A 228,271-nucleotide genomic window follows, 5' to 3' on the forward strand; every position below is an offset into this window, starting at 1 on the left:
GCTTCATTATTCTGCTGGGCTACGAATGGTCTGCCAGTCGTTATGCCGGGGTGACAATACCTCCGCGTACGCTGGCTCTCGGCGGCTTCACCGCGTTCGCGATTGGCAATGCCATTGGCCTGTCGCTGCTGTCCGGCGGTTCGGTACGCTACCGTTTATATGCACGACTGGGTCTGGGGGCGTCGGAAGTCGCGCACATGACCCTGTTTGCCAGCCTGTCGCTCGGTTGCGCCCTGCCGCCGCTGGCAGCACTCGCGACGCTGAGCGACCTGCCTGCCGCCTCTCAGGCGCTGGGACTGTCCGAAGCCCTGCTTGGCAGCGTTGCCGGGATCGTATTGGCGCTCGGCGCAGTTCTGGCCATCGGCATCTATCGCCGTCGCCTGCCTGAGCAACCGTACCGTGACAACCTGCTGGTCCGGGTCGGGCGCCGCACCCTGCGCCTGCCGGGCCGCCGCCTGACCTTTCTGCAACTGATCATCACCGCGCTCGATGTAGCTGCTGCTGCAACCGTGCTCTACCTGTTGCTGCCGGAAGCTCCGCCGTTTGGCGCGTTCCTGCTGGTGTATCTGTTGGCACTGGCCGCCGGGGTTCTCAGCCATGTGCCGGGCGGTATTGGGGTCTTCGAAGCCATTCTGCTCGCCGCTTTCGCCGACAAACTCGGCGCCGCACCACTGGCCGCCGCGCTGCTGTTGTATCGCATGATCTATGTGGTGCTGCCGTTGCTGGTGGCCTGCATCCTGCTGCTGATCAACGAAGGCCAGCGTCTGTTTCAAACCCAGACCATGCGCGCCGCGTCCGGTCTGGCCGCACCGATTCTGGCGGTTTTGGTGTTCCTGTCGGGTGTGGTGCTGCTGTTTTCCGGCGCGACTCCGGAAATCGACACTCGCCTTGAACACATCGGCTTTCTGATCCCGCATCGCCTGGTCGACGCCTCGCACTTTGGCGCCAGCCTGATCGGCGTACTTTGCCTGATGCTTGCCCAAGGCCTGCGCCGTCGCCTGTCGGCGGCTTGGATGCTGACCACCATTCTGTTGCTGGTGGGCGCCCTGCTCTCGCTGCTCAAGGGCTTCGACTGGGAAGAAGCCACGTTGATGATCCTCACCGCCAGCCTGCTGGGGGTGTTCCGCCGCTCGTTCTATCGTCCGAGCCGTCTGACCGAACTGCCGTTCTCGCCGCTGTATCTGGTGGCCAGCCTCTGTGTGTTGGGCGCTTCGACCTGGCTGCTGCTGTTCGCCTATCAGGACGTCCCTTACAGCCATCAACTGTGGTGGCAATTCACCCTCGATGCTGATGCCCCGCGCGGCTTGCGTTCACTGCTTGGCGCTGCGGTGCTGTTGCTGGTGATCGCCCTGACCTGGCTGTTGCGCACTGCCCGCCCGGTGATTCATCTGCCAACACCTGATGAACTGGAACGCGCTTCGAAAATCCTGATGGCCTCCTCGCAGCCCGATGGCGGCCTCGCCCTGACCGGTGACAAGGCGCTGCTGTTTCACCCCAACGACGAAGCGTTCCTGATGTACGCCCGCCGTGGCCGCAGTCTGGTGGCGCTTTACGACCCAATCGGTCCCGGCCAGCAACGTGCCGAAATGATTTGGCAGTTCCGCGACCTGTGCGACATCTATCATGCTCGTCCGGTGTTCTATCAGGTGCGTGCGGAAAACCTGCCGTACTACATGGACATCGGCCTGACCGCGATCAAGCTCGGCGAAGAAGCCCGGGTCGATCTGCATCGCTTTGACCTGGAAGCCAAGGGCAAAGAGATGAAGGACCTGCGTTACACCTGGAACCGTGGCACCCGCGACGGCCTGTCGCTGGAGATCCATGAGCCGGGTCTGGCGCCGATGGACGAGCTGAAGATGATTTCCGATGCCTGGCTGACCGGCAAGAACGTGCGCGAGAAAGGCTTCTCCCTCGGCCGTTTCAGCGACGAATACCTGAAGCATTTCCGCATTGCGGTGATTCGCTTCGAAGGCCGCCCGGTGGCGTTCGCCAACCTGCTCGAGACCTACGGCCATGACCTGGCCAGTCTCGACCTGATGCGCTCGCACCCGGACGCCCCCAAGCTGACCATGGAATACCTGATGGTCGGTCTGATTCAACATTATAAGAGTCACGGATACGCGCGTTTCAGCCTGGGCATGGTGCCGTTGTCGGGGTTGCAACCTCGACGTGGTGCACCGCTGACCCAGCGTCTGGGCTCGATGGTTTTCCGCCGTGGTGAGCAGTTGTACAACTTCCAAGGCTTGCGCCGCTTCAAAGACAAGTTCCAGCCTGACTGGGAACCCCGTTATATGGCCGTGCCCGCCGGACTCGATCCGTTGGTGGCGCTGGCCGATACTGCTGCCCTGATCGCGGGCGGCTTGACTGGATTGGTGAAACGCTGATGATTCAACGCTCCCTGAAGTACATCCTGGCCGCACTGATCGTGCTGGCCGTGATTGCCGGCGGCGGTTACTGGTACCTGAAACGCCCGGCACCGGAACCAACCCTCGAAAAGCTCACGCCGGCTGACGGCACCGCCATGACCCGGGTCATTCCCGGCACCAAGCCAAAGGCTCAGGTGCTGGTGGCGGTCAATGACGACCAAAAGCTCACTGACAATCAGCTGACGACCCTGAGCCGCACGGCTTCGGCGCAGATCGTTCAAGTGATTCTGCCCAAGGATTGCCTGCTGCAAAGCCGCGCCCTGCAAACCGGTCTGCGCGAACTGAATGGCCCGGCGACGCTGGTCAGCGGTATCGGCCCGGGCGCCGTGCTGGCATGGCGCTGGTTGGCTGAACAGAAAGACGACAAGGCCCAGGCGGTTTCCGTCGATCTGGCACTGGAGAAAGGTGGCTGCACGCACCTGCTGCCGAAATCCGCGGCTCACGGCCACTGGCTGGTGGCCTGGAACGACAACCCGGACGACGCCAGCGCAGGCTTCGTGCGCGATCAACCGAACGCCGAAACCAGCATCAGCGACTACGACATCAACCTGCCGCAAGTGCTGAACAACGAACTGCGCAAGATCCTCGTCGGCGGCGACAAGGCTAACGGCGGTCTGGCGATCCCGGTAGTTGAAGTGCCGGCCGGTCAAGCCAAGGACACCGTGACCCTGTTCCTCTCCGGTGACGGCGGCTGGCGTGACCTCGACCGCGACGTGGCGGGCGAAATGGCCAAGATCGGCTATCCGGTGGTCGGCATCGACACCCTGCGCTACTACTGGCAGCACAAGAGCCCGGAACAAAGCGCTCTGGACCTGACCGAACTGATGCAGCACTACCGCCAGAAATGGGGCACCAAGCGCTTCATCCTGACCGGTTACTCGTTCGGCGCCGACGTCCTGCCAGCGATCTACAACCGCCTGCCAGACACCGAACAGCAACGTATCGACGCAATCATCCTGCTGGCCTTCGCCCGCACCGGCAGCTTCGAAATCGAAGTCGAAGGCTGGCTCGGCAACGCCGGCAAAGAAGCCGCCACCGGCCCGGAAATGGCCAAGCTGCCAGCGGCCAAAGTGATCTGCATCTACGGCGCGGAAGAAGCCGACGAAAGCGGCTGCACCGACAAGACTGCAGTGGGCGAAGCGGTGAAACTGCCCGGCGGCCACCACTTCGACGAGAACTACCCGGCGCTGGCCAAGCGTCTGGTGGATTTGATCGAGAAACGTCAGTCCAAGGATGAGGCTACGGCGCAGGAGTGATCTGAGCTGAAGCACAAAAGCCCCCGCTATCTCACGGTAGCGGGGGCTTTTTACATTCCATCAGCCACCAAAATCCCCTGTGTGCGAGCCTGCTCGCGAAAGCGGCGGGTCAGTTAACAGATTCGTCGACTGACACTACGTCTTCGCGAGCAGGCTCGCTCCCACAAGGGAATGGCGCTGAATCCAGCCTGGTATCGGGTGCGTGAGCACTCGAAATCAAGGGAACTGACCTGTGGGAGCTAGCCTGCTAGCGATGACTGAGTGTCAGACAGCACATCTTCACCCGATCTATCGCCATCGCGAGCAGGCTCGATCCTACAAAGGGTTTGCGGTGGACTTGAGGTTTATGTGCAGACACAAAAAAGCCCCCGCCAGCCGCAAGGCTGACGGGGGCTTTTCAATTGCGGCGGGGCTTACATCTCGACCTGCGTCCCCAACTCAATCACCCGGTTCAGCGGCAGATTGAAGAAGCGCAGATTACCATTGGCATTCTTCAACATGAACGCAAACAGCGCTTCGCGCCAGCGCGCCATGCCTTCGAGTTTCGAGGCGATCACCGTTTCGCGGCTGAGGAAGTAGGTGGTACGCATCGGGCTGAAATCCAGGTCATCCAGATGGCACAGCTTCAGCGCCTGCGGCACGTCCGGTTCGTCGGTGAAGCCGAAGTGCAGGATCACCCGGAAGAAGCCGTCGCCGTAGGAGTCCACTTCGAAACGCCGAGACGGCGGCACACGCGGGATGTCTTCGTAGACCACGGTCAGCAGCACCACTTGCTCGTGCAATACCTGGTTATGCAGCAGATTGTGCAACAACGCGTGAGGCACGGCGTCGGAGCGCGCAGTGAGGAACACTGCGGTGCCCTGCACGCGGTGCGGCGGTTGTACACGGATGCTGCTGATGAAGATCGGCAGCGGTAGCGCGCCTTCATCCAGACGCTCGACCAGCAATTGCTTGCCGCGTTTCCAGGTGGTCATCAACACAAACAGCGCAATACCGGCGATCACCGGAAACGCACCGCCCTGAACGATTTTCGGCACGTTGGCGGCGAAGTACAGACCGTCCACCAGCAGGAAACCGATCAACACCGGCACCGCGAGGATTGGAGGCCATTTCCACAGCAGCAGCATCACTGCCGACACCAGAATGGTGGTCATCAGCATGGTGCCGGTCACGGCCACGCCGTAGGCCGAGGCCAGAGCGCCAGAGGATTCGAACCCGAGCACCAGCAAAACAACGCCGACCATCAGCGACCAGTTCACTGCGCCAATGTAGATCTGGCCCTGTTCGGCGCTGGAGGTGTGCTGGATGTACATACGCGGGATGTAACCGAGCTGAATCGCCTGACGGGTCAGGGAGAACGCGCCGGAAATCACCGCTTGCGAAGCGATCACCGTGGCCAGCGTCGAAAGGCCCACCAACGGAATCAATGCCCAGCTTGGCGCCAGCAGATAGAACGGGTTACGCGCCGCTTCCGGGTTTTCCAGCAGCAGAGCGCCCTGACCGAAGTAGTTGAGCACCAGCGCCGGCAGCACCAGAATGAACCACGCACGAGCAATCGGCTTGCGGCCGAAGTGACCCATGTCGGCATACAGCGCTTCGGCACCGGTCAGCGCCAGTACCACGGCACCGAGGATCGCCACACCCATGCCCGGGTGAACCACGAAGAAATTCACCGCCCACATCGGGTTCATCGCACGCAGTACTTCCGGCGCGTGGGTGATGCCGTACACGCCGAGCGCACCGAGCACCAGAAACCAGGTAACCATGATCGGCCCGAAGAGGATGCCGATGCGCGCGGTACCGTGTTTCTGGATCAGAAACAGCGCCACCAGCACCACCAGCGACAACGGCACCACCCAATGGTCGATGCCATCAAAGGCCAGGCCCAGGCCTTCAATGGCCGAGAGTACGGAAATCGCCGGGGTGATCATGCTGTCGCCATAAAACAGCGCCGCACCGATCAGCCCGCAGACCACCAGCAACGAGCGCAGCTTCTTGCGCTCGCCAGCCGCTCGCCGTGCCAGCGCCGTGAGTGCCATGATCCCGCCCTCGCCCTGGTTGTCGGCGCGCAGGACGAACATCATGTACTTGATCGAAACGACCCAGATCAGCGACCAGAAGATCAGCGACAGTATGCCCAGCACGCCATCGTGATTGACCGCCACGCCGTAGCCCCCGGAAAACACTTCTTTGAGGGTGTACAACGGGCTCGTGCCGATGTCGCCGTAAACCACCCCGACCGCAGCGACCAGCATGCCGATCGGCTTTGCCGTCGAATGCTCGGCACCCGCCGCCTGACTACTTGCCTGACCCATCCAACACTCCTGATTCCCAAACCGGCTTCTTCGAATGAAGCACTATGCTTTGTGGTGCAGCATGCGCTGTTTTACCTGTTGTTACAGACGTTTTGTTGACTGTAAAAATTCAGTAAAGCGCAAAGGCGCGAAGCATAGCGCAGCACTCGTCGTATTTCCCTGCATAAAGCTGGTCAACTGCGTGACTCACCGCTAGAATTGCGCACTTTTTGATCAGAGGCGCGCCCTAAGCGCCCGTCCGTCGGCTTCCGCACCAGGCAAGCGACGTCACAAAATACCGAGGTTAGACATGTCCACCACTCCTGCGCCGGCCAATCCAAAGGTTGGCTTCGTATCTCTGGGTTGCCCAAAAGCTTTGGTCGACTCCGAGCGCATCCTGACCCAGCTGCGCATGGAAGGCTATGACGTCGTGTCCACCTACCAGGACGCCGACGTTGTGGTGGTCAACACTTGCGGCTTCATCGACTCGGCCAAGGCAGAATCGCTGGAAGTGATTGGCGAAGCTATCAAGGAAAACGGAAAAGTCATCGTCACCGGCTGCATGGGCGTCGAAGAAGGCAACATCCGCAACGTGCACCCGAGCGTGCTGGCCGTGACCGGTCCGCAGCAGTACGAGCAAGTGGTCAACGCCGTTCACGACGTCGTGCCGCCGCGCAAAGATCACAACCCGCTGATCGATCTGGTGCCGCCGCAAGGCATCAAGCTGACTCCGCGTCACTACGCGTATCTGAAGATTTCCGAAGGCTGCAACCACAGCTGCAGCTTCTGCATCATCCCGTCGATGCGCGGCAAACTGGTCAGCCGTCCGGTCGGTGACGTACTCGACGAGGCGCAGCGCCTGGTCAAGTCCGGCGTCAAAGAGCTGTTGGTGATCTCGCAAGACACCAGCGCCTACGGCGTCGACGTCAAGTACCGCACCGGTTTCTGGAACGGCGCGCCGGTAAAAACCCGCATGACCGAACTCTGCGAAGCGCTGAGCACCCTCGGCGTCTGGGTCCGTCTGCACTACGTTTACCCGTACCCGCACGTTGACGAGCTGATCCCGCTGATGGCCGCCGGCAAGATCCTGCCGTACCTGGACATCCCGTTCCAGCACGCCAGCCCGAAAGTCCTCAAGTCGATGAAACGCCCTGCGTTCGAAGACAAGACCCTGGCGCGCATCAAGAACTGGCGCGAAATCTGCCCGGACCTGATCATCCGTTCGACCTTCATCGTCGGCTTCCCGGGCGAAACCGAAGAAGACTTCCAGTACCTGCTGAACTGGCTGACCGAAGCCCAGCTCGACCGCGTCGGCTGCTTCCAGTATTCGCCGGTTGAAGGCGCACCGGCCAATGATCTGGATCTGGACATCGTTCCGGACGACGTCAAGCAGGACCGTTGGGACCGCTTCATGGCGCACCAGCAGGAAATCAGCTCGGCCCGTCTGCAAATGCGCATCGGCCGTGAAATCGAAGTGCTGGTGGACGAAGTCGACGAGCAAGGCGCCGTTGGCCGCTGCTTCTTCGACGCCCCGGAAATCGACGGCAACGTATTCATCGACAACGGCAGCAACCTCAAGCCGGGCGACAAGGTCTGGTGCAAAGTGACCGACGCCGACGAATACGACCTGTGGGCTGAACAGATCTAAACGAAAAAAATATGAAAAGCCCCGCTCTCTTGACGAGATGCGGGGCTTTTTTACGTCTATCGTTTGCTTCTGCGCTTATTCATTTCCAAGAGGCCAACGGGCATGCGCCACCATTCGGTCATCCACACGCCGAAACTCAGTGACTACAAAGAACTGACCGAGGTCTGGGAGGCCTCTGTGCGCGCAACCCATGACTTTCTGCCGGACAGCTACATCGAGCTGCTGAAGGATCTGGTGCTGAAGCGCTACCTCGACGCGGTGATGCTGATTTGCACTAAAGACGCTAATCAGCGCATCACCGGCTTCGCGGGCGTGGCGGCAGGCAAGATCGAAATGCTCTTCATCGACCCGGATTATCGTGGCCAAGGCCTGGGCAAGAAGCTGTTGCGCTATGCCATGGAACATCTAAACGCCGATGAACTGGACGTCAATGAACAGAACCCTCAGGCACTGGGGTTTTACTTCAAGCAAGGTTTCGAGGTCGTCGGCCGCTCGGAAGTCGATGGCATGGGCCAGCCGTATCCGTTGCTGCACATGCGTTTGCGCCAGAATCAACAACGCTCCAACCATGGCTGACACAACATAGAACAACTGTGGGAGCTGGCCTGCCAGCGATGGCATCAGCTCGGTACATCAGAAAAGACCACGGTGCCTGCATCGCTGGCAGGCCAGCTCCCACAGGAAAACTGAACGCCCTGAAATGGAACCGGGCTTAACCGGCGCCAGGCAGGTACAATGCCCACCCCTTTTTTGTTACGGCCCTGTCATGACTGACCCGATTCGCCTCTCCAAACGCCTCATCGAACTGGTCGGTTGCTCCCGCCGGGAGGCCGAGCTGTTCATCGAGGGCGGCTGGGTCACCGTGGACGGCGAAGTCATCGACGAGCCGCAGTTCAAGGTCGGCGACCAGAAGGTCGAGCTGGACAAGGACGCCACGGCCAGCGCGCCGGAGCCGGTGACCATCCTGCTCAACGTGCCGGCCGGCATGAGCGCGGACAGCGCAATGGAAACGCTGAGCGCCGAAACCCTCAGCGAAGAACACCGCTTCAGCAAGCGTGCGCTGCGTGGCCACTTCCTGCGCCTGACCGCCAGCACCGACCTGCAACCCAAGGCCAGTGGCCTGCTGGTGTTCACCCAGGACTGGAAGATCCTGCGCAAGCTCACTGCCGATGCGGCCAAGATCGAGCAGGAATACATTGTCGAAGTCGAAGGTGACATGGTCGCCCACGGCCTCAACCGCCTGCAGCACGGCCTCAGCTACAAGGGCAAGGAGCTGCCGCCGGTCAAGGTCAGCTGGCAGAACGAAAACCGTCTGCGCTTCGCCATGAAAAACCCGCAGCCGGGGATCATCGCCCAGTTCTGCGAAGCCGTAGGTCTGAAGGTCGTCAGCATCCGTCGCATCCGCATCGGCGGCGTATCGATCGGCAAAGTGCCGCTGGGCCAATGGCGCTACCTGTCCGGCAAAGAGAAGTTCTAAGGCTTCTCACGCCGCCACACATTCCGGCGCCGCGCTTTTGCTGTGGCGCCCACAGCCGAATATCAGGATTGCACACATGATTCATAACGACGTACTGCGCAGCGTGCGCTACATGCTCGACATCAGCGACAAGAAAGTCATCGAGATCATCAAGCTCGGCGGCATGGACGTGACGCTGGCCGATCTGCTGACCTACCTCGACAAGAAAGAAGAGGACGAAGAAGGCTTCGTGCGCTGCCCGGACGAAGTCATGGCGCATTTCCTCGACGGTCTGGTGATCTTCAAGCGCGGCAAGGACGAAAGCCGTCCGCCACAGCCGATCGAACTGCCGGTGACCAACAACATCATTCTGAAGAAGCTGCGCGTGGCCTTCGAGCTGAAAGAAGACGACATGCACGCGATCCTCAAGGCTTCCGAGTTCCCGGTCTCCAAGCCTGAGCTGAGCGCACTGTTCCGCAAGGTCGGCCACAACAACTATCGCCCGTGCGGCGACCAGTTGCTGCGCAACTTCCTCAAGGGCCTGACCCTGCGCGTTCGTCCGCAATAACTGCGCCGCCGGGTTTGAGCGGCCGCGTGCAACTCAAACCCGTGTCGTATGTCGTTTCATTCCTCGCAAAAATAGTGGCTCCGCTTTTCGCGGCCGACGGCTAGGGTGTACTGAACCCCAGCTCTCAGGATTCGCCATGCACCCGTACTTTTCCCTGCAAGGCCGCACCGCTCTGGTGACCGGCGGCACCCGTGGTATCGGCAAAATGATCGCCAAAGCCTTCGTCGAGGCCGGCGCCAGCGTGTATGTGTGCTCACGAGATGCCGAGGCCTGTCATCAGACTGCTGAAGAACTCAGCGCCTTGGGCATCTGCCACGGTGTGGCGGCGAATCTGGCGACCGAGGAAGGCGTGCAGCAATTGGCTGCACGACTCGCTGAACAGATCACCCATCTGGACATTCTGGTGAACAACGCCGGCACCACTTGGGGTGCGCCACTGGAGAGTTATCCGGTGAAGGGTTGGGAAAAGGTCATGCAACTGAACGTGACGTCGGTGTTCAGTTGTATCCAGCAATTCCTGCCGCTGCTGCGCAAGGGTGGTTCGGCGGCGAATCCGGCGCGGATTATCAACATCGGTTCGGTAGCGGCCATCTCATCTTTCGGCGAACAGGCTTATGCCTATGGGCCGAGCAAAGCGGCGCTGCATCAGCTGTCGCGGATTCTGGCGCGGGAACTGGTGAGCCAACACATCAACGTCAATGTCATCGCGCCGGGGCGTTTTCCGAGCAAGATGACCCAGCATATCGGCAACGATGAGCAGGCGCTGGCCGAGGACACGGCGCTGATCCCGATGAAGCGCTGGGGGCGCGAGGAAGAAATGGCGGCGCTGGCGATCAGTCTGGCGAGTACGGCGGGGGCCTATATGACGGGAAATATCATTCCTCTCGATGGCGGGTTCAGTCTCTGAAATCGGCGGTGAGGCTATCGCTGGCAAGCCAGCTCCCACAGGGATTTTCAGTGAACTCAGGTTTGGCGCACGACACAAATCCTGTGGGAGCGTGGCTTGCCCGCGAAGGCGTCCACCCAGTCACCACCAGAGTCGAGGATGAACGGGTTATCATGCCAGCCCTGATTCCCGCCTCGACCCCAGACCATGACCTACAGCGTGTCCCCCATCGGCTTCGTCCGCTCCTGCTTCAAGGAGAAGTTCGCCATCCCCCGCCAGCCGCAACTGGCCCCGGCCGCCCGTGGCGTGCTGGAACTGGTGGCGCCGTTTGACCAGGGTGATGCCGTGCAAGGCCTCGAGCAGGTCAGCCACGTCTGGCTGCTGTTTCTGTTCCATCAGGCGCTGGAAGAAAAACCACGCCTAAAGGTGCGCCCTCCCCGACTCGGCGGTAACAAGTCCATGGGCGTCTTCGCCACCCGCGCCACCCATCGCCCGAATGGCATTGGCCAGTCAGTGGTGAAACTGGACAAGGCCGAGGCGGGTCGACTGTTCATTTCCGGGATCGACCTGTTGGACGGCACTCCGGTGCTCGACATCAAACCCTACGTGCCTTACGCCGACATCATCGGTAATGCCTCCAACACCATCGCCAGCGCCGCACCGCAGTTGATCGACGTGCAATGGACAGATAACGCGTTGCAACAGGCACACCTGCACGCCCAGCGACTCGATGAACCACTGGTGCAACTGATCGAGCAATGCCTGGCTCAAGACCCGCGCCCGGCGTATCAGACGCCAGCGCCCGAGCGCGAATACGGTGCGCAGTTCTGGGATCTGGACGTGCGCTGGCATTACCCGACGCCTGAGCAGATCCGCGTCCTCGAAGTGATCCCGGTCACGCCTTAACCGCCAGGCACAAAAAAGCCCGCGTTGCCTGTGAAGGCAACGCGGGCTTTTCAGTATTGCGGACGGCTTACTTCTCGACGAATGCTCGCTCGATCAGGTAATCGCCCGGCTCGCGCATACGCGGCGAAACTTTCAGGCCGAAGCTGTTCAGCACTTCGCTGGTCTCGTCGAGCATGCTCGGGCTGCCGCACAGCATGGCGCGGTCGTCTTCAGGATTGATCGGTGGCAGACCGATGTCGCTGAACAGCTTGCCGCTGCGCATCAGGTCGGTCAGGCGACCTTCGTTCTCGAACGGCTCACGGGTCACGGTCGGGTAGTAGATCAGCTTGTCACGCAGCGCTTCGCCGAAGAACTCGTTCTGCGGCAGGTGCTCGGTGATGAACTCGCGGTAAGCGACTTCATTGACGTAACGCACGCCGTGGCACAGGATCACTTTTTCGAAACGCTCGTAGGTTTCCGGGTCCTGGATGACGCTCATGAACGGCGCCAGGCCGGTACCGGTGCTGAGCAGGTAAAGATGTTTGCCAGGCTTCAAGTCGTCCAGCACCAACGTGCCGGTAGGCTTCTTGCTGATGATGATCTCGTCGCCTTCCTTCAGATGCTGCAACTGCGAAGTCAGCGGACCATCAGGCACTTTGATGCTGAAGAACTCGAGATGCTCTTCCCAGTTCGGGCTGGCAATCGAGTAAGCGCGCATAAGCGGGCGGCCGTTGGGCTGTTGCAGGCCGATCATCACGAACTGACCGTTCTCGAAGCGCAGGCCCGGATCGCGGGTGCACTTGAAGCTGAACAGAGTGTCGTTCCAGTGGTGAACACTGAGGACACGCTCGTGGTTCATGTTGCTCATGTACGTGGGACTCCTGGAAATTGTTTGCGCATGCTCTGCGCCAAGAGAGATGTGCGCAATTGCATCGCATTCTAATAGCAGTGACAATATCTGTTAACTGGATTATTAAGATAAGGGTTATCGGTTATATCGATATGCGATTTACTCTTCGACAACTGCAAGTCTTCGTCGCCGTCGCCCAGCAGGAAAGCGTGTCCCGTGCTGCGGGTCTGCTCAACCTCTCGCAGTCGGCGGCAAGCACCTCGATCACCGAACTGGAGCGCCAGTCCAGCTGCCAGCTGTTCGACCGCGCCGGTAAACGACTGAGCCTTAATGCGCTCGGCAAACAACTGTTGCCGCAAGCGGTAGCGCTACTCGATCAGTCCAAGGAAATCGAAGACCTGCTCAACGGCAAATCCGGTTTCGGCTCGCTGTCGGTGGGCGCGACCCTGACCATCGGCAACTATCTGGCGACCCTGCTGATCGGCAGCTTCATGCAGCGCCACCCGGAAAGTCAGGTAAAGCTGCACGTACAGAACACTGCCAATATCGTGCAACAAGTTGCCCACTACGAAATTGATCTGGGTCTAATCGAAGGCGATTGCAGCCACCCGGACATCGAAGTGCAGAGCTGGGTCGAAGATGAACTGGTGGTGTTTTGCGCGCCCCAGCATCCATTGGCCAAACGCGGCAGCGCGACCATGCAGGAACTGACTCATGAAGCATGGATTTTGCGCGAACAGGGCTCCGGCACGCGCCTGACTTTCGATCAGGCGATGCGTCACCATCGCAGTGCGCTGAACATTCGTCTGGAGCTGGAACACACCGAAGCGATTAAACGCGCAGTGGAATCGGGCCTGGGGATTGGCTGCATCTCGCGTCTGGCGCTGCGCGACGCCTTTCGGCGCGGCAGTCTGGTGCCGGTGGAGACGCCGGATCTGGACCTGGCGCGGCAGTTCTATTTCATCTGGCACAAGCAGAAGTACCAGACTTCAGCGATGCGCGAGTTTCTCGAACTGTGCCGCGCCTTCACCGCCGGGGTGCAGCGCAGCGACGAGATCGTCCTGCCAAGCATCGCTTAAAGCAGAATCACTGCCCACACCAGAGCGATCATGGTCAACGCCACGAACTGCGCGGCGCTGCCCATGTCCTTGGCATTCTTCGACAGCGGGTGCAGTTCCAGCGAAATACGGTCGATGGCCGCCTCGACTGCCGAGTTCAGCAGCTCGACGATCAATGCCAGCAGGCAAACGGCGATCAGCAACGCCTGCTCGACACGGCTGACATTCAGGAAGAACGTCAGCGGAATCAGCACCACGTTAAGCAGCACCAGTTGGCGGAATGCAGCTTCGCCAGTGAAGGCCGCGCGCAGACCATCCAGCGAGTAACCGGAGGCGTTGAGGATGCGTTTCAGACCGGTCTGGCCTTTGAAAGGTGACATAAATTAAGTAACCGACAAAAAAGAAGTGAGGAAGCTAGATCAACAAAAGTCAAAAAAGCGTGAATTTGCCAGCCCTTAATGGCTCGCAATTGACTCAAGTTGTTGCAGAAGCAATGCAGCCTGAGTCCGGGTGCGCACATTCAGCTTGCGGAATATCGCCGTGACATGGGCCTTGATGGTCGCTTCCGACACACTCAGCTCATAGGCGATCTGCTTGTTCAGCAGCCCTTCGCAGACCATGGTCAGCACGCGGAACTGCTGAGGTGTCAGGCTGGCGAGGCCTTCGCTGGCAGCCTTGGCCTCGTCGGAAACACTCACCGCTTCGAACGCCTGCGGCGGCCAGAACACATCGCCGTCGAGCACTGCACGAACCGCTTTCTGGATAACGCTCAGATCGCTGGACTTGGGAATGAATCCGCTGGCCCCGAACTCACGGGACTTGACCATGATCGCCGCTTCTTCCTGGGCCGAGACCATTACCACTGGAATCTGCGGGTATTGCCCGCGCAACAGCACCAGCCCGGAAAAACCGTAGGCTCCCGGCATGTTCAGGTCCAGCAGGACCAGATCCCAATCGGATTTTTCGGTCAGACGCGCTTCCAGTTCGGCGATGCTCGCCACTTCCACCAGCCGCACATCCGGGCCAAGGCCCAGCGTCACTGCTTGATGTAATGCACTACGAAACAGGGGGTGATCATCGGCAATCAGGATGTCGTATGTGGCCATTTTTCAAATGATCCTGTTTTTTGATGGCAGACCCGATGCATTCGGGGCTGACCAAAGCAACTCAAGATGCCGCTTTTAAAGCGGTATCCACAGGGGCACGTTCAACGCCAATCACTGAGCCAATCACCTCAATACAACGGCGTATCAAACCTTGGCCGTACCCAATCGGCGCCAAGCATGCCCAGCGAAGCCGGGGTGGTCAAGCAGCACGGCCGCTGCTGTATGCAGTATGGGCCACTATTGGGCCAAGACCGGCTGCGGCTTTCGTATAAAGGGTTGCAGCTCGGCATGGGCCGGCGTCGACTCATTCATGTCCAGCTGTTGTTTGGCCCCCAGATAATGCTGACTGAACACGTCGAAATAAGCGTCGAGTGCCGAGGCGGCATCGGTATCTCCCGCCAGTTCCAGGCACAGCGCCGCCACTTCGGCGGTGCACAGATGCTCGCTGCGGGTCGAGCGGCGCAAGCGATAGCGCGACAGTTTGTCGGGCAGCAGGCTGAGGATCGGCAAGCGGTCGAAGTACGGGCTCTTGCGGAAAATCTTGCGCGCCTCGGTCCAGGTCGCATCCAGCAGAATGAACAGCGGACGCTTGCTGCTATCGAGATCGACGCTGTTGGTCACCCGCGACGGTTCGACGTATTCACCGGGAAACACCAGATACGGCTGCCATTGCGGATCATTGAGCAGCGCCAGCATTTGCTCGTCAGGTTCTGTGCGCGACCAGATGAATGCGTGGTTATCACGCACCACATCGGCAATCAGCCAGCCGGTGTTGCTCGGCTTGAACACTTCCTTGCCGGTCATGATCAGGCACACCCCGGAGCGGGTCTCGACGGTCGGACGCCAGGCGCACAGGCAATGACTGATGATCACCCGACAATCGCGGCAGCGCTCGGAGCGAAAGCCTCGAGCCTGGATCGGCTTGATGCCTTCATCTTCACGCTGGTCGCGCAGACGGGCGACGGCGTTGGGGGCATGATTCAGCATGGGTAACGCCCAAAGACAGGAAAACTCGACACGAACAGCACTCGGCGCGGCAATAAAGGCCGGCAGTTTACCAGAGCAACCGGTACAAGCCTGTACCGGCCCGACCGGCTCCCCTATAATTCGCCGCCACTGAACGCACAGTCACGTGACTGGTCGAACCACCAGTCACTGAACCAGGAGAGTTTCATGCTGCGCCTTATCGTTCCCACCGCTGCCATTCTGCTGGCGTCGTCCTTCAGCGCTCAAGCGGCGTCCTTGAGTGAGCAGAATCTGAACCGAGAGCTGCGCAACGTCGCTGCACAAAGCAGTGCCGGCACGCCACGGGCGATCAGCGAAGACATTCTCGATCAGGGCTACACCGTCGAAGGCACCACGCTGATCAACCACTTGAGCGTGCAATCAAGCCATGCCGACAAGATGCGCGCCGATCCGAAAGCCGTGTACTTCCAGCTTGGCGCTTCGGTCTGCAACAACCCGTCCTACCGCAAGCTGATGGCCAAGGGCGCGATCATGCGTTACGACTTCAGCGAAGTGAAAACCAACAAAGCGATCGGTTCTGCCAGTTATCAGGAATCGGATTGCCCGAAAGCCGCCCCGGCGAAGAAGAAGTAATCATCTGGAATTGGCGCGCCGCTGTTCATCCTCGGCGCGCAGTTCGGCCAACAAGGCCTGCAGATAGTGCGAACGGCGCTCCCCGCCTGCCAGACGCCGGCAGCATTCCTCTTCGAGACTCACATGATTGGTCTCGGCAGCGGCTATCAACATCCGATACAGCTGCGTATCGATCTCCAGAACCACTTTGGCCATGTCCAGCGCCTCCTTGCTACCCGCAATTCCTTGAATAGCGTGCACCCTGCGTACGGTCATTGACGCAAAGTTGTCGTACGGTGCCTTTAAGTTAGTAAATCAGAGCGTTTGCGCGCCGCTGCACGTTCAGACGAGCGGTGAAAACACTTCGCAAAGATGCAATAAGCAGTTGCCAGCCAAGACATCGCGGCGCAATGTCTGAAGCAGTGCCAATCTTCGCAAGAGGCTCGATTCAAAGTATCCCCGTTGATTTTTTCACGGCAGAAAAGGAGCTGTCGGCAGCGCGTCTTTTGCAGTGCGAGATTTTCAGAAGGAGAAAGTTGAATGCCTTACCAACCGAATGACCTCCTCAGCCGTCATTTTCAGGAAAGCGGCCCCGACCTCATCAACAAGGTCGAAGAACAACTCAACCTGGTTTCACCCAACAGCCCGAACATCCCGATTTACCGCGACATGATCCTGACCGTGCTGCGCATGGCCCAGGAAGATCACAACCGCTGGAACGCCAAGATCACCCTGCAAGCCCTTAGAGAACTGGAGCAAGCCTTCCGCGTGCTTGAACAATTCCGGGGTCGGCGCAAGGTCACCGTATTCGGTTCGGCACGTACGCCGGTCGAACATCCGCTGTACGCCATGGCGCGAGAACTCGGCGCCGCACTCGCACGCTCGGAGATGATGGTCATCACCGGTGCCGGCGGCGGCATCATGGCGGCGGCTCACGAAGGTGCCGGACGCGATAACAGTCTCGGCTTCAACATCACCCTGCCCTTCGAACAGCATGCCAATCCGACCGTGGACGGCACCGCAAATCTGCTGCCATTCCACTTCTTCTTTACCCGCAAACTGTTTTTCGTCAAAGAAGCCGATGCCTTGGTGCTGTGCCCGGGCGGGTTCGGCACGCTGGACGAAGCGCTGGAAGTGCTGACGTTGATCCAGACCGGCAAAAGTCCGTTGGTACCCGTGGTTCTGCTGGATGCGCCGGGCGGTACGTTCTGGCAAGGCGCGATGGATTTCATCCGCCAACAACTGGCGGACAACCACTACATTCTGCCGACCGACATGCAACTGATGCGTCTGGTGTACAGCGTCGAAGAGGCGGTAGAGCAGATCAATCAGTTCTACAGCAACTTCCACTCCAGTCGCTGGCTCAAAAAACAGTTCGTCATTCGGATGAATCACAAGCTCAACGACCAGGCGCTTGAGCACATGCAGGAGGCCTTTGCCGACCTGTGCCTGAGCGATCAATTCCATCAACACGCCTACAGCGGCGAGGAACACGACGACGCACAGTTCAGTCATCTGGCGCGATTGGCCTTCGCATTCAACGCCCGCAATCACGGGCGCTTGCGCGAACTGGTGGATTACATAAACCTGCCGGAAAACTGGGTTGATGCCAAACCGCAAACCACGCTACGCAGCCGTGAACCGTCAAAGGTAATTTGAAGGCAAAAAAAACGGCCCACTACCGAAATAGTGGGCCGCTTTTTATTGAATCGACTTAGTCGTCCATCCCTCTGCCGCTGAACAAGCGGCTGATCATCTCCATCGAAAACCCCCGATAGGCCAGGAAGCGACCTTGTTTGGCTCGTTCCTTGGCATCGATGGGCAAGTGTCCGGAGAACTTGCGTCGCCAGGTATCTTCAAGCTGTGCCTGCCAACTGATACCGCTCTCGCGCAGGGCGAGTTCGATGTCAGGACGTTGCAAACCGCGCTGGCTCAGCTCTTCACGAATCCGCAAAGGGCCGTAGCCGGAACGGGCACGATAGGACACAAAGCTTTCAAGGTAACGGGCTTCGGAAAGCAGTCCCTCTTCCGTCAATCGGTCGAGGGCTGTTTCGATCATCTCTGCCTCGGCGCCGCGCTGACGCAGTTTGCGTGTCAGCTCGACTCGACCGTGCTCGCGTCGAGCGAGCAGGTCCATGGCAGTTCGTCGCACCGCGACGAGAGTATCGAGTACGACGGTTTTCATCGCTGCAATCAGATGTCAGCGTCGGCCAGGTCGTCGGCAGTCTCTTTGACCGGCGAAGCCTTGGTGTCAGCCGCTGGGGTCAGCAGCTTGTCACGCAGTTGCTTCTCGAGCTTGGCTGCGATTTCCGGGTTATCTGCCAGGAACTTGGCCGAGTTGGCCTTGCCCTGACCGATCTTGGTGCCTTCATAGGCATACCAGGCGCCGGACTTCTCGACGAAACCGTGCAGCACACCCAGGTCGATCATCTCGCCGTTGAGGTAGATGCCTTTGCCGTAAAGAATCTGGAACTCGGCCTGACGGAACGGCGAAGCCACCTTGTTCTTCACAACCTTGACGCGGGTTTCGCTGCCAACCACTTCGTCGCCTTCCTTCACCGCGCCGGTACGGCGGATGTCGAGACGGACCGAAGCGTAGAACTTCAGCGCGTTACCACCGGTGGTGGTTTCCGGGCTACCGAACATCACGCCGATCTTCATGCGGATCTGGTTGATGAAGATCACCAGGCAGTTGGCGTTTTTGATGTTACCGGTGATTTTACGCAGGGCCTGGGACATCAGACGGGCTTGCAGGCCCACGTGCATGTCGCCCATTTCGCCTTCGATTTCAGCCTTCGGAACCAGTGCAGCCACGGAGTCGACGATGATCACGTCTACTGCGTTGGAGCGCACCAGCATGTCGGTGATTTCCAGAGCCTGCTCGCCGGTGTCCGGCTGGGAAACCAGCAGGTCATCAACGTTTACGCCGAGCTTGCCGGCATATTCAGGGTCGAGGGCGTGTTCGGCATCGACGAATGCGCAGGTCGCGCCGGCTTTTTGAGCCTGGGCGATCACGGACAAGGTCAGTGTGGTTTTACCGGAAGATTCAGGACCGTAGATTTCAACGATACGACCTTTTGGCAGACCGCCGATGCCGAGTGCGATGTCCAGACCCAGAGAGCCGGTGGAGATAGCCGGGATCGCCTGACGGTCCTGATCGCCCATACGCATCACGGCACCCTTGCCGAATTGACGTTCGATCTGACCCAGGGCCGCAGCCAAGGCTTTCTTCTTGTTGTCGTCCATTAAAGTCCTCACGTAATCAATAAGGCCTGACGGCCAACACCTGTATAAGTAGCCAGTATTATTCCACAGCGTTCACGGATCGCCTACCCCTGATTTTCGATTTCTCGTGCCGCTAGTCGCAGGAGCCCCTCTAGCGCGGCCTTCACCGTTTGTCGGCGGACTTCATCACGGTTCCCGGCGAAATGCTGGACCTCGCTGGAAACCGCTTCATCCACACCCCATGCCAGCCAGACCGTGCCCACCGGTTTGTTCGGCGTACCACCGTCCGGCCCGGCCACACCGCTGACCGCCACGGCGAACCGCGCCAGGCTTTTTTCCTGAGCGCCGATCACCATGGCCTCGACGACCTCGCGGCTGACCGCGCCAACGGTTTCGAACAATGCTGGCGGCACACCGAGTTGCTGGGTTTTCTGGCGATTGGAATAAGTCACGTACCCGGCCTCGAACCATGCCGAACTTCCAGGAATGCGGGTGATGGCTTCGGCAATCCCTCCACCGGTACACGACTCGGCGGTGGTGACATGGGTATTGAGCACTTGCAGGCGTCGGCCAAGTTCGGCAGCCAGTTGGGTGATCTCTTTCACGGCGCGCTCCGGATCAGATGGAATGAGTCCCACCGTACACGAGCCGGTTGCGCTTTCAATACACAAGCTTATTCAAAATGTACCGGCGCGAGCGCTCTGATATAAGCCTGACACGCCTGCAAGGCGATCAATCCACGGTCACCGGTGTCGGTGATGGCGATAATTCGTTGAGCATGCGCTGGGTCAAGTCGGGCGCGTACGGCTGCATGATCCACGCCGCCGGGGCCGGCGGTGGCTGGCACCCCGACGCCTGCGGCAACGTCGCCGGCATCGAGGAGGACTGACAGGCGCAGATCAGCAGTGGCAAGGCGATCGCGCAGGCGATCCTGATCACGTTGGGCATCGTTCAACGCTCGATAATGGGTTTGTTCACTGGCTGAGAGACGTTGCTCAAGGGCCAGACGTTTATCCTGCTCGGCCTGTTGCGCGGTGGCGGCGGTCAGAGTCAGTTGATTCAGCGTTTCGGCGTTTAATCGAGCCTGTTCGGCCAATTGTTTACCGTAGCGCCAGTCCTGAAACTGCCAGGCCAGTGCCGCAGCACCGACAGCCAACAACACAACGCCGATTACTCGCCAGGGGATTGGCATAGCACCGCCCTCGCCCGCGCCCAGATTTCCAGACGATCCTGCAAGCCGTTCAACCCGCCGTTGATTCGGCGGGTGATGGTGTTGAACTGGTCACGGTCGGCCAGTTCGTTCAAGCCGTTCTGTTCCCAGAACCATGCTGCGGATTCGGCGGCCCATTGCGGCTGTTCCAACAGTTCGGGCAAGGACAACAGACGCTCATCGCCAAACAGCCCGAGGCTGCACTGGCGATAGTTGTTGCGGCCGGTGATCTGGATCAGGCCGCGTCCACGGTACTTTTGCCCATCGCCATCGGCTTCGGGCGTATTGCCCAGACGCAAGGCCAAGGTACCGGTGTCGTACTTGCTCAGGTATTGGTTGTTGCCCAGTTCGCGCACGTATCGCAGTTGCCCCGACTCATGACCGACCTGTGCGAGAAACGCGGCGATGCGTTTGGGCGTGTCGATGTGGCGGCGGGTCATGGCCGTGTTGAGTGAAGAAACAAAAACGCCCGCTTGGCTGCGGGCGTTGGGCATGATGTTTAAAAGGTTGTTTTCAGTTATTTGCATAATGCGTGATCCTCCCTGGATGCTCCGATTGAATCATGGCTGGCGGACAATGCCTGCCAGCCTTTTTTTGCCAGAGTTTTCAGGAGTGCTGTCCGGGGCTATTTGCCTGGGCCACCTATAGACCGCGGTATCGAGCCCTCAATACTTGATGACATACAGCAAGGCCGTGTTCATCGGTCGCGCTTCATTACCACCCGACGCGGCGATAGAGACGGTATGCGTGTGTTGACCCGCGGCATCCACTCCTACGTTGTGCGCATGGTTGCCATCCGCGACGATGCCGTGCGAGTGCGCCGGTGCGTTGGTAGTAAAGTTGCGGTTGTAGGCAGGGGCCGAACTGGACCCCATGATGGAACCCGCCGTATTACCACCGTTGATAACCCCCTGCCCCCCCATGACCACATCGATGTTGAACGCACCACCGCCAACAACAGCGCCACCGTGAGAGTGCAATCCGGCAGCATCTGTGCGTGCCGCATGGGCATGGTTGCCAGCAGCGGCCGCCGACACATCATGAGTGTGGGAAGCATTCTGCCCCGCCTGCTTGCTGCCGAGTACTCGACCTGGATCGACACCGCGACCATCGTCCAGACCGCGGACAAACTCGCCACGAAGTTCCGGTACGTTGAAGGTATTGACACCGTCACCAGCGCCAAACCGGGTCCCAATCGCGGCAAACAGATTGGCGTACTGAGTCCTCGACACAGGCTGCCCGCTGCACTTGAGCCAACCACTGGGGGCGTCTACGGTGGCAACGGCTTTCACATCACCGACATCAGCCCCCAGTTGCCTTGCAACGCCAGTACTGGCGATCAGAATCCAGGCACCGCTGCCCACAGAACTGTTCCACTGCACCCAGGCGTCTCCCGTCGCAACGATTTCACCGGAGCGAAGGGGGGTATGGTCGACGCCGACAATGGGTTTGGCAATCGAACCGGCCACGGAGAAGGTACTGGCTCCGGTATTGGTATTAAGTGCCTTGAACCGCAAAACCATCCCATCGACCAGCGTGGTCGGAATAGGTGAATAGGTTGCTGCGTAGGCATTCGCCGTACCGGTGTCCAGGGCAAAATCGATGAGACCAGCCTGATTGATCTTGCGTATCGCCACCAGCAACTGCCCGAGATTGGCCTCGTCGGGTGTCAGCGCACCGGCCTTGATTACACCCAGCAATTCCTCGGTAACAGAATTTCCCCATACAGCAGGGATCAGCGATCCAGGGGTTCCGGCTACCGGATTTTCATCGACAAACTTGCCATTGACCAGCCCAACGCTGGGCACACTTTTTGGATAATCCATTATTCAGTCCTTAATCGTAATTGATGTACACCTGGGTATGAGCCGGTGCACTGCGGTGAATGAGGCACTCCAGCGCCGAGCCTGGATTCATGCCGAAGCGTTCGCCCCAGTAACTGGCGCCAAAACGGCGCCCGCTCGACAGGCGCCCTCCGGTATTGAGGATCCACATGAACTGCGCCCGCCAAGTACCGAAGTGCGCCTGGCCGAAACGCGAACGCCCCATGCGCGGAACCCGTAGTTCGGAGACCGTGGCGTCTGGATATCCCTGGGTACGCGCAATTTCGACGAAATAGACCGCTGTCTGACCGCCTACCGCCAGCAACCGCCGGCGCACTGCAAGGCGTCGGTCGTCATAAAGTGGTGTGGCGCCCAGACAAGGGTCCGGCAAGTTCATTACTGCCTCCCAATCCGGCACCAATTCGCTGACGCCGGCCGGGTCCATCTCGTTGAGCAAATCAATTGCACGTCCATCAAGTCTTGCCAGTTCCTGCGCGATGCCCTCGAGCACCCGGTCCAGCTCCGGGACGCGCTCTGGCTCCCAGGCCGGGCCACTGGGCAACAGGCTTCTCAACTGGTTCTGGTACTGCGTGGCACTTCTCAAGACAGCCATTCGCACCCCCCGAAAGTCAGCAGTTGATTGCTGGCAGCCGTGACGTTTTCCGATGGCGAAACGAGCGAGTGATCTGTTTCACCCGTTGCACTGCTGATGGCCTCGTTGATATGACTCAGCAACAACGTCTCCCCCAGCCCCGCCTCTCGGTTGTGCAGATCACGCAACTGATTTTCGATTGCCGCACGGACAGCACTGGTATCCGGGGTGATACGCAGTTTGTAGTTCACCAGTACTTGCACTGGCGCCATGACATTGACATCGGCAGTCACCGGACGCAGCGGTTCGATGTGGGCCTGAACCTGCGCCAGTTGCTCTTCGTTTGGAATGGGCTGTACATCGTCGTCACGCATCACGAACACGCCGACAGTGCCCGGCCCAAGGAAATTGCCACGACACCAGGCGCGGGTAACACCCGGGCATTCCAGAGCCCACGTTTCGTAGTCTTGCGCTGAACCGCCATGAGGAATCAGACGGTAGGAGCGAATCACCCGGGCGCGCAGCGACTCGAGACTTTCCTCAGCCACCCCTCCCGTGAGCCCGGGTGGCAGGACTACGAAACTGTTGCCGACAATGCCGGCAATCGTTTGCACCAGGCTGAGCGTGAGTCCGGCCTCGGCATTGCCCACAGGACCGGCGTCGAGTGCAGCGATGCTGGTGTTGTTGATACCGTGGCGCAGGACACTCGAGGCCGTCACCTTGTAGGTACGCCCATCGCTCGCTTGCAACAGCGTATCGACATCCAGCACTGCACCAATCCTGGCATTGAATCTGACGGTACCGCTGGCAACTTGCGCGGGTTTGCGCGGCTGGTTCAAACGCAATGAAGCAATGCGTTCGAGAGTCGATTCATCCGCTGAGTCGGGCAGGATCTGCTCGGAAATCCAGTCGAGATAACCGTACAGACCATAAACAGCGCCGCCAAGCGTGCGGGCCAGTACTTGCGCATCGGACTGGCGCAGCGAATCGCTGGCCAGGTCGCTTTGGGCGCGTTTGATCAGCACCGGTAGCGAAGGGGTTTCAAACGGCATAGATCACCTGCCAACTGTTATCGGGGTTGATGTCCAGACGTTCGCCATCGGCCAGGGTCAAAACCGTGCGCAGGTTCAAGCGCTGGGCGTCGAGGCGTTCGCTGATGATGTCGATGGCGCTGCAATGGCCGTCGTCGATAAGCCATTGCAGGGCTTCGCGGGCATAGAACTCGGCGTCCATCTGGGTCTGTCGGGTCAGCTTGACCCGGCGCAGCAGCCACAGCCGCGAACCGATACGGTCATCGGCGACGGTGGGAAACGTGTCACCCCACCAGCCGAAACGTTCCTCGTGGTCGAGGGCGTCGTCATCGGCGGCTCGGCGCCAGGTGAACAGGCTGATGAGTACGGCGCGGGTCAGTGCGGCGTGCAGGTTTTGGCTGATAAACATCATTGACCTCCCGCTGGTGCGCCGCTCTGCCCGCTACCCGGTTGCACGCCAACATGCATATGGTTGGTCTGGCTGATGCCGCCAGCGATCTGATCGCCAGTGGAGACGATCTTGCCAGTCTGATTAATGACCGGCGTGTCGATGTTTACCGCGCTGCTGGCGCGAATGTTAAGGGTGGCGGTTTCGATGTCGATGACCCGGCCACGCTTGAAATGAATCTTGTCGCCTTCGTCGGTGTAGATCGCCACTTCGCCGGACTGCAGCGATTGCAGACGATAGCGGCGGTCGGCGACCACCAGCGCGATGGCGTGCGAACGGTCACCGCCGATAAACGTCACGACACCCTCGGCGCCGGCCAGCGGACTGCTGGTAAAACCGTAGGGTTCGAAGTGCTCCATGTCGTCATTCACTTCGCCGGCGGTGAGGCGCATTTGCAGCGATTGCAGCTTGGATGCCGAATTGGCGAGCACGACAGTGCCGCGCGCCAGGAGGCGTGTCAGTAGGCTCATGAGTTGTCCTCGGGATTCTGCCAGACACATGAAAACCCTGTGGGAGCGGGCTTGCCCGCGATGGCGGCGTGTCAGGCAAAGAAGTGTTGCAGCGACCACCGCTATCGCGGGCAAGCCCGCTCCCACAAGGTCCAATGGTGTCTGCGAAAAATCAGGCTGTGGTGTTTTTCGGGGGTGTCGGGTTAGCGTCGAAGGTGTGCGGTGGCGCGACATGCAGCGTGGTGATCGAGCCTTGTGCCGACAGTGAGTACGTGACTTTCGAGATCAGCATGTCGCCGTCGAACTGAAGTACTGAGTCTTTCACTCGCACCAGCGTGTTGTGTCGCCACAAATCACCGTTGGACTGGCGCCAGCCCTGCACCTGATAGGTGGTGCTCTGCGCCCGGCCCATACGGGTGGCGCTTTCCCACTGGGCGCGTTGCTGCGCCAGCTCCAAGGTCAGTTGCGTACCTTCGTTGATCACTGTGGTCCGTCGACGTTTGAACGACAGATCGGCAGCCGTCGATTCAACTTCGCTGACCGCCCTGCCGCTCTTGGTATCCGAACCTTTTTGCTGGCCGATCACCCGGTATTCGGAGAACACCTGGCTGTAATCCATCGGCGCATTCGCCGACAGGACATTTTTGCCCAACTCCAGTACATCGCTGGCCCGACCACCGCTGCCGGGTTTGGCCAGCACCAGCCGGCCTTGCTCGTCATCAGTGGAAAACACCCGCAACAGCGAGAGCAATCGGTCGATCGACTGAAACACCGTTTCACCCGGCACGATCGTATGTTTGGTCAATCGTGCGGTTTCGGGAATTTCGTTGACCACCGACTGCGAATACTCCATCGCCAGTGCCTGGACGATGGTCAACAACGGTTGTTCTTGCCATTGATTCGGCCGGTTGGTGGCCGCGCAGTCGACCAGATCCTGAGTCTTGGAGCTGCCTTCGATGCTCAGACTGATCTGGCGTCCGTCGTAGCTGATCGGTGCCTTGAACACGTAACCGGTGAGCACCAGATCCTTGCCGATCCGCACTTCACACGGGTCGCCGGGTTTGATCCGCTGATCCAGCGTCTGCCCCGGCCATTGCCAGGTAATGTCGAGTTTGAAAGTGCGGAACTGACGCTCCAGATCAGCCGTGATCTCCACGCTTTTCCAGCCGCCATACTCCATGTCACCGACGCTTAGCGTGACGCGGTTATCCATCTCGGTCATGACTCACTCCCTGGAGACTTTTACATCGTTGGGCGGGAGGTACAACGGGTGGGCAACCCCATTGCGTTGAGTCACTTCCGTCACTCGCGTGGCATCCGCGAATTGCTTATAAGCCACCACCAGAGCCGGCAGGCTTTCCTGAAAGGACTTGCTGACCAACCGCACCCCCGAAGAAGCCACCACTTTGAGGTGCGCATTCAAGGCATCCTTCACATCATTGATGACCTGAAAATGCGCAGGGCCGGCCTTGTCCAGCATCGGGTTGATTGCTGCTGCCACCGCGTCACGCAGTGCTTGCATATCATCAGTAACCGGCACTTCCTGACGAGTCACCGGTTGATGAGTCTGCTGATCCAGCGAAGGGGTGGTTTGCAGTTTGACCGGCGGCGTCGCCACCGGCATCGACGCTACCCACTGCGCCACTTTCACCAACACGGTGTCCTGCACCAGATCGGTCATGGCTTGCGCCGCCGCCGTAGTGTCCTTGCCGGTGGTGAGTTTGGGTGCGTCAGCCTTGCGGATCGCCTCGAGTTGTTGGGACACGTCGGCAATCACGCCACGGTAACCCTCCTTCGCAAACGACTTCAGCTCCTTGATATCGCCGAGCAGGCCCTTGAACTCCGCCGCCACTTCCTTGGGCAACTCCTTCACAGCTTTGACCAGCTCAGTGATTTCTTTGTACTGCTCAATCAATGGTTTGAGCTGCTCTTTGATTACCTCGTAAACCCCGGTCAGGCTGTTGCGCAGATTGGCAATGCCGATCCGCGCAGCCTTGATCAGGGTCATGGCCTGCTCGAAGCGCGCGACCGCCGAACCGAGCAGCGTGTCCGCTTTGGCTAGCAACACTTTCTGCGTACTGACTGTTGCGGTTGGAAACGGCAACGGTTGATCGGGATAGAACTTCAGCGCGAAGGTCACCAGCCCGCCGTCCTGGCGGGTGTGGGTCATATCGCACTCGCCGACCTTGACCTGTAGCCGTCCCAGCCACGGATGCACCAGTTCACCGCTGCCCTGCTCCAGCGCCTTGAGCAGCTTGTCGCGCTGTTCAAGGCAATCAGGGCCGATGATGAACGCCGTCAGATCATGGGTCTTGGCCTGCTGGCCGAGGTCCTCGAAAAACGGCAGGTCACGTTGCGGGTACTCATGCAACTGACCTTTACGACCGACAGGGGTTTTCGCCTGGTCGATCCAGAAACCGACACCCCGAAAGGATGCCGGCAACAAACGGTCACGCCAGTTCATTGGAACCTCCCATCGAAAGCGAGCGGTAGCCGATGCGCGAAGACAGCGCCAGCCCCGGTTGATTGGTTTGTGGTTGATCGGTACGCAGCCCGGCCGGCGCATTTTCGAAGCGTACGGTCAGGCCGCCTTCGAGTTGCGTGCGGTTGTTGGCGGCGCTTTGCTGGATCAGCGTGCTTGAGGATTGAGTCAACGAGCTGGAGTGTGTTGATTGCGCCAGCGGCAAGTTGAGTGCGACGCCGCCAGGCGTCGTCAGCGCACCTTGCGCAGGTTCATAGGTACCACCAAAGAACGGTGCAAATTCACCTTTGCCTTCAGCATTGGTTTTGTTTTGCTCCTCGGTGAAGCTCTCCACCTTGCCGGTGATTTTGCCAATGAAGCCACCGACGCTGCCGCCCAGAAACTCCTGAATCGGCGCCATGATTGCTCTGATTTCTTCCGCTTTCTTGCTAAAAAAACCGCTTACCGAATCCCAGGTTTCCTTCAAACTCTGCATCGGCGACCACGTGAATTTTTCACCGAGACTGATAAAGAAATCATCGACCCCCAGCTTGATGTCTTCCCACAAGTCCGAAAAAACTTCCGGTATCAGCGCCCAGCCCGCCGCAATGGCATCCATCGGCACCCAATCAAACATCTCTCGCAACACGGCTTTGACCGGTACGGTCAGTGCCACGAGCAGATCCCAGATCGCCGAAAACAAACCGGTGATCGCGCCCCAGTTGTTCAGGATCATTCCGTAAGGCGTCCAGGCAAACCACGCCTTGAGGAATTCGAATCCGGCACTGACGACCGCTTTGACCCGATCGAACATCGCCGAGAACACACCGCTGATGGGCGCCCAATACTCGACAATTTTTTGCCAGAGCCCAGCGAAAAAAGTCGAAATCGGCTTCCAGTTGGCAATGATCAACCCTGCCGCGACGGCAATGCCCATGGCAATCAGCATGATCGGATTGGTCTTGAGCACCATGCTCATGACATCGAGAACTTGCGTTGCTCCAGTCACGGCGGTTTGCATCGCCGAGAAGGCAATGGCGCCCGCCGCGAGTCCCTCCACCAGTTTCGGGTTGTCGTTTAGCAAACTGCCGAAACCAGTCAGCATCGGCTCAAGGCCGATCACCACCGCACCGACCGCCGGCACCAGTGCCGCATTCACTGCCGTCGAAACCTTCTCCATCGACGCACTGAACACATTCATGTTCTGCGCGGCAATCTTCGGTGCGGCAGGCAGATCAACGGTTTTCGCAGTCTCACTGACTTCCGCCAATTTGCCCTGAAAGGCGCCCGCCGATTTGATGCCGTCCACGAACGGCGTGATCACGCTGCCGCCCTTGAACAGACCGCTGATGTCCAGTTTGCCGAGGCCCGTCTGTTCGAGATTCTTTTTGAAGCTCTCGACCTTTGCCCGAAGGGCGCCAAGTTTGGGCGACAGTTCATCGATGCCCGTGATCAGCACCGGAGTTTTCACTTTCTTTTCTTCGTCTGCCATCACTGCACCTGCTGCATCGCATTGATCCGTTGCGCGTGCTCCAGCGATTCGCGGAGCACATCCAGTGGCCTGGCCATCATCTGTTCGGGGTCAACCTTCCAGAACCAGGCCAGGTCATAGGCGACTGCGATCAGGTCGGTGATGGCTCCGACGCCGCACTCATGAAAAAACTCGCAACCGCCCAGCTCAACGCGTTGAGGTCAGCCAGATCCAACTGGTTGACCGACGACGGCGGAATGCCGGCGCACACGGCGATGTATTTGGCGGCGACGTCCATGTCGAGGCTGACCTCTTCGCTCTTGTCGATCTTGTACGGCAGCGCCTTGATCGCTCGCACCTCCTGCACCGTCGGACGGCGCAGGACGAGTTCGGTCAGGGGCTCGCCGTGAGCTTCGATCGCAACTTGAAGCTTCACGGCGCCGCTCATTGCCAGGTCCCCTTGATGCCTTCGAATTTCAGTTCGATGGTGGCGTCATCGCCCTTGGAGACTGGCTCTTCGACCAGGTAAGCGCCGGCCAGCACGTAGACTTTGCCGTTGCTGAATTCGCAGGTGACGGTGATGTCGGTGCCGGCAATCAGTTGTTTCAGCGGGAAGTCGGCAGTGTGCAGCGCAGTCACTTTGAACGACGGCGCAATGTCGGTTTCCTTGTAGAAACCCGGCACGACGGTTTCGCGTTTTACCGCCATCAGCGGGGCTTCGCAGCCGCCATTGATAGTCAGTTGTGCGCCGTCGACTTTGACGTAGCAGGTGCCTGCAATCAGTTGACCCATGGTGTTACTCCCTTCAATAAAAAAGCCCACGCGAGGTGGGCTGAATGCTGGACATCAAACGCGCTTATCAAGCCGCGTCGTCGTACTGCAGACGGAATTGGTTGAGCAGTGCGAACACGCGCAGACCGTTGATGTAATCCGGCGGGAACAGCACGTTCACGCGGCTCGGGTCCTGCACGTCGCGTTCGACGATCAGGTGCTCGGCGAACAGTTCGGCGTTCTCGACGTGGCCTTCCAGTTCGAGCTTGGCGTACTGCGCGATCAACTCACCGCGAATGGTGCTCGGGGTGACGATCGGCTGACCGGCGCCGAAACGGGTACCGTTGGAGGCCAGTTTGTGCCGGCCGTACTTGCTGGTGATCACGCTTTGCAGACGACGCACGATGAACGCCGACTGGTGCATGGTTTCGCTGTCCAGGTACGAATTGTCGGCCTGACCGAACGCGTTTTTCTGGTAGGTGGTGATCGAACGCTGGATGCGCACGTAGCCGCCTTCGTAGTACGCGGTGGCAATGCCGTAGTTGAGCAGCGACTGACGCTCGGTCAGGGTGAAGCGCTCGCTGGCTGGCGCCGGATCAACACCCGGCAGGCTGCCGCTCTGGGTCGGACGGCTGGCGTCGGCGGAGATGAACACCGAGGTGCGTGCAGCCAGTGCGGCAGCTTGTACCCATACCGGTTGTGGAACACCCGGCTCCAGCGCCTGAATGGTCATGTGCTGGTCATTACGAGCCTGACCGGCTGCAACCAGAGTGCCGACAGTGCCGCGTTTGGCGCTGTAGACGTGACCGAACAACTGCTTGGCCCACGACCAGCGACCGGTGCTGTCATCCATCACCGCTTGCCAGGTATTGAGGGTCGCCAGATCCGACCATGGCAGGGTGATGAATTCGAACGGTTCATCACCAAGTGCCGCCACTGCTGCAACCTGATCCGGGACACCGACGCCACCGATCATCGCCGTGATCGCAGTAACCAGACCGGCCGGGGTTTCTTCGCCGTTGCTCTTGCCCAGGCGATTGAATTGCAGACTGATGTCATTACCGCTGTCGCCGGTCCATTTGGCGTTCACGGTGACTACCCCTTCGACAGCCGAAGCACTGACTGGCAGATCGGCGGAGGCATTGATTTTCTGCACCAGTGCGGTAGCCGCCTGAGTAGCGGTAGCACCATTGACTACGGTGGCTTGTACACGCACACCACCGATATACAGGTTGAGCACGCCTGCCTGGGTGGCGGTGCCGGTCAGGGTCAGCACGCCTTTGGCGATGGCGCCTTCAGCGTTGTGCAGCGGCAGGCACCAGATCTCGCCGATCGGGTCAGCCTTGCGGAAGGTTTCGTACATCGAGGCGAGCATCGAGCCTTGACCACCGATGCTTTTCGCCAGCGCAACGCTGGAGACCAGCACCAGTTTGCCGACTTCGCTCGGGGCGATATTGTCGTTGACCTGAGCGACGATCAAACGGCGCATGGCCGAGGTCGCGCTATTGGCGGCCGAGTTGTCCATCTCTGCATAGAACAGCGGTACACGAATGTCCGCGGGGATGTTGCTGAATCCGATCGCCATTATTTGGCTCCCTGTGCTTTAGCTTTTGCGGTTTTGAGGGTGATATCGCCGTCGGCCAGTCGTCGGCGCCACCAGGCGCTGTCCAGCACTTCACGGCCGTCGAGGGGCAACAGATCGCCCGCCTCCGGGTCAGGCACGGCACGGCCAGCGGCCGGCAGCACGGTGATGCGTTTGCTCATGGGGTTACGTCTCCAGAGAAAGTCAGTTCCACGCGCCCGTCAGGGCCCGGGTATTTCAGGTTGGGGTCGGCCGGGTCGATCGCATCGACCCGCACGGTGACCCCGGTAAAGGACGACAAACCGTCCAGTTCACGTTCGTGCCAGCTCTCCGCAGGCTGACTTGGCAGATTGCGGCCGAGCTGGAACTCGGCAAAAAAGCGCAACCGGTAAAACACTCGGCTGCTGTTGATCGACAGCAGTTCGCCGCCGTCATAAACGATGGCGCTGTAGTCGGGATCGGGTTTGAAACCCACCAGTGCGCGCCACAGTTCGGCGCGCAGCTCGTGCAACAGATCCAGCGCTTTTGTAGCGTCGGTGGCGTCAAGCACCAGAACGATTTCGAAACGATCGCGGATCGGTTGGGCGGTTACGTTTTGTGCGGTGCTGTTGCTGGCGAGATCCGCCAGCGGGGTAACGTGGGCCGAGGGTGTCGGCAGATCAGGATTGCCTTGCAGCAACGCCAGATCGACACCCACCGAAATGTGATTGGCAAGACCAGGGCATTGCGCACGCAACTGCGTGAGGATCGGGGTGATCTTCATGTTGGTGTTCCAGAGTTCAGAAGAACGGGATCTGCAAGAACACTGCAAAACCCTGTGGGAGCGGGCTTGCCCGCGATGGCGGTGTATCAGCCGACATCTCTGTCGAATGTGCTGGCCTCTTCGCGGGCAAGCCCGCTCCCACAGGGACCTATGTCGCTGTGGGGTAGAGGTGAATCAGTCTTTGGCTTCGGCCTTGGGGTCGAGGCAGGCGGCGTCAATCACGCAGCGATAGCTGTTTTCGCGGTTGCCGCTGGCGGTGACCTTTTCGATCGACCAGCGCCCGCGCATGAAGTCCGGCCACGTGTCATCGAGCAGCACCAGACCTTCAGCCGCCAACTGTGGATCGCCCGATCAGGATTGCCTTGCAGCAACGCCAGATCGACACCCACCGAAATGTGATTGGCAAGACCAGGGCATTGCGCACGCAACTGCGTGAGGATCGGGGTGATCTTCATGTTGGTGTTCCAGAGTTCAGAAGAACGGAATCTGCAAGAACACTGCAAAACCCTGTGGGAGCGGGCTTGCCCGCGATGGCGGTGTATCAGCCGACATCTCTGTCGAATGTGCTGGCCTCTTCGCGGGCAAGCCCGCTCCCACAGGGACCTATGTCGCTGTGGGGTAGAGGTGAATCAGTCTTTGGCTTCGGCCTTGGGGTCGAGGCAGGCGGCGTCAATCACGCAGCGATAGCTGTTTTCGCGGTTGCCGCTGGCGGTGACCTTTTCGATCGACCAGCGCCCGCGCATGAAGTCCGGCCACGTGTCATCGAGCAGCACCAGACCTTCAGCCGCCAACTGTGGATCGCCCGATCAGGATTGCCTTGCAGCAACGCCAGATCGACACCCACCGAAATGTGATTGGCAAGACCAGGGCATTGCGCACGCAACTGCGTGAGGATCGGGGTGATCTTCATGTTGGTGTTCCAGAGTTCAGAAGAACGGGATCTGCACGAACACTGCAAAACCCTGTGGGAGCGGGCTTGCCCGCGATGGCGGTGTATCAGCCGACATCTCTGTCGAATGTGCTGGCCTCTTCGCGGGCAAGCCCGCTCCCACAGGGACCTATGTCGCTGTGAGGTAGAGGTGAGTCAGTCTTTGGCTTCGGCTTTCGGATCGAGGCAGGCGGCGTCGATCACGCAGCGATAGCTGTTTTCCCGGTTGCCGCTGGCGGTGACCTTTTCGATCGACCAGCGCCCGCGCATGAAGTCCGGCCACGTGTCATCGAGCAGCACCAGACCTTCAGCCGCCAACTGTGGATCGCCCGGACAGGTGATTTTCACTTTGTATTTTTGCCGCAGCATCTTGCGCACTTCGCCTTCGCCCACAGCGATGGCATCCGCTTCGCTGGGCTGCGGCTGACGCACGGTCTTGAACGGCGCCATGCCGGTTTTGACTTCGCGTTGCACACAGGCCGCACCGTCCCAGTAACAGGTTGTGCATCCTTGAGTCTGCGCACGCGCGGACTCCTCCAGCGTGGCGCTGACAAAGGCGTGATCACCGGGGCGATTGTTGCTGGTTACCGACAGGATCACGTTCGCCAGCACTTTGCCCGACAACGATTTGGTCTGACCGGGCCGCGCCAGCACGTACACGTCGTCGTAAGGCTTGGCGACGACGTTGTACTTCTTCGCCAGGCGACTCACGAAGCCCATGTCGGTTTCGTTGGACTGATCGATGTGTTCGATCCTGATCAACGACACGTCGGGAGCGACTCGTGGTGAAAAACCGTGCCGCGACACCAGCTCACGAAACAGCGCCCCCAGTGTGGTCGGGCCATGACTGGCGGTGCGGCGCTGCTTGAAGCCGGTCTCATCATCCTTGCTGAACGGCGCCGACGTGGCCACCAGGGTCAGGCGAAATGGAAACAGCGACGGCGTCAGGCGAGTCACTTTGAATTGGCCCTTGTCGACCAGGCCCGTCTCCCGATAACCGACCTTCAGGCCGATTTTGCCACCCAGGCTCGGTAGTCCATCGAGGCCTTCAAGGTCTACCGTCAGGGTCAACTGGTCGGACTCGATACCGGCGGCATCGATGTGTTCCCAGCTGATCAGGCGTTGGTTGAGCAGATCCTTGTTTGCGCCATAAATCTCTACGACCGGCGTGAATCCCAGTGCCATGCAACCTCCTTAATCCCAGGCCGTGACCGGTTTGATCGCGGCGGGTTTCGAGTCGAGTTCGGGCAATGTCACCCAGACGCCTGCGGGCAGGATCGCGCCGTGTTCGGCCAACGTCGGATTGAGTTTCCACAGTGCTTCTTCGGCGGCGTCATCGCTGCGACCGGTTTCGCGGTAGAGCAGCAGATTCACCGAGTCACCGGCCACGCTTCGAACCTTACGCATTGTTGAACTCCGCTAATTCGATGACCCAATCCACCACCATCGCCGTACCGTCATCGATGATCTGGGTCTGGGTTTCGGAGACGCTGTTGATCCGCCACAAACCCCAGTTGCGACCGATGCCATCGATCAACGGCAGCGGTATGCGCAAGGCCTGCAAGGCTCGCAGTTCGTCGAGCCGATCCATGGCGACGGCGTACATCGACTTGCCGGTGATGGTCAGCGTCTCCGGTTTCTGTCCGGTCTGGCTGGATTTGGGTTTGCTGGTGAGGATCTGTATTTCGCTCCAGCCACCGTCGGACTTTCGCGCCAACGTGCTATAGGCGAAATTGCGCGAAAGACCAAAGATGAAACTGCCCAGTGCCATTTGTTGTTTCATTGAGCGGCTCCATCAGTCAGGGCTGCGTCGCGGCGAGTGGCGAGGCCGTTAGTGCTTATCAGCGGAACGAATTGAGAAGTGAAATGCGCTTCCATGGCCTGCGCGACCATGGCGGTGACTTTTTCAGCGCTGGTCAGATCACCGCCGTTGAAGTTCAAAATGGGGGCGTAGGTGATCGGTGGGCTTGGCGTCTGAGCGCTGCTCAGGTCTTTGGCCACTTGGGCCGGAGGGGCCAGTTTGTCCTCTGGAGGGGTCGCCAGTTGCTCTCCCAGATAAGAACCGAGCATTCCACCCAAGGTCCCGCCAATGAACGTTCCGATGCCGGGAGCAATAAACGTTCCGATTGTGGCGCCAATAGCGGTACCGGCCAGTTCACCGGCGGCACCCTTGACAGCTTTGTCATCGCCCTCGCGCCAGCCTTTCAATCCTGTATAGGCGGCGTGGGCAAGGGCCAGTGGCGCACCGATCTTGATGGCGGGCAACGCCTTGGCAACTGTAGGCATGAGTTTGGCGCTGGCACTTTCAACCAATGGCATGACTTTCGCTGTAGCACCTTTGAGCCACTCCGGCCGGAGGTTTTTGGCAGCATCGCCAACCATCTTCAATCGTGTTATCGCATCGTCAAACATCGGTGCGATCCTGGCCGTCACGCCGCTCAAACGGCTGCTCCTGCCAGGAACTGAAACCGAGGCACGTGACCGTGTGCTGGAAGGTGCGCGTCGACCGGACCCGCGACCTGGTCGTTTACGTTTCCGACCACCACTACTGTCGTCATCGCCGGTTATGAGATCGGCAATGTCCGGCGGCATTCGAGTAGTCGCCAGACGCAGCAGCTTTGTGGCAACCACGTCGAGCACCGAGGCCACACCAGACTTCAATACACCGCCCACAAATGGAAGAGCAGCAGCCCCGAGCAGAACAAGTCCGGCAGTCACAGCGGGAAATGCTTCGGCTGCTGTGCTCAAGCCATTGACCAGTGCAGTGAGTGTCACGGCGGCACCATCGGCCAAAGGAGACAATGCAGTGCCAAACGCTGTGGACAATCGGTTCAGACTCGCATCAAGCGCATTCCATCGCCCCTGCGAAGTATTGCCGTATGCCTCGGCGGATTTCGCCGCTGCACCGCCATCTGCGCCAAGTTCCGATGTGGCGTAGTTGCGTTTGTCGGCGACCTGCGAGAACGCGTTTTTTACATCCTCCGGTTTTTTCAGCAGCTCAAGAACTCTTGCGTCGTTTTCGCCAAAGAGTGTCTTCGTCAGTGCTGACCGTTCCTGCACTGGTCGCTTATTGAGCGCCGCAAGAACCGAGTTGATGGCAGCAGGAGCATCCTTGCGCATCTCGCCAGCCAACGATTCTGGATCAATCCCCAGTTGGGCCAAGGCTGTACGTTGCTCGGTCGAAGCCGAACCGCCCTTGGCCAGCACCGAGGTAATTCCCTTCAGCGCGGCGCCGGCACCCTCCTTGTCTGCGCCGCTGCTTAACAGCGCCGCCGCGAACGCAGCCACTTGCTCCGGAGTCAGCCCCGCTGCGATGGCACTCTCGCCAGAGCGTTGTACTACCGAACCGATATCGGCAGCCTTGGCGTCCAGACCACTGTTGCCAAGATAGCTCGTTGCATCGGCCAGATCCTGGCTTTGATATTGATCCAGCTTCAGCGACGAACGCCAGGCTGCCAACATCTCGCCAGCCGACTTGACGTCCATTCTGAAGGCCGACGCATTGATCGCGGCATCACGGGAGAACCAATTTAGTTCGTTCGCCCTCTGGTCTCCTTTGGCACCCTCGGCAATGCCGGACCGGGCGCCGACGATTTGCACCTGGATCAAGTCCGCGTTGGTCGCACCGCTGCCCGCCACCAGCTTCTCGCTGGCGAGTTCCGATGTGTTCTGCGAATGTGTTTGAAGTTGATCATTGCTCAGCTTGAGCAACTGATTGAGTTCGACCAACGCTGTCTCGTTAGCCATGCCCGACTGCATGATTTTCGGTGGCGGACGCTGCTCGATTTCAGCCTTGAGCTTTGACTTCGGCTCGCTCGCGGCAGGTGCTGCGGCACTGGATTTGAACAGCGACTGCTGGGTGACCAGCAGCTCTCGAAGCTTGATCTGTTCCTGTGTCAGCAGGCGAATATCCGAACTTGCCAATGCCAGTGTCAGGTTCAAATCCTGCAGTGGTTTGCCGAGGTCTTCCGGTACCGCCAAACCGCCTGCTGTGTTGCTGCTCTCACCGGCGTAAGTGAGCGCATATTTGTTCTCTGCCATGCCGCTCTACTCCTGTTTCACGCCAAGGCGAGTGATCGCTATGTCGTAGCGGCGCAACGCCTTTTCGGCGTCCCACTCCAGAATTTCCGCCTCACTTACCGGGTAAATGAGCGGCACGATATCGAGGATTACTTCGATGTCGCGCTCTGAAAGAAGGCCGCCGGCTGGTTTAAAAAATCGTCTATGCGCACCTGTAGCTGAGTCCAGTCCGGGACGCTCAACAGGGCCAGATCGGGGATCATCAGGCCGGCGCAATGTGCGGTGATGAACTCGGCACGTTCCTTGGCCGTTTTCAGTTTCTTCATCACTTTGGTGGCGCGCAGCACCGGCATTTCCAGGCTCAGCGAGGTCACGGTGCGGCCGGTGACGGCGAGCGGGTGCAGCAGTTGCACTTGATCGGGATCGGCGGATTTTTCCGCGTCTTCGACCTGGTCGAGAAAGTACGACGCCGGACGGGTCGACATTTCGTGCACGTACTGGGCGATGGTCACGTAGTCCGGGCGTTTGAGCTGATCGAGTTCCTTGACCGAGAGCCCGGTGGCCAGCAGCGCGAGTTCGAAGAACTGATCGTCTTCGTCATCGCCGGCAAGTTCCAGTGCTTCTTTTTGTGCGGCGTAGAACAGTGGCTTGAGCTGGATCGATTCGATCTGCGAGCCGTCGTCACCGGTGATCGGCGACAACAAGTCATGCTTTGGAGGCATCCACGACATGAAGGGAATTCCTTGGTGATTCTTGAGGGGTGTTGCACAAAAGCGACCAGACAGCCCACTGTGGGAGCTAGCCTGCTAGCGATAGCGTCAGGCCAGTCAACATGGATGTTGAAGGTGATAGCCTCATCGCCAGCAGGCTGGCTCCCACACGGGCGGGGGTCTGGCAGGTATCGGGTTACGGCATCAGCACCGCACGACGCGCATCACCGAGGATGTCGACGCCGTTGAGCACAAACTTCTGGGTGCGCACGTCGATGTCGATCACCGGCACGCCGTTTTCCAGGCGGTTGTAGGTGCGGCAGGACAGCTCCAGATTGGTCTTGGGTTTTTCGCCCATCTTCACCGCAGTTTCTTCAAGAGATTTCAGCTTGCCGCCGACGGTGTGGTAGGTGAACCAGGTATTGCCATCCTGATCCTGACCGGCTTCACGCACGTTCAGCAGGATGTCGTCGCCCAGCTTCACGCCCAGCGCGAGCATGACTTCTGTACCCATGCCTTGCAGGGTCAACTTGGCGTTGAGCGCTTTGCCGCCCTTGACCATTTCTTCAACAATGAAGCGGCCGCCGCGCATCTCTTCCACGTCGAATTCAATCTTCGGCGGAGTAAATTCTTCAACGGTCGCCGACAACGGCAGGCCTTGCAGGGTGGCCGCGATGGCCTGGCGATTACGGTTGGTAAACATTAGAGAACGTCCTCCAGGAACTGCTCGATGATTTCATCGCGGGCGTTGAGTTGATAAATCATGTGTTCGTTCGGCGCGTAGCGGCCGTAGTCGATGACCACGTACCAGGTGCCGTTCTTGTACTTCTCGACACTGTTCAGTTCCGGGTGCAGGTACACGCTGCCGCCAGGAATGGTTTCGTCGGCGACCAGGGTTTGCAGCCAGTCGTTGATGCGCTTGACCTCTTGGTCCATGAAGGACTTGGTGAGGTTTTTCGCCATGGCTTTCTGGCCGGCCTTGACCAGCTTGCGGCTGATCGCATCTTCGAGGCCGACGTAGCTGATGAACTTGCCGGTGATCGAGCGGTTACCCAGCAGCGAGAAGCCGCCGAGCACGGTGCGAGCGTAGTAGCTGACGCCGTAGCGGTTGAGCAGATCGCCTTCGGTGGAGGTGTCGAGAATGTTGTATTCGACCACTCGCGACACGTCTTCGGCGTAGGTCACCTGGTTGCCCGGGCTCTCCCACTGTTTGACCTTGGCCAGCGCGGCAATCGCCAGGCTGGATGGCGACAGGAAGACGTTTTTCTTCGCGGCTTTCGAGTACACGGCAGGCATGTTGTGCACCACCAGGCAACGGTCGAAACCGAGGTCGGCGCCGCCCAGTTCCTGGCTGTACAACACTTGATCGGCAACCGAAGCGTCCTTGCCGTCCAGCACCACACGGGCCTTGATGCGCTTGCCGAACGAGGCGAACTCGCTGGCCACCGCTTTGGTGCCGGTGAAGCCCGGCGCACCGATGATGGTCAGGTCTTCCGGGACACTGCCCAGCGCGGCCAGACCGAGCTTGCGGCCGGTCAGCGGATCAACGCCGCCGATCACCGCGTTAACCGTGTCGGCCGGGGTTGTGCCCGCTTCAACGATCACCACATACACCGGCACCTTGACCACTTTGAGGATCTGGTAAACGGCGTGATACAGCGTACCTTCCTCGGCGCCGGTCGGATCGAGCAGCGCGTGAGTGGTGAAGCTGTTGATGCGGAACGGTGCGTTACGCGGAATCAGCGGATCAGCCTTCGGCGCGGTGCCGACCAGACCGATGACGTTGTCACCCAGGCCACCCATGGCCTCGGGGGATTCAGTGGCATTGACGGTAATGCCGTTGTGCTCGAAGTTCAGAACCTCAGCCATGTTTAGTCAGCCTTCTTGGCAGCGGCCTTTTTGGCCTGAGTGGTAGGTGTTTTCAGCTCAAGTCGACCGGCACCGTGCAGAGCACTGGCCTCGACATCGAGCAGGTCAAGGTCTTGACCGATGCTCGACCAGTGCCCACCGCCGGTGGGGAATGGGACGAGCACGGTGTAGGTTTGGCGAGTTGCCATTTTTCGTTTCTCCATAAACGGGAAAGCCCCTCGTGGGGAGGGGCTTGGCGGGTGTTGAGTTTTTCAGGTGGGCAAGAAAACGCCCCGGGGTGCGGGGCGGTTATTGAGGTGCCGGAAGTGGTGTGGCTGGAGGGGAATCCGGCCAGCCTTCGGTCAGCATTTCATCAGTGTAGGTACCGGCCTCGATTGCTTGAAGAAGGGCCAGTTCACGGTCGTAGCAGGCCTGAACGTGAGCGCGGACAGCCTTGGAAATTGCAATTATCTGCGGCGATCCAATTTCGAAAAAGCCCGTGACCATCTTGTAGTTGCAGCGGTATGCAGAATCGAGGACGGCCGACAGTCCAATACTGGTGATCAGCGCCTGACTCTCGCGGCTCGTCTCGATTTGCAGGCCGTCGACAAAGACGCCAATCGCTTCCCGCTTGTAGCGTTCAGCGGCCACCAACTGCGCATAATCCGGCATCACTTCGGCAAACGGCTCCTTGACCACATCGCCATCGACCAGCCGCCACACACCGTCAGATTCTATAACCGTGCGCCGAAATAACTCTGCAGTTATCGCGATGGCCCCATCCGGAATATCAGCATGAAGAGTCGAGTCATAGCGTCCTGCCAAAATGCCAGAGCCGTCAAAAATCGCATATTTAGTCATAACCACTACCATCCCAAACCAATGACCGTTGTAGGGGCAACCGCACCAAGCGCCCCTGAAATACCTAGGTTTTGAAGTGTCGCCCCCCTAATATCACGAGCCACCACCGAAAGACCGACGTAACCCGGCGAGCTATTCATACAGTTAGATGCAATAGCACACGCGGCGAAGGCGGTTGGAAAAGTCAGCGGCCAAGAAAATGATGTTGTTCCGAGCTGTGCTGTTGGCATGACAACGTTGACCCATTGGATAACGAAGCCACCTAGCCACGACGGAAACACGATATAGCCGTTTGCTGCTTTGAGGATCTGAAACCCCCAACGCATTTTCTTCGGAGTCACGATCGTAGTGTCATCCGCGCCGCCATCTGTCATAGCCTGTGTAGCGATCTTGGCAGTTCCGAGGCTGATTTCGCTAGCCTGCGTCGCCAAAGTTGCGAGTGCCGTGATGTCTATGCCTCCCTGATTGACCGGAGCGCTCCAGGCTTTGATGCACCACATGACTGCAAGGTTGCGGGGGCGAGTGCCGACCAGTGTTCCCCGAGTGTACTGGGCCTCATCTGCCTGAAAGAGTGCGGAAGGGGGAACTCCGGTCGATATGCCTGCGCCGACGTACGCTGCCGAACCAACAACATCTCCACCGACAAACGCATGACTGTTTCCCGAGCCGTCTGCATTAACCTTCCACGCGGCACCTACGGATTGAACGCCAAGCCCGTCCTGTCCAACGGCGTCGACTGCCATGAGCGTGGCCTTCTGCCAACTTCCTGGAGAGCGACCCGCATCCACGCCTCGACCATGATCCCAACCGCGTAAAAACTCACCACGCGACTCCGGCAACCGGAAGTTTCCTGCGCCCTCATCGCCCTTGTTGTACGTCGTGCCGAGAAAAGCGGCCAGATCCGGATACGTCGCAATGCTCTGCACACTACCATCCAACTCCAGATAGCCGGGAGCAACGATCCCTGTTGGGAACGCGAGGACAGCGCCAACCGGAACAGCAGATTTTAGCCGTTCAACTTCCTTGGCCAATGCAGCTACGTCGATGTTTCCCTGATTGACCGGCGCGTTCCAGGCTTTGATGCACCACATGACGGAGAGGTTGCGCGGTCGGGTTTCGGTCGAGGTTCTCGCGACCCTGCCGGCATCGAACGTCAATAGACTCGTGGTGCTCGCAATCGTGGAGGTAGCAACCTGCGGGGCGCCGGGTTGAGATCCAAACACCCCGTTTGGGCCAGCATTCACACCATCGGTCGAGACCGTGCCAGTGATGTTTTGAAAAGCATCAAGTTGGTAACTTCCTGCGGCCCGGCCAACATCCACTCCACGCCCATGATCCCAACCACGCAAGAACTCCCCACGCGCCTCAGGCAAGCGGAAGTTCCCAGTACCCTCATCGCCCTTGTTGAACTTGCCGCCCAGATAAGCGCTCAAGTCAGGGTAAGTCGCACTGCTCTTGACGCTGTTATCCAGCTCAAGAAAGCCCGGCGGCGGTGCATCAACCGGAAACGCGACAATCGAGCCCACCGGCAATGCCGACGCCTTGGCGATCAGCGCTTCAACTTCAGCCTTGGTGTACGAATCCTTGATGCCGAACCCGGCCAGCGTCTCGGGATTTGCACCCGCAGTCGCCCGGCCATATTCGTCAACGCTCAAACTCTTGTAAGTACCGGCAGCAATCCCTGTGCGCCCAGCCAACATCTTGAACGTCAGCGCTGTAGTGCCGAGTGCGATCGGCGCGTTGGTGGTCAGATGCCACAGCGAATCGCCGTTGGCCGTGCCCTCTTCCACCATGACCGTCAGGCCTGGGGTTACCTTGGCGCTGCTGTTGGCATCGGTCGCCCGTGCCCAGTCACCGTTGGCGACAATCCACAGGCCGTTGTCCTTGGCCAGGGTCTGGTTCACCAGCAGCACTCGGTCACCAGCGATCACCGCAACGCCGTCGATTTGCTGCGCGCCGTTCAGCACCAGATTGGTGGATGCAGCGACCCGCACTGATTGTTTGCCATCCAGCTTGCCGAGTTCTTCGGCCAGATAACTCATGACCCACGCACGAGTCGCCTTGACCACCGTGTCATCAATCAACAACGTCACCAAGGACGCATTGCTGGTCTCGAAAATCGAGCGAATGTAGAACTCTTTGCCCGAGCCCGAAGTGGCCAAAACCGGCTTGAAGGACTCCGGGTATTTGACGATGGCGTAGAGAATGCCGGTGTCAGTCCACAGCCCCGCTTCACGCACATACCAACCGCCAACATCCGGCGGAATGGTCACTTCGGCGAGCAGCCAGCTCGGATTCTTCTCGTCCTGGAACAGCGCATTGAGCGGCCCGCGCCAGACTTCGCGTTTCAGTGCGGTAGCCGTCGCGGCCGGGTTGTAGACGGAGCCGCCACCATCGCCGACCGAAATCTGCGTCAGTTTGATCGGTACGCCCGCTGCCTTGCAGGCAGTTTCGTAGGCAATCCCTGCGTTGGTGAGCAGGGTGTAATAGTCAGCCATTCAGGCCCCCTGAGGATAAATAGTGGATGTTTCGACGGTGTACAAAGCAGCGGCCATGAACGCCTCGCCTGAGGTTTCGAGCCCTTCGATGAACACCGGATAAACCGTGGTCAGTTCGCCGCAGAAGGTCGCGGCGCCGATGACGTGATTGCCGAAGGCGCTCAAGCCGACCGACACCGAGAGAATGTCCCGCTCGCTTTTGGCATCCGCCAGGCGGCGGTCGAGACGGGCGTCGATTTCTTCGCTGTAGGGTTGTTCGCTGAAGGCCCGCACGGAAAAGCTGTAGGGCACGCCGTGTGGCGTTTGTTCGTACCAGGCGCGAATTTCCGGGCGCAGTTGCAAACCCTTGGCGGCGTTTTCCAGCGCTTTGCGGGTGCCGGCCTGGCGCGCAGTGGGCCAGGCGAGTTCGACGGTGAGACGCTTTTCAGCTTCCGGCGCGGCGGTGCTCCATTCGGCGACACCACGATCCGCCGCGAGATATGGCAGAAACGCGACTGGCGTTTCGCTCGGGTTCATCAGCTCGGGAAACGGTGGCGTGATGCGATCCAGCAGTTTGCCGAAGCCAAGATCCAGCGCCCGTTCAAGCGCCGAGCTGTTGGCCGGTAGCAGTGTCGGGCGTTGCGTTTGCTCACTCATATCGTCAGCACCTCGACTTCGACCGCTGTGCAGTACGGCGCTTGAAATGCGCTGGTGATGATCGGTGCCGTTGGCTCCAGAATCTGCAATTGCACTGCGCCGGCGCTGTGCAGCGTGTAGTCGATCCAGCTCGGATCAACCCGCCCTTCGAGGCGATGGCAACTGTCGGCGTAGGCCTGCAATTGTTGCTGTGCGGCGACTTTGGTCAGGCCCGAATCGGGGCCGGAATTGATCTTCGCCACGACACGGATTTTGTAGCGCTGAACGTCGGCAGCCTTGACGGTGACGAGGTCGGTTTCCGGGCGCACATCCGGACGGGCAAAGTGTTGGCGAACGCCGTCGAGCAATGCTGCGGACGGTATGCCATCGCCCTCTCGCGAAAGCACGGTGACCTGGACTTCGCCCGGCGCGGTGCGGCGACCGTTGCCGTCCTTGACCTGTGCGGCGAGGCCGTCCGGGTCGAAGGTGTAAGTGACGGTCACCACATTGCTGTCAGTGGATTCGACCTTTACCGTGGGCCGTTCGCCAAGGGTGAATACCTCGCGGCGATACTGCATCCGCGAGCCGGCAGCCGGGGCGTGTGGTGCGAGGTAATAACGCAGTCGGGCGTCGTCGTCGCTTTCATAAATCGCTGGCACTGGCGGGAATGCTGCCGGGTCACCCGGATCGAGTATCTGCCGCTCCAGCCCCATGTCTGCCAAACGCGCATCGAGGTTACTGCCGGTCGCCCACCACGCCAGCATCTGCTTGATCCGGGCGTTGTATTTACGTTCGTGGGTTTGCAGCCGCACACAGAACGCTTCGAGCGCGAGGGTCAGCAGTTCGCTTTCGTTTTCCAGGCTGGTCTTGAGTTTCGCCGCACTGTCCGGAGACCGGGCGCCGACGTATTCGACAACGAACGTCTTGAACTCGGCGAGCAGGTCCTCGAAGTCCTCGACGGTGATCAGCGACGGTTCAGCCAGTTGATTCTGGCCGGGGATCAACATGCTCATGTCACTACCTCGAAAGTCTGTTGGCGGTTTTTCCAGGTGCCGGCGAAACGCAGGAGCATTCCGGCGCCCTGACGAGTCGCGACGATCACGTTTGGCTGAAAATCGCCGATGCCGTTTTGTGCGTTGTAGAACGCTTGTGCCGCGTGGCTCTGCGCCAGAAGCAGGACGTCATCGCCGAGGTTCTGGCCGAGCAACGTGGGAATCAGCGAGCCATACAAGGGCCGTTTTTGCCGGCTGCCCAGCGGCGTGGTCAGGGCCCGGGTCGCGCGCTGCACAAACTGCAGCCAATCGTCGACCGTGGCCCCGCTGTCTCTATCGATTCCGATCATGGGAGGCTCTTGAATCAGGGGCTGATGACGCGGCCCTGGTGGTCTACCAACGGGCCGCTGAAATGCACGCCCGAGGCGTCGATGGTCAGGCCGGTGGCGCCCAGTTGCAGATTGATCGCCTGCGCGGTCATCACCAGTTGCGCCGGGCCGATGCTCAGTTGCAGCGATTCGCGAGAGCCGCTGAAGGCTGCCGGAGCGTTTTGCCAATGCAGGGTGTGCGTGGCGTCGTCGTAGCCGCTTTCGCTGCCGTCGACATGCACGCGTCGAGTCAGCGTCGGCACCGTGGCAGTCGGTGGAAAGCGGTCGCTGTTCAGGCCGAATAGCGCCACGCTTTGCGCGCCACTTTCACCGCTGCCGTAGTTGAACAACAGGCACTGCTCACCCACCGAAGGGATGCGAGATTCACTCTGTGCACCAGCGCTCGGGTTGAAGAATTTGATCGCCGGCGTGAGCAAGCCACCGTGGCTGACATTGCAAGTGTTGCTTGCGGCATCAACGGCCTGACAGATACCGATACGACAGAAACTCTCGGCGCGCCGGTTCAGGTCTTCGATTTCCGCTTCCATCTCGGCCAGACGTTCGATGATCGGGCCCAGTTGCATGCGCAATAACGCGTCGAACATCGGTCAGGCCTCCAGCGCGGTGTATTGGTCCGGGTCGTCGATGTTGCTGACTTCCCAGGTACGGGCGAATTTCGGCGTGCCAAATGGGTCATCGAGCAAGGTCGGGCCGAGGTAAAGCGTCTGGTTGAACGTCAAAGTCCAGGCCTTGCTGGGTTGATCGGCGCGAACAAGCAATGACGGCAAACCATCAATGTTCATCGGTGCATCGCATTGATCGCCGGGCAAGCCCCAGTGGTTGTCGGTGATCAGATTCTTCAGCGCAGCGATCAGATCGCACGCAGCAAATGCGCTGGCAGAAACGGCGGGAATGACCTGCAGTGACAACGTCAGCACATGGGCGATACGGCCATTGGCGGCGCGCTGTCCCGATGCATTGCGTTCGATGTCGATTAATACCCAGGCCTGTTCGCCGGGTGCGGTGAAATCTTCGTGATGGCCGACCTGCACATTGAGGTCAGCGGTATTTCGCAAGGTTGTCGCCATCGCCGTGAACAGCTGCGAAGGCTGCTGGATCGGTGCGGGCATGCGTGACCTCCTTTTCAAATGTCCACGCGAAGCCCCGCCGCAGGGTGTGCAGCGAGACTGGAACGGAAAGGGTCAATGATGATCAGGTGATGACCAGTATCAATAGATATAGACAACTGCCAGGTGAACAAAAAAGATCGAACACCCGAAACATCTTTGTGAAAAATAAGCCCCACGATAATGTGGGGCTTACATCAGCAACGATTAATTGAACGACCAGAAGGTATAGCTGAAAATCGGGCTCATTGGACCGCCGTCATAGTTGAATACGCGCTTAGGCAAAATCGTCGGAGTGAAACCAAATCGAGCCCACACCGGCTTTTCACTGACAATGGAGAAACTGCCGTTTGCCTGAATTTTTGCAATGGCTCCTGGTTGACCGGCAGTACCGGTAAACCAAAGCGGGGTGTTGTTTGGCCCGTAAATCACAAAGTTGCCATCGGATTGCATAACGGCCCGGGTAGCCCCCTTGTTTTGAGTCCAACTGGCCCATAGAACACCTAGCGGGCCATTTGAAACCACCAAGTTTCCGTCAGATTGAAAGATTAACGTTGTTCCACCCGACACATAACGACGATCAACCTCCAATGTAGTTCCTGACGGAATGTAAATTGCGTCAAGAGAGGGACTGATCGGAATAGCAGAGTTGCTCGACCATACCGGAATCGAATCAATCACAACCAGGTTTCCGTCATTTTGCAGCGACAGATAACACCTATTATAAGCCGCCCAGATATCACTATTCAGCGGTGTACTGTTAGCCGTACCCCACATCCGACCGCGCGACGGGTCATTGAGAAATGCGTAATACATGAGATAAAAATAAATCTTGGAGTTATCTATCTGTTTCCCGGAACTGGTATAGGGCTGACCGGCAATGGCGACCCATACCGTATTTGCCCCTTCATATATAGCAAGATTGCCATCAGGCTGGAGAATCAATTTAAAGCGTTTATCCGGCGACTGGAGATACTGCCCTGCGGACATTTCATGCAGCGGTGGCAAAATGGAACTGCCGTTAGTAGTAAACGGGTAACGGGGTAACGTAGCCATATTATTTTCCTATGAGTCTATTAGTTATTATTTGCAGTCACTGCTGCTTAAGTTCGCTCACAGGCGAGTTACAGCCCCCCAGCCTTCACATGATTCAATGTTTTGCATCGGGGACATTTTATTTGCATTTGAACAAGTACATTTATTCTGGCAAGCAAACGATTGCATTTTCCGCAACGAAAATCGCTCAACATTGATTGACCTCCCTTTCAAAAATTTAGCTTGTTCTCCATTATTCTTTGTTTGTATTACTTGGTGGTACTTCGCAAACGCCAATACGCTTGGCGGCCCAGCGCTCATACAGACCGATGGCCACATCGGCGCCGGCCATTGCGGTCAGGCAGCCAATGGCGCAAGCGGCCCATATCGACATGCCGGCGGCGTACAGCAGCATGATCGCGGATACCCCGCAGATGACGCAGGCCCCGGAACGTAATGCCAGTCGCCGGATCAGCGCCCATCCACGGGCGCCCTCTTTGTCGGCGCGCCACATTTCGCCGGACACCCCGCCCACCAGGGCGAGGAGGATGACCAGCCAGATCGGCATGTCCGCCAACGCTTGTTGCTCGTTTGTCATGTCACGCCTCCGTGGGTGATTGATGAGTGGTGTGTGTTGGGTTCAAACGTTTTCTCTTGAAGTAGGCATTCCAAAAAGCCCCGCGCAGGGGCTTTTCAGTAATGCACTCTCGTGTCTTGAACTAGAAGGGAGCGATAGGCCAGTTGATCGCGGACGGATAACCGGGTTGATTTTTTACTTCGCTGACAGCGATGCAATACCGTTTGTAATCAATCAGCGCCGTTACCTCTACTGGGGTTGCGATGCCAAGATCCGCCTTGTATTGCGACGGGTTGAACATCAACCAGCGAAAGGCTACGTCAAACCGTTCCTGCATTCGTGCAGTGGTTATCTTGAGATAGTCGTCATTAGTCGGTTCGACGAAAAGCAAACCTTCCTCATCCAGTTGAAAGACCTTCCATCCCAGGTGATCAGTTGTATATCCAGTGATGTCATACCACCATGCATCCGATACCCCTTCCGGGAGGGTGGTGGGCATGGACTCCTCGGTTTCCAGAATTTGCAGGGCTACTTGATATCCCGTTTTATAAACAGTCCCTACCAAAACGTAACGGTTCATCATCCTTCCCTCTGATTATTTCCAGTACACGACTGCACGTCGCTCTGCTCTCTCCGTGAACATCAGGCAGGCATTCCAAAAAGCCCGGCGCCAATGCACCGGGCTTTTCAGTAATGCGCTCCTTCGCCTTCCTTGAATCCTGTCTCAACAAGGAAGCTGACTTTTCGGCGCTACTGGCGCGGTACGAGTCCATTCGAATTGTTTTTCCGACCGCGGTCCCTGCCCGCCGGATAACTGCTTCTGGTGCTTTACGCTGCACACCCGGGTCAGTTGCCAACCCTCTGAACCGTTGAGGCCGGTTCATCGCTGCCTGTTCTTGTGGAACTAAAGAGCTTTCGTTTCCAGCCGCTTTGTCGAGCGGCTTGGTTGCAAGAATATGCATGGATGCATATACAGTCAATGCATAAATGCATTTATTTATGCACGGAAAATGCACGAGCGCATGAAAGCCCCGCCATTCAAGGTTCTGGTGGTTTTCAGCAGGCGAAAAAAAACCCGCCGGTGGGCGGGTTTTATCTGAAAGGAATGACTTTATCGGGCGTACATGCCCCACCAGAAGACGTGACCAAGGATGACAATTTGCTCTTCCTGCATTTCCTGGAAGGTGTAGTCCTCATCCGGGTGTTCATCGCGGTTGAAGCTGCGCAGACGAATGCCGGTAGGCAGGCGATAAAGCTGTTTGACCCGCAGTTGGCCATTGTGGTTGATCGCATAAAGGTCGCCGTCGATGATGTCACCGATGCCGCACTTGCCCGCATTCACACCAACGGTGGCGCCGTCACGCAGCACCGGCGTCATGCTGTTGCCGCGCACCGTCACGCATTTGGCCTGGTCGAACTGCACACCGTTATGGCGCAGGCTGCGCTTTCCAAAGCGCAGGCTAGAGCGTTCGCTCTCTTCGATGACGAATCTTCCTGATCCAGCAGCCAATTCAACCTCACGCAGAAAGGGCACCGACACCTCGTCATCATCGACGGGGGTGTCATCGTCCCACAGGCTTATGTCCTTGAGTTCCGCATGCACATCATCACGCGCAGCCGCGGCCGCAGGCGCGACATCCGCGCGCCCACGCAACAGATCGGTGCTCACGGAGAAGTACTCGGCAATCTTCGAGATGTGTTTATCCGAAGGATCGACGATCTTCCCGCTGAGAATCCGCGAGAGAGTGGATTGAGGCACGCCGGTACGACGGTGAAGCTCCGTAGGGGAGATCCCGTGCTGATCGAGCAATGCTCTTAATACGGTAGATACGTTGCGTTTTTGCATAAGGCGCATAGTGCTTGAAGTTTTTTATTAAGACAAATGCTGATTTGCATATTTCGTGCATAAACACCGCTTTTTGATGGAGAAAGCTGTCACCCAGCCCTCGCACCTGCGTCCTGTGGACTGCCCATGGTAATCTTGCGCCCATCGCGGAAAAGCCCGGCCGACGCCACGCTTTTGCCCCACACATTTCAACGAGTTTCCTGACAATCCGATGAATAAAGCCGTCTCCGACCTGTCCTCCCACACTCCGATGATGCAGCAGTACTGGCGCCTGAAGAACCAGCACCCGGATCAGCTGATGTTCTATCGCATGGGCGACTTCTACGAAATCTTCTATGAAGACGCGAAGAAGGCAGCCAAGTTGCTCGACATCACCCTGACGGCCCGTGGGCAATCGGCGGGGCAGGCGATTCCGATGTGCGGAATTCCTTACCACGCGGCGGAAGGTTATCTGGCGAAGCTGGTCAAGCTCGGCGAGTCGGTAGTGATCTGCGAACAGGTTGGCGACCCTGCTACCAGCAAGGGCCCGGTTGATCGTCAGGTGGTGCGGATCATCACGCCGGGGACGGTGAGTGATGAGGCGCTGCTGGATGAGCGCCGCGATAACCTGATTGCGGCGGTGCTGGGCGATGAGCGTTTGTTTGGCCTGGCGGTGCTCGACATCACCAGCGGCAACTTCACCGTGCTGGAAATCAAAGGCTGGGAAAACCTGCTGGCGGAGCTGGAGCGGGTCAATCCGGTTGAGCTGATGATCCCGGATGACTGGCCAAGAGATCTGCCGGCGGAGAAACGCCGTGGGGTTCGTCGCCGCGCGCCATGGGATTTCGAGCGTGACTCGGCGCTGAAAAGCCTCTGCCAACAGTTTTCCACTCAGGATTTGAAAGGCTTTGGCTGCGAGAACCTGACCCTGGCCATCGGCGCTGCCGGTTGCCTGCTGGCCTACGCCAAGGAAACCCAGCGCACCGCCCTGCCCCATTTGCGCAGCCTGCGTCATGAACGTCTGGACGACACCGTGGTGCTCGACGGTGCAAGCCGTCGCAACCTGGAACTGGACACCAACCTGTCGGGTGGCCGCGACAACACTTTGCAATCGGTCGTTGACCGCTGCCAGACCGCGATGGGCAGCCGCTTGCTGACTCGCTGGCTGAATCGCCCGCTGCGCGATCTGCCCGTGCTGTTGGCGCGCCAGACCTCGATCACTTGCCTGCTCGATGGCTACCGTTTCGAAAAGCTGCAACCGCAGCTCAAGGAAATCGGCGACATCGAACGGATTCTGGCACGGATCGGCTTGCGCAATGCGCGTCCTCGCGACCTCGCACGTCTGCGTGACGCTCTCGGTGCCCTGCCTGAACTGCAAGTGGCAATGACCGACCTCGAAGCGCCACACCTGCAAGGTCTGGCGACCATCACCAGCACCTACCCGGAACTCGCGGCGCTGCTGGAAAAAGCCATTATCGACAACCCGCCAGCGGTGATCCGTGACGGCGGCGTGCTGAAAACCGGTTACGACAGCGAGCTTGATGAACTGCAATCGCTGAGCGAGAACGCCGGCCAGTTCCTCATCGATCTGGAAGCCCGCGAAAAGGCCCGTACCGGACTGTCGCACTTGAAAGTCGGCTACAACCGCATTCATGGCTACTTTATCGAACTGCCGAGCAAGCAGGCCGAATCGGCTCCGGCTGACTATATCCGCCGGCAGACGCTCAAGGGCGCCGAGCGCTTCATCACGCCAGAGCTGAAAGAGTTCGAAGACAAGGCTCTGTCGGCCAAGAGCCGCGCTCTCGCCCGCGAGAAGATGCTCTACGAAGCGTTGCTGGAAGATTTGATCAGCCAGTTGCCGCCGCTGCAGGACACCGCTGCCGCGCTGGCCGAACTGGACGTGCTGAGCAACCTCGCCGAGCGCGCGCTGAATCTCGACCTGAACTGCCCACGCTTCGTCAGCGAACCTTGCATGCGCATCACCCAGGGTCGTCACCCGGTGGTCGAGCAAGTATTGACCACGCCGTTCGTGGCCAACGACCTCAGCCTCGATGACAACACACGGATGCTGGTGATCACCGGCCCGAACATGGGCGGTAAATCCACCTACATGCGCCAAACTGCATTGATCGTATTGCTGGCGCATATCGGTAGCTTCGTGCCGGCAGCCAGCTGCGAATTGTCCCTGGTCGACCGGATCTTCACCCGAATCGGCTCCAGCGATGACCTCGCTGGCGGGCGTTCGACCTTTATGGTCGAAATGAGCGAAACCGCGAACATTCTGCACAACGCCACCGAGCGCAGCCTGGTGTTGATGGACGAAGTCGGGCGCGGCACCAGCACCTTTGACGGTTTGTCGCTGGCCTGGGCAGCAGCCGAGCGTCTGGCGCATCTGCGCGCTTACACATTGTTCGCCACTCACTACTTCGAACTGACAGTGTTGCCAGAGGCCGAACCGCTGGTGGCCAACGTGCACCTTAACGCCACCGAGCACAACGAACGCATCGTGTTCCTGCACCACGTATTGCCAGGGCCGGCGAGCCAGAGTTACGGCCTGGCCGTGGCGCAACTGGCGGGCGTGCCGAGCGAAGTGATTGTGCGGGCCCGTGAGCACCTGAGCCGACTGGAAGAAACCGCCCTGCCACACGAGGCGCCGAAGCCAGTCGCCAAGGGCAAACCGGCGACACCGCAGCAAAGCGACATGTTTGCCAGTCTGCCGCACCCGGTTCTGGATGAGTTGGCTAAACTGGATATCGACGACCTGACGCCACGCCGTGCTCTCGAAATGCTCTATGCACTTAAGAACCGGATATAAGCACTAAAGAAGCGGATATAACGCAAACGGCTTCAAGCTGTTAGAATCTCGCGCGGTTTGGGATGCTGCTGGCTAATAGCCTGGCTGGCAGACATCGCTCCCGAACCTGGCGACCCCAACCGTGAAGGGGCAACGCTGCCGCCGCCTGAGGAGAGAATTAGAAATGACCTTCGTCGTCACCGACAACTGCATCAAGTGCAAGTACACCGACTGCGTAGAAGTCTGTCCGGTGGACTGCTTTTACGAAGGCCCGAACTTCCTGGTGATTCACCCGGATGAGTGCATCGACTGCGCTCTGTGTGAGCCAGAATGCCCTGCCATAGCCATTTTCTCCGAAGATGAAGTGCCGGCCGGCATGGAAAACTTCATCCAGCTGAACCAGGAGCTGGCTGATATCTGGCCGAACATCACCGAGAAGAAAGAATCGATGCCCGATGCCGAAAAGTGGGATCGTGAAATCAATAAGTCTGTCGGCAGCAAGCTTGAAGAACTCGAACGCTGATCTGTCACGCGCTCGATAAAAAGGCCCTTACGGGCCTTTTTGCTTTTCGGGTTTTACTTTTCTGCGGGCAAAAAAAGGGGCGGTTTGACCCGCCCACATTTTTCCCTATTCCCTGTATTCCTTTTCATCGTCCTGATGAATCGCTTCCTGCGATGTCCATTCCCCTCATCCTTGAAGGGCGTGTCTGTCCGTCGACACAACCTGAATACTAAAGAGTTCCCTGCCGGGAGCAACTCGTCTCTGGCGCTGGAAAGCGCTGAAACAGGTGCGTCATATTCAAAAATATCTATATAAATCAATAAATTGAAATCAATCACCAAGCTGAATGGATGTCTGCCGTAGTGTAAAAATAACGAACACCTACGGAAGAGTAATCCAAGGCTTACACCGCGAGACTACAAACACGAGGCATTCGCCGCCTGGAATTATCCGTGGCGAGGGAGCTTGCTCCCGCCGGGTTGCGCAGCAGCCCCAAAACGTCTGTGAGCGCTACGCACTCAAGCGGGAGCAAGCTCCCTCGCCAGAGGGGTTGCCTGCGTAATCCCGAGCAACAAAAAGCCCCGAACCAGTCGGGGCCTTTGTGGACGATCGTTGAAAGCGCTTACTGGAACAGCGACTCGCTCGACAGGCCATTCTTCTCGAGAATCTCACGAAGGCGCTTGAGACCTTCTACCTGGATCTGTCTCACCCGCTCCCGGGTCAGGCCGATTTCCAGGCCTACATCTTCCAGCGTGCTGCTCTCGTGCCCGCGCAGGCCGAAGCGGCGTATGACCACCTCGCGTTGCTTGTCGGTCAATTCCGAGAGCCATTGATCGATGCTCTGCGACAGGTCGTCATCCTGCAGCAGTTCGCATGGATCGGTAGGACGGTCATCGGTAAGGGTGTCCAGCAGGGTTTTATCCGAATCCGGACCCAGCGAGACGTCGACCGAAGAAACCCGCTCGTTCAGGCCGAGCATGCGCTTGACCTCGCCCACCGGTTTTTCCAGCAGGTTGGCGATTTCTTCGGGTGAAGGTTCGTGATCGAGCTTTTGCGTCAGCTCCCGTGCAGCCCGCAGGTACACGTTGAGTTCCTTGACCACATGAATCGGCAGCCGGATGGTCCGGGTCTGATTCATGATCGCGCGCTCGATGGTCTGACGAATCCACCAGGTCGCGTAGGTCGAGAAGCGGAAGCCGCGTTCAGGGTCGAACTTTTCTACCGCGCGGATCAGCCCAAGGTTGCCCTCTTCGATCAGATCCAGCAGCGACAGCCCCCGATTGACGTAACGCCGGGCGATTTTGACCACCAGCCGCAGGTTACTTTCAATCATGCGCTTGCGCCCGGCAGGATCGCCACTTTGCGACAGACGCGCAAAATGAACTTCTTCCTCAGGGGAGAGCAACGGGGAAAAGCCGATTTCGTTGAGATACAACTGCGTGGCATCAAGTGCCCGCGTGTAATCGATGTACTTGTGTTGTTTCAGTGAAGCGGAGTTTTTGGATTTGGAACGAACGGAAGGTGGAGCAGCCCCTTCATCATTCAACATCGAATCCGAATCGATGCCGGCCTCCATAAGGAGAACCTCATCGTCGATGTCAAACTCCGGCACTTCTTTACTGAGAGCCATTGTTATAGTCCTTTGGTGAGTTCGACCCCAAGCTCAAGCGACGCCTTTATCCTTGGCAACGCTGGAGCCTGTCCCCTCTACGCGACGGAACAGGCTGGCTTACAAATCAACGTCTTGGCAGGAACTGCAGCGGATCTACTGGCTTACCTTGTCGGCGAATCTCAAAATGCAGTTTCACCCGGTCTGTACCCGTTGACCCCATTTCGGCAATTGTCTGTCCGACCTTGACCTGCTGCCCCTCCCGAACCAACAGCCTGCGGTTATGTCCGTAGGCACTGACGTAGGTTTCGCTGTGTTTGATGATGACTAATTCGCCGTAGCCCCTTAAGCCACTCCCGGCGTAAACCACCGTCCCATCAGACGCAGCTAAAACAGGCTGTCCCAAATCCCCGGCGATATCAATTCCTTTATTCAAACTACCGTTTGAAGAGAATTTTCCAATAAGAATGCCATTAGATGGCCATCCCCAGCCGGTCGGGGCCGGGCCTGCCGGGGGCAATGGAGGCGGTGTCGACTTGCTGGCGACGGACGGTACAACAGTTGTCGCAGCGGCCCCGGAACCGGTGGTTGTGGTGGTCGTCGTGCCATTCGCCTGACGCCGGATTACCGTAGTTTTGCTTGAGGAAGACGGCGAAGAACTGCTGCTGCTCACCACTGCCGTCGACGTTGAACCGGTACGGCCGTCGAAGCGAATTGTCTGACCCGGATGTATCGTATACGGCGTAGGAATGTTGTTCCTGGCGGCGAGGGCTTTGTAGTCCCAGCCGTAGCGAAAAGCGATGGAAAACATCGTATCGCCCGGACGGACTACATACTGCCCGGTCGTTACCGCAGGACGCTGGGCCGCCGCATTACGATCAACCACGCGCACGTTGCTCGATTTTGTGCTGGAGCAACCGACCAGCAAGGTGCTCAAGACAAGGCCAGTCACCAGGCGCTGAAAGCTCGTGTTACCCATACGCTGCGCAATGACTGTGAGACTCACCCGCCGCTCCCTTTGTGGTGGCTGAAAAATTTGGAATGCCGTATTCCGGCATGAGGTGTCGCAAGTATAACTGGCCGATGCGGCTTTACCTTTAATGAAGCGAAATCGCTTCGCGCACACGTTTGCCAATCGACAATTCGCTGCGTTTAAACCATTGCTGCCGCTGTAAGACCGACACCAGCGAAAGGAATTCAGCGCCTTTAAACAAATGCTCAGGCGAGTGGCCCGTTGAGCAAAGGCACGAATCGAACGGCTCCCAAAACACGACGGGAAAAACCGTTTTCTTCGCGCACGATCAGCAACAATTGCTGTACTTCACCCGAGCCGACCGGAATCACCAGACGTCCGCCCGGTGCCAGTTGATCAAGCAATGCCTGCGGTACATCGGTGGCCACCGCCGTGACAATGATGCCGTTGTACGGTGCCAGCGCCGGCCAGCCTTCCCAGCCATCGCCCCAACGGAACACCACGTTACGCAGGTTCAGCTCGACCAGACGCTCCTTGGCCCGATCCTGCAGAACCTTGATGCGCTCAACCGAAAACACCCGCTCCACCAGCTGCGACAATACGGCAGTCTGATAACCGGAACCGGTGCCGATCTCCAGCACTTTGTCCAGCGGCCCCGCTTCCAGCAGCAGCTCGCTCATGCGCGCCACCATATAAGGCTGAGAGATGGTCTGGTTGTGGCCAATCGGCAGTGCGGTGTCTTCATAGGCGCGGTGCGCCAGCGCTTCATCGACAAACAGATGACGCGGCGTACGCCGGATGACTTCCAGCACCTTGGCGTTGGACAGACCTTCTTCATACAGACGCTGGATCAGGCGTTCGCGGGTACGCTGCGAGGTCATCCCGATGCCGCGACGCAACATATCGTCTTGTTCACGAGACATCAGCGCAATCCCTCCAGCCAGCCGTCGAGGCTTCGGAAGGCATCGTTGAAGGTGCGATCAAGCTGCAACGGGGTGATGGATACATAGCCCTGCATCACTGCATGGAAATCGGTGCCCGGGCCGCCATCTTCGGCGTCGCCCGCGGCGGCGATCCAGTAACCGGCCTTGCCACGCGGATCGACCACTTTCATCGGCGCTGCCGCACGGGCGCGATGGCCGAGACGGGTCAGTTGAATGCCACGAATATGATCAATCGGCAGATTCGGAATGTTCACGTTCAGCACCGTGCGCGGCGGCAGATCGAGCCCGGCGTGGGCCTCGACCAGTTTGCGCGCAAAGTGAGCCGCCGTAGGAAGATTGTCCACCTGACGTGAGACCAGCGAGAAGGCAAACGAAGGATGTTCGAGGAAGCGCCCTTCAAGGGCTGCCGCCACGGTCCCGGAATACAACACGTCATCGCCAAGGTTGGCGCCGAGGTTGATCCCTGAAACCACCATGTCCGGCTGGCGCTCCAGCAGGCCGTTGAGGCCCAGGTGCACGCAGTCGGTCGGTGTGCCATTGAGGCTGATAAAGCCGTTGGCCAGATATTGCGGGTGCAGCGGACGGTCCAGCGTCAGCGAACTGCTGGCGCCGCTCTTGTCCTGCTCCGGGGCGATAACCACGCATTCGGTGTAATCCGCCAGCGCAGCATAAAGCGCGGCAAGACCGGGTGCGGTTACCCCATCGTCGTTTGAAATCAGAATACGCATGGGCTGTCCGTCTGCCCCACCGGCACCAGATCAACGAGCTCGCGCACCAATACGGTGGCAAAGCATCCGGCCGGGAGGACGAATTCCAGTTGCAGAATGTCAGGCTCGGGATAATGCCACGACAACCCGCCAATGGGCAGTCGCAGGATGCGACGTTCGTGGCTCATACCGGCATTAATCAACCAATCGCGCAGATCCGCTTCACGGGCGGCAATTTCCTGCTCCAGATCATGGACAGCGCCGGTCGCCGGCGAGTCACCTTCGCCCCACTGCGGGCCGGTCGGATGCAGATCGAGAATCGCCAGGCGTGGATCGCTGCACTCGGCCTCACCGGCCGGGAAAAAGCTGCGGCTGTCAGTGAACGCCAGCAGATCGCCGACCAGCGCACGTTGCCAGGTGCCATCGGCAACCCGCGCCGCCAGTACCTGATTGAACAAAAAGCTGCGCGCCGTCGACAACAGTCGCGAACGCACATTGCGTTGCTCCGGCAGAGCCTTGCGCGCCGCCCAGGAACGGGCATCGACCACGTTGCCGCCGTCAAAGCCAAAACGCTGGGTACCGAAATAATTCGGAATACCTTGTTTAACGATCTGTTGCAGACGCTGTTCGATTGCCGCCTTGTCGCCAGCGAACTGCGTCAGACGCAAGGTGAAACCATTCGCCGAATGCGCGCCGCGTTGCAGCTTGCGTTTGTGGCGGGTGGTCTTGAGGATCTTCAGCGTGTCGTTTTCCGCTGCCGACAGATCCGGGTCAGCCTTGCCCGGCAGTTGTACGCTGAACCACTGACGGGTCAGCGCCTGACGATCCTTGAGCCCGGCGTAACTGACGGTGCGCAATGGCACGCCGGCAGCTTTGGCAATCCGCCGTGCTGCTTCTTCGGTGTTCAGACCGCGTTTTTCCACCCAGATCCACAGGTGCTCGCCATCGCCGCTGAACGGGATGTCGAGGACTTCATCGACCTGAAAATCTTCAGCGATGGCTTTCAGTACCGCGGTGCCGAGGGCGTCGCCATAGGCACGCGGGCCGAGCAATTGCAGTTCGTTCATGCGCGCAGCAACAAGGCAACGGAGTGCACGGCGATGCCTTCTTCGCGACCGACAAAGCCAAGCTTTTCGGTGGTGGTAGCTTTCACGTTCACTTGATCCAACTCAACTTGAAGATCGGCGGCAATCAGTGCGCGCATCGATTCGATATGCGGGGCCATTTTCGGCGCCTGGGCGACGATGGTGTTGTCGACGTTGCCGACCTTCCAGCCCTTGGCGTGGATCAGCCCGACCACATGACGCAACAGCGCACGGCTGTCGGCACCCTTGAATTGTGGATCAGTGTCCGGAAAATGCTTGCCGATATCACCCAGCGCCGCAGCGCCGAGCAAGGCATCGCTCAAGGCGTGCAGCAGGACGTCACCGTCGGAATGAGCGAGCAGCCCGAAGCTGTGTGCGATACGCACGCCGCCCAGAGTAATGAAATCGCCTTCAGCGAAACGGTGCACATCATAGCCGTGGCCAATACGCATAAAAAAAACGCCCCGATTTTTGTCAGGGCGTGATTCTACCTGCATTAGCCACGCAGAGCGCGTGCGTGATGCTGCAAGTGGTCGTCTATGAAGCTCGATATGAAGAAATAGCTGTGGTCGTAGCCCGGTTGCAGGCGCAGCGTCAGCGGATGTCCCGCTTGTTTTGCCGCTTGTTGCAGCGCTTCGGGTTTGAGCTGGGTGGCGAGGAAATCGTCACGATCACCCTGGTCGACCAGCAACGGCAGTTTTTCACTGGCTTCAGCGATCAGCGCGCAGGCATCCCACTCACGCCACTTCGAACGGTCTTCACCCAGATAACGGGAAAAAGCCTTTTGCCCCCACGGGCAATCCATCGGGTTGTTGATTGGCGAAAACGCCGACACCGATTGATAACGTCCCGGATTGCGCAAGGCACAGACCAGCGCGCCGTGGCCGCCCATCGAATGACCGCTGATGCTGCGTTTATCCGACGCCGGGAAATGCGCTTCAACCAGTGAAGGCAATTCCTGCACGACATAGTCATGCATCCGATAGTGCCGCGACCAGGGTTCCTGCGTGGCATTCAGATAGAACCCGGCACCGAGGCCGAAATCCCACGCGCCATCCGGATCGCCCGGGACATCAGGGCCACGCGGGCTGGTGTCCGGTGCAACGATGATCAGCCCCAATTCCGCCGCCATGCGCAATGCGCCGGCCTTGTGCATGAAGTTCTCGTCGGTGCAGGTCAGCCCCGACAGCCAATACAGCACCGGCAGCTTGCCGCCCTGCTCCGCTTGCGGCGGCAGGTACACGGCAAACACCATGTCACAGCCGAGCACATCGGAACGGTGACGGTAGCGCTTGTGCCAGCCGCCGAAACTTTTCTGACAGGAGATGTTTTCCAGACTCATGTAAAGACTCCTACGCGCTCACGGCAACAAGCCTTCAAGACCTGCTGCCATGTCGTCACGATTGATCAGAAATGAATGACGGTACGAATGCTCTTGCCTTCGTGCATCAGGTCGAAAGCCTTGTTGATGTCTTCCAGACCCATGGTGTGGGTGATGAAGGTATCCAGCGGGATTTCACCGTTTTGCGCCATCTCGACGTAGCTAGGCAACTCGGTACGGCCACGTACGCCGCCGAACGCCGAACCGCGCCAGACGCGACCGGTGACCAACTGGAATGGACGGGTGGAGATTTCCTGACCGGCACCGGCCACGCCGATGATGACCGACTCGCCCCAACCCTTGTGGCAGCATTCCAGCGCAGCGCGCATCAGTTGCACGTTGCCGATGCACTCGAAGGAGAAGTCGACGCCGCCATCCGTCATGTCGACGATTACTTCCTGGATCGGGCGATCGAAGTCTTTCGGATTGACGCAATCGGTAGCGCCCAACTGCTTGGCGATCTCGAATTTGGCCGGATTGATGTCGATCGCAATAATCCGCGCAGCCTTGGCTTTCACTGCGCCGATCACTGCCGACAGACCAATGCCGCCGAGGCCGAAAATGGCCACGGTGTCGCCCGGCTTGACCTTGGCGGTGTTGAGCACCGCGCCAATGCCGGTGGTGACGCCGCAACCGAGCAGGCAGACCTTTTCCAGCGGCGCATCCTTGGAGATTTTCGCGACGGAGATTTCCGGCAGCACGGTGTATTCCGAGAACGTCGAAGTACCCATGTAGTGGAAAATCGTTTCGCCCTTGTAGGAAAAGCGCGAAGTGCCGTCCGGCATCAAGCCTTTGCCCTGAGTGGCGCGAATCGCCTGACACAGGTTGGTCTTGCCCGACTTGCAGAATTTGCACTGGCCGCATTCCGGGGTGTATAGCGGAATCACGTGATCGCCGACAGCAACCGAAGTGACGCCCTCGCCGATGGCTTCAACGATTGCGCCACCTTCGTGGCCGAGGATCGACGGGAAGATGCCTTCCGGGTCAGCGCCGGACAAGGTGTAGGCGTCGGTGTGGCAAACCCCGGAAGCCACTACGCGCAGCAACACTTCACCGGCCTTGGGCATGGCGACATCGACTTCAACGATTTCCAGCGGCTTCTTGGCCTCGAAGGCTACGGCGGCGCGCGACTTGATCATGCTGACTCTCCAGTGAATCCATTGAATAAAAAACCAGACAAGGAGTGTAATACATCGACTTACGGTGAATAATCCGACCAAAAGCAAAACATTATTGCCATACAGGGATAATCGCCGATGTCCGAGAACCGCTGGGAAGGCATCGACGAATTTGTCGCTGTCGCCGAATGCAGCCAATTCACTGCCGCCGCCGAACGCTTAGGAGTTTCTTCCTCGCACATCAGTCGACAAATCGTACGGCTGGAGGAGCGTTTGCAGACACGCCTGCTCTATCGCAGTACCCGGCGAGTGACCCTGACCGAGGCAGGTCAGACGTTTTTGCAACACTGCCAACGTTTGCAGGACGGTCGTGAAGAGGCCCTGCGGGCGGTTGGCGACCTGACCAGCGAACCGAAAGGCATGTTGCGCATGACTTGCGCCGTGGCTTACGGCGAGCGTTTTATCGTGCCGTTGGTGACGCGGTTCATGGGGCTGTATCCGCAGTTGCGCATCGATATTGAATTGAGCAACCGCCAACTCGACCTGGTGCATGAAGGGCTGGATCTGGCGATCCGTTTGGGTCGATTGCAGGATTCACGACTGGTTGCCACGCGGCTGGCGCCACGGCGCATGTATCTCTGCGCGTCACCGTCCTACCTTGAACGGTATGGTCGCCCGCACAGCCTGTCGGAACTGTCCCGCCATAATTGCCTGATCGGCAGTTCGGACATCTGGCAGCTTGAGCAGAATGGCCGGGAGTTTTCCCAGCGAGTGCAGGGCAACTGGCGCTGCAACAGCGGGCAAGCGGTGTTGGACGCGGCGTTGCAAGGGGTCGGGTTGTGTCAGTTGCCGGACTATTACGTGCTGGAGCATTTGCACAGTGGCGCGCTGGTTTCGCTGCTGGAAACGCATCAACCACCGAATACGGCGGTGTGGGCGCTGTATCCGCAGCAACGGCATTTATCGCCGAAAGTGCGCAAACTGGTGGATTTTCTCAAGGAAGGATTGGCCGAGCGGCCGGAGTATCGGATTTGAGTTTGCGTCGACTGCGAATCTACCATCGCCAGCAGGCTGGCTCCCACAGAGGATCTTTAGTGGATACAGATTTTGATTCAATGCAGATCATGGGTGGGAGCCAGCCTGCTGGCGATAGCGATGCGGCAGCCACCAAAACACTCAGCGGCGGTTAGACCAACGCTGACGCAGCCATTCCAGATCTTCTGGCCGAGTGACTTTGAGGTTATCCGCACGACCTTCGATCAAGCGCGGTGCCAGACCCGCCCACTCCATCGCCGAGGCTTCATCAGTAATCACAGCATCCGCCACCAGGCTATCCGCCAGCGCCCGATGCAACGCACCGAGGCGGAACATCTGCGGTGTATACGCCTGCCAGATCACGCTGCGATCAACGGTCTCAACGACCCGACCGTGTTTGTCGACGCGCTTGAGCGTGTCCCGCGCCGGCACTGCCAGCAGACCGCCCACTGGATCATCCGCCAGCTCGCTGAGCAACTTGTCGAGATCATCGCGGCTCAGATTAGGCCGTGCGGCATCGTGCACCAGCACCCAATCCTCATCGTCTGCACCTTGCGCGTGCAGATGCAGCAAGGCATTGAGCACCGAGCCAGAACGTTCGGAGCCACCCTCGACCCGTTGAATCCGCGAGTCGCCAGCGCAGGCCAGGTTCGGCCAATAAGGATCATCAACAGCAAGACTGACCAACAGCCCCTTGAGGCTCGGGTGATCAAGGAAACAGCCGAGGCTGTGTTCGAGAATTGTGCGCCCGCCCAGTTGCAAGTATTGCTTGGGACGGTCCGCGGCCATACGGGCACCGACGCCCGCGGCAGGAATCACGGCCCAGAAGGCCGGTAGAGAATGGATCATTGAGCCAACTGGTAAAGGGTTTCACCGTCCTTGACCATGCCCAGCTCATGGCGAGCCCGTTCTTCAACGGTCTCCATGCCTTTCTTCAGCTCGCTGACTTCAGCGTCCATCACCCGATTGCGCTCCAGCAGGCCTTCGTTCTCGGCATGTTGATCAGCAATCTGCTGATTCAGCTCGGCAACTTGCGCCAGACTGCCATTGCCCACCCACAGGCGGTACTGCAGACCGGCCAGCAGCAAGAGCAAAACGAGAAACAACCAGTAAGGACTGCGCATCGAATATCAGGTATCCAGTGAAAAAAGACAGCCACACAAAAACTTTGAAACGTCTGATAGCACGAAGCCTGGAAGATCCAGGCTTGTGCATATAAGGCATCAGATTAGTGGCAAATCCATCGCTGTCACGACTTTTCCGACACAATCCGGTGTCTTTTTTACCATGTACTTATCAGCCGCGGAACTCGGAGCGACCGTTGTACTTGGCTTTGCCATTCAACTGCTCTTCGATACGCAGCAGTTGGTTGTACTTGGAAACACGATCGGAACGGCACAGAGACCCGGTCTTGATCTGGCCAGCCGCAGTGCCCACAGCCAGATCGGCAATGGTCGAATCTTCGGTTTCGCCGGAGCGATGCGAGATTACGGCGGTGTAACCAGCGGCCTTGGCCATCTGGATGGCTTCCAGGGTTTCGGTCAGGGTGCCGATCTGGTTGAACTTGATCAGGATCGAGTTGGCGATCTTTTTATCGATGCCTTCTTTCAGGATCTTGGTGTTGGTTACGAACAGGTCGTCGCCTACCAGTTGGGTCTTCTCGCCGATCTTGTCGGTGAGGATCTTCCAGCCAGCCCAGTCGGACTCGTCCAGACCGTCTTCGATGGAGATGATCGGGTAACGCTCGGTCAGACCTTTCAGGTAATCAGCGAAACCTTCAGCGGTGAACACCTGACCTTCGCCGGACAGGTTGTATTTGCCGTCTTCGTAGAATTCGCTGGCCGCGCAGTCCAGAGCCAGGGTCACGTCGGTGCCCAGCTTGTAACCGGCGTTGGCCACAGCTTCCGAGATCACTTTCAAAGCGTCTTCGTTGGAAGCCAGGTTCGGCGCGAAACCACCTTCGTCACCGACTGCGGTGCTCAGGCCACGGGCCTTCAGCACAGCTTTGAGGTGATGGAAAATCTCGGTGCCCATGCGCAGACCTTCCGAGAAAGACTTGGCGCCAACTGGCTGAACCATGAATTCCTGGATGTCGACGTTGTTATCGGCGTGCTCGCCACCGTTGATGATGTTCATCATCGGAACCGGCATCGAGTACACACCCGGGGTGCCGTTCAGGTTGGCAATGTGTGCGTACAGCGGCAGGTCCTGGTCCTGTGCAGCAGCCTTGGCCGCAGCCAGGGATACGGCGAGGATCGCGTTGGCGCCCAGGGTGCCTTTGTTTTCGGTGCCGTCCAGCTTGATCATCGCGTGATCGAGAGCTTTCTGGTCGCTTGGGTCTTTACCCAACAGCAGGTCACGGATCGGACCGTTGATGTTGGCTACGGCCTTGAGCACGCCCTTGCCCAGGTAACGGCTCTTGTCGCCATCACGCAGCTCGAGCGCTTCACGCGAGCCAGTGGATGCACCGGACGGCGCGCAAGCGCTGCCGATGATGCCGTTGTCGAGAAGCACGTCCGCTTCCACGGTGGGATTGCCACGGGAGTCGAGAACTTCACGACCTTTGATGTCGACGATTTTTGCCATTGTTGTAAACACTCCAAAGTTGACGAAAACGACGCAGCTAGAGGAAATCTTCAATCGTCGGCAAGCGAAGTACAGCGGGCAGACTTGCAGACGACAAGGCTCAGGCCCGAGGGCCTGAGCATTAAATCGTGCGGTACTTTACCGGAGAATTGAGGTTTACGCGGTTTCTACCGTCGGAAAACTCTTCACCAGTTCGTCCAAAGCTTTGAGCTGGGCCAGAAATGGCTCCAGTTTGTCCAGACGCAAGGCGCAAGGGCCGTCGCATTTGGCGTTGTCCGGGTCCGGATGCGCTTCGAGGAACAGACCGGCCAGGCCCTGGCTCATGCCAGCCTTGGCCAGATCGAGAACCTGTGCACGGCGACCGCCGGCGGAGTCGGAACGACCGCCAGGCATTTGCAGCGCGTGGGTCACGTCGAAGAATACCGGGTACTCGAACTGCTTCATGATGCCGAAGCCGAGCATGTCGACCACGAGGTTGTTGTAGCCGAAGCTCGAACCACGCTCGCAGAGGATCAATTGATCGTTACCCGCTTCCACGCACTTGTTAAGGATGTGTTTCATTTCCTGAGGCGCAAGGAACTGGGCTTTCTTGATGTTGATCACTGCATTGGTCTTGGCCATCGCGACGACCAGATCGGTCTGGCGCGACAGAAAGGCCGGCAGTTGAATGATGTCGCAGATTTCAGCGACGACCGCGGCCTGTTCAGGCTCGTGGACGTCGGTGATGATCGGCACGCCGAAGGCTTGTTTGATGTCCTGGAAGATGCGCATGCCCTCTTCCAGGCCAGGACCACGATAACTGGCCACAGAAGACCGGTTGGCCTTGTCGAAACTGGCCTTGAACACGTAAGGGATACCGAGTTTCTCGGTGACCTTCACGTACTCTTCGCAAACCTGCATGGCCATGTCGCGGCTTTCCAGCACGTTCATGCCGCCGAACAGCACCATGGGTTTGTCGTTGGCAATCTCGATGTCGCCGACGCGGATGATCTTCTGTGCCATCGGGGTTACGCCTTCTTCTGGTGTTGAGCCAAAGCTGCCTTGACGAAGCCGCTGAACAGCGGATGACCGTCACGTGGAGTCGAGGTGAACTCAGGGTGGAACTGGCAAGCGACGAACCATGGGTGATCCGCAGCTTCTACCACTTCAACCAGTGCAGCATCTGCCGAACGACCGGAAATTTTCAGGCCGGCTTCGATCAGTTGTGGCAGCAGGTTGTTGTTCACTTCGTAGCGGTGACGGTGACGCTCGACAATCACATCCTTGGCGTAGCAATCGTGCACCTTGGAGCCGGCTTCAAGCAGGCATTCCTGAGCGCCGAGACGCATGGTGCCGCCCAGATCGGACGCTTCGGTACGGGTTTCTACAGCACCGGTAGCATCTTCCCACTCGGTGATCAGACCCACGACCGGGTGGCCGCTGGTGCGGTCGAACTCGGTGGAGTTGGCGTCTTTCCAGCCCATCACGTTACGAGCGAACTCGATGACCGCCACTTGCATGCCCAGGCAGATACCCAGGTACGGAATCTTGTTCTCGCGAGCGAATTGAACGGCAGTGATCTTGCCTTCGACGCCACGCAGACCGAAGCCGCCCGGTACCAGAATCGCGTCAACACCTTCCAGCAGCGCAGTGCCCTGGTTTTCGATGTCTTCGGAATCGATGTAGCGCAGGTTGACCTTGGTGCGGTTGCTGATGCCGGCATGGCTCATCGCTTCGATCAGCGACTTGTAGGCATCCAGCAGTTCCATGTACTTGCCGACCATGGCGATGGTGACTTCGTGTTCCGGGTTCAGCTTGGCGTCAACCACGGCTTCCCACTCGGACAGATCGGCACCGCCGCACTGCAGACCGAAACGCTCTACAACGAAATCGTCCAGACCCTGCGAGTGCAGGATGCCCGGGATCTTGTAGATGGTATCGGCGTCTTCCAGCGCGATAACCGCACGCTCTTCAACGTTGGTGAACTGCGCGATCTTGCGACGCGACGAGATGTCGATCGGGTGATCGGAGCGGCATACCAGCACGTCAGGCTGCAGGCCGATGGAACGCAGTTCCTTGACCGAGTGCTGGGTTGGCTTGGTTTTGGTTTCGCCGGCGGTGGCGATGTACGGCACCAGCGTCAGGTGCATCAGCATCGCGCGCTTGGCGCCGACTTCGAAACGCAACTGACGGATGGCTTCGAGGAACGGTTGCGACTCGATGTCACCCACGGTGCCACCGATCTCGACCATTGCCACGTCGGCATCGCCAGCACCCTTGATGATGCGGCGCTTGATTTCGTCGGTGATGTGCGGAATCACCTGGATGGTTGCACCCAGGTAGTCACCACGGCGCTCTTTGCGCAGCACGTGCTCGTAGACACGGCCAGTGGTGAAGTTGTTGTTCTGGGTCATGGTCGTGCGGATGAACCGCTCGTAGTGGCCCAGGTCCAGGTCGGTCTCGGCGCCGTCATGGGTGACGAACACTTCGCCGTGCTGGAACGGGCTCATGGTGCCCGGGTCGACGTTGATGTACGGGTCCAGCTTCAGCATGGTGACCTTAAGTCCCCGCGCCTCCAGGATGGCCGCCAATGATGCCGATGCAATGCCTTTCCCCAATGAAGAAACAACACCGCCCGTGACGAATATGTAGCGCGTCATGAAAAACCCTAGAAGTCTGCGTTAAAGCGGTCAGTGCCGCCGGGGAAAGCGAAGGAAGGCCGAAGCCCCCGATCACCTGCATTAATCACAGTGCATCTTTCAAAAAAACCGCCGCGTTGGGACAGACCGGCAGGTGAAACACCGGTACGTTGCTCGCTACACATTTTTTGGAATCGCCCAGCAAAGACTGCTTGGTAATCGGCAACTCCTGCAATTCAGGCGAATCCACAGAAGTTGTATCAAGAAGGGAGCGTAGTCTACCGGAATGCCCCCTTCATCTCAAACCTTGATCTTCGTGCAAAGGGTCCCAATGCAAACGCCAGCCTTCCTGCGGGTTGCCGTCGAGTCCCGACAGGTTCGCCACCGCGAGCAATTCTTCGCCGCGAAACAGCAGCGGCAATCTGCCACGGACGAAGGCCGGCACCGCGCGCTCATTGAGCAGTCGCTTGAGATCACGATGGCCGCGATCCGCCAGACGCATCACCTCGCCCCCCTGCCGATAGCGAATCTGCAATGGCCCGGCAGGCGCCTCCCCGATCAACATGACGCGACCGTTATCCGCCAAGCGTAGCGCTCGCGACGGCTCCTGCCATGGGCTGTCGATCAACGGAGTGCGCAGCCAATTGCCGCTGAGCCACCACAAACGTCCGCCACTGCGATGCAATTCGCCATCGGCCAGACGCCAGACTGGCGATGCATCCTGAGTCGCATTGATGAGATCCGTGCAACCCGACCAATGGTCGGTGTCGGGCAGCCGAGTCAGGGGGGCGAGCCAGTGGCTGAGCAGGTTGCGCTGACGGGCGACGGACAACTTCATCAGCGGCGCCAGTTCCAGCGAGGGCAGTCCCAGCCATTCGAATTCGCTCGGCGTGGCGGCTTGAGTGAGATCGATCTGCGCTAACTCATCGAGCAGGCCTTGCGCTTCACGCAAATGCGCAGCGCTGCGGGCCATGCTCGCCTGAGCCTGCGGCCAGCGATCTGTCAGCACCGGCATGACCTGATGGCGCAGATAGTTGCGAGAGAATTGTCGATCCTGATTCGACGGGTCTTCGATCCAGCGCAGTTGATGTGCCTGTGCGTAGGCTTCCAACTCCGCTCGGGTGACATCGAGCAACGGCCGTACCAGCCTGCCCTGCCCCAGCGGACGCTGAGTCGGCATGCCCGAAAGCCCGCGCACACCAGCGCCACGCAGCAGACGAAACAGCAGGGTTTCCGCCTGATCGTCACGGTGCTGCCCGGTCAGCAGCAAGTCATCGGCAAGAGTCACGTCGCTGAACGCTGCATAGCGCGCCTCCCGCGCCGCTTGCTCCAGACTTGCCCCCGCTTTTACCTTCACTCGTACGATCTGCAGCGGAACACCCAACGCATCACAGACCGACTGACAATGCAGCGGCCACGCATCAGCCGCGGCCTGAAGGCCATGGTGGACATGGATGGAACTCAGTGCCGGCAGGGATTGGGTTTTAGCCAGATGGACAAGCAGATGCAGAAGTACGGTGGAATCGAGGCCACCGGAGAAAGCGATGCGCCACGTCCTGGCATTGCGCCAAGGCTCGAGATTCAGCAGAAGCCGGGAAAGCAGATCACTGGATGGCTGACCCATTTTTATACCTTTACGCAAATCAAATGTGGGAGTGAGCCTGCTCGCGATTGCGGTGTAACAGCCAACTGATTTGTTGAATGTTATCCCTCATCGCGAGCAGGCTCGCTCCCACATGGGTATTGCGCGATCGTTTTAGAGACCGTAGCTCATCAGTCGATCATAACGGCGCTTGAGCAGCGCTTCGTTATCGAACTTCTTCAGCATCGCCAGTTGCGAGGTCAGCTCTGCGCGGATCGAAGCAGCAGCAGTAGCCGGATCGCGGTGAGCGCCGCCCAAAGGCTCGCCGATCACTTTGTCGACGATGCCCAGACCTTTCAGACGCTCGGCAGTGATGCCCATCGCTTCAGCAGCATCCGGCGCTTTTTCTGCGGTTTTCCACAGAATCGAAGCGCAGCCTTCCGGCGAGATCACCGCGTAAGTCGAATATTGCAGCATGTTCAACTGATCGCAGACGCCAATCGCCAAAGCACCGCCGGAACCACCTTCACCGATTACGGTGGCGATGATCGGGGTTTTCAGACGCGACATCACACGCAGGTTCCAGGCGATAGCTTCGCTCTGGTTGCGCTCTTCGGCGTCGATACCCGGGTAGGCACCCGGGGTGTCGATGAAGGTCAGGATCGGCATTTTGAAACGCTCGGCCATCTCCATCAGACGGCAAGCCTTGCGGTAGCCTTCCGGACGCGGCATGCCGAAGTTGCGGCGAACCTTCTCGCGCACTTCACGGCCCTTCTGGTGGCCGATGATCATCACCGGCTGATCGTCCAGACGGGCGATACCACCAACGATGGCGGCGTCGTCGGAGAAGTGACGATCACCGTGCAGTTCGTCGAACTCGGTGAAGATGTGCTGGATGTAATCCAGGGTGTAAGGGCGTTTCGGGTGACGCGCCAGACGCGCGATCTGCCAGCTGGTCAGCTTGCCGAAGATGTCTTCGGTCAGCGTCTTGCTCTTGTCTTGCAGTCGGGAGATCTCATCGCCGATATTCAGCGAATTGTCATTACCGACCAAGCGCAACTCTTCGATCTTGGCTTGCAGGTCGGCGATCGGCTGTTCGAAATCTAGAAAATTCGGGTTCATAGGCGTCCGTCTTGGGTCGAGTCCCAAGTGAGCTTGGGCCGGCCGGTTGTCTATTCGCGCCCTACCTTAAGGGAGAGGCGCGCTAAGGTCGAGATTAAAAATTCAGGTTGCGGGCGGGCAATTCGAGATTGCCTGCCGGTCAACGGTATTGGAGGAAGACGTTGTCTCGCCCGAACTGGTCACGCAAGGCTTGAATCAAGGCATCCGCCGGGTCGATTCGCCAGGTCTCGCCGAACTGCAGCAAGGTCTTGGCGTCAGGACTGGTGTACTCCATGGTGACCGGGCAGGCGCCGCGATGACGCTTGAGCAAATCGCCCAGCCAGCGTAGCTGATCGCCCTTCAGATCCTGGGTCTGCAACTTCAGGCGCAGGCTCTCGGCCAGATTGGTTCGCGCATCTTCCATGCTCATCACACGCTTGACCCGCAGGCGCAGGCCGCCGGAGAAGTCATCGTTGCTGACCTCGCCTTCGACCACCACCATCGCGTCGGTCTGCAACAGCGACTGCGCGGAATGGAACGCATCGGCGAACAGCGACGCCTCGATCCGTCCGGAGCGGTCGTCGAGGGTGATGAAGCCCATCTTGTCGCCCTTTTTGTTCTTCATCACCCGCAGCGCGATGATCATCCCTGCCACGGTCTGGGTATCCCGGGCCGGTTTCAGGTCGATGATGCGCTGACGGGCGAAACGGCGAATCTCGCCTTCGTATTCGTCAATCGGGTGACCGGTCAGGTACAGGCCCAAGGTGTCTTTCTCACCTTTGAGACGTTCCTTGAGGGTCAGCTCCTTGGCCTTGCGGTGATTGACGTAGACATCAGCATCTTCTTCGACGAACAGACCGCCAAACAGGTCGACATGACCGCTGTCGTGGGTACGTGCGGTTTGTTCGGCGGCCTTGATCGCCCCTTCCATGGCATTCAGCAAGACCGCTCGATTGCGGTCGATATTGGCCTGATAGGCTTTCTGCTCGTCATGGAAGTAAGGTCCGAGACGATCCAGCGCACCGCTGCGGATCAAACCGTCCAGGGTGCGCTTGTTGATACGTTTGAGATCGACACGGGCGCAGAAATCGAACAGATCCTTGAATGGACCGCCCTGACGCGCCTCGGTGATGGCTTCCACCGGCCCCTCGCCCACACCTTTGATCGCGCCGAGGCCGTAGATAATCCGGCCTTCGTCATTCACCGTGAACTTGAACTCCGAAGTATTCACATCCGGCGCGTCGAGACGCAGCTTCATGGTGCGAATTTCTTCGATCAAGGTCACGACCTTGTCGGTGTTGTGCATATCCGCCGACAGTACCGCGGCCATGAATGGCGCCGGGTAGTGGGTTTTCAGCCAAGCGGTCTGGTATGACACCAGACCATAAGCGGCGGAGTGGGATTTGTTGAAGCCGTAACCGGCGAATTTTTCCACCAGGTCGAAAATGTTGCCGGACAGGTCCGGATCGATGTTGTTAGCAGTGCAGCCTTCAATGAAACCGCCGCGCTGCTTGGCCATTTCTTCGGGTTTTTTCTTACCCATGGCTCGACGCAGCATGTCCGCACCGCCAAGGGTGTAACCGGCCATGACCTGGGCAATCTGCATCACCTGTTCCTGGTACAGGATGATGCCGTAAGTCGGCGCCAATACCGGCTTGAGGCCTTCGTACTGGTAGTCCGAGTGCGGATACGCCAGTTCGGCGCGACCGTGCTTACGGTTGATAAAGTCGTCAACCATGCCCGATTGCAGCGGGCCCGGACGGAACAACGCCACCAGTGCGATCAAGTCTTCCAGGCAGTCGGGCTTGAGCTTTTTGATCAGCTCTTTCATGCCTCGGGATTCAAGCTGGAACACCGCAGTGGTTTCAGCTTTTTGCAGCAACTGGTAAGTCGGCTTGTCATCCAGCGGGATGAACGCGATATCCAGCGGCGGCTCATCAACCTTGGCGCGATCACGGTTGATGGTTTTCAGCGCCCAGTCGATGACCGTCAGGGTCCGCAGACCGAGGAAGTCGAACTTCACCAGACCGGCGGCCTCGACGTCGTCCTTGTCGAACTGGGTTACCAGACCGTCACCGGCCTCGTCGCAATAGATCGGCGAGAAGTCGGTCAGCTTGGTCGGCGCGATAACCACACCACCGGCGTGTTTACCGACGTTACGCACCACGCCTTCGAGCTTGCGCGCCATCTCCCAGATTTCTGCGGCCTCTTCATCGACCTTGATGAAGTCACGGAGGATTTCTTCCTGCTCGTAGGCTTTTTCCAGGGTCATGCCGACTTCGAACGGAATCATCTTCGACAGACGATCCGCCAGACCGTAGGACTTGCCCTGTACCCGCGCCACGTCGCGCACCACAGCCTTGGCGGCCATGGAACCGAAGGTGATGATCTGGCTCACCGCGTTACGGCCGTATTTCTCGGCCACGTAGTCGATTACCCGGTCACGACCGTCCATGCAGAAGTCGACGTCGAAGTCGGGCATGGATACCCGTTCCGGGTTAAGGAAACGTTCGAACAGCAGGTCGTATTCCAGCGGATCGAGGTCAGTGATCTTCTGCACATAGGCCACCAGCGACCCGGCACCCGATCCACGACCCGGGCCCACTGGCACGCCGTTGCTCTTGGCCCACTGGATAAAGTCCATAACGATCAGGAAGTAACCGGGGAACCCCATCTGGATGATGATATCCAGCTCGAAATTCAACCGGTCGACATACACCTGGCGCTTGGCTTCGTAGTCTTCGGTGGTGTCCCTGGGCAGCAGAACACTAAGGCGCTCTTCCAGACCGTCGAACGACACTTTGCGGAAATATTCGTCGATGGTCATACCATCGGGAATCGGGAAGTTGGGCAAAAAGTGCGTGCCCAGCTTCACTTCGATGTTGCAGCGCTTGGCGATCTCGACAGTGTTTTCCAGCGCATCCGGAATATCACTGAACAGCTCGGCCATTTCCTCGGCGCTTTTCAGGTACTGCTGATCGCTGTAATTCTTCGAGCGCCGCGGATCGTCGAGGGCACGGCCCTCACCGATGCAAACGCGGGTTTCGTGAGCGGCGAAGTCTTCCTGCTTGATGAAGCGCACATCATTGGTCGCAACCAGCGGCGCGCCGATCTTGTCGGCCAGGGCCACGGCACCGTGCAGTTGCTCCTCATCGTTGGGACGGCTGGTGCGCTGGATTTCCAGGTAAAAACGATCACCGAAAACCGCCATCCATTCGCGGGCGAGGTTTTCTGCTTCTTGCGGGTTACCGCTGAGCATCGCCTGTCCGATCTCGCCCTCTTTCGCCGCCGAGAGCATGATCAGGCCTTCATTGGCCTCCGCTACCCACTCGCGCTCGATGATGATCGAGCCATTGCGCTGGCCGTCGATAAAACCGCGAGAGATCAACTCGGTGAGGTTGCGATAGCCCTTGGCGTTCATCGACAACAGGCTGATCCGGCTCAGCGGCGCGTCCGGGTCTTTGTTCGACAGCCACAGGTCGGCGCCGCAGATCGGCTTGATCCCGGCACCCATGGCGTTTTTATAGAATTTGACCAGCGAACACATGTTGTTCTGGTCGGTGACCGCCACGGCGGGCATGTTCATGCCGTTCAGGGCCTTGACCAGCGGCTTGATTCGCACCAGCCCGTCGACCAGGGAGTATTCAGTGTGCAGGCGTAGATGAACGAATGAAGCCGGCATAGTGATCCTGTCCAGAAACGTGAAGACAACAAGGCCCGGATTGTACCGGGCCTCGAACAAAACATCAGCCTTGTGACTAAACCTGCGCCAGACCTTCCAGCGCTTCGTAAGCCTGTCGAACCGGGGCGAACGAGCGGCGGTGAATCGGCGTCGGCCCGAGACGCACCAACGCTTCCAGATGAACGGGCGTCGGATAGCCTTTATGGCCGCCGATGCCGTAACCCGGGTAGATCAATTCGAATGCAGCCATCTCGCGGTCGCGGCTGACCTTGGCCAGAATCGACGCTGCAGCAATCGCTGGAACCTTGCTATCGCCCTTGACCACGGCCTCGGAACGCATCGGCAGTTTCGGGCAACGGTTGCCATCGATCATCGCGAGTTTCGGCTGGATGTGCAGCCCGGCAATCGCACGCTGCATGGCCAGCATGGTCGCGTGCAAAATGTTCAGTTCGTCGATTTCTTCGACTTCGGCGCGGGCAATGCACCAGCTCAGGGATTTTTCGATGATCTCGTCGTAGAGCTTTTCGCGTCGGGCTTCGGTGAGTTTCTTCGAGTCGTTGAGGCCGAGAATCGGCCGATTCGGATCGAGGATCACTGCTGCCGTCACCACTGCACCGCACAACGGGCCGCGACCGACTTCATCGACACCGGCAACCAGTTCTTCGACTTCGGCGACCAGCGTGAAATCCAGGCCCATCTGCATCGTCTTGCTCATCGTGTCTGACCGATCAGGTTGAGGACGGCATCCGCCGCCTGATTGGAAGCATCCAGCCGCAGCGTGCGGTGAATCTCGTCGAAACCGCGAGTCTGCTCTTCGCCACCCTCGATCAATGGCGACAGGGTCTGCGCCAGCGCCTCGACCGTTGCGTCATCCTGCAGCAACTCCGGGACCAGCAAACGCTGGGCCAGCAGGTTTGGCAGCGACACATACGGGCTCTTGACCATGCGCTTGAGAATCCAGAACGTCAGCGGCGCCAGACGGTAGGCCACCACCATCGGCCGCTTGTACAGCAGCGCTTCAAGGGTCGCGGTACCGGAAGCAATCAGTACAGCGTTGCAGGCTGCCAGCGCCAGATGTGACTTGCCGTCGAGCAAGGTCACCGGCAGATCACGGCCCGCGAGCAACTCTTCAAGCTGAACGCGTCGCTCGGGGCTGGCGCACGGCATGACGAAACGCACACCGGGGCGCATCGCGCGCAGACGCTGCGCCGTATCGAGGAACAAGGCACCGAGACGGCCAACCTCACCGCCACGACTGCCTGGCATCAGCGCGACCAACGGGCCATCGGGCAAGCCCAGTTCAGCACGCGCAGCTTCACGATCAGCCTCGAGCGGAATCGCGTCGGCCAGCGAGTGACCGACGAACCGCACCGGCACGCCTTTCTCTTCGTAGAATTTCGCTTCGAACGGGAACAGCGTGAGCATCAGGTCGCAGCCTTCGCGAATCTTCAGCACGCGCTTCTGCCGCCACGCCCATACCGAAGGGCTGACGTAGTGCACGGTTTTGATCCCGGCCTGACGCAGTTTCAATTCGATATTGAGGTTGAAGTCCGGCGCATCGATACCGATGAACACATCCGGCTTCTCGGCGATCAGCGTGGCGATCAGATGCTTGCGGCGCTTGAGCAACTCGCGCAGCCGACCGAGGACTTCCACCAGCCCCATGACCGACAAGCGCTCCATGGGAAAGTAGGAAGTCAGACCTTCGCCCTGCATCAGAGGACCACCGACGCCGATGAACTCGACGGCTGGATGCTGTGCCTTCAAGGCACGCATCAGACCGGCACCCAGGATGTCACCGGAAGCTTCGCCCGCTACCAGCGCAATTCGCAGATTGGCCATGATCAGCGAGTGATGCCGCGAGTCGACGACTGAATCGAGTCACGGAAAATCGCGACTTCCGGGAACAGCGCAGAAGGCTCTACCAGCTCAGCCAACGCCTGCTCGACAGTCAGCCCTTGGCGGTACACGGTTTTGTAGGCGCGGCGCAGAGCGTGGATCGCATCTTCGCTGAAACCACGACGACGCATGCCTTCGAAGTTCATGCTGCGTGCCTCGGCGGGGTTACCGAACACAGTGACGAACGCAGGAACGTCTTTGCCAATGGCGGTACCCATACCGGAAAAGCTGTGAGCGCCGATGTGGCAGTACTGGTGCACCAGAGTAAAACCGGAAAGGATCGCCCAGTCTTCAACGTGTACATGCCCGGCCAACGCAGTGTTGTTGACCAGAATGCAGTTGTTGCCGATGACGCTGTCGTGGCCGATATGGGCATACGCCATGATCAGGTTGTGATCGCCGAGGGTGGTTTCGGAGCGATCCTGAACAGTGCCACGGTGAATGGTCACGCCTTCGCGAATCACGTTGTGATCGCCAATCACCAGACGGGTTTCTTCACCTTTGTATTTCAGATCGGGCGTGTCTTCGCCTACCGATGAAAACTGGTAGATGCGATTGTGCTTGCCGATTCGGGTCGGGCCTTTGAGTACAACATGCGGCCCGATCACGCTCCCCTCGCCGATTTCCACACCTGCGCCGATGATCGACCACGGGCCGACCTCGACGCCATCAGCCAGAACGGCCGACGGATCGATGATTGCACGAGGGTCAATCAAACTCATAGTTTGCGTTCCGCGCAGATGATTTCAGCGGAGCAGACTGGCTTGCCGTCAACGGAAGCCTGGCATTCGAATTTCCAGATCTGGCGCTTGCAGCTGATGAAACGAGCTTCGAGGATCAACTGATCGCCCGGCAGAACAGGCTGGCGGAAGCGCAGCTTGTCGGAACCGACGAAGTAATACAGGGTGCCGTCGGCCGGCTTCACGTCGAGCATTTTGAAACCGAGGATCCCGGCAGCCTGAGCCATCGCTTCGATGATCAGCACGCCCGGCATGATCGGATGCGCAGGGAAGTGACCGTTGAAAAATGGTTCGTTGATGCTGACATTCTTGTAGGCGCGAATGCGCTTGCCTTCAGTGTCCAGTTCCACGACCCGGTCTACCAGCAGGAACGGGTAACGGTGAGGCAGGTATTCGCGAATCTCGTTGATGTCCATCATTTCGGGGGGAAGCCTATGTAAAGATTGGGAGCGCGACTGACGCGCACTCCTCTAGCAAATCAAGGAGGCAGTCTAGAGGCTGTGCACACTTGATATGGAAATGGTATCAGCCATCAGATGAAGCATTGCCGTCGGGGGTCACTTCCCCTACGCGCTTTTCCAGCTGTTTCAAACGTCGTGCAATGTCATCGAGCTGACGGATGCGTGCCGCGCTTTTGCGCCACTCAGCAGCCGGCTGCATCGCTGTACCGGAAGAATAGGCACCCGGTTCGGTAATCGAATGGGTGACCATGGTCATGCCGGTCAGGAAAACGTTGTCGCAAATATCGATATGCCCGACCAGACCAACACCACCAGCGAGCATGCAATGCTTGCCGATTTTGGTACTGCCGGAAATACCGACACACGCGGCCATGGCGGTGTGATCACCGACCTGGACGTTGTGTGCGATCTGAATCTGGTTGTCGAGCTTCACACCGTTGCCGATGACGGTATCGGCCAACGCACCGCGGTCGATGGCGGTGTTCACGCCGATCTCCACATCGTCGCCAATGGTCACGCCACCGATCTGGGCGATTTTCTGCCAGATGCCTTTCTCGTTGGCGAAGCCGAAGCCCTCACCGCCGAGCACCGCACCGGACTGAATAACCACTCGCTTACCGATGCGCACGTCGTGATACAGCGTTACACGCGGAGCGAGCCAGCCACCCTCGCCGATTTCGCTGCGGGCACCGATGAAGCAATGCGAGCCCAACGTGACTTGCGCGCCAATCTGCGCACCCGCTTCGATCACCACGAACGGGCCGACGCTGGCGGTTGGATCAACCACTGCATCTGCCGCAATCACCGCTGTCGGATGAATCCCGGCAGTGGATTTTGGCTTGGGATCGAACAGATGGGAGATACGCGCATAAGCCAGATAAGGGTCCGGTACTACCAGCGAGTTGCCGGCATAACCTTCGGCGTCCGCTTCTTTCAGCAATAGCGCAGCTGCCTGCGAGCCAGCCAGGTATTTGCGGTATTGAGGATTTGCCAGAAAGCTCAACTGAGCTGGGCCAGCCTCTTGCAAAGTGGCTAGCCCAGTAATTTGCTTCTCCGGGTCGCCACGCAGGGTGGCGCCGAGGAACTCGGCCAACTGGCCGAGCTTGATGGTCACGGTCATGGGTTACTTCAGCTGATTCATGCGCTCGATAACCTGGCGCGTGATGTCGTACTGAGGTTTGACATCAATCACTGCACCACGCTCGAACACCAGGTCAAAAGCACCTTTCTTGATGACTTCTTCCACTGCGCTATCCAGTTTCGGCTTCAGTTGCTTGAGCATTTCGCGATCAGCAACAGCTTTGGCTTCGTTCAGTTCCTTGGACTGGAACTGGAAGTCACGGGCCTTTTGCTTGAATTCCAGCTCCAGACGCTCGCGCTCACCCTGTTGCATCTTGTCGCCACCGGCCATCAGACGATCCTGAATACCCTTGGCGCTGCTTTCCAGAGTCTTGAGTTTGGTCAGCTGAGGACCGAATTTCTTCTCGGCATCCACGGCGTATTTCTTGGCCGCGTCGGACTCAAGCAGAGCCATCTGATAGTTCAGAACGGCGATTTTCATGTCGGCGAACGCCGGGCCTGCCACCAGTACGGAGGCCAGGAGAACCAATTGAGTCAACTTACGCACGATGCACTCCTACAAAATCCATTGTCGTTATCTTGGGTCAGACGCTTAGAACGTCTGGCCGAGGGAGAATTGGAACACTTGAGTCTCAGCGTTATCCGGTTTCTTGACCGGCATGGCCAGAGCAAAACTCAGAGGACCCAGTGCGGTGACCCAGGTCACGCCTACACCGACGGAACTGGCCATGTTGCTCAGGCTGATGTCGTTGCACTGAGTGTTGGCCTTCGTACCATCGGCATTGGTGGTCGATTTGCACGTCGAATCGAATACGTTACCGACGTCCCAGAATACCGAAGTACGCAGGGAGCGCTGATCTTTCACGAACGGCAGTGGGAACAGGACCTCAACACCACCCTGGATCAGCACGTTACCACCGAACGGAAGCGGATCCTGATCCGGGTCAGCGAGCGTGCCGGTGTTGCCAGTCTTATCGAAACCACGACTCGGCGTACTGCGCGGACCAAGAGTGCTGTCCTTGAAGCCACGAACCGAGTTGAAACCACCAGCATAGTAGTTTTCATAGAACGGCAAGCCATCGGTCGAACCGTAACCGTCGCCATAACCCAGCTCGGTGTGCAGACGCAGGGTGTAGTTCTCGGTGATCGGCTGGAACAGCTGACCGCGGTAATCAAGTTTGTAGAACGACAGGTCGCTGCCCGGAATGGTGGTTTCCAGGGTCAGGCTCTGCGAACGACCACGGGTCGGCAGTACGCCTTTGTTCAAGGTGGACTCGGACCAGCCGGCCGACGCCTTGAAGTTCAGGTACTGATCGCCTTCCTTGTTAACAAAGTCGAAAATCTCGTCAACGGTATAGGTACCGGTCTTGATCTTGTCTTGCTGCGCGGACAGACCGAAGGTCAGACGCGAAGTCTCGCTGATTGGATAGCCAACGTTGACGCCGGCACCCAGGCTGTCTACTGCGTAGCTTGCTACGTCGACGTCGAGGTCTTTGTAGTCAGTGGTGCGATAGAAAGCGTTGTAACCCAGGCTCACGCCATCGGCGGTCCAGTACGGGTCAACATAACCGAAGTTGTATCGGCTCTGGTATTCGCTTCGGGTCAGGCCAACGCTCACGCGGTTACCAGTACCGAGGAAGTTGTTCTGGGTGATCGAACCACCGAGGATCAGACCGGCGCTCTGTGCGAAACCGACGCTGGCGGTGATCGAACCGGATGCCTGTTCTTCAACGGCGTAGTTCACATCAACCTGGTCATCGACACCCGGTACAGCCGGCGTCTCGACGTTCACTTCCTTAAAGAAGCCCAGACGCTCAAGACGGGTCTTGGACTGATCGATCAGGTAGGTTGACGCCCAACCACCTTCCATCTGACGCATTTCACGACGCAGCACTTCGTCCTCAGACTTGGTGTTGCCACGGAAGTTGATGCGGTTGACGTAAGCACGCTTGCCCGGATCGACAGCGAACAGGATGTCCACGGTGTGGTCATCGTCATGCGGCTGAGGAATGCCGTTGACGTTGGCGAAGGTGTAACCCTCGTTACCCAGACGACGGGTAATCAGTTCGGACGTGGTGGTCATCAGCTTGCGCGAGAACACCTGGCCTTTCTGTACCAGCAGCAGGGACTTGACCTGGTCTTCAGGCACTTTCAGGTCACCGCTGAGTTTGACGTCACGAACGGTGTACTTCTCGCCTTCAGTGATGTTGACGGTGATGTAGACGTGCTTCTTGTCCGGGGTGATGGACACCTGGGTCGAAGCGATATCCATGTTGATATAGCCGCGGTCCAGATAGTAGGAACGCAGACGCTCAAGGTCACCAGAGAGTTTTTCACGGGCGTACTTGTCATCGTTCTTGAAGAACGACAGCCAGTTGGTGGTCTTCAGCTCGAACAGGTCGATCATGTCGTCATCAGGGAAGACAGTGTTGCCCACCACGTTGATGTGCTGAATGGCAGCAACGGTGCCTTCGTTGATCTTCACCTTCAGGCCGACACGGTTACGCGGCTGCGATACCACCTCGGTATCGACGGTAGCCGAGTAGCGACCCTGCGCGACGTACTGACGTTGCAGTTCGTTACGAACACCTTCAAGGGTCGCACGCTGGAAGATCTCGCCTTCGGCCAGACCGGACTGCTTGAGGCCTTTCATGAGGTCTTCGGTAGAGATCGCCTTGTTGCCCTCGATCTCGATACTGGCAACCGACGGACGTTCAACGACCGTGATTACCAGAACGTTGCCTTCGCGGCCCAGCTGGATATCTTGAAAGAAACCGGTTTTGAACAACGCACGAGTGGATTCCACCAGGCGACGATCATCCGCCTGCTCACCGACGTTCAACGGCAAGGCACCAAAGACGCTACCCGCGGAGACCCGCTGGAGGCCATTGACGCGAATATCAGAGATAGTGAAGGACTCGGCGTGAACTTCGGCGATCATCAATACGGTGAGAACCGCAGTTAGCAGCAGACGTTTCATGAAGTCCTTTCTTATTCCAACTGGCAATAAACAAACTGCCGCAAAATGCGGCAGATTCGCAATTCAGCGAAGCTTTACAGACGACCCAGATCGTTGACCAGAGCAAGCAACATCACTCCGACCACCAAACTGATACCGATCTGTACCCCCCAACCTTGCACCCGATCCGACAAGGGACGACCACGCGCCCACTCGATCAGATAAAACAACAAATGCCCCCCATCCAGTACAGGAATGGGCAGCAAATTCAGAACGCCCAGGCTAATACTCAGATAAGCAAGGAAATTCAGGAAATCAGCGACGCCCGACTGGGCAGAAGCGCCCGCCACTTTAGCAATGGTTATCGGTCCACTCAAGTTTTTTACCGAGAGCTCGCCGAACAGCATTTTCTTCAGTGAGTCCAGCGTCAGTACGCTCATGGTCCAGGTACGGTGAGCACCCTCGCCAATTGCCGCCAACGGACCATAACTGATCTCACGAATCATCTCCGGCGGCCAGTCCACAGCTTTCACCCCGGCCCCCAGATAACCGCTTGGCGCCTTGCTTTCGCCGCGAGCAGCCAGCGTCACAGGGACGTCGATTTGAGCACCGTCACGCTCGACGCGCAGCACAATTTTGGTATCAGGACGCGTACGAACGGTATCAACTACCTGCTGCCAGTCATCCAGGGCCTTGCCATCCAGAGACAGCAGGCGATCACCGGTTTTCAGACCAGCAGCCTGGGCCGGACCTTTCGAATCAAGTTCGGCAAGCACCGGCGGCAATGCCGGACGCCATGGACGGATGCCCAGCGAGCGGATCGGGTCCGGCTCGTCAGCACCTTTCAGCCACTTGTCCAACGTCAGCTCACGCGGCGAATCCGCCGTGGAACCTTGCTCGCGGACAAGAATTTGCAGGGAGCCGCTTTCACCCAGACGACGAACCAGTTGCAGGTTGACCGCCGCCCAGCCTGTGGTCGGCTCACCATCAACGGCGATGATTTCCTGCCCGGCACCCAAACCAGCCTTGGCCGCGATACTGCCGGACTCGACCGCACCAATCACCGGACGGATCTGCTGACTGCCAAGCATTGCCAACACCCAGAAGAACACCAGGGCCAGCAGAAAGTTGGCAATCGGGCCCGCGGCAACAATGGCGATACGCTGACGAACGGATTTGCGATTGAACGACTGATCAATCTGATCGACCGGGACTTCGCCTTCACGCTCATCGAGCATCTTGACGTAGCCGCCCAGCGGGATCGCCGCAATGACAAACTCCGTGCCCTTCTTGTCGTGCCAGCGCAGCAGCGGCATACCGAAGCCTACGGAGAAGCGCAGAACCTTGACCCCACAACGACGCGCGACCCAGAAATGGCCGAATTCGTGAAAGGTGACCAGAACACCCAAGGCAATCAGGGTGCCGGCAATCATATAGAGCGCGCTCATCTACTTTCTCCGCAATCCTGTTCAGTGCCGCGTGGAGCCAATATTACAAATTCTATCGACCGTGACGGCTCAGCCATTGCCCGGCCAGCGTTCGCGCCTTGGCATCCGCGGTGAATACCGCATCGAGATCATCCAGAGCGACTACAGGCTCCAGATTCAACACTTCCTCGATGATACTCGCGATTTCCGGGTAACGTACCCGCCCGTCGAGAAACGCCGCAACCGCCACTTCGTTGGCCGCATTGAGCATTGCCGGCGCACTGTTACCTGCCTCGGCAGCCTGGCGAGCCAGACGCAGACACGGGAAACGCCCTTCATCAGGGGCTTCGAAATCCAGTCGCGCAATCGCGAACAGATCCAGTGGCGCCACACCCGAGTCAATACGCTCAGGCCAGGCCAAGGCATTGGCAATCGGTGTGCGCATATCGGGATTGCCCAACTGGGCCAGCACCGAACCATCCACGTAATCGACCAGCGAGTGGATCACACTCTGCGGATGAATCACCACTTCGACCTGTGACGGCTTGGCATCGAACAACCAGCAAGCCTCGATCAACTCAAGGCCTTTGTTCATCATGCTGGCGGAGTCCACCGAGATCTTCCGGCCCATCGACCAGTTCGGGTGCGCACAGGCTTGATCAGGTGAAACATGCGCCAGCTCAGCCATTGGTGTCTGCCGGAACGGACCACCAGAAGCCGTAAGAAGAATCCGACGCACACCGACCGAACCCAACCCACGGGCAAAGTCGTGCGGCATGCACTGGAAGATCGCGTTGTGCTCGCTGTCGATCGGCAACAACACCGAACCGCTCTTGCGCACAGCCTGCATGAACAATGCACCGGACATCACCAGCGCTTCTTTATTCGCCAGGAGGATTTTCTTGCCCGCCTCGACCGCCGCGAGGGTCGGGCGCAAACCCGCCGCACCAACGATTGCAGCCATCACTGCGTCGACTTCAGGAGCAGCAGCGACCTGACACAGGCCCTCCTCCCCCACCAGCACGCGAGTGGACAAACCGGCAGCACGCAAATCGTCCTGCAGCTTTTGCGCGGCGCCGGCTTGCGGCACCACGGCAAACTGCGGCACATGGCGCAGGCATAGCGAGAACAGCTCACTCAAACGAGTGAAGCCGCTCAAGGCAAAAACCTGATAGCGCTCAGGATGACGAGCAATGACGTCGAGGGTACTGAGACCAATCGAGCCGGTCGCCCCGAGAACCGTAATCTGTTGTGCGCGGCTCACGGTGCAGCCATCCACAGCAACACCGCGAAGATCGGGATCGCCGCCGTCAGGCTGTCGATCCGATCCAGCACACCACCATGACCCGGCAACAGGTTACTGCTGTCCTTGATCCCGGATTGACGCTTGAACATGCTCTCGGTGAGATCACCCACCACCGAAATGAACACGATCAGCGCAGCGCCGATCAACGCCTTGAACAACTCGGCCACAGTCCAGTCGCGAACCAGGCCGACCACCGCAGTAATCACCAGGCTCAGAACCAGACCGCCATACACGCCTTCCCAGCTTTTGCCGGGACTGACTTGCGGTGCGAGCTTGCGCTTGCCGAAGGCACGACCGGAGAAGTAGGCGCCGATGTCAGCACCCCACACCAGCACCATCACAGCCATGATCAGCCAGTTACCCAACGGATACTGCTTGATCTGCACCAGCCCTTGCCAGGCAGGCAACAGAATCAGCAAACCGATGACCAGCTTGCTCGCAGCACTGGACCAGCGCTCGCTCGAAGCCGGGTAAGTCAGCACCAGATATGTCGCCACCGCCCACCACAACACCGAAGCACCCAGCACCCATGGCGCAAGGTCAGGCAGGATGTACATGAAGAACAGCAGCAATGCGACAACGGCGGCATAACCGACGCGGAACGACTGCGCAGTAAAACCGGCCAGGCGTGCCCATTCCCAGGCGCCCAGGCTTACGACCAGACCGATGAACAGTGCAAAACCGGAACCCTGCAGCAGGAAAAACCCGCACAGGGCGATCGGCAACAGGATCAGCGCAGTGATGATTCGTTGTTTAAGCATTAAACCCGGGCTCCAGCTTCGACCTGTTCGCTCGTTTTACCGAAACGACGCTGGCGCGAAGCGAAATCGGCCAGCGCAGTGCGCATGGCTTCGTGTTTGAAGTCCGGCCAGAACAGGTCGGAGAAGTACAACTCGGCGTAAGCCAGTTGCCACAGCAGGAAGTTGCTGATGCGGTGCTCGCCACCGGTGCGGATGCACAGATCCGGCAGCGGCAGATCGCCAGTTGCCAGACAGGTCTGCAGCAGCTCAGGGGTGATGTCTTCCGGACGCAGATGCCCGGCCTGAACCTCACGGGCCAGACGCTGCGCAGCCTGCGCAATGTCCCACTGACCGCCGTAATTGGCGGCAATCTGCAGGACAAAACGGTTGGCACCGGCAGTCATGGCCTCGGCTTCGCGCATCGCAGCCTGCAACTCAGGATGGAAGCGCGAGCGATCACCAATGATCCGCAAGCTGATGTTGTTGTCGTTGAGGCGCCTGGCCTCGCGACGCAGGGCCTTGAAGAACAGATCCATCAAGGCACTGACTTCATCGGCTGGACGCTGCCAGTTTTCACTGGAGAAGGCGAACAGGGTCAACACTTCGACCTTGGCCTCAGCGCAAACCTCGATCACCGCCCGTACAGCATCCACTCCCGCTTTATGCCCGGCGACACCCGGCATAAAGCGTTTTTTCGCCCAGCGATTGTTGCCATCCATGATGATCGCGACATGGCGCGGCACCGCGGACGGCGCAGTCTGCTTGGTCTTATCCATTGAAACGCGACCCTTATACGGCCATCAAGTCCGCTTCTTTTTGCTTGGTGGCCGCATCGATATCAGCCTCAGCCTTGTCGGTCAGCTTCTGGATGTCGGCAGCAGCACGACGCTCTTCGTCTTCGCTGATTTCTTTGTCCTTGACCAGCTTCTTCAGCTCGCCCAAGGCATCACGACGAATGTTGCGCACGGCAACACGAGCATCTTCCGCTGCGCTACGCGCCTGCTTGGTGAAGCCCTTGCGGGTTTCTTCAGTCAGGGCTGGCATCGAGATCAGCAGCAACTCACCCAGGTTGGTCGGGTTGAGGTTCAGACCAGCGCTCTGGATTGCCTTGTCGACGGCCGCGAGCATGTTGCGCTCGAATGCCACGACTTGCAGAGTGCGCGAGTCTTTTACAGTGATGTTGGCCACTTGGGTGATGGAGGTGTCAGCACCGTAGTAAGGCACCATCACACTACCGAGGATGCTCGGGTGCGCCTTGCCGGTTCGGATCTGACCGAATGCATGGGACAGCGAGTCCAGGGATTTCTGCATGCGCTCTTGAGCGTCTTTCTTGATTTCGTTGATCATTGTTGACCTTCCTCGATCAGAGTCCCTTCAGCGCCGCCGTGAACGATGTTCAGCAGGGCACCGGGCTTGTTCATGTTGAATACGCGCAGCGGCATCTTGTGGTCGCGGCACAGGCAAATAGCTGTCAGGTCCATCACGCCCAGTTTGCGATCCAGTACTTCATCATAAGTCAGATGATCGAACTTCTCGGCATGCGGGTCTTTGAACGGGTCAGCAGTGTAGACGCCATCGACCTTGGTCGCTTTCAGCACAACGTCGGCATCGATTTCGATGGCACGCAGGCAGGCTGCCGAATCCGTGGTGAAGAACGGATTACCGGTACCGGCGGCGAAAATCACCACGTCTTTGGAGTTCAGGTGACGCATGGCTTTGCGACGATCGTAGTGATCGGTCACGCCAACCATGGAAATAGCCGACATGACGATTGCCGAGATATTGGCACGCTCCAGCGCATCACGCATGGCCAGGGCGTTCATCACAGTGGCCAGCATGCCCATGTGGTCGCCTGTAACCCGATCCATGCCGGCTTTGCTCAAGGCTTCGCCGCGGAACAGGTTGCCACCGCCGATCACCAGACCGACCTGAACACCGATGCCGACCAGTTGGCCGACTTCCAGCGCCATCCGATCCAGTACTTTTGGATCGATCCCGAACTCTTCCGAGCCCATCAGGGCCTCGCCGCTAAGCTTGAGTAGAATGCGTTTATAGCGAGCCTGATAACCACTGCCCTGCTGAGCCATTGCGAATCTCTCCTGCGGCGTATTTAAAAATTCTTTGCGAGCTGTTTACAGCTGGCGTTCACTCTAGCTTGGCGCTGCTTCAGCGCCATCGGAACCTGGCTTTGTAAGTCAGTTCCCAGCGGAAACCAATTAAAAATTGGTAACCCCATCTGAAAAGAGGCTGCGCGCGTAAGCGGGCAGCCTCTTTCGGGCGACAGTTGAAAACTGTCTTATTGCTTGGCGGCAGCCAGCTGGGCAGCAACTTCTTCAGCGAAGTTGTCGACCGGCTTCTCGATGCCTTCGCCTACTTTGAAGTAGGTGAAGGAAACGATTTCAGCGCCAGCTTTCTTGGCCAGCTCGCCAACCTTGATTTCAGGGTTCTTGACGAACGCCTGCTCAACCAGGCTTGCTTCTGCCAGGAACTTGCTGATACGGCCTTTGACCATATTTTCAACAATGTTTTCTGGCTTGCCTTTGATTTTTTCTTCGTTCAGCTGCAGGAACACAGCTTTTTCGCGCTCGATAGCTTCAGCCGAAACTTCCGATGGCAGCAGGAACTCAGGGTTGCTGGCCGCTACGTGCATAGCGATGTCTTTGGCCAGTTCAACGGTGCCGCCTTTCAGAACAACTGCAACACCGATCTTGTTGCCGTGCAGGTAGCCACCAACAACGTCGCCTTCTACGCGAACCAGACGACGGATGTTGACGTTTTCGCCAACCTTGCCAACCAGTACCAGACGAGCAGCTTCTTGAGCTTCGATCAGCGGAGCAACATCAGTCAGCTTGTCGGCGAACGCTTTTTCAACGCTTGCAGCAACAAATGCCTTGAAGTCGTCCTGCAGAGCCAGGAAGTCGGTCTGCGAGTTCACTTCCAGCAGAACAGCGGATTTGCCGTCTTCTTTCAGTGCGATCGCGCCTTCAGCAGCTACGTTACCTGCTTTCTTGGCAGCCTTGATTGCGCCCGAAGCACGCATGTCATCAATGGCTTTTTCGATGTCGCCGTCAGCCTTTTCCAGGGCTTTCTTGCAATCCATCATGCCTTCGCCGGTACGCTCGCGCAGTTCTTTAACCAACGCCGCAGTAATTGCTGCCATTTTCAAATTCCTCTTGGATAGGTTTTCAACCATTCCACCCGATCGAACGGGCGTTCAATTCTTCCCGAATCACCTTGTAGCCGCTGCACGTTACAGATGCTGTAGCTGCGCTGCCGACAAATGGTTTTCGAGGTGGCAAAAAGGGGGCCAAGCCCCCTTTTTGCTTACTGAGTCAACGCCAGGGCGTCAAATTACTCAGCTGCAGCCTGAGTTTCTTCAGCTGCGAACTCTACAGTACCGCCGGAAACATTGTTGCGACCACGGATAACAGCGTCAGCCATCGAACCCATGTACAGCTGGATAGCGCGGATTGCGTCATCGTTGCCTGGGATGATGTAGTCAACGCCTTCCGGGCTGCTGTTGGTATCGACTACGCCGATAACCGGGATGCCCAGCTTGTTGGCTTCGGTGATCGCGATGCGCTCGTGATCAACGTCGATTACGAACAGTGCGTCTGGCAGACCGCCCATGTCCTTGATACCACCCAACGAACGATCCAGCTTCTCAAGATCGCGAGTGCGCATCAGCGCTTCTTTCTTGGTCAGCTTGGCGAAAGTACCGTCTTCGGCTTGCACTTCAAGGTCACGCAGACGCTTGATGGAAGCACGGATGGTTTTGAAGTTGGTCAGCATGCCGCCCAACCAGCGGTGATCGACGTACGGCGAACCGCAACGTGCTGCTTCTTCAGCAACGATCTTGCCAGCGGAACGCTTGGTGCCGACGAACAGAATCTTGTTTTTGCCCTGGGCCAGACGCTCTACGAAAGTCAGAGCTTCGTTGAACATTGGCAGGGTTTTTTCAAGGTTGATGATGTGAATCTTGTTACGCGCGCCGAAAATGTATTTACCCATTTTCGGGTTCCAGTAACGGGTTTGGTGACCGAAGTGCACACCGGCCTTCAGCATATCGCGCATGTTGACTTGGGACATGATAGTTCCTTAATAAGTCGGGTTTGGCCTCCACGTACCCCAATGACCAACCAGTGGCATTAAGCCAAAAGCACCCAGGTCATCGTGTCGACACGTGTGTGGATTTAAGCCTTTCGGGGTATCCCCGGAAAGCGGCGCATTTTATATCACAGGGTGGGCGAAAACGGAACCCGGAATCTGCAATCGCTCCGCAGACGCAGGCGCCAGCCCCTTGGAATCGGTTCAGCAGGCACCATTCTATAGAGAGAAGCGATGCACGCAGGCGCGGATTTGCTCTGTGCGTCTGATAGAATCGCGTTTTATCAGGTCGCAAAATGAACACCGCGACCCTATTCGTATCAAGCAAGCGCAGTCGAGCGCAGAGAGAGCCTGTATGACCGTCAACCTCAAAACCCCCGAGGACATCGCTGGCATGCGTGTCGCCGGCAAACTGGCCGCCGATGTGCTGGAAATGATTGCCGAACATGTCAAGCCGGGCGTGACCACTGATCAGTTGAACCAGATCTGCCACGACTACATTGTCGATGTGCAGCAGGCCATCCCTGCTCCGCTGAACTACAAGGGCTACCCGAAGTCGATCTGCACCTCGATCAACCATGTGGTCTGCCACGGCATCCCGAATGACAAGCCGCTGAAAAACGGCGACACCCTGAACATCGACGTGACGGTAATCAAAGACGGCTACCACGGTGACACCAGCCGCATGTTCCACGTCGGCGAAGTGCCAGTCTGGGCCGAACGCCTGTCGCAGATCACCCAGGAATGCATGTACAAGGCGATCGAGATCGTCAAACCCGGCTGCCGCCTGGGCGACATCGGTGAAGTGATCCAGAAGCACGCTGAAAAGAACGGCTTCTCGGTGGTTCGCGAATTCTGCGGCCACGGCATTGGCAAGGTGTTCCACGAAGAACCACAGATCCTGCATTACGGTCGCGCAGGCACCGGCATGGAACTGAAGGCCGGCATGACTTTCACCATCGAACCAATGATCAACCAGGGCAAGGCCGACACCAAAGTATTGGGCGACGGCTGGACCGCGATCACCAAGGACCGCAAGCTCTCGGCACAGTGGGAACACACTCTGCTGGTGACTGATACTGGCTACGAGATCTTCACCCTGCGCGCCGACGACACCATCCCGCGCATCTCGGCCTGATCCACACAACGCTCCCAGCCTTTATAAAGGAAAGCCAATCGATGCCGCAGGTGGATCCCGAACTCTTCGACCGCGGCCAGTTCCAGGCAGAACTGGCCCTCAAAGCGAGTCCTATCGCGGCGTTCAAGAAGGCGATCCGCCAGGCCCGCGAAGTGCTCGACACGCGTTTTCGCCATGGTCGCGACATCCGCCGCCTGATCGAAGACCGTGCCTGGTTCGTCGATAACATCCTGCAAAAGGCCTGGGAGCAGTTTAACTGGAGCGAAGACGCCGACATCGCGCTGGTCGCGGTCGGCGGTTATGGCCGCGGTGAACTGCACCCTTATTCCGATATCGATTTGCTGATCCTGCTGGACAGCGCCGATCACGAAGTTTTCCGCGATTCCATCGAACGTTTTCTGACGCTGCTGTGGGACATCGGTCTCGAAGTCGGTCAGAGCGTTCGCTCGGTCGATGAATGTGCCGAAGAGGCGCGCGCCGACCTGACCGTCGTCACCAATCTGATGGAAAGCCGCACCATTTGCGGCCCCGAGCGCCTGCGCCAGCGCATGCTCGACGTCACCAGCACCGCGCATATGTGGCCGGCCAAAGAGTTCTTCCTGGCCAAACGTGCCGAGCAGAAAGCCCGCCACCACAAATACAACGACACCGAGTACAACCTGGAGCCGAACGTCAAAGGCTCGCCCGGTGGACTACGCGATATTCAGACGATTCTGTGGGTCGCACGCCGTCAGTACGGCACCCTGAACCTGCGCGCGCTCGCCGGCGAAGGCTTCCTCGTCGAAAGTGAAAACGCCCTGCTCGCCTCCTCCCAGGAATTCCTCTGGAAAGTGCGCTACGCCCTGCACATGCTGGCCGGCCGCTCTGAAGATCGCTTGCTGTTCGATCACCAACGCACGATTGCAACGCTGTTGGGTTTTGAAGGCGATGACGCCAAACAGGCCATCGAAAACTTCATGCAGCAGTATTACCGCACGGTCATGAGCATCGCCCAGCTCAGCGACCTGATCATCCAGCACTTCGAGGAAGTCATCCTCGCACCGGATGACGAAGCGCCGCCACAGCCGATCAACTCGCGATTCCAGTTGCACGACGGCTATATCGAAGCACGCAACGACAACGTGTTCCGCCGTACGCCGTTCGCCATGCTCGAGATCTTCGTGCTGATGGCGCAACAGCCGGAAATCAAAGGCGTGCGCGCCGATACCATCCGCCTGCTGCGCGAAAACCGTCATCTGATCGACGACGACTTCCGCAACGACATCCGCAATACCAGCCTGTTCATCGAGCTGTTCAAGTGCAAGATCGGCATCCATCGCAACCTGCGCCGAATGAACCGTTACGGCATTCTCGGCCGCTACCTGCCGGAGTTCGGTTTCATCGTCGGGCAGATGCAGCATGACCTGTTTCACATCTATACCGTCGATGCACACACGCTGAATCTGATCAAACACCTGCGCAAGTTGCAGTACACCCAGGTGTCGGAGAAATTTCCGCTGGCGGCCAAGCTCATGGCGAAACTGCCCAAGCCCGAACTCATTTACATGGCGGGTCTGTATCACGACATCGGCAAGGGTCGACATGGCGATCACTCGGAGATCGGCGCGGTCGACGCCGAAGCGTTCTGCCAACGCCATCAATTGCCGTTGTGGGACAGCCGCCTGATTGTCTGGCTGGTGCAAAACCATCTGGTGATGTCGACCACCGCCCAGCGCAAGGACTTGTCTGATCCGCAGGTGATCCACGATTTCGCTCAGGCGGTCGGCGACGAAATCCGTCTCGACTATCTGTACGTGCTGACCGTCGCCGACATCAACGCCACCAACCCTACGCTGTGGAATTCATGGCGTGCGAGCCTGTTGCGCCAGCTCTACACCGAGACCAAACGTGCCTTGCGCCGTGGCCTGGAAAACCCGGTGGATCGCGAAGAGCAGATCCGTCAGACGCAAAGTGCCGCGCTGGATATTCTGGTGCGCGGCGGTACCGATCCGGACGATGTCGAACAATTGTGGGCGCAACTGGGCGATGACTATTTCCTGCGGCACACCGCCGGCGATGTCGCCTGGCACAGTGACGCGATTCTCCAGCAGCCGGCCGATGGCGGGCCGCTGGTGCTGATCAAGGAAACCACCCAGCGCGAATTCGAGGGCGGCACGCAGATCTTCATTTATGCCCCGGATCAGCACGACTTCTTCGCCGTGACCGTGGCCGCGATGGATCAGCTCAACCTGAACATTCACGATGCACGGGTCATCACGTCCAGCAGCCAGTTCACCCTCGACACCTACATAGTGCTCGACAACGAAGGCGAATCCATCGGCGATAATCCGGCCCGGGTCAAACAGATCCGTGACGGCCTGACCGACGCCCTGCGTAATCCCGATGATTATCCGACGATCATTCAGCGGCGGGTTCCGCGTCAGCTCAAGCACTTTGCGTTCGCGCCGCAGGTGACGATCCACAACGATGCACAACGTCCGGTGACCGTACTGGAGCTGACAGCCCCAGACCGTCCGGGGTTGCTGGCGCGAATCGGCGGGATTTTCCTCGAGTTCGACCTGTCGCTGCAGAACGCCAAGATTGCCACGCTGGGCGAACGGGTGGAGGACGTGTTCTTCATCACCGACGCGCATAACCAGCCACTGTCCGACCCACTGCTGTGCAGCCGCTTGCAGGATGCGATCGTCGAACAGTTAAGCGTCAATCAGGAACCCGATATCAAACTTTCGCGCATCAGTATCTGATCCAACACATTTCCCCCTGTGGGGGCGAGCTTGCTCGCGAAAGCGCTTTCGCGAGCAAGCTCGCCCCCACATTGAACGAGGCCCGCATGAACAACGCTCTGAACCAGCTCCAGCCCTACCCGTTCGAAAAGCTCCGCGCCCTGCTCGGCACGGTCACGCCGAACCCGGACAAGCGCCCTATCGCGCTATCGATCGGCGAGCCGAAACATCGCTCGCCAAGCTTTGTCGCCGAAGCGCTGGCAAACAACCTGGATCAGATGGCGGTGTATCCGACCACCCTCGGCATTCCCGCGCTGCGCGAAGCGATTGCCAACTGGTGCGAGCGTCGTTTCAGCGTGCCAAGTGGCTGGCTCGACCCGGCGCGCAACGTGCTGCCGGTCAACGGCACCCGCGAAGCGCTGTTCGCCTTCACCCAGACCGTGGTCAACCGTGGCGACGACGCACTGGTGGTCAGCCCGAACCCGTTCTATCAGATCTATGAAGGCGCGGCGTTCCTTGCCGGCGCCAAGCCGCATTACCTGCCATGCCTCGACGAAAACGGCTTGAATCCGGACTTCGACGCCGTGACGCCGGACATCTGGAAGCGCTGCCAGATCCTGTTTCTGTGCTCGCCGGGCAACCCGACCGGCGCACTGATCCCGGTTGAAACCCTGAAGAAACTCATCGCGCTGGCCGACGAATACGACTTCGTGATTGCCGCCGACGAATGCTACAGCGAACTGTACTTCGACGAACAAACGCCACCGCCGGGCCTGCTCAGCGCCTGCGTCGAACTGGGCCGCAAGGACTTCAAACGTTGCGTGGTGTTCCACAGCCTGTCCAAGCGCTCCAACCTGCCGGGCCTGCGCTCGGGTTTTGTCGCCGGTGATGCCGACATCCTCAAGGGCTTCCTGCTGTATCGCACCTATCACGGTTGCGCGATGCCGGTACAAACCCAGTTGGCCAGCGTCGCCGCATGGAATGACGAAGTTCACGTACGCGCCAACCGGGCGCTGTACCGCGAGAAGTTCGATGCGGTTCTGGCAATCCTCAGCCCGGTGATGGACGTACAGCATCCAGACGGCAGCTTCTATCTGTGGCCGAATGTGCAAGGCGATGACGCAGCATTCTGCCGTGATCTGTTTGCTGAAGAGCATGTCACCGTGGTGCCGGGCTCTTATCTGTCCCGCGAAGTGGATGGCGTCAATCCAGGTACCGGTCGCGTACGCATGGCATTGGTTGCACCACTGGCTGAATGTGTAGAAGCCGCTGAACGCATTCGCGCCTTCGTAACTCGCCAACAGTAAACTTGAATCCGTGCCAGCTTCGGCTGGCACGGAATTTTGCATATCAAGTAACAGTTCAAGTACATCCATATATTAACTCTCCTTGAATTACGGTTTAGTCTTGGGCCGCGCACTTAATTGCGCTTTTTTTACCCCCTACTGCCTACTTCAAGGAAGAAGTCGAGATGAGTGATCTTTTTGATTGCATGTTGATTCAATGGCCAGACGAACAGTCAGCCTTTAATGCGGCCATCAACGAAAACCCGGCCAATGCCGGCCCCAGCCAAGGGGGACGACGCAAACGCTCACTGGTTAACTATTCAAAGCTGTGGGCTAACGGTCGAAGCTTGAAAATCGCTTTCATGGATACACCGCCCGCCGAACATAAACAGAAGATAATTGATGCCGCCTGCCGCTGGCTGCCTTATATCAACTTGAAGTTTGAGTTTGTCGATGGCATACAGGGTGATATTCGTATCTCCACGAACACCGGCGAAAACAGTTCGATGCTCGGCACCGACGCGCTACTCATTCACCCCGACTGGCCGACCATGAGTCTGGGCGTCAAGCCCGACCATGAAGATTTTGAGGTTATCGTGACTCATGAGTTTGGCCATGCCTTGGGCGCGATGCACGAACACCAGCATCCAAAGGCCAATATTCCCTGGGATAAACCCAAGGTGTACGAGTTCTATCGCAATCGCGAAATGAATCCGATCAACAGTGAGCAAGTTGACTGGAATCTGTTCACGCCTTTCGACACTCTGGAAGCGATCTACACCGACTACGACAGAAAGTCGATCATGCATCACCCTGTTTCAAACGATTTGACCTTAGGCAATTGGGAAAACAAGATCAATCGCGAAATAAGTAAAAAAGACAAGACCCTGATGCGCTTACTTTATCCAAAATAAGCACGGCTTTTTTCTGGCAACCGATTACCGCAACTCTTTCGAAACACGATAACCAGTTATATGGATAAGGTAAGCATGGCCAGTGCTTATTCTTTTCCAAAGACTCATGGTAATTAAGCCCACGGTCATTTGACCAGACCGAGATTAGCCTCGCTCAAGTCCAGTTCCCCCAGCACTTCGCGTAATACGTCATCACCAATCTGGTGATGACGGCTCAGGCTATACAGCTCCAGACGCTGCGCCCGCAGCGCTTTCAGACGCAAGCGCCGCTCTAGCAGATCCATCTGGAACGCCAGCGCCTGCGCCTCGGCCGAATCGTTGAACACCGCCAACTGATGCCGATACTCGGACATGATCCGGGCCTTGAGTTCAGCCGCCAATGCGGCCTGAGCGGCATCCTGTGGGCCGGTTTCCTCGGCTTCCAATGCATGAATCGCCGCTTCGGCAGTCTTGCGCCAAGCGTCGCGTACCTCTTGCCGGCGCTTGTCGTCCGGACTCTTTTCAATCCCGCGCAGCAACAACGGCAAGGCGATACAAGCCGAGATCAGCGACAGCAGAATCACCCCAGCAGCAATGAAGATCAGCAGATCACGTTCGGGAAACGCCTCGCTGCCCATCAACATTGGCACCGACATCACGCCCGCCAGCGTCACCGCACCGCGCACGCCGCCGACCGTCAACAGCCAGCAAGATCGCGCGGTGGGCACTTGGGTCAGCGCGCCTTTGCCGCGCCAGCGCCGCAACAGTACCGACAGGCGCCAGATGCTCTGTACCCAGATAAACCGCAACAGCACCAGTGCCAGAAATATCGCCACCACGTCGAGGCAGCGATACAACAAGGTCGGCCACAATGTCGGCTCGTGGCTGACCACGGCTTTGATAATGTCCGGCAGTTGCAGGCCGAGCAGCAGGAAGATCAGGCCATTGAAAGCAAATTCCAGTAGCGACCAGACGCTACGGTTAAGCAGCCGGGTGCTGGTCTGCCGTGGCAGCAGATCGAGCCAGCTCTGCATCATTCCCGCCGCGACCGCCGAGAGAATGCCCGAGACGCCAAGGCGTTCGGCTAGCACATAAGCGGCGAATGGCAGCAGCAACATGAACACCACGTGCGTGGCAGGATCGTCCCAGCCCCGGGCGATCATCCAGGCGCGCAATCGGCCAACCAGCCAGCTCAGCGCCACCCCGACTGCCAATCCCCCCACAGCCACCACGACAAAGGTCAGGCTGGCATTGGCCAGCGAGAACACGCCAGTCACCGCTGCGGCCAGAGCAAACTTGAACGTCACCAGACCCGACGCATCGTTCATCAGCGCCTCGCCTTGCAGCATGTGCATCAGCGGCGTCGGCAGGCGGTTCTGCGAGATTGCCGATACCGCCACGGCGTCGGTTGGCGACAACACCGCCGCAAGGGCAAAAGCCACCGGCAGTGGAATCGTCGGCAACAGCCAATGAATGAAGTAACCGGCACCGACTACGGTGAACAACACCAGCCCGACCGCGAGCGTCAGGATCGGGCCCCGCAAATGCCAGAGCTCGCGTTTGGGCATGCGCCAGCCATCGGAAAACAGCAGCGGCGGCAGGAACAGAAACAGAAACAGTTCCGGATCGAGGGCCACATGCAGACCCAGCGTAGGCCAGGCCAACAAGGCCCCGGCAGCGATTTGCACCAGAGGCAATGGCAGCGGGATAACCCGTCCGACCAGACGCGAGACGCTGACAAGCATCAGCAGGATCAGAACGGTATAAGCGGTTTGCATAAAGCGGAAATCTCAGACAATCGACAGCGTTGAACTGCCATATTAGCCGCTTAGGATGCGTCTGGCGTTTGCACCTATGTCGCACGCCCGCAACGCCATTCCAATGTGGGAGCGAGCTTGCTCGCGAATGCGGTGTGTCATTCAACAAAGATATTGACTGACACGGCCCCTTCGCGAGCAAGCTCGCTCCCACAGGGTTTTGCATTGCCAAATGAAGCCGGGCGCCCGAAACGCTGTGGTCATGGCATAATCCGACACCATTTTTCTCCAGCACCTGTAAAGGGGGCGATTCCTTGACCGTTTCAAGTAAAACGTTGCACCTTTTCGGCATCAAAGCCTGCGACACCATGAAGAAGGCGCGCACCTGGCTCGATGAACACGCTGTCAGCTACGACTTTCATGATTACAAAACCGCCGGTATCGACCGTGAACACCTGACCCAATGGTGTGACGAACACGGCTGGCAAACGGTGTTGAACCGTGCAGGCACGACCTTTCGCAAACTCGACGACGAACGCAAAGCCGATCTCGACCAATCGAAAGCCATCGAACTGATGCTCGCACAACCCTCGATGATCAAGCGCCCGGTGCTCGATCTCGGTGACCGAACCCTGATTGGCTTCAAGCCAGATATCTACGCGGCCGCTCTGAAGTAAGCAGCCCGTCACTTTTTGTAGAGGTATTCACATGTCCAATTCCCTGTTCAGCATTGCCTTTGGTGTCGGCACGCAAAACCGTCAAGGCGCGTGGCTGGAAGTGTTCTACGCACAGCCGCTGCTCAACCCTTCGGCCGAACTGGTCGCCGCTGTTGCTCCGATCCTCGGTTACACCGAAGGCAACCAGGCCATCACCTTCACTACCGCGCAGGCTGCGCAACTGGCTGAAGCGGTAAAAGGCATCGACGCCGTTCAAGGCAAGCTGCTGACCCGTCTGGCCGAGAGCCACAAGCCGCTGGTCGCCACACTGCTGGCCGAAGACGCACAGCTGACCTCGACGCCTGAGGCCTACCTCAAGCTGCATCTGCTGTCCCATCGTCTGGTCAAGCCGCACGGCGTGAGTCTGGCCGGGATCTTCCCGCTGCTGCCGAACGTTGCCTGGACCAGCCAGGGCGCCATCGACCTGAGCGAACTGGCTGAGTTGCAACTCGAAGCCCGCCTGCGCGGCGATCTGCTGGAAGTGTTCTCGGTGGACAAGTTCCCGAAAATGACCGACTACGTGGTTCCGGCCGGCGTGCGTATCGCTGACGCGGCGCGTCTGCGTCTGGGCGCCTATGTGGGCGAAGGCACCACCGTGATGCACGAAGGCTTCATCAACTTCAACGCCGGCACCGAAGGCCCGGGCATGATCGAAGGCCGCGTTTCCGCTGGTGTATTCGTCGGCAAGGGTTCGGACCTGGGCGGCGGTTGCTCGACCATGGGCACCCTGTCGGGCGGCGGCAACATCGTGATCAAGGTCGGCGAAGGCTGCCTGATCGGCGCCAACGCCGGTATCGGTATTCCGCTGGGCGACCGCAACACCGTCGAATCGGGCCTGTACGTGACTGCCGGCACTAAAGTCGCACTGCTGGACGAGAACAACAATCTGGTCAAAGTGGTCAAGGCGCGTGAACTGGCGGGCCAGACTGACCTGTTGTTCCGTCGCAATTCGGAAACCGGTGCCGTGGAATGCAAAACCCACAAATCGGCTATCGAACTGAACGAAGCGCTGCACGCTCACAACTAAGTGCCGCAATGACCTCCTGTGGGAGCGAGCTTGCTCGCGAAGCTTTTGATGTCCTCAAGAGCCCCTTCGCGAGCAAGCTCGCTCCCACAAGGTTTTGTGTACACCCGCCCATGTTCACAGGGCTGAACAGATGATAATTCCTTCTCCCTGGCGCGGCGATTTCCCGGCCATCGCCGCCCTGCAACGGCAAGACCAGACTTATCTGGACAACGCCGCCACCACGCAAAAACCCCAAGCCCTGCTCGACGCACTGACGCATTACTACGCCAACGGCGCAGCCAATGTGCATCGTGCGCAACACTTGCCCGGCGCTCATGCCACGCAGGCGTTCGAAGACAGTCGGCTCAAAGTTGCGCAATGGCTGAATGCCGGTGACAGCGGGCAAATCATCTTCACCCACGGCGCCACCAGCGCGCTGAACCTCCTGGCTTATGGCCTGGAACATCTTTTCCACCCGGGCGATGAAATTGTCATCAGTGCCCTGGAGCATCACGCCAACCTGCTGCCGTGGCAGCAACTGGCACACCGTCGCGACTTGAAACTGGTGATCCTGCCGCTGGATGCCGACGGCTTGATCGACCTGGGCGCCGCTGTGCGTTTGATCGGCCCGCGCACTCGCTTGCTGGCGGTCAGTCAGCTGTCCAACGTGCTCGGTGCGTGGCAACCGTTGCCGGCGCTGCTGGGCATGGCCAAGGCGCAGAACGCCTTGACCGTGGTCGATGGCGCGCAAGGCGTAGTCCACGGTCGGCATGACGTGCAGGCCCTCGGTTGCGACTTCTATGTATTTTCCAGCCATAAGTTGTACGGCCCGGATGGCGTCGGTGTGCTGTTCGGACGCAATCAGGCGCTGGAACAACTGCGCCCATGGCAGTTCGGCGGCGAGATGGTGCTGGAAGCCAATTATCACGACTCGCGCTTCCGTCCGGCGCCATTGGGTTTCGAGGCCGGGACGCCGCCAATCGCCAGCGTGATCGGCCTTGGTGCGACGCTGGATTATCTGGCGGGACTGGATCAGGACGAGGTGTCTGCCCATGAGGCGGCGCTGCACGACTATTTGCTATGCGGTCTCGCGGCTCGCAACGGCGTTCGTTTGCTGGGCAAGCCGCAATTGGCACTGGCCAGTTTCGTGGTCGAAGGCGTGCATAACGCCGATCTCGCGCACCTGCTCACCGAGCAAGGCATCGCCGTACGCGCCGGCCATCACTGTGCGATGCCGCTGCTGAAAAGCTTCGAACTGGCTGGAGCCATCCGCGTATCGCTGGCGCTGTACAACGACTCGGAGGATCTGGAACGGTTCTTTGAGGCGCTGGATCAGGCGCTGGAGTTGTTGCGATGAGTCTGCCGGTCGAGGCTGCGGCAGCGCTGCACACCTTCCAGGACGCTGCCGGCTGGGAACAGCGGGCGCGATTGTTGATGCAGTTTGGTGATCGTTTGCCGCCATTGAGTGACGCGGACAAGTGCGACGCCAATCGGGTACATGGCTGCGAAAGCCAGGTGTGGCTGGTTGGGGAGTTGCGCGACGGTCACTGGCAATTTGCAGCGAGCAGCGATGCACGGATGATTCGTGGGTTGGTCGCGTTGCTGCTGTTGCGGGTCAACGGGGTGTCTGCCGATGAGTTGCAGCTAGTGGATTTGCCGGATTGGTTCAGTCAGTTGGGGTTGTCGCGGCAGTTATCACCTTCGCGCAGTAATGGCCTGAATGCAGTGCTCAAACGGATGAATGAGTTAGCCGTTTAATCGCCATCGCGAGCAGGCTCACTCCTACAGGGGAATGCGTTCCAAATGTAGGAGTGAGCCTGCTCGCGATGAGGCCATCAGCATCGATACTTAAACCTCAGGCTTGATGCGATCCGCCGGGCGTCGAACCCCCGCCACGATCTTGTCCACAGCCTTGGTCGCCGCAACCATCCCGAAAGTCGCCGTCACCATCATCACCGCGCCAAACCCACCGGCGCAGTCAAGTTTCACCCCATCACCGACAAAACTCTTCTGCAAACAGATGCTGCCATCCGGCTTCGGATAACGCAGTTGCTCGGTGGAAAACACGCACGGCACGCTGTAGTGACGGGTCATGGTGCGGGAGAAACCGTAGTCGCGGCGCAAGGTCGAGCGCACTTTCGAGGCCAGCGGATCGTTGAACGTACGGTTGAGGTCACAGACCTGAATCAATGTCGGATCAATCTGCCCACCCGCGCCACCGGTGGTGATGATCTGGATCTTGCGGCGTTTGCACCATGCAATCAGCGCAGCCTTGGCGTTGACTGCGTCGATGCAGTCGATCACGCAATCGATGTTCGGCGTGATGTATTCGGCCATGGTGTCGCGAGTGACGAAGTCGGCCACCGCATGCACCGTGCAGTCCGGGTTGATCCCGCGCAGACGCTCGGCCATGACTTCGACCTTGGGTTTGCCGACGGTGCTGTCCAGCGCGTGCAACTGCCGGTTGGCGTTGCTGACGCAGACATCGTCGAGGTCGAACAGCGAAATCTCGCCGACACCACAACGGGCAATGGCTTCCGCCGCCCAGGAACCGACGCCGCCCACGCCGACGATCGCCACATGGGCCGCGCGCAAGCGGTCCAGGCCTTCAATGCCATACAAACGGGCGATGCCTGCAAACCGCGGATCTTCTGTACTCATGACCATTACCCCAAAAACCGGCGCGCATTATAGGGCCGTCGGCCGACAAGAGCATCTTTGCTGCTATGAACGGTGGGAGCACAGAGGAAATTGCTCAAAATAAAGGCCACACTGAACAAAGTTTTCTCTTACAAGCTGTTACTAAAGAACTTACATCGCACCGGATTGCCCAACGTCCGGCATTTCTCTGTCCGATGTACGACCAGTGAACTGCCGGTGTAGGATGCGCGCCCTTTGTATTTGTAACAGCCGTACGCCAACCGATCCTTCGTTCCACAGCCTTTGGAACCCGAAATAGCTATGTCATCGCGTAAATTTGGACTCAACCTGGTAGTGGTTCTCGCAATCGCCGCCCTGTTCACCGGCTTCTGGGCGCTGATCAACCGCCCGGTTTCCGCGCCCAACTGGCCGGAACAGATCTCCGGTTTCTCCTATTCGCCATTCCAGCAGGGACAATTCCCACAGAAGGATCAATATCCGACTGACGATGAAATGCGCCGTGACCTGGAGATCATGAGCAAGCTGACGGACAACATCCGCATCTACTCGGTCGATGGCTCGCTGCAGGACATTCCGAAACTGGCTGAAGAGTTCGGTCTGCGCGTGACCCTCGGGATCTGGATCAGTCCGGACCTGGAACGCAACGAGCGGGAAATCACCCGCGCCATCGAACTGGCCAACACTTCGCGCAGTGTCGTACGGGTTGTAGTCGGTAACGAAGCGTTGTTTCGCGAGGAAATCACGCCTGAGGCGCTGATCGTTTTGCTGGACCGTGTGCGTGCGGCCGTGAAAGTGCCTGTCACCACCTCCGAGCAATGGCACATCTGGGAGAAGTATCCGCAACTGGCCAAGCACGTCGACCTGATCGCCGCGCACGTTCTGCCGTACTGGGAGTTTATCCCTGTGGACAAGGCCGGCCAGTTCGTATTCGACCGCGCCCGCGATCTGAAAAAAATGTTCCCGAAAAAACCGCTGCTGCTGTCCGAAGTCGGCTGGCCGAGCAACGGCCGTATGCGCGGTGGCGCCGATGCGTCGCCGGCAGATCAGGCGATTTACCTGCGTAATCTGGTCAACAAGCTCAACCGCCAAGGCTTCAACTACTTCGTGATCGAAGCCTTTGACCAGCCGTGGAAAGCCAGCGATGAAGGCTCGGTGGGCGCGTACTGGGGCGTGTTCAATGCTGCGCGTCAGCAGAAATTCAACTTTGAAGGCCCGGTGGTCGCGATCCCGCAATGGCGGGTGCTGGCCATCGGCTCGGTCGTGCTGGCGCTGCTGTCGCTGACCTTGCTGATGATCGACGGCTCGGCGCTGCGTCAGCGTGGCCGTACTTTCCTGACCTTTACCGCGTTCCTTTGCGGTTCGGTGCTGGTGTGGATCGGTTACGACTACAGCCAGCAATACAGCACGTGGTTCAGCCTGACGGTGGGCTTCCTGCTGGCGCTCGGTGCGCTCGGGGTGTTCATCGTATTGCTGACCGAGGCCCATGAACTGGCCGAAGCGGTCTGGACCCACAAGCGTCGGCGTGAATTCCTGCCGGTGGTGGGCGATTCGGACTACAGACCGAAAGTCTCGATCCACGTACCTTGCTACAACGAGCCGCCGGAGATGGTCAAACAGACCCTCAACGCCTTGGCCAACCTCGACTATCCGGACTTCGAAGTCCTGATCATCGACAACAACACCAAGGACCCGGCGGTCTGGGAACCGGTTCGCGACTACTGCGAAACCCTCGGCCCGCGCTTCAAGTTCTTCCACGTCTCGCCCCTGGCTGGTTTCAAGGGTGGCGCGCTGAACTACCTGATCCCGCACACCGCCAAGGACGCCGAAGTGATCGCGGTCATCGACTCCGACTACTGCGTCCACCCGAACTGGCTGAAACACATGGTGCCGCACTTCGCCGATCCGAAAATCGCCGTGGTGCAGTCGCCGCAGGATTACCGCGACCAGAACGAAAGCACGTTCAAGAAGCTCTGCTACGCCGAATACAAAGGTTTCTTCCATATCGGCATGGTCACCCGTAACGATCGCGACGCGATCATTCAGCACGGCACCATGACCATGACCCGTCGTTCGGTGCTCGAAGAACTGGGCTGGGCTGACTGGTGCATCTGTGAAGACGCCGAACTCGGTCTGCGCGTATTCGAGAAAGGCCTGTCGGCGGCGTATTACCACGAAAGTTACGGCAAGGGCCTGATGCCGGATACCTTCATCGACTTCAAGAAACAGCGTTTCCGTTGGGCCTATGGCGCGATTCAGATTATCAAGCGCCACACCGGCAGCCTGCTGCGCGGCAAGGACACTGAACTGACTCGCGGTCAGCGTTACCACTTCCTCGCGGGCTGGTTGCCGTGGGTTGCGGACGGCATGAATATCTTCTTCACCGTCGGCGCACTGTTGTGGTCGGCGGCGATGATCATCGTGCCGCAACGGGTCGATCCGCCGCTGCTGATCTTCGCAATCCCGCCGTTGGCGCTGTTCGTGTTCAAGGTCGGCAAGATCATCTTCCTGTATCGCCGTGCAGTCGGCGTGAACCTGAAGGATGCATTCTGCGCGGCACTGGCCGGTCTGGCGTTGTCGCACACCATCGCCAAAGCGGTGCTGTACGGCTTCTTCACCAGCAGCATTCCGTTCTTCCGCACCCCGAAAAATGCTGATAACCACGGTTTCTGGGTGGCGATTTCCGAGGCGCGGGAAGAGCTGTTCATCATGCTGTTGTTGTGGGGCGCGGCGCTGGGGATCTTCCTGGTGCAGGGCTTGCCGAGCAACGACATGCGCTTCTGGGTGACCATGTTGCTGGTGCAGTCGCTGCCGTACCTGGCGGCGCTCATCATGGCGTTCCTGTCGTCGCTGCCAAAACCTGCGCCGACGCCGGAACCGGCACCGGCGGTCTAAATCCTCACCGATGCACTAAACGGCGGCCAATGGCCGCCGTTTTGCTTTAAGATAACCGCCATTTTGCAGGGCTTGGCATTAATGGCCTGACCCAATACCTGTGGGAGCGAGCCTGCTCGCGAAAAGTCCGTCACATTCAACCTCTATGGTGAAAGTCAGACCGATTTCGCGAGCAAGCTCGCTCCCACATTTACAGCTTTCGGAGTTCTCCATGACGGCCCACGCCGACCTTTCGCCGACCCTCCAACTCGCCATCGACCTGATCCGCCGTCCGTCCGTGACGCCGGTCGACGCCGATTGCCAGAAGCAGATGATGCAGCGCCTGGGCGATGCCGGTTTCACCCTGGAGCCAATGCGCATCGAAGATGTGGATAACTTCTGGGCCACTCACGGTGAACAGGACGGCCCGGTGCTGTGCTTCGCCGGTCACACCGATGTGGTGCCGACCGGTCCGGTCACCGCATGGCAGATCGACCCGTTCAACGCGATCATCGACGAACACGGCATGCTCTGCGGCCGTGGCGCAGCGGACATGAAAGGCAGCCTCGCAGCGATGACCGTGGCCGCCGAGCGCTTTGTCGCCGACTACCCGAATCACAAGGGCAAGGTCGCATTCCTGATCACCAGCGACGAAGAAGGCCCGGCGCACCACGGCACCAAAGCGGTGGTCGAGCGTCTTGCCGCGCGTAAAGAGCGTCTGGACTGGTGCATCGTCGGCGAACCGTCGAGCACCACGCTGGTGGGTGATGTGGTCAAGAATGGCCGTCGCGGCTCGCTCGGCGCCAAGCTCACCGTCAAAGGTATTCAGGGCCACGTTGCCTATCCGCATCTGGCGAAGAACCCGATCCACCTCGCTGCTGCGCCGCTGGCCGAACTGGCCGCCGAGCACTGGGATCACGGCAACGACTTCTTCCCGCCGACCAGTTTCCAGATTTCCAACGTCAACTCCGGCACCGGCGCGACCAACGTGATTCCGGGCGATCTGGTGGCGGTGTTCAACTTCCGTTTCTCCACCGAGTCCACCGTCGAAGGCCTACAAAAGCGTGTGGCTGACATCCTCGACAAGCACGATCTGGACTGGCACATCGACTGGGCGCTGTCCGGTCTGCCGTTCCTCACCGAGCCGGGCGCACTGCTCGACGCGGTGTCGGCGAGCATCAAGGACATCACCGGTCGCCAGACCAAAGCGTCGACCAGCGGCGGTACTTCCGATGGTCGCTTCATCGCGACCATGGGCACGCAAGTCGTCGAACTGGGCCCGGTCAACGCGACCATTCACCAGGTCAACGAGCGTGTACTGGCAGCCGATCTCGACGTGCTGACCGAGATTTACTACCAGACCCTGATCAAGTTGCTCGCCTGATGCTCGCTTGCCCAATCTGCAGTGAACCGCTGAGCGCGGTGGATAACGGCGTGGCCTGCCCTGCCGGCCACCGTTTCGACCGTGCGCGGCAGGGTTATCTGAACCTGCTGCCGGTGCAACACAAGAACAGCCGTGACCCTGGGGATAACCAGGCGATGGTCGAAGCACGCCGTGACTTTCTCAACGCCGGGCATTACGCCCCGGTGGCGAAACGTCTGGCCGAGCTGGCCGCCAGTTATGCACCGGCACGCTGGGTCGACATCGGTTGTGGCGAGGGTTACTACACCGCGCAAATCGCCGAGGCCTTGCCGGACGCCGATGGCTACGCGCTGGATATCTCCCGCGAGGCGGTCAAACGCGCCTGCAAACGCAATCCTGCACTGACGTGGTTGATCGCCAGCATGGCTCGTGTGCCGTTGGCGTCGGGTAGCTGCCAGTTTCTCGCCAGTGTTTTCAGTCCATTGGACTGGGAAGAAGCCAAGCGCTTGCTGAGTGTCGGCGGCGGTCTGATGAAAGTCGGCCCGACCAGCGGTCATCTGATGGAGCTGCGTGAAAGCCTGTACGACGAAGTGCGCGAGTACACCGACGACAAGCATCTGGCCCTCGTACCGCAAGGCATGGCGCTGGCGCACAGCGAAACCCTGGAGTTCAAGCTGACGCTGGACAAGCCCAAGGATCGCGCCAATCTGCTGGCGATGACGCCGCATGGCTGGCGTGCCAGCGCCGAACGTCGCGCGGCGGTGATCGAGCAGGCTGAGCCGTTCGTGACCACCGTGTCGATGCGCTACGATTATTTCGTTCTTCAATCTTAATTTTTGGTCTTGAGCAACGGCTTGAGACCGGCTAAATCCGCGAATGGATTTTTCAGACCCGCAGTGAGGACATCCATGCGCCAACCGGACATCGAGATTTACCTGAAAGACGCCGACGTCGACCACAAAGCCATTTCGGCATGGCTCGGCGCCGCGCTCGGCCCGTGCAGCGACTGGGTACAGAAAGGCCAGACTTACAAGTGCAAGGCCGGCAACGTGCCAGTGACCTGGCTGCCGAAAGCCGTGGGCAAATGGAACAGCCTGTACCTGGAAAGCGACCAGACCCCATGGGACGACGACATCGCCTGCGCCCGCGCAGCCTTTGCTGCGCTGAACGTTGAAGTACGTTGCGCACCGGGAACGTGGGTCGAGGAAGAAGGTGAAGAGACAGCGGATCGCTGGATGCGTATCAGCGAAGACGGTGAAGAAGAAATCACCTGGAAAACTGCGTAAAGCTATACAAAACCTGTGGGAGCGGGCTTGCCCGCGATGACGGCAGATCAGTCACATCGATGCTGGATGTGCCGCCGCCTTCGCGGGCAAGCCCGCTCCCACAGTGTTTATGTGTGATCCACAGGCCTGTGTTTACAGACCTACAACGTCTTCAGCCTGCAAACCCTTTTCGCCCGTCACCAACGCATACTCGACCTGCTGGCCTTCGTTCAGCGAACGATGGCCTTCACCGCGAATCGCACGGTAGTGCACGAACACATCCACCCCGTCGTCGCGCTGAATGAAGCCGTAGCCCTTGGCGTCGTTGAACCACTTCACATTGCCGGTTTCACGTGTTGCCATCTGTTCATACTCCCTTTTTATTATTGAACGGGCTTTTCGCAGGAAAGCCTCAGGAACGTCAGACTGCGCCCGACATCCATTAGAGGGTCGCGGCGACAGACCGCCGAGTATATGACAGGCGTCAAAACTCTCAACAGGAGTTTACTTCGCCGCTTTTTTGCCGATTTTCGATGAATCCGGCACACTATCGCCCACCCGAGCAAACGCTCGGTTTTATTCACTCACGCAGAAGCCGTATGACCCGTTCCCCGTTCCGCCGTCTTGTGTTTGGCACCTTGCGCCGACTGTTGTATCTCTGGGTTCGCTCGGAGACGATCAACCAGTCGTCGTTCACCCTCAACCTCGACCGCAGTCGTCCGGTGTTCTACGTCCTGCAAAACCCTTCGCTGACCGACCTGGCGGTGCTCGATACCGAGTGCACCAAGGCCGGCCTGCCACGTCCGGTGCTGCCGGTGTCGGTGGGTTCGCTGATCGAACCGGCGGCGTTTTTCTATCTGACGCCGGAGCCGGACTGGCTCGGCCGTCAGGACAAACGCGGTGCGCCGCCGGCCCTGACCCGATTGGTCAGCGCGCTGAGCCAGAACGCCGCCGAAGACGCGCAGATCATTCCGGTCAGCGTGTTCTGGGGGCAGTCGCCGGACAGCGAAAACAGTCCGTGGAAACTGCTATTTGCCGACAGCTGGGCGGTCACCGGGCGCTTGCGTCGTCTGCTGAGCATCATGATTCTCGGGCGCAAGACTCGCGTGCAGTTCTCGGCGCCGATCCATCTGCGCGAACTGATCGATCACAACAAGGGCCACGAACGCACCGTGCGCATGGCCCAGCGCATCTTGCGCGTACACTTTCGCAACCTGAAGGCTGCGGTGATCGGCCCGGACATTTCCCACCGGCGCAATCTGGTCAAAGGCCTGCTCAATCAGCCATTGGTCAAACAAGCGATCCTCGACGAGGCCGAGCGCGAAAACATCTCCCCGGAAAAAGCCAAGGCCCAGGCGCTGCGCTACGGCAACGAGATCGCCTCGGACTACACCTACACCGCCATCCGCTTCCTCGAAGTGGTGCTGAGCTGGTTCTGGAACAAGATCTACGACGGGATCAAGGTCAACCACATCGAAGGCGTGCAGAAGGTCGCTCAGGGTCACGAAGTGATCTACGTGCCGTGCCATCGCAGCCACATCGACTACCTGCTGCTCTCGTATTTGCTGTTCCGCAACGGGTTGACCCCGCCGCACATCGCCGCCGGGATCAACCTCAACATGCCGGTGATCGGCAGCCTGCTGCGCCGTGGCGGCGCGTTCTTCATGCGCCGCACGTTCAAGGGCAATCCGCTGTACACCTCGGTGTTCAACGAATATCTGCACACACTGTTCACCAAAGGTTTCCCGGTCGAATACTTCGTCGAGGGTGGCCGCTCGCGTACCGGACGCATGCTGCAACCAAAAACCGGCATGCTCGCGATCACTATGCGCAGCTTCCTGCGTTCGTCGCGGATGCCGATCGTGTTCGTGCCGGTTTACATCGGTTACGAGCGGGTACTGGAAGGTCGTACCTATCTGGGCGAGCTGCGTGGCGCGAGCAAGAAGAAAGAATCGATCTTCGACATCTTCAAAGTCATCGGCGCGCTCAAACAGCGCTTCGGCCAGGTCGCGGTGAACTTCGGCGAGCCAATCAAACTGGCGGAATTCCTCGATAAAGAACAACCGGACTGGCGCCAGCAGGAACTCGGCCCGCAGTACAAACCGGCATGGCTCAACGAAACCACCAATCGCCTTGGCGAAAAAGTCGCGCAGCATCTGAACGAAGCAGCGGCGATCAACCCGGTCAACCTGGTGGCGCTGGCATTGCTTTCGACCACGCGACTGGCACTCGATGATCGGGCCATGGCACGGGTGCTGGATCTGTATCTGGCGCTGTTGCGCAAAGTCCCGTACTCGCCGCACACCACCCTGCCGGAAGGTGACGGTCGGGCGCTGATCGAGCATGTGAAGGACATGGATCTGCTGTCCGAGCAGAACGATGCGCTGGGCAAAATCCTCTATCTGGACGAGCAAAACGCCGTCCTGATGACCTACTACCGCAACAACGTGCTGCACATCTTCGCCCTGCCGGCGCTGCTCGCGAGCTTCTTCCAGAGTGCCTCGCGCATGAGCCGCGAACAGATCCTGCGGTACACCCGCGCACTGTATCCGTACCTGCAAGCGGAGCTGTTCATTCGCTGGACGCTGGACGAACTCGACGCTGTGGTCGATCAATGGCTGGAAGCGTTTGTCGAGCAAGGCCTGCTGCGTTTCGAGAACAACGTGTACCTGCGTCCGGCACCGAGTTCGCGTCACTTTGTGTTGCTGACTCTGCTGTCGAAGAGCATTGCGCAGACCTTGCAGCGCTTTTACATGACTGTTTCCCTGCTGCTCAACAGCGGCCAGAACAGCATCAGCGCCGAAGAACTGGAAGACCTGTGCACGGTCATGGCCCAGCGCCTGTCGATCCTGCATGGCCTGAACGCGCCGGAGTTCTTCGACAAGAGCCTGTTCCGCCACTTCATCCAGACCATGCTCGACCTAGACGTGCTGCGCCGCGACGAGTCCGGCAAGCTGAGCTACCACGAACTGCTCGGCGAACTGGCCGAAGGCGCGGCCAAGCGTGTGTTGCCGGCGGAGATTCGTTTGTCGATCCGTCAGGTGGCGTTGCATCGCAGTGAAGATGCGGCGGAAACGGCGGTTACGCCTGAAGTCTGAAACTTGCAGATAACTAACGAGAAAGGCATCGGCCCTTTCTCGCTTGTGAATCACGCGACCGCTGGCAATCCCCTTACGTTTGTTCACTGACTCTGTGGCGAAAATCCGCTAGATTTCCTTTAGCGCCGGGATTCTTCCGGCGCCAAAGTCTCAGAGGTCCCGATGAAAAAACTTACCCTTCTCGCCGCTGCCACGCTGTTGAGCGCCTGCCAATCGACCACTCCCGCCGGCAAGGCCAGCCTCGACGGCGAAGTGTTCTACCTGCAACGCATCGCCTTGCCGCCAAGCGCAACGCTGAGCGTGAGCCTGCAAGACGTGTCGCTGGCCGACGCGCCGGCCCAGGTACTCGACGTGCAGAAAGGTCCGATCCAAGGACAGGTGCCATTGCCGTTCCACTTGAGCTACGATCCGGCGCAGATCAAACCTGGCCATCGCTACTCGGTCAGCGCGCGCATCGAAGTCAACGGTGAGTTGATGTTCATCACCACCGAAAACCATGCCGTACAACTCGACGGCAACGATCCGCAGCCGCTGAAAATCCGCGTCGACGCCATTCGCTAATTGTCTGTCAAGGAAGCTGCCATGCTCCGCCCTACCCTTCGCTTCGCCGGCCTGTGCGCGGGCTTGATGATCTCCGCCAACGCACTGGCGCTGTCGCTCAGCGACCTCTCGCAAAACGACGCCACCGGCGGCCTCAAGGACGCCCTGACCCAAGGTGCGCAACTGGCCGTCAAACAACTCGGCACCCCGGGTGGTTTCAGTAACAACCCTGAGGTGAAAATCGAACTGCCGGGCAAACTCGGCAAAGTCGCCGGCAAGATGAAAGCCTTCGGCATGGGCGCGCAGGTCGATGAACTCGAAACCGCGATGAACAAGGCTGCGGAAAGCGCCGTGACCCAGGCCCAACCAATCCTCGTCGACGCCGTGAAGAAAATGAGCGTTGCCGACGCCAAAGGCATCCTCAGCGGCGGCAAGGATTCGGCCACCCAATACCTGGACAAATCCAGCCGCGAACAGATCCGCACCAAGTTCCTGCCAATCGTCAAACAGGCCACCGACAAGGTAGGCGTGGCGCAGAAATACAACGCCTTCGCCGGCCAGGCCGCGACGCTCGGTGTAGTGGATGCGAAGAGCGCCAACATCGAAAGCTACGTCACCGAACAGGCGCTGAATGGCTTGTTCGAGATGATCGGCAAACAGGAAGAAACCATCCGCCAGAACCCGGCCGCTGCGGCGACCAGTTTGGCGAAGAAGGTGTTTGGTACGCTGTAGCTTTCCCCGCAATACAAAAAGCCCGCTGAACCTGTGAAGGTCAGCGGGCTTTTTCATATGCGTTAGCCTTGCGGGTCAACCTTATCCAGCACGCGGTTCACCGATAGTTCGGCCAGGGAAATCAACTGCTGGATACCGAGCAATTGATTACAGGTTGGACCGCTCAAGGTGAAAGCCAACTCCGTGGCCATGATATTGGCCGAGGCCAGCGTTTCACAGGCATGGGCCAACAGGGTTTCAGCGTTGACCTCGGGGAGCACGGTAAAAATCGTGCTTGGGATGCCAGGCGATTCCGATTTTTTCGCGGGAGGTGCCAGGTAATGATCGAGTGCCCGCAGGGCGGCATCGTGGAGCTTTCTGGAATCGAGAAAGGCGTAGGGAGAAACCGGGTCGGTGGGCCTTTCGACGGTCTCGGATTCCGGGGGATTCGGGGTGTGCTTGAACATGGTGAAACTCCTAACAATAAGTGGAGCTACCGGCATCACTTGCAGATGATGGGTGGCAGCTGTGCGCGGGTCTGCAAGACCGAGTTGTTAGGCCCTCGGCATACCCGAAGGTATCCCGCACACAGCCACCATAAAACGATGGCCGCTAAAGCGGACACGATTATAGGGGCGCTGAGCAGCACCTAACAAACTATCGGCGGGCTTGCAGTCCCGGTCGCTGAATTGGCAGCGACAGACCTAGGCTAGAGATCCAGCGTCCGACGGACAACCTGAAAAACATGTGGGAAGGTTCTCGTTTTCATCAACGCACTTACACACCCGCAAGATACAAACCCATCCTGTAGGAGCTCACGAGTGAAACGAGGCAGCGATCTTTTGATCTTGCTTCAACAAAGGCAAAGTCAAAAGATCGCAGCCTTCGGCAGCTCCTACAGGGACTGCGTGCATTCGGGGGAGATTGGTCGGCTGTCAGGCCACCATCGCGAGCAGGCTCACTCCCACAGGTTGAACCCAGTGCATCTGACAATCCGCGTCGATCTTCACCACTCGCAGGATGAGCGTTAGCTCGGCTGCAGCTCTTGATCTTGATCCACAAGGCCCCTACGGCAGGCTGAGTGGAGGGATTCATCCGGGGGTAGGCGCGTAGCGCCGTTCGACGCAGTCGAACAGATCGAGAGGAGGTGCAGCGCAGCAAACCGTAGGCGATCCCCCCGGATGAAACCCGCAACGAAGGAACCCCGAGCCCCAGCGAGCGGGCCGAACGCCGGGGCCCAGCGTTTTTTGCTTACTTTTTTAGGCGCTCGGTACATGTCAAGGTACCTGTCGCCTTGGTCTTACGGTTGCTAGTCCATTGCGTCCTTTATTTCAGGGCGCTCAGGATTTAAATAAACGGCATCTGCCAGCTTCCAGTTGCGTGTGCGAGTGCTCCACCGACTTGGGTTAGTTCGCCTGGCATCCTCATAAAGCTCTGCCCTGGCTTGTAATAGGGCGGTTGCTTTGCCCTCGTGCCGTTGGTTTGGCGTGACGTATTTCAGGGCACTGTGGCGGTGATCTTCGTTGTACCAATCGATGAAATTCTGCACCCAAAGCCTTGCATCAGTAACCGTATCAAATGGTTGATCCGGCCAAAGCGGGCAATACTTTGCAGTGCGAAAAAGTGCTTCGGCGTAAGCATTGTCATTGCTCACCCTTGGCCGACTAAAAGAAGGTTCTACGCCCAGCGCGACCATGCTTTCACGCAACAAAGAGCCTCTCATCACGTGTCCGTTATCTGAGTGCAACACCAGTGGACGACCTGCCGTCTGTTCGCGTAAACATCCCTTTGTGAGCAGTTCACAGGCGTGTTCGGCGCTCTCCACTTCGTGGACTTCATTGGCGACCAGTTTGCGGCTGTAGACGTCCTTGACCATGTACCAATAGAAAAAACGGCCCTTCACTGTGCTCGGCAACCAGGTGATATCCCAGCACCACACCTGATTGGGGCCATCAGCGCGATGCGTCGTCAGTACTCTGCGTTTTGGGGCTTTGGCCCGGCCGCGACGGACGTTTTGATGGGCGGCTTTCAACACACGATAAAACGTCGATTCCGAAGCTAGATAAATGCCTTCATCGGCCAGCTTAGGCACGATTTGATGCGGGGTCAGGCTGGCATAGCCAGCCTGATTGGCAGCATCCAGCACCGCTTGACGCTCCGTATCATTGAGCTTGTTAGCCGGAGCTGCACGTTGAGCCAGCTGTCGCCCGTCACATTCAGTGTGTTGCCAGCGTTGAACTGTGCGCAGGCTCAGACCCAGTTCATTGCAAGCGCGGTATCGACGAGCGCCATTCAGCACTGCGTCGGCAATCAACTTCATGGCTTGCGTACGATCAGAGGCGTTGATCAGTCTTCCTTGTCCTTGCCCCAGATCGCATTGGCTTTTTTTCTGAGCTCCAGCAACGCCACCGCCTCTGCACGACTGGCATCAGACTGAATCAGTTGGCGTTCAAGTATTTTGATGCGCCGTTGCTCGGCCGTTTTTGAAGTTCGAGAGGTGAGATCAACAACGGGATTAGCGTTTTGGCATGCCACTCGCCACTGTTGGATTTGCTCAGGGTAAATGCCTTTGATTCGGCAATATTGAGAGATCTCGACCTCGCTCAACGGCGCGGTTTCCATGACAGCATTGAATTTATCGGCGCTAGACCATTGGTCACTGGTCTTGCCGTTTCCCGGAACGATCAAGCCTTTATCTCTAGCCATTTGTCTCCAGTTTCGCAGTGACTGTGGCGTGAGATTGAGTGCAGCGGCAAGTTCCGCCACTGATCGATTGAGGGGCGGCATCATTTGCAGAACGACCCAGTCTTTGAAGTCGTTGTCGTAACGTTTACCCATTTTGGACATGGTTATGCACCTTCGCCCTCTTGATTATTTGAGTCAATCAATAAGGGCGACAGGTAGCCTGACACGGAGGGCGCTTGTAAAAAAGTGAGTCGCCGTAAGGGCGAAACCCTAAGCAGCCATCACCGCAGCAACGGATATACACCCAAAACCCCAAGAGCATGGCCGGCCCAAAGGCCGCCACGCCAAAAAAATCACCCCTCCCTGCGAACCCTGAACCAAGCCGCATACAACGCCGGCAAAAACAAAAGAGTCAGCGCCGTAGCCACAATCAACCCCCCCATGATCGCCACCGCCATCGGCCCGAAAAACACACTGCGCGACAACGGAATCATCGCCAGAACCGCCGCCAACGCCGTCAACACAATCGGCCTGAACCGCCGCACCGTAGCCTCGATAATCGCCTGCCAAGGCTTAAGCCCGGCAGCAATATCCTGCTCGATCTGATCCACCAGAATCACCGAGTTCCGCATGATCATCCCGGACAGCGCAATCGTCCCCAGCATCGCCACAAACCCGAACGGCTGACGGAACACCATCAAAAACAGCGTCACCCCGATCAACCCCAACGGCGCCGTCAAAAACACCATCGCCGTACGCGAGAAACTCCGCAACTGCACCATCAGCAACGTCAGCACCACCACAATGAACATCGGCACCCCGGCGTTCACCGACTTCTGCCCACGCTCCGAATCCTCCACTGTACCGCCCACATCCAGCAGATACCCATCCGGCAATTCAGCCCGAATGGGGTCAAGCGTCGGCTGAATCTGCTGCACCAGCGTCGCCGGTTGCTCCTTGCCATAAATATCCGCACGCACCGTCACCGTCGGCAGACGATTACGGTGCCAGATGATCCCTTCCTCAAAGCCATACTCAAGCGTCGCAACCTGCGACAACGCCACACTGCGGCCATTGTCGGTCGGCACCGCCAGACTCGGCAGCAACGACAACTCGGTACGCTCATGCACCGTGCCGCGCAGCAGAATCTCGATCAACTCGTTGTCTTCGCGATACTGACTGACACTCGACCCGGTCAGCGAACTCTGAAGGAATTTCGCCAGATTGGCGGTGCTCACACCAAGGGCCCGGGCACGATCCTGATCGATGTTCAGGTACACGACCTTGCTCGGTTCTTCCCAGTCCAGATGCACATTGACCACATGCGGATTCTCGCGAACCTTGGCCGCCACCTTGCGCGCCAACGCACGGACTTCTTCGATGTGCTCCCCGGTCACGCGGAACTGCACCGGGTAACCCACCGGCGGCCCGTTTTCCAACCGTGTGACCCGCGAACGCAGGGCCGGGAACTGTTCGTTCAAGGTATCGATCAACCAGGTGCGCAGAGCCTCGCGCTCCTCGATGGTCTTGGCCAACACCACAAACTGGGCGAAGCTCGCGGCCGGCAATTGCTGATCCAGCGGCAGATAAAAACGCGGCGAACCGGTGCCGATATATGCCACATAGTTATCGATGCCGGCGTGTTCCTTGAGCATCGCTTCGAGGCGTTTGACCTCACCGGTGGTATTGGCCAGCGAAGCACCTTCAGCGAGCTTCAGATCGACCATCAACTCCAGTCGATTCGAAGCCGGAAAGAACTGCTGCGGGACAAAACGGAACAACACCACCGAAGCGATAAACAACCCGACCGTCAGCACAATCACGGTTTTGCGGTGAGACACGCACCACTCCACCAGACGTCGAACCCGCTGATAAAACGGCGTTGCATAAGGGTCCGGATGACCGTCGCCGACGCCATGTTTGGCCGCATGGATTTTCGCCAGATCCGGCAGAAGCTTTTCCCCGAGATACGGCACAAACACCACCGCTGCCACCCATGAGGCGAGCAGCGCAATGGTCACCACCTGGAAGATCGAACGCGTGTATTCGCCGGTGCCGGACTGCGCCGTGGCAATCGGCAAAAAGCCTGCGGCGGTGATCAACGTACCGGTGAGCATCGGGAATGCAGTGCTGGTCCAGGCGTAACTCGCGGCTTTGATCCGGTCGAAACCCTGCTCCATTTTGATCGCCATCATTTCCACGGCGATGATCGCGTCGTCCACCAGCAAACCCAACGCCAACACCAAGGCGCCGAGCGAGATTTTGTGCAGGCCGATGCCCAGGTAATACATGCAGGCGAAGGTCATCGCCAACACCAGCGGAATGGTCAATGCGACGACCATGCCGGTGCGCACGCCGAGCGAGAAGAAGCTCACCAGCAACACAATCGCCAGTGCCTCAACCAACACCTGAACGAACTCGCCGACCCCGGTTTTCACCGCCGCCGGTTGATCGGACACCTTGCGCAATTGCATGCCGGCCGGAAGGTTGTTCTGGATGCGCGAAAACTCGACTTCCAGCGCTTTACCCAACACCAGAATATCGCCGCCATCCTTCATCGCCACAGCCAGACCGATAGCGTCTTCGCCCATGAAACGCATGCGTGGCGCCGGTGGATCATTGAAACCACGGTGCACGTCAGCGACATCGGAGATGCGGAACGTACGATCACCAACGCGGATCGGGAAGTTCTTGATCTCATCGACGGTCTGAAAATTCCCCGAAACCCGTAGCTGCAATCGCTCGCTACCCGTTTCGAAGAACCCGGCAGTGGACACCGCGTTCTGTTCTTCCAACGCCTGCTGCACCGCCGCCAGCGGCAAGCCGAGGGTCGCGAGTTTGACGTTGGACAGTTCGACCCAGATCTTCTCGTCCTGCAACCCGAGCAAGTCAACCTTGCCGACATCCTTGACCCGTTGCAGTTGAATCTGCACGCGGTCGGCGTAATCCTTGAGCACCGCGTAGTCGAAACCGTCGCCGGTCAGCGCGTAGATATTGCCGAAAGTAGTGCCGAATTCATCGTTGAAAAACGGGCCTTGAATGCCCGGTGGCAAGGTCTGGCGAATGTCGCTGATCTTCTTGCGCACCTGATACCAGAGATCAGGGATTTCCTTGGAGTGCATCGAGTCGCGGGCAATGAACGTGACCTGTGATTCACCGGGACGCGAGAACGAGACAATGCGTTCGTACTCGCCGGTTTCCATCAGTTTCTTTTCGATGCGCTCGGTGACCTGGCGCGAAACTTCCTGCGCGGTCGCCCCCGGCCAACGGGTCTGAATCACCATGGCCTTGAAGGTGAACGGCGGGTCTTCACTCTGGCCCAACTTGGTGTAGGACACCGCGCCGACGATGGCCAGAAGAAGCATCAGGAACAGTACGATCTGGCGATTACGCAACGCCCATTCGGAAAGGTTGAAGCGCATCGGGACTTACTCCTTGTCCGCCAGATTGACCACACGGTTGGAGCGATCCACGGGACGCACCTGCTGCCCTTCGAGCAGCACGTGCACGCCAGCGGCCACTACCCAGTCGCTGGCATTGAGACCTTCGAGCACCGGCACGGTTTTTTCACCGAACGGGCCGATGCGCACTGGCGTCTTCTTCAAGGTGTTGTTGGCGCTGACGACCCAGACGTAGGTCGCGCCATTTTCGGCGGTTAGCGCCGAGAGCGGCACCGACAGCGGCACGGTTTCAGCGGTTTGCACGAACACCCGGGCGCTTTGGCCGAGTTCGGCCGGGACTTTGCCGGCGGTGAATGCGATGCGTGCGGCGAAGGTGCGCGACTTTGGATCGGCGGCGGGCGACAGCTCACGAATCTGCCCGGGGAAGCGCTGGTTCGGCTGTGTCCACAGTTCCACCGACACCGGTTGGCCGACTTTGAAGCGGCCGAAATTCTGTTCCGGCAGGCTGATCGACACTTCGCGCTCACCGTCGGTGGCGAGGGTGAACACGGTTTGCCCGGCCGCCACTACTTGTCCGACTTCGATCAAACGCTTGGCCACCACGCCATCCTGTGGCGCACGCAGCACCGCGTAACTGGCCTGATTGGTCGAAACGTTGAATTCGGCTTTGATTTGTTTAAGTCGGGCTTCGCCGGAGCGGTAGAGGTTTTCAGAGTTGTCATAGGCGGAGCGGCTGACCATCTGCCGATCCATCAGGGTCTTGTAGCGGTCACGCTCGGCGCGCACCAGGTTCAGATTGGCCTCGGCGGCGCTGACCTGGGCGCGGGTGGCTTCCAGTTGCAGACGCACATCCTGCGGATCGAGTTCAGCGAGGGCCTGATCGGCCTTCACACGCTGACCTTCTTCGACCAGTCGTCGGCTGACTTTACCGCCAATACGGAACGCCAGATCCGGTTCATAGCGAGCGCGAACCTCACCCGGATAACTTTCCATCGCCTGCGCCGAAGGCTCCGGCTGCACCACCATGGCGGGGCGTACAGCGACTTTCGCCGCCTCTTCCTGACCGCACGCGGACAATAAAAAAACCAGACTGACTGGCAATGCAAATGGCCACGTGAGGTGCAGCGCATGGCGGAACATGATGACGGACCTTTCGCTAATGGTGCTTGGAATAATTATACTGGCCGGTATGTTATTAATACCAAACTCACCAGTCCAGTAATAAAAGCGAAGAATGTCGAACAATCTTTCAGCTCCAAGCGGCCCGGGCCGTCCAAAGGATCTGGCCAAGCGCCAGGCGATCCTCGAAGCGGCGAAAACCCTGTTTTTGAGTCAGGGCTATGCCAGCACCAGCATGGACGCGGTGGCTGCCGAGGCTGGCGTGTCGAAACTGACGGTCTATAGCCATTTCAACGACAAGGAAACGCTGTTCTCCGCCGCCGTAGTGGCCAAATGTGAGCAGCAATTACCGCCATTGTTCTTCGAATTGCCGGAAGGCATCGCCGTGGAAAATGTGTTGCTGAACATTGCCCGGGGCTTTCATCAACTGATCAACAGCGATGAATCGGTGAATCTGCATCGTCTGATCATGGCGCTGGGCAGTCAGGACCCGAAGCTGTCACTGATCTTCTTCGAGGCCGGCCCGCAGCGCATGTTGCAAGGTATGGAGCGCTTGCTGACGCGGGTGCATGAAACCGGCGTGCTGAGCATCGACAAGCCGCGCAACGCTGCCGAGCATTTCTTTTGCCTGCTCAAGGGTGCGGGGAATTTCCGGCTGCTGTATGGCTGCGGCGAACCGCTGACCGGCGAGGCGGCGGAGAGCCATGTGCGGGAAGTGGTGGGGTTGTTTATGCGGGCGTATCGGCCCTGATTCGTCAGCGCTGTTCTGACGCCATCGCTGGCAGGCCAGCTCCCACAGGTTTTAGTGGTGTGCACACAATTTGTGTTCACGCCACGATCCCTGTGGGAGCTGGCTTGCCAGCGATGGGGGCGACCCGGTCTCAGGGCTTGAGCGCTTTCTTCGGGTAGATGTCGTACCGGCTGGATTTGCCATCCAGCGCATGACTAGGCTTCGGCCCGTCAATGCACGGCGCCTTGCGCGGACGCTTGACCACTACGCGGTGAGTGGCCAACGCCAGCGCTGCTTCAAGCAATGCCGGCGCATCCGGATCATCACCGACCAACGGCCGAAACAGACGCATCTCTTTCTTCACCAGCGCAGTCTTCTCGCGATGGGGAAACATCGGGTCAAGGTAGATCACCTGCGGCGGCTCGCCTTCCCAGTTGCGCATCACTTCGATGGAATTGCCCTTGAGCAACTTCATCCGCGCCACAATCGGCGCCACCTCGAAATCTTCCGCGCCGCGCGCCAGACCGTCCTCAAGCAGCGCGCCGATCAGCGGCTGACGCTCGATCAGGCTCATCTCGCAACCCAGACTCGCCAGCACGAACGCGTCCTTGCCCAGTCCCGCCGTGGCATCCAGCACCCGTGGGCGCACGCCTTGGGCGACGCCGACAGCCTTGGCGATCATCTGACCGCTGCCGCCGCCGTACAACCGACGATGGGCCGCGCCACCTTCGACGAAGTCGACCCGCACCGGGCCCGGCGCGTCCGGCCCCAGTTGTTGCAACTGCAAACCCTGCTCGCCGACCTGCAAGGCGAACTCGCCGTCAGCCACTTGCAGTGGCAGGCCCAGGCGTTCGGCCCACTGCTCGGCCTGCGCCGCGAACGTCGGGCCGAGGGCTTCGACATGGATGCGGCAGGCCGCGGGTTGCTCAATCATGGAAAACACGCTCAAAAAGTTAAGGATCGGCAAAAACTGCCGATAACCCAATCAATGCGCATTTTGCCAGAGCTGAGCGTCGACCGAAAAAAATGTCAGGCATTCTTCCCACATCGATTGGCTACATTTCGCCCAAGGGCGACTTCAGCCGTCATAACACTCAAGCACTGGGCGGCGTCAGCCACCTGTGGCAGGACTTTTTCGCCCAGGCGATGTCCGAGCAGACGAGTGATGTGGTCCCGGCCTGCGGCACTTTTCCACCGGTTGACCTCAACAGCGATGTAGAGCCGACAGTCGGCAGCGAACTGCACGCGCACATCGTCGACCAACGCGAATGCAACGTGGTCGACACCGAAGTACGTCCGCCGGAGCCGTTGTTCCTGCCAATCGCCGAGTTCGAAATGGAGCTGGCCGACAAGCCGTTCCCACCATTCCCGCCAGAAGAACTCAAGGCTCAGCAAGAGCAGCAGGACTTCGACAGCAGCTGGGTTCGTCCAATCGTGATCAACAATGGTCAACCGATTCCGGAGCCGGGCGCTGCGCCGCAAAAACGTCCTCTGTACCTGCCGATTGCCGAGTTCGACCTCGACCTGATGCAGAAGCCGTACCCGCCATTCCCGCCAGAAGAAATCGTCGAACAGCAGAAGGCTCTGGACTTCGATAACGGCTGGGCACGTCCGATCGTTCTGCAGAACCTGCGCATCGCCGCCTGATCCTCAGCGACACACGCTCCAGCGCCCGACATCGACATGAAAGTGATTGCGATGGGCGGCGTTGTAATCCGGACTCAACACCACACTGAACATCTCGCAGGCGCCATCACGCACCTGACGTAGAAACTGCGCGTCCTGATTTTGTTTCGGCCAGTCCTTGAGCACGCTGATCGTGCGGCCGTCCGCCAGGCGAAAACCGGCGATATCCAGCGCATCGGCGCTCGCATGCTTGCTGAGAGCGCCATTCTCGCGATTGTAGATATTGCGGCAGGCAAAGCTGCCAAGGTGATCGAGCCGCGTCACTGGCTGCCCATAAACAGCCTGAGCAGTCGGTTGCAGCTCATGGCGCTCGAACATCGCGTACGCCACCGCCAAAGGGCAACTGGCGAGGAAACTGCTGCTCAGTGCCACCTCACCGCCCTGAACCCGCACAGCGCCGATCAACGGACACTTGGCGTCGGGCGTGTCCGATTGCGCCGCGACCCGCAGGCCCGAGCTGCGCAAGACCTGTTCACACAATTGCAGATCGCCGCGCAGGCGCATCAGTTTGTAGCCGGTCAGCCAGTTCGGCGTCGCCTTCACATCCAGCGGTGCCCACGGATTCCATTCCGGCGACAGCGGTAGCCAGCCGCGCCAGACGCTGACCACCGCGCTGCCGAGGATCAGCAGAATCAACAAGCCGATCCAGCGCACCATGTTCAGCCTTTGAAAAACTGATTGGCCCGCGCATACGGCATCGACTGCGAGGTGAAGCCGAACGTGCCGGATTGCTGGATCTCTTGCGCCGCGCGGAAAAACTCACCGTACGCCGCCAGCGCCAGTGCAGAACCGGTGCTGATGCGCCGCACGCCCATTTCTTCCAACTGCTGCACCGTCAGTTTCAAGCCGCCGGACATCAACACGTTGACCGGTTTCGGTGCTACCGCACGCACTACCGCCAGCACTTCTTCGGCGCTGCGCAGCCCCGGCGCATAGAGCACGTCGGCACCGGCCTCGGCAAAGGCCTGCAAGCGGCGGATGGTGTCGTTGATGTCGGGATTGCCGTGCAGATAGTTCTCCGCGCGCGCCGTCAGAAGGAACGGAAACGGCAAGGTGCGCACGGCGGCGACGGCGGCTTCGATCCGCGCCACCGCGTGTTCGAAACAATAGATCGGTGCATCGGCGCGGCCAGTGGCGTCTTCGATCGAGCCACCGACCGCGCCCGCCTCCGCTGCACGAATCAGGCTTTGCGCGCACTCGGCGGGGTCGTCAGCGAAACCGTTTTCCAGGTCCACCGCCACCGGCAGATCCGTCGCCGCGACAATCGCCCGGACGTTGGCCAGGGTATCTTCGAGACTCAAGGCGCCATCGGCTTTGCCTTGGGAAAACGCGTAACCGGCGCTGGTGGTGGCGAGTGCCTGATAGCCAAGACTGGCGAGCATCTTCGCCGAGCCCGCATCCCACGGATTGGGAATCACGAAAATCCCGGGACGTTCATGCAGGGCTTTGAAGGCGTGGGCTTTACGCTCTTGTGCTTTACAGGCTTGGGCATCCATCGACGGGCTCCTGGGCAGGGAAACGAATCCGCCTCAGAGCAGGCCAAGTTGCTCGGCGGCGGGTTCTCTGTATAGCTCAGGCAGGGATGGCAGGCCAGGCAAACGTTGCATCAATTGTGCGTGAAAACGTTGCGCCAGCTTCGCCGCCAAAAGGTTATCGGCGGTGTGCAGGAAGATGTACGGCGTGCGGCCCTCTTCGATCCACTCGGCGATTTTCGCCACCCATGGCACGAGGAACGGATCGTTGGCTTCCAGATCGGGATGGCCGATGAACCGTACCTGCGGAAATTGGGTGAACGCCGCTGGCCGGGTTGGCACGCGGGGCTTTTTCGACTGGGCGTGGATCACCGAAGACTCGGTCGACAGGCAACTGAACAACGCACGCGGATCGAGGCAGATGCGCTCCACGCCACGGTCGAGCAACAGCCGATTGAGCAGGCGTTCGCTTTCACCTTTGGCGAAGAACTGTTCGTGCCGCACTTCCACCGCCAGCGGGCAGTCCAGCGCATCGATGAACGCCGCCAGCTCCGGCAGTCGTTGCGGGGTGAAGCTTTTCGACAGTTGCAGCCACAGAGGCGATACGCGCTGGCCGAGCGGACGGAGTAGCTGAATGAAGGTTTCGGCGGCGGTCAGTTGTTCGCGCAAGTCGCCGCCGTGACTGATGTCACCGGGAAACTTGGCGGTGAAGCGAAAGTGTTCGGGCATGATCTCGGCCCAACGCTGCACGGTGGCCGGCGACGGGCTGGCGTAGAAGGTCGTGTTGCCCTCTACGGCGTTGAACACTTGGGAATAGAGACCGAGGAAGTCGGAAGTTTTTGCGTCTACCGGGTACAGATACTCGCGCCAGGCGTTTTCGCTCCAGGACGGGCAACCGAGGTAGTAAGGCAGATCCATCAGATGTACAGATCGAGGCCCAGCACGTCGGCATCCCAATCAACAAAACCGGCGGTGCTCAGGTAGCTGGCAAGGGCCATCGCTACGCTTTTGCTCATCGCACGGTGATAAATCAGGTCTTGCTGACGGGCCGGCAGATTGCTCAGGCGTTGCGCAGTGGCTTTGGCTGCACGTGCGGCCAGTTGCGCTTCAGTCGGGAATTCCAGCTCGCCTTCGATATCATCGACGGATTCATCCTGCGCAACATTGCCTTTGCGAGGCTTGCGCTTGATGGGGTAGGACTGAGAGGAAAGGCCGTCTATACGCATAAATTCATGCTCGGTATCAATGATGGCAATTTAGCGGCACCTGACCGACTTAGCAAATCGCCGAGTGATAACTAGAACACATAAAGGGCAAAAGGTTTAAAGCGAGGGGCTGGAAACTGACGATTGGCAGGAATTGGAATAAAGACGCCGGGATTGCGAAGTTTTTTGTGGCGAGGGGATTTATCCCCGCTGGGTTGCGGAGCAACCCCAAAACCAGCAAACACTGTATTACTGAAGGACCGCGTTTTACGCGACTACGACTGCTGCGCAGCCGAACGGGGATAAATCCCCTCGCCACAAAAGCTCTCTCTACAGGACACTTGCATTCAACGAGCCTTGGGGGTGGCTACTTTGTCGCGCAGGTAAACCGGTTGTGCGTCGTCGGCCGGAACCGATTCGCCGCGCTCCCAGGCAAAGCGCGCCAGGGTCAGCAGGTCTTCGGCGTGGGGCAGCATGCCAGCGTCCGAACCGGTCAGGTTGACCGCGATTCGCTCGCCATAACCCCAACCAGTGCCAGCACCGAACCAGTCGCCGGTCGAATCCGCAGGCAGCGCCGCGACTTCCGGAGGCAACACCGCTTCGACACCCACCAGACGCATCTCCCCCGCCGTCTCGCGATAGCAGCCCCAGTAGACTTCATCCATTCGCGCATCGATTGCCGCCGCCACCTGGCTCACGCCATGTTCGCGATAGGCACGCTGCGCCAGCACAGCTAGGTTGGACACTGGAAGCACCGGACGATCCAGCGCGAACGCCAGCCCTTGCACCACACCGATGGCAATCCGCACGCCGGTGAAAGCCCCCGGGCCACGGCCGAACGCGATGGCGTCCACCGCTTGCAGGGTGGTGCCGGCGTCGGCCAGCAGTTGCTGGATCATCGGTAGCAATTTCTGCGCATGCAGGCGCGGGATCACCTCGTAATGGCTTGTGACCTTGCCGTCATGCAGCAAGGCAACGGAGCAAGCTTCAGTCGCGGTGTCCAGGGCCAGCAAGGTGCTCATCGATGTTTCCAAAACAGGGGTGGGGAAAAGTGCGCCAGTATAAACAACTACGGCCCGCAAGCGGGCCGTGGATGATGCAGCCGATCAGACATTTCAGCTCAGCGCTTCAAGCACCTTGGCGGTGATTGCTTCAACCGAACCGACGCCAGGGATGTGGCTGTACTTCGGCTTGCCGTTGGCGGCCGACAGCTTCTGGTAGAAATCCACCAGCGGCTTGGTCTGCGAATGGTAGACCGACAGGCGATGACGCACGGTTTCTTCGGTGTCGTCCTTGCGCTGCACCAGTTCGTCACCGGTGATGTCGTCTTTGCCAGCGATTTTCGGCGGGTTGTAGACGATGTGGTAAACGCGGCCGCTGGCCTCGTGAACGCGACGACCAGCGATACGCTGAACGATTTCTTCGTCTTCAACAGCGATTTCAACCACTGCGTCCAGCTCGACGCCGGCAGTGACCAGCGCTTCAGCCTGAGGAATGGTGCGCGGGAAACCGTCGAACAGGAAGCCGTTGGCGCAATCTGCTTGCGCGATACGGTCCTGGACCAATGCGATGATCAGGTCATCCGACACCAGGCCGCCGGCATCCATGATGCTCTTGGCTTGAACGCCCAGTGGAGTGCCGGCCTTGACCGCAGCACGCAGCATGTCGCCGGTGGAGATTTGCGGAATGCCGAATTTCTCGGTGATGAACTTAGCCTGAGTACCTTTACCGGCCCCGGGAGCTCCCAGCAGAATGACGCGCATTAGATGTGCTCCTCAATTTTTTTATAGAAAGCTTATACAAAACAAAGGATTCGCCTCTTCGGGCAAATCTTGTCAAAAACCGGTCGTGGCCGCCCAAACGGCCAAAGGCTGATCAAGATACACAGCAGGCTGCGCCCACACAAGACGCCAAAAGTCGGAGAAACCGACGTCTTCCGCGACCTTGCGACCCGGTAACCCAAGTCGCAACCCCATCATTAACTGTCGCCTGACCGCACATTACCCCTGCGCACAAAGCAGCGCCCGAGGCTGGCCCCGGGCACGGTACGCTCCAGCAAAAACCTTAGCCGGTATTGCGCAAACCGGCGGCGATCCCCGCCACAGACACCAGCAGCGCCTGTTCCACCGGGCTGCCCTGCTCGACATTCTGCTGCCGCGAACGGGCCAACAGTTCCGCCTGCAATAGATGTAGCGGGTCGAGGTAGGTGTTGCGCAGACGGATGAATTCGAGGGTGTCAGGGCTATGTGCCAGCAGCTGCGACTGCCCGGTCAGGCCGAGCACCACGGAACATGCCTGCGACAATAGGTCGCGTAAGTGCACACCCAAAGGTAACAAGTCCGACTCCACCAGTCGCTCGTCGTAGGACAGCGCAATATCCGCGTCAGCCTTGGCCAGAACCATTTCCAGCATGTCGATGCGGGTGCGGAAGAATGGCCACTGCTCGCGCATCTGCCCGAGCAATTCACCCTCGCCACGCTCCAGCGCTTTGCTCAGCGCCGACTCCCAGCCGAGCCACGCCGGCAGCATCAGCCGCGTCTGGGTCCAGCCGAAGATCCACGGAATCGCCCGCAGACTCTCGATGCCGCCAGCACGGCGCTTGGCTGGCCGACTGCCCAGTGGCAAGCGACCCAATTCCTGTTCCGGCGTGGACTGGCGGAAGTACTCGACGAACTGCGGATTCTCCCGCACCACGGCGCGATAAGCGCTGACACCGTCGGCGGCCAATTCATCCATCAGATTTCGCCATTCCGGCGTCGGTGGCGGCGGCGGCAGCAACGTCGCTTCAAGCACTGCGGCGAGGTACAGATTGAGGTTTTGCTCGGCGATGTCCGGCAGGCCGAATTTGAAACGAATCATTTCCCCCTGCTCGGTGGTACGGAAACGCCCCGCCACCGAACCCGGTGGTTGCGACAGAATCGCCGCATGGGCCGGACCGCCGCCACGGCCCACGGTGCCACCGCGACCATGGAACAGCAGCAGTTCGACTTGCTGTTCGCGGCAGATTTCCACCAGACGTTCCTGCGCCCGATATTGCGCCCAGGCTGCAGCGGTAGTGCCCGCATCCTTGGCCGAGTCGGAATAGCCGATCATCACTTCCTGCGGGCCTTGCAGCCGTGCGCGGTAGCCCGGCAGCAGCAACAGGCGCTCGATTACTGGCCCGGCGTTGTCAAGGTCGGCGAGGGTTTCGAACAGCGGCACCACGCGCATCGGCCGCAACACGCCGGCCTCTTTCAGCAGCAGTTGCACGGCGAGCACATCGGATGCAGCGCCAGCCATCGAGATTACGTAAGAGCCCAACGAGGCGCCCGGTGCAGCGGCAATTTCCTTGCAGGTATTGAGCACTTCGGCGGTGTCGGCCGATGGCTTGAAATGCGCTGGCAGCAGTGGCCGGCGATTGGTGAGTTCGCGGGTCAGGAAGGTGATGCGCTGCTCTTCGTCCCAGTCTTCATAGCGACCCAGGCCCAGGTAATCGGTGATTTCAGTCATCGCCGAGCTGTGTCGCGACGAGTCCTGACGCACATCGAGGCGCACCAGGAACAGGCCAAACGTCACCGCCCGACGCAGGCAATCGAGCAGCGGCCCGTCGGCGATCACGCCCATACCGCATTCGTGCAGCGAGTTGAAGCACAGCTCCAGCGGATCAAGCAGATCTCGATTGTTTTGCAGCACATCGGCTGGCGCAGGCGTGGTCGCGGTTAACGAGGCGTGTGCCCAGTTACGCGTGGCTCGCAGCCGTTCACGCAATTGCTTGAGCACCGCACGGTACGGTTCGGCGCTGTCGCCGGCCTTGGCCTTGAGCGCTTCGCTGGCCTGTTGCATCGACAACTCGGCCGCCAGGTGATCGACATCGCGCAAGTACAGATCGGCCGCCATCCAGCGTGCCAGCAGCAACACTTCGCGGGTCACGGCAGCGGTGACATTCGGGTTGCCGTCACGGTCGCCGCCCATCCACGAGGCGAAGCGAATCGGCGCCGCCTCCAGTGGCAGACGCAGGCCGGTAGCAGCAAACAGCGCCTGATCGGCCTTGCGCATATGGTGCGGAATCGCCTGCCACAGCGAATGCTCAATCACCGCAAAGCCCCACTTGGCCTCATCCACCGGGGTTGGCCGGGTACGGCGGATTTCTTCGGTGTGCCAGGCTTCGGCAATCAGCCGTTGCAGGGTGTTCTGGATTTGTTCGCGTTCGGCGCTGGTCAGGTCGCGATGATCCTGCGCGGCGAGTTGCGCGGCGATCGCGTCGTACTTCTGGATCAGTGTGCGCCGTGCCACTTCGGTCGGGTGCGCGGTCAGCACCAGTTCGATTTCCAGTCGCGCCAGTTGCCGCGCCAGAGATTCAGCGCTATGACCTTCGCTGCGCAGGCGCGCCAGCAGTTCCGGTAGCACGCGGGATTCGAACGGTGCGGGCTGCGACTCTTCGCGACGATGAATCAGCTGATACTGCTCGGCGATGTTCGCCAGATTGAGAAACTGGTTGAACGCACGCGCCACCGGGAGCAATTCGTCTTCGCTCAACTGATTGAGGCTGGCGCTCAGTTCGGCGTCCATCGAGCCGCGCCGGTCAGCCTTGGCGCCCTTGCGGATCTGCTCGATCTTGGCGAGAAAGTCCTCGCCATACTGGTCACGAATGGTATTGCCCAACAGCTCACCCAAGAGGTGAACGTCCTCGCGCAAGCGTGCATCAATATCGGTCATCAGCAGTTCTCCAGCGGTAATCCAGACGGCTTGGAAACAAAGGCCTGTGCACAGAAAGCTCGGGGATAGAGAGTGCCGCTCTGCGGCGCGTCTGACAAGCAGTCGACGAAGGGACTTTAAACCTTGTGGCTAAAAGCTAGTCTCAACAGTAAGCCGTACAACGGCTTGCCGCCGGCCGCCGGCGGACACTCACAAGGGCCTGCCATGAGCAGGTGTGACATGAGGTCATTATGAAAATCCGTGAACTCGCCCAGCATTGGGAAGAAAACGCCAAAGGTCGCCTGACCGACACTGGCTACACGATTCATCTGGATGTCGAGGCCGCCGCCCGGCTGGCCGCGATTGCCGAAATGTACCCCAAACGCCACCCCGAGGAGCTACTTGGCGAACTGATCGGCTGCGCGCTCGAAGAGTTCGAGGCGAGTCTGCCGTATGTCAAAGGTTCGACCGTGGTTGCCACCGATGAGGAAGGTGATCCGCTGTATGAGGACGTCGGGCCTACGCCGCGTTTTCTGGCGCTGTCGCGGCGGCATTTGCAGGATTTGTCGGCCAGTGACGGCAAGCAAAAACACTGATCCAACAGCGATCAAACTGTGGGAGCGAGCTTGCTCGCGAAAGCGGTGAATCAGTCGACATTGATGGTGACTGACGTACCTCATTCGCGAGCAGGCTCGCTCCCACATTGACCGTATTTCTCCCTCCATATCTACCCGCGCGTACCCCTTCCCACCGCCAAAGTTCCCGTTCTAGAGCCTTGTCCATTCGGTCATGTTTTTTTTGGCCAGTAGCCATCTTTTCTGAACTTTTGAAAAACGCCTCCGGTCGGAACCTGTAACCACGCCTGGTACGAGCGTTTCAAAAAAGCGCTTTCACACGACGCTTGCGGCTCCTCGACCGGCATGGATTCAGATGTTTTCAGGAGATGCCTAATGGAGTTGAAGACCATGAAAAACCCAACCACGTTTTCCCACCTGCGCGGTCTGAAACTGGCCGCTCTGGCCATCGGCACCAGCTTCGTTCTGGCCGGTTGCGCCGGTAATCCACCGACCGAGCAATACGCGGTGACCCAATCGGCCGTGAACAGCGCCGTCAGCGCTGGCGGTACCGAGTTCGCAGCGGTCGAGATGAAGCAAGCGCAGGACAAACTGAAACAAGCCGAAATCGCCATGCACGACAAAAAGTATGACGAAGCTCGCACCCTGTCCGAGCAGGCCGAGTGGGACGCTCGCGTAGCGGAGCGCAAGGCTCAGGCAGCCAAGGCCGAACAGGCTGTGAAGGATTCCCAGAAAGGTGTTCAGGAACTGCGTCAGGAAAGTCAGCGCACCGTGCAATAAGCGCGCATCCCGACTGCAAGGCTGAAACTCTTATCGATAGAAAGGACGACAAATTATGCGTAAGCAACTGATGATTCCCGCTCTTCTGGCCGCAAGCGTTGCCCTGGCTGCCTGCTCCACTCCGCCAAACCAGAACCTGGAACAGGCCCGCACCAACTACGCCGGCCTGCAAGCCAACCCGCAAGCAAGCAAAGTGGCGGCACTGGAAACCAAGGACGCCAGCGATTACTTGGACAAGGCTGACAAGGCCTACATGGACAAGCAAGATGCGTCCAAAGTCGATCAACTGGCTTACCTGACCAACCAGCGCGTCGAAGTGGCGAAGCAGACCATCGCCCTGCGCACCGCTGAAAACAATCTGAAAAACGCCTCCGCACAACGTGCTCAAGCGCGTCTGGATGCCCGTGATCAGCAGATCAAACAACTGCAGCAAAGCCTCAACGCCAAGCAGACCGATCGCGGTACGCTGGTGACTTTCGGTGACGTGCTGTTCGCCACCAACAAGGCCGATCTGAAATCCAGCGGTCTGGTGAACATCAACAAACTGGCGCAATTCCTTCAGGAAAACCCGGACCGCAAAGTGATCATCGAGGGCTACACCGACAGCACTGGCGCGGCGAACTACAACCAGTCGCTGTCCGAGCGTCGTGCGACCTCGGTGCAAGTAGCGCTGATCAAGATGGGCGTCGATCCGGCGCGCATCGTGGTTCAGGGTTACGGCAAGGAATATCCGGTAGCGGATAACGGCAGCGTTTCTGGCCGTGCCATGAATCGTCGGGTGGAAGTGACCATTTCCAACGACAACCAACCAGTTGCACCGCGTTCGGCAGTCAGCTCGAACTAAGCTTTACACCCGTAACGCAAAAGCCCCGTCTGAGATGATCAGGCGGGGCTTTTTGTTGAAGATCTTTTGCTTTTTAAGGTTCCAGTTTTTGCGGGGTTTCTTCGCCCATGCAGCGCACGGCTTTTTTCTGGCCGTTGATCAGTACTCCGGTCAGGCCTTTCTGTTCGGTATCGAACAGCACCAGAACGCCATCGATGCACTGCGCCACTTGCGGGGCCGGGTCCAGCGAGACTTTGTAGTCTTCGCCGGGAACGGTCTTGAGCATGGTGAATTCGTTGAGCAGCAACGCATCCTCGGGTTTGGCGAAGTGCAGATAGCCGTAGTACCACAGGGCACCGACGGTGCCGAGGATGCTGCAGATACCGGTGATGATCAGCGGGATGGCGTTACGTTCTTCACTCATTGCGGACTCTCATTTTCAGAATTCGGGGGTTGCGGGTAATTCGGGATTTCGCCGAGGCGGCGCAGGCCATTGAAATGCTCGGGGTCTTCGAGATAGCGCAGCATCACTTGGCGCCATACCGGATCGCCAAAGGTCTGCACATGGCCGCCACGGGTCAGTTGCAGCACGCGCGGTGGCGGCGCAGCTTGATACAGACGGATGCCATTGGAAAGCGGTACCAGCGGATCGTCGATACTGTGGAAAATCAGCTTGGGCACGCCGTCGAGTTTGGGCATCGCGTTGATCGCGCTATCGCCGTCCGGCACCAGCCACGACAGCGGCACTTGAAATGGCCAGGTCAGCCATGAGGTGCTGAGGGCGTATTGGCCGACGCTGCGATAGCTCGCGGGCGCTCCGTCGAGGATCAACGCCTTGAGCTGTTTCTGCCGCTCGGGATGCTCCACCAGCCAATGCACCGCCATCGAACCGCCGAGGCTCTGGCCGAGCAGGATCAACGGTTTGCCTTTGACCTCGGGCGCCTTGTCGAGCCAGGCGAACGCGGCGTCGATGTCCTGATAGATCGCCGGCAAACTTGGCTTGCCCTCGGACAATCCATAACCGCGATAGTCGACCAACAACACTTGATAGCCGTTTTTCGGCAACCACCAACTGCCACCGAGGTGCATCGGCAGATTGCCACCGTTGCCGTGCAGATGCAGGACGGTGCCTTTGACCTCAACCCCCGGTTTGGCCGGCAGCCACCAGGCGTTCAGCTTGAGGCCGTCGGCGGTGGTCAGGGTCACGGTGCGGTATTCGAGTTTGGCTTTTTCCGGGGTGAAGATCTGGCCTGGCTCGGGGTAGAACAGCAGCGAACTGCAACCACCGAGGGTCAGGAGCAGGCAGAAGATGCCGAGGATTCTCATCCGGTGAAACCTCGCGAAGGTTCAGGTTGAAACACAATAAAAAACTGTAGGAGCTAGCCTGCTGGCGATAGCGGTGTGTCAGGCAACATCAATGTTGAATGTGCAATGGCTATCGCTAGCAGGCTAGCTCCCACAGGGGTATCTGTTGTGGTTAGAGGATGTTGGAGTAATCCGCCTCGATCCGGTCCAGGCTCAAATGGTTGAGGAAGTTGGAGAAGCACATCCACGCCGCCAACGCATTCAAGTCGCGGAACTGGTCCGGCAGATACTTCGGCGGCACCACCAGCCCCTCGTCGACCAACTGTCGCAAGGTGCGCATGTCTTCCAGCGTGGTCTTGCCGCAGAACAACAGCGGTATCTGCTCAAGCTTGCCCTTACGCACGGCCAACTGAATGTAGTTGTAAACCATGATAAAGCCCTTGAGATAGGACAAGTCTTTGGTGAATGGCAGGCCGGTTGGCGTCGATCCACGGAACACCCGACTGGCGTTGCCGTAGCTCTCCGCCATTTCGAAGCCCTGTTCGCGGAAGAACTCGAAGACCTGCAAGAAGTCCGCGCCCTCCTCGACCATATGAATGGCGCGGGTACGGTTAGTCAGCTTGCGCAAGCGACTCGGGTAGGACGCGAAGGTGATGATTTCCATCAGGATCGCCAGGCCTTCCTGAGTCACCGTCGATGACGGCGGGCCTTTCGACAGGAAGGTGCAGATCGGCTGATTCAAGCCATTGAGCGTGGTGCCCACATGCACCAAACCTTCATGGACCTCCAGCGCACGCACATCGCGGTCGTTGAACATCGCGTCGGTGCGGATCTTGATGTAGTCGGCACCCGCCGCCGCGTCGGCGACGATACCGTCAGACTCGAACACACGGATGGTTTCCTCGGCCTCGCCGAACACCTTGTTCAGACGCGTTTGCAACAAATGCACGGCGTCCTTGGCGGTGAGGATTTTCGGTTCGTCTTTCAGGTCGCCACGACCATCGATGTTGTTCAGGTAATCCGACATCATCAGGCCGAGGTCGGCCAGCGTCGGGTCACCGGCATGGAACGCGTCGGACGCGGCGCCGTACAACTCCTGCGAGATCAGGCCGAAATCCTCGGTGCCGCGCGCTTCGAGCATGCGCACCACCATCCGGTATTCCTTGCACATGCGGCGCATGATCTGCCCGACCGGGTTGAACTGGCCGAGCTGGCGGGTGATGTCGCGCTCGATGTTCTGGAATTCCAGTTTGACCTTGCTCGAATCGAAGGTCAGCGGGCGGTTGAGGTAGTAGTCGCGATCGACTGCGGGCATTTCCTTGCCCTTGGCCTTGAGGAAGCCCTTGCGCACGTTCTCGTCCCACTTGACCGCGTCGAGGACGCGGATCGGTGTCTGCGCCAGCACAATGCGATCGGACAACATGCGTATCGTCTGCTGGTAATCGTCCACCCGAAACTCCTGTAGAAAACCTGACGTACTGGATTATTTGGTGCTGCTTTTGGCCTGACGCTGGTAGCGCACCGCTTCGACGAACACGTCGGAATTGGCTGGATCATCGAGGTAAGCAAAGACCTTGTCGAGGCTGCTGTCGACCTGCACGCCGTCGCCGTCGTCGGTCTCGAAGGCCTGACCGTCGAGGGTTTGCTGTTTGATCGCCTGATTGATCTGCTCGAGATCGAGGTTGTAGACCACCAGTTCGTGTTTGTCGGTCAGTTCGAAACCGGCGATGGTGTATTGCCCGCCGAAACGTGCCGGGACTTTCGCCGACAGATACCAGCGACTGCCATGCCGCGAAACAGTGAAAGGATAGGCGTCGCGCTCACCGGGTCTGGCTTTGAGCCAGGTGACAGCCTGATAGCGGTCGTTGCCGATGCGGGTCAGCTCCAGATTCATCGGCTCGCCCCAGGCATTGATGCTCGACCATTTGCCGAGCAAGCCCTTGGGCGCCGGGTCACTGGCGGGGATCGGCTCCTTGAAGGTCACCAGACAGCCGCTGAGCAACAGAAACGACAAGGCGATCAGCACGCCACGCCAGGCTTTCATTTAAAACTCCCTATGAACACACCGCCTCCCACTGTAGGAGTGAGCCTGCTCGCGATATCGGTATGTCAGCCAACAGAGATGTTGAATCTCAGACAGCTATCGCGAGCAGGCTCACTCCTACAAAGGTCTTGGTCAGACCGAAGCGAGTACCAGGTGCATATACCGATTCAAGATACCGAGCATGTCCTGTTCGGCCAAAGGCTCGGCGCCGTTGAGCAGGCCCTGATATTCCATCCGGCCGATAATCGCCGTCAACACTTTGGCATCCTGTTGCGGTTCACGCGAGCCCAATACCTGAAACAACTGGCAGGTGCCCTGCAACAGAATCTGCTGATGCGAGCGCACCAGTTCCGCCAGACGCGGGTTGAGCAGCGCTTCCTGGCGGAACGCCTGCTCGGCCATCAAGTGCTCGCGACGGTTGACCAGTTGCCGGTGCACATAGTCAGCCATCAGCCGGGCGATATCGTCCGCCAGTTGCGAGCGCGACTCCGGGCTACCGTCGCCGCTGACCACCATCTCGCGCAGCAGGCCTTCGTTGTTGACCCACAACTTGGCCATGTATTCGGCGCTGCGTTCGACGTATTGCGCGAAGGTATCGGTGAGCAGGTCATCAATATCCTTGAAGTAATAAGTAGTCGCCGACAGCGGCACAGCGGCCTCGGCAGCCACCGCGCGATGGCGCACGGCACGCACGCCGTCGCGCACGACAATGCGCATCGCCGCATCGAGAATGTCCTGGCGTCGCTGTTCACTGCCCTGTCGGCTGGCCTTGCGGCCCTGGTACTGAACACTTTCAGCGACCGCAGTGGCGATACCCGCTGCACCCTCTTGAGCCATAGCAACCATCACGACAGGACTTCCTCTGTTATTTCAAAAGTAACCAATTGATACATTTGTACCAGACAGGCAATAAAAAGCCGCCTGTTTTAGGCGGCTTTTTAACTGAAACGTTTACGCTTGCGGTCGCATGTGCGGGAACAGGATCACATCGCGGATCGACGGGGAGTTGGTCAGCAACATCACCAGACGGTCGATACCGATGCCTTCACCCGCCGTTGGCGGCATGCCGTACTCCAGCGCACGAACGAAGTCGGCGTCGTAGTGCATGGCTTCGTCGTCGCCGGCGTCCTTGTCGGCCACCTGCGCCATAAAGCGCTCTGCCTGGTCTTCCGCGTCGTTCAACTCGGAGTAGGCGTTGGCGATTTCACGACCACCGATAAACAGTTCGAAACGGTCGGTGACGTTCGGGTTGTCGTCGTTACGACGGGCCAGCGGCGACACTTCGAACGGGTACTGAGTGATGAAGTGCGGCTGCTCGAGTTTGTGCTCGACCAGTTCTTCGAAAATCATCACCTGCAGCTTGCCCAGACCTTCAAAGCCCAACACCTTGGCGCCGGCCTTCTTGGCGATGGCGCGAGCCTTGTCGATGTCGTTCAGATCATCGGCGGTCAGCTCAGGGTTGTACTTGAGGATCGAGTCGAACACCGACAGACGCACGAAAGGCTCGCCGAAGTGGAAGACTTTTTCGCCGTACGGCACGTCAGTGCTGCCCAGAACCAGCTGCGCCAGTTCACGGAACAGTTCTTCGGTCAGGTCCATGTTGTCTTCGTAATCGGCGTAAGCCTGGTAGAACTCCAACATGGTGAATTCAGGGTTGTGACGAGTCGAAACGCCTTCGTTACGGAAGTTGCGGTTGATCTCGAACACTTTCTCGAAGCCGCCGACAACCAGGCGCTTGAGGTACAGCTCAGGCGCGATACGCAGGAACATTTCCATGTCCAGCGCGTTGTGGTGGGTTTCGAATGGCTTGGCTGCGGCGCCGCCAGGAATGGTCTGCAGCATCGGCGTTTCGACTTCGAGGAAGTCACGTGCCATCAGGAAGCTGCGGATGTGCGCGATCACTTGCGAACGCACGCGGAAAGTCTGGCGCACTTCTTCGTTGACGATCAGGTCAACGTAACGCTGACGGTAGCGCTGTTCGGTGTCGGTCAGGCCGTGGTGCTTGTCCGGCAGCGGACGCAGCGACTTGGTCAGCAGACGCACGTTGGTCATTTCAACGTACAGGTCGCCCTTGCCGGAACGCGCCAGGGTACCTTCGGCGGCAATGATGTCGCCCATGTCCCAGGTTTTTACCGCAGCCAGCGTGTCTTCGGACAGGGTTTTACGGTTGACGTAAACCTGAATGCGACCGGTCATGTCCTGGATCACCATGAACGAGCCACGGTTGAGCATGATGCGACCGGCAACCTTGACCGGGATTGCAGCCTCTGCCAGCTCTTCCTTGGTCTTGTCGGCGTACTTCTTCTGCAAATCTTCGCAGTAGTTTTCGCGACGGAAGTCGTTCGGGAAGGCATTGCCCTTGGCGCGCTCGGCAGCAAGCTTTTCCTTGCGCAGGGCGATCAGGGAGTTTTCTTCCTGTTGCAGGGCTTGCGGGTCGAGTTGTTGGTCGCTCATGTCTTTAGATATTCCATCAGGTTCGTTGCCCCCGGGCCTTGCGGCCCGGGGATCGCCAGCAGGCTGGCTCCTACAGGGATCGAGTTGAATCAGTCGATCCTGTGTTGCGTCTTTTTACAGCCCCGATTTCAGGCTTGCTTCCAGGTATTCGTCGATGTCGCCATCGAGCACCTTGTCGCAGTCGCTGCGTTCGATGTTAGTGCGCAGATCCTTGATCCGCGACGCATCGAGCACGTAAGAGCGGATCTGGTGACCCCAGCCGATGTCGGACTTGGTGTCTTCCAGCGCTTGCGACGCGGCGTTGCGCTTCTGCATTTCCTGCTCGTACAACTTGGCCCGCAACATTTTCATGGCGGTGTCTTTGTTGGCGTGCTGGGAACGTTCGTTCTGGCAGCTGACCACGGTGTTGGTCGGTACGTGGGTGATACGTACGGCCGAGTCGGTGGTGTTTACGTGCTGACCACCGGCACCGGAGGAACGATAGGTGTCGATCCGCAGGTCTGCCGGGTTGATTTCGATTTCCACCTTGTCATCGATCTCGGGCGAGACGAAAACCGCGGAGAACGAGGTGTGGCGACGGTTGCCGGAGTCGAACGGGCTCTTGCGCACCAGACGGTGGACGCCGATTTCGGTACGCAGCCAGCCAAAGGCGTATTCGCCCTTGATGTGCACGGTAGCGCCCTTGATGCCAGCGACTTCACCGGCCGACAGCTCCATGATGGTCGCTTCGAAACCGCGTTTGTCAGCCCAGCGCAGGTACATGCGCAGCAGGATGTTGGCCCAGTCCTGGGCTTCGGTACCGCCGGAACCGGCCTGGATGTCCAGGTAGGCGTTGTTCGGGTCCATTTCATGGCTGAACATGCGGCGGAATTCGAGCTTGGCCAGATTGGCCTCGAGACGGGCCAGCTCGGCGACGACATCGCCCACTGCGCCTTCGTCGTTCTCTTCGACGGCCATGTCCAGCAGGTCACGGCAATCGGCCAGACCCGCGTTCAACTCGTCGAGCGTATCGACGATCAGCGCCAGCGCAGAGCGCTCGCGGCCCAGTTCTTGGGCGTATTCAGGTTTGTTCCAGACGCTCGGATCTTCAAGCTCGCGATTGACTTCGGTCAGACGCTCATGCTTTTGATCGTAGTCAAAGATACCCCCGAATAGTTTCGGAGCGCTCGGACAGGTCCTTGATGGTGTTCAGGATCGGGTTGATTTCCATGACGGGCAGCACTCGTTGGCGAACTTTTGAAAGCCGGCGAGTATAACGTAATCAAGCTGTCACGGCAGCCCGTCTGGCGGCTGTCGGGGCGAATCGCTTGACATTGGCATGGTGCATTTCAAATGTGGGAGCGAGCTTGCTCGCGAATGCATTGGACCAGCCAACAAATATGTTGAATGTGCCGCCGCATTCGCGAGCAGACCCGCTCCCACAAGGGAATTGGGTCTATTCGATACCGACCTGGTTACGGCCATTGTTTTTGGCCAGATACAGGCCTCGATCTGCCGCCGAAATCAGCAAGCGGCAATCGCTGCCGGTCTGCGGCACCATGGTCGCCAGGCCGATGCTGATGGTCAGACTCGCCCCGTCACCCGGTGAATTGTGCGGAATCTTCAGCGCCGCCACGGTCTGGCGCAGTTTCTCCGCCACCAGCCGAGCGCCGCCCGGCGAGGTGTTCGGCAGCACCAGCGCGAATTCCTCACCGCCGTAACGGGCAGGCAAGTCCGATGGCCGGGCGCTGGCGTCGCGGATTGCCGTAGCGACCTTGCGCAGCGCCTCATCGCCTTCGACATGGCCGAAGGTATCGTTGTAGGATTTGAAGTAATCGACGTCGATCATCAGCAGTGACAACTGGCTTTGATCACGTAACGAACGGCGCCACTCCAGCTCCAGGTACTCGTCGAAGTGGCGGCGGTTCGACAGCCCGGTCAGGCCATCCGAGTTCATCAACCGTTGCAGCACCAGATTGGTGTCGAGCAGTTGCTGCTGACTGACGCGCAAGGCGCGATAAGCCGCATCGCGTTGCAGCAGGGTCATGTAGGAGCGCGAGTGATAACGGATGCGCGCCACCAGTTCGATGGTGTCCGGCAGTTTCACCAGATAATCATTGGCCCCCGCAGAAAACGCCGCGCTCTTGATCAGCGGGTCTTCCTTGGTCGACAGCACGATGATCGGAATGTCCTTGGTCGCCGGATGATTGCGATATTCGCGCACCAGACTCAGGCCATCGAGACCGGGCATCACCAGATCCTGCAGGATCACCGTCGGCTTGATCCGCACCGCATGGGCAACGGCCTGATGCGGGTCGGAGCAGAAATGGAAGTCGATGTTTTCTTCATTCGACAGCCCACGGCGCACGGCTTCGCCAATCATCGCCTGATCGTCCACCAACAACACCATGGCGGCGTTTTCGTCGGTTTTAATGTCGTCGATCTGTAAGTCATTCATGGGCGGTCACCTGAGTACTGCGGGGGCCAGGATTGCGGATAAACCTGTTCATTTGGGGAAAATCTCCAGCAATCGTGGCGCTATCTTTTCCAGTGGACGAATTTCTACGGCTGCATCAATCGCCGCTGCGGCTTTGGGCATGCCATACACCGCACTGCTTTGCTGATCCTGCGCGATGGTCAGATAACCCTGTTGGCGCATGAGCTTAAGCCCTTGCGCCCCGTCGCGTCCCATCCCGGTCAATAAAACCCCTACTGCATCACCATTCCAATAACTGGCGACACTCTCGAAAAACACATCGATCGAGGGTCGGTAGATCTCATTGACCGGTTCGGCGGTGTAGGCCAGCGTGCCGTTCTTCAGTAATCGAATGTGGTGATTGGTCCCCGCCAGCAACACCTTGCCGCTTTGTGGTGGCTCACCTTCGCAGGCCAGACGCACATCGAGGCCGCTGGCGCTGGCCAGCCATTCGGCCATGCCAGCGGCAAACACCTGATCCACATGCTGCACCAGCACAATCGCCGGGGAAAAATCCCGTGGCAAGCCCTTGAGCAGCAGTTCAAGCGCCGCCGGACCGCCAGCGGACGAGCCGATGGCCACCAGCCGCTGACACGAGCCCGAACTGCGCGGCGACGCCGGGGCAGCACGCGAACGGCTGGGTTTTTCGCCAATCAGCCAGCCGATATTAAGAATCTTGCGCAGCAACGGCGCCGCCGCTTCCTGAGCATTGCCAGCGCCAATGGCTGGAGTGTCGACCACGTCCAGCGCGCCATGGCCCATCGCTTCGAAGACCCGATGCACGTTCTGCTGACGGTCGACCGTTACGATGACGATGGCGCACGGGCTCTCGGCCATGATCCGTCGCGTGGCTTCGACGCCGTCCATCACCGGCATGATCAGGTCCATCAGGATCAGATCCGGGGTGTTCTCTGCACACATGCGCACCGCTTCGGCACCGTTGCCGGCGACCCAGACCACCTGATGCGCCGGCTCGAATGCCAGCGCCCGGCGCAGGGCTTCCACCGCCATGGGCATGTCGTTGACGATAGCAATCTTCATGCCCGCGCTCCTCCGATGAGCTCGACCACAGCATCGAGCAGGGCGTCGTCATGAAAACTGGCCTTGGCTAAATAATAGTCGGCGCCAGCGTCCAGTCCACGACGCCGATCCTCTTCGCGATCCTTGTACGAAACGACCATCACCGGCAGCGATTGCAGACGGTTGTCGCGGCGCAACAGCGTGACCAGTTCAATGCCATCCATACGCGGCATATCGATGTCGGTGATCAGCAAGTCGAAGTTCTCCGAACGCAAGGCGTTCCAGCCATCCATACCGTCCACCGCGACGGCCACGTCATAACCGCGATTGAGCAACAGTTTGCGTTGCAACTCGCGTACGGTCAGCGAGTCATCAACCACCAGAATCCGCTTGCGCACAGCTTCCACAGCCGTATGACCGTTGCGGGCAATCCGTTCAAGACGTCCGGTATTGAGCAGTTTGTCCACCGAACGCAGCATGTCTTCGACATCGACAATCAGCACCACCGAACCATCGTCGAGCAAGGCTCCGGCGGAAATGTCCTGCACTTTGCCCAGTCGCTCGTCCAACGGCAATACCACTAAAGTGCGCTCGCCAATGAAGCGCTCGACCGCCACGCCGTAGATCGCATCGCGCTCACGGATGACCACGACTTTCAGGGTCTCGCCGCTGTTCTGGCTCGCCGGACGCAGCAACAACTGACTGGCCGCGACCAGCCCGACATGCCGGCCTTCGTGCCAGAAATGCTGACGCCCCTCGACCTGCACAATGTCCTGCGGCTCCAGATCGCACATGCGTTCGATGTGCGCCAACGGGAACGCATACGCCTCGTCGCCGACTTCCACCACCAGACTGCGCACCACCGACAGGGTCAGCGGCACTTCGAGATGGAAGCGACTGCCCTCGCCCGCTGCCTGCTCCAGCACCACCGCACCACGTAACTGGCGAACCATATGCTGCACCGCGTCGAGCCCGACGCCACGGCCGGACACTTCGGTGACTGTGTCGCGCAGGCTGAAACCGGGCAGAAACAGGAACGTCAGCAGTTCTTCTTCGCTCAACTGCGCCGCCGTTTCGGCTGGGGATAACTGTCGCTCGACGATGCTGCGGCGGACCTTCTCCAGATCGACGCCGTTGCCGTCATCACTCAGCTCCAGCACCAGCAGGCCGGCCTGATGCGAGGCGCGCAGACGGATCAGGCCTTCTTCAGGCTTGCCCTGGAGCAAGCGTTGCTCCGGGGTTTCGATACCGTGATCGACCGCGTTGCGCAGCAAATGGGTCAGCGGCGCTTCGAGTTTTTCCAGCACATCGCGATCAACCTGAGTCTTTTCGCCTTCAATCTCCAGCCGCACCTGTTTGCCGAGACTGCGGCCGAGGTCGCGAACCATGCGTACCTGTCCGGTCAGCACATCGGCGAACGGCCGCATGCGACAAGCCAGCGCGGTGTCGTACAGCACTTGCGCACGCTGGCTGGCTTGCCAGGCAAATTCATCGAGTTCGGCGGTTTTCTCCGTGAGCATCTGCTGCGATTCGGAGAGCAAGCGCCGCGCATCTTCCAGTGCCTCCAGCGCTTCGAGGCCGAGGGCGTGCTCCTTGAGATGGACGTTGAGACTTTCCAGCGCCCGCAGGCCGTTGTTCTGCATGCGCTTGAGGCGTTGCATGGTCGCCAGATGCGGTTTGAGGCGCTGGGTTTCGACCAGCGATTTGCTCGACAGATCGAGCAGGCTGTTCAAGCGTTCGGCGGTGACGCGCAACACCCGCTCGCCACCTTCGGTGGTGCGTTTGTTCTTGCGCGGGGCGGGATCTGCGATCTCGACCGGCAGCTCGATTGGCGCCACTGGCGGGGTCAGTTCGACCATGGGCGGCGCTTCGAGCTGCAACTCAGCCATCGGCGCTGACACCGAAACTGGCGCCGCCGAAGGATCAAGCAGCCGCGCCATCAATTGCACATAGGCTTCGATGTCCGCCGGTTGCGGGCCGTTGGCCGGCGTGGCGATGCGCATCAGCAGATCGGTGCCCTGCAACAACGCATCGATGTGCTCGGGACGCAGAAACAACCGGCCTTCCTGCGCACTGACCAGACAATCTTCCATCACATGCGCGACGCTGACACCGCTGTCGATCCCGACGATCCGCGCCGCTCCTTTGAGCGAGTGCGCGGCGCGCATGCACGACTCAAGGTAATCGGCCTGGGTCGGGTTGCGCTCCAGCGCCAGCAGCCCGGTGCTGAGCACTTGGGTCTGGGCCTCGGCTTCAAGACTGAACAGCTCAAGCAGGGACGCGTCGCGCATTTGCTCGGGGGTCATGTGAGGCTCCGGGTCACGGCGGACAGCAACTGTTCTTCATCCAGCCAACGCAGGCTGCGACCGCGAAATGGCAACACGCCTCGGGTGTATTTGGCGCTGGCCTGCGCGCCGGAGCGCGATGCGGCGTCGAGAATTCGTTCATCAATGGCATGAATCCCGTCAACTTCATCCACCGGCACCACCACCGGACCACCGTGGGCCGCGATGATCAGCATGCGCGGCATGATCCGCGCGCCCGTGGCCGGCGCAACATTGCCATCCAGATCGAGCAGTTCGACCAGCGACAGGCACGCCACCAGCGCCCCGCGCACATTGGCCACGCCGAGCAAGGCTCGCGAACGCTGATGCGGCAGCGAGTGAATCGCCTGCAACGGCGCCACTTCCACCAGACTGCGCGTCGCCAGTCCCAGCCATTCTTCGCCGAGACGAAACATCAGCAACGAGCGGGTTTTGACGTCGGTTTCAATCGCTGTGGCGACCGGATCGCGCTCGTCCTGCTGCAACGCATAACGGTCGAGCAGGCGCGTGGCGGCGGCGGAATACACCGAACAATTACGGCAATGGATATGGTCTTCGAGCAGCGGACAAGACTTGTCGCCGTGGATGCCGATGCGGTTCCAGCAATCGTCGATGGCCTGCGCGTCGTCATGGGTGACGTTCAAGGTGTCGGACGCAATCATCGTTTACGCTCACTGTCGGCGGTGCGTGTGCTACGGGCGGCACGCTCCTGCAATCGTCTGGCACCGGCGCTGTCGCCCTGGGCTTGCAGCAACGCAGCCAGGTGCATCAGCGCTTCGGGGTGTTGCGGTTCGAGGTACAAGGCTTTGCGGTAATGACTCTGCGCTTCGAGGGTCAGTCCGGCGACATCGCTGAGCAGGCCGAGCCAGTAAAACACCTGCGCCACCGGTTCATGGCTGCGCAAATACTGTTCACACGCGACGCGGGCCTCGGCACTTTTGCCCTCGTTGGCCAGCGCCGCAATATTCGCCAGCAAGGTCGTGGCATCCGGGTTCGGGCTTTTGCTGGTCACCGGCATTGGCGTCACGCCAGCAAACGGTCGATTGCGCAGCACTGGCGGCGGCGTGACGCGTACCGGTTGGCGCACGGGCAACGGCACTGGTGCCGGCGTCGGTAATGGCTCGGGATGCGGCTCGCTGTGACGACTGAAGGCGAACGACTGCGGGATACCAATCGAACGCATGCCCAGACGCCCGAGCAGACTGCCCTCGGCCGGGCCGATAAACAGCACGCCGTCTTCATGGGTCAGGCGTTTGAGCACTTCGAAAACCTGCTTCTGGGTCGGCTGATCGAAATAGATCAGCAGGTTGCGACAGAACACGAAATCAAACGCTGGCTCACTGGCCAACAGTGCTGGATCGAGCACGTTGCCGACCTGCAAGCGCACCTGCTCGCGCACGTTATCGTTGACTCGATGACCATCCTGCTCGGCGATAAAATGCCGCTCGCGATAGTCCAGTTCCTGCCCGCGAAACGAGTTCTTGCCGTACAAACCGCGCCGGGCTTTTTCCACCGACAGCGGGCTGACGTCCATGCCATCGACCTTGAACTGATGGGGCTTGAGCCCGGCATCGAGCAAGGCCATGGCAATCGAATAAGGTTCTTCGCCCGTGGAGCACGGCAGGCTGAGGATGCGCAGCGCACGCATGTTGTTCAGCTCGCCCAAGCGCTTGCGCGCCAGTTTGCCGAGCGTGGCAAAGGATTCCGGGTAACGGAAAAACCAGGTTTCCGGGACGATCACCGCTTCGATCAGAGCCTGTTGCTCGTCCCGCGAGCCTTGCAGCAAATACCAATATTCGTCGGCATGCGCCGCTTGCGAAAGCGTTGTGCGTTGGCGCACTGCGCGCTCGATGATCGCCGGTCCCACCGACGTGACGTCGAGGCCGATGCGTTCTTTGAGGAAGTCGAAAAATCGTTGGTCGCCGCTCATGGCAGCTCCTCAAGCCGCGCCGGGTCCAGCGCTGGCGTCGGGAACAGCAAGACCCGCACCGACTCATCAAGCAAGTCGTTGACCCGCACCCATTGCACCAGCCCCTGTGCATCTTCGCGCACCGGGCCGAGATAAGGCGTCTGGCGGTTGTCGAGCCCGTAGGGTTTGAAATCCAGCGGATCGCAGCGCAGGGTATCGGTCGCCTGCTCAAGGATCAGCCCGAGCCATTGCGCCGCCTGGCTTTCGTCCGGCTGGTAATTCACCAGCACCAGTCGCGTGCTGGTGCGTGCCTGAGCCGGTACGCCGAAGGTCAGCGCACTGAGGTCAATCACCGGCACCACTTTGCCGCGATAGGCAAACACCCCGGCGACCCATTCCGGCGCCCGGGCAATCGGCTTCAACGGCAGACGCGGCAACACCTCGGCGACTTCCGTTGCACGCAAGGCGTAACGCTCGTTGCCGATGCGAAACAGCAGGAACAACGCCTGCTTCACCACCGGAGCAGCGCCGCGTTTGGCGGTGATTTCGCTCATCAGACTTTGAATCGCGAAACGCCGCTGCGCAGCCCGACGGCCACCTGGCTCAGTTCATCGATGGCGAAACTGGCCTGACGCAACGACTCGACGGTCTGGCTGCTGGCGTCGCCCAATTGCACCAGTGCGTGGTTGATCTGCTCGGCGCCCGTGGCCTGGGCCTGCATGCCTTCGTTGACCATCAACACCCGTGGTGCCAGCGCCTGCACCTGATGGATGATCTGCGACAGTTGTTCGCCGACTTGCTGCACCTCGGTCATGCCACGGCGCACTTCTTCGGAGAACTTGTCCATGCCCATCACCCCGGCAGACACCGCCGACTGAATCTCACGAACCATTTGCTCAATGTCATAAGTGGCGACCGCCGTCTGATCCGCCAGACGTCGCACTTCAGTGGCGACCACGGCAAAACCGCGACCGTACTCGCCGGCCTTCTCCGCTTCAATCGCGGCGTTCAGCGACAGCAGGTTGGTCTGGTCGGCAACCTTGACGATGGTCACCACCACTTGGTTAATGTTGCCGGCCTTCTCGTTGAGGATCGCCAGTTTCGCGTTGACCAGATCCGCCGCGCCCATCACCGAATGCATGGTGTCTTCCATGCGCGCCAGACCTTGCTGGCCGGAGCCGGCGAGTACCGAAGCCTGATCGGCAGCGGTGGAGACTTCGGTCATGGTGCGCACCAGATCCCGCGAAGTCGCGGCGATCTCGCGGGAGGTCGCGCCGATTTCGGTGGTGGTGGCAGCGGTTTCGGTGGCGGTGGCTTGTTGTTGCTTGGAGGTAGCGGCGATCTCGGTCACCGAGGTGGTCACTTGCACCGACGAGCGCTGGGCCTGCGAGACCAGCGAGGTCAGCTCGGCCATCATGTCGTTGAAGCCGGTTTCCACCGCGCCGAACTCGTCCTTGCGATCAAGGTTGAGACGCGAACTGAGGTCGCCGGTGCGCATGGTTTCGAGGATCTTCACGATGCGGTTCATCGGCGCCATGATTGCGCGCATCAACAGCAGGCCGCAGGCGCCGGCTGCCAGAATGGCTATAAGCAGGGAAATACCCATGCTGACTTTCGCCGCAGCCACCGCGTCGTCGATGTTGTTCATGGCCTCGTCGGCAACGGCTTTGTTCTCACGAATGATGTCGTTGAGTTTCATCCGGCCAGCGGTCCACGCCGGGGTCAGCTTGTCGTTGAACAGCTGAGCGGCCTGCTCGTCCTGATTGCGCTGATGCAGGTCCAGCACAGCCGCCTGAACCTTGTTGTAGTCCAGCACGTCCTGCTGGAACACAGCGAATTCGGTCTTGTCCTGATCCGTGGTCACTGTCGCGAGATAGTTGCCCATCTGCTCTTTCAGACGCGCCTCGAACGACTTGAAGTCCGCCGCGTCTTCAGCGCTGATGCCCTGCCCGCGTTTCAGGCCAAGCAACTCTTGCGTCTGCAAATAACTGTCGACCCAGGCACTGCGGATCATCGAGCTGTAATACACGCCGGGCACCGCGTCTTGGCGCACGCTTTGCTCACCGGCCTCGATCTTCAACAACCGCGAATACGAGACGACGACCATCAGCAACATGATGGCGATAATCACCGCAAAGCTCGCCAAAATGCGTTGGCGCAACGTCCAGTTCTTCACAGTGAGTCCTCGTGCCTAGTCGAAATGCGGGGAGTATAGCCGAGGGCGGTGTTTCATTTATAAGACGCTTTGCCGCCCCCTCGCCTTCCAGTGTCAAACCCGGATCGGCTCTGGCTAGGGACTTTCCAGCAAGCACGGTGCCACTGACCAGTGACGGATCAGCAGAAAAGGGCGATGGATCGGTCATTTCGCAGCTGACCAATTCTAACCAATGATGGCCATGCGCCTTAGTGCGCAACTTCTTGCGCACTTGTTTTCGAAATTTCACTAACGACTTGGCTACAGCCCTTGGCTACCTTGGGCTGTAGCCGAGTGCGCAACTTCTTGCGCAGTAGTGCGCAAGAAGTTGCGCACTTTCAGCCGTAAATCGAGGTGAATTTTCCTGCAAGCAGCGATCTAGAGCGATCTGCTCCCCGGCTCACGGGGACTTGAGAAAACCTGGCACGCTCCTTGATAACTGTCTGGCCCCCACCGGGCGATTTCGCCTCCGGGCCCTTAAATTATTCCGCAAGGAGAGCACCCTCATGGCAACACCAGCGTACATGTCCGTTACTGGCGAGAAACAAGGCCTGATCACTGCCGGCGCATTCACCGCCGACTCCGTTGGCAACACTTACCAGGAAGGCCACGAAGACCAGGTTATGGTTCAGGCTTTCAGCCACGACGTGATCATCCCGCGTGACCCACAATCGGGTCAGCCAACCGGTCAGCGCGTTCACAAACCAGTTGTGATCACCAAGGTCTACGACAAGGCTTCGCCTCTGCTGCAAGCTGCTCTGACTTCGGGCGAGCGCATGAGCGAAATCGTTATCCAGTGGTACCGTACTTCTGCTCAAGGTACTCAAGAGCACTACTACACCACCAAACTGGAAGACGCGATCATCGTCGCCATCAACAACAAAATGCACAACTGCCAGGATCCAGGCAACTCGCACTTCACCCACCTGGAAGAAGTGCAGTTCACCTACCGTAAAATCACCTGGACCCACGAAGTATCCGGTACTTCGGGTTCCGATGACTGGCGTGCTCCAGTCGTTTAATTACGGCTGATCGTTACAAACATCGGCCAGCTCTGCTGGTCGATGTTGTTTACGCCTCCCCAGAATTTCGCGCGCGTTGATCCGCTTTGCGGGTGTTGACGAACGCCGCTGCACTGCACAAGGAACAAGGGATGTTCGCGCCGGCCAATGAAACCCACTTTGCCCTGACCATCGAAGGTCTTTCCGCTGACTTTCAGGTTTTCACCCTGACCGGTCGGGAAGCCATCAGCCAGCCTTTTGTATTCGAGGTAGAGCTGGTCAGTGAGCAGCCGTCGCTGGACCTCGAAACCCTGCTGCACAAACCGGCCTTCCTGCAACTGTCGCCTGACGGCAGCGGCATTCATGGCCAGATCTATCGCGCCGCGCAAGGCGATTCCGGTAAACGCCTGACGCGCTACTCCGTGACCCTGCGCCCGCAACTGGCGTATCTGGCGCACCGCTTCAACCAGCGTATTTTCCAGAACCTCACGGTGCCGAAAATCATCGGCATGGTTCTCGAAGAGCACGGCATCCAGAGCAACGCCTACCAATTCAAGACCGGTTCGATCTATCCCGAGCGCGTTTATTGCGTGCAATACGATGAGTCGGACCTGCATTTCATCCAGCGCCTGTGCGAGGAAGAAGGTATCCATTACCACTTCCAGCACAGCGCTACTGGCCACCTGTTGCTGTTCGGCGATGACCAGACGGTGTTCCCGAAACTCGCTCCCGTGGCCTATCAACAAGACTCCGGCATGGTCGCCAGCGACCCGGTGATCAAGCGTTTCGACCTGCGCCTGGAAACCCGTACCAGTCGCACCACCCGCCGCGATTACGACTTCGAAAAACCGCGCATCACCCTCGAAAGCGAAAACCGTGGCGATGCCCTGCCCGACCTCGAGGACTACGATTATCCGGGTCGTTTCGTCGACCGCGAGCGCGGCAAACACCTGGCCAAACGCGCCCTCGAACGTCACCGCAGCGACTTCCAGCTCGCCGAAGGCAAGAGCGATCAGCCGTTGCTGGTCAGCGGTCATTTCCTCGCGCTGACCCAACACCCGAAAGCCAAATGGAACGACCTGTGGCTGCTCACCGAAGTCCTGCACGAAGGCAAACAGCCGCAAGTGCTCGAAGAGTCGGTGACCAGCGACACCACCGCGCTCAAAGACGATTTCCATCAGGGCTACCGCAACCGCTTTCAGGCCACCCCGTGGGACGTGCCGAACCGCCCACCGCTGCGCCACCCGAAAGCACGCATCCTCGGCAGCCAGAGCGCCGTGGTCACCGGCCCGAAAGGCGAAGAGATCCACTGCGACCAGTACGGCCGCGTCAAAGTCCAGTTCCACTGGGACCGCGAAGGTCAGGCCGACGACAAAACCAGCTGCTGGCTACGCGTCTCCTCCGCCTGGGCCGGCGCCCAATACGGCGGCATCGCCATCCCGCGCATCGGCATGGAAGTGCTGGTCACGTTCCTTGAAGGCGACCCCGACCAACCGCTGATCAGCGGCTGCCTGTACCACAAGGAAAACACCGTTCCATACGCGCTGCCGGCGAACAAGACGCGCACCACGTTCAAGACCCTGAGTTCGATGGGTGGCGGTGGTTTTAACGAATTGCGTATCGAAGACAAGAAAGGTCAGGAGCAGATTTTTCTGCATGCGCAGCGGGATTGGGACGAGAACATCGAGCATGACCAGAAGATTCGCATCGGCAACGAGCGTCACGATCTGGTCGAGAAGAACAGCTACAGCGAGTTCAAGGCTGAAGAGCACCACACGGTTTACGAAGATCGTAAGGTTGAGGCGCAGGCCAACGATCACCTGACGGTGGGCGTGAATCAGCACATCAAGATTGGTACTGGGCAGTTCATTGATGCGGGCCAGGAAATCCACCTGAGCAGCGGCATGAAAGTGGTGCTTGAGGCCGGCGCTGAGCTGACGCTGGTGGGTGGTGGCAGCTTTATCAAGATCGATGCCGGCGGCGTGACCATGAGCGGCCCGGCGATCAACATCAACTCTGGCGGCGGGCCGGGGAGCGGCACGGGGGCAGCGCCGTTGTTGCCGGGACCGTTGAAGCAGGCGGATGCGGATAAGGCCGGGAAGTTGTTGGTGCCGGCGCAGCGGCAGGCGTTGATGCAGAAGAAGCCGATTTGTGCGGTTTGTGAAGCTGCCAAATTGGCTGCTCAGAAGGGGGGAAATAAATGATCGAGTTACCGCCACTTCCGAACGATTTGCCATGGAAGACCCCAGCCTACCTACTGTTGGACGGCGTCAGTGTTCCTAATCTGGCGCAACAGCTATATCACTGGGATAACCCGGCTTACAGCTTGTACCAGAGTACTCGCTGGCAAGAGTTGTCAGACATTTCCCCCTACTTGATCGCGTTGAAGGGTGCCACCGATCCACTTCTGGCTTATTTTCGAGAAAATGCGGCTCTTGAGTGGGGATACCTACTATTCAGTGAGGCGGATGTTCATAAGCTATGGGGTCATTGGCGCCATCTGCTCACCGTGGAGCATCCAAGTGGCGTAGAGGTCATGCCGCGAACTGCCGATCCTGCGGTTATGCATCAATTGTTTGGGCTTGCGGAACAAGCCAACAGTGCGCGTTGGTTTGGCCCGGTTACGCACATCTGCCTGCCGGATGGAGTAAACGCCAACTGGCACCAACACAAACGGCCCGATCCGGCCAATCCCGAACCTGAGATCTATCGCCTGACAGATTCTGAACTCACCGCACTGGGTGAAATCGAGTTTCGTAACTTCGTCTCAGACTTGAATCAACATTTGCAAACTTACTTTCCAGATTTCATGGCATCCTTCGCAGAGTCTGAACGTCGCCAGTATGCGCAAAAGATAGCTGAAGAAGGCTATCAAAAAGGTTTTGCCTCGGAACAGGAGATCACCCTTTACGCGAACGTTTTCGGCTATCTGGCCGGTGAGCCAGTTAGTGATAACCCCGATATCCTTCAACTGTTGACGGAGTCAACACCAGAGGCGCCATTGAAGCGTCTGGAGCGCGCGGCCGAACTGGCCGAGCACCGTGCCACCGATCGACAAGGAAGCCTCTCGTGACTGCCCAACAAACTCCAAAACCCAGTGCCAACACAGCAGCTATGGCCATGAGTGCAAAAGACACCCGCGTTCCTATGGGCGAGTGTCAATTAGCTAAGCAAAAAGTGCAGCTATTGCCTCTTCGCTTTGGATTGGTTGAGTACTTAGATCCAAAGACTGATCTGGCCATGCCATTTCAGACGAAAAGCCAGCCGCTGGGCATTCGGCTGTTGCGCGACGGCTACCTGTACATCATCGACGGCACTACCGGTTATCTGCACGAATACCGCGTCGAAAAAGGACAGATCACTAAGCTACTTTGGAATAGCCAGGAAGTATCGGGCGACGTCCGAACCAGCTCCGTTGGCGAGCCGCATCTGGTATTTCCACGCAATCATGCTTTGCACGCCAGCTACTCGGAAATTCAATGGACGGCCTTCAAATGCTCACAGGTGCTCAAATCCTTGGACGAACGGAAGCGTTTGATGCAGCCCATAGATCTGACGAGTGTATGTCCTGAAAAAGGAGGCGAAAGCCTACTGAGCAATTTGCAGGCGAAACAATGGCTAGCGGAGGTGGCTGAGAATGAAACTCCAGCCAAGGCGCTACCAGAAGGTGCCGACCCAGAAGAGAGCAAACCTTATAACTGGGAGCATGAGCCACTGTTCAAAAATGCGGCTATAGAATCGCTAACCAGCAAGGTCCAGGGCCCCTATAAGGACGATTACCTGTTTTTGGTGCTGCGCGACGATATTGGAGTGATGCGTGACTTAGCTAGCGCGCAGTTGAAAGTGGCTGACTGGATTGAGAAATGGAGTGCCGATGATAAATGCCAGGCACAGTACCTTACCGGCTCCTACATCCAATCATTGTATGACGTGAACGCCTCTCGATTGACCGCCCTGAGCAACACAGATCCAGACGTCAAAGCGCTAAAAGATGAAACTACCGAACAACAACAATCAAAAATTTATGACTACCTGAAAGCTCGTCGTGACCATCGTGATCCCGGAATTTTCGGTGACGAAGCTATGTGGCGAAAAGCGGCTCAGACCAATCCGTATGCGAAGGCGTTTGTCGGTATGACTGATGCAATGGGGCAGCCGCTTTATCGCAAGCACCAAAGCACAATCAATACACTTAGCCTGCAAAGCTGGGAAGCACTGCACGGCAAAGACCTCGGTCAACGAGGGATAGAACATCTAGTCAATCGGGAAGAAATGGAAACGTTTGTCACCCGCCAGCAAAATCTCTTATCTCACTGGCACAAACGACTGGGGAAGATACGAGAAGATCGTTTGAGTATGTTCACTGACGGCCTGTTCCACCGTGCCGCCTGGTATTACGACTTCCACCTCGACGCACAAATCGAGCATCGCTTGAAAACGGAATTCGTCTGTGTAGCAGCCATGTGCCCCGATAGAAAATCGGTTGAAAAACTCGCTGCCTATCTCGAAAAAAACTTGCTAACTATCGTCCCCGGACTCGACACCTTAGGGTTGATCGACCAAATAGATATCGCCAAAAAACTGGTGGATTTAAGTAATTTGGCAATTGGTGTCTTATCAGCCAAGGAGAACTTGGCTAACGCGGATGCACTTGGCAATCAATTTAGCAGCCTAGTCTCGAGCCGTCTCCCAAACTACGCGAAACTGAATACACAGTTCGCGGGTTTGCAAAGCATGTTAAGCGAGGCGTACAACCCGGCAACCCAACTGAAAGCCGCCGACCAGTTGGAAAAAGCACATACTGCATTCAAACGAATGCAAAATATCGATCCAAACACTTATATTCGCGGCATCGGAAGCCCCGCGCGATTGCAACTACTACGAGAATTCTCTAGCAAAGGGCTAACTTTACGGGCCGCAACAGCCACTGAGATCGCGGCTTACACTCAAGCTAGCGAGCAGTCGTTGAATATACGCAGCCAGTTAAGCGCAACCTATAAATTGCGTAATCGCGAGTTAATGTTTCAACTTTCCGGCACGGCTCAGCCGGGAAGTGAGGCTGTGCATCAACAGCGAATTGACCAGCTGAAATTGCGACTGATACCTCTGGAAGAAAAACTAAGTGATGCATTAGCTGTAGGCAGTAACAGCCCCGCACAAATTGGCACAGTCATCGATGGGTTAGATCCACAATTACGCGCGGAAATGGACAGAACAGTTAGAGACTTTCGAGCAACTGGGACCTTTAAAAAACCTCTGAGCGGAGCCTTAAAGTCTAAGGGTGATTTACTGGCTTTCGGACTATTCATCATTCAAGGGCAGAAATTTATTGATGCTCTAAGTGCCCTACTTAAAAAAGACAAAAACTCCTTGTCTGCTAGCGATGCTTGGGCTTTTACTGAAGCATTTATTGGAATGGCAGGGGCCGGATTTGCCACTATACAGGGCTTGTCAGTTACAATTTTCCAAGCTCATATAGAGGAAATGGCAAGTACGGCCGGCAAAGTGAACACCATGACTCGCCTTGGTCGCTGGACGGGCATCGCGGGCATCGGCGCTTTTGGTTTCAGTGTGTTATCTGCATCACTTGATTTGCGCAAACACTCTTTACAGTGGGCGAAAGCGTTCGCAGAAGGCGATTCCAAAGGCTTGGGCGCTTCAACACTTCAAATTAGCGGTGACGCTATATTAATAGGTGCTGGTACGTGGGGTGCCAAGCATACTGGCTCCATAGTTAAAACCGTAATAAAGACACCGACTGATGCGCGCGTATTTGCTTGGGCAGAAGCCAGTCCGAAATTGATGTCAATTGGTGCGCGTGCGAACTTGATTGGCTTGATAGGTACCGCACTGCAATTAATAGGAGAAGGTCTTTATAATTACTTCAACTTGGATGAACTGCAGAAGTGGATGCAGTCCAGTGCATGGGGAAATCAGACAAAACAGCGTACTGCTCAAGATGAGTGGAGCGAGTTAGCGAAGGTGGTGCAAAAACCAACGTGCGAGTTGGTCCGTGATGATAAACAGACTTATTTGAAGTTGATCCTTCCCGGCGTCAGCACACAAGAGATGGATAGCCGTCAATTACAATTGCTGGCATATCAGCAGAAACGTGATACTCCCATGAGAGGGGGATACAATCCAAATCTTCCACCTCTTCGTTGGCGAGAAAGCACTGCCGCTTGGGCTACAAGTTTTGTTGTCGCAAGCAAAGATCATGAGGCATTGACACTTAAGCTGCCCATTAGTGATTCTTTGCAAACTTCTGATTTTGCTCTGGCCTTCGATATTGGCTATCAGTTAGAGGCAGAACGTAATTTGATTCATCGCACCTGCTTCGTACTTAATAATTTAAGAATAATCACAACTCATGGCGTACGCATACCTACCAAGGGCAAGTACAAACTTGACTCAGTTGATACCTTACCAATCGGCACGGAAAAAGGATCTACTAGGTTGATCACAAGAGAAGAATTGGCGACTGTCGATGCTTAAAAATCCATTCAAACGTAGCGATAAAGTTTCGGAAACGTCTCCCGCGCCGGACATCCGAAGTCAACGACCTCACGCGGGCGAAATTCGTAAAAAAGGCTTGAACGAAACTTTGTTTTTAGCACCACTACCCGTATACAGTGGGCAAGCTCAAGGATCTAGCCGTAACTTTTCCGACATAAATGACACCTTCCTTGAAATTGGTGGTAGTAATTGGGGAATGGTTGAGCAAGGAAAAATATTGACTGCAGTAATTTGGATGGCATTAGTTACCGCTTTCATAATGCCGAGCCTTATCATCCTTGCCGGCATAATTTTTTACCCTGAAAATTTCCCCGACCCTCTAACCGACTTACTCACTTTCTTAAAGGTTACAACTAGCGTCTCACTCTTGTTCCTTATTCCGATAGGGGCTTACTTATACGGCATGTTTTCCGACGTGATATTCTCTCCAAAAAATTACCCAATTCGCTTCAATCGCCAACGACGCGAAGTTTGCTACGTCGATAGTCAAACCGATCGAGTGTTAGTGGTCCCTTGGGAGAGCGTAGTGGCCTGGGTCGCAAATACTCAAGGCATCACCAGTTATGGCGCCACTCGTCAATATACTTTCGGAATGGGCCTAGAAGATGAAGAGCAAGACAAAGTTCAATTCCTTCTTCTCCCCCAACCCAGCGATGCGCATGCATTGGGCATGTGGGCATCAATTCGCAACTATATGGAAGATGGCCAGCTAGTAGATGTTCCGGACCCAATGTTAACGGCGTTGGGGCTTATACCGAACGGTGCTCGCCTCAAGCCCTATGAAGGATTACACACGTTTGAAATCGAACGGGATGACGCTCGCTGGATGTGCAACATGAACGATGAAGGGGCCAATCTTTCGGACAAGGAACGCGAGCATTACGGCTATCCCGAGCGTACCCCATGGCCACTGCGCCGCTGGTACATATGGCGAATCCTGAGTTTCTGGAAGTTGCCTTACATGCTAGCCGAATGGAGCCACCGCAAGGGGGTTCGCCCTCTTCCCGAACAAGTTAAGACCTGGTCTCAACCGCTGCCGCAATACCAATGGGAGAAACCAAGCGCCGCGCTGGTAAAGGCAAACCAAATGATAAAAAACGCAATGGATAAGAAGGGTCTAACTTTTGTCGAAGCCTGCAAAGCAGCCGGTTTTCAATAACGGGCCATCGGTAATCGAATTTGGTTATCATCGATGTTTAGAAAATTGTTAAACCATAAACACGTACCAGCAGACACTGACCTTGCGCTAGATATCCGTCGCCACCGTCCGAGTGCCGGTGAAATCAGAATCAAGGGATTGGATAAGACGTTGTTCTTGTCGCCGCTACCGGTTTACACAGGCCAACCGCAAACATCGCGTTGTCAGTTTTCAGAAATCAATGAAGTCTATCTCGAACTGAACTCCAATAACCGAGGAATGGTGGAGCAAGGAAAAATTCTCGCCGCCCTTATTTGGATGGCACTTACAACCGCCTTTATTGCGCCTATTCTAATCTGCACCTGGCTTGTTATTTTTAGCCCTCCAGAAATCAATCGAAATTTTCTCGAGATAATAGGAGACTCTTTACAGGTATTCGCCACCGGATCTCTATTACTTATTATCCCAATAGGTGTATATCTACACAGCATTATCTCCGGAGTTTTCAGCTCTGCAAAAAGCTTCCCGGTTCGATTCAACCGCCAACGCCGTGAAGTTTGCTACGTCGATCAAAAAACAGAACATATTCTGACGATACCTTGGGAAGGAATAGTCGCTTGGGTCGCAAACACTCAAGGCGTCACCAGTTATGGCGCCACCCGCCAATACACCTTCGGCATGGGTCTGGAAGATGACGCACAAGACAAAGTGCAGTTTCTTCTTTTGCCGCAACCCAGTGATGCACATGCCTTGGGAATGTGGACATCAATCCGCAATTACATGGAGGATGGCCAATTAGTGGATGCGCCGAATCCGATGCTCAATGCACTGGGGTTGATTCCAACTGGAGACAGACTCAAGCCCTACGAAGGGTTGCACACCTTTGAAATCGAGCGCGATGACGCTCGCTGGATGTGCAACATGAATGACGAAGGCGCCGACCTTTCGGACAAGGAGCGCGAGCATTATGGCTATCCCAAGCGAACACCGTGGCCACTACGTCGCTGGTACATCTGGCGGGTGCTGAGCTTCTGGAAAATGCCGTATATGTTGGCGGAATGGGGTCACCGAATGGGCCGTCCTACCCTGCCGGATCAAGTACAAAAATGGTCAGAGCCTCTCCCTCCAGAGCAGTGGGCCAAGCCAAGCGCTGCGCTGATGAAGGCCAACCAAGTGGTTAAAACTGCGATGGACAAGAAAGGCGCTACCTTTGTCGAAGCCTGCAAGGCTGCGGGCCTGCATTGAAAGAACAATGCGCCCCCTTCCATCACGACGGATGAAGGGGATAGCGCGTCTGCTCTGGGCTTACGAAGAGTTTATGTCAGCGCCAACCGCACCTGCCTCTCCAACTCAACCTTCAACCCCGGCTCCAGCTTCAACTGCCGCGCCAGTTCATCCAGATAGCTCTTCTCCATAAAACTCTCCTCATCCACCAGCATCACACTGGCGATGTACATCTCAGCCGCCATCTCCGGCGTGCTGGCTGCGCGAGCGACGTCTGCAGGGTCGAGCGGTTTGTTGAGTTCGGCGTGTAGCCAGTTCTTCAGTTCCTGATCGTTGTCGAGTTTGGTGAATTCACCTTCGATCAGTTGACGCTCGCGGTCATCGATATGGCCGTCGGCTTTGGCGGCAGCGACCAGCGCTTTGAGAATCGCCTGGCTGTGTTGCTCGGCTTGTGCGGGCGGCAGGCGATCCAGAGTCTGGGGTTCGCTTTGCGGTGCGGTGCCTTTTTGGGCGTTGTAGTTGCCGTACGCCTTGTAGGCCAGCACGCCGAGTGCGGCGAGGCCGCCGTAGACCGCGACTTTGCCGCCGACCTTTCGGGCCTTTTTACTGCCCAGCAGCAGGCCCATGGCGCCAGCTGCCAATGCTCCGCCGCCCGCGCCAGAGAGCAGGCCACCCAGGCCGCCGCCGGATGATCCGCCAAGCAAGCCGCCCAAACCTCCGGCAGCTGGTTTGTTGTGTGATCCGCCAGCCTTGTTCTGCAATAGATCCTGGCCGGATTTGAGTAGTTGATCGAGCAATCCACGGGTGTTCATGTTCCGCCTCCAAACAGGGGTTATCCGGATCTATAAGGCCCTCAGCCTAGTTCGAAAGTGCCCGCTACCGGCCAGCGAGTGTGCTTCCAGATGTTGCTTGCTGCCCTGTGGGGACTGATGGCGCGCGTAGCATCACTAAAAAATAGATATACACTCCAACCCATCTATAAAAACCGCCCACTGGGTACTCCTCGCATGATGACCTTGCGTCAGATCCGTCACTTCATCGCTGTGGCCGAGACCGGCTCGATCTCCGCTGCTGCGCAAACTGCGTTTATTTCCCAATCGACACTGACTCTGGCGATCCAGCAACTGGAAGAGGAAATCGGCGTCAGTCTGTTCAGCCGACATGCCAAGGGCATGACGCTGACACATCAAGGGCATCAATTCCTACGCCAGGCGCACTTGATTCTGGCGACTGTGGATAACGCCAAGCGCAGTCTGCAACAGAGCACCGATCAGGTGGCCGGGCAGTTGATCGTTGGCGTAACCAGTCTGGTTGCCGGTTATTACCTGGCGGACCTGCTCACCCGTTTTCAGCGGGCTTATCCCAATGTCGAGATACGGGTGATGGAGGATGAGCGCCCCTACATCGAGCATTTGCTGGTCAGTGGTGAGATTGATGTCGGCGTGTTGATCCTCTCCAACCTCGAAGACCGGCATGCCTTGCAGACCGAAGTGCTGACCCATTCGCCGCACCGTTTATGGCTGCCGGCGCAGCATCCGTTGCTGGAGCACGACAGCATCAACCTCGCCGACGTCGCCCGCGAGCCGCTGATTCAGCTGAATGTCGATGAGATGGATCGCAACGCCCAACGCTTGTGGCGCGGTGCCGGGCTGCAACCGAAGATCACTCTCAGAACCGCTTCGACCGAAGCGGTGCGGAGTCTGGTCGCCGCCGGTCTGGGGGTTTCGATTCAGCCGGACATGACGTATCGCCCGTGGTCGCTGGAGGGCGACATCATCGAAGCGCGGCCGATTGCCGACCTCAATCAGACCCTGGATGTCGGGCTGGCCTGGCGTCGGGGCACGGCGCGGCCGGCGCTGGTCGATCCGTTTCTGACGGTCGCCCGTGAGCAACCGCATGGCGGACGCAAGCCATCTATTTAATCGAATGCCACCTTCAGTATTTAGAATTTGTCGACCTCGGAGCCGCGCACTAGTCTTGCTGCATCTATAAGACGTTCGGCTCCCGATCACAGGGAGCGTCATGAACACACAAGAAAAGAGATCGCGAAAAATGGCTGGCGCGCAGACCCCGATATGTACCGCGTTGTTGATCGATGGCGAATTGGTCGCGGGCCAGGGTTTTGTTGAGCCGATCATCAACCCGGCTACCGGTGAAGTTCTCACGCACATTGCCGAGGCCAGCACCGAACAGGTCGAAGCCGCGATCCTCGCCGCCCACCGCGCCTTTGACGGTTGGTCGCGCACCACGCCGCAGCAACGTTCGAATCTGTTGCTGGAAATCGCCAACGCCGTCGAAAAACACGCCGATCACCTCGCCCGTCTCGAATCGCTGAACTGCGGCAAGCCGTTGCATCTGGCGCGGCAGGACGATTTGACCGCGACGGTCGATGTGTTCCGCTTCTTCGCCGGTGCCGTGCGTTGCCAGACCGGTCAGCTCAGCGGCGAATACGTACCGGGTTACACCAGCATGGTGCGCCGCGATCCGATTGGCGTGGTCGCATCGATTGCGCCGTGGAATTACCCGATCATGATGGCCGCGTGGAAGATCGCCCCGGCCCTCGCTGCCGGCAACACGCTGGTGTTCAAGCCTTCCGAGCACACACCGCTGTCGATTCTGGCGCTGGCACCCGCACTCGCGGAGATTCTGCCGCGTGGCGTGATCAACATTATCTGCGGTGGCGGCGAAGGCGTTGGCAGCCACTTGGTTGGCCATCCCAAGGTGCGCATGGTCTCGCTGACCGGCGATATCGTCACCGGGCAGAAAATCCTTCAGGCCGCAGCCAAAACCCTCAAACGTACCCATCTCGAACTCGGCGGCAAAGCCCCGGTGATCGTCTGCAACGACGCCGATATTCAAGCCGTGGTCGATGGCGTGCGCAGCTACGGTTACTACAACGCCGGGCAGGATTGCACGGCGGCATGCCGGATTTATGCGCAGGCCGGCATTCACGACAAATTGGTTGCCGAACTCGGTGCGGCGGTCAGCAGCCTGCGCTTCGCCGGCAAGCGTGATGCCGACAACGAAATCGGCCCGCTGATCAGCACCCGTCAGCGCGACCGCGTGGCCAGTTTCGTCGAACGTGCCCTCGGCCAGCCGCACATCGAACGGGTGACCGGCGCAGCGGTGCATTCCGGCGCCGGTTTCTTCTATCAACCGACGTTGTTGGCCGGCTGCAAGCAGAGCGACGAAATCGTCCAGCGTGAAGTGTTCGGCCCGGTGGTCACCGTGACCCGTTTCGACGAATTGTCGCAAGCGGTGGACTGGGCCAACGACTCCGAATACGGCCTCGCCTCGTCGGTGTGGACGCAAAATCTGGACAAGGCCATGCAGGTCGCAGCACGCCTGCAATACGGCTGCACGTGGATCAACAGCCATTTCATGCTGGTCAGCGAAATGCCCCACGGCGGGCTGAAACGCTCCGGTTACGGCAAAGACCTATCCAGCGATTCGCTGCAGGACTACAGCGTGGTGCGACACATCATGGCGCGCCACGGCCAGCATCTCTGACTACCCTAATAACAAGCCGCCAACGGCATGCTTCACCGCGTACACAACTGCCCCGACCATAATTTAAAGAAGAGGGTTCAACCATGTTCGTGCACAAGACCGCACTGCTCAGTGCAATCACCACGGCCTTGCTGGCCAGTGCCAGTCTGCAGGCTGCCGAGCCGCTGAAAGCCGTCGGCGCCGGCGAAGGTCAGCTGGATATCGTCGCCTGGCCGGGTTACATCGAACGTGGAGAAAGCGATAAGGCCTACGACTGGGTGACCGGTTTCGAGCAGGAAACCGGCTGCAAGGTCAACGTCAAAACCGCTGCGACCTCCGATGAAATGGTCAGCCTGATGGCCAAGGGCGGTTACGACCTGGTCACCGCGTCGGGCGATGCGTCGCTGCGGTTGATCGTCGGCAAGCGTGTGCAACCGATCAACACCGCGTTGATCCCGAACTGGAGGTCCCTCGACCCGCGCCTCAAAGATGCGCCTTGGTACGTGGTCAACAATCAGACTTACGGCACTCCCTACCAGTGGGGCCCGAACGTGCTGATGTACAACACCAACGTGTTCAAGACCGCGCCAACCAGTTGGAACGTGGTGTTCGACGCGCAGAATCTGCCTGATGGCAAACCGAACAAGGGCCGCGTGCAGGCTTACGACGGCCCGATCTACATCGCCGACGCGGCGCTGTATCTGAAATCGACCAAGCCTGAACTGGGGATCAAAGACCCGTATCAGCTCACCGAAGTGCAATACAAAGCGGTGCTTGATCTGTTGCGCGCGCAGCAACCGTTGATTCACCGCTATTGGCACGACACCACCGTGCAGATGAGCGACTTCAAAAACGAAGGCGTGGTTGCGTCCAGCGCCTGGCCGTACCAGGTCAACGGCCTGATGAACGAGAAACAGCCGATCGCCTCGACTATCCCGAAAGAAGGCGCCACCGGTTGGGCCGACACCACCATGCTGCACGCCGAGGCCAAGCACCCGAACTGCGCCTACAAGTGGATGGACTGGTCGCTGCAACCGAAAGTCCAGGGTGATGTGGCGGCGTGGTTTGGTTCGTTGCCGGCGGTTCCGGCGGCGTGCCAGGGCAGCGAATTGCTTGGCGCTGAAGGTTGCAAGACCAACGGTTTCGACCAGTTCGACAAGATCGCCTTCTGGAAAACCCCACAGGCTGAAGGTGGCAAGTTTGTGCCGTACAGCCGCTGGACTCAGGACTACATCGCGATCATGGGCGGTCGTTAAGCCCCTCAAGATCAAAAGATCGCAGCCTTCGGCAGCTCCTGTACCGACCGCGAGCACCGATGATGCGGCGTCTTCTACAAATCCTGTAGGAGCTGCCGCAGGCTGCGATCTTTTCACTGCACACCGATTCGATTTATAGAAAGCGCGCCTTTTTGGAGCACCGCATCATGACGCTTGCAGTCCAGTTCACTAACGTTTCCCGGCAGTTCGGCGAAGTGAAAGCCGTTGACCGGGTTTCCATCGATATCCAGGACGGCGAGTTCTTTTCCATGCTCGGCCCATCCGGTTCGGGCAAAACCACGTGCCTGCGCCTGATCGCCGGGTTCGAACAACCGAGTGCCGGGTCGATCCGCATTCACGGCGCCGAAGCCGCTGGATTGCCGCCGTATCAACGCGACGTCAACACGGTGTTTCAGGACTACGCGCTGTTCCCGCACATGAACGTGCTGGACAACGTCGCCTACGGTTTGAAGGTCAAAGGTGTCGGCAAAGCCGAGCGCCACAAGCGCGCCGAAGAAGCATTGGACATGGTCGCTCTCGGCGGCTACGGCGCCCGCAAACCGGTGCAGTTGTCCGGCGGTCAGCGCCAGCGTGTCGCCCTCGCCCGTGCGCTGGTCAATCGTCCGCGCGTGTTGCTGCTCGATGAGCCGCTCGGCGCGCTCGATCTGAAACTGCGCGAGCAAATGCAGAGTGAACTGAAGAAGCTGCAACGCCAACTCGGCATCACTTTCATCTTCGTTACCCATGACCAGACTGAAGCGCTGTCGATGTCGGATCGCGTGGCGGTGTTCAACAAGGGCCGCATCGAACAGGTCGATACCCCGCGCAATCTGTACATGAAACCGGCCACCACTTTTGTCGCCGAATTCGTCGGCACCTCCAACGTGATTCGCGGTGATCTGGCGCGCCAGCTCAGCGGTCATCCGCAGCCGTTTTCGATTCGCCCAGAGCACGTGCACTTCGCCGAAGGTCCGCTGGCCAGCCACGAAATCGAAGTCAGCGGTTTGCTGCACGACATCCAGTATCAGGGCAGCGCCACGCGCTATGAACTGACCCTGGAAAACGGCCAGACCCTGAGCATCAGCCAAGCCAACAATCAGTGGATCGACAGCAGCGCCCAGCATCAGACCGGTACCCGCCTCAGCGCACGCTGGGCACGGGAAGCGATGATTCCGTTGCACGACACCGTTGCGAGCGGGGTGTGAAATGAGCACGCTCGCGATGTCTCAATCGCCGCCGCTGCGCAGGTTTTCCAACCTGCTGTATCGCAAGCCGAACCTGTACTTGTCGTTGCTATTGGTGCCGCCACTGCTGTGGTTCGGCGCGATCTATCTCGGCTCGTTGCTGGTGTTGCTGTGGCAAGGTTTCTACACCTTCGACGACTTCACCATGGCGGTCACGCCGGACCTGACGCTGGCGAATTTTGCTGCGCTGTTTCAGCAGTCAAACTTCGACATCATCCTGCGCACGCTGAGCATGGCGATTGCCGTATCGATTGCCAGCGCCATCGTTGCGTTCCCGATTGCCTACTACATGGCGCGCTACACCACAGGCAAGACCAAGGCGTTTTTCTACATCGCGGTGATGATGCCGATGTGGGCCAGTTACATCGTCAAGGCCTACGCCTGGACGTTGCTGCTGGCCAAGGGCGGAGTCGCACAATGGTTCGTTCAGCACCTGGGGCTGGAGCCGGTGTTGCAGTTGATTCTGGGGATTCCCGGTGTCGGCGGCAGCACGTTGTCGACCTCGCATCTGGGGCGCTTCATGGTCTTCGTCTACATCTGGCTGCCGTTCATGATCCTGCCGATTCAGGCTTCGCTGGAACGTCTGCCGCCGTCACTGCTGCAAGCCTCTGCCGACCTTGGCGCCAAGCCACGCCAAACCTTCATGCAAGTGATCCTTCCGCTGTCGGTGCCGGGCATTGCTGCGGGTTCGATCTTCACTTTTTCGCTGACCCTGGGTGACTTCATCGTGCCGCAACTGGTGGGCCCACCGGGCTACTTCGTTGGCAGCATGGTTTATGCGCAGCAAGGTGCGATCGGCAACATGCCGATGGCGGCGGCGTTCACGCTGGTGCCGATTGTGTTGATTGCGGTTTACCTGTCCATCGTCAAACGACTGGGGGCCTTCGATGCACTCTGAGAAAGCGTCTATTGGTTTGCGCATCGCAGCCTGGGGCGGGTTGGTGTTTCTGCACTTCCCGATCCTGATCATCTTCCTTTACGCCTTCAACACCGAAGAAGCTGCGTTCAGTTTTCCGCCCAAGGGCTTCACCCTGCACTGGTTCAGCGTGGCGTTTTCGCGGCCGGACGTTTTGGAGGCGATCAAGCTGTCGCTACAGATCGCATCCATTGCCACGTTGATCGCCATGGTGCTCGGCACCCTTGCTTCGGCGGCGTTGTATCGCCGGGACTTCTTCGGCAAACAAGGCATTTCGCTGATGCTGATCCTGCCGATTGCGCTGCCGGGGATCATCACCGGGATTGCCTTGCTGGCGACGTTCAAGACGCTGGGTATCGAACCGGGGATGTTCACCATCATCGTTGGCCACGCGACCTTCTGCGTGGTGATCGTCTACAACAACGTCATCGCCCGCCTGCGCCGCACTTCGCACAGTTTGATCGAGGCCTCGATGGACCTCGGCGCCGATGGCTGGCAGACCTTCCGCTATATCATCCTGCCGAGTCTCGGTTCGGCGTTGCTGGCCGGCGGCATGCTCGCGTTTGCGCTGTCGTTCGACGAAATCATCGTCACCACGTTTACCGCCGGGCATGAGCGCACGTTGCCGTTGTGGTTGCTCAATCAGTTGAGCCGCCCACGGGATGTGCCAGTGACCAACGTCGTCGCCATGCTGGTGATGATGGTGACCATGCTGCCGATTCTCGGCGCGTACTACCTGACCCGAGGTGGCGAGAGCGTGGCGGGTAGTGGCGGGAAATGAATATTTAACAGTCACCACTATCCCTGTGGGAGCGGGCTTGCCCGCGAAGAGGCCGTCACATCCAGCATTGATGGCGGCTGACACATTGCCTTCGCGGGCAAGCCCGCTCCCACAGGGTTTTCGGTTTCTTCAGAAAAATAACAATTGCTTCGAAGAGGACAAAATCATGCAAACCAAACTCTTGATCAACGGCCAACTGGTCAACGGCGAAGGTCCGGCGCAACCGGTGCTCAATCCTTCGCTCGGCGCAGTGCTGGTGGAAATCAACGAAGCCAGCGAAGCCCAGGTCGATGCCGCCGTACGTGCCGCCGACAATGCCTTCGATGCCTGGTCGCAAACCCCACCGAAAGAACGCTCTTTGCTGCTTCTGAAACTCGCTGACGCCATCGAAGCCCACGGCGAAGAGTTGGCGAAACTCGAGTCCGACAACTGCGGCAAACCCTACAGTGCCGCGCTCAATGACGAGATCCCGGCGATTGCCGATGTGTTCCGTTTCTTCGCTGGCGCCAGCCGTTGTATGAGCGGTTCGGCCGGTGGTGAATACTTGCCGGGTCACACCTCGATGATCCGTCGCGATCCGGTTGGCGTGATCGCTTCCATCGCTCCGTGGAACTACCCGCTGATGATGGTCGCGTGGAAAATCGCTCCGGCGCTGGCTGCGGGTAATACCGTGGTACTCAAGCCGTCGGAACAAACCCCACTGACCGCGTTGCGTCTGGCCGAACTGGCGTCGGAAATCTTCCCGGCCGGCGTGCTCAATCTGGTGTTCGGCCGTGGTTCTACAGTCGGCAGTCCGCTGGTGACTCACCCGAAAGTGCGCATGGTTTCGCTGACCGGTTCGATTGCTACTGGTGCCAACATCATTTCCAGCACTGCCGACAGCGTCAAACGCATGCACATGGAACTCGGCGGCAAGGCGCCGGTGCTGATCTTTGATGACGCCGACATTGATGCTGCGGTGGAAGGCATCCGCACTTTCGGTTTCTACAACGCCGGGCAGGATTGCACGGCGGCGTGCCGGATTTATGCGCAGCAAGGCATCTACGACAAATTCGTCGAGAAACTCGGCGCAGCGGTCAGAACCATCAAATACGGTTTGCAGGATGATCCAACGACCGAACTCGGTCCGTTGATCACTGCGCAGCATCGTGACCGCGTGGCCGGTTTCGTCGAACGCGCCGTGGCGCAGCCGCACATTCGTTTGATCACTGGCGGCAAGGCTGTGGACGGTAATGGCTTCTTCTTCGAACCGACCGTGTTGGCCGACGCGCAGCAGGACGACGAGATCGTTCGCCGCGAAGTCTTCGGGCCGGTGGTGTCAGTGACCAAGTTCACCGATGAAGCGCAGGCGCTGGAGTGGGCCAACGATTCGGACTACGGCCTTGCGTCATCGGTGTGGACCGCTGATGTAGGACGCGCCCATCGTCTGGCTGCACGGTTGCAGTACGGCTGCACCTGGGTGAATACGCACTTCATGCTGGTCAGCGAAATGCCCCATGGCGGTCAGAAATTGTCCGGTTATGGCAAGGACATGTCCATGTATGGGCTGGAGGACTACACCACGGTTCGGCATGTGATGTTCAAGCACTAAGCCTTTAAAGGCTTCGCGAGCAAGCTCGCTCCCACAGGGGAATGCATTCCAAATGTGGGAGCGAGCTTGCTCGCGAAGGCGTCACCCCGGTTTCAGGAAGGAAACCGGCATTACGCACCACCAGGATTCAACCCAGAACAATAACTACCGACCCGGGCGGCGCTGACAAAGCCCCGCCACGGCCTCGGCCATCCGAAATCTGCCGATTTCACGGAGCAAAACACACATGAGTTCCTCACCCAATCTCTCCGCCGCCGTTGCCGACAGCGATGCCGAACAACTGCGCAAACTGGGCTACACCTCGAACTTCAACCGCAGCATGAGCCTGTGGGAAAACTTCGCTTTGGGCTTCACTTATCTGTCACCGGTCGTAGGGGTTTATACCCTGTTCGGCCTGTGTCTTGCCGCTGGCGGCCCGCCGATGTTCTGGGCCTATTTGCTGGTCGGTTGCGGCCAGTTGCTGGTGTGCCTGATCTTCGGTGAAGTCGTCTCGCAATTTCCGATTTCCGGTGGCGTTTACCCTTGGGCGCGTCGTCTTGTTGGCAAGAAATGGGCATGGATGGTTGGCTGGATCTACTCCATCGCCCTGTGCGTCACCATCGCCGCAGTTGCTGTTGGCGCGGGCCCGTACCTGGCCGCCATGATGGGCTTTGAGCCGAGCAACAACACCAACATCGTCATCGCGCTGGTGCTGACCTTGTTCGCCACGCTGGTCAACCTCAGCGGCACCAAAGTGTTGGCGCGCATTGCCATGTTCGGCTTTCTCTGCGAACTGGTCGGCGCGGTAATCGTCGGCGTTTATCTGCTGGTTTTCGAACGTCATCAGCCGCTCAGCGTGCTGTTCAACACCTTCGATATCAGCGTCGATGGCTCGTACCTGCCGGCGTTCCTCACCGCTTCGCTGGCGGGGATGTTCCTCTACTACGGCTTCGAGGCTTGCGGTGACGTCGCCGAAGAAACACCGAACCCAAGCAAGCAAATCCCGATTGCGATGCGCATGACCATCTACATCGGTGGCATCGCGGCAATGTTCGCCTGCCTGGCGCTGATCCTCGCCGTACCGGACATGCAAGCGGTGATCAACGGCACCGACAAAGACCCGGTCACCACCATCCTCAACAACGCCTTCGGCCCGGTTGGCTCGAAAGTGGTGATGGGCGTGGTGATGATTTCCTTCATCTCCTGCGTCATCAGCCTACAGGCAGCGGCGAGTCGTCTGCTGTACTCCTACGCTCGCGATGAGATGGTCGTCGGCAGCCGACTGCTGAAAAAGATTTCTCCTACAACCCAAGTGCCGGTTGCCGCACTGTTCGTGTCCGGCGTCCTGCCCAGCCTGATCATCGCCCTCGGCTTCTTCCTGCAAGACGCCGTGGCGACCATCGTCAGCTTCGCTGCCATCGGCATCTACCTCGCGTTCCAGATGATCGTCCTCGCCGCTCTGTACGCCCGCAGCAAAGGCTGGAAACCGAGCGGCAAATTCACCCTCGGCGCGTGGGGCTGGCCGGTGAACATCGGCGCGCTGATCTACGGCGTCAGCGCCATCATCAACATGGCCTGGCCACGCACGCCGGATGCGGCGTGGTACGTGAACTATGCGATGGTGTTGAGCACGGCAATCGTGATCGGGTTGGGCTTGTTGTACATGTGGATCGGCAAGCCGTATGACCATGGCAAGGCCCCGGCTGGGGATGCGTGGAAGGTGAGTCGCTAAAAGCGTTTGATCCCGGCACCGACAAGGTGCCGGGGTTCAGGAAAGCCGAGAAACATCGTCAAAAAGAAAGCTCTGCCTGATCGTGCTTCAGCAAGGAAATACGTTCGAACAGTTTGATTTTTTCATTGGCTTTTTGCTTGGCGTGATCGGACATGAATGCAATCAACTCTTCGAGCTGACTGACGTCTCCGACCACTTTGAATTCCTTTTCCTTGTTGACGAAAACAAGCGACTTCTTCTTTCTCGACAACAGTTCAATGACGTTGCTGAGCGTCCCGGTACTTTTCGCATCCCAGATCATCAAGCCGTAGTCCGCCGCTTCGGCCATCACCACGTCTTTTTCGGTAAAGAACGCTCTCGACCCCTTGGAATGCCTGGAATCGACTGTTCTGGCGGGCCACTGTCCAAGGTTATTCCGCGGTGCTGAACCGCTACAAAAAACAGTGGTTTTGGATCGCTCGAGACTCAGCAGATATTCCTGAATCGAGGCATCGGCGCCACTTGCGTCACCGACCACCACTTCAAAATCGGACGCAACGATATTATTGATACGCTCTTTAACCTTCGGATCAAGGTTCTTGATGTTGATAGAGCCGGCAATAAATACAGTCGTCATTGAGTTCACTTCCAAGTTAGTGCTGCCACGTAGATTCTCCCTACCTTCGGATATTCACGCAAAACAGCACAGGCCGCGTCCATCGACGCCCCGCTATCAAACAAATCATCTACAACCAAAACATTCCAGCGTCCATCGGTGGTGATTTCATCATTGACGCTGAAACTGTCTCCAATCGCGGCAACCTTGTCTGCTTTCGAATGCAAATCTTTAAGCGATTTTCCGGTTGCCGATTTTCGAAGCAAATCAAAATGCGTCACATCGAGGAAATCATCCCCTGTAACGAGACCTTTGCGATGTCTTATCTGAAAAGAATTGACTGTGCCGAGCGCCTGAAAGCCATTTGCATCGGCATCGACGATGCCGACGAAAATATGTTGATTGATCTGGCCACAGTGAAAGCCAAGTGGCTTTCACTGTGGCTATCCCGAGGTTAAAACCGCGAAACACTCCGCATCGCATCCACCAGATAGCGCATCGCAATCCGGTCCCCTTCTGAAAGCTCTCGATAACGCTCCACCAGTTTCAGCTCGTCGGAGCTGAGTCGGCGTCTTTTGCGGCCGCTGCCCAGGCAAGGAAAGATGCCCAGCATGTCGGTGATACCTTGGATTTTTGCCATGGACGATGTCCTTTTCTCGATACATCAGAAACTGCTTAAACACCACATCGCCCTGCTCCTTTCAGCAGCGCCTTGTGCCCCACCGGCCTGGAAGGTCGTACCGGTCATGTCCCTAGAATAGGAATTTAATCGGCGCTGAAAAGCAGTTTTTAGAGTAATTAGTCGAGAAAAGCAGATATGCCCTGAAAATCAGAAAGACCCGTCGGAAATTTAACCGACATGTCTTGTTTCATTGACACTCTGTCGGCGTGAACGAACGAATTTTGCAACGCGAGCGAACGGTTTAAGCTAGCGGGCATCTGTTTATAGTCCGTTGCGTTTGGCCGAAGGCATGTCCGAACCGTTATTTCTGATCCAGCACGTGCCAGGAAAGGCGCGGGATTGCACACGACAGGTTGTATTTATGCACCGCAGGAATTTGCTCAAAGCGTCCATGGCCATTGCGGCTTATACCGGTCTTTCGGCCACCGGCCTGTTGGCGACCCGCGCCTGGGCTGCGTCAGGCGGCGCGGCCGATGGCGAGGCGCAGGCATTCGATTTCGAAGAACTTAAGCGTCAGGCCAAGCAACTGGCCGGCAAGGGTTATCAGGACACTAAACAGGTGCTGCCGCCGACGCTGGCAACCATGACCCCGCAGAACTTCAACGCGATCCGCTATGACGGCGAACATTCGCTGTGGAGGGAGAACAAGGGTCAGCTCGACGTGCAGTTCTTCCACGTCGGCATGGGTTTCCGCCAACCGGTGCGCATGTACAGCGTCGATCCCAAGACTCGTACTGCCCGCGAAGTGCATTTCCGCCCGGCACTGTTCAACTACGAGAACACTTCGGTAGACACCCAGCAGCTCAAGGGCGACCTGGGTTTTGCCGGCTTCAAGCTGTTCAAGGCACCGGAGCTGGATCGCCATGACGTGGTGTCGTTCCTCGGCGCCAGCTACTTCCGCGCGGTAGACGCCTCTGGCCAATATGGCTTGTCGGCACGCGGTCTGGCCATCGACACCTACGCCAAGAAGCGCGAAGAATTCCCCGATTTCACCAAGTTCTGGTTCGAGACACCCGACAAGAACGCGACCCGCTTTGTGGTCTACGCCCTGCTCGATTCGCCAAGCGCCACCGGTGCGTATCGCTTCGACATCGACTGCCAGGCCGAGCGCGTGGTGATGGAGGTCGACGCCCACATCAATGCGCGCACTGCCATCGAACAACTGGGCATCTCACCGATGACCAGCATGTTCAGTTGCGGCAACCACGAGCGCCGCATGTGCGACACCATCCACCCGCAAATTCACGATTCGGATCGTCTGGCCATGTGGCGCGGCAACGGCGAGTGGATCTGCCGTCCGCTGAACAATCCGGCAACGTTGCAGTTCAACGCGTTCGCCGATACCGATCCGAAAGGTTTCGGCCTGGTGCAGACCGATCACGAGTTCGCCAATTATCAGGACACCGTCGATTGGTACAGCAAGCGCCCAAGCCTGTGGGTAGAACCTACAACCGCTTGGGGCGAAGGCTCTATCGATCTGCTGGAAATTCCTACAACCGGCGAGACCCTCGACAACATCGTCGCGTTCTGGACCCCGAAAAAACCGGTAGCGGCCGGCGACTCGCTGAACTACGGCTACAAGCTCTACTGGAGCGCCCTGCCGCCCGTCAGCACGCCGCTGGCACGCGTGCAGGCGACCCGATCCGGCATGGGTGGTTTTACCGAAGGCTGGGCACCGGGCGAGCATTACCCGCCAGTCTGGGCGCGGCGCTTTGCCGTGGACTTTACTGGCGGCGGTCTGGATCGCCTGCCGCAGGGCACCGGGATCGAGCCGGTGGTCACTTGCTCCAACGGCAAGGTGCAGGACTTCAGCGTTCTGGTGCTGGATGACATCAAGGGCTACCGGATTCTGTTCGACTGGTACCCGACCAGCGACAGCGTCGAGCCGGTGGAACTGCGGTTGTTCATCCGCACCAATGACCGCACGCTGAGTGAAACCTGGTTGTACCAGTACTTCCCGCCGGCGCCGGACAAGCGTAAGTACCCTTGAGGGTTCCTGGAGCCTGATATGGCCTCTTCGCTGGCAAGCCAGCTCCCACAGGAACTCACCACGAAAACCTGTGGGAGCTGGCTTGCCAGCGAAGGCGGCAGCACAGGCAACAGAGAAACCCGCAGGTAAAACAAAGCCCCGACCATCACTGGCCGGGGCTTTTGTGTTTCAGCAGGCTATCAATCGCGCAGATCAGACTCATGAATCGGCTGATCACGATGGGTCGCACGTTGATACTGCGCAGGCCACACCGCTTGGCGGCCACCCAGATCGTCATCGGCGTGCAGCGGCCAGTACGGATCACGCAGCAACTCGCGGGCGAGGAAGATGATATCGGCCTGACAGGTGCGCAGAATGTGTTCTGCCTGCGCCGGCTCGGTAATCATTCCCACGGTGCCGGTGGCGATGCCTGACTCTTTGCGCACCCGTTCAGCGAAGCGTGTCTGATAACCCGGCCCGACCGGAATCTCGGCGTTCGCTGCCGTGCCACCCGAAGATACGTCGATCAAGTCCACACCCAGCGCTTTCAGGCGTCGCGCCAGCTCCACGGTTTCATCAGGATTCCAGCCATCTTCGACCCAATCAGTGGCCGAAACCCTGACAAACACCGGCAACTCTTCAGGCCAGACTGCCCTGACCGCTTCGGTGACTTGCAGCACCAGCCGGGTACGGTTTTCGAACGAGCCGCCGTACTGATCACGACGTTGATTGCTCAACGGCGACAGAAACTGATGCAGCAGATACCCATGAGCCGCGTGCACTTCGACCACGCTGAAACCCGCCGTCAGCGCACGTTTTGCCGCATCGACAAAAGCCTGAATGACCTCGGCGATCTGCCCTTCATCGAGCTGTGTCGGTTGGGTATGCTGCGGATCAAAGGCAATCGGCGATGGCCCGACCGGGGTCCAGCCGCCATCATCGAGTTTGACGCTGCCGTGCTTGCCCAGCCACGGCCGATGAGTGCTGGCCTTGCGCCCGGCATGCGCCAGTTGAATACCGGCGACGGCGCCTTGCGCGGTGATGAAGCGGGTGATGCGTTGCAATGGCTCGATCTGTTCGTCGTTCCACAAACCAAGATCTTCAGCGGTGATCCGCCCGTCGGCAGTGACCGCCGTGGCCTCGGTGAATATCAGACCGGCGCCACCCACGGCACGGCTGCCCAGATGGACGAGGTGCCAGTCATTGGCCAGACCATCGACGCTCGAATACTGGCACATCGGCGATACGGCGATGCGGTTGGGCAGGGTCAGTTGGCGGAGAGTAAAGGGTTCAAGCAGCAGACTCATGGGGCACCTCTCATTTCAGTGGGCAGGCTCCAGGGTTCTGTTTGAAAAGTCGACGAGTGACAGGAAAAGGTGCAGCACCCGCCCCCGCGGGCAAAAAATTCGACAAGACGTCACAAGGCCAATCAAGCAGTGCTTAGAGCCTAGTCGACAACCGGGGATGAGGGAGGGTTCAGAGTGATTCAGTGTGTGAACGGACGCTTTCGCGAGCAAGCTCGCTCCCACGGGGGAATGCATTCCTATGTGGGAGCGAGCTTGCTCGCGAATGTCGTCAGCGCGGTTCGATGTGGGCGATCATCAGTTGCACGGTTTCATTGCCACGAAACTCGTTGAGGTCGAGCTTGTAAGCCAGTTCGACCCACTTGATCGTCGGGTTCGGCCAGATGTCGCGGTCGATGCCGAAGGCGATACCGTCGAGTTTCACCGAGCCACATTCGCTTTTCAGCACCACTTTAAGGTGCCGCTCGCCAACCACCCGCTGCTCGACCAGTTGAAACACGCCATGAAACAGCGGCTCCGGGAAGTGCTGACCCCAGGGCCCGGCATGGCGCAGCGCGCGGGCCAGTTCCAGGTGAAACTCTTCGACCGCCAGGGTGCCGTCCGACAGCAGGCGCCCGGTCAGGTCTTCTTCGCGAAGTTGCCTACGCACCTCGGCGTCGAATGCCTCGGCGAACAACGGAAAGTTCTCCTGCGGCAAGGTCAGACCGGCCGCCATCGCGTGACCGCCGTACTTGGCGATCAGATTCGGATGCTGCGCCGCCACCACACTCAACGCGTCACGAATGTGGAAACCCTGCACTGAACGCCCCGAGCCCTTGAGCAGGCCATCACCGGCATCAGCGAAGGCAATCGTCGGGCGGAAATATCGCTCTTTCATCCGCGAGGCAAGAATGCCGATGACGCCTTGGTGCCACTCGGGATCGAACAGGCACAGACCGAACGGCATCGATTCCACCGGCAAGTCCTTGAGCTGCGCCAGCGCCTCGCGCTGCATGCCTTGCTCGATGGATTTGCGATCCTGATTCATGCCATCCAGTTGCACAGCCATTTCCCGGGCCATGTTGGCGTCTGCGGTGAGCAGGCATTCGATGCCAATACTCATGTCGTCCAGGCGCCCCGCCGCGTTCAAGCGTGGGCCAACGATAAAACCCAGATCGGTCGAAGTGATTCGCGTCGCGTCACGCTTGGCCACTTCGAGAATCGCTTTGATCCCCGGTCGTGCGCGACCGGCGCGAATCCGCTCAAGGCCCTGATGCACCAGAATCCGGTTGTTGGCATCCAGCGGCACCACGTCAGCGACGCTGCCCAGCGCCACCAGATCAAGCAATTCACCAATGTTCGGTTGCGGCTTGCTCTCGTACCAGCCGAGGCTGCGCAGGCGTGCGCGCAATGCCATCAGCACATAGAAAATCACCCCGACCCCGGCCAGCGCCTTGCTCGGAAACTCGCAGCCTGGCTGATTCGGATTGACCAGCGCATCGGCCTGCGGCAGTTCATCGCCGGGCAAGTGGTGGTCGGTGATCAGTACCTTGAGCCCGGCTTTCTTTGCCGCCGCCACGCCTTCAACGCTGGAGATACCGTTGTCGACCGTGATCAGCAATTGCGGCTCGCGAGTCAGGGCGACTTCAACGATTTCCGGGGTCAGGCCATAGCCGTATTCGAAGCGGTTTGGCACCAGATAATCGACATGCGCCGCACCGAGCAAACGCAGGCCCAGCACGCCGACGGTACTGGCGGTGGCGCCATCGGCATCGAAGTCACCGACGATCAGAATCCGCTGGCGCTGCTCCAGCGCCGTCACCAGCAGATCCACCGCCGCGTCGATACCCTTGAGCTGCTGGTACGGAATCAACCGCGCCAGGCTTTTGTCCAGTTCCGCCTCGGACTGCACGCCCCGCGCCGCATACAGACGCGTCAGCAGGGGCGGAAGATCACCGAGAAATGGCAGAGTGGCAGGCAGTTGGCGAGGTTCGATACGCATGGGGTGAAGGAAGCTTCTCTTGAATACGTGGGATTAATCAGCGGTGCGGAATCAGCCGCGCTCGCCCTGCAACCATTGCAACTGGACTTCGTGCTGACCACGGTCGTCGGTGACGAAAATCGTCCCTTCGCTGATCATTACGTCCCACTTGATGACGCGAGGCATGTCCTTGGCCAGAACTTCCAGGACTTCTTGCGGAACGGAAGCGATGTTGACGTTTTTCAGGTTCTTGATCGCCGGGATCACCTTGGTTTCCCAGACGCGCAGGCTGCCGTAGGCGAGCAGACTGGTACGTTCGGTACGGCGCGAGCACCAGGTCAGGCGATCAGAGTCCGGCTGGCCGACTTCGATCCAGTGCAGGACGCGGTCGTCCAGGCTTTTTTCCCACAGGGCAGGTTCATCCACGTCCGACAGACCACGGCCAAACGACAACTGCTCGTTGTACCAGAGGGCGTAGGCCAGCAGTCGCACAGTCATGCGCTCTTCGGTTTCCGAAGGGTGACGGGCGATGGTCTGCTTCACGCTCTCGTAGACGTTGCGGTCGAGGTCGGTGAGGTTCAGTTCGAATTTATAGGTGGTGGACGGCTGGGCCATGAACGGGCTTCTTGATACGAGGAAAGTCGGCAAGTCTAACCGATGCTGTAGGCAATCAACCAATTGATGGCGATCAACCATGAGCGGCTGACAGCCGGCTATGTTAAAACCCTGTATCCGCTCAACCTTGTCCTACAGGATTCAGCATGCCGTTTGCCAATAAGCCGCTCAGCGGTCTGAAAGTCATTGAATTGGGTACATTGATTGCCGGGCCGTTTGCCTCGCGCATTTGCGGCGAGTTCGGCGCAGAAATCATCAAGATCGAATCGCCGGACGGCGGCGATCCGTTGCGCAAATGGCGCAAGTTGTACGAAGGCACTTCGTTGTGGTGGTTCGTTCAGGCGCGTAACAAGAAGTCGCTGACGCTCAACCTCAAGCATCCTGATGGCCTGGCGATTCTGAAAAAACTGCTCAGCGAAGCCGATATTCTCATCGAGAACTTCCGCCCCGGCGTGCTGGAAAAACTCGGCCTGAGCTGGGAAACCCTGCACGCGCTCAATCCGAAACTGGTGATGGTGCGTCTATCAGGCTTTGGCCAGACCGGGCCGATGAAAGATCAGCCGGGGTTCGGCGCAGTCGGTGAGTCCATGGGTGGCCTGCGCTACATCACCGGTTTTGAAGACCGTCCGCCAGTACGCACCGGCATCTCCATCGGCGACTCGATTGCCGCGCTGTGGGGCGTGATCGGTGCGCTGATGGCGCTGCGTCATCGCGAGGTCAACGGCGGTCTCGGTCAAGTGGTCGATGTGGCGCTGTACGAAGCGATTTTCGCGATGATGGAAAGCATGGTTCCGGAGTTCGATGTGTTCGGTTTCATTCGCGAACGCACCGGCAACATCATGCCCGGCATCACGCCGTCGTCGATCCACACCAGCGCCGATGGCAAACATGTGCAGATCGGCGCCAACGGCGATGCGATCTTCAAACGTTTCATGCTGATCATTGGTCGCGAAGATCTGGCCAACGATCCGACGCTGGCCAGCAACGACGGGCGCGACAACCGGCGTGATGAGTTGTATGGCGTAATCGATCGCTGGGTCAACTCGCTGCCGTTGCAGACGGTGCTGGATCTGCTCAATCAGGCTGAAGTCCCGGCCAGCCGGATCTTCAGTGCTGAAGACATGTTCACCGATCCGCAGTACCTCGCCCGGGAGATGTTCCTGCACGCCAAACTGCCGGATGGCAAACCCTTCAAGATGCCGGGTATTGTGCCGAAACTCTCTGAGACACCGGGCAGTTCCGAATGGGTCGGACCGCAGCTCGGTGAACACAACGCGCAGGTACTTCACGATCTTGGCTACGACGAGCGACAGATCGCCAAACTGCGTGAAGATGGGGCTATCTAAGCTGAAACCTCGGAAATATTCGACCGCCAACCACGCCCACCACTGGTGGACGTGGCGCCTGTTCGGCCTGCTTTTTCTGCTGGTTCTGCCGACATGGGCGCAGGCAAAACCAACGCTGATCTGGCTACTGCGAGACCTGCCGCCGCTGACCATTTTCGAAGGAGAGAAAAAGGGTCAGGGCGTCATCGATCAACTGATGCCGGCGCTGATCGCCGGCATGCCGCAATACGAACACACCCTGATGCGGGTCAATCGCGCCCGTGGCATGCAAATGCTTCACGAATCGAGTTTTGTCTGCGACCCGTCGCTGGTCTGGAGCAAGGAGCGCACGCAGTGGATTGCGTTCTCGATTCCGGCGTTCCGCGCTGTCAGCAATGGCCTGGTCGTGCGTAAGAAAGATCGCGCCGTACTCGACCCTTTTGTGGTCGATGGCGAGGTCGATCTGGCAGCTTTTCTGGCCAATGGCGAGAAAAAAATCGGCGTGGTGGCTGAGCGCAGTTACGGCGAAGTGCTCGACAACTTGCTCCGTCAGGCACCCATCGGTACGTTGACGCCGCATTACGGCAATGACGCCTTGAACAGTCTGCTGTTGATGCAGCGTCGGGACCGCTTGCAGGTGGTATTGGGTTATTGGCCGGAGATTCGCTATCAAGCGCATCTGGCGCAGATCGCCGAAGACGAGTTGGTGTTCTATCCCGTTCAGGGCACGGGCAAATATCTGTCTGGTTATATCGGTTGCTCCGACACCACTCAGGGACGGCAAGCGATCCGCGAGATCAATCAACTGCTGCGCGCCCTGCCCCATGCTCATATTGACCAGCTCTACGCCAACTGGCTTGATCCCGAGCGGCGCGAGGACTATCTGGAGCAGGCGCGGATTTTCTTCGAGAAACAGGCTGCGCAATAAATCGCGGACAAAAGAAACCCCGAGAAGTGGGGAGACGACTCGGGGTTAAACGTGGCCTACATAAGGACCCGTAGCAGCAAGCGACAAGCACCGGAGCACAATGCTTGATCCTGCTGTTACAAGGTCTGACTGACCGCGACGCCGGAAGGTTCCGATAAAATAAAGTTCATTTTCACAGCGCCGGACGCTTGTCCAGGGCCGCATTGCGCAACGCCGCGATAACGCAGGGTTCCAGCCGCCCTTCGGCGATCATCACGTCACGGTGCAAGCCGTCGACGACATCCGTCAGCAGACGTTTGTCGGTCAGTTGCGCCTGATTGAATTCGCGCTCCACCACGATAGCGCCGTTGCCGCTCTTCAAGGTCACCAGGCACTCGCCATGGGAACCGCACGGAGTCAACGTCACCAGATACGGGCTTAGAGCCTCACCGAGCAATAGACTGATACTTTCCATCTCGATCTCCACTCAATAGTCCGAAAACATTGTGTTTGGGGCATGGTGCCTGGGGCGTGTTCACAATAAATGACCACTGGCCCGAGAAGAAAGTTCTGTATATCGGCCTCATCCCTGAGGCATCACCGGTCTGTCAGAGCATGCACGGCGAAGATGACAGAAAAATAACCAGCACCTTCAAACGCTGAGCGGTCGTTGCGCCGATTGCAGGTAGTCGTCCAGCAAGCCTCTCATCAACACCGCCGAAACGGGGGTTTGCAGGCGCCCCAACAGTTGCAGTTCGTGTTCGTTCAGCATGGCTTCCAGATCAGTCAGCACACTCGGTGCCATGCGCCCCAACAGGATCAAGGCCTTGGCCTCTTGTTCGGCAAGCAGGTGCCGGATCAGCGCCATGCCCTCCCCGTCGCTCAGTTGTGGGTCGCAGATGGCAATATCGACCTGGGCACGACGCTCCAGCGAGCACTGTGCCGATGCCAGCGACGGGGCGGTCAGTACGTCATAAATACCGACCGCGTTGAGCATCTGATGCAAGGCCATGAGCCGGTAGGGATTGGGTTCAAGAATCAGGACTTTGAGCGTGCGCATGGGCGACCTCTGAAACGGCAGTCACGGACTCTGCCGTGGGTGCGGTCCACTCTAGGGCAGCCTCCTTCAGCCTCCCATCGGAAAAGGCAGCACAACCTATAGGAATTTTCCCAATTTCAACCGCACATTATCCCGCTACCCCGCCTTCGCGCTGGGTGATATCCGTCCAGCCGCCGAGCAAGCCACGCAACTCACCATCCGCGCTGTAAAAAGGCACCGTCCATTGGTAGATCTCCCGGGTGCCATTGTTGAACTGCAAACGGCGTTTGCTGAAACGCGTTCTACGTGTCTGGAGTTGGACGAGAAATTCTTCGTGCAATATGTTCGCGGTGGACTTGGGCAGTACATCGACATCAATCAAGCGGCGTCCCTGCACCTGATCGAAGCGAACCGACAAGGCGTCTTCGTAGCTCTTGTTACAGAGGATCAGACGCCCCTCCAGGTCGCGAACGAACACCGGATCGGGCATGGCATCGATCAGCGCATGCTGGAAAACCAACTGATCACCCAGATCCTTTTCGACTTCCCGGCGCTGCTTGATCTCCGCCGCCAATCGTCGATTCCATAGCAACGACAACACGCCAAAAACGCAGCCCAGTAAAAGTGCCCAGCAACCCAGCTCGGCAAAACGCTGGCGTACCGATATCGGCTTCGGTCCGATGCCACTCAACCATTTCAGGCGCAGAGTGCGTAATTCAGAGGGGGGAAAGGCCTCCAGCGCCTTGTTGAGGATGCTCAGCAACTGCGGCTGCCCCTTGCGCACCACCAGATGATCGGCCTCCCATTTGCCCTCCAGCAGATCGCCGACCTTGAGCAGTCCGGAAGGGTAAAGTTGCGCACCGATTTCATTTTCGATGGTGGCATAGGCTTCGCCGCTTTCGACCAGCGCCCTCGCCTCGGCGTAGGTTTTTACCGAATGTATGTGGATGGAGGGGTAATCGCGGCGAATACTGCCCTCCAGCGCATGCCTGACGGGTAACACCAGCACTCGTTTGACCAACTGTTCCAGCGACTCCACTGAGGGTTCGCCCGCACGGCCGACAAACACCCAGCCAGCGCCACCGAAAGCATGGCTGAAGTCCAGAGTGGACTTGCGTTCATCGCTCATTGCCAGAGTTGTCGACATATCAGCCGCCCCACTTTCAAGGCGCTCGAGCAATTGATCGGTGGAGAACGATTCGCGGTAAACAAACTGCAACCCGGTCATGGCGCTTATGCGCTTGAGCACGTCGCTGTTCAGGCCGTTCCAATGACCGTGTTCATCCTGGAACAGGTACAACGGATATTGCACCGAGGCGACGATGACCTCGGGGTTATCGCGAATCCACTGACGCTCGACCTCATCCAGCTCAATGCGACCGACGTTCAGTCTTTCCTCGTCATGCAGCGCCAGTTGCGCCGCTTCAGCGAGGCGTGCAGCGCTCAACAAACACAATAAAAGAACCCGGTTCAGGGTGTGCTTCCATCCTCTTTCAAACAGCATTGCCACTTCCTTCGTGATCGACTCACCCGTCTTCCATGGGCGAAAACCCGAGCAGTGTGGCAGCAGAAACAAAAAAGCCCGTCAGGAGACGGGCTTCAAAATGTGACAGCTTTTCGGGCTTAAAGCGGCTTGCCGCGGTTGCCATGCTGGCTGACAAAGGCTTGCACGGCTTTCAGATCGTTTGGCAAAACGGTGCAGCGCTCGTTTCTCTCAAACAAATCAGAAAGATGTGCAGGCAGTGCGAGCGCTTTTCCTACACCGGCTTTTTCCACTGCTTCAGGGAATTTGACCGGATGGGCCGTACCCAGAATCACCATCGGGATGTCCAGGCTACGACGGCACTCGCGCGCGGCTCTGACGCCGATTGCTGTGTGCGGATCGAGTACTTCACCGGTCTGCTCGTAGACTTCGGCGATGGTTTCGCAGGTTTGCGCATCGTCCACGGCCAGCGAGTCGAACAGCTTGCGAGCTTCGGTCCAGCGCTCTTGCTCGACGCTGAAACCACCGCCCTGCTTGAACGCGTCCATCAAACCGGCAATCGCCGCACCGTTGCGACCGTGAAGGTCGAACAGCAAACGTTCGAAGTTCGACGACACCATGATGTCCATCGACGGCGACAGCGTGGCGTGCAGGGTTTCCTTGACGTACTGATTGCCGCTCATGAAGCGGTGCAGGATGTCGTTGCGATTGGTGGCGACGATCAACTGGTTGATCGGCAGGCCCATGTTGCGCGCCAGGTAACCGGCGAAGATGTCGCCAAAGTTGCCGGTTGGCACCGAGAACGACACCGAACGTGCCGGGCCGCCCAACTGCAGGGCTGCGTGGAAGTAGTAAACGATCTGGGCCATGATCCGCGCCCAGTTGATCGAGTTGACTGCCACCAGACGTGTGCCTTTGAGGAAGCTCTGGTCGGCGAAACTGTTCTTGACCATTTCCTGGCAGTCATCGAAGTTGCCTTCAATGGCGATGTTGTGGATGTTCTCGCCGAAGATGGTCGTCATCTGGCGACGCTGCACTTCCGATACACGGTTGTGCGGGTGCAGGATGAAGATGTCGACGTTTTCGCAGTGCTTGCAGCCTTCGATGGCGGCCGAGCCGGTATCACCGGAGGTAGCACCGACGATCACTACGCGCTCGCCGCGCTTTTCCAGCACGTAATCGAGCAGACGACCGAGCAGTTGCAGGGCGAAGTCCTTGAACGCGAGCGTCGGGCCGTGGAACAACTCCAGCACCCACTCATTGCCGTTCAACTGACGCAGCGGTGCAACGGCGCTGTGCGAGAACACGCCGTAGGTTTCTTCGAGAATCTTTTTGAAATCGGCATCGGGAATGCTGCCGGTAACGAACGGGCGCATGACCCGGAAAGCCAGTTCGTGATACGGCAGGCCGGCCCAGGAAGCGATCTCTTCCTGAGTGAAACGTGGCAGGACTTCCGGGACGTACAGACCGCCGTCGGTGGCAAGACCAGCCAGCAGGACGTCTTCAAAATTCAGGGCCGGTGCCTGGCCGCGGGTACTGATGTAACGCATGACTGACTCCAATGCAGAGTGTTCGTTATGCCGGGCCCACGTGTGGGCCCGGTACACGATGACGACTTAGTTCAGGTGCTCGACGCGGATACGCACAACCGGACCGACCACGCCGGCCAACGCTTCCAGGGCAGCAATCGCATCATTGATGTGCTGTTCCAGTACGCGATGGGTCAGCAGGATCATTGGCACCAGGCCGTCATGCTCCTCGACTTCCTTCTGCATGATCGACTCGATGTTGATGCCGCGCTCCGAGAGGATGCTCGCCACTTGTGCCAGCACGCCCGGATGGTCTTTGGCCTGAATGCGCAGGTAGTAGGCGCTTTCGCAGGCTTCGATCGGCAGGATCGGATGAGCCGACAGCGAATCCGGCTGGAACGCCAGATGCGGCACGCGGTTTTCCGGGTCCGACGTCATGGCGCGAACCACGTCCACCAGGTCGGCGATCACCGACGAAGCGGTGGGTTCCATGCCGGCACCAGCGCCGTAGAACAGGGTCGAACCGGCAGCGTCACCATTGACCATTACCGCGTTCATCACACCGTTGACGTTGGCGATCAGGCGATCAGCCGGGATCAGCGTCGGGTGTACACGCAACTCGATGCCGGCGGCAGTGCTGCGGGCTACGCCCAGGTGCTTGATGCGATAACCCAGCGCTTCGGCGTAGTTCACGTCAGCGGTGGTGAGCTTGGTGATGCCTTCGGTGTAGGCCTTGTCGAACTGCAGCGGAATGCCGAAAGCAATCGACGCCAGAATCGTCAGCTTGTGCGCCGCATCGATGCCTTCGACGTCGAAGGTCGGATCGGCTTCGGCGTAACCCAGTGCCTGAGCTTCGGCCAGCACGTCTTCGAACGTACGGCCCTTCTCGCGCATCTCGGTGAGGATGAAGTTACCGGTGCCGTTGATGATCCCGGCGACCCAGTTGATGCGGTTGGCGGACAGGCCTTCACGGATCGCCTTGATCACCGGAATGCCACCGGCCACAGCCGCTTCGAACGCCACGATCACGCCTTTCTCGCGAGCCTTGGCGAAAATTTCATTACCGTGAACGGCAATCAGAGCCTTGTTCGCGGTGACCACATGCTTGCCATTCTCGATGGCCTTGAGTACCAGCTCGCGGGCAACGGTATAGCCGCCCATCAGCTCTATGACGATGTCGATCTCAGGGTTCGTGGCCACTTCGAAGACATCGTTGGTAATCGCAATACCGGTCGTCTGGAACTGAGGCTTTGGCGTGCGCATGGCAATTTGTGCCACTTCGATCCCACGCCCGGCACGACGAGCAATTTCCTCGGCGTTGCGCTGAAGTACGTTGAAGGTACCGCCACCGACGGTCCCTAACCCACAGATGCCTACTTTGACCGGATTCACTGTGAACTCCCCATAAAACGGCCGACTCAAGGCCGGCCGGAAAACAACCGCGTGCTCGCGGTTCTCTATTAATGGCCCGGCGACGTTGCCGCCGGACCATGATCGTCAAAGGCTGACCGTGACGATGCGAATTACTTGACGCCCAGCGCCAGTTTGGCGACTTGTGGCGCAGGCTGGTAGCCCGGAATGACCTGGCCGTCAGCCAAAACGATGGCCGGTGTACCGTTCACACCAATCGACTGACCGAGGGCGAATTGCTTGGAAACCGGGTTATCGCACTTGGCGGCCTTGATTTCCTTGCCATCGACCATCTTGTCCATCGCGGCTTTCTTGTCTTTCGAGCACCACACGGCTTGCAGTTGCTCATCACCCGGCGAGCCGAGGCCCTGGCGCGGGAACGCTACATAGCGCACTTCGATGCCGCGCTTGTTCAGCTCAGGTACTTCCGCGTGCAGTTTGTGGCAGTACGGGCAGGTGGTGTCGGTGAAGACAGTGATGTGCGACTTGGTTTCGCCAATCGCCGGGTAAACCACGGTTTCAGCGACCGGAATGCCGTTGACCAGTTTGGAGATACCGAGGCGTTCGGTTTTCTCGGTCAGGTTGACCGGTTTGCCGTCCTTGAGCTCGAACATGTAGCCCTGAACGACGTACTGGCCGTCGGCGCTGGCGTACAGCACGCGGCTGCCTTTCAGTTTGACTTCATACAGACCGGCCAGCGGGCTGGCGCTGATGGTTTCAATCGGGGTTTCGAGCTGGAGGCTTTCCAGGCTTTTACGAATGGCTTTGTCGGCCGCGTCATCGGCGACGGCAAAGGTACTGACCAACGCAATGGCTGCGGCGGCGATAATCTGGGTCAGACGCATGAGAACTCCTGAAGGCGGACAAATGGAACGATCAGAACGCCCGTGTCGAAACACCGGGTCATAACCGTCCATCGTGCAAACCGGGAAAGCCTACCACATAAGGCCTCGGCGACCGAATGCGCCTGTCGCCAGAGATTTTGTGAGCACCGAAGATCCTGTGGGAGTGAGCCTGCTCGCGATAGCGGCAGGCCTGACAACACAGCGGTGACTGACAGACCACCATCGCGAGCAGGCTCACTCCTACAGAGTTTGTATTCAACCTCTCGGGTGGTGTTTGGCGTGGAGGTCTTGCAGGCGGGCGCGGGCTACGTGGGTGTAGATCTGCGTCGTCGACAGGTCGCTGTGGCCGAGCAACATCTGCACCACCCGCAGGTCGGCGCCGTGGTTGAGCAAGTGGGTGGCGAAGGCATGTCGCAACGTATGCGGCGACAGCGACTTGCCGATCCCGGCGACCTTGGCCTGATGCTTGATCCGGTGCCAGAAGGTCTGGCGGGTCATCTGTTCGCCACGCAGGCTGGGAAACAGCACATCGCTGGGACGCCCACCCAACAGCTCTTGTCGACCATCACGCATGTAGCGCTCGATCCAGACAATCGCCTCCTCGCCCATCGGCACCAGCCGCTCCTTGCTGCCCTTGCCCATCACCCGCAACACGCCCTGGCGCAGGTTGACCTGTTCCAGCGTCAGGCTGATCAACTCCGTCACGCGCAACCCACAGGCATAGAGGACTTCGAGCATGGCGCGATCACGCTGGCCGATGGCTTCGCTCAGATCCGGCGCCTTGAGCAGTGCTTCGACGTCGGCTTCCGACAACGATTTTGGCAGCGGTCTGCCGAGTTGCGGCATGTCGACGCGCAAGGTCGGATCGACCGTGATCAACTTTTCCCGCAACAGGTAGCGATAAAACCCACGCACACCGGAGAGGAATCTCGCGGTGGACCGCGGTTTGTAGTTCTGCTCCAGACGCCAGGCCAGATGGTCGAGAATCAATTCACGGCCGGCATTGCTCAGCTCCAGGTTCTTCTCCAGCAACCAGCCGTTGAACAGCGCCAGATCACTGCGATAGGCGTCGCGGGTGTTGTCGGACAGGCCTTTCTCCAGCCACAGGGCATCGAGAAATTGGTCAATCAGCGGGTGGTCGATAGCAGGCATGGGCGCTCAAGACACGCAGACTCAACGGCTGCGCACAAATGTAGAGTGAACTGAAGGAATGGCCGCTAGTCTTTCATAGCCCGCTATATCAAGGAACAGGGAGCTTCAATGAACGAGCAACAAATTCTTTTGGCATTTGGCGGGATCGGCGCCGCAGCGCTGGGCTGCCAATGGCTGGCCTGGCGCCTGAAGCTGCCGGCGATTCTGTTTCTGTTATTGACCGGGATTCTAGTCGGGCCCGTGCTTGGCTGGCTCGACCCGCAGGAGATGTTCGGCCCGCTGCTGATGCCGCTGGTTTCGCTGGCGGTGGCACTGATTCTGTTTGAGGGCAGCCTGACCCTGCACCTGTCGGAATGGCGCGAAATCGGCAGCGTCGTCCATCGACTGGTGACCATTGGCGCCATCGCAACCTGGATCGTCATCGCGGTCGCCACTCACTGGCTGCTCGGCTTCGACTGGTTGCTGGCGATCCTGTTCGGCAGCCTGACCCTGGTCACCGGGCCGACGGTGATTGTGCCGATGCTGCGGGTGGTACGACCGAAAGCATCGATTGCCAACATTCTGCGCTGGGAAGGGATCGTTATTGATCCAATCGGCGCCCTCCTCGCCGTGGTGGTCTACAGCTTCATCATTGCCAGCGGCGAAGGTCATGGCCTCAAGCAGAGTCTGTTGACCTTCGGTGGTGTGATTGCTTGCGGCAGCGCGTTCGGGATCGCTGGTGGCTGGTTGCTCGGTACCGTCATCCGTCGACAATGGTTGCCGGAGTATCTGCACAATCTGGCATCGCTGGCCGCTGTGCTGGGCATTTTCATCGCCTCCAACCAAGTGATGCACGAGTCCGGCCTGTTGGCGGTAACGCTGATGGGCATGTGGCTGGCCAACATGAAAGGCGTGGATGTGCGGCATATCCTGCACTTCAAGGAAAACCTCAGCGTACTGCTGATTTCCGGTCTGTTTATTCTGCTGGCGGCACGACTGGATTTGAATGCGCTGATCAGCCTCGGCCCCTTGGTGCTGATTCTGCTGCTGGTGATTCAACTGATCGCCCGACCGCTGACCGTGATGCTCAGCACCGCCGGTTCCAGCTTGAGCTGGCGCGAGCGCGCATTGCTGTGCTGGATCGCGCCACGGGGGATTGTAGCGGCGGCAGTTTCGGCGATTTTCGCGATTCGCCTGGATGAGGCGGGACACGAAGGCGCGTTGCTGTTGGTGCCACTGACATTCGCCGTGATCATCGGCACCGTGGTGCTGCAAAGCGCTACCGCGCGGCCATTGGCGCGACTGCTGAAAGTAGCCGAGCCGGCGCCCAGCGGTTTTCTGATCGTCGGCGCCAATGGCCCGGCACGTTTGCTCGGCAAGTCGCTGCAGCAATTGGGCAGCCGCGTGCTGCTGACCGATTCGAGCTGGGAGAATATTCGCGCGGCGCGCATGGAAGGTTTACCGACTTACTTCGGTAATCCCGCTTCGCAACATGCCGATGCGCACCTGGATCTGGTCGGCCTGGGGCATTTGCTGGCGCTGTCGCCATCAGGCGAACTCAATACGCTTGCCGCCATGCGCTTTCGCCATGACTTTGGGCATCAGCGCCTGTTCGGGCTGGCCAGCGGGCATGAAAGCCGTCGCACTGATAAACACCGGGCGAGTCTGGAACATCGTGGCAACCAGTTGGGTAGCGAGGCGCTGACTTACGCCAGGCTGGCCGGTCAGTTGGGTCAGGGGGCGGAGATTTACAGCACGACGCTGACCGATGGTTTCAGTTGGGATGAGTACCAGGCATTACACGGTAATCGGGCGACGTTGCTGTTTATGCGCGATGACAGTGGCTGGGTGCATGTGGTGACGCCTGAGACCACATTGAAGCCCGGGTCTGGGTGGACGTTACTGGCGTTGATTCAGCCGGAAACCAGCAGCGCCTCGTAAATCGAATCGCGAGCAGGCTCACTCCCACAGGGTAAGCGGCGTTCACAAATTCTGTGTACGACACGGACACTGTGGGAGCGGGCTTGCCCGCGATGGCCGCGACTCGGTATTCAATCAGGCGGCGAAACCCGGCAGCACCGGCACTGGCCGCTTGTCATCATCAATCGCAACAAAGCTGAACTGCCCGTGAATCGCCTTCTCGCGACCATCGCAGCTCATGCTTTCAACGAACACTTCCACCTCGACCTTGAGGCTGGTGTTGCCGACCTTGATCACTCGCCCTACCAACTCAACGATGGAGCCGGCGGGGATCGCGTGGTTGAAGTCGATGCGGTCAGTGGACACGGTCACCAGCGGCAAACGGCAGAAACGTGTGGCGGTGATGAACGACACTTCATCCATCCAGGCCAGCGCGGTGCCGCCGAACAGGGTGTTGTGGTGGTTGGTGGTCGGCGGGAAGACCGCTTTGGTTACGCGGGTCACCGAGAGTTCGGTGCGGCGTTCGATTTCCTGGTCGCGAGGGGTCATAACGTTTGGCTCAGGTTTTGAGGGGCTATCCGTAAAGCAAGATCAAAAGATCACAGCGTTCCGCAGCTCCTGCAGGGATAAATTGCAGGCAACAAAAAAGCAGCCCGTAGGCTGCTTTTTTCTGCATCGGAAGCTGGACTTAAGCCAGTTTTTCCTTGATGCGAGCTGCTTTACCCGACAGGTCGCGCAGGTAGTACAGCTTGGCTTTGCGTACGTCACCGCGACGTTTAACAGCCATGCTGTCGATCTGCGGGGAGTAGGTCTGGAAAGTACGCTCTACGCCAACACCGTTGGAGATTTTACGAACGGTGAATGCACTGTTCACGCCGCGGTTACGCTTGGCGATTACAACGCCTTCGAACGCTTGCAGACGGGAACGGTCACCTTCCTTCACTTTCACCTGAACGACAATAGTGTCGCCCGGGGCAAAGGTAGGGATTTCTTTGGTCATCTGCTCTGCTTCGAGTGCAAGGATGATTTTGTTAGTCATGCTGTGCTCCTAAGGTAAATCGTCTGATTTACCATCGATACGTTGTTAACTATCGTCCCGCTCGCGGATGTATTCCTCGAGCAGCTTCTTCTCTTCTCCAGAAAGCGAGCGGCTTTCCAGAAGATCGGCGCGTCGTTCATAGGTCCGACCAAGGGACTGCTGTAAACGCCAACGCCGGATATGCGCGTGGTTGCCACTTAGCAACACGTCGGGAACACGCTGATCCACATACACCTCCGGTCGGGTGTAGTGCGGGCAATCCAGCAAACCATCCGTGAAGGAATCTTCCTCCGCGGAGTCCGCATGCCCTAAAGCTCCGGGCAGCAGCCGTGTAACCGCATCGATCAGGACCATCGCCGGCAGCTCGCCGCCAGACAGTACATAGTCGCCAATCGACCACTCTTCATCGACATGAGCCTCTATAAAACGCTCGTCAATGCCTTCGTAGCGGCCGGCAATCAGGATCAATGCATCCGATTTTGCCAACTCGCGTACCGCCGACTGATTCAGTTGACGGCCTTGGGGCGACAGGTAAATAACCTTCGCCGCCTCCCCGGCTGCTGCTTTGGCCTGAGCCAGCGCATCTTCCAGGGGCTTGATCTTCATCACCATGCCCGGACCACCGCCAAACGGGCGATCGTCCACAGTGTGATGCCGATCCGTCGTGTAATCTCGCGGATTCCAACAGGTCAGCTGCAAGAGCCCCTGTTTGACCGCACGACTGGTGATGCCGTAGTCGCCGATGGCGGAAAACATCTCGGGAAACAAACTGATCACTTCTACGCGCAAGTTAGCCACGCTTAGAAGTCCGCGTCCCAATCCACCTTCATCTCGCCCGCTGCCAGGTCGACTGCCAACACGCATTGCTCCGTATAGGGCAACAGGCGTTCGCGATCATCCAGGCTGCCAGCGCAAGGCTTGACTACCATTACATCATTGGCGCCGGTTTCCAGAAGATGATCGACTTTCCCGAGCAATTGCCCCAGTTGATCGATGACCTTCAGACCTTCCAGCTCGTACCAGTAGTACTCGCCGTCGGTCAATTCAGGGAACAGGTTGCGCGGCACGCAGATCTCATAACCGGCCAGAAGACGAGCTTCTTCACGATCATCAAGACCCTTGAGCTTTGCGACCAGGAACTTGTCGCTCCCGCGTCCACTGACCAGCTCGACCTGTTTGACATTGCCTTCGCGCTTGAGCGTCCAGGTTTTGTACTGCAACAGGTTTTCAGTCGGATCAGTAAAGGAATACACCTTCACTTCGCCGCGAACGCCGTGAACAGAGTAGATCTTGCCAATAACGATCAAATCATCGGCAACAGTTGGCGTCGCGTTCATATTGCTCAGGCCGCAGCCTTGGCATTTTCCTTCAACAACTGAGCAACGCGCTCAGAAGGTTGTGCACCAACGCTCAGCCAGTAGGCTACGCGCTCTTGGTTCACGGACAGACGGATTTCCTGACCACGGGCAACAGGATTGAAGAAACCAATCTGTTCTTTGTGGGAGCCGTCACGCGGGTTACGCGAGTCGGTTACGGTCAGGTGGTAAAACGGGCGCTTTTTGGAGCCGCCAAGGGCAAGACGGATTGTTAGCATGTGAACATCGTTCCTGTAGTCGGTGCTGCAAATCTAAATGCACAGCGGGCATGGGTGCCCGAAAGGCCGCATATTCTAAGGAATATCCGGACTTTTGCAAATGACTTTTTCCGGCGCCTATGGCAGGCCGTGCAGATTTGCATATAGAGCCGTCGATAAAAACGGCCGGTCAGCTCCCGCCAAGTGCGGGTTTGCTGTTGATCCCGCATCCTTGCGGGGCCTGCGCCGGTGCGACGACCGGCGAGTTCTTTACATCTTTGGCATACCGCCGCCGGGCAACATACCGCCCATGCCGCGCATCATTTTCGCCATTCCGCCTTTCGCGGAGAACTTCTTCATCATCTTTTGCATCTGCTTGTGCTGCTTGATCAAGCGACCGATGTCCTGCACTTGAGTGCCGGAACCCATGGCGATCCGGCGTTTGCGCGAACCGCTGATCAGCTCAGGGTCGCGGCGCTCGGCCGGGGTCATGGAATTGATGATGGCTTCCATCTGCTTGAACTGCTTCTCTGCCGCACCCTGGGCATTGCCCATTTGCGCCAGATTGACGCCGCCCATCGTCGGCAGCTTATCCATCAGGCCGCCGAGGCCGCCCATGTTCTTCATCTGTTGCAGCTGATCACGGAAGTCTTCGAGGTCGAAGCCCTTGCCCTTCTTCAGCTTCTTGGCCAGTTTGTCGGCCTTGTCCTTGTCGAGGGTCGCTTCGGCCTGTTCGATCAGGCTGAGCACGTCGCCCATGCCGAGGATTCGCGAAGCGATACGCTCAGGGTGGAACGGCTCCAGCGCCTCGGTCTTCTCGCCCATACCGATGAACTTGATCGGCTTGCCGGTGATGGCGCGAACCGAAAGTGCGGCACCGCCACGGGCATCACCGTCGACCTTGGTCAGGATCACACCGGTCAGCGGCAGTGCATCACCGAAGGCCTTGGCCGTGTTGGCGGCATCCTGACCGGTCATGGCATCGACCACGAACAGGGTTTCGACCGGGTTGATCGCGGCGTGCAGCGCCTTGATCTCGCCCATCATCTCTTCGTCGATGTGCAGACGACCGGCGGTATCGACGATGACCACGTCGATGAATTTCAGTTTTGCTTCTTTAATAGCCGCGGTGGCGATGTCGACCGGCTTCTGGCTCAGGTCGGACGGGAAGAACGTCACGCCGATGTCGTTGGCCAGGGTTTCCAGCTGTTTAATAGCCGCAGGACGGTAAACGTCCGCCGACACGACCATGACCGATTTCTTCTTGCGCTCTTTAAGGAAGCGCGCAAGTTTACCGGCGGTGGTGGTTTTACCGGCACCTTGCAGACCGGCCATCAACACGACGGCTGGCGGCACGGCGCTCAGGTTCAAGTCTTCGTTGGCCGCGCCCATCAGGCTTTCGAGTTCGGCCTGGACGATCTTCACGAACGCCTGGCCCGGCGTCAGGCTGCGCGACACTTCAGTGCCGACGGCGCGTTCCTTGACCGAATTGACGAAGTCCTTGACCACCGGCAGTGCAACGTCGGCCTCAAGCAACGCCATGCGCACTTCACGCAGGGTGTCTTTGATGTTGTCTTCGGTCAGCTTGGCCTTGCCGGTGACATGGCGCAGCGTCTGCGAGAGACGGTCGGTTAAGTTTTCAAACATTGCGCGATCCTTTCAGGCCCTGTACAGACCGGGATAATGGCGGCCCAGACCGGAATCAACATGTGCTCGGCGAGCCTGCGGCGTGGGCAGGTCGCGGATTATAGCGAAGACTGCGTCGGGCGGACACCTCGCACTTTCGTGCTGTGGCGGTTCTATGCCAAACTCAGCCCCTTTCGGGCTTGCCTAACAGGATTTATGCTCCCCTTGTCACCCAGTTTGCTGACCACCCTCGCCGCCGCCCTTCTGTATGCCGCTGCGACCATTTATCAGAGCACTCGCCTGGCCTCCGGCGCCAGGGCGAACAAGCGCCTGCTGGTTACGCTCGGCGTTTTCGCCGTGCTGGCCCACAGCGCCAGCCTGCTCACGCACCTGCTGACCCCGATCGGTCTGGGGCTGGATTTTTTCAGCGCCTCAAGCCTGATCGCCGCTGCGGTCATCGCGCTGACCTTGATTGCGTGTTCGCGCATTCCGGTGGAGAACCTGCTGGTTCTGCTGTTCCCGCTGGGGGCGATCACCGTATTGCTGGCGCAATTTGCGCCCGCCGGTACGGTGCAGATCATCGATGAAGAGCCGGGCATCCTCGCCCACATTCTGCTGTCGATCCTCGCTTACGGCATGTTCACCATCGCAGTGTTCCAGGCGTTGTTGGTGCTGGTGCAGGATCACCAGCTCAAGCACAAGCACCCCTCGGGGCTGATCAAGAACTTCCCGCCGCTGCAAACCATGGAAAGCCTGCTGTTCGGTTTCCTCTGGGCCGGCTGGACGCTTCTGTCGCTGTCGCTGATTTCCGGCTGGCTGTTCGTCGAGAACCTGTTCGCTCAGCATCTGGTGCATAAAACCCTGTTGGCCTGTCTGGCCTGGGTCGTGTTCAGCGTGTTGCTGTGGGGTCGCAACCGTCTCGGCTGGCGCGGCCACAAGGCGATTCGCTGGACCCTCGCCGGTTTCTGCCTGCTGATGTTGGCGTATTTCGGCAGCAAACTGGTTCGTGAATACATCCTGCACATCTGACGGGCGGCATAAATGGACGGTTTGCCCATAGGGCCGATGCTCGCGGTATTTGTCCTGCTGATTTTATGGGCAGGGCTGTTTACCGCCGTCGAAGCGGCGCAGCAGCATCTGCTGGCGCAACGTACCGCCTCGCGCGCCAGCGATAAACCGCTGGCGAAACTGAGCTTTCCGCTCGACAGCCTGATCCTCTGCAACACCTTGTGCCGCGCCTTCGCCGTGGTCATCGCCACGTTGCTGGCGATCTTCCTCTGCGAAGAAAACGGCCCATGGGCAGCCTGCCTCGCCGCCACCGCACTGTTGCTGGTGTTTACCGACTATTTCCCGCGCACCCTCGCCCAGCGTTATCCGGATGCGGTGCTGGCGTTCGGCAATACCTTGCTCGCGGTGCCGCTGAAAATCGTTTATCCGCTCGCCTGGCTTTTGAGTCGAATCAGCCGTTTGCTGATGCGACCGTTTGCACGCAAGGTCCAGGTGGTGCAGCAAAGCGAAGATGAGATGCCGACGGACCGGCATGACGACCCGGAACATCCGGTTCGCCTGCATCCGGTGTCGGGCATTCATGCACTGGACAACATCACGGTCAATGACATTCTGGTGCCGCGCAGCGATGTCGACGGCATCAACCTCGACGACTCGATCGAAGAAATCATCGAACAACTGCGCCACAACAAACGCACGCGTTTGCCGGTGTTTCACAGCGACATCAATCAGGTCGAAGCGGTACTCAATACCCGGCAGATCCGCCATTTGCTGAACAATGGCGAACTGACCCGTGAAGCGCTGCTGGCGGCCAGCTACGAACCGTACTTCGTCCCGGAAAGCACGCCGTTGCAGCTGCAACTGCTGAACTTCCACAAGCAACAGCGACGTCTGGGCATGGTGGTCGACGAATACGGCGAAGTGCTGGGGATCGTCACGCTGGAAGACATTCTCGAAGAGATCGTCGGCGAATTCGAAAGCGAGCACAGCCTCGACAACCCGCACATTCACCCACAGGCCGACGGGCGCATGGTGATCGACGGCACTGCCTCGATCCGCGAACTGAACAAGTGCCTGGGCTGGCACTTGCCGAGCGACGGGCCGAAAACCCTCAACGGTTTGGTCACCGAGGCGCTGGAGACCATTCCGGAAAGCGCTGTGTGCCTGAAGATCGGGCGCTATCGGCTGGAGATTCTCGAGACCGAAGAGAACCGGGTGAGCAAGGTGCTGATCTGGCATACGAGCTTAGTGCCAGCCACGGTCTAAGCTCTTGTAGCGAGGGAGCTTGCTCCCGCTGGGTTGCGAAGCAGCCCCATGCCTTTATGTAGAGCACTCGATTTTTACGACCGCTACGCGCCCGAGCGGGAGCAAGCTCCCTCGTCACAGTTCAGGTCAGCCAATACCTTTTGCCTCGTTTCTTGCTCTTGTTCAATCGTTAGCCACCTTCCTATAATCGGGCCGCTTACCCAAGCGTCGCCGCACCGCGTGCTTATCCCGCATCCGACCGGTCTCGGCCATTTCCGCTGCACTCCGGCGACTGTTCCTACCTGAAACAGCGACCGTGCCTCATCCCACATCCCTGGGTGCTCGACCATAATAATTCGCTCCAACGGAGCTCATGACTGTCAGGGATCACCGCATGACGACCAGTACCGCTTACAGCGACACCGCGCCTGCCCAGCCGACCAACTCCGCCACTCGTGTGGCCACGGCGAGTTTTATCGGCACCGCCATCGAGTTCTACGACTTCTATGTCTACGCCACCGCCGCAGCGCTGGTGATCGGGCCGGTGTTCTTTCCGCAGACCTCCGGCACCGCGCAGATGCTTTCGGCGTTTCTGACCTTTGGTATCGCGTTCCTCGCCCGGCCGCTGGGCTCGGCGTTGTTCGGCCATTTTGGCGACCGCATCGGCCGTAAATCGACCCTCGTCGCTTCGCTGCTGTTGATGGGCGTCTGCACCACGCTGATCGGCGTATTGCCGGGTTACGCGACCATTGGTGCCTGGGCGCCGATCCTTCTGTGCGTGCTGCGCTTCGGCCAGGGCCTGGGGCTTGGTGGTGAATGGGGCGGCGCCGCGCTGCTGGCCACGGAGAACGCACCGAAGGGCAAGCGGGCGTGGTTCGGCATGTTCCCGCAGCTCGGCCCTTCGATTGGTTTCCTCGCGGCCAACGGCCTGTTTTTGACGCTGGCCCTGACGCTGGATGACGAACAGTTCCGCAGTTGGGGCTGGCGGATTCCGTTCCTGCTCAGCGCGGTGCTGGTGATGGTTGGCCTGTACGTGCGCCTGAAACTCCACGAAACCCCGGTATTCGCCAACGCCATTGCCCGTCAGGAACGGGTGAAAGTGCCGCTGGTCGAGCTGTTCAGCCAATACTGGGTTCCGACTTTGCTCGGCGCGGCGGCGATGGTGGTGTGTTACGCGCTGTTCTATATCTCGACGGTGTTTTCCTTGAGCTACGGCGTCTCCACACTGGGTTACAGCCGCGAAACGTTCCTTGGCCTGCTGTGTTTTGCCGTGCTGTTCATGGCGGCAGCCACCCCGTTGTCGGCCTGGGCCAGCGACCGTTACGGACGCAAACCGGTGCTGATCATCGGTGGTGTGCTGGCGATTCTTTCCGGGTTTCTGATGGAACCGCTGCTGACTCAGGGATCGACCTGGGGCGTGGCGCTGTTCCTGTGCATCGAGCTGTTCTTGATGGGCGTGACCTTCGCCCCGATGGGTGCTTTGCTGCCGGAGCTGTTTCCGACCCACGTGCGTTATACCGGCGCGTCGGCGGCGTACAACCTCGGCGGCATTGTCGGAGCCTCGGCGGCGCCGTTCTTTGCGCAGAAACTGGTGGCGATGGGGGGGTTGAGTTACGTCGGCGGGTATGTGTCGGGGGCGGCGGTGCTGAGTTTGATTGCGGTGCTGTGTTTGAAGGAAACGAAGAATAACGACCTGAATCAGATTGCCTGAATCAGAAGCATCGCCAGCAGGCTGGCTCCCACATTGGTTTTGTGTACACCACAAATCAAATGTGGGAGCCAGCCTGCTGGCGATAGGCGCGCCGCGGTTTAGAGCTCTACAACGACAGCCTGAGCAGCACGTGTCGCTTTCGCACGGGCAGCCTCGATCGACTCATCCCGCGCCAACGCCACACCCATCCGGCGCTGACCATTAACCTCTGGCTTGCCGAACAAACGTAGCGCCGTATCCGGCTCGCTCAACGCAGCGCCAAGGTTGGCGAATGCAGTCTGGGTCGACTGTCCTTCCACCAGAATCACCGCCGAAGCCGATGGGCCGAACTGACGAATCAACGGAATCGGCAACCCCAGAATCGCCCGGGCGTGCAGTGCGAACTGCGACAAATCCTGAGAAATCAGGGTCACCAGACCGGTGTCATGCGGACGCGGCGACACTTCGCTGAACCACACCTGATCGCCCTTGATGAACAGCTCGACACCAAACATGCCACGACCACCCAAGGCCTCGGTCACGGCTTTGGCAACGCGCTCGGATTCCGCCAGAGCAACCGGGCTCATGGCCTGCGGCTGCCAGGATTCCTGATAGTCGCCCTTCTCCTGACGGTGACCGACAGGCGCACAGAACGTGGTGCCGCCGATGTGGCGCACGGTCAGCAGGGTAATTTCGTAATCGAAGTCGATGAAGCCTTCGATGATCACCCGACCTTTACCGGCACGACCGCCCTCTTGCGCGTAGTCCCAGGCTTTTTGCACGTCGTCATTGCTGCGCAACAGGCTCTGGCCTTTGCCCGACGAGCTCATCACTGGCTTGACTACACACGGGAAGCCCAGATCCTGCACGGCTTTGCTGTAATCCTCGAAGGTGTCGGCAAAGTGGTACGGCGAGGTCGGCAGGTCCAGCTCTTCAGCGGCCAGACGACGGATGCCTTCGCGGTTCATCGTCAGTTGTGCAGCGCGGGCGGTCGGGATCACGGTGAAGCCTTCGGCTTCCAGTTCGACCAGCGTAGCGGTGGCGATGGCTTCGATTTCCGGCACGATGAAGTGCGGCTTCTCGGCTTCGATCACCGCACGCAGTGCGGCACCGTCGAGCATGTTGATCACATGGCTGCGATGGGCGACTTGCATGGCCGGCGCGTTGGCGTAGCGGTCGACGGCAATCACTTCAACGCCCAGGCGTTGCAGCTCGATCACCACTTCCTTGCCCAACTCACCACAGCCACACAGCAATACGCGGGTCGCGGTTGGCGACAATGGAGTTCCGATACGGGTCATCTCAGGTCCTCAAAGAAGCGGATCATCGAGGAAAGCGACGCCATGCGTGCTTTCCATGGGGAGAAAGCGCGGCATTTTACATGAACCCGAGGGTTTGGCTTCAGCCGGCGACAGCCTGTTTGCGCTCGCGCCACGCCATGATCAGCCAGACGGCGGTGACACCGGCAAATTTCGAGGCCAGCGCGGTGATGATCACGCCGGGAGTCAGCGCGTCGATCAGGCCGAAAAAGATGAAGGTATCCAGCGGAATACTCAGCGCCGAGCTGATCCACAAGCGGTCGCGCAACGGGCGCTTGGTGATGCTGAATACCAGCCAGTCGATGATTTCGGAGACCGCGAACGCTGTGGCGCTGGCCAATGCGATGGACGGATCGGACGTGACGTAAGACAACACCAGCGCCGCCAGCATCGCCGCGATGGCGCCATGGCCGAAGCGGATTTGCACCATGTCGCGCAACACGAACACCAAGCCGCCCCAGGCCGACCAGATGATGTCCAGGTGTGGTGCGGTGGAGAAGGCGAAGTTGATCAGCACGACGCTGCTGATATAGGCGATGAGGAAAATCATGAGGGGCGCGGGATGCCTGAGGAATCAAGGCGCACAGATTACTTGAGGTAGAGAGTTCGGCCAAGTCGGCTTACGAATTGTATACACACCTGTGGCGAGGGAGCTTGCTCCCGCTGGGCTGCGCAGCAGACCTTCGCTTTCAAGATCAAAAGAGGGGCCGCTTCGCGCCCCAGCGGGAGCAAGCTCCCTCGCCACAAAAGCTTTTCAGCCAAACCGTCAGTGTTTGGCTGGAAGCATCCACACCAACCCACTCGCCTTCGCCCGTTCATGACACAACCCTAGCACCGCCCGGCGCTCGTCATTAGTCATACGGCTCCAACGGGTGATTTCTTCCACCGTACGCTGGCAGCCAGTGCACACGTCATCGTCATCCAGCGCGCAGATGTTCACGCATGGCGACTTCACCGGTCTTTCGGGGGTGTTCATTCTTCTTGCTCGACCAGATCACGCGCATAACGCTGGGAGTTATGCACATAGTGCGCGGCGCTGGCTTCGAGCATCTTCTTTTGTGGCTCGGTCAACTCGCGCACAACCTTGCCCGGCGAGCCCATCACCAGCGAACCGTCCGGGATTTCCTTGCCTTCGCCGATCAGCGAATTGGCGCCGATGATGCAGTTCTTGCCGATCTTCGCTCCGTTGAGAATCACCGCGTTGATGCCGATCAGGCTGTAGTCGCCAACCGTGCAGCCGTGGAGCATGGCGTTGTGGCCAATGGTCACGCCGGTGCCGATGGTCAGCGGAAAGCCCATGTCGGTGTGCATCACCGTGCCGTCCTGGACGTTGCTGTTCTTGCCGATCAGGATCAGTTCGTTGTCGCCGCGCAACACGGCGTTGAACCAGACGTTGGCGCCCTCTTCCAGTTTGACCTTGCCCACCAGCACGGCATTGGGTGCGACCCAGCTCTGTGGATGGGTTTCGACACGGGCGTCGCCCAAGCGGTATTTCATGGTGTTTTCCTCAGGCTCACGAAGACTGGCCATTCGAACGATGGCTTCAGGTGTTGATAAAGCTTTTTGGCGGTTTGTGCAGGCTGATCTTCGCGTCATAGAGCAGGTTGATCAACTCGACAATCATGATCGCGGTCAGGCCCCAGATCTTGTATTCACCAAATCGATAACTCGGCACGTACCAGCTACGCCCTTGATAGTCGATGCGATGAGTGTGTTCTCGAGGGTCGGTGCGGAAGAATTCCAGTGGCACGCTGAACACCGCGGCGATCTCGGCGTCATTGGCCAAGTATTCGACATAATCGGGAATCACGCCGACATAAGGCGTGACTTTGATGCCATGCAGGGAGATCAGTGGGCTCAGTGGCCCGATGATTTCAACCAGCCCCGGTGGCAGACCGATTTCCTCTTCGGCTTCACGCAGCGCGGTGAAAATCAGGTCCGGGTCTTCCGGGTCACGGCGTCCGCCGGGGAAGGCGACTTCGCCGCCATGGGTCGACAGCCCGCTGGCGCGCAGGGTCAGCACCAGCTCCGGCTCTTCACTGCGGGTGATTGGCACCAGAACGGCGGCCTCGGGGAAACGTTTGTCAGTCTCCAGCGTGCGCGGTGTGTGGTTACTTACCCGATGCAGTAGCTCGTCCAGCATGAGTGTTCTCGTTCTGTGCCTTACCCTGCATCATGCACCAATCATTGCAGCCGCCCAAGCCCCGTTCCGGACCATGTCGCGAAACGACAACTTGCCGACCGGCACCGCTGCACGCCAAGATAGGCGCAGCATTCAGGAACCCCAGCATGAAATTTTGCAGCCAGTGCGGTAACCCGGTGATCCAGCGCATTCCCGAAGGCGATTCGCGGCTGCGTTTTGTCTGTGAAAGCTGTCAGACCATTCACTACCAGAACCCCAATATTGTCGCCGGCTGCGTGCCGACCTGGGGCACCAAAGTGCTGCTGTGTCGCCGCGCCATCGAGCCGCGCCTCGGTTACTGGACCTTGCCCGCAGGTTTCATGGAGAACGGCGAGACCATCGAGCAGGCCGCGATCCGCGAAACTGCCGAGGAAGCCTGCGCCCGGGTGCGCAACCTGAGCATCTATACCTTGATCGACGTGCCGCACATCAGTCAGGTGCATGTGTTCTTCCGCGCCGAGCTGGTCGATCTGGATTTCGCTGCCGGCCCCGAGAGCCTCGAAGTGCAACTATTCGACGAAGCCGACATTCCATGGGACGAGCTGGCTTTCCGCACGGTGGGTCGTACCTTAGAATGCTTCTTTGCTGATCGGCGTGTTGAGGTGTATCCGGTGCGTTCGGAATCGATTCCGCCGTTGGTGCAGCCTGTCATCGTTTGATTGCGGCTAGAAGATCAAAAGATCGCAGCCTTCGGCAGCTCCTACATAAAACCTGTTTGCGTCACTCCTTGGGGAATCGTTTCAATGCGCTGGTTGCTTGCCCTGTTTTGCCTGTCGTTCGTTACGGTCTCCCAAGCGTCCTTCGTGACCACGGTAACGCCTTCGAATACCCCGCTTATCGAAAAAATACTGGTGCTCAAATCAGCTCATCAGTTGCAATTGATCGTCGACGGCAAACCCGTGAAGACCTATCGCATTTCCCTGGGCAAGGGCGCGAAGAAAGGTCCGAAGCTGATTGAAGGCGACAAACGCACACCTGAAGGCCTCTACTGGATTGACTGGCGCAAGGTCAGCGACAAGTTCAACCTGGCGATGCACATCTCCTACCCGAACATCAGCGATTCGGCGCGCGCCCGGCGTGAAGGCGTCGAGCCTGGTGGAATGATCATGATCCACGGCACTCCGGATTCGGAAGACACACCTGAAGACCTGTTCCACACCCTCGACTGGACCGACGGCTGCATCGCCATGCGCAACATGGACATGCGTGAAGTCTGGGGCATGGTGCCGGACGGCACGATGATCGAAATCCGCCCGTAACGCCCTCCAATATGGCAACGCTCCTGTGGCGAGGGAGCTTGCTCCCGCTGGGTTGCGAAGCGGCCCGCGCTTTGCTTTCAGTCAGATCTGACATTCAGGCTTTGCGACTGCTGCGCAGTCGAGCGGGAGCAAGCTCCCTCGCCACAGGGACCCCATTTCTCCCCTGCCACCGGTCGGCCTGAAAAAATAAATCAAAAAATCGCAGCCTGCGACAGCGCCTACAGGGGTGATACCACTCTGAACTGTAGAAGCAGCCACAGGCTGCGATCTTTTGCTTTTTACAGCCCACCTCTAATACCACTTCAATACATCACCCTCGAAAGCCGCCATTTCATTGGGCCAAAGGCGATTTCCATGCGTTGACATGGTATTCAAGTGGTATTAATTTCCGCCCCACAAGCGAGCTACAACAATCCTATACTCGCGTCGGAAATGACTTACATGAACGACATCCAGGCCCTACGCCCAGACGACACCCAGCCGACGCCGTTGTACCTGCAACTGGCGCGCAATCTGGAATCGGCGATCCATGCCGGTCAGTGGAAAGCTGAACAGGCGATGCCGTCCGAACGCAATCTCAGCGAGTTGCTCGGTATTTCCCGGGTCACCGCACGCAAGGCGCTGGAAGTGTTGCTCGATCAAGGGCTGATCCGCCGCCTGCAAGGTTCCGGCACCTTCATCACTCCCCGTCTTGAACAACCGCTGTCACGCCTGTCCGGCTTCAGCGAGATGCTCCGCCTCAAGGGTTTCGTGCCCAGCTCGCAGTGGCTGGAACGGGAAATCACCCTGCCAACCCACGAAGAACTGATCCGCCTGAGCCTGTCGCCGAACGACAAGGTGGCGCGCATGAAACGCCTGCGCAAGGCCGACGACACCGTGATGGCCATCGAGATGAGCGCCCTGCCCGCCTCGATCATGCCCAAGCCGCAACTGGTCGGCGATTCGCTCTACGAATACCTCGACGGCATCGGCAAACCGATAGTCCGCGCCCTGCAGCACATTCAGGCGATCAACGCCTCGGACGAGTTCGCCGCACTGGTCGGCATTGCCCCCGGCACCGCCATGCTGCTGATGACCCGGGTCGGCTACCTCGAAGACAACACACCTATCGAAGTCACCGACACCTATTGCCGCAACGACTACTACGACTTTGTTGCAGAGCTTCGTCGCTGACCCAGCGCCGCAGCCCGAATAGCGAGAACCGAAATGTCCGAAGACAACATCCTCACCGCTCAAGGCTGGGTTCGCGGCCGGCTGATCCACGAACACGGCAAAGTCGTGTCAATCGAAGGCGTGCCCTGCGATCCGGCCGACAATGACCTGCCGTATCTGCTGCCGGGTTTCATCGATCTGCATGTGCATGGCGGTGGCGGCAAAGACATCATGGAAGGCGTCGACGCCTTCGAGACCATCACCAAAACCCACGTGCGTTTCGGCACCACTTCGCTGCTGGCCACCACCATGACCGCGCCGAGCGCCGAGATTTCCCGCGTGCTCAAGGAAGTCGGCGAGTTCTGCGAGCAGCGGCCGAAAGGTGCCGCCCGAGTCCTCGGCGTACACCTCGAAGGACCGTACATCAACCCTGGCAAACTCGGCGCACAACCGAACTTCGCTCACACCGCACTGATGGCCGAAGTCGAAGAATATCTGGCACTGGCGCCGATCCGGGTGATCACCATTGCCCCGGAAATCGCCGGTCACGACGGTTTGATCCGCGAACTCAGCGGTCGTGGCGTGCGCATGCAGATCGGCCACACCCTCGGCAGTTACGAGGAAGGCGTGGCTGCAATGGAAGCCGGCGCCACCAGTTTCACTCACCTGTACAACGCCATGAGCCCGCTGCATCACCGCGAGCCGGGGATCGTCGGCGCGGCACTGGCCCACGCCAAATTCGCCGAGCTGATTCCTGACTTGCTGCACGTACACCCCGGGGCAATCCGCGTGGCCCTGCGCTCGATTCCCTGCCTGTATTGCGTCACCGACTCGACCGCCGCCGCCGGCATGCCCGACGGTGAATACAAGCTCGGCAGCCACACCGTGACCAAATGCCTGGGCGGCGTGCGCCTGCCCGACGGCACGTTGGCCGGCAGCACCCTGACCATGGATCAGGCGCTGCGCAATCTGGTGAAGATCGGCCTGCCGATTGCCGAAGCTTCGCAACGTCTTTCGCAATTCCCCGCCGACTACCTCGGCATCACCGAACGCGGGCGCCTCGAACCTGGCGCCTGGGCCGACTGCGTGCGGCTGGATCGCTCGCTCACACTGACCGCCGTCATGGTCGAAGGAGAAGACATTGACTTCAAAAATGCTTGAAGAGGCGCTGTCCTCGTTCGAGGCCGTGCAAGCCCAACTGCAACAGCTCGACCCGCAAATGATCGAGATCGCCGGGCGCCTGCGCCGCCAGCCACCGCAAGTGGCGATGACCGTCGCTCGCGGCAGTTCCGACCACGCGGCGAGCTACTTCGCCTATCTGGCCATGCAGCAACTGGGGATTCCAGTGGCGTCGTTGCCAATGTCGGTGGTGACCATGCAACAGGCGCCGCTGAAGGTCAGCGGTCAGGTGGCGTTCGCCTTTTCGCAGTCGGGGCAGAGCCCGGATCTGGTCAACAGCCTGCGTCTGTTGCGCAAGCGTGGCGCCTTGAGCGTGTCGATGGTTAACGCCGCCGAATCACCATTGGAAGCCGCGTGTGAATTCAGCCTGCCACTATTGGCCGGCACCGAAAGCAGCGTCGCCGCGACCAAGAGCTTTATCGCCACCCTCAGCGCCAGCGCCCGTCTGATCGCGCACTGGAAAGAAGACAGCGAACTGCTCGAAGCCGGCAATGCCTTGCCCCAAGGTTTGCGCGACGCCGCGCAACAGGACTGGAGCGTGGCAATCGATGCCCTGCGCGATTGCGAACGTTTGATGGTGATCGGCCGTGGCGCCGGTTTCGCCATCGCTCAAGAAGCGGCACTTAAATTCAAGGAAACCTCGGCGATTCAGGCTGAAGCCTTCAGCAGTGCCGAAGTCCGTCACGGCCCGATGGCGTTGATCGACGAGCACTATCCACTGCTGGTGTTTGCGCCACGCGGTGCCGAACAGGCTGGCCTGCTGAGTCTGGCCGCAGAAATGCGTCAGCGCGGCGCCCGTGTGTTGCTCGCCGCGCCGGATGACGTGAGCGAACGCGACTTGACCCTGAGCCGCGCCGAACACCCGGCCCTCGATCCGATTCTGGCAATCCAGAGCTTCTACGTGATGGCGGCCGGTCTGGCCGTGGCGCGTGGCATGGACCCGGATCAACCGCGCCATCTGAGCAAAGTGACCCGCACCCACTGATCACTCGCCAAGAGCGACTCAGCGATAGAGCGAAAATTACTGATGAGACCGAGCCATGCATAACAACAATAAAGAGCTGACCCTCAGCGCCCCGCTCAGCGGCCCGGTGCTCACGCTCGCCAAAGTCCCGGACGCGGTGTTCGCCAGTGGCGCGATGGGCGATGGCATTGCCATCGACCCGCTCAACGACACCTTGTATGCGCCGTGCGCCGGGGTGGTGATTCATGTCGCTCGCACCGGCCACGCGTTGACCATACGTGCCGACAACGGCGCCGAAATCCTCCTGCACCTGGGCCTCGATACTGTCGAGTTGCAAGGCGAAGGCTTCTCGATGCTGGTCAAGGAAGGCACGCGGGTCAGCAAAGGCCAGGCGCTGTTGCGCTATGACCTGGACAAGGTCGGCCAGCAATGTAAAAGCCTCGTCAGCCTGTTGATCCTGACCAACAGCCAGGATTTTCAGGTACGCCCGATCACCCTCAAATCAGTAAAAGTCGGCGACCCTTTGCTGCACATCGTCGCCCGCAGAAGTACCGCTGCGACAACTGAAGAACTCGATGGCCCCGAAGTTCATGGCCATGTGCACGTCGCCCATCGCGGTGGTCTGCACGCACGTCCGGCAGCATTGATCCGCCAGACTGCGCAGGGTTTCAAAAGCCATTCGCAACTACATTTCGCCGGTAAGTCGGCGCCGTGCATCAGCCTGATCGGCTTGATGGGTCTGGCGATTGGTGAGCAGGATGAAGTGCAAGTCAGCTGTCAGGGCCCGGACGCCGATGCCGCGTTGCAAGCCTTGCTCGCCGCACTCGCCACCGCCCTGCCCGCCGATCATCACGCCGCTGCGCCCGTCAGCGTTGCACCGCGTAAACGTGCGGCCGAGGCCGGTGTGTTGCACGGCGTGTGCGCCGCACCGGGACTGGTTGGCGGCCCACTGTTTCGCTTGAACGCAATCAACCTGCCGGCAGATCCCGGCAATCATGATTCGGCTGAACAACTGCAAAATCTCGACAGCGCTTTGAATCAGGTTCGCTGCGAAATCACCAGCACCCTCACTCAAGCGAAGAAGCACAAGAATGCCGACGAGGAAGCGATCTTCGCCGCGCATCTGGCTTTGCTCGAAGACCCGGCCCTGCTCGACGCCGCGCAACAATCCATCGACCAGGGCACGGCGGCGACTCACGCCTGGAGCCACTCCATCGACGTGCAATGTGAAGTGCTGCAACAGACCGGCAGCGCGCTGCTGGCCGAACGCGCCAACGATCTGCGCGACCTCAAGCAACGCGTGTTGCGCGCACTGCTTGGCGAGGCCTGGCAATACGAAGTGCCGGCCGGCGCCATCGTTGCCGCCCATGAACTGACGCCGTCGGATCTGCTGCAACTCAGCGCGCAAGGTGTCGCCGGGTTGTGCATGGCCGAGGGTGGCGCGACTTCGCATGTGGCAATTCTGGCGCGGGGCAAAGGCCTGCCGTGCATGGTCGCGCTGGGATCTGCCTTGCTCGATCAGCCGCAAGGTCAAGCGGTGGTGCTCGACGCCGATGGCGGTCGCCTCGAACTGACGCCGAGCGAAGATCGTCTGGCCGAAGTTCAACAAGCGCAAATCGACCGCCAACAACGTCGCGACGCGCAACAAGCTCAAGCACATCTGCCGGCAGAAACCCGCAACGGCGTGGCCATCGAAGTGGTCGCGAATGTCGCCTCAAGCGGTGAAGCGGCGGATGCCTTTGCCAATGGCGCTGATGGTGTCGGCCTGTTGCGTACCGAGTTTCTGTTCGTTGATCGCAACACCGCGCCGGACGTTGAAGAACAGCGCGTCGCCTATCAAGCCGTGCTCGACTCGATGGGTGATCACTCGGTGATCATCCGCACCATCGACGTTGGCGGCGACAAGCAACTCGACTATTTGCCACTGCCGGCCGAGGCCAATCCGGTGCTCGGTCTGCGCGGTATTCGACTGGCTCAGGCGCGTCCGGAAATTCTCGATCAGCAACTGCGTGCGCTGCTGCAAGTCAGCCCTTTGCGTCGTTGCCGAATCCTGTTGCCGATGGTCACCGAAGTCGACGAACTGCTGCACATTCGCCAGCGCGTCGATGCGTTGTGCCTGGAATTGAACATCGCCCAACGCCCGGAAATCGGCGTGATGATCGAAGTCCCGGCCGCCGCGCTGCAAGCCGAACAACTGGCCGAGCATGCAGACTTCCTGTCCATCGGCACCAACGATCTGTCGCAATCCACCCTGGCCATGGACCGTGACCACGCCGGTCTGGCCGCGCGGGTCGATGCCTTGCATCCGTCGCTGCTGCGTCTGATCGCCATGACCTGCGAAGGCGCGGCGGTGCACAAGCGTTGGGTCGGTGTCTGCGGCGCCCTCGCCTCGGACCCGCTGGCGACGCCGGTGCTGATTGGTCTGGGCGTGACTGAGCTGTCGGTGAGCCCGGTGCAGATCGGTGAAATCAAGGACCGCGTGCGCCAGTTGCACCAAGCCGAATGCCAACGTCTCAGCACCGAACTGCTCAAGTTGAGCAGTGCTGCTGCGGTCCGTCATGCCTGTCATCAACATTGGCCTCTGCGCTAACAAAAACAAAAAGGACGAACGCCATGTACCAACTATTCATCGAAGGACTGCAACGCCTCGGCCGCGCATTGATGCTGCCGATCGCGATCCTGCCGATCGCCGGTCTGTTACTGCGGCTGGGCGACACCGACCTGCTGAACATCGCGATCATTCACGATGCCGGCCAAGTGATCTTCGCCAACCTGGCAATGATCTTCGCCATCGGCATCGCCGTCGGTTTCGCCAAGGACAACAACGGTACCGCAGGTCTGGCCGGGGTGATTGGTTACCTGGTGATGATCTCCACACTCAAGGTGCTCGACGCGAGCATCAACATGGGCATGCTCGCCGGGATCGTCAGCGGTCTGATGGCCGGCGCGCTGTACAACCGCTTCAAGGACATCAAGCTGCCGGAGTACCTGGCGTTCTTCGGTGGCCGACGCTTCGTGCCTATCGCCACCGGTTTCGCCGCAGTCGGCCTCGGCGTGGTATTCGGCTACATCTGGCCGCCGATCCAGCACGGCATCAACAGCTTCGGCACCCTGATGATGGAAAGCGGCAGCTTCGGCGCCTTCGTCTTCGGCGTGTTCAACCGCCTGCTGATCGTCACCGGCCTGCACCATATCCTCAACAACATGGCGTGGTTCGTCTTCGGCAACTTCACCGACCCGACTACCGGCGCCTTGGTGACCGGCGACCTGTCGCGCTACTTCGCTGGCGATCCGAAGGGCGGCCAGTTCATGACCGGCATGTTCCCGATGATGATCTTCGGCCTGCCCGCCGCGTGCCTGGCGATGTACCGCAACGCCCTGCCAGAACGGCGCAAAGTCATGGGCGGGATCTTCCTGTCGATGGCGCTGACCTCCTTCCTGACTGGCGTGACCGAGCCGATTGAATTCGCCTTCATGTTCCTCGCCCCGTTGCTGTATCTGCTGCACGCATTGCTGACCGGGTTGTCGATGGCGATCACCAATGCATTGAACATCCATCTCGGTTTCACCTTCTCCGGTGGTTTTATCGACATGGTGCTCGGCTGGGGACGATCCACCAACGGCTGGCTGGTGATCCCGGTGGGCCTCGCCTACGCGGTCATCTACTACGTGGTGTTTGATTTCTGTATCCGTCGTTTCAACCTGAAAACACCCGGCCGCGAAGACCTTGTCGCCGGTGGTGAAAAAGCCGTGATCGCTGAAAACCAACGTGCCGGGGCTTACATCAAGGCACTGGGTGGTGCCGAGAACCTGGTGACTGTCGGCGCTTGCACCACGCGGTTGCGCCTGGAAATGGTTGATCGCAACAAGGTTTCAGATGTTGATTTGAAAGCGCTGGGCGCGATGGCAGTTGTGCGTCCGGGCAAGGGCGGCAGTTTGCAGGTTGTGGTCGGGCCGATGGCCGATAGCATTGCGGACGAGATTCGCTTGGCGATGCCGGCGTTGGGGCGTGCGGTGTTGGTCGAACCCGCTGCTGTAGTCGATGCGCCGAAGGCAATTGTGGTCTCCGGTTCAGAAGCCCAACAGTGGCTGACGGCGCTGGGCGGTGGCGACAATGTGCTGCAACTGGACTGCATCGCGATGACCCGCATTCGCCTGCAACTGGCGGATGGCAAGGCGCTGTCCGAGGCGCAGTTGAAAGAGCTGGGCTGTCAGGGGGTTAGTCAGTTGGATGATGGCGTCTGGCACCTGCTGATTGGCGAGAAGGCTGCGAGTTTGAGTGGCGCGATTGAGGTGTTGGTTAATCGCAGTGAGGTCAGCGCCAAGGTCTGAAGGGATGGTGGTCGGCCGGGCCCAATCGCCAGCAGGCTGGCTCCCACAGTTGGATTGAGGTGCACTCAGTTAAAGACTGGTCGGCATCGCTGGCTCTCACAGGGGAATACATTTCGACTGTGGGAGCCAGCCTGCTGGCGATGAACGATGACGCGGTTGTCAGGTTTGTGGATCGACCCGGTCCAGAGGTAACAGCTATGTGCGGAGTGAGAAACCGGTAAGAGATCAACCCGGCCGAACCGAAGTTCGCCCGCACATAGCCGCCATAGAACATTGTCGGCAGTAAATAAGCTGGCGGCGATTATGGTGCGGCCAAGCTTTTTAGCGACAAACACCTCGCAAAAGCTTGACCGTGAACAGAGTATCTACAGGGGGGCGGTGTACATCTGAACCGAACAGGTCGGCTGTCAGGCCGCCTTCGCGAGCAAGCTCGCTCCCACAGAAAAGCAAAAGCAAAGCAGTCCCGCGTCGCTCTTCACCACTCACAGGATGAGCGTTAGCTCGGCTGTAGCTCTTGATCTTGATCCACAGCGCCCCGTCGGCAGGCTGAGTGGAGGGATTCATCCGGGGGTGGGCGCGTAGCGCCGTTTGGCGGAGCCAAACAGATCGAGAGGAGGTGCAGCGAAGCAAACCGTAGGCGATCCCCCCGGATGAAACCCGGAACGAAGGAACCCCGAGCCCCAGCGAGCGGGCCGAACGCCGGGGCCCAGCGTTTTTTGCTTACTTTTTTAGGCGCTCCCTCCGTGTCAGGCTACCTGTCGCCCTTATTGATTGACTCAAATAATCAAGAGGGCGAAGGTGCATAACCATGTCCAAAATGGGTAAACGTTACGACAACGACTTCAAAGACTGGGTCGTTCTGCAAATGATGCCGCCCCTCAATCGATCAGTGGCGGAACTTGCCGCTGCACTCAATCTCACGCCACAGTCACTGCGAAACTGGAGACAAATGGCTAGAGATAAAGGCTTGATCGTTCCGGGAAACGGCAAGACCAGTGACCAATGGTCTAGCGCCGATAAATTCAATGCTGTCATGGAAACCGCGCCGTTGAGCGAGGTCGAGATCTCTCAATATTGCCGAATCAAAGGCATTTACCCTGAGCAAATCCAACAGTGGCGAGTGGCATGCCAAAACGCTAATCCCGTTGTTGATCTCACCTCTCGAACTTCAAAAACGGCCGAGCAACGGCGCATCAAAATACTTGAACGCCAACTGATTCAGTCTGATGCCAGTCGTGCAGAGGCGGTGGCGTTGCTGGAGCTCAGAAAAAAAGCCAATGCGATCTGGGGCAAGGACAAGGAAGACTGATCAACGCCTCTGATCGTACGCAAGCCATGAAGTTGATTGCCGACGCAGTGCTGAATGGCGCTCGTCGATACCGCGCTTGCAATGAACTGGGTCTGAGCCTGCGCACAGTTCAACGCTGGCAACACACTGAATGTGACGGGCGACAGCTGGCTCAACGTGCAGCTCCGGCTAACAAGCTCAATGATACGGAGCGTCAAGCGGTGCTGGATGCTGCCAATCAGGCTGGCTATGCCAGCCTGACCCCGCATCAAATCGTGCCTAAGCTGGCCGATGAAGGCATTTATCTAGCTTCGGAATCGACGTTTTATCGTGTGTTGAAAGCCGCCCATCAAAACGTCCGTCGCGGCCGGGCCAAAGCCCCAAAACGCAGAGTACTGACGACGCATCGCGCTGATGGCCCCAATCAGGTGTGGTGCTGGGATATCACCTGGTTGCCGAGCACAGTGAAGGGCCGTTTTTTCTATTGGTACATGGTCAAGGACGTCTACAGCCGCAAACTGGTCGCCAATGAAGTCCACGAAGTGGAGAGCGCCGAACACGCCTGTGAACTGCTCACAAAGGGATGTTTACGCGAACAGACGGCAGGTCGTCCACTGGTGTTGCACTCAGATAACGGACACGTGATGAGAGGCTCTTTGTTGCGTGAAAGCATGGTCGCGCTGGGCGTAGAACCTTCTTTTAGTCGGCCAAGGGTGAGCAATGACAATGCTTACGCCGAAGCACTTTTTCGCACTGCAAAGTATTGCCCGCTTTGGCCGGATCAACCATTTGATACGGTTACTGATGCAAGGCTTTGGGTGCAGAATTTCATCGATTGGTACAACGAAGATCACCGCCACAGTGCCCTGAAATACGTCACGCCAAACCAACGGCACGAGGGCAAAGCAACCGCCCTATTACAAGCCAGGGCAGAGCTTTATGAGGATGCCAGGCGAACTAACCCAAGTCGGTGGAGCACTCGCACACGCAACTGGAAGCTGGCAGATGCCGTTTATTTAAATCCTGAGCGCCCTGAAATAAAGGACGCAATGGACTAGCAACCGTAAGACCAAGGCGACAGGTACCTTGACATGTACCGCGTTTGTAAAAAAGTGAGTCGCCGTAAGGGCGAAACCGCCAGCCGCAGCACCCGAAAAAACCGGATATACATTCAGTAAGCCAGAACAGGGGCGCCCATAAGGGCGCCATCGCCAGCAGGCTGGCTCCCACAGTCGAATGAAGTCGCTCACCAAATCGCGGACAACAAAAAACCCGCTGAAATCACTCTCAGCGGGTTCTCTATTTCAGCAGCAAAGAAGATCAAAAATCCTCCAACCGCCACACCTCATAAGCCGGCGTCTCATACGGATGACTGAGCTTCAACGCCGCCACAACAGCAACGATCAACTCATCCGCAACAACAAGCTCAACCTTCCACTCCTCGACCCGCTCAACCTGCCCAGCCTGACCCATAAACGGCTGACTCCCGTCCAAAGGTCGAAACTGGCCCAGACCCAGCACCTGCCATGCACAGTGGTCATAGTCACCAATCCGCCCGCCACCGGCTGCGAATACAGCGTCCTTGACCACCTCGACATGACTGTCAGGAACAAAAAACCCAAGCTTGTACACGACGCTTAGTTAACCCAGACGCGTGCATTACGGAACATACGCATCCACGGTGCGTCTTCGTTCCAGTCTTCCGAACGCCACGAGTTCTGCACCGCGCGGAACACCCGCTCCGGGTGCGGCATCATGATCGTCACACGACCATCACGGCTGGTGAGACCGGTAATCCCGCGCGGCGAACCGTTCGGGTTGGCCGGATACTTCTCGGTGACCTTGCCATGGTTATCGACGAAACGCATCGCCACACAACCCGACAGATCGGCTTCCAGCAACGCCTCTTCGCTTTCGAATTCGGCATGACCTTCACCGTGAGCGATGGCGATCGGCATACGCGAACCGGCCATGCCCTGCAGGAAGATCGAGTTCGATTCCTGAACCTGAACCATCGCCACGCGCGCTTCGAACTGCTCGGAGCGGTTGCGCACGAAGTGCGGCCAGAACTCGCTGCCCGGGATCAGCTCGTGCAGGTTGGACATCATCTGGCAACCGTTGCACACGCCGAGGGTGAAGCTGTCGTTACGTTCGAAGAAGCCCTGGAACGCATCGCGGGCACGGCTGTTGAACAGTGCGGATTTGGCCCAGCCCTCACCGGCGCCGAGTACGTCGCCGTAGGAGAAACCACCGCACGCCACCAGACCTTTGAACTCGTTCAGGTCGACACGGCCGGCCAGAATGTCGCTCATGTGCACGTCGATCGCGTTGAAACCGGCGCGGTCGAACGCGGCCGCCATTTCCACCTGACCGTTGACGCCCTGCTCACGCAGCACGGCAACCTGTGGGCGGATGCCTTTCTTGATGTAAGGCGCGGCGATGTCCTGGTTGACGTCGTAGCTGAGCTTGACGCTCAGGCCCGGGTTGTCTTCTTCCAGCAACACGTCGAACTCTTGCTCGGCGCAGTCGACGTTGTCACGCAGACGCTGGATCTGGTAGCTGGTCTCGGCCCACTGACGTTGCAGCAGACGACGCTGGCCTTCGAACACGGTGTCACCGTTGAAGGTGATGTTGATCTGGCCATTGTTGATCGGCTGACCGATCACCGACACGCAGTCGCCCAGACCGGCAGCGCTGAACTGCGCGAGGATATCCGGAGTCGCGTCCTGACGAACCTGGATCACCGCGCCCAGTTCTTCGTTGAACAGGATCGCAGCGATATCGGCCGAAGTCTCAGCCAGACCGTCGAGGTTCAGGCTCAGACCGCAGTGACCGGCGAAGGCCATTTCCACCACGGAGGTCAGCAGACCACCGTCGGAACGGTCGTGGTAAGCCAGCAAATGACCGTCGGCGTTGAGGCCCTGGATCACTGCAAAGAAGGCTTTCAGGTCTTCGGCGTCATCGACGTCCGGAGCCTGATTGCCGAGCTTGCCGTGGGTCTGTGCAAGGATCGAAGCGCCCATGCGGTTCTGACCACGACCGAGGTCGATCAGGATCAGATCCGTGGTGCCTTTGTCCATGCGCAGTTCCGGGGTCAGGGTCTGACGAATGTCAGCCACTGGCGCGAAACCGGTCACGATCAGCGACATCGGCGAGGTCACGGTTTTTTCTTCACCGTTGTCGTTCCAGCGCGTGGCCATGGACATCGAGTCCTTGCCCACCGGAATGGTAATGCCCAGCTCAGGGCAGAGTTCCATGCCGACCGCTTTCACGGTGTCGTACAGACGCGCGTCTTCGCCCGGGTGGCCGGCAGCCGACATCCAGTTCGCCGACAGTTTGATGTCGGAGATCTTGTTGATGCGCGAAGCGGCAATGTTGGTCAGGGTTTCGCCGATGGCCATGCGGCCCGACGCCGGAGCGTCCAGCAGTGCCAGCGGAGTACGCTCGCCCATTGCCATCGCTTCACCGGTGTAGACGTCGAAACTGGTGGCGGTGACGGCAACGTCAGCCACTGGAACCTGCCACGGGCCGACCATTTGGTCACGGGCCACGAGGCCGGTGATGGTGCGGTCGCCGATGGTGATCAGGAAGCTTTTGCTCGCGACGGCCGGGTGGTGCAGAACGCGCTCGATGCTCTCGGTGATGTCGAGGTCCGACGGATCGAAATCGTCGCCCATCTCGGCTTCACGCACCACCGAACGGTGCATGCGCGGGGCCTTGCCCAGCAACACTTCCAGCGGCATGTCCACCGGGCTGTTGCCGAAGTGACTGTCGGTGACGGTCAGTTGCGGTTCGGCAGTGGCTTCGCCAACAACGGCAAACGGGCAGCGCTCACGTTCGCAGATCGCCTGGAAGCGCTCGAAGTCAGCCGGGCCGACCGCCAGAACGTAACGTTCCTGGGATTCGTTGGACCAGATTTCGTGCGGGGCCATGCCCGGCTCGTCGTTTGGAATATTGCGCAGTTCGAAACGGCCACCGCGGTCGCCGTCGTTGACCAGTTCCGGGAAGGCGTTGGACAGACCGCCCGCGCCGACGTCGTGGATGAAGCTGATCGGGTTCTTGTCACCCAGTTGCCAGCAACGGTCGATGACTTCCTGGCAGCGACGCTCCATCTCAGGGTTTTCACGCTGAACGGAAGCGAAGTCCAGATCCGCCGAGCTGGTGCCGGTGGCCATGGAGGAAGCAGCGCCGCCGCCCAGACCGATCAGCATCGCCGGGCCGCCGAGCACGATCAGCTTGGAGCCGACGAGGATCTCGCCTTTCTTGACGTGCTCTTCGCGGATGTTGCCCATACCGCCAGCCAGCATGATCGGCTTGTGGTAACCACGGACTTCGTCGCCGTGCGGGGTGGTGATCGATTGCTCGAACGTACGGAAGTAGCCAGTCAGGGCCGGACGACCGAATTCGTTGTTGAACGCAGCGCCGCCGAGCGGGCCTTCGATCATGATGTCCAGCGCAGTAACGATGCGCTCAGGCTTGCCGTACGGCACTTCCCACGGCTGTTCGAAGCCCGGGATTTGCAGGTTGGATACGGTGAAACCGGTCAGGCCAGCCTTTGGCTTGGCGCCACGACCGGTGGCGCCTTCGTCGCGAATCTCGCCGCCGGAACCGGTCGATGCGCCCGGGAACGGGGCAATCGCGGTCGGGTGGTTGTGCGTTTCAACCTTCATCAGGATGTGTACCGGCTCCTGCACCGCGCCGTACTGGCGGGTCTCAGGGTTCGGGAAGAAACGGCCGGCAACGTTGCCGACGATGACCGAGGCGTTGTCCTTATAAGCCGACAGAACACCTTCGCTGTGCATCACGTAGGTGTTCTTGATCATGCCGAACAGGCTTTTTTCCTGGCTCTGGCCGTCGATATCCCAACTGGCGTTGAAGATCTTGTGGCGGCAGTGCTCGGAGTTGGCCTGGGCGAACATCATCAGTTCGATGTCGTGCGGGTTGCGCTTCAAACCGTTGAAGGCGTCGACCAGATAGTCGATTTCGTCTTCGGCCAAGGCCAGGCCCAGCTCGGTGTTGGCTTTTACCAGCGCTGCGCGACCACCGCCGAGGATGTCGATGGCGGTCAGCGGCTTCGGTTCGGCGTGGCTGAACAGACCGGCGGCCTGTTCGAGGTTGCCGAGAACGATCTGGGTCATGCGGTCATGCAGCACGTCGGCAATCAGCTGTGCCTGTTCATCGCTGAACTGGCCGGCCACGTAGAACGCGATACCGCGTTCCAGGCGCTGGATCTTGCTCAGGCCGCAGTTGCGGGCGATGTCGCTGGCCTTGCTCGACCATGGCGAGATGGTGCCGAAACGCGGCAACACCAGGAACAGACGACCGGTCGGCTCTTGAACCGGAACGCTTGGACCGTACTTCAGAAGGCGCGCAAGCACCTGCTGTTCGTCGCCGGTCAGGACGCCGGTAACTTCGGCGAAGTGAGCGAATTCAGCATACAAGCCGCTGACAGCCGGAACCTTCTGGCTCAGTTGCTCAAGGAGTTTGCTGTGGCGAAAGGCAGAAAGGGCAGGAGCGCCGCGCAGGATCAACATCTTCGGGACAGCCTCGGGAAGGGGTGTGCTTTGAGGCCGTGCATTCTAGCCTAAACCGCCCTCAACATCACCCGAAACGCTACGCACGGTTGCACTCGGACCTCGATCTGTGTTTCTGCCTTTGGAGTCAAATTTCGAAGGTGCGGGGTCGCGGCTTATTTTTTCTGTCACAAAATGCCGTAAGGCCCTGTTCCTGCGGGGTTTCGCTCGGTTTTGTGACGACTAGCAGACTGGGCCTTCACTGTCGATATATGGCGCCCGTGGTCCTTTGCGTATACTGCGCAGATGTTTTCCCCAACGGCTTTGCGTCCGCGGTATGCCAAATGGCTGATCGCAACCGGACTCTTCCTGATGCTCAGTGGCTGTGTTGATAAACCCAACACGCTGGAGCGCGTAAAGGAGGATGGCGTGCTGCGGGTGGTTACCCGAAACAGCCCTGCCACCTACTTTCAGGATCGTAACGGTGAAACCGGCTTCGAATACGAGCTGGTGAAGCGCTTCGCCGACGATTTGGGGGTCAAGCTCGAAATCGAGACCGCCGACAATCTCGACGATCTCTTCAACCAGATCGGCAAACCGAACGGCCCGGTGCTGGCCGCAGCAGGTCTGGTCAGCAGCGAAGATCGCAAGAAACAGGTGCGGTTCTCGCACTCCTATCTCGAAGTCACTCCGCAGATCATCTACCGCAACGGCCAGTCACGCCCCACCGATGCCGGTGATCTGGTCGGCAAGAAGATCATGGTGCTCAAGGGCAGCACCCACGCCGAGCAACTGGCGGAGCTGAAAAAGAAGTTTCCGGCCATCGAATACGAAGAGTCCGACGCGGTCGAGGTGGTTGACCTGCTGCGCATGGTCGATGAAGGCCAGATCGATCTGACCCTGGTCGATTCCAACGAAGTGGCGATGAATCAAGTGTACTTCACCAACATCCGCGTGGCTTTCGACCTCGGCGATGCGCGCAGCCAGAGCTGGGCGGTTGCCGCCGGCGAAGACAACAGCCTGCTCAACGAGATCAACGCTTATCTGGACAAGGTGCAGAAGAACGGCACCCTGCAACGTCTGAAGGACCGTTATTACGGCCACGTCGATGTGCTCGGTTACATGGGCGCCACCACCTTCGCCCAGCACTTGCAGCAGCGTCTGCCCAAGTACGAACCGCACTTCAAGGCCTACGCCAAGAAAGAAAAAGTCGACTGGCGCCTGCTCGCAGCCATCGGTTATCAGGAATCGCTGTGGCAACCGACGGTCACCTCGAAGACCGGCGTGCGCGGGCTGATGATGCTGACTCAGAACACCGCTCAGGCCATGGGCGTGTCCAACCGTCTCGATCCGAAGCAAAGCATCATGGGCGGCGCCAAGTACCTTGCCTATATGAAGGATCAACTCGACGATTCGATTCAGGAACCGGACCGTACGTGGTTCGCCCTCGCCGCCTATAACGTTGGCAGCGGTCATCTGGATGACGCGCGCAAGCTGACGGCCAAGGAAGGGCTGAATCCGAATAAATGGCTGGATGTGAAGAAGATCCTGCCACGTCTGTCGCAGAAACAGTGGTACAGCAAGACCCGCTACGGCTACGCCCGGGGCGGCGAGCCGGTGCACTTTGTGGCGAACATTCGTCGCTACTACGACATTTTGACCTGGGTGACGCAGCCGCAGCTGGAAGGTGATCAGGTGGCCGAGGGCAATCTGCATGTGCCGGGGATCGACAAGTCCAAGCCTGCGCAAGAACCTGCCCCGCTCTAACTGACACCCCAAATCAAATGTAGGAGTGAGCCTGCTCGCGATAGCAGTGTGTCAGTCAATTTAATGTTGTCTGACACACCGCTATCGCGAGCAGGCTCACTCCTACAGGGGTTTTGTGTTGAGGCTTATTGTTTGGCAGCAGCCAGGATCAGCGCTTTCATTTCCGACACAGCCGACTTGAAGCCAACGAACAACGCATGCGCCACCAGCGCATGGCCGATGTTCAGTTCGTTGATGCCCTTGATCGCCGCCACCGCCTCAACGTTGTGGTAATGCAGGCCGTGACCGGCGTTGACGATCAGCCCCTGCGCCAGACCAAACGCCACGCCATCCGCCACACGCTTCAACTCTTCAGCAATTTCAGTCGGAGTCTCGGCATCGGCGTAACGCCCGGTGTGCAGCTCAATGGCCGGCGCACCGACACGCTTCGACGCCGCGATCTGGCGCTCGTCAGCATCGATGAACAGCGACACTTCGCTGCCGATCTTCGACAGACGCTCTACCGCTGCCTTGATCCGCGCTTCCTGCCCCGCGACGTCCAGACCGCCTTCGGTGGTGAGTTCCTGACGGGTTTCCGGCACCAGACAGATGTGCGCCGGGCGAATGCGCTCGGCGAACGCCATCATTTCTTCGGTGAGGCCCATTTCGAAGTTCATGCGGGTTTGCAGCACATCCTTGAGCAGGAGCACGTCGCGCTCCTGAATGTGCCGGCGGTCTTCACGCAGATGCACGGTGATGCCATCGGCGCCCGCCTCTTCCGCGTCCAGTGCTGCCTTGACCGGGTCCGGGTAACGCGTGCCGCGGGCCTGACGCAAGGTGGCGACGTGGTCGATGTTCACGCCAAGAAGAATGCGATTGCTGGTGGTCACGGATGCGCTCCTGAATTGAGAGATTCGGCGCACAGCATACGGTGAGATCAGGGCTTGCGAAACAGCTCGCGACTGACGAGGGGCCGACCGCCCAGATGAACGGCGAGTGCCTGGCGCATCAGACGCTTGGCGGCCGAGAGTGCGCCGGGGGCCGACCAGTCGGCTTCGGCCATGGCCAGCAGTTCGACGCCGTTGAACAGGCCCGGTTGCAGCAGGTAAACCCGCTCAAGGCCCGCGTCCACTTGCAGACGATAGAGACCGTCCGCAGCAATGGACTCGCCGTGGATGTCGGTGTTCAGCGAAAAGCCGTAGCCGAGGTCGTCGAGCAGGCGCCATTCGAAGGAGCGCAGCAACGGCTCCAGCGGCCGGCCTTCGGCGAGGGCCAGCAAGGTCGCGGCGTAGTGATCGAACACCGCAGGATGCGGATCTTCGGCAGGCAGCAGGCGGATCAGCAGTTCATTGAGGTAGAGGCCGCTGAAAAGCGCCTCGCCAACCATCCAGGTGGCGGTGCCAACTCCTTCCATGCGCCCAACGTTTTTCAGCTCGCCACGCCCACGGAACTCGACTTCCAGCGGCACGAACGGCCGCGCCAGAGTCCCGGCCTTGCCGCGCGCACTGCGCAACACCGCCCGCAGCCGACCTTGCGGCGTGAGGAAGTCCACCAAAGCGCTGGTTTCGCGATAGGCGCGGGAGTGGAGGACGTAGGCGGGTTGGGCGGGAGGTGGGCTTGAGGACATGGAGCTCTCATTGATAAAACGCGGTTTTATATTCACCCCAAAACCAATGTGGGAGCGAGCTTGCTCGCGAATGCAGGGTGTCAGTCAACAAATATGTCGGCTGGCACTACGCCTTCGCGAGCAAGCTCGCTCCCACAGGTCTCTTCGGTGTTGCGACAACCGCGTATTTACAGGTCGCCGTAACCCAGCGAACGCAGCGCGCGTTCGTCGTCGGACCAGCCGCCCTTCACCTTGACCCACAGGTTGAGCATGATCTTGGAGTCGAACAGCAGCTCCATATCCTTGCGCGCTTCGGTACCGATGCGTTTGATGCGCTCGCCCTTGTCGCCAATGATGATTTTCTTCTGGCCGTCACGTTCAACGAGGATCAGCGCGTGGATGTGCAGAGTCTTGCCCATCTGCTTGAACTCTTCGATTTCCACGGTGATCTGGTACGGCAGCTCGGCGCCCATCTGGCGCATGATTTTCTCGCGGACCAGTTCAGCGGCGAGGAAGCGGCTGCTGCGGTCAGTGATCTGGTCTTCCGGGAAGAAGTGATCGTTCTCCGGCAGGTAACCGGCAATGACCTTTTCCAGCGCTTCGAGATTGTGCCCGTGCTGTGCCGAAATCGGGATGATCTGCGCGTTCGGCAGCTGTTCCTGCAACCAGGACAGGTGCGGCATCAGCTCAGCCTTGTCTTCGATACGGTCGGTCTTGTTCAACGCGACGATCAGCGGGCCGGTCACGTACTGCACGCGCTCCAGAACCATCTGGTCTTCGTCGGTCCACTTGGTGCGGTCAACCACGAAGATCACCACGTCGACGTCTTTCAACGCCGCCGAAGCGGTTTTGTTCATGTAACGGTTGAGAGCCTTTTCGCCGCCCTTGTGCATGCCGGGCGTGTCGACGTAGATAGCCTGCACGTCGCCTTCGGTCTTGATGCCGAGCATGTTGTGACGGGTGGTCTGCGGCTTGCGCGAGGTGATCGCGAGCTTCTGGCCGAGGATGTGGTTCAACAGCGTCGACTTGCCCACGTTCGGCCGGCCAACGATGGCGACATAGCCACAGCGTGTTACGTTTGAATCAGTCATGGCCATTCTCCACGCCCAGGGCAATCAGTGCTGCGGCGGCCGCTACCTGTTCGGCAATACGACGACTCACACCCTGACCTCGGCTTTTTTCATTCAATAAGACAACTTCGCACTCGACGAAGAAGGTTCGGCAGTGCGGCTCGCCCTGGATATCCACCACTTCGTAGCGTGGCAGGTCGCAACCGCGCGATTGCAGGAATTCCTGCAGGCGGGTTTTCGGGTCTTTGTTGGTATCGACCAGGGTCAGACCTTCAAACTCACCGGCCAGCCAGGCCAGTACGCGTTCGCGGGCCATGTCCATGCCGGCGTCGAGATAGATTGCGCCAATCAGCGCTTCAAGAGCATCGGCCAGAATCGATTCGCGACGGAAACCGCCGCTTTTCAGCTCCCCGGAACCCAGACGCAGGTATTCGCCCAGGTCGAAACCGCGCGCCAGAACGGCCAGCGTCTCACCTTTCACCAGGCGTGCGCGCAAACGCGACAACTGGCCTTCGCGGGCGAGCGGGAAGCGATCGAACAAGGCCTCGCCGGCGACAAAGTTGAGGATGGCATCGCCGAGGAATTCCAGGCGTTCATTGTTGCGCCCGGCAAAGCTGCGGTGCGTGAGGGCCAGAACCATCAGGTCCTGGTCCTTGAAGGTGTAACCGAGCTGACGCTCGAGACGGCTTAAGGAGTCGCTCACGGTTTACCCACGCTGAGTTCGTGGCTGGTTTCCACCGCCATCGCCGGGTTGCGGCGCAGGCTTGGGACAATTAACGCTGTGTTCAAAAATTACATCCTGAATATCGTTGGCTTCATGCCCCGGAGGCGATTGTGTCAGCTCCAGAAATGCATTCGGCGCTGTGTTCAACAGCGCCGTGTGTGATTACTTGATCAGGCCGACCCGCGAGAAATTCGGCAGGTGGCTGAGTTTCGGTTCCGGCCAGCTCATCCAGACCGCGAAGGCCTTGCCGACGATGTTCTGGTCGGGAACCATGCCCAGCAGATCCTTGGGAATGTTCGGATCATCCCAGTAGCGACTGTCGTTGGAGTTGTCGCGGTTGTCGCCCATCATGAAGTAGTGCCCGGCCGGCACGGTCCACGAATGGTCCGGGGTAGCGCGATAGCGGCTCATCTCCTTGCGGATCAGGTGCTCGGCAGCGCCGAGTTTTTCCTTGTAGAGCTCTGCGCTGCCCAACGTGCCCGGCTCGGAGCCGACCAGTTGTTCGGCAATCGACTCGCCGTTGACGAACAGACGCTTGTCGGCGGTGTAACGCACCGTGTCGCCCGGCAGGCCGACTACACGCTTGATGTAGTTGACGTTCGGGTCGCTCGGGTAGCGGAACACCATCACATCACCGCGCTGCGGATCACCGACTTCGATGATTTTCTTGTCGATCACCGGCAAGCGGATCCCGTAAGAAAACTTGCTCACCAGAATGAAGTCGCCAACGTCCAGGGTCGGTTTCATCGAGCCGGAAGGAATCTGGAACGGTTCCACGAGGAACGAACGCAGCACCAGCACGATGAACAACACCGGGAAGAACGACTTGCCGTATTCGACCAGCAACGGTTCTTTGTTCAGCTTCTCGACCACCACCACATCAGGCTGGCTGACGCTGCCCTGATAGGAAGCGATGGCCGAACGCCGACGCGGTGCCAGGATCAACAGATCGAGCAACGCCAAAAGACCGCAGACGAACACGGCAATGACCAGCAACAGCGGGAAATTTAGTGACATAGGACCTAACTATCCAACCTGAGCACGGCGAGGAAGGCTTCTTGTGGAATTTCCACGTTACCGACCTGTTTCATGCGTTTTTTACCGGCCTTTTGCTTTTCAAGCAGCTTTTTCTTACGGCTGACGTCGCCACCGTAGCATTTGGCCAATACGTTCTTTCTGAGTGCCTTGACGGTTGTCCGGGCAACGATCTGACCGCCAATGGCAGCCTGAATCGCCACGTCGAACATCTGGCGCGGAATCAGTTCTTTCATCTTCTCGGTCAGCTGGCGACCTTTGTAGTTCGCATTGTCACGGTGCACGATCAGCGCCAGAGCGTCGACCTTGTCGCCGTTGATCAACACGTCCAGTTTCACCAGACTAGCCGATTGGTAACGATCGAAATGGTAATCCAGCGAAGCATAGCCGCGACTGGTGGATTTCAGACGGTCGAAGAAGTCGAGAACCACTTCGTTCATCGGCAGATCGTAAGTCACTTGCACCTGCGAGCCGAGGAACAGCATGTCGTGCTGGACGCCACGCTTCTCGATGCACAGGGTAATCACGTTGCCCAGGTGTTCCTGCGGCACAAGGATGTTGGCGCGCACGATCGGCTCGCGCATATCCTCGATAGTCGACAAGTCTGGAAGCTTCGACGGGTTGTCGACGTAAATCGTTTCACCGGTTTTCAGCAGCAATTCGAAAATTACCGTCGGCGCCGTGGTAATCAGGTCCAGGTCGTACTCGCGCTCCAGGCGCTCCTGGATGATTTCCATGTGCAGCATGCCGAGGAACCCGCAACGGAAGCCGAAGCCCAGTGCGTCGGAGCTTTCCGGGGTGTACTGCAGCGACGAGTCGTTGAGGGTCAGCTTCTGCAATGCTTCGCGGAAATCTTCGAAGTCGTCGGAGCTGACCGGGAACAGACCGGCGTAAACCTGTGGCTGGATGCGTTTGAAGCCAGGCAGCACGGCAACGTCCGGGGTCGAGTTCAGGGTCAGGGTGTCACCGACCGGTGCACCGTGAATGTCCTTGATGCCGGCAATGATGAAGCCCACTTCGCCGGCCTTGAGGTCAACGGTGGCGGTGTGTTTCGGGTTGAACACACCAACGCTGTCGACCAGGTGGATCTTGCCGGTGGACTTGACGAGGATCTTGTCGCCCTTCTTCACGCGGCCATGACGCACGCGCACCAGGGAGACAACGCCCAGGTAGTTGTCGAACCAGGAGTCGATGATCAACGCTTGCAGCGGATCTTCGTAGTTACCGGTTGGCGCAGGGATGACCTTGACCAGACGCTCGAGCACTTCGTCGACGCCCAGGCCAGTCTTGGCGCTGCACTCGACCGCATCGGTAGCATCGATGCCAATGATCTTCTCGATTTCTTCTTTGACGCGGTCCGGATCAGCCTGTGGCAGGTCGATCTTGTTCAGGACCGGCATGACCTCAAGGCCCTGCTCGATGGCGGTGTAGCAGTTGGCCACGGACTGGGCTTCAACACCTTGACCGGCGTCGACTACCAGCAACGCACCTTCACAGGCCGCCAGGGAGCGGCTGACTTCGTAGGTGAAGTCAACGTGGCCCGGGGTGTCAATGAAGTTCAACTGATAGTTGATGCCGTCGCGGGCCTTGTAATAAAGGGTGACGCTGTGGGCCTTGATGGTGATCCCGCGTTCACGCTCCAGATCCATGGAATCCAGTACCTGGGCTTCCATTTCACGCTCGGCCAGGCCGCCGCACATCTGGATGAAGCGATCGGCCAGCGTCGACTTGCCATGGTCAATGTGGGCGATGATGGAGAAATTGCGGATATGACTCAAATCACTCACGGATCAACACTCAAAAAGGCTGCAGGCATAGCCCGCCGAAAAATAGCCGGGAATTGTACCTGATACACGGCGCAAGCGTCACGTTCACCTGTCACCCGGATTGCATGCAAAAACGCCCCGGTCTGTCGACCGAGGCGTTTTCAAGGTTAAAGCACTGACAAAAACACCGTCTTCAACCGGCTCTACGCAGCAACCAGACACCCAGCAGGGCGCAGACGCCGGCCGGTACCAGCACCGCAAACAGCGGCGAGAAACCGAACACCAGGCTCGACGGGCCGAGCAGATCCTGAACAATGCGGAAGGTGAACCCCACCAGCACGCCAGTGAATACCCGCTGACCGAGGGTCACCGAACGCAGCGGCCCGAAGATGAAGGAGATCGCCATCAACACCAGCGCTGCGGTGACCAACGGCTGCAACACCTTGACCCAAAAAGCCAGCCAGTAACGGCCGTTGCTCAAGCCCTGATCCGCCAGATAGTGGATATAACCCCACAGACCGGTGATCGACAGCGATTCCGGCGCCATGACTACCGTGTTGAGCAATTGCGGGCTCAGCGATACATCCCAGCTTTCGCTTGGTGTGTTGACGACTTCAGTGCTGCGCTCATGGAACAGCGTGGTGGTGACGTCAGTCAGCTCCCACTTTTGCCCGTCGAACTCGGCGCGCTTGGCGAAGCTCGACGACAGCAGATGCCGTTCTTTGTCGAAGTGATAGCGGGTCACGCCATACAACAGACCGTTAGGCTGCACGGCGTTGATGTGGATGAATTCCTCACCCTGACGGTGCCACATACCGTGCTTGGCGCTTTGCGCATCGCCACTGCCCTGAGCCAGCGAACGATTGGCCTGCGCCATGCTTTCGGTTGCCGGCGCAACGTACTCGCCGATCAGCACGCCAGCCAGCATCAGCACCAGCATTGGCTTCATGACGGCCCAGACGATACGCCCGATGGAAACACCAGCGGCGCGCATCACCGTCAGTTCGCTGCTGCTGGCCAGACTGCCGAGGCCGATCAGGCAGCCGATCAGCGCTGCCATCGGCAACATTTCGTAAAGACGACGTGGTGCGGTCAGCAGCACGAAGCTCAACACATCGGTCAGGGTGTAGGTATCGCTGACGTCACTCATCTCGTCGATGAAGGCAAACAACGTTGCCAGACCCAGAATGATCGCCAGCACGGCGATGATCGCCATAAACACGCTGCTGCCGATGTAGCGGTCGAGTTTAACCACGAGCCACCTCCAGCGCAGCGCTGCGACGGCTGGCCATCTTCAGGCGCAAGGGCTCCCAATACAGCAGGCCGAGACCGATGATCAGGAAGATCGCGTGCACCCACCACAAGCCCAGGTTCGCCGGGAGTTTGCCCTTCTCGAGGGCGCCGCGGGCGGCAATCAGGATGGTCAGATAAGCCATATAAAGAAGAATCGCCGGCAGCAGCTTGAGGAAACGTCCCTGACGCGGATTGACCCGCGACAGCGGCACCGCCATCAGGGTCACGATAAATACCAGCAACGGCAGCGACAGACGCCACTGCAATTCGGCCTTGGCGCGAATGTCGTCATTGCTCATCAAAGTCGAAGTCGGCATGGCGTCGCGGTCGGTGACTTCCTCGCTGACATCCGGCTTGGGCAGCAGCACACCATAGGTTTCGTAATGAATGGCGCGATAGTCGGCCTGCCCCGGGCTGCCGTCATAGCGATAGCCGTTGTGCAGAATCAGGTAGCGGTTGCCGTCGTGACGGATTTCCTGCTGACCCTTTTCCGCTACAAGCACGGAAATCCCGCGGTCCTTCTGGTCGGCGCCGAGGTTCTTCTGCGAGATGAATACGCCGCTGAGATTGATCCGGTCGTCAGTCAGGCTTTCGGTGTAAGTCACCCGGGTACCGTCGCGCAGGGCCTGGAAGCGACCTGGCTCAAGGGTGTCGAATTCGGTCAGCGCGTCCTGCTTGTTCAGCAGCAACTGGAACTGATTGGCACCCTGCGGGGCCAGACTCAGGCTCAGCCATGCCACGACCAGCGCCACCAGCGCGGCCGGAAACAGAGTCATGCCCAGCAACTTCTGCTGGCTCATGCCGGTCGCCGAGAGCACGGTCATTTCGCTTTCGAGGTACAGGCGACCGTATGCCAGCAAGATCCCGAGAAACAGGCCCAGCGGCAAAATCAGTTGCAGGAAGCCCGGCAGACGGAAGCCCATGATCAGGAACAGCGAGCCCGGATCGAGCTGGCCGGCAGCGGCCTGAGCCAGGTATTTGATGAAGCGACCGCTCATAATGATGACCAGCAACACCGCACTCACGGCACTGAGGGTCAACAGGACTTCGCGGGACAGATAACGGAAGACGATCAAACCAGACACTCCAGGGTTGTCAGGCTAAGGCGGCCAAACAAGCAAACGTATCGACCGGCCCGCAAGGCAGAGCGGTCGAAAAAGATGCGGCATTATCCTGTGATTGAGGGCGCCTGTCACTGCGCACACTCATCCAGCGATGCAATACGTTGAAGATCGTACAACCGAGGGTTGTCAGGCGCGGCAAGCGAGGTTCAAACTGCGGCCTTTGTCGCGGGCGCTGGCCTGCGTCTCTTCTATCTATAAGCAGGCGACTGCGGACTCCGTCGAACGCCTGCGTGCTGACCATTCATTCAGGGACCCGGACATGGAACTGGTTGTAAAAAGCGTTAGCCCAGAAACGTTGAAAACCGCCACTCTGGTGGTTGCCATTGGCGAAGGCCGCAAACTCGGCGTCGCCGCCAAACAGGTCGATGAACTGAGCGGTGGCGCGATCAGCGCCGTGCTCAAGCGTGGCGATATCGCCGGCAAGGTCGGTCAGACCCTGCTGCTGCACAGCCTGCCGAACCTCAAGGCCGAGCGCGTGTTGCTGGTCGGTGTGGGTAAAGATGAAGAGCTTGGCGACCGTCCTTTCCGCAAAATCGCCGCCGGCATCCTCAACACCCTGAAAGGCCTGGGCGGCACTGATGCCGTGCTGGCACTGGACGAAATCATCGTCAAAGGTCGCGACAGCTACGGCAAAACCCGTCTGCTGGCCGAAACCCTGGTGGACGGCGGATACACTTTTGATCAGTTCAAGAGCCAGAAAGCCGAACCGCGCGCCCTGAAGAAAATCACCCTGCTGACCATCAAGGCTGCTCAAGCCGAAGTGCAGCGCGCCGTGAACCACGCCACCGCGATCGCCAACGGCATGGCCTTCACCCGTAACCTGGGCAACCTGCCGCCGAACATCTGCCACCCGACTTTCCTCGGCGAACAAGCCAAGGATCTGGGCAAAGAGTTCAAGGATCTGAAAGTCGAAGTGCTCGACGAGAAGAAGATCAAATCGCTGGGCATGGGTTCGTTCTACGCCGTTGGCCAGGGCAGCGCCCAGCCACCACGCCTGATCGTCATGCAATACAACGGCGGCAAGAAATCCGAGAAGCCTTACGCGCTGGTCGGTAAAGGCATCACGTTCGACACTGGCGGCATCAGCCTGAAACCGGGCGCCGGCATGGACGAAATGAAGTACGACATGGGCGGCGCTGCCAGCGTGTTCGGCACCCTGCGTGCCGTGCTTGAGCTGAAACTGCCGATCAACCTGGTGTGCGTCCTCGCTTGCGCGGAAAACATGCCGAGCGGGAACGCTGCACGTCCGGGCGACATCGTCACCACCATGAGCGGCCAGACCGTGGAAATCCTCAACACCGACGCCGAAGGCCGTCTGGTGCTGTGCGACGCCCTGACCTACTCCGAGCGCTTCAAGCCGCAAGCCGTGATCGACATCGCCACCCTGACCGGTGCCTGCGTGGTTGCACTGGGCGCGCACACTTCCGGCCTGCTGGGCAACAACGACGAACTGATCGGCCAACTGTTGAGCGCCGGCAAGGCTGCCGATGACCGCGCCTGGCAACTGCCGCTGTTCGACGAATACCAGGAACAACTGGACAGCCCGTTCGCCGACATCGCCAACATTGGCGGCCCGAAAGCAGGCACCATCACCGCTGCCTGCTTCCTGTCGCGCTTCACCAAAAACCTGAACTGGGCGCACCTGGACATCGCGGGCACCGCATGGACCAGCGGCGGCAAGGACAAGGGCGCCACTGGCCGTCCGGTTCCACTGCTGACCCAATACCTGCTGGATCGCGCCAAAGCCTGAAACCGATGACTTGCGGCGGCGTCCTCCTCTTTGGAGGGCGCCGCTTGCAACTCAGGAACCGCAATGACCAAAGTCGATTTCTACATCCTGCCCAGCGCCGATCCTTCGGCACGCCTGGATTTTGCCTGCAAGCTCACCGAAAAAGCCTGGCGCATGGGTCACCGCATCTACCTGCATTGCAGCGATGCCGCTCAGCGCGATGATCTCGATGCGCGCCTGTGGGCATTCAAGGGCGAAAGCTTCGTGCCTCACGGCCCTGCCGACAGCGAACCGGAAGGTTTGATTGTCTTGGGTGTGGGTGACGACTGCGGCCAACACCAGGATCTGCTGGTCAACCTCGATCTGAAAGTCCCGGCCTTCGCCAACAAATTCGCTCGCGTAGCGGAGGTTGTGGTGGAAGATCCGGCGATTCGACAGGCCGCGCGGGAGAGTTTCCGTTTCTACCGCGAACAGGGCTATCCTCTGCAAGATCACCGTTTACAGCGACTATGAGTACGCCGATGGACACTCCAAAACCGCTGCAAAAGCCCGGCCTGCTGGACGATCTCGAATCGATCCGCCAGTTGCTCGGCGATGACAACCTGCAACCGCCACTGCTGACCGACACGGTCGATGATGGCGAACAGGAACAAATTCCGATGTTGTTCGATGCGGTCAGCCCTGCGCCGCAAGCTGTCGAACCACCTCCCGCACCTGCCCCGACACCTGCCGCCCAACCGGCAGCGCCTGTGGATAAAGGTCCGGACGCCCTGCTGCACCTGGACAGCGAACTGCGCGCCGCCGCGCAATTGATCATGCAAGACGTGATCGACGACTTCGCCCCGCACATCGAAACCGAAATCAAACGCCGCCTCGATGCGCGGATGGAACGGCTACTGAGCCAGTACGAATAATCCTTCCTGACCTGCTGGAGCAGCCCTGTGGCGAGGGGATTTATCCCCGTTCGGCTGCGCAGCAGTCGTAAACCCTGTAAATGCGCATCGTCGATGAAATGCTGGGGCCGCTGCGCAGCCCAACGGGGATAAATCCCCTCACCACACAGGCTCTCTCCAACATAAGATCCCCACCCGGCCCGCCCCGCTCGCCCTCGGCCCCATGCCCCGCTATACTTCCCGGCTTTTCCTGAATAAATGCCAATAGGGTCCCGCCGCGCATGGATAAGACCTACCAGCCGCACGCCATTGAAACTTCCTGGTACAACACCTGGGAGTCTGAGAACTATTTCGCCCCGCAAGGCGCGGGCGACTCCTACACCATCATGATCCCGCCGCCGAACGTCACCGGTAGCCTGCACATGGGTCACGGATTCAACAACGCGATCATGGACGCCCTGATCCGTTTCCGTCGCATGCAGGGTCGTAATACCCTGTGGCAGCCGGGCACCGACCACGCCGGTATCGCCACGCAGATGCTGGTGGAGCGTCAACTCGAAGCTCAGGGTCAGAATCGCCACGATCTGGGCCGCGAGAAATTCCTCGAGAAAATCTGGGAATGGAAGGATCAGTCCGGCGGCAACATCAGCCGTCAGATCCGCCGCCTCGGCTCGTCCGTGGATTGGAGCCGCGAGCGCTTCACCATGGACGACGGCCTGTCCGAAGCCGTTAAAGAAGCTTTCGTGCGCCTGCATGAAGACGGCCTGATCTATCGCGGCAAGCGTCTGGTCAACTGGGACACCAAGCTGCACACGGCGATTTCCGACCTCGAAGTGGAAAACCACGACGAGAAAGGTTTCCTGTGGAACCTGAAGTACCCGCTGGCTGATGGCGCGAAAACCGCTGAAGGCAACGATTTCCTGATCGTCGCGACCACCCGTCCGGAAACCATGCTCGGCGACTCCGCCGTCGCCGTTAACCCGAACGACGAGCGCTACAAAGCCTTGATCGGCAAGTTTATCGAGCTGCCACTGGTTGGCCGCCGCATCCCGATCATCGCCGACGATTACTGCGATCCTGAATTCGGCACCGGCTGCGTGAAAATCACCCCGGCCCACGATTTCAACGACTACGAAGTCGGCAAGCGCCACAACCTGCCGCTGCTGAACATCTTCGACAAGAACGCCAACGTGCTGCCTGCGGCCCAGGTGTTCAACCTCGACGGTACGCTGAACGAGACCATCGACGGCGCGATTCCGGCCGAATATGCCGGTCTGGAGCGTTTTGAAGCGCGCAAGCAGATCGTTGCTGCGTTCGACGCCGCCGGCCTGTTGGTCAGCGTCGACGATCACAACCTGAAAGTACCGAAGGGCGACCGCTCCGGCACCATCATCGAGCCGTGGCTGACCGACCAGTGGTACGTGTCGACCAAGCCATTGGCCGAGCCTGCGATTGAAGCCGTTGAAGACGGCCGCATCCAGTTCGTGCCGAAGCAGTACGAAAACATGTACTTCTCGTGGATGCGTGACATCCAGGACTGGTGCATCAGCCGTCAGCTGTGGTGGGGCCACCGGATTCCGGCCTGGTACGACGAGTCGGGCAAAGTCTACGTCGGTCGCGACGAAGCCGAAGTTCGCGCCAAGCACAATCTCGGCCCGGACGTTGCACTGCAACAGGACAACGACGTTCTCGACACCTGGTTCAGTTCCGGCCTGTGGACATTCTCCACACTGGGCTGGCCTGAGCAGACCGAGTTCCTGAAGAAATTCCACTCCACCGACGTGCTGGTGACTGGCTTCGACATCATTTTCTTCTGGGTTGCCCGGATGATCATGCTCACCATGCATTTGGTGAAAAACGAAGACGGCACGCCGCAGGTACCGTTCAAGACCGTTTATGTTCACGGTCTGGTACGTGATGGCCAAGGCCAGAAGATGTCCAAGTCCAAGGGCAACGTCCTTGACCCGCTGGACATCATCGACGGTATCGAGCTGGAAGAGCTGGTGCAGAAACGCACCTCCGGCATGATGCAGCCGAAACTGGCGAAGAAGATCGAGAAGCAGACCCGCGAAGAATTCGCCGAAGGCATCGCCAGTTACGGCACCGACGCCCTGCGCTTCACTTTCTGCTCGCTGGCATCGACCGGTCGCGACATCAAGTTCGACATGGGCCGCGTTGAAGGCTATCGCAACTTCTGCAACAAGATCTGGAACGCCGCGCGTTATGTTCTGGACAAGGGCGAAGACTGCGGCCAGAACGGCGAGGCCTACGAGCTGTCGCTGGCGGATCGCTGGATCATCTCGCAACTGCAACGCACCGAAGCCGAAGTGACCCGTCAACTGGATCAATTCCGTTTCGACCTGGCTGCACAAGCACTGTACGAGTTCATCTGGAACCAGTATTGCGACTGGTACCTGGAACTGTCCAAGCCTGTGCTGTGGGACGAAAACGCTCCGGTCGAACGTCAACGTGGCACTCGCCGTACGCTGGTTCGCGTACTGGAAGTGGCGCTGCGTCTGGCGCACCCGTTCATGCCGTTCATCACCGAAGAAATCTGGCAGCGTATCGCGCCGCTGGCCGGTATCGAAGGCAAGACGATCATGCTGCAACCTTGGCCAGTGGCCAACGAAGAACGCATCGATCAGGGCGCCGAAGATGATATCGAGTGGCTGAAAACCCTGATGCTCGGCACGCGCAACATTCGCGCCGAGATGAACATCGGCCCGGGCAAGCCACTGCCGATCTACCTGAAGAACGTCAGCGCTGAAGACCAGCGTCGTCTGACCGAGAACGAAGCGCTGCTGAAGAAGCTCGCGCGTCTGGAATCGATCACCGTTCTTGCTGCCGGCGAAGAAGCGCCACTGTCCGCCACCGCTCTGGTTGGCGAGATGGAAGTGCTGGTGCCAATGGCCGGTCTGATCGACAAGGGCGCTGAACTGGCGCGTCTGGACAAGGAAATCCTGCGTTTGCAGGGTGAAGTCCAGCGCGTTGGCGGCAAGCTGTCGAACGCCGGTTTCGTAGACAAGGCCCCGGCCGAAGTCATCGAGAAGGAACGCGCCAAGTTGGCCGAAGCCGAACAGGCTCTGGGCAAACTGGCCGAGCAGCATGCGCGGATTGCCAGCCTGTAACGGCAAATCGCACTGAAAAAGGGAGGCCCGAAACGGCCTCCCTTTTTTGTGCCCGCAACTTTTTCATCCACCATAAATCGCTGTGGGAGCGAGCTTGCTCGCGAAGAGGCCATGTCAGGTGAAAATAATTTTGACTGACAGGACGCCTTCGCGAGCAAGCTCGCTCCCACAGGGATCAGTGATATTTTCGATAATGGGTTCGAAGCCGCTGGATGTGGGACAATACCCGCCACTTTCAGCCATACCCGAATCGACCACGCCCATGAACGCCCCTCGCACACCCAAACCTGCGCGCAAGAAGCCTGACTCCGCGACCCCGGCCAAAGCCGTTGAACCGCGTGAAAAAGCCAGCCTGCACCCGCGCAACCGCCATCAGGGTCGTTACGACTTCCCGGCGCTGATCAAGACCACGCCGGAACTGGCGAAGTTTGTGATCATCAATCCGTACGGCAAGGAAAGCATCGACTTCGCCAGTCCGGACGCGGTGCGGGTGTTCAACCGGGCGTTGCTCAAGTCGTTCTACGGCATTGCGCATTGGGATATCCCGGCCGATTACCTCTGCCCACCGGTTCCGGGGCGCGCCGATTACGTGCACTTCCTCGCTGATATGCTAGCCAGCATCAACGATGGCAAGGTGCCGCGCGGTG

At 58.9% G+C, this 228,271-nt stretch carries 210 protein-coding genes and 4 pseudogenes (2 of these 214 cut by a window edge); 71 read left to right on the plus strand and 143 right to left on the minus strand.

Annotated features, from left to right (window positions below; translation table 11 throughout):
- Window positions 1-2,384, plus strand: the 3' portion of a protein-coding gene (gene mprF, locus ACTWLJ_RS00855; RefSeq protein WP_445179536.1) for a bifunctional lysylphosphatidylglycerol flippase/synthetase MprF. Its footprint begins 256 nt before the window's first position; 2,384 of the gene's 2,640 nt are visible here — the last part of the coding sequence; its start codon lies beyond the left edge, outside the window; its stop codon occupies window positions 2,382-2,384.
- Complete coding sequence (locus ACTWLJ_RS00860; protein ID WP_401221092.1) at window positions 2,384-3,682, plus strand: virulence factor family protein; 1,299 nt, start codon at window positions 2,384-2,386, stop codon at window positions 3,680-3,682. Before mprF ends, ACTWLJ_RS00860 begins: the two co-directional genes overlap by 1 nt.
- Window positions 3,683-4,095: 413 nt before the next feature.
- Here ACTWLJ_RS00860 and ACTWLJ_RS00865 read toward each other — a convergent pair whose 3' ends face one another.
- Window positions 4,096-5,997 carry a potassium transporter Kup gene (locus ACTWLJ_RS00865; protein WP_401221085.1) on the minus strand — a complete coding sequence of 634 codons (1,902 nt, stop codon included), beginning with the start codon at window positions 5,995-5,997 and terminating at the stop codon, window positions 4,096-4,098.
- 289 nt (window positions 5,998-6,286) lie between these two features.
- On the opposite strand from ACTWLJ_RS00865, the gene rimO reads away from it, so the two are divergent.
- From rimO to tsaA, 6 genes are all read left to right on the plus strand, one after another.
- Window positions 6,287-7,624 carry a 30S ribosomal protein S12 methylthiotransferase RimO gene (rimO, locus tag ACTWLJ_RS00870; RefSeq protein WP_445179537.1) on the plus strand — a complete coding sequence of 446 codons (1,338 nt, stop codon included), beginning with the start codon at window positions 6,287-6,289 and terminating at the stop codon, window positions 7,622-7,624.
- A gap of 102 nt (window positions 7,625-7,726) precedes the next feature.
- A complete protein-coding gene (locus ACTWLJ_RS00875) occupies window positions 7,727-8,200 on the plus strand; it encodes a GNAT family N-acetyltransferase (protein ID WP_401220964.1) in 474 nt (157 codons plus the stop codon).
- A 190-nt stretch (window positions 8,201-8,390) separates the two neighbouring features.
- Window positions 8,391-9,101, plus strand: a complete 711-nt coding sequence (locus tag ACTWLJ_RS00880) for an rRNA pseudouridine synthase (protein ID WP_445179538.1) — start codon at window positions 8,391-8,393, stop codon at window positions 9,099-9,101.
- A 76-nt stretch (window positions 9,102-9,177) separates the two neighbouring features.
- The gene (locus ACTWLJ_RS00885) at window positions 9,178-9,648 is read left to right on the plus strand and encodes a YehS family protein (RefSeq protein WP_401220960.1); all 471 of its coding nucleotides are present in this window, start codon (window positions 9,178-9,180) and stop codon (window positions 9,646-9,648) included.
- A gap of 136 nt (window positions 9,649-9,784) precedes the next feature.
- Complete coding sequence (locus ACTWLJ_RS00890) at window positions 9,785-10,555, plus strand: SDR family oxidoreductase (RefSeq protein WP_445179539.1); 771 nt, start codon at window positions 9,785-9,787, stop codon at window positions 10,553-10,555.
- Window positions 10,556-10,741: 186 nt separating this feature from the next.
- Window positions 10,742-11,440, plus strand: coding sequence for a tRNA (N6-threonylcarbamoyladenosine(37)-N6)-methyltransferase TrmO (gene tsaA / locus ACTWLJ_RS00895; protein ID WP_445179540.1), 699 nt, complete (start codon window positions 10,742-10,744; stop codon window positions 11,438-11,440).
- 67 nt (window positions 11,441-11,507) lie between these two features.
- On the opposite strand, the gene fpr is transcribed toward tsaA, so the two are convergent.
- Entirely contained in the window at window positions 11,508-12,287 is a 780-nt protein-coding gene (gene fpr, locus ACTWLJ_RS00900) for a ferredoxin-NADP reductase (protein ID WP_003189055.1), read from the minus strand.
- Window positions 12,288-12,421: 134 nt separating this feature from the next.
- Here fpr and ACTWLJ_RS00905 point away from each other — a divergent pair, with 134 nt between their 5' ends.
- Window positions 12,422-13,348 carry a LysR family transcriptional regulator gene (locus ACTWLJ_RS00905; protein WP_401220952.1) on the plus strand — a complete coding sequence of 309 codons (927 nt, stop codon included), beginning with the start codon at window positions 12,422-12,424 and terminating at the stop codon, window positions 13,346-13,348.
- Here the strand turns inward: ACTWLJ_RS00905 and ACTWLJ_RS00910 are convergent.
- The 3 genes from ACTWLJ_RS00910 to ACTWLJ_RS00920 all read right to left on the minus strand — a co-directional run bounded on the left by ACTWLJ_RS00910 (window position 13,345) and on the right by ACTWLJ_RS00920 (window position 15,417).
- Window positions 13,345-13,707: a diacylglycerol kinase gene (locus ACTWLJ_RS00910; RefSeq protein WP_129390014.1), complete on the minus strand. Its 363-nt coding sequence runs from the start codon at window positions 13,705-13,707 to the stop codon at window positions 13,345-13,347. The genes ACTWLJ_RS00905 and ACTWLJ_RS00910 overlap by 4 nt on opposite strands.
- A 75-nt stretch (window positions 13,708-13,782) precedes the next feature.
- Complete coding sequence (gene erdR, locus ACTWLJ_RS00915; RefSeq protein ID WP_401220949.1) at window positions 13,783-14,433, minus strand: response regulator transcription factor ErdR; 651 nt, start codon at window positions 14,431-14,433, stop codon at window positions 13,783-13,785.
- Between the two features lie 237 nt (window positions 14,434-14,670).
- Entirely contained in the window at window positions 14,671-15,417 is a 747-nt protein-coding gene (locus ACTWLJ_RS00920; RefSeq protein ID WP_401220970.1) for a tRNA-uridine aminocarboxypropyltransferase, read from the minus strand.
- A 189-nt stretch (window positions 15,418-15,606) separates the two neighbouring features.
- On the opposite strand from ACTWLJ_RS00920, the gene ACTWLJ_RS00925 reads away from it, so the two are divergent.
- Window positions 15,607-16,032 carry a PA3611 family quorum-sensing-regulated virulence factor gene (locus tag ACTWLJ_RS00925; protein WP_401220946.1) on the plus strand — a complete coding sequence of 142 codons (426 nt, stop codon included), beginning with the start codon at window positions 15,607-15,609 and terminating at the stop codon, window positions 16,030-16,032.
- Here ACTWLJ_RS00925 and ACTWLJ_RS00930 read toward each other — a convergent pair whose 3' ends face one another.
- Window positions 16,033-16,227 carry a hypothetical protein gene (locus ACTWLJ_RS00930; RefSeq protein WP_445179541.1) on the minus strand — a complete coding sequence of 65 codons (195 nt, stop codon included), beginning with the start codon at window positions 16,225-16,227 and terminating at the stop codon, window positions 16,033-16,035.
- 324 nt (window positions 16,228-16,551) lie between these two features.
- Here ACTWLJ_RS00930 and ACTWLJ_RS00935 point away from each other — a divergent pair, with 324 nt between their 5' ends.
- The gene (locus ACTWLJ_RS00935; protein WP_445179542.1) at window positions 16,552-17,670 is read left to right on the plus strand and encodes an LOG family protein; all 1,119 of its coding nucleotides are present in this window, start codon (window positions 16,552-16,554) and stop codon (window positions 17,668-17,670) included.
- 55 nt (window positions 17,671-17,725) lie between these two features.
- Here the strand turns inward: ACTWLJ_RS00935 and recX are convergent, their stop codons facing one another.
- The 42 genes and pseudogenes from recX to ACTWLJ_RS01145 all read right to left on the minus strand — a co-directional run bounded on the left by recX (window position 17,726) and on the right by ACTWLJ_RS01145 (window position 49,262).
- Window positions 17,726-18,196, minus strand: coding sequence for a recombination regulator RecX (recX, locus tag ACTWLJ_RS00940; RefSeq protein WP_445179543.1), 471 nt, complete (start codon window positions 18,194-18,196; stop codon window positions 17,726-17,728).
- Between the two features lie 8 nt (window positions 18,197-18,204).
- Window positions 18,205-19,257 (minus strand): recombinase RecA, encoded by a 1,053-nt coding sequence (gene recA, locus ACTWLJ_RS00945; RefSeq protein WP_445179544.1) that lies wholly within the window; start codon window positions 19,255-19,257, stop codon window positions 18,205-18,207.
- 83 nt (window positions 19,258-19,340) lie between these two features.
- Window positions 19,341-19,841 (minus strand): CinA family protein, encoded by a 501-nt coding sequence (locus ACTWLJ_RS00950; protein ID WP_445179545.1) that lies wholly within the window; start codon window positions 19,839-19,841, stop codon window positions 19,341-19,343.
- A 68-nt stretch (window positions 19,842-19,909) separates the two neighbouring features.
- A complete protein-coding gene (locus tag ACTWLJ_RS00955; protein ID WP_445179546.1) occupies window positions 19,910-20,428 on the minus strand; it encodes a lysis system i-spanin subunit Rz in 519 nt (172 codons plus the stop codon).
- Window positions 20,407-20,973: a glycoside hydrolase family 19 protein gene (locus ACTWLJ_RS00960; protein WP_445179547.1), complete on the minus strand. Its 567-nt coding sequence runs from the start codon at window positions 20,971-20,973 to the stop codon at window positions 20,407-20,409. Before ACTWLJ_RS00960 ends, ACTWLJ_RS00955 begins: the two co-directional genes overlap by 22 nt.
- 138 nt (window positions 20,974-21,111) lie before the next feature.
- On the minus strand, window positions 21,112-22,272 hold the full coding sequence (locus tag ACTWLJ_RS00965; protein WP_401217983.1) for a phage tail protein: 1,161 nt from the start codon (window positions 22,270-22,272) through the stop codon (window positions 21,112-21,114).
- Between the two features lie 10 nt (window positions 22,273-22,282).
- The gene (locus ACTWLJ_RS00970) at window positions 22,283-22,882 is read right to left on the minus strand and encodes a YmfQ family protein (protein WP_401217981.1); all 600 of its coding nucleotides are present in this window, start codon (window positions 22,880-22,882) and stop codon (window positions 22,283-22,285) included.
- Window positions 22,870-23,913: a baseplate J/gp47 family protein gene (locus ACTWLJ_RS00975; RefSeq protein ID WP_445179548.1), complete on the minus strand. Its 1,044-nt coding sequence runs from the start codon at window positions 23,911-23,913 to the stop codon at window positions 22,870-22,872. The genes ACTWLJ_RS00970 and ACTWLJ_RS00975 overlap by 13 nt, the downstream gene beginning before the upstream one ends.
- Window positions 23,903-24,301: a phage GP46 family protein gene (locus tag ACTWLJ_RS00980; RefSeq protein WP_445179549.1), complete on the minus strand. Its 399-nt coding sequence runs from the start codon at window positions 24,299-24,301 to the stop codon at window positions 23,903-23,905. Before ACTWLJ_RS00980 ends, ACTWLJ_RS00975 begins: the two co-directional genes overlap by 11 nt.
- Window positions 24,301-24,810 carry a phage baseplate assembly protein V gene (locus tag ACTWLJ_RS00985; protein WP_445179550.1) on the minus strand — a complete coding sequence of 170 codons (510 nt, stop codon included), beginning with the start codon at window positions 24,808-24,810 and terminating at the stop codon, window positions 24,301-24,303. The genes ACTWLJ_RS00980 and ACTWLJ_RS00985 overlap by 1 nt, the downstream gene beginning before the upstream one ends.
- A gap of 151 nt (window positions 24,811-24,961) precedes the next feature.
- On the minus strand, window positions 24,962-26,011 hold the full coding sequence (locus ACTWLJ_RS00990; RefSeq protein WP_445179551.1) for a phage baseplate assembly protein: 1,050 nt from the start codon (window positions 26,009-26,011) through the stop codon (window positions 24,962-24,964).
- A gap of 3 nt (window positions 26,012-26,014) precedes the next feature.
- Window positions 26,015-27,253 (minus strand): DNA circularization protein, encoded by a 1,239-nt coding sequence (locus tag ACTWLJ_RS00995; protein ID WP_401217971.1) that lies wholly within the window; start codon window positions 27,251-27,253, stop codon window positions 26,015-26,017.
- Window positions 27,240-28,742: a phage tail protein gene (locus ACTWLJ_RS01000; protein WP_445179552.1), complete on the minus strand. Its 1,503-nt coding sequence runs from the start codon at window positions 28,740-28,742 to the stop codon at window positions 27,240-27,242. The genes ACTWLJ_RS00995 and ACTWLJ_RS01000 overlap by 14 nt, the downstream gene beginning before the upstream one ends.
- A gap of 130 nt (window positions 28,743-28,872) precedes the next feature.
- On the minus strand, window positions 28,873-29,169 hold the full coding sequence (locus ACTWLJ_RS01005) for a phage tail assembly protein (protein ID WP_003222226.1): 297 nt from the start codon (window positions 29,167-29,169) through the stop codon (window positions 28,873-28,875).
- The gene (locus ACTWLJ_RS01010) at window positions 29,166-29,513 is read right to left on the minus strand and encodes a phage tail tube protein (RefSeq protein ID WP_401217962.1); all 348 of its coding nucleotides are present in this window, start codon (window positions 29,511-29,513) and stop codon (window positions 29,166-29,168) included. Before ACTWLJ_RS01010 ends, ACTWLJ_RS01005 begins: the two co-directional genes overlap by 4 nt.
- Window positions 29,514-29,580: 67 nt before the next feature.
- Entirely contained in the window at window positions 29,581-31,077 is a 1,497-nt protein-coding gene (locus ACTWLJ_RS01015; protein WP_445179553.1) for a phage tail sheath subtilisin-like domain-containing protein, read from the minus strand.
- Window positions 31,077-31,256 carry a DUF2635 domain-containing protein gene (locus tag ACTWLJ_RS01020; RefSeq protein ID WP_401217956.1) on the minus strand — a complete coding sequence of 60 codons (180 nt, stop codon included), beginning with the start codon at window positions 31,254-31,256 and terminating at the stop codon, window positions 31,077-31,079. Before ACTWLJ_RS01020 ends, ACTWLJ_RS01015 begins: the two co-directional genes overlap by 1 nt.
- Window positions 31,253-31,837: a phage tail terminator protein gene (locus ACTWLJ_RS01025; protein WP_445179554.1), complete on the minus strand. Its 585-nt coding sequence runs from the start codon at window positions 31,835-31,837 to the stop codon at window positions 31,253-31,255. The genes ACTWLJ_RS01020 and ACTWLJ_RS01025 overlap by 4 nt, the downstream gene beginning before the upstream one ends.
- A 174-nt stretch (window positions 31,838-32,011) precedes the next feature.
- Window positions 32,012-32,185, minus strand: a pseudogene (locus ACTWLJ_RS01030) (phage late control D family protein); the annotation flags it as partial.
- An 8-nt stretch (window positions 32,186-32,193) separates the two neighbouring features.
- A pseudogene (locus ACTWLJ_RS01035) lies at window positions 32,194-32,292 on the minus strand (phage tail terminator protein); the annotation flags it as partial.
- 174 nt (window positions 32,293-32,466) lie between these two features.
- A pseudogene (locus ACTWLJ_RS01040) lies at window positions 32,467-32,640 on the minus strand (phage late control D family protein); the annotation flags it as partial.
- 8 nt (window positions 32,641-32,648) lie between these two features.
- Window positions 32,649-32,747, minus strand: a pseudogene (locus ACTWLJ_RS01045) (phage tail terminator protein); the annotation flags it as partial.
- Window positions 32,748-32,921: 174 nt separating this feature from the next.
- Entirely contained in the window at window positions 32,922-33,950 is a 1,029-nt protein-coding gene (locus tag ACTWLJ_RS01050) for a phage late control D family protein (protein WP_445179555.1), read from the minus strand.
- A 9-nt stretch (window positions 33,951-33,959) separates the two neighbouring features.
- Window positions 33,960-34,172 carry a tail protein X gene (locus tag ACTWLJ_RS01055; RefSeq protein WP_445179556.1) on the minus strand — a complete coding sequence of 71 codons (213 nt, stop codon included), beginning with the start codon at window positions 34,170-34,172 and terminating at the stop codon, window positions 33,960-33,962.
- Window positions 34,165-34,548 (minus strand): phage tail protein, encoded by a 384-nt coding sequence (locus tag ACTWLJ_RS01060; protein ID WP_445179557.1) that lies wholly within the window; start codon window positions 34,546-34,548, stop codon window positions 34,165-34,167. The genes ACTWLJ_RS01055 and ACTWLJ_RS01060 overlap by 8 nt, the downstream gene beginning before the upstream one ends.
- Window positions 34,545-36,806 carry a phage tail tape measure protein gene (locus ACTWLJ_RS01065; protein WP_445179558.1) on the minus strand — a complete coding sequence of 754 codons (2,262 nt, stop codon included), beginning with the start codon at window positions 36,804-36,806 and terminating at the stop codon, window positions 34,545-34,547. Before ACTWLJ_RS01065 ends, ACTWLJ_RS01060 begins: the two co-directional genes overlap by 4 nt.
- A gap of 128 nt (window positions 36,807-36,934) precedes the next feature.
- The gene (locus ACTWLJ_RS01070) at window positions 36,935-37,516 is read right to left on the minus strand and encodes a phage tail assembly protein (protein ID WP_445179559.1); all 582 of its coding nucleotides are present in this window, start codon (window positions 37,514-37,516) and stop codon (window positions 36,935-36,937) included.
- Between the two features lie 175 nt (window positions 37,517-37,691).
- On the minus strand, window positions 37,692-38,198 hold the full coding sequence (locus ACTWLJ_RS01075) for a phage major tail tube protein (RefSeq protein WP_134825665.1): 507 nt from the start codon (window positions 38,196-38,198) through the stop codon (window positions 37,692-37,694).
- On the minus strand, window positions 38,198-39,364 hold the full coding sequence (locus tag ACTWLJ_RS01080) for a phage tail protein (protein ID WP_401217934.1): 1,167 nt from the start codon (window positions 39,362-39,364) through the stop codon (window positions 38,198-38,200). The genes ACTWLJ_RS01075 and ACTWLJ_RS01080 overlap by 1 nt, the downstream gene beginning before the upstream one ends.
- A 2-nt stretch (window positions 39,365-39,366) precedes the next feature.
- Entirely contained in the window at window positions 39,367-39,552 is a 186-nt protein-coding gene (locus ACTWLJ_RS01085; protein ID WP_401217931.1) for a hypothetical protein, read from the minus strand.
- A gap of 100 nt (window positions 39,553-39,652) precedes the next feature.
- A complete protein-coding gene (locus tag ACTWLJ_RS01090) occupies window positions 39,653-40,204 on the minus strand; it encodes a DUF4376 domain-containing protein (RefSeq protein ID WP_445179560.1) in 552 nt (183 codons plus the stop codon).
- A gap of 5 nt (window positions 40,205-40,209) precedes the next feature.
- Entirely contained in the window at window positions 40,210-42,702 is a 2,493-nt protein-coding gene (locus tag ACTWLJ_RS01095; protein ID WP_445179561.1) for a phage tail-collar fiber domain-containing protein, read from the minus strand.
- Window positions 42,703-43,338 carry a phage tail protein I gene (locus tag ACTWLJ_RS01100; protein WP_445179562.1) on the minus strand — a complete coding sequence of 212 codons (636 nt, stop codon included), beginning with the start codon at window positions 43,336-43,338 and terminating at the stop codon, window positions 42,703-42,705.
- Window positions 43,335-44,330 (minus strand): baseplate J/gp47 family protein, encoded by a 996-nt coding sequence (locus ACTWLJ_RS01105; RefSeq protein WP_445179563.1) that lies wholly within the window; start codon window positions 44,328-44,330, stop codon window positions 43,335-43,337. The genes ACTWLJ_RS01100 and ACTWLJ_RS01105 overlap by 4 nt, the downstream gene beginning before the upstream one ends.
- A complete protein-coding gene (locus ACTWLJ_RS01110) occupies window positions 44,327-44,659 on the minus strand; it encodes a phage baseplate protein (RefSeq protein ID WP_445179564.1) in 333 nt (110 codons plus the stop codon). The genes ACTWLJ_RS01105 and ACTWLJ_RS01110 overlap by 4 nt, the downstream gene beginning before the upstream one ends.
- Before the next feature lie 14 nt (window positions 44,660-44,673).
- Window positions 44,674-45,282, minus strand: coding sequence for a phage baseplate assembly protein V (locus ACTWLJ_RS01115; protein WP_445179565.1), 609 nt, complete (start codon window positions 45,280-45,282; stop codon window positions 44,674-44,676).
- Between the two features lie 3 nt (window positions 45,283-45,285).
- Window positions 45,286-45,807, minus strand: a complete 522-nt coding sequence (locus ACTWLJ_RS01120) for a hypothetical protein (protein WP_445179566.1) — start codon at window positions 45,805-45,807, stop codon at window positions 45,286-45,288.
- 204 nt (window positions 45,808-46,011) lie between these two features.
- On the minus strand, window positions 46,012-46,860 hold the full coding sequence (locus tag ACTWLJ_RS01125; protein WP_445179567.1) for a putidacin L1 family lectin-like bacteriocin: 849 nt from the start codon (window positions 46,858-46,860) through the stop codon (window positions 46,012-46,014).
- A 68-nt stretch (window positions 46,861-46,928) separates the two neighbouring features.
- On the minus strand, window positions 46,929-47,054 hold the full coding sequence (locus ACTWLJ_RS01130) for a Com family DNA-binding transcriptional regulator (RefSeq protein ID WP_445179568.1): 126 nt from the start codon (window positions 47,052-47,054) through the stop codon (window positions 46,929-46,931).
- Between the two features lie 38 nt (window positions 47,055-47,092).
- Window positions 47,093-47,437, minus strand: coding sequence for a phage holin family protein (locus ACTWLJ_RS01135; RefSeq protein ID WP_445179569.1), 345 nt, complete (start codon window positions 47,435-47,437; stop codon window positions 47,093-47,095).
- A gap of 121 nt (window positions 47,438-47,558) precedes the next feature.
- Window positions 47,559-47,996, minus strand: a complete 438-nt coding sequence (locus ACTWLJ_RS01140; protein ID WP_445179570.1) for a tail fiber assembly protein — start codon at window positions 47,994-47,996, stop codon at window positions 47,559-47,561.
- 531 nt (window positions 47,997-48,527) lie between these two features.
- Window positions 48,528-49,262: a LexA family transcriptional regulator gene (locus ACTWLJ_RS01145; RefSeq protein ID WP_445179571.1), complete on the minus strand. Its 735-nt coding sequence runs from the start codon at window positions 49,260-49,262 to the stop codon at window positions 48,528-48,530.
- A 211-nt stretch (window positions 49,263-49,473) separates the two neighbouring features.
- On the opposite strand from ACTWLJ_RS01145, the gene mutS reads away from it, so the two are divergent.
- Together mutS and fdxA are read left to right on the plus strand one after the other, a co-directional pair.
- On the plus strand, window positions 49,474-52,056 hold the full coding sequence (gene mutS, locus ACTWLJ_RS01150; protein WP_445179572.1) for a DNA mismatch repair protein MutS: 2,583 nt from the start codon (window positions 49,474-49,476) through the stop codon (window positions 52,054-52,056).
- Between the two features lie 163 nt (window positions 52,057-52,219).
- The gene (gene fdxA / locus ACTWLJ_RS01155; RefSeq protein WP_445179573.1) at window positions 52,220-52,558 is read left to right on the plus strand and encodes a ferredoxin FdxA; all 339 of its coding nucleotides are present in this window, start codon (window positions 52,220-52,222) and stop codon (window positions 52,556-52,558) included.
- A 601-nt stretch (window positions 52,559-53,159) separates the two neighbouring features.
- Here fdxA and rpoS read toward each other — a convergent pair.
- The 8 genes from rpoS to ACTWLJ_RS01195 all read right to left on the minus strand — a co-directional run bounded on the left by rpoS (window position 53,160) and on the right by ACTWLJ_RS01195 (window position 60,375).
- Window positions 53,160-54,167, minus strand: coding sequence for an RNA polymerase sigma factor RpoS (gene rpoS, locus ACTWLJ_RS01160; protein WP_445179574.1), 1,008 nt, complete (start codon window positions 54,165-54,167; stop codon window positions 53,160-53,162).
- Between the two features lie 106 nt (window positions 54,168-54,273).
- Window positions 54,274-55,152 (minus strand): peptidoglycan DD-metalloendopeptidase family protein, encoded by an 879-nt coding sequence (locus tag ACTWLJ_RS01165; protein ID WP_445179575.1) that lies wholly within the window; start codon window positions 55,150-55,152, stop codon window positions 54,274-54,276.
- 212 nt (window positions 55,153-55,364) lie between these two features.
- Window positions 55,365-56,000 carry a protein-L-isoaspartate(D-aspartate) O-methyltransferase gene (locus tag ACTWLJ_RS01170; protein WP_401217996.1) on the minus strand — a complete coding sequence of 212 codons (636 nt, stop codon included), beginning with the start codon at window positions 55,998-56,000 and terminating at the stop codon, window positions 55,365-55,367.
- Window positions 56,001-56,041: 41 nt separating this feature from the next.
- The gene (gene surE, locus ACTWLJ_RS01175; protein ID WP_445179576.1) at window positions 56,042-56,791 is read right to left on the minus strand and encodes a 5'/3'-nucleotidase SurE; all 750 of its coding nucleotides are present in this window, start codon (window positions 56,789-56,791) and stop codon (window positions 56,042-56,044) included.
- Window positions 56,779-57,837, minus strand: coding sequence for a tRNA pseudouridine(13) synthase TruD (gene truD, locus ACTWLJ_RS01180; RefSeq protein WP_445179577.1), 1,059 nt, complete (start codon window positions 57,835-57,837; stop codon window positions 56,779-56,781). Before truD ends, surE begins: the two co-directional genes overlap by 13 nt.
- Entirely contained in the window at window positions 57,834-58,307 is a 474-nt protein-coding gene (gene ispF / locus ACTWLJ_RS01185) for a 2-C-methyl-D-erythritol 2,4-cyclodiphosphate synthase (protein ID WP_042557897.1), read from the minus strand. The genes truD and ispF overlap by 4 nt, the downstream gene beginning before the upstream one ends.
- Window positions 58,308-58,351: 44 nt before the next feature.
- Entirely contained in the window at window positions 58,352-59,197 is an 846-nt protein-coding gene (gene fghA / locus ACTWLJ_RS01190) for an S-formylglutathione hydrolase (RefSeq protein WP_445179578.1), read from the minus strand.
- 65 nt (window positions 59,198-59,262) lie between these two features.
- On the minus strand, window positions 59,263-60,375 hold the full coding sequence (locus ACTWLJ_RS01195; protein ID WP_445179579.1) for an S-(hydroxymethyl)glutathione dehydrogenase/class III alcohol dehydrogenase: 1,113 nt from the start codon (window positions 60,373-60,375) through the stop codon (window positions 59,263-59,265).
- A gap of 117 nt (window positions 60,376-60,492) precedes the next feature.
- On the opposite strand from ACTWLJ_RS01195, the gene ACTWLJ_RS01200 reads away from it, so the two are divergent.
- Window positions 60,493-61,389, plus strand: coding sequence for a LysR substrate-binding domain-containing protein (locus ACTWLJ_RS01200; protein WP_401217874.1), 897 nt, complete (start codon window positions 60,493-60,495; stop codon window positions 61,387-61,389).
- A 141-nt stretch (window positions 61,390-61,530) separates the two neighbouring features.
- Here ACTWLJ_RS01200 and ispD read toward each other — a convergent pair whose 3' ends face one another.
- The 23 genes from ispD to rpsB form a co-directional block, all read right to left on the minus strand.
- Window positions 61,531-62,238, minus strand: a complete 708-nt coding sequence (gene ispD, locus ACTWLJ_RS01205) for a 2-C-methyl-D-erythritol 4-phosphate cytidylyltransferase (RefSeq protein WP_445179580.1) — start codon at window positions 62,236-62,238, stop codon at window positions 61,531-61,533.
- Entirely contained in the window at window positions 62,235-62,513 is a 279-nt protein-coding gene (gene ftsB / locus ACTWLJ_RS01210) for a cell division protein FtsB (protein WP_007908838.1), read from the minus strand. Before ftsB ends, ispD begins: the two co-directional genes overlap by 4 nt.
- 172 nt (window positions 62,514-62,685) lie before the next feature.
- Window positions 62,686-63,975 carry a phosphopyruvate hydratase gene (gene eno, locus ACTWLJ_RS01215; protein ID WP_401217868.1) on the minus strand — a complete coding sequence of 430 codons (1,290 nt, stop codon included), beginning with the start codon at window positions 63,973-63,975 and terminating at the stop codon, window positions 62,686-62,688.
- A gap of 156 nt (window positions 63,976-64,131) precedes the next feature.
- Window positions 64,132-64,977 carry a 3-deoxy-8-phosphooctulonate synthase gene (gene kdsA / locus ACTWLJ_RS01220; protein ID WP_445179581.1) on the minus strand — a complete coding sequence of 282 codons (846 nt, stop codon included), beginning with the start codon at window positions 64,975-64,977 and terminating at the stop codon, window positions 64,132-64,134.
- Window positions 64,978-64,982: 5 nt separating this feature from the next.
- Complete coding sequence (locus ACTWLJ_RS01225) at window positions 64,983-66,614, minus strand: CTP synthase (RefSeq protein WP_445179582.1); 1,632 nt, start codon at window positions 66,612-66,614, stop codon at window positions 64,983-64,985.
- Between the two features lie 274 nt (window positions 66,615-66,888).
- The gene (tilS, locus tag ACTWLJ_RS01230) at window positions 66,889-68,217 is read right to left on the minus strand and encodes a tRNA lysidine(34) synthetase TilS (protein ID WP_445179583.1); all 1,329 of its coding nucleotides are present in this window, start codon (window positions 68,215-68,217) and stop codon (window positions 66,889-66,891) included.
- 132 nt (window positions 68,218-68,349) lie between these two features.
- A complete protein-coding gene (locus ACTWLJ_RS01235) occupies window positions 68,350-69,297 on the minus strand; it encodes an acetyl-CoA carboxylase carboxyltransferase subunit alpha (RefSeq protein WP_445179584.1) in 948 nt (315 codons plus the stop codon).
- Between the two features lie 139 nt (window positions 69,298-69,436).
- On the minus strand, window positions 69,437-72,958 hold the full coding sequence (gene dnaE, locus ACTWLJ_RS01240) for a DNA polymerase III subunit alpha (protein ID WP_445179585.1): 3,522 nt from the start codon (window positions 72,956-72,958) through the stop codon (window positions 69,437-69,439).
- A gap of 76 nt (window positions 72,959-73,034) precedes the next feature.
- Entirely contained in the window at window positions 73,035-73,661 is a 627-nt protein-coding gene (rnhB, locus tag ACTWLJ_RS01245) for a ribonuclease HII (protein ID WP_401220773.1), read from the minus strand.
- An 8-nt stretch (window positions 73,662-73,669) separates the two neighbouring features.
- Window positions 73,670-74,800, minus strand: a complete 1,131-nt coding sequence (gene lpxB / locus ACTWLJ_RS01250) for a lipid-A-disaccharide synthase (RefSeq protein ID WP_445179586.1) — start codon at window positions 74,798-74,800, stop codon at window positions 73,670-73,672.
- 2 nt (window positions 74,801-74,802) lie between these two features.
- Window positions 74,803-75,579, minus strand: a complete 777-nt coding sequence (gene lpxA / locus ACTWLJ_RS01255; protein ID WP_445179587.1) for an acyl-ACP--UDP-N-acetylglucosamine O-acyltransferase — start codon at window positions 75,577-75,579, stop codon at window positions 74,803-74,805.
- Window positions 75,576-76,016 carry a 3-hydroxyacyl-ACP dehydratase FabZ gene (gene fabZ / locus ACTWLJ_RS01260; RefSeq protein WP_025110881.1) on the minus strand — a complete coding sequence of 147 codons (441 nt, stop codon included), beginning with the start codon at window positions 76,014-76,016 and terminating at the stop codon, window positions 75,576-75,578. The genes lpxA and fabZ overlap by 4 nt, the downstream gene beginning before the upstream one ends.
- 106 nt (window positions 76,017-76,122) lie before the next feature.
- A complete protein-coding gene (lpxD, locus tag ACTWLJ_RS01265) occupies window positions 76,123-77,178 on the minus strand; it encodes a UDP-3-O-(3-hydroxymyristoyl)glucosamine N-acyltransferase (RefSeq protein WP_445179588.1) in 1,056 nt (351 codons plus the stop codon).
- A 3-nt stretch (window positions 77,179-77,181) separates the two neighbouring features.
- On the minus strand, window positions 77,182-77,685 hold the full coding sequence (locus ACTWLJ_RS01270; RefSeq protein WP_007990260.1) for an OmpH family outer membrane protein: 504 nt from the start codon (window positions 77,683-77,685) through the stop codon (window positions 77,182-77,184).
- A 45-nt stretch (window positions 77,686-77,730) separates the two neighbouring features.
- Window positions 77,731-80,118 carry an outer membrane protein assembly factor BamA gene (bamA, locus tag ACTWLJ_RS01275; protein ID WP_445179589.1) on the minus strand — a complete coding sequence of 796 codons (2,388 nt, stop codon included), beginning with the start codon at window positions 80,116-80,118 and terminating at the stop codon, window positions 77,731-77,733.
- Window positions 80,119-80,192: 74 nt separating this feature from the next.
- On the minus strand, window positions 80,193-81,545 hold the full coding sequence (gene rseP / locus ACTWLJ_RS01280; RefSeq protein ID WP_445179590.1) for a sigma E protease regulator RseP: 1,353 nt from the start codon (window positions 81,543-81,545) through the stop codon (window positions 80,193-80,195).
- Between the two features lie 52 nt (window positions 81,546-81,597).
- Complete coding sequence (gene ispC / locus ACTWLJ_RS01285) at window positions 81,598-82,788, minus strand: 1-deoxy-D-xylulose-5-phosphate reductoisomerase (protein ID WP_445179591.1); 1,191 nt, start codon at window positions 82,786-82,788, stop codon at window positions 81,598-81,600.
- Window positions 82,785-83,591: a phosphatidate cytidylyltransferase gene (locus ACTWLJ_RS01290; protein WP_445179592.1), complete on the minus strand. Its 807-nt coding sequence runs from the start codon at window positions 83,589-83,591 to the stop codon at window positions 82,785-82,787. The genes ispC and ACTWLJ_RS01290 overlap by 4 nt, the downstream gene beginning before the upstream one ends.
- Window positions 83,591-84,346: a polyprenyl diphosphate synthase gene (gene uppS, locus ACTWLJ_RS01295; RefSeq protein ID WP_445179593.1), complete on the minus strand. Its 756-nt coding sequence runs from the start codon at window positions 84,344-84,346 to the stop codon at window positions 83,591-83,593. Before uppS ends, ACTWLJ_RS01290 begins: the two co-directional genes overlap by 1 nt.
- A gap of 13 nt (window positions 84,347-84,359) precedes the next feature.
- A complete protein-coding gene (frr, locus tag ACTWLJ_RS01300; protein WP_187679155.1) occupies window positions 84,360-84,917 on the minus strand; it encodes a ribosome recycling factor in 558 nt (185 codons plus the stop codon).
- Window positions 84,914-85,657, minus strand: a complete 744-nt coding sequence (gene pyrH, locus ACTWLJ_RS01305; protein ID WP_003222124.1) for a UMP kinase — start codon at window positions 85,655-85,657, stop codon at window positions 84,914-84,916. Before pyrH ends, frr begins: the two co-directional genes overlap by 4 nt.
- 209 nt (window positions 85,658-85,866) lie before the next feature.
- Window positions 85,867-86,730, minus strand: a complete 864-nt coding sequence (tsf, locus tag ACTWLJ_RS01310) for a translation elongation factor Ts (RefSeq protein WP_401221281.1) — start codon at window positions 86,728-86,730, stop codon at window positions 85,867-85,869.
- 191 nt (window positions 86,731-86,921) lie between these two features.
- Window positions 86,922-87,659, minus strand: a complete 738-nt coding sequence (gene rpsB, locus ACTWLJ_RS01315; RefSeq protein ID WP_187679157.1) for a 30S ribosomal protein S2 — start codon at window positions 87,657-87,659, stop codon at window positions 86,922-86,924.
- A gap of 373 nt (window positions 87,660-88,032) precedes the next feature.
- Between rpsB and map the strand changes: the two genes are divergently transcribed.
- From map to ACTWLJ_RS01335, 4 genes are all read left to right on the plus strand, one after another.
- Window positions 88,033-88,815 (plus strand): type I methionyl aminopeptidase, encoded by a 783-nt coding sequence (gene map, locus ACTWLJ_RS01320; RefSeq protein ID WP_042557873.1) that lies wholly within the window; start codon window positions 88,033-88,035, stop codon window positions 88,813-88,815.
- Between the two features lie 41 nt (window positions 88,816-88,856).
- Complete coding sequence (locus tag ACTWLJ_RS01325) at window positions 88,857-91,559, plus strand: [protein-PII] uridylyltransferase (RefSeq protein ID WP_445179594.1); 2,703 nt, start codon at window positions 88,857-88,859, stop codon at window positions 91,557-91,559.
- Between the two features lie 86 nt (window positions 91,560-91,645).
- Window positions 91,646-92,845 carry a succinyldiaminopimelate transaminase gene (gene dapC / locus ACTWLJ_RS01330; RefSeq protein WP_445179595.1) on the plus strand — a complete coding sequence of 400 codons (1,200 nt, stop codon included), beginning with the start codon at window positions 91,646-91,648 and terminating at the stop codon, window positions 92,843-92,845.
- 164 nt (window positions 92,846-93,009) lie between these two features.
- Window positions 93,010-93,738 carry a M12 family metallopeptidase gene (locus ACTWLJ_RS01335; RefSeq protein ID WP_445179596.1) on the plus strand — a complete coding sequence of 243 codons (729 nt, stop codon included), beginning with the start codon at window positions 93,010-93,012 and terminating at the stop codon, window positions 93,736-93,738.
- A 125-nt stretch (window positions 93,739-93,863) separates the two neighbouring features.
- Here ACTWLJ_RS01335 and ACTWLJ_RS01340 read toward each other — a convergent pair whose 3' ends face one another.
- Window positions 93,864-95,495: a Na+/H+ antiporter gene (locus tag ACTWLJ_RS01340; RefSeq protein WP_445179597.1), complete on the minus strand. Its 1,632-nt coding sequence runs from the start codon at window positions 95,493-95,495 to the stop codon at window positions 93,864-93,866.
- Between the two features lie 293 nt (window positions 95,496-95,788).
- Here ACTWLJ_RS01340 and ACTWLJ_RS01345 point away from each other — a divergent pair, with 293 nt between their 5' ends.
- From ACTWLJ_RS01345 to ACTWLJ_RS01360, 4 genes are all read left to right on the plus strand, one after another.
- A complete protein-coding gene (locus ACTWLJ_RS01345; protein WP_003222107.1) occupies window positions 95,789-96,151 on the plus strand; it encodes an ArsC family reductase in 363 nt (120 codons plus the stop codon).
- A gap of 31 nt (window positions 96,152-96,182) precedes the next feature.
- Complete coding sequence (gene dapD / locus ACTWLJ_RS01350; protein WP_008078452.1) at window positions 96,183-97,217, plus strand: 2,3,4,5-tetrahydropyridine-2,6-dicarboxylate N-succinyltransferase; 1,035 nt, start codon at window positions 96,183-96,185, stop codon at window positions 97,215-97,217.
- A gap of 130 nt (window positions 97,218-97,347) precedes the next feature.
- A complete protein-coding gene (locus ACTWLJ_RS01355) occupies window positions 97,348-98,553 on the plus strand; it encodes an aminotransferase class V-fold PLP-dependent enzyme (RefSeq protein ID WP_445179598.1) in 1,206 nt (401 codons plus the stop codon).
- A complete protein-coding gene (locus ACTWLJ_RS01360; RefSeq protein WP_445179599.1) occupies window positions 98,550-98,954 on the plus strand; it encodes a SufE family protein in 405 nt (134 codons plus the stop codon). The genes ACTWLJ_RS01355 and ACTWLJ_RS01360 overlap by 4 nt, the downstream gene beginning before the upstream one ends.
- 90 nt (window positions 98,955-99,044) lie before the next feature.
- Here the strand turns inward: ACTWLJ_RS01360 and tcdA are convergent, their stop codons facing one another.
- A complete protein-coding gene (gene tcdA, locus ACTWLJ_RS01365) occupies window positions 99,045-99,863 on the minus strand; it encodes a tRNA cyclic N6-threonylcarbamoyladenosine(37) synthase TcdA (RefSeq protein ID WP_401221414.1) in 819 nt (272 codons plus the stop codon).
- 294 nt (window positions 99,864-100,157) lie between these two features.
- Here tcdA and ACTWLJ_RS01370 point away from each other — a divergent pair, with 294 nt between their 5' ends.
- The 4 genes from ACTWLJ_RS01370 (at window position 100,158) to ACTWLJ_RS01385 (ending at window position 105,377) form a co-directional block, all read left to right on the plus strand.
- On the plus strand, window positions 100,158-102,749 hold the full coding sequence (locus ACTWLJ_RS01370; protein WP_445179600.1) for a glycosyltransferase: 2,592 nt from the start codon (window positions 100,158-100,160) through the stop codon (window positions 102,747-102,749).
- Window positions 102,750-102,960: 211 nt separating this feature from the next.
- On the plus strand, window positions 102,961-104,112 hold the full coding sequence (gene dapE, locus ACTWLJ_RS01375) for a succinyl-diaminopimelate desuccinylase (protein ID WP_445179601.1): 1,152 nt from the start codon (window positions 102,961-102,963) through the stop codon (window positions 104,110-104,112).
- Entirely contained in the window at window positions 104,112-104,924 is an 813-nt protein-coding gene (locus ACTWLJ_RS01380) for a putative RNA methyltransferase (protein WP_445179602.1), read from the plus strand. The genes dapE and ACTWLJ_RS01380 overlap by 1 nt, the downstream gene beginning before the upstream one ends.
- A gap of 75 nt (window positions 104,925-104,999) precedes the next feature.
- Window positions 105,000-105,377: a hypothetical protein gene (locus tag ACTWLJ_RS01385; protein ID WP_016985110.1), complete on the plus strand. Its 378-nt coding sequence runs from the start codon at window positions 105,000-105,002 to the stop codon at window positions 105,375-105,377.
- Between the two features lie 132 nt (window positions 105,378-105,509).
- Here the strand turns inward: ACTWLJ_RS01385 and ACTWLJ_RS01390 are convergent, their stop codons facing one another.
- Entirely contained in the window at window positions 105,510-105,719 is a 210-nt protein-coding gene (locus ACTWLJ_RS01390; RefSeq protein ID WP_401221112.1) for a cold-shock protein, read from the minus strand.
- A 236-nt stretch (window positions 105,720-105,955) separates the two neighbouring features.
- Between ACTWLJ_RS01390 and plsB the strand changes: the two genes are divergently transcribed.
- The 3 genes from plsB to ACTWLJ_RS01405 all read left to right on the plus strand — a co-directional run bounded on the left by plsB (window position 105,956) and on the right by ACTWLJ_RS01405 (window position 109,726).
- On the plus strand, window positions 105,956-108,454 hold the full coding sequence (plsB, locus tag ACTWLJ_RS01395; RefSeq protein ID WP_445179603.1) for a glycerol-3-phosphate 1-O-acyltransferase PlsB: 2,499 nt from the start codon (window positions 105,956-105,958) through the stop codon (window positions 108,452-108,454).
- Between the two features lie 162 nt (window positions 108,455-108,616).
- A complete protein-coding gene (locus tag ACTWLJ_RS01400) occupies window positions 108,617-109,015 on the plus strand; it encodes a YbaY family lipoprotein (RefSeq protein ID WP_445179604.1) in 399 nt (132 codons plus the stop codon).
- Between the two features lie 21 nt (window positions 109,016-109,036).
- On the plus strand, window positions 109,037-109,726 hold the full coding sequence (locus tag ACTWLJ_RS01405) for a DUF4197 domain-containing protein (protein WP_401221100.1): 690 nt from the start codon (window positions 109,037-109,039) through the stop codon (window positions 109,724-109,726).
- Window positions 109,727-109,788: 62 nt separating this feature from the next.
- Here the strand turns inward: ACTWLJ_RS01405 and ACTWLJ_RS01410 are convergent, their stop codons facing one another.
- The 4 genes from ACTWLJ_RS01410 to ACTWLJ_RS01425 form a co-directional block, all read right to left on the minus strand.
- Window positions 109,789-110,172 carry a DUF6124 family protein gene (locus tag ACTWLJ_RS01410; protein ID WP_445179605.1) on the minus strand — a complete coding sequence of 128 codons (384 nt, stop codon included), beginning with the start codon at window positions 110,170-110,172 and terminating at the stop codon, window positions 109,789-109,791.
- An 842-nt stretch (window positions 110,173-111,014) separates the two neighbouring features.
- Window positions 111,015-112,543 (minus strand): IS3 family transposase gene (locus ACTWLJ_RS01415; protein ID WP_445181418.1). Its coding sequence is split into 2 segments (ribosomal slippage): window positions 111,015-112,102 and window positions 112,102-112,543, totalling 1,530 coding nucleotides; the frame shifts between segments, so codons are not numbered across the junction.
- A gap of 200 nt (window positions 112,544-112,743) precedes the next feature.
- Complete coding sequence (locus ACTWLJ_RS01420; protein ID WP_445179606.1) at window positions 112,744-115,812, minus strand: efflux RND transporter permease subunit; 3,069 nt, start codon at window positions 115,810-115,812, stop codon at window positions 112,744-112,746.
- A 6-nt stretch (window positions 115,813-115,818) separates the two neighbouring features.
- On the minus strand, window positions 115,819-116,931 hold the full coding sequence (locus ACTWLJ_RS01425) for an efflux RND transporter periplasmic adaptor subunit (protein ID WP_445179607.1): 1,113 nt from the start codon (window positions 116,929-116,931) through the stop codon (window positions 115,819-115,821).
- Window positions 116,932-117,025: 94 nt separating this feature from the next.
- Between ACTWLJ_RS01425 and ACTWLJ_RS01430 the strand changes: the two genes are divergently transcribed.
- On the plus strand, window positions 117,026-117,661 hold the full coding sequence (locus tag ACTWLJ_RS01430) for a TetR/AcrR family transcriptional regulator (RefSeq protein WP_445179608.1): 636 nt from the start codon (window positions 117,026-117,028) through the stop codon (window positions 117,659-117,661).
- A 130-nt stretch (window positions 117,662-117,791) separates the two neighbouring features.
- Here the strand turns inward: ACTWLJ_RS01430 and ACTWLJ_RS01435 are convergent, their stop codons facing one another.
- Window positions 117,792-118,574: a class I SAM-dependent methyltransferase gene (locus ACTWLJ_RS01435; protein ID WP_445179609.1), complete on the minus strand. Its 783-nt coding sequence runs from the start codon at window positions 118,572-118,574 to the stop codon at window positions 117,792-117,794.
- 92 nt (window positions 118,575-118,666) lie between these two features.
- On the opposite strand from ACTWLJ_RS01435, the gene ACTWLJ_RS01440 reads away from it, so the two are divergent.
- Complete coding sequence (locus tag ACTWLJ_RS01440; RefSeq protein WP_401211438.1) at window positions 118,667-119,287, plus strand: energy transducer TonB; 621 nt, start codon at window positions 118,667-118,669, stop codon at window positions 119,285-119,287.
- A 3-nt stretch (window positions 119,288-119,290) separates the two neighbouring features.
- Here the strand turns inward: ACTWLJ_RS01440 and ACTWLJ_RS01445 are convergent, their stop codons facing one another.
- From ACTWLJ_RS01445 to ppc, 7 genes are all read right to left on the minus strand, one after another.
- Window positions 119,291-119,983: an extensin-like domain-containing protein gene (locus ACTWLJ_RS01445; protein WP_445179610.1), complete on the minus strand. Its 693-nt coding sequence runs from the start codon at window positions 119,981-119,983 to the stop codon at window positions 119,291-119,293.
- Window positions 119,984-119,985: 2 nt separating this feature from the next.
- Window positions 119,986-120,822 (minus strand): isocitrate lyase/PEP mutase family protein, encoded by an 837-nt coding sequence (locus ACTWLJ_RS01450; protein WP_445179611.1) that lies wholly within the window; start codon window positions 120,820-120,822, stop codon window positions 119,986-119,988.
- Window positions 120,823-120,855: 33 nt separating this feature from the next.
- Window positions 120,856-121,716 (minus strand): DUF72 domain-containing protein, encoded by an 861-nt coding sequence (locus tag ACTWLJ_RS01455; RefSeq protein WP_445179612.1) that lies wholly within the window; start codon window positions 121,714-121,716, stop codon window positions 120,856-120,858.
- Window positions 121,716-122,024, minus strand: coding sequence for a hypothetical protein (locus tag ACTWLJ_RS01460; protein ID WP_445179613.1), 309 nt, complete (start codon window positions 122,022-122,024; stop codon window positions 121,716-121,718). The genes ACTWLJ_RS01455 and ACTWLJ_RS01460 overlap by 1 nt, the downstream gene beginning before the upstream one ends.
- A gap of 326 nt (window positions 122,025-122,350) precedes the next feature.
- Complete coding sequence (gene tsaB, locus ACTWLJ_RS01465) at window positions 122,351-123,025, minus strand: tRNA (adenosine(37)-N6)-threonylcarbamoyltransferase complex dimerization subunit type 1 TsaB (protein WP_445179614.1); 675 nt, start codon at window positions 123,023-123,025, stop codon at window positions 122,351-122,353.
- 93 nt (window positions 123,026-123,118) lie between these two features.
- On the minus strand, window positions 123,119-123,766 hold the full coding sequence (gene adk, locus ACTWLJ_RS01470) for an adenylate kinase (RefSeq protein ID WP_401211453.1): 648 nt from the start codon (window positions 123,764-123,766) through the stop codon (window positions 123,119-123,121).
- Between the two features lie 301 nt (window positions 123,767-124,067).
- A complete protein-coding gene (gene ppc / locus ACTWLJ_RS01475; protein WP_445179615.1) occupies window positions 124,068-126,698 on the minus strand; it encodes a phosphoenolpyruvate carboxylase in 2,631 nt (876 codons plus the stop codon).
- A gap of 230 nt (window positions 126,699-126,928) precedes the next feature.
- Between ppc and ACTWLJ_RS01480 the strand changes: the two genes are divergently transcribed.
- The 3 genes from ACTWLJ_RS01480 to ACTWLJ_RS01490 all read left to right on the plus strand — a co-directional run bounded on the left by ACTWLJ_RS01480 (window position 126,929) and on the right by ACTWLJ_RS01490 (window position 128,876).
- Complete coding sequence (locus ACTWLJ_RS01480; RefSeq protein ID WP_445179616.1) at window positions 126,929-127,273, plus strand: pilin assembly protein; 345 nt, start codon at window positions 126,929-126,931, stop codon at window positions 127,271-127,273.
- A 354-nt stretch (window positions 127,274-127,627) separates the two neighbouring features.
- Complete coding sequence (locus ACTWLJ_RS01485; RefSeq protein ID WP_445179617.1) at window positions 127,628-128,032, plus strand: DUF4398 domain-containing protein; 405 nt, start codon at window positions 127,628-127,630, stop codon at window positions 128,030-128,032.
- Between the two features lie 55 nt (window positions 128,033-128,087).
- Complete coding sequence (locus tag ACTWLJ_RS01490) at window positions 128,088-128,876, plus strand: OmpA family protein (protein WP_445179618.1); 789 nt, start codon at window positions 128,088-128,090, stop codon at window positions 128,874-128,876.
- Between the two features lie 73 nt (window positions 128,877-128,949).
- Here the strand turns inward: ACTWLJ_RS01490 and ACTWLJ_RS01495 are convergent, their stop codons facing one another.
- The 14 genes from ACTWLJ_RS01495 to ACTWLJ_RS01560 all read right to left on the minus strand — a co-directional run bounded on the left by ACTWLJ_RS01495 (window position 128,950) and on the right by ACTWLJ_RS01560 (window position 144,482).
- Window positions 128,950-129,279, minus strand: a complete 330-nt coding sequence (locus tag ACTWLJ_RS01495; RefSeq protein WP_445179619.1) for a hypothetical protein — start codon at window positions 129,277-129,279, stop codon at window positions 128,950-128,952.
- Window positions 129,276-130,181 carry an alpha/beta hydrolase gene (locus tag ACTWLJ_RS01500; RefSeq protein ID WP_445179620.1) on the minus strand — a complete coding sequence of 302 codons (906 nt, stop codon included), beginning with the start codon at window positions 130,179-130,181 and terminating at the stop codon, window positions 129,276-129,278. Before ACTWLJ_RS01500 ends, ACTWLJ_RS01495 begins: the two co-directional genes overlap by 4 nt.
- A gap of 151 nt (window positions 130,182-130,332) precedes the next feature.
- A complete protein-coding gene (locus tag ACTWLJ_RS01505; RefSeq protein WP_401211910.1) occupies window positions 130,333-131,583 on the minus strand; it encodes a flavohemoglobin expression-modulating QEGLA motif protein in 1,251 nt (416 codons plus the stop codon).
- 60 nt (window positions 131,584-131,643) lie between these two features.
- Window positions 131,644-132,204, minus strand: coding sequence for a hypothetical protein (locus ACTWLJ_RS01510; RefSeq protein WP_445179621.1), 561 nt, complete (start codon window positions 132,202-132,204; stop codon window positions 131,644-131,646).
- A 132-nt stretch (window positions 132,205-132,336) separates the two neighbouring features.
- Complete coding sequence (locus ACTWLJ_RS01515) at window positions 132,337-133,041, minus strand: TetR/AcrR family transcriptional regulator (RefSeq protein ID WP_401211913.1); 705 nt, start codon at window positions 133,039-133,041, stop codon at window positions 132,337-132,339.
- 114 nt (window positions 133,042-133,155) lie between these two features.
- Complete coding sequence (gene lysS / locus ACTWLJ_RS01520; protein WP_445179622.1) at window positions 133,156-134,658, minus strand: lysine--tRNA ligase; 1,503 nt, start codon at window positions 134,656-134,658, stop codon at window positions 133,156-133,158.
- Window positions 134,659-134,772: 114 nt separating this feature from the next.
- Window positions 134,773-135,868 (minus strand): peptide chain release factor 2 gene (gene prfB / locus ACTWLJ_RS01525; protein ID WP_401211482.1). Its coding sequence is split into 2 segments (ribosomal slippage): window positions 134,773-135,795 and window positions 135,797-135,868, totalling 1,095 coding nucleotides; the frame shifts between segments, so codons are not numbered across the junction.
- A gap of 225 nt (window positions 135,869-136,093) precedes the next feature.
- Complete coding sequence (locus tag ACTWLJ_RS01530; protein ID WP_401211485.1) at window positions 136,094-137,095, minus strand: diguanylate cyclase domain-containing protein; 1,002 nt, start codon at window positions 137,093-137,095, stop codon at window positions 136,094-136,096.
- Window positions 137,096-137,143: 48 nt separating this feature from the next.
- The gene (locus tag ACTWLJ_RS01535; RefSeq protein ID WP_445179623.1) at window positions 137,144-138,154 is read right to left on the minus strand and encodes a chemotaxis response regulator protein-glutamate methylesterase; all 1,011 of its coding nucleotides are present in this window, start codon (window positions 138,152-138,154) and stop codon (window positions 137,144-137,146) included.
- On the minus strand, window positions 138,151-140,439 hold the full coding sequence (locus tag ACTWLJ_RS01540) for a hybrid sensor histidine kinase/response regulator (protein WP_445179624.1): 2,289 nt from the start codon (window positions 140,437-140,439) through the stop codon (window positions 138,151-138,153). Before ACTWLJ_RS01540 ends, ACTWLJ_RS01535 begins: the two co-directional genes overlap by 4 nt.
- Window positions 140,436-141,119 carry a chemotaxis protein CheW gene (locus tag ACTWLJ_RS01545; RefSeq protein WP_445179625.1) on the minus strand — a complete coding sequence of 228 codons (684 nt, stop codon included), beginning with the start codon at window positions 141,117-141,119 and terminating at the stop codon, window positions 140,436-140,438. The genes ACTWLJ_RS01540 and ACTWLJ_RS01545 overlap by 4 nt, the downstream gene beginning before the upstream one ends.
- The gene (locus ACTWLJ_RS01550) at window positions 141,116-142,387 is read right to left on the minus strand and encodes a CheR family methyltransferase (protein WP_401211497.1); all 1,272 of its coding nucleotides are present in this window, start codon (window positions 142,385-142,387) and stop codon (window positions 141,116-141,118) included. Before ACTWLJ_RS01550 ends, ACTWLJ_RS01545 begins: the two co-directional genes overlap by 4 nt.
- Complete coding sequence (locus tag ACTWLJ_RS01555) at window positions 142,384-142,920, minus strand: chemotaxis protein CheW (RefSeq protein ID WP_445179626.1); 537 nt, start codon at window positions 142,918-142,920, stop codon at window positions 142,384-142,386. Before ACTWLJ_RS01555 ends, ACTWLJ_RS01550 begins: the two co-directional genes overlap by 4 nt.
- Complete coding sequence (locus ACTWLJ_RS01560) at window positions 142,920-144,482, minus strand: methyl-accepting chemotaxis protein (protein ID WP_445181437.1); 1,563 nt, start codon at window positions 144,480-144,482, stop codon at window positions 142,920-142,922. The genes ACTWLJ_RS01555 and ACTWLJ_RS01560 overlap by 1 nt, the downstream gene beginning before the upstream one ends.
- A 584-nt stretch (window positions 144,483-145,066) precedes the next feature.
- Here ACTWLJ_RS01560 and ACTWLJ_RS01565 point away from each other — a divergent pair.
- The 7 genes from ACTWLJ_RS01565 (at window position 145,067) to ACTWLJ_RS01595 (ending at window position 154,460) form a co-directional block, all read left to right on the plus strand.
- A complete protein-coding gene (locus ACTWLJ_RS01565) occupies window positions 145,067-145,582 on the plus strand; it encodes an Hcp family type VI secretion system effector (RefSeq protein WP_047601845.1) in 516 nt (171 codons plus the stop codon).
- A 131-nt stretch (window positions 145,583-145,713) separates the two neighbouring features.
- Window positions 145,714-147,765: a type VI secretion system tip protein TssI/VgrG gene (gene tssI / locus ACTWLJ_RS01570; protein ID WP_445179627.1), complete on the plus strand. Its 2,052-nt coding sequence runs from the start codon at window positions 145,714-145,716 to the stop codon at window positions 147,763-147,765.
- A complete protein-coding gene (locus tag ACTWLJ_RS01575; RefSeq protein ID WP_445179628.1) occupies window positions 147,762-148,634 on the plus strand; it encodes a DUF4123 domain-containing protein in 873 nt (290 codons plus the stop codon). Before tssI ends, ACTWLJ_RS01575 begins: the two co-directional genes overlap by 4 nt.
- Complete coding sequence (locus ACTWLJ_RS01580) at window positions 148,603-148,731, plus strand: hypothetical protein (protein ID WP_445179629.1); 129 nt, start codon at window positions 148,603-148,605, stop codon at window positions 148,729-148,731. The genes ACTWLJ_RS01575 and ACTWLJ_RS01580 overlap by 32 nt, the downstream gene beginning before the upstream one ends.
- Window positions 148,709-152,056 carry a toxin VasX gene (locus tag ACTWLJ_RS01585; RefSeq protein WP_445181438.1) on the plus strand — a complete coding sequence of 1,116 codons (3,348 nt, stop codon included), beginning with the start codon at window positions 148,709-148,711 and terminating at the stop codon, window positions 152,054-152,056. Before ACTWLJ_RS01580 ends, ACTWLJ_RS01585 begins: the two co-directional genes overlap by 23 nt.
- Window positions 152,049-153,236, plus strand: a complete 1,188-nt coding sequence (locus ACTWLJ_RS01590) for a DUF6708 domain-containing protein (protein WP_445179630.1) — start codon at window positions 152,049-152,051, stop codon at window positions 153,234-153,236. The genes ACTWLJ_RS01585 and ACTWLJ_RS01590 overlap by 8 nt, the downstream gene beginning before the upstream one ends.
- Before the next feature lie 33 nt (window positions 153,237-153,269).
- On the plus strand, window positions 153,270-154,460 hold the full coding sequence (locus ACTWLJ_RS01595) for a hypothetical protein (RefSeq protein ID WP_445179631.1): 1,191 nt from the start codon (window positions 153,270-153,272) through the stop codon (window positions 154,458-154,460).
- A 71-nt stretch (window positions 154,461-154,531) separates the two neighbouring features.
- On the opposite strand, the gene ACTWLJ_RS01600 is transcribed toward ACTWLJ_RS01595, so the two are convergent.
- On the minus strand, window positions 154,532-155,251 hold the full coding sequence (locus ACTWLJ_RS01600) for a tellurite resistance TerB family protein (RefSeq protein ID WP_445179632.1): 720 nt from the start codon (window positions 155,249-155,251) through the stop codon (window positions 154,532-154,534).
- Between the two features lie 195 nt (window positions 155,252-155,446).
- Here ACTWLJ_RS01600 and ACTWLJ_RS01605 point away from each other — a divergent pair, with 195 nt between their 5' ends.
- The 8 genes from ACTWLJ_RS01605 to ACTWLJ_RS01640 all read left to right on the plus strand — a co-directional run bounded on the left by ACTWLJ_RS01605 (window position 155,447) and on the right by ACTWLJ_RS01640 (window position 165,427).
- Complete coding sequence (locus tag ACTWLJ_RS01605) at window positions 155,447-156,361, plus strand: LysR family transcriptional regulator (RefSeq protein ID WP_007967749.1); 915 nt, start codon at window positions 155,447-155,449, stop codon at window positions 156,359-156,361.
- 130 nt (window positions 156,362-156,491) lie between these two features.
- Window positions 156,492-157,949, plus strand: coding sequence for a gamma-aminobutyraldehyde dehydrogenase (locus ACTWLJ_RS01610; protein ID WP_445181439.1), 1,458 nt, complete (start codon window positions 156,492-156,494; stop codon window positions 157,947-157,949).
- An 83-nt stretch (window positions 157,950-158,032) separates the two neighbouring features.
- Window positions 158,033-159,184 carry a putative ABC transporter substrate-binding protein YdcS gene (ydcS, locus tag ACTWLJ_RS01615; protein ID WP_445179633.1) on the plus strand — a complete coding sequence of 384 codons (1,152 nt, stop codon included), beginning with the start codon at window positions 158,033-158,035 and terminating at the stop codon, window positions 159,182-159,184.
- Window positions 159,185-159,351: 167 nt separating this feature from the next.
- A complete protein-coding gene (locus ACTWLJ_RS01620) occupies window positions 159,352-160,389 on the plus strand; it encodes an ABC transporter ATP-binding protein (protein ID WP_445179634.1) in 1,038 nt (345 codons plus the stop codon).
- Between the two features lies 1 nt (window position 160,390).
- Window positions 160,391-161,326 (plus strand): ABC transporter permease, encoded by a 936-nt coding sequence (locus tag ACTWLJ_RS01625; RefSeq protein WP_445179635.1) that lies wholly within the window; start codon window positions 160,391-160,393, stop codon window positions 161,324-161,326.
- Window positions 161,316-162,125: an ABC transporter permease gene (locus ACTWLJ_RS01630; protein WP_445179636.1), complete on the plus strand. Its 810-nt coding sequence runs from the start codon at window positions 161,316-161,318 to the stop codon at window positions 162,123-162,125. Before ACTWLJ_RS01625 ends, ACTWLJ_RS01630 begins: the two co-directional genes overlap by 11 nt.
- 166 nt (window positions 162,126-162,291) lie before the next feature.
- Window positions 162,292-163,716: a gamma-aminobutyraldehyde dehydrogenase gene (locus ACTWLJ_RS01635; protein WP_445179637.1), complete on the plus strand. Its 1,425-nt coding sequence runs from the start codon at window positions 162,292-162,294 to the stop codon at window positions 163,714-163,716.
- Window positions 163,717-163,942: 226 nt separating this feature from the next.
- A complete protein-coding gene (locus ACTWLJ_RS01640) occupies window positions 163,943-165,427 on the plus strand; it encodes an APC family permease (protein ID WP_445179638.1) in 1,485 nt (494 codons plus the stop codon).
- Window positions 165,428-165,485: 58 nt separating this feature from the next.
- Here the strand turns inward: ACTWLJ_RS01640 and ACTWLJ_RS01645 are convergent, their stop codons facing one another.
- Window positions 165,486-166,043, minus strand: a complete 558-nt coding sequence (locus ACTWLJ_RS01645; RefSeq protein ID WP_445179639.1) for a hypothetical protein — start codon at window positions 166,041-166,043, stop codon at window positions 165,486-165,488.
- 5 nt (window positions 166,044-166,048) lie between these two features.
- On the minus strand, window positions 166,049-166,303 hold the full coding sequence (locus ACTWLJ_RS01650; protein ID WP_445179640.1) for a hypothetical protein: 255 nt from the start codon (window positions 166,301-166,303) through the stop codon (window positions 166,049-166,051).
- Between the two features lie 36 nt (window positions 166,304-166,339).
- On the opposite strand from ACTWLJ_RS01650, the gene ACTWLJ_RS01655 reads away from it, so the two are divergent.
- Window positions 166,340-166,480 (plus strand): hypothetical protein, encoded by a 141-nt coding sequence (locus ACTWLJ_RS01655; RefSeq protein ID WP_401219090.1) that lies wholly within the window; start codon window positions 166,340-166,342, stop codon window positions 166,478-166,480.
- Here the strand turns inward: ACTWLJ_RS01655 and ACTWLJ_RS01660 are convergent.
- The gene (locus ACTWLJ_RS01660) at window positions 166,477-166,662 is read right to left on the minus strand and encodes a hypothetical protein (protein WP_016986386.1); all 186 of its coding nucleotides are present in this window, start codon (window positions 166,660-166,662) and stop codon (window positions 166,477-166,479) included. The two genes, ACTWLJ_RS01655 and ACTWLJ_RS01660, sit on opposite strands and share 4 nt — an antisense overlap.
- A gap of 403 nt (window positions 166,663-167,065) precedes the next feature.
- Here ACTWLJ_RS01660 and ACTWLJ_RS01665 point away from each other — a divergent pair, with 403 nt between their 5' ends.
- The gene (locus ACTWLJ_RS01665; protein ID WP_445179641.1) at window positions 167,066-168,694 is read left to right on the plus strand and encodes a glucan biosynthesis protein D; all 1,629 of its coding nucleotides are present in this window, start codon (window positions 167,066-167,068) and stop codon (window positions 168,692-168,694) included.
- A 179-nt stretch (window positions 168,695-168,873) separates the two neighbouring features.
- Here the strand turns inward: ACTWLJ_RS01665 and ACTWLJ_RS01670 are convergent, their stop codons facing one another.
- The 3 genes from ACTWLJ_RS01670 to ACTWLJ_RS01680 form a co-directional block, all read right to left on the minus strand.
- Complete coding sequence (locus ACTWLJ_RS01670; RefSeq protein WP_445179642.1) at window positions 168,874-169,980, minus strand: NADH:flavin oxidoreductase/NADH oxidase; 1,107 nt, start codon at window positions 169,978-169,980, stop codon at window positions 168,874-168,876.
- 268 nt (window positions 169,981-170,248) lie between these two features.
- The gene (gene recJ, locus ACTWLJ_RS01675) at window positions 170,249-171,958 is read right to left on the minus strand and encodes a single-stranded-DNA-specific exonuclease RecJ (RefSeq protein WP_445179643.1); all 1,710 of its coding nucleotides are present in this window, start codon (window positions 171,956-171,958) and stop codon (window positions 170,249-170,251) included.
- Between the two features lie 51 nt (window positions 171,959-172,009).
- Window positions 172,010-172,552, minus strand: coding sequence for a YaeQ family protein (locus tag ACTWLJ_RS01680; RefSeq protein WP_445179644.1), 543 nt, complete (start codon window positions 172,550-172,552; stop codon window positions 172,010-172,012).
- A 146-nt stretch (window positions 172,553-172,698) separates the two neighbouring features.
- Between ACTWLJ_RS01680 and ACTWLJ_RS01685 the strand changes: the two genes are divergently transcribed.
- Window positions 172,699-173,898, plus strand: coding sequence for a CaiB/BaiF CoA transferase family protein (locus tag ACTWLJ_RS01685; protein ID WP_445179645.1), 1,200 nt, complete (start codon window positions 172,699-172,701; stop codon window positions 173,896-173,898).
- Entirely contained in the window at window positions 173,879-174,805 is a 927-nt protein-coding gene (locus ACTWLJ_RS01690; RefSeq protein ID WP_445179646.1) for a TIGR02285 family protein, read from the plus strand. The genes ACTWLJ_RS01685 and ACTWLJ_RS01690 overlap by 20 nt, the downstream gene beginning before the upstream one ends.
- Window positions 174,806-174,977: 172 nt before the next feature.
- Here ACTWLJ_RS01690 and ACTWLJ_RS01695 read toward each other — a convergent pair whose 3' ends face one another.
- The 7 genes from ACTWLJ_RS01695 to xerD form a co-directional block, all read right to left on the minus strand.
- Window positions 174,978-175,259, minus strand: a complete 282-nt coding sequence (locus ACTWLJ_RS01695; RefSeq protein WP_445179647.1) for a DUF3509 domain-containing protein — start codon at window positions 175,257-175,259, stop codon at window positions 174,978-174,980.
- 177 nt (window positions 175,260-175,436) lie between these two features.
- Entirely contained in the window at window positions 175,437-175,844 is a 408-nt protein-coding gene (locus ACTWLJ_RS01700; RefSeq protein ID WP_445179648.1) for a response regulator, read from the minus strand.
- 127 nt (window positions 175,845-175,971) lie between these two features.
- The gene (locus tag ACTWLJ_RS01705; RefSeq protein ID WP_445179649.1) at window positions 175,972-177,327 is read right to left on the minus strand and encodes a transporter substrate-binding domain-containing protein; all 1,356 of its coding nucleotides are present in this window, start codon (window positions 177,325-177,327) and stop codon (window positions 175,972-175,974) included.
- Window positions 177,328-177,446: 119 nt separating this feature from the next.
- Window positions 177,447-178,856, minus strand: a complete 1,410-nt coding sequence (gene thrC, locus ACTWLJ_RS01710; protein ID WP_445179650.1) for a threonine synthase — start codon at window positions 178,854-178,856, stop codon at window positions 177,447-177,449.
- 66 nt (window positions 178,857-178,922) lie between these two features.
- Entirely contained in the window at window positions 178,923-180,227 is a 1,305-nt protein-coding gene (locus tag ACTWLJ_RS01715; RefSeq protein ID WP_346609114.1) for a homoserine dehydrogenase, read from the minus strand.
- Window positions 180,228-180,358: 131 nt separating this feature from the next.
- Complete coding sequence (dsbC, locus tag ACTWLJ_RS01720; protein WP_445179651.1) at window positions 180,359-181,090, minus strand: bifunctional protein-disulfide isomerase/oxidoreductase DsbC; 732 nt, start codon at window positions 181,088-181,090, stop codon at window positions 180,359-180,361.
- Window positions 181,091-181,345: 255 nt separating this feature from the next.
- Window positions 181,346-182,242: a site-specific tyrosine recombinase XerD gene (gene xerD, locus ACTWLJ_RS01725; RefSeq protein ID WP_445179652.1), complete on the minus strand. Its 897-nt coding sequence runs from the start codon at window positions 182,240-182,242 to the stop codon at window positions 181,346-181,348.
- A gap of 108 nt (window positions 182,243-182,350) precedes the next feature.
- On the opposite strand from xerD, the gene ACTWLJ_RS01730 reads away from it, so the two are divergent.
- Window positions 182,351-184,162, plus strand: a complete 1,812-nt coding sequence (locus tag ACTWLJ_RS01730; RefSeq protein WP_445179653.1) for a cation:proton antiporter — start codon at window positions 182,351-182,353, stop codon at window positions 184,160-184,162.
- Window positions 184,163-184,276: 114 nt separating this feature from the next.
- Here the strand turns inward: ACTWLJ_RS01730 and ACTWLJ_RS01735 are convergent, their stop codons facing one another.
- The 6 genes from ACTWLJ_RS01735 to ffh form a co-directional block, all read right to left on the minus strand.
- Complete coding sequence (locus ACTWLJ_RS01735; protein ID WP_221729888.1) at window positions 184,277-184,690, minus strand: acyl-CoA thioesterase; 414 nt, start codon at window positions 184,688-184,690, stop codon at window positions 184,277-184,279.
- Window positions 184,691-184,829: 139 nt separating this feature from the next.
- Complete coding sequence (rplS, locus tag ACTWLJ_RS01740) at window positions 184,830-185,180, minus strand: 50S ribosomal protein L19 (protein ID WP_003175895.1); 351 nt, start codon at window positions 185,178-185,180, stop codon at window positions 184,830-184,832.
- A 45-nt stretch (window positions 185,181-185,225) separates the two neighbouring features.
- Window positions 185,226-185,978 (minus strand): tRNA (guanosine(37)-N1)-methyltransferase TrmD, encoded by a 753-nt coding sequence (gene trmD, locus ACTWLJ_RS01745; protein ID WP_445179654.1) that lies wholly within the window; start codon window positions 185,976-185,978, stop codon window positions 185,226-185,228.
- 2 nt (window positions 185,979-185,980) lie between these two features.
- On the minus strand, window positions 185,981-186,517 hold the full coding sequence (gene rimM / locus ACTWLJ_RS01750) for a ribosome maturation factor RimM (RefSeq protein WP_401220262.1): 537 nt from the start codon (window positions 186,515-186,517) through the stop codon (window positions 185,981-185,983).
- Between the two features lie 5 nt (window positions 186,518-186,522).
- On the minus strand, window positions 186,523-186,774 hold the full coding sequence (rpsP, locus tag ACTWLJ_RS01755; RefSeq protein WP_236480137.1) for a 30S ribosomal protein S16: 252 nt from the start codon (window positions 186,772-186,774) through the stop codon (window positions 186,523-186,525).
- Between the two features lie 249 nt (window positions 186,775-187,023).
- Window positions 187,024-188,400, minus strand: coding sequence for a signal recognition particle protein (gene ffh, locus ACTWLJ_RS01760; RefSeq protein WP_445179655.1), 1,377 nt, complete (start codon window positions 188,398-188,400; stop codon window positions 187,024-187,026).
- A gap of 195 nt (window positions 188,401-188,595) precedes the next feature.
- Between ffh and ACTWLJ_RS01765 the strand changes: the two genes are divergently transcribed.
- The 3 genes from ACTWLJ_RS01765 (at window position 188,596) to ACTWLJ_RS01775 (ending at window position 192,343) form a co-directional block, all read left to right on the plus strand.
- Entirely contained in the window at window positions 188,596-189,408 is an 813-nt protein-coding gene (locus ACTWLJ_RS01765; RefSeq protein WP_445179656.1) for a cytochrome C assembly family protein, read from the plus strand.
- A 12-nt stretch (window positions 189,409-189,420) separates the two neighbouring features.
- Window positions 189,421-190,653, plus strand: coding sequence for a transporter associated domain-containing protein (locus ACTWLJ_RS01770; RefSeq protein WP_445179657.1), 1,233 nt, complete (start codon window positions 189,421-189,423; stop codon window positions 190,651-190,653).
- Between the two features lie 373 nt (window positions 190,654-191,026).
- Window positions 191,027-192,343, plus strand: coding sequence for an MFS transporter (locus tag ACTWLJ_RS01775; protein WP_401220276.1), 1,317 nt, complete (start codon window positions 191,027-191,029; stop codon window positions 192,341-192,343).
- A 98-nt stretch (window positions 192,344-192,441) separates the two neighbouring features.
- On the opposite strand, the gene purT is transcribed toward ACTWLJ_RS01775, so the two are convergent.
- From purT to ACTWLJ_RS01800, 5 genes are all read right to left on the minus strand, one after another.
- Window positions 192,442-193,623: a formate-dependent phosphoribosylglycinamide formyltransferase gene (purT, locus tag ACTWLJ_RS01780; RefSeq protein WP_445179658.1), complete on the minus strand. Its 1,182-nt coding sequence runs from the start codon at window positions 193,621-193,623 to the stop codon at window positions 192,442-192,444.
- 100 nt (window positions 193,624-193,723) lie between these two features.
- The gene (locus tag ACTWLJ_RS01785; RefSeq protein WP_401220282.1) at window positions 193,724-194,191 is read right to left on the minus strand and encodes a preQ0 transporter; all 468 of its coding nucleotides are present in this window, start codon (window positions 194,189-194,191) and stop codon (window positions 193,724-193,726) included.
- A 216-nt stretch (window positions 194,192-194,407) separates the two neighbouring features.
- The gene (locus tag ACTWLJ_RS01790) at window positions 194,408-194,617 is read right to left on the minus strand and encodes a DUF1289 domain-containing protein (RefSeq protein ID WP_445179659.1); all 210 of its coding nucleotides are present in this window, start codon (window positions 194,615-194,617) and stop codon (window positions 194,408-194,410) included.
- The gene (locus ACTWLJ_RS01795; RefSeq protein ID WP_034154816.1) at window positions 194,614-195,138 is read right to left on the minus strand and encodes a gamma carbonic anhydrase family protein; all 525 of its coding nucleotides are present in this window, start codon (window positions 195,136-195,138) and stop codon (window positions 194,614-194,616) included. The genes ACTWLJ_RS01790 and ACTWLJ_RS01795 overlap by 4 nt, the downstream gene beginning before the upstream one ends.
- Before the next feature lie 46 nt (window positions 195,139-195,184).
- Window positions 195,185-195,784, minus strand: coding sequence for a CoA pyrophosphatase (locus ACTWLJ_RS01800; RefSeq protein WP_445179660.1), 600 nt, complete (start codon window positions 195,782-195,784; stop codon window positions 195,185-195,187).
- A gap of 146 nt (window positions 195,785-195,930) precedes the next feature.
- On the opposite strand from ACTWLJ_RS01800, the gene ACTWLJ_RS01805 reads away from it, so the two are divergent.
- From ACTWLJ_RS01805 to ACTWLJ_RS01840, 8 genes are all read left to right on the plus strand, one after another.
- Window positions 195,931-196,482: an NUDIX hydrolase gene (locus ACTWLJ_RS01805; protein WP_401220290.1), complete on the plus strand. Its 552-nt coding sequence runs from the start codon at window positions 195,931-195,933 to the stop codon at window positions 196,480-196,482.
- A gap of 84 nt (window positions 196,483-196,566) precedes the next feature.
- The gene (locus ACTWLJ_RS01810; protein WP_445179661.1) at window positions 196,567-197,082 is read left to right on the plus strand and encodes a L,D-transpeptidase family protein; all 516 of its coding nucleotides are present in this window, start codon (window positions 196,567-196,569) and stop codon (window positions 197,080-197,082) included.
- A gap of 441 nt (window positions 197,083-197,523) precedes the next feature.
- Complete coding sequence (locus tag ACTWLJ_RS01815; protein WP_445179662.1) at window positions 197,524-198,255, plus strand: GntR family transcriptional regulator; 732 nt, start codon at window positions 197,524-197,526, stop codon at window positions 198,253-198,255.
- A gap of 33 nt (window positions 198,256-198,288) precedes the next feature.
- Window positions 198,289-199,395 (plus strand): N-acetylglucosamine-6-phosphate deacetylase, encoded by a 1,107-nt coding sequence (gene nagA, locus ACTWLJ_RS01820; RefSeq protein ID WP_401220299.1) that lies wholly within the window; start codon window positions 198,289-198,291, stop codon window positions 199,393-199,395.
- The gene (locus ACTWLJ_RS01825; protein WP_445179663.1) at window positions 199,376-200,398 is read left to right on the plus strand and encodes an SIS domain-containing protein; all 1,023 of its coding nucleotides are present in this window, start codon (window positions 199,376-199,378) and stop codon (window positions 200,396-200,398) included. Before nagA ends, ACTWLJ_RS01825 begins: the two co-directional genes overlap by 20 nt.
- A gap of 55 nt (window positions 200,399-200,453) precedes the next feature.
- Window positions 200,454-202,967 (plus strand): phosphoenolpyruvate--protein phosphotransferase, encoded by a 2,514-nt coding sequence (gene ptsP / locus ACTWLJ_RS01830; RefSeq protein ID WP_445179664.1) that lies wholly within the window; start codon window positions 200,454-200,456, stop codon window positions 202,965-202,967.
- A 23-nt stretch (window positions 202,968-202,990) separates the two neighbouring features.
- Window positions 202,991-204,709: an N-acetylglucosamine-specific PTS transporter subunit IIBC gene (nagE, locus tag ACTWLJ_RS01835; protein ID WP_445179665.1), complete on the plus strand. Its 1,719-nt coding sequence runs from the start codon at window positions 202,991-202,993 to the stop codon at window positions 204,707-204,709.
- 817 nt (window positions 204,710-205,526) lie between these two features.
- Window positions 205,527-207,055, plus strand: a protein-coding gene (locus ACTWLJ_RS01840; protein ID WP_445181418.1) for an IS3 family transposase whose coding sequence is annotated in 2 segments (ribosomal slippage) — window positions 205,527-205,968 and window positions 205,968-207,055 — 1,530 coding nt in all. Because the reading frame shifts where the segments join, the coding sequence is not laid out codon by codon here.
- A 262-nt stretch (window positions 207,056-207,317) separates the two neighbouring features.
- On the opposite strand, the gene ACTWLJ_RS01845 is transcribed toward ACTWLJ_RS01840, so the two are convergent.
- Window positions 207,318-207,629 carry an NGG1p interacting factor NIF3 gene (locus ACTWLJ_RS01845; protein WP_445179666.1) on the minus strand — a complete coding sequence of 104 codons (312 nt, stop codon included), beginning with the start codon at window positions 207,627-207,629 and terminating at the stop codon, window positions 207,318-207,320.
- Between the two features lie 5 nt (window positions 207,630-207,634).
- Complete coding sequence (purL, locus tag ACTWLJ_RS01850) at window positions 207,635-211,531, minus strand: phosphoribosylformylglycinamidine synthase (protein WP_445179667.1); 3,897 nt, start codon at window positions 211,529-211,531, stop codon at window positions 207,635-207,637.
- A gap of 285 nt (window positions 211,532-211,816) precedes the next feature.
- Here purL and mltF point away from each other — a divergent pair, with 285 nt between their 5' ends.
- Window positions 211,817-213,277, plus strand: a complete 1,461-nt coding sequence (gene mltF / locus ACTWLJ_RS01855; protein WP_401220477.1) for a membrane-bound lytic murein transglycosylase MltF — start codon at window positions 211,817-211,819, stop codon at window positions 213,275-213,277.
- Between the two features lie 125 nt (window positions 213,278-213,402).
- Here the strand turns inward: mltF and pdxJ are convergent, their stop codons facing one another.
- The 8 genes from pdxJ to lptF all read right to left on the minus strand — a co-directional run bounded on the left by pdxJ (window position 213,403) and on the right by lptF (window position 221,826).
- Window positions 213,403-214,146, minus strand: a complete 744-nt coding sequence (gene pdxJ, locus ACTWLJ_RS01860) for a pyridoxine 5'-phosphate synthase (protein WP_445179668.1) — start codon at window positions 214,144-214,146, stop codon at window positions 213,403-213,405.
- 47 nt (window positions 214,147-214,193) lie between these two features.
- Complete coding sequence (recO, locus tag ACTWLJ_RS01865; protein ID WP_401220483.1) at window positions 214,194-214,883, minus strand: DNA repair protein RecO; 690 nt, start codon at window positions 214,881-214,883, stop codon at window positions 214,194-214,196.
- Window positions 214,884-215,050: 167 nt separating this feature from the next.
- Window positions 215,051-215,953: a GTPase Era gene (era, locus tag ACTWLJ_RS01870; RefSeq protein WP_401220486.1), complete on the minus strand. Its 903-nt coding sequence runs from the start codon at window positions 215,951-215,953 to the stop codon at window positions 215,051-215,053.
- The gene (gene rnc, locus ACTWLJ_RS01875) at window positions 215,946-216,635 is read right to left on the minus strand and encodes a ribonuclease III (protein ID WP_401220489.1); all 690 of its coding nucleotides are present in this window, start codon (window positions 216,633-216,635) and stop codon (window positions 215,946-215,948) included. Before rnc ends, era begins: the two co-directional genes overlap by 8 nt.
- A 183-nt stretch (window positions 216,636-216,818) precedes the next feature.
- Window positions 216,819-217,673 (minus strand): signal peptidase I, encoded by an 855-nt coding sequence (gene lepB, locus ACTWLJ_RS01880; RefSeq protein ID WP_401220491.1) that lies wholly within the window; start codon window positions 217,671-217,673, stop codon window positions 216,819-216,821.
- Window positions 217,674-217,678: 5 nt separating this feature from the next.
- The gene (gene lepA, locus ACTWLJ_RS01885) at window positions 217,679-219,478 is read right to left on the minus strand and encodes a translation elongation factor 4 (RefSeq protein ID WP_445179669.1); all 1,800 of its coding nucleotides are present in this window, start codon (window positions 219,476-219,478) and stop codon (window positions 217,679-217,681) included.
- Between the two features lie 172 nt (window positions 219,479-219,650).
- Complete coding sequence (lptG, locus tag ACTWLJ_RS01890; RefSeq protein ID WP_401220496.1) at window positions 219,651-220,712, minus strand: LPS export ABC transporter permease LptG; 1,062 nt, start codon at window positions 220,710-220,712, stop codon at window positions 219,651-219,653.
- Window positions 220,705-221,826 (minus strand): LPS export ABC transporter permease LptF, encoded by a 1,122-nt coding sequence (gene lptF / locus ACTWLJ_RS01895; RefSeq protein WP_401220499.1) that lies wholly within the window; start codon window positions 221,824-221,826, stop codon window positions 220,705-220,707. The genes lptG and lptF overlap by 8 nt, the downstream gene beginning before the upstream one ends.
- Before the next feature lie 307 nt (window positions 221,827-222,133).
- Between lptF and ACTWLJ_RS01900 the strand changes: the two genes are divergently transcribed.
- From ACTWLJ_RS01900 to rlmF, 5 genes are all read left to right on the plus strand, one after another.
- Window positions 222,134-223,624: a leucyl aminopeptidase gene (locus tag ACTWLJ_RS01900; protein ID WP_445179670.1), complete on the plus strand. Its 1,491-nt coding sequence runs from the start codon at window positions 222,134-222,136 to the stop codon at window positions 223,622-223,624.
- Window positions 223,625-223,687: 63 nt separating this feature from the next.
- Window positions 223,688-224,116 carry a DNA polymerase III subunit chi gene (locus ACTWLJ_RS01905; protein WP_445179671.1) on the plus strand — a complete coding sequence of 143 codons (429 nt, stop codon included), beginning with the start codon at window positions 223,688-223,690 and terminating at the stop codon, window positions 224,114-224,116.
- An 8-nt stretch (window positions 224,117-224,124) separates the two neighbouring features.
- On the plus strand, window positions 224,125-224,517 hold the full coding sequence (locus ACTWLJ_RS01910) for a DNA polymerase III subunit chi (RefSeq protein WP_401220507.1): 393 nt from the start codon (window positions 224,125-224,127) through the stop codon (window positions 224,515-224,517).
- Window positions 224,518-224,777: 260 nt separating this feature from the next.
- Window positions 224,778-227,624, plus strand: coding sequence for a valine--tRNA ligase (locus ACTWLJ_RS01915; RefSeq protein ID WP_445179672.1), 2,847 nt, complete (start codon window positions 224,778-224,780; stop codon window positions 227,622-227,624).
- Between the two features lie 262 nt (window positions 227,625-227,886).
- Window positions 227,887-228,271, plus strand: the 5' portion of a protein-coding gene (gene rlmF, locus ACTWLJ_RS01920; RefSeq protein ID WP_445179673.1) for a 23S rRNA (adenine(1618)-N(6))-methyltransferase RlmF. 635 nt of this gene lie beyond the right edge of the window; 385 of the gene's 1,020 nt are visible here — the first part of the coding sequence; the start codon lies at window positions 227,887-227,889; its stop codon lies off the right edge, out of view.

This window comes from Pseudomonas sp. McL0111, assembly GCF_052567255.1.

What these genes read in the sequence shown, in the direction of transcription:
- ACTWLJ_RS00860 (WP_401221092.1), top strand. Translation starts at nt 2,384, where the DNA reads ATGATTCAACGCTCCCTGAAGTACATCCTGGCCGCACTGATCGTGCTG.
- ACTWLJ_RS00865 (WP_401221085.1), bottom strand. Translation starts at nt 5,997, where the DNA reads ATGGGTCAGGCAAGTAGTCAGGCGGCGGGTGCCGAGCATTCGACGGCA.
- rimO (WP_445179537.1), top strand. Translation starts at nt 6,287, where the DNA reads ATGTCCACCACTCCTGCGCCGGCCAATCCAAAGGTTGGCTTCGTATCT.
- ACTWLJ_RS00875 (WP_401220964.1), top strand. Translation starts at nt 7,727, where the DNA reads ATGCGCCACCATTCGGTCATCCACACGCCGAAACTCAGTGACTACAAA.
- ACTWLJ_RS00880 (WP_445179538.1), top strand. Translation starts at nt 8,391, where the DNA reads ATGACTGACCCGATTCGCCTCTCCAAACGCCTCATCGAACTGGTCGGT.
- ACTWLJ_RS00885 (WP_401220960.1), top strand. Translation starts at nt 9,178, where the DNA reads ATGATTCATAACGACGTACTGCGCAGCGTGCGCTACATGCTCGACATC.
- ACTWLJ_RS00890 (WP_445179539.1), top strand. Translation starts at nt 9,785, where the DNA reads ATGCACCCGTACTTTTCCCTGCAAGGCCGCACCGCTCTGGTGACCGGC.
- tsaA (WP_445179540.1), top strand. Translation starts at nt 10,742, where the DNA reads ATGACCTACAGCGTGTCCCCCATCGGCTTCGTCCGCTCCTGCTTCAAG.
- fpr (WP_003189055.1), bottom strand. Translation starts at nt 12,287, where the DNA reads ATGAGCAACATGAACCACGAGCGTGTCCTCAGTGTTCACCACTGGAAC.
- ACTWLJ_RS00905 (WP_401220952.1), top strand. Translation starts at nt 12,422, where the DNA reads ATGCGATTTACTCTTCGACAACTGCAAGTCTTCGTCGCCGTCGCCCAG.
- ACTWLJ_RS00910 (WP_129390014.1), bottom strand. Translation starts at nt 13,707, where the DNA reads ATGTCACCTTTCAAAGGCCAGACCGGTCTGAAACGCATCCTCAACGCC.
- erdR (WP_401220949.1), bottom strand. Translation starts at nt 14,433, where the DNA reads ATGGCCACATACGACATCCTGATTGCCGATGATCACCCCCTGTTTCGT.
- ACTWLJ_RS00925 (WP_401220946.1), top strand. Translation starts at nt 15,607, where the DNA reads ATGCTGCGCCTTATCGTTCCCACCGCTGCCATTCTGCTGGCGTCGTCC.
- ACTWLJ_RS00930 (WP_445179541.1), bottom strand. Translation starts at nt 16,227, where the DNA reads ATGGCCAAAGTGGTTCTGGAGATCGATACGCAGCTGTATCGGATGTTG.
- ACTWLJ_RS00935 (WP_445179542.1), top strand. Translation starts at nt 16,552, where the DNA reads ATGCCTTACCAACCGAATGACCTCCTCAGCCGTCATTTTCAGGAAAGC.
- recX (WP_445179543.1), bottom strand. Translation starts at nt 18,196, where the DNA reads ATGAAAACCGTCGTACTCGATACTCTCGTCGCGGTGCGACGAACTGCC.
- recA (WP_445179544.1), bottom strand. Translation starts at nt 19,257, where the DNA reads ATGGACGACAACAAGAAGAAAGCCTTGGCTGCGGCCCTGGGTCAGATC.
- ACTWLJ_RS00955 (WP_445179546.1), bottom strand. Translation starts at nt 20,428, where the DNA reads ATGCCAATCCCCTGGCGAGTAATCGGCGTTGTGTTGTTGGCTGTCGGT.
- ACTWLJ_RS00960 (WP_445179547.1), bottom strand. Translation starts at nt 20,973, where the DNA reads ATGCAAATAACTGAAAACAACCTTTTAAACATCATGCCCAACGCCCGC.
- ACTWLJ_RS00965 (WP_401217983.1), bottom strand. Translation starts at nt 22,272, where the DNA reads ATGGATTATCCAAAAAGTGTGCCCAGCGTTGGGCTGGTCAATGGCAAG.
- ACTWLJ_RS00970 (WP_401217981.1), bottom strand. Translation starts at nt 22,882, where the DNA reads ATGGCTGTCTTGAGAAGTGCCACGCAGTACCAGAACCAGTTGAGAAGC.
- ACTWLJ_RS00975 (WP_445179548.1), bottom strand. Translation starts at nt 23,913, where the DNA reads ATGCCGTTTGAAACCCCTTCGCTACCGGTGCTGATCAAACGCGCCCAA.
- ACTWLJ_RS00980 (WP_445179549.1), bottom strand. Translation starts at nt 24,301, where the DNA reads ATGTTTATCAGCCAAAACCTGCACGCCGCACTGACCCGCGCCGTACTC.
- ACTWLJ_RS00985 (WP_445179550.1), bottom strand. Translation starts at nt 24,810, where the DNA reads ATGAGCCTACTGACACGCCTCCTGGCGCGCGGCACTGTCGTGCTCGCC.
- ACTWLJ_RS00990 (WP_445179551.1), bottom strand. Translation starts at nt 26,011, where the DNA reads ATGACCGAGATGGATAACCGCGTCACGCTAAGCGTCGGTGACATGGAG.
- ACTWLJ_RS00995 (WP_401217971.1), bottom strand. Translation starts at nt 27,253, where the DNA reads ATGAACTGGCGTGACCGTTTGTTGCCGGCATCCTTTCGGGGTGTCGGT.
- ACTWLJ_RS01000 (WP_445179552.1), bottom strand. Translation starts at nt 28,742, where the DNA reads ATGGCAGACGAAGAAAAGAAAGTGAAAACTCCGGTGCTGATCACGGGC.
- ACTWLJ_RS01005 (WP_003222226.1), bottom strand. Translation starts at nt 29,169, where the DNA reads ATGAGCGGCGCCGTGAAGCTTCAAGTTGCGATCGAAGCTCACGGCGAG.
- ACTWLJ_RS01010 (WP_401217962.1), bottom strand. Translation starts at nt 29,513, where the DNA reads ATGGGTCAACTGATTGCAGGCACCTGCTACGTCAAAGTCGACGGCGCA.
- ACTWLJ_RS01015 (WP_445179553.1), bottom strand. Translation starts at nt 31,077, where the DNA reads ATGGCGATCGGATTCAGCAACATCCCCGCGGACATTCGTGTACCGCTG.
- ACTWLJ_RS01020 (WP_401217956.1), bottom strand. Translation starts at nt 31,256, where the DNA reads ATGAGCAAACGCATCACCGTGCTGCCGGCCGCTGGCCGTGCCGTGCCT.
- ACTWLJ_RS01025 (WP_445179554.1), bottom strand. Translation starts at nt 31,837, where the DNA reads ATGAAGATCACCCCGATCCTCACGCAGTTGCGTGCGCAATGCCCTGGT.
- ACTWLJ_RS01050 (WP_445179555.1), bottom strand. Translation starts at nt 33,950, where the DNA reads ATGGCACTGGGATTCACGCCGGTCGTAGAGATTTATGGCGCAAACAAG.
- ACTWLJ_RS01055 (WP_445179556.1), bottom strand. Translation starts at nt 34,172, where the DNA reads ATGCGTAAGGTTCGAAGCGTGGCCGGTGACTCGGTGAATCTGCTGCTC.
- ACTWLJ_RS01060 (WP_445179557.1), bottom strand. Translation starts at nt 34,548, where the DNA reads ATGAAACAACAAATGGCACTGGGCAGTTTCATCTTTGGTCTTTCGCGC.
- ACTWLJ_RS01065 (WP_445179558.1), bottom strand. Translation starts at nt 36,806, where the DNA reads ATGGCAGAGAACAAATATGCGCTCACTTACGCCGGTGAGAGCAGCAAC.
- ACTWLJ_RS01070 (WP_445179559.1), bottom strand. Translation starts at nt 37,516, where the DNA reads ATGTCGTGGATGCCTCCAAAGCATGACTTGTTGTCGCCGATCACCGGT.
- ACTWLJ_RS01075 (WP_134825665.1), bottom strand. Translation starts at nt 38,198, where the DNA reads ATGTTTACCAACCGTAATCGCCAGGCCATCGCGGCCACCCTGCAAGGC.
- ACTWLJ_RS01080 (WP_401217934.1), bottom strand. Translation starts at nt 39,364, where the DNA reads ATGGCTGAGGTTCTGAACTTCGAGCACAACGGCATTACCGTCAATGCC.
- ACTWLJ_RS01085 (WP_401217931.1), bottom strand. Translation starts at nt 39,552, where the DNA reads ATGGCAACTCGCCAAACCTACACCGTGCTCGTCCCATTCCCCACCGGC.
- ACTWLJ_RS01090 (WP_445179560.1), bottom strand. Translation starts at nt 40,204, where the DNA reads ATGACTAAATATGCGATTTTTGACGGCTCTGGCATTTTGGCAGGACGC.
- ACTWLJ_RS01095 (WP_445179561.1), bottom strand. Translation starts at nt 42,702, where the DNA reads ATGGCTGACTATTACACCCTGCTCACCAACGCAGGGATTGCCTACGAA.
- ACTWLJ_RS01100 (WP_445179562.1), bottom strand. Translation starts at nt 43,338, where the DNA reads ATGAGTGAGCAAACGCAACGCCCGACACTGCTACCGGCCAACAGCTCG.
- ACTWLJ_RS01105 (WP_445179563.1), bottom strand. Translation starts at nt 44,330, where the DNA reads ATGAGCATGTTGATCCCCGGCCAGAATCAACTGGCTGAACCGTCGCTG.
- ACTWLJ_RS01110 (WP_445179564.1), bottom strand. Translation starts at nt 44,659, where the DNA reads ATGATCGGAATCGATAGAGACAGCGGGGCCACGGTCGACGATTGGCTG.
- ACTWLJ_RS01115 (WP_445179565.1), bottom strand. Translation starts at nt 45,282, where the DNA reads ATGTTCGACGCGTTATTGCGCATGCAACTGGGCCCGATCATCGAACGT.
- ACTWLJ_RS01120 (WP_445179566.1), bottom strand. Translation starts at nt 45,807, where the DNA reads ATGCCCGCACCGATCCAGCAGCCTTCGCAGCTGTTCACGGCGATGGCG.
- ACTWLJ_RS01125 (WP_445179567.1), bottom strand. Translation starts at nt 46,860, where the DNA reads ATGGCTACGTTACCCCGTTACCCGTTTACTACTAACGGCAGTTCCATT.
- ACTWLJ_RS01130 (WP_445179568.1), bottom strand. Translation starts at nt 47,054, where the DNA reads ATGTTGAGCGATTTTCGTTGCGGAAAATGCAATCGTTTGCTTGCCAGA.
- ACTWLJ_RS01135 (WP_445179569.1), bottom strand. Translation starts at nt 47,437, where the DNA reads ATGACAAACGAGCAACAAGCGTTGGCGGACATGCCGATCTGGCTGGTC.
- ACTWLJ_RS01140 (WP_445179570.1), bottom strand. Translation starts at nt 47,996, where the DNA reads ATGAACCGTTACGTTTTGGTAGGGACTGTTTATAAAACGGGATATCAA.
- ACTWLJ_RS01145 (WP_445179571.1), bottom strand. Translation starts at nt 49,262, where the DNA reads ATGCAAAAACGCAACGTATCTACCGTATTAAGAGCATTGCTCGATCAG.
- mutS (WP_445179572.1), top strand. Translation starts at nt 49,474, where the DNA reads ATGAATAAAGCCGTCTCCGACCTGTCCTCCCACACTCCGATGATGCAG.
- fdxA (WP_445179573.1), top strand. Translation starts at nt 52,220, where the DNA reads ATGACCTTCGTCGTCACCGACAACTGCATCAAGTGCAAGTACACCGAC.
- rpoS (WP_445179574.1), bottom strand. Translation starts at nt 54,167, where the DNA reads ATGGCTCTCAGTAAAGAAGTGCCGGAGTTTGACATCGACGATGAGGTT.
- ACTWLJ_RS01170 (WP_401217996.1), bottom strand. Translation starts at nt 56,000, where the DNA reads ATGACCTCGCAGCGTACCCGCGAACGCCTGATCCAGCGTCTGTATGAA.
- surE (WP_445179576.1), bottom strand. Translation starts at nt 56,791, where the DNA reads ATGCGTATTCTGATTTCAAACGACGATGGGGTAACCGCACCCGGTCTT.
- truD (WP_445179577.1), bottom strand. Translation starts at nt 57,837, where the DNA reads ATGAACGAACTGCAATTGCTCGGCCCGCGTGCCTATGGCGACGCCCTC.
- ispF (WP_042557897.1), bottom strand. Translation starts at nt 58,307, where the DNA reads ATGCGTATTGGCCACGGCTATGATGTGCACCGTTTCGCTGAAGGCGAT.
- fghA (WP_445179578.1), bottom strand. Translation starts at nt 59,197, where the DNA reads ATGAGTCTGGAAAACATCTCCTGTCAGAAAAGTTTCGGCGGCTGGCAC.
- ACTWLJ_RS01195 (WP_445179579.1), bottom strand. Translation starts at nt 60,375, where the DNA reads ATGATCAAGTCGCGCGCCGCCGTAGCCTTCGAGGCCAAGAAGCCGCTG.
- ACTWLJ_RS01200 (WP_401217874.1), top strand. Translation starts at nt 60,493, where the DNA reads ATGTCCGAGAACCGCTGGGAAGGCATCGACGAATTTGTCGCTGTCGCC.
- ispD (WP_445179580.1), bottom strand. Translation starts at nt 62,238, where the DNA reads ATGATCCATTCTCTACCGGCCTTCTGGGCCGTGATTCCTGCCGCGGGC.
- ftsB (WP_007908838.1), bottom strand. Translation starts at nt 62,513, where the DNA reads ATGCGCAGTCCTTACTGGTTGTTTCTCGTTTTGCTCTTGCTGCTGGCC.
- eno (WP_401217868.1), bottom strand. Translation starts at nt 63,975, where the DNA reads ATGGCAAAAATCGTCGACATCAAAGGTCGTGAAGTTCTCGACTCCCGT.
- kdsA (WP_445179581.1), bottom strand. Translation starts at nt 64,977, where the DNA reads ATGGCACAGAAGATCATCCGCGTCGGCGACATCGAGATTGCCAACGAC.
- ACTWLJ_RS01225 (WP_445179582.1), bottom strand. Translation starts at nt 66,614, where the DNA reads ATGACGCGCTACATATTCGTCACGGGCGGTGTTGTTTCTTCATTGGGG.
- tilS (WP_445179583.1), bottom strand. Translation starts at nt 68,217, where the DNA reads ATGGGTCAGCCATCCAGTGATCTGCTTTCCCGGCTTCTGCTGAATCTC.
- ACTWLJ_RS01235 (WP_445179584.1), bottom strand. Translation starts at nt 69,297, where the DNA reads ATGAACCCGAATTTTCTAGATTTCGAACAGCCGATCGCCGACCTGCAA.
- dnaE (WP_445179585.1), bottom strand. Translation starts at nt 72,958, where the DNA reads ATGCCGGCTTCATTCGTTCATCTACGCCTGCACACTGAATACTCCCTG.
- rnhB (WP_401220773.1), bottom strand. Translation starts at nt 73,661, where the DNA reads ATGCAGATGGGCCTGGATTTCACGCTGGTCGCCGAAGTCGAAGAACTG.
- lpxB (WP_445179586.1), bottom strand. Translation starts at nt 74,800, where the DNA reads ATGGCCAATCTGCGAATTGCGCTGGTAGCGGGCGAAGCTTCCGGTGAC.
- lpxA (WP_445179587.1), bottom strand. Translation starts at nt 75,579, where the DNA reads ATGAGTTTGATTGACCCTCGTGCAATCATCGATCCGTCGGCCGTTCTG.
- fabZ (WP_025110881.1), bottom strand. Translation starts at nt 76,016, where the DNA reads ATGATGGACATCAACGAGATTCGCGAATACCTGCCTCACCGTTACCCG.
- lpxD (WP_445179588.1), bottom strand. Translation starts at nt 77,178, where the DNA reads ATGACCGTGACCATCAAGCTCGGCCAGTTGGCCGAGTTCCTCGGCGCC.
- bamA (WP_445179589.1), bottom strand. Translation starts at nt 80,118, where the DNA reads ATGAAACGTCTGCTGCTAACTGCGGTTCTCACCGTATTGATGATCGCC.
- rseP (WP_445179590.1), bottom strand. Translation starts at nt 81,545, where the DNA reads ATGAGCGCGCTCTATATGATTGCCGGCACCCTGATTGCCTTGGGTGTT.
- ACTWLJ_RS01290 (WP_445179592.1), bottom strand. Translation starts at nt 83,591, where the DNA reads ATGCTTAAACAACGAATCATCACTGCGCTGATCCTGTTGCCGATCGCC.
- uppS (WP_445179593.1), bottom strand. Translation starts at nt 84,346, where the DNA reads ATGGATAAGACCAAGCAGACTGCGCCGTCCGCGGTGCCGCGCCATGTC.
- frr (WP_187679155.1), bottom strand. Translation starts at nt 84,917, where the DNA reads ATGATCAACGAAATCAAGAAAGACGCTCAAGAGCGCATGCAGAAATCC.
- pyrH (WP_003222124.1), bottom strand. Translation starts at nt 85,657, where the DNA reads ATGGCTCAGCAGGGCAGTGGTTATCAGGCTCGCTATAAACGCATTCTA.
- tsf (WP_401221281.1), bottom strand. Translation starts at nt 86,730, where the DNA reads ATGGCAGCAATTACTGCGGCGTTGGTTAAAGAACTGCGCGAGCGTACC.
- rpsB (WP_187679157.1), bottom strand. Translation starts at nt 87,659, where the DNA reads ATGTCCCAAGTCAACATGCGCGATATGCTGAAGGCCGGTGTGCACTTC.
- map (WP_042557873.1), top strand. Translation starts at nt 88,033, where the DNA reads ATGACCGTCAACCTCAAAACCCCCGAGGACATCGCTGGCATGCGTGTC.
- ACTWLJ_RS01325 (WP_445179594.1), top strand. Translation starts at nt 88,857, where the DNA reads ATGCCGCAGGTGGATCCCGAACTCTTCGACCGCGGCCAGTTCCAGGCA.
- dapC (WP_445179595.1), top strand. Translation starts at nt 91,646, where the DNA reads ATGAACAACGCTCTGAACCAGCTCCAGCCCTACCCGTTCGAAAAGCTC.
- ACTWLJ_RS01335 (WP_445179596.1), top strand. Translation starts at nt 93,010, where the DNA reads ATGAGTGATCTTTTTGATTGCATGTTGATTCAATGGCCAGACGAACAG.
- ACTWLJ_RS01340 (WP_445179597.1), bottom strand. Translation starts at nt 95,495, where the DNA reads ATGCAAACCGCTTATACCGTTCTGATCCTGCTGATGCTTGTCAGCGTC.
- dapD (WP_008078452.1), top strand. Translation starts at nt 96,183, where the DNA reads ATGTCCAATTCCCTGTTCAGCATTGCCTTTGGTGTCGGCACGCAAAAC.
- ACTWLJ_RS01355 (WP_445179598.1), top strand. Translation starts at nt 97,348, where the DNA reads ATGATAATTCCTTCTCCCTGGCGCGGCGATTTCCCGGCCATCGCCGCC.
- ACTWLJ_RS01360 (WP_445179599.1), top strand. Translation starts at nt 98,550, where the DNA reads ATGAGTCTGCCGGTCGAGGCTGCGGCAGCGCTGCACACCTTCCAGGAC.
- tcdA (WP_401221414.1), bottom strand. Translation starts at nt 99,863, where the DNA reads ATGGTCATGAGTACAGAAGATCCGCGGTTTGCAGGCATCGCCCGTTTG.
- ACTWLJ_RS01370 (WP_445179600.1), top strand. Translation starts at nt 100,158, where the DNA reads ATGTCATCGCGTAAATTTGGACTCAACCTGGTAGTGGTTCTCGCAATC.
- dapE (WP_445179601.1), top strand. Translation starts at nt 102,961, where the DNA reads ATGACGGCCCACGCCGACCTTTCGCCGACCCTCCAACTCGCCATCGAC.
- ACTWLJ_RS01380 (WP_445179602.1), top strand. Translation starts at nt 104,112, where the DNA reads ATGCTCGCTTGCCCAATCTGCAGTGAACCGCTGAGCGCGGTGGATAAC.
- ACTWLJ_RS01385 (WP_016985110.1), top strand. Translation starts at nt 105,000, where the DNA reads ATGCGCCAACCGGACATCGAGATTTACCTGAAAGACGCCGACGTCGAC.
- ACTWLJ_RS01390 (WP_401221112.1), bottom strand. Translation starts at nt 105,719, where the DNA reads ATGGCAACACGTGAAACCGGCAATGTGAAGTGGTTCAACGACGCCAAG.
- plsB (WP_445179603.1), top strand. Translation starts at nt 105,956, where the DNA reads ATGACCCGTTCCCCGTTCCGCCGTCTTGTGTTTGGCACCTTGCGCCGA.
- ACTWLJ_RS01400 (WP_445179604.1), top strand. Translation starts at nt 108,617, where the DNA reads ATGAAAAAACTTACCCTTCTCGCCGCTGCCACGCTGTTGAGCGCCTGC.
- ACTWLJ_RS01405 (WP_401221100.1), top strand. Translation starts at nt 109,037, where the DNA reads ATGCTCCGCCCTACCCTTCGCTTCGCCGGCCTGTGCGCGGGCTTGATG.
- ACTWLJ_RS01410 (WP_445179605.1), bottom strand. Translation starts at nt 110,172, where the DNA reads ATGTTCAAGCACACCCCGAATCCCCCGGAATCCGAGACCGTCGAAAGG.
- ACTWLJ_RS01420 (WP_445179606.1), bottom strand. Translation starts at nt 115,812, where the DNA reads ATGCGCTTCAACCTTTCCGAATGGGCGTTGCGTAATCGCCAGATCGTA.
- ACTWLJ_RS01425 (WP_445179607.1), bottom strand. Translation starts at nt 116,931, where the DNA reads ATGTTCCGCCATGCGCTGCACCTCACGTGGCCATTTGCATTGCCAGTC.
- ACTWLJ_RS01430 (WP_445179608.1), top strand. Translation starts at nt 117,026, where the DNA reads ATGTCGAACAATCTTTCAGCTCCAAGCGGCCCGGGCCGTCCAAAGGAT.
- ACTWLJ_RS01435 (WP_445179609.1), bottom strand. Translation starts at nt 118,574, where the DNA reads ATGATTGAGCAACCCGCGGCCTGCCGCATCCATGTCGAAGCCCTCGGC.
- ACTWLJ_RS01440 (WP_401211438.1), top strand. Translation starts at nt 118,667, where the DNA reads ATGTCAGGCATTCTTCCCACATCGATTGGCTACATTTCGCCCAAGGGC.
- ACTWLJ_RS01445 (WP_445179610.1), bottom strand. Translation starts at nt 119,983, where the DNA reads ATGGTGCGCTGGATCGGCTTGTTGATTCTGCTGATCCTCGGCAGCGCG.
- ACTWLJ_RS01450 (WP_445179611.1), bottom strand. Translation starts at nt 120,822, where the DNA reads ATGGATGCCCAAGCCTGTAAAGCACAAGAGCGTAAAGCCCACGCCTTC.
- ACTWLJ_RS01455 (WP_445179612.1), bottom strand. Translation starts at nt 121,716, where the DNA reads ATGGATCTGCCTTACTACCTCGGTTGCCCGTCCTGGAGCGAAAACGCC.
- ACTWLJ_RS01460 (WP_445179613.1), bottom strand. Translation starts at nt 122,024, where the DNA reads ATGCGTATAGACGGCCTTTCCTCTCAGTCCTACCCCATCAAGCGCAAG.
- tsaB (WP_445179614.1), bottom strand. Translation starts at nt 123,025, where the DNA reads ATGAGCACCTTGCTGGCCCTGGACACCGCGACTGAAGCTTGCTCCGTT.
- adk (WP_401211453.1), bottom strand. Translation starts at nt 123,766, where the DNA reads ATGCGCGTCATTCTGCTGGGAGCTCCCGGGGCCGGTAAAGGTACTCAG.
- ppc (WP_445179615.1), bottom strand. Translation starts at nt 126,698, where the DNA reads ATGACCGATATTGATGCACGCTTGCGCGAGGACGTTCACCTCTTGGGT.
- ACTWLJ_RS01480 (WP_445179616.1), top strand. Translation starts at nt 126,929, where the DNA reads ATGAAAATCCGTGAACTCGCCCAGCATTGGGAAGAAAACGCCAAAGGT.
- ACTWLJ_RS01485 (WP_445179617.1), top strand. Translation starts at nt 127,628, where the DNA reads ATGGAGTTGAAGACCATGAAAAACCCAACCACGTTTTCCCACCTGCGC.
- ACTWLJ_RS01490 (WP_445179618.1), top strand. Translation starts at nt 128,088, where the DNA reads ATGCGTAAGCAACTGATGATTCCCGCTCTTCTGGCCGCAAGCGTTGCC.
- ACTWLJ_RS01495 (WP_445179619.1), bottom strand. Translation starts at nt 129,279, where the DNA reads ATGAGTGAAGAACGTAACGCCATCCCGCTGATCATCACCGGTATCTGC.
- ACTWLJ_RS01500 (WP_445179620.1), bottom strand. Translation starts at nt 130,181, where the DNA reads ATGAGAATCCTCGGCATCTTCTGCCTGCTCCTGACCCTCGGTGGTTGC.
- ACTWLJ_RS01505 (WP_401211910.1), bottom strand. Translation starts at nt 131,583, where the DNA reads ATGTTGTCCGATCGCATTGTGCTGGCGCAGACACCGATCCGCGTCCTC.
- ACTWLJ_RS01510 (WP_445179621.1), bottom strand. Translation starts at nt 132,204, where the DNA reads ATGAAAGCCTGGCGTGGCGTGCTGATCGCCTTGTCGTTTCTGTTGCTC.
- ACTWLJ_RS01515 (WP_401211913.1), bottom strand. Translation starts at nt 133,041, where the DNA reads ATGGCTCAAGAGGGTGCAGCGGGTATCGCCACTGCGGTCGCTGAAAGT.
- lysS (WP_445179622.1), bottom strand. Translation starts at nt 134,658, where the DNA reads ATGAGCGACCAACAACTCGACCCGCAAGCCCTGCAACAGGAAGAAAAC.
- ACTWLJ_RS01530 (WP_401211485.1), bottom strand. Translation starts at nt 137,095, where the DNA reads ATGAATGACTTACAGATCGACGACATTAAAACCGACGAAAACGCCGCC.
- ACTWLJ_RS01535 (WP_445179623.1), bottom strand. Translation starts at nt 138,154, where the DNA reads ATGAAGATTGCTATCGTCAACGACATGCCCATGGCGGTGGAAGCCCTG.
- ACTWLJ_RS01540 (WP_445179624.1), bottom strand. Translation starts at nt 140,439, where the DNA reads ATGACCCCCGAGCAAATGCGCGACGCGTCCCTGCTTGAGCTGTTCAGT.
- ACTWLJ_RS01545 (WP_445179625.1), bottom strand. Translation starts at nt 141,119, where the DNA reads ATGATTGCGTCCGACACCTTGAACGTCACCCATGACGACGCGCAGGCC.
- ACTWLJ_RS01550 (WP_401211497.1), bottom strand. Translation starts at nt 142,387, where the DNA reads ATGAGCGGCGACCAACGATTTTTCGACTTCCTCAAAGAACGCATCGGC.
- ACTWLJ_RS01555 (WP_445179626.1), bottom strand. Translation starts at nt 142,920, where the DNA reads ATGAGCGAAATCACCGCCAAACGCGGCGCTGCTCCGGTGGTGAAGCAG.
- ACTWLJ_RS01560 (WP_445181437.1), bottom strand. Translation starts at nt 144,482, where the DNA reads ATGTTGCTGATGGTCGTCGTCTCGTATTCGCGGTTGTTGAAGATCGAG.
- ACTWLJ_RS01565 (WP_047601845.1), top strand. Translation starts at nt 145,067, where the DNA reads ATGGCAACACCAGCGTACATGTCCGTTACTGGCGAGAAACAAGGCCTG.
- tssI (WP_445179627.1), top strand. Translation starts at nt 145,714, where the DNA reads ATGTTCGCGCCGGCCAATGAAACCCACTTTGCCCTGACCATCGAAGGT.
- ACTWLJ_RS01575 (WP_445179628.1), top strand. Translation starts at nt 147,762, where the DNA reads ATGATCGAGTTACCGCCACTTCCGAACGATTTGCCATGGAAGACCCCA.
- ACTWLJ_RS01585 (WP_445181438.1), top strand. Translation starts at nt 148,709, where the DNA reads ATGGGCGAGTGTCAATTAGCTAAGCAAAAAGTGCAGCTATTGCCTCTT.
- ACTWLJ_RS01590 (WP_445179630.1), top strand. Translation starts at nt 152,049, where the DNA reads ATGCTTAAAAATCCATTCAAACGTAGCGATAAAGTTTCGGAAACGTCT.
- ACTWLJ_RS01595 (WP_445179631.1), top strand. Translation starts at nt 153,270, where the DNA reads ATGTTTAGAAAATTGTTAAACCATAAACACGTACCAGCAGACACTGAC.
- ACTWLJ_RS01600 (WP_445179632.1), bottom strand. Translation starts at nt 155,251, where the DNA reads ATGAACACCCGTGGATTGCTCGATCAACTACTCAAATCCGGCCAGGAT.
- ACTWLJ_RS01605 (WP_007967749.1), top strand. Translation starts at nt 155,447, where the DNA reads ATGATGACCTTGCGTCAGATCCGTCACTTCATCGCTGTGGCCGAGACC.
- ACTWLJ_RS01610 (WP_445181439.1), top strand. Translation starts at nt 156,492, where the DNA reads ATGGCTGGCGCGCAGACCCCGATATGTACCGCGTTGTTGATCGATGGC.
- ydcS (WP_445179633.1), top strand. Translation starts at nt 158,033, where the DNA reads ATGTTCGTGCACAAGACCGCACTGCTCAGTGCAATCACCACGGCCTTG.
- ACTWLJ_RS01620 (WP_445179634.1), top strand. Translation starts at nt 159,352, where the DNA reads ATGACGCTTGCAGTCCAGTTCACTAACGTTTCCCGGCAGTTCGGCGAA.
- ACTWLJ_RS01625 (WP_445179635.1), top strand. Translation starts at nt 160,391, where the DNA reads ATGAGCACGCTCGCGATGTCTCAATCGCCGCCGCTGCGCAGGTTTTCC.
- ACTWLJ_RS01630 (WP_445179636.1), top strand. Translation starts at nt 161,316, where the DNA reads ATGCACTCTGAGAAAGCGTCTATTGGTTTGCGCATCGCAGCCTGGGGC.
- ACTWLJ_RS01635 (WP_445179637.1), top strand. Translation starts at nt 162,292, where the DNA reads ATGCAAACCAAACTCTTGATCAACGGCCAACTGGTCAACGGCGAAGGT.
- ACTWLJ_RS01640 (WP_445179638.1), top strand. Translation starts at nt 163,943, where the DNA reads ATGAGTTCCTCACCCAATCTCTCCGCCGCCGTTGCCGACAGCGATGCC.
- ACTWLJ_RS01645 (WP_445179639.1), bottom strand. Translation starts at nt 166,043, where the DNA reads ATGACGACTGTATTTATTGCCGGCTCTATCAACATCAAGAACCTTGAT.
- ACTWLJ_RS01655 (WP_401219090.1), top strand. Translation starts at nt 166,340, where the DNA reads ATGTCTTATCTGAAAAGAATTGACTGTGCCGAGCGCCTGAAAGCCATT.
- ACTWLJ_RS01660 (WP_016986386.1), bottom strand. Translation starts at nt 166,662, where the DNA reads ATGGCAAAAATCCAAGGTATCACCGACATGCTGGGCATCTTTCCTTGC.
- ACTWLJ_RS01665 (WP_445179641.1), top strand. Translation starts at nt 167,066, where the DNA reads ATGCACCGCAGGAATTTGCTCAAAGCGTCCATGGCCATTGCGGCTTAT.
- ACTWLJ_RS01670 (WP_445179642.1), bottom strand. Translation starts at nt 169,980, where the DNA reads ATGAGTCTGCTGCTTGAACCCTTTACTCTCCGCCAACTGACCCTGCCC.
- recJ (WP_445179643.1), bottom strand. Translation starts at nt 171,958, where the DNA reads ATGCGTATCGAACCTCGCCAACTGCCTGCCACTCTGCCATTTCTCGGT.
- ACTWLJ_RS01680 (WP_445179644.1), bottom strand. Translation starts at nt 172,552, where the DNA reads ATGGCCCAGCCGTCCACCACCTATAAATTCGAACTGAACCTCACCGAC.
- ACTWLJ_RS01685 (WP_445179645.1), top strand. Translation starts at nt 172,699, where the DNA reads ATGCCGTTTGCCAATAAGCCGCTCAGCGGTCTGAAAGTCATTGAATTG.
- ACTWLJ_RS01695 (WP_445179647.1), bottom strand. Translation starts at nt 175,259, where the DNA reads ATGGAAAGTATCAGTCTATTGCTCGGTGAGGCTCTAAGCCCGTATCTG.
- ACTWLJ_RS01700 (WP_445179648.1), bottom strand. Translation starts at nt 175,844, where the DNA reads ATGCGCACGCTCAAAGTCCTGATTCTTGAACCCAATCCCTACCGGCTC.
- ACTWLJ_RS01705 (WP_445179649.1), bottom strand. Translation starts at nt 177,327, where the DNA reads ATGCTGTTTGAAAGAGGATGGAAGCACACCCTGAACCGGGTTCTTTTA.
- thrC (WP_445179650.1), bottom strand. Translation starts at nt 178,856, where the DNA reads ATGCGTTACATCAGTACCCGCGGCCAGGCACCGGCCCTGAATTTTGAA.
- dsbC (WP_445179651.1), bottom strand. Translation starts at nt 181,090, where the DNA reads ATGCGTCTGACCCAGATTATCGCCGCCGCAGCCATTGCGTTGGTCAGT.
- xerD (WP_445179652.1), bottom strand. Translation starts at nt 182,242, where the DNA reads ATGCCTGCTATCGACCACCCGCTGATTGACCAATTTCTCGATGCCCTG.
- ACTWLJ_RS01730 (WP_445179653.1), top strand. Translation starts at nt 182,351, where the DNA reads ATGAACGAGCAACAAATTCTTTTGGCATTTGGCGGGATCGGCGCCGCA.
- ACTWLJ_RS01735 (WP_221729888.1), bottom strand. Translation starts at nt 184,690, where the DNA reads ATGACCCCTCGCGACCAGGAAATCGAACGCCGCACCGAACTCTCGGTG.
- rplS (WP_003175895.1), bottom strand. Translation starts at nt 185,180, where the DNA reads ATGACTAACAAAATCATCCTTGCACTCGAAGCAGAGCAGATGACCAAA.
- rimM (WP_401220262.1), bottom strand. Translation starts at nt 186,517, where the DNA reads ATGAACGCGACGCCAACTGTTGCCGATGATTTGATCGTTATTGGCAAG.
- rpsP (WP_236480137.1), bottom strand. Translation starts at nt 186,774, where the DNA reads ATGCTAACAATCCGTCTTGCCCTTGGCGGCTCCAAAAAGCGCCCGTTT.
- ffh (WP_445179655.1), bottom strand. Translation starts at nt 188,400, where the DNA reads ATGTTTGAAAACTTAACCGACCGTCTCTCGCAGACGCTGCGCCATGTC.
- ACTWLJ_RS01765 (WP_445179656.1), top strand. Translation starts at nt 188,596, where the DNA reads ATGCTCCCCTTGTCACCCAGTTTGCTGACCACCCTCGCCGCCGCCCTT.
- ACTWLJ_RS01770 (WP_445179657.1), top strand. Translation starts at nt 189,421, where the DNA reads ATGGACGGTTTGCCCATAGGGCCGATGCTCGCGGTATTTGTCCTGCTG.
- ACTWLJ_RS01775 (WP_401220276.1), top strand. Translation starts at nt 191,027, where the DNA reads ATGACGACCAGTACCGCTTACAGCGACACCGCGCCTGCCCAGCCGACC.
- purT (WP_445179658.1), bottom strand. Translation starts at nt 193,623, where the DNA reads ATGACCCGTATCGGAACTCCATTGTCGCCAACCGCGACCCGCGTATTG.
- ACTWLJ_RS01785 (WP_401220282.1), bottom strand. Translation starts at nt 194,191, where the DNA reads ATGATTTTCCTCATCGCCTATATCAGCAGCGTCGTGCTGATCAACTTC.
- ACTWLJ_RS01790 (WP_445179659.1), bottom strand. Translation starts at nt 194,617, where the DNA reads ATGAACACCCCCGAAAGACCGGTGAAGTCGCCATGCGTGAACATCTGC.
- ACTWLJ_RS01795 (WP_034154816.1), bottom strand. Translation starts at nt 195,138, where the DNA reads ATGAAATACCGCTTGGGCGACGCCCGTGTCGAAACCCATCCACAGAGC.
- ACTWLJ_RS01800 (WP_445179660.1), bottom strand. Translation starts at nt 195,784, where the DNA reads ATGCTGGACGAGCTACTGCATCGGGTAAGTAACCACACACCGCGCACG.
- ACTWLJ_RS01805 (WP_401220290.1), top strand. Translation starts at nt 195,931, where the DNA reads ATGAAATTTTGCAGCCAGTGCGGTAACCCGGTGATCCAGCGCATTCCC.
- ACTWLJ_RS01810 (WP_445179661.1), top strand. Translation starts at nt 196,567, where the DNA reads ATGCGCTGGTTGCTTGCCCTGTTTTGCCTGTCGTTCGTTACGGTCTCC.
- ACTWLJ_RS01815 (WP_445179662.1), top strand. Translation starts at nt 197,524, where the DNA reads ATGAACGACATCCAGGCCCTACGCCCAGACGACACCCAGCCGACGCCG.
- nagA (WP_401220299.1), top strand. Translation starts at nt 198,289, where the DNA reads ATGTCCGAAGACAACATCCTCACCGCTCAAGGCTGGGTTCGCGGCCGG.
- ptsP (WP_445179664.1), top strand. Translation starts at nt 200,454, where the DNA reads ATGCATAACAACAATAAAGAGCTGACCCTCAGCGCCCCGCTCAGCGGC.
- nagE (WP_445179665.1), top strand. Translation starts at nt 202,991, where the DNA reads ATGTACCAACTATTCATCGAAGGACTGCAACGCCTCGGCCGCGCATTG.
- purL (WP_445179667.1), bottom strand. Translation starts at nt 211,531, where the DNA reads ATGTTGATCCTGCGCGGCGCTCCTGCCCTTTCTGCCTTTCGCCACAGC.
- mltF (WP_401220477.1), top strand. Translation starts at nt 211,817, where the DNA reads ATGTTTTCCCCAACGGCTTTGCGTCCGCGGTATGCCAAATGGCTGATC.
- recO (WP_401220483.1), bottom strand. Translation starts at nt 214,883, where the DNA reads ATGTCCTCAAGCCCACCTCCCGCCCAACCCGCCTACGTCCTCCACTCC.
- era (WP_401220486.1), bottom strand. Translation starts at nt 215,953, where the DNA reads ATGACTGATTCAAACGTAACACGCTGTGGCTATGTCGCCATCGTTGGC.
- lepB (WP_401220491.1), bottom strand. Translation starts at nt 217,673, where the DNA reads ATGTCACTAAATTTCCCGCTGTTGCTGGTCATTGCCGTGTTCGTCTGC.
- ACTWLJ_RS01900 (WP_445179670.1), top strand. Translation starts at nt 222,134, where the DNA reads ATGGAACTGGTTGTAAAAAGCGTTAGCCCAGAAACGTTGAAAACCGCC.
- ACTWLJ_RS01905 (WP_445179671.1), top strand. Translation starts at nt 223,688, where the DNA reads ATGACCAAAGTCGATTTCTACATCCTGCCCAGCGCCGATCCTTCGGCA.
- ACTWLJ_RS01910 (WP_401220507.1), top strand. Translation starts at nt 224,125, where the DNA reads ATGGACACTCCAAAACCGCTGCAAAAGCCCGGCCTGCTGGACGATCTC.
- ACTWLJ_RS01915 (WP_445179672.1), top strand. Translation starts at nt 224,778, where the DNA reads ATGGATAAGACCTACCAGCCGCACGCCATTGAAACTTCCTGGTACAAC.